The organism is Citrobacter werkmanii, from assembly GCF_008693645.1.
GTDB classification, from domain to species: Bacteria; Pseudomonadota; Gammaproteobacteria; order Enterobacterales; family Enterobacteriaceae; genus Citrobacter; species Citrobacter werkmanii.
In genome coordinates, this window is the sequence record NZ_CP044101.1 from 1,666,691 (window position 1) to 1,897,376 (window position 230,686).

A 230,686-nucleotide genomic window follows, 5' to 3' on the forward strand; every position below is an offset into this window, starting at 1 on the left:
GTAAACGCATCCGGCGCACCAGCAGTGTGGCGCACACCAGCATCACAATAATCAGCGGGGCAGAAGGCCAGGTCTTGGCCCAGGTCAGGCCATTGAGCGAGCCGGCGTTCCACAGTCCGGCCGTTAATGCGGTTTCTAATGACGCTTTCAGCAGCAGCCAGGTGTTGAACGCCACCAGCATAGCGCGTATGCCGATACCGATAATAATCAGCCGGAAGGTGTCGATGCCGTTGCGCCAGGCGAGCGCCCAGACCACCAGTGAAGTCAGGATCCCACCCAGCATAGCCGCCAGCGCGATAGCGGTGAGATGCTGTCCAAACAGCACCATTGCCACCAGTACACCGCTCCAGGCACCGGTATTGAAACCCATCACATCCGGGCTGCCCAGCGGGTTGCGCATCAGCGACTGAAATATTGCGCCGCTCACGCCGAGCGCCGCGCCAATCAATAACGCCATGAGCACGCGCGGCAAACGCCATTCGGTGACCACCAGCGTGATACTGCGCGGCGCATCGCCGAACAGAGCGGCAATAATTTGCTGAGTTTCCAGCGTAACGACGCCGCTACGCAGGCTCCACAACCCAACGGCGAGACAGCCTACAACCAGCAGCAGACTGCTGATAATCAGACGACGGGAGAGGTGCATCATGCGCCACCCCCGCGCGATTTACGGCGAACCAGAAAGATGAGCACCGGCGCGCCGATAAATGCGCTGACCACCGAAACACGCAGTTCGCCGGGGACAATCACACGCCCGATAATATCGGCAATTAACAGCAGAGAGGGGGTTGCCAGCAGGGTGACGGGCAATGACCAGCGGTGATCCGCCCCCACCAGCCAGCGCGCCATATGCGGCATCATCAGGCCGATAAAGGCGATAGGACCGACAATTGCGGTCGCGCTGCCGCACAGGACGGTGATCGCCAGCAGGCCGATAAACTGCGTGCGGGCGACTTTACTGCCCAGCGCGGTAGCAGTGTCGCTACCAAGACTCAGGCTATTCAGGGCGCGGCTGAGAAACAATGCGGCAGCCGCGGCAATCAATATCGGCACCAGCACCACCTTCAGCGTTTGCAGGCTGCGGATATCCAGCGAACCGGCCTGCCAGAAGCGCAACTGATCGTAGACGTCCGGGTTGAGTAGGGCGATGCCGGTGGATAGCCCCTCGAGTACTGCACCCAGCGCAACGCCCGCCAGCGTCAGTCGTACCGGACTGAGCTGCCCGCCGCCCTGGCTACCGGTAAACGCTACAATCAGCGAGGCGATCAGCGCCCCGGAAAAAGCCATCAGCAATTGTTCCTGTGGGGAAGAGAAACCGAACAGCGACGCGCCCAGCACGATGGCGAAGCTGGCGCCAGAATTAACGCCAAGGATCCCCGGATCGGCGAGCGGGTTACGCGTGAGCGTTTGCATTAAGGCGCCCGCCAGACCCAGCGCGCCGCCGGCGAGCAGTCCTGCCAGCGTGCGTGGCAGTCGCGCGTCCAGCACGATGGTGCAATCCGCGCTTTGGCAACTGCCGGTGAGTGCATCCAGCACCACGGATGCAGGTAGCGATTTTGCGCCAATGACCAGACTTAATACCGTGGTGAGAACAAGTAATAACAATAGTCCGGGCACGGCGAAAGCGCGTGTCGCGGAAACAGAGCATGACATATCAACTTCCCTGATAATGATAGTAATTATCGTTATCGATCTTATTTGGATATGTTAGCATGTGCAGCCATCGAATGGATATTGAAAAAGTACCTGGTAAGGCTCTGTAATGAATCGACAATCCTGGCTGCTTAACCTCAGCCTGTTAAAAACCCACCCTGCATTTCGCGCCGTCTTCCTCGCTCGTTTTATTTCCATTGTCTCTTTGGGGCTACTCGGTGTGGCGGTTCCGGTACAGATCCAGATGATGACCCAGTCGACCTGGCAAGTGGGTTTATCGGTGACGTTGACCGGTAGCGCAATGTTTATTGGCCTGATGGTTGGCGGTGTACTGGCCGACCGCTATGAGCGTAAAAAAGTGATCCTGTTGGCGCGTGGAACCTGTGGCGTCGGCTTTATTGGTTTGTGTCTGAATGCGCTGCTGCCCGAACCGTCGTTACTGGCGATTTATCTGCTTGGCTTATGGGACGGTTTCTTTGCCTCGCTGGGCGTGACGGCTTTGCTGGCAGCAACGCCGGCGTTGGTCGGGAGGGAGAATTTGATGCAGGCCGGGGCGATTACCATGCTGACGGTGCGTTTGGGTTCGGTCATTTCGCCGATGCTTGGTGGAGTGCTGCTGGCGACCGGTGACGTGGCCTGGAACTACGGGCTGGCGGCGGCAGGCACGTTCATAACCTTACTGCCTTTATTGAGCCTTCCCGCGTTACCTCCACCGCCGCAGCCGCGCGAGCATCCGCTGAAATCGCTGCTGGCCGCATTTCGCTTTTTGCTCGCCAGTCCGCTGATTGGCGGCATTGCGCTGCTCGGCGGCCTGTTGACCATGGCGAGCGCCGTGCGGGTGCTGTATCCGGCGCTGGCGATTAACTGGCAGATGTCGAGCGCGCAAATTGGTTTGTTGTATGCGGCCATTCCTCTTGGCGCGGCGGTGGGCGCTTTGACCAGCGGACAGCTGGCGCACAGCGTTCGTCCGGGATTGATCATGCTGGGTTCTACCGTGGCTTCATTCCTGGCTATCGGTCTGTTTGGGTTGATGCCGGTCTGGGAGCTTGGGGTTGTCTGCCTGGCGCTGTTCGGTTGGTTAAGTGCGGTTAGCTCTTTGTTGCAGTACACCCTGTTACAGACGCAGACGCCAGAAGCGATGCTCGGGCGAATTAACGGTTTGTGGACGGCGCAGAACGTCACCGGGGACGCGATTGGCGCGGCGTTGTTAGGTGGTTTGGGTGCGATGATGACGCCGGTCGCCTCGGCAAGCGTAAGTGGATTTGGGCTGGTGATTGTCGGTCTGCTACTGCTGTTGTTGCTGGGGGAATTACGTCGATTCCGGCAAATGCCTGTGAATACCTGACGGGCCGGATAGGGCGTTAGCCGCATCCGGCGCTGGCGATTAAAAGAGAGCTGACAGACGTTGCAACAGCAGCGTCGCGCTGTAGTAGTCGAGACGGAAGGTTTCCGTGCCCAGGGCGTAAACACGTTTATTTTGCACGGCTGGCAGATGCGCCAGAAGCGGATTGGCATAAATGGCGTCGGCATCTTTGCTGTCGCCAGCAAACAGGAACAGCGCTTCGCCGTTCAGGCCAGCCGCCAGATTTTCACCGCCAAGCTGGATGATATCGTGGCGTTTGCCCTGGCTCTGGCTGGTGTGCAAACCGGCAGGTAGCGGCGCCAGCGTGAAGCCTAACTGTTCCATCAGCTTGCCCTGTGCTGACTCAGGCGTCCAAAGATTGGCGCTGTGCGCCGCAGCGGTATAGACCAGCGCGTTGACCGGCTGTGGCGGTAGGGTGATACGTTGCTTAACCGCTTGCAGTTGCTTATCAAATTCGGCAATTCGCGCGGCTGCCTGCGGTTCCTGACCGGTAATTTCACCCAGTTGCGTCAGCAACGTCTGCCAGCTTTTGTCGTCGTAGTTGATGATAAGCGTGGGCGCAATGGTGGACAATTGATCGTATAGCGCGAGGGCGGAGTCGCCGCCGGTGGCGCTTACCAGAATCAGATCCGGCATTTGTGCCGCGACGGCTTCCGCACTTGGTTCGCCGATGTACAGACGGCTGAGTTTGCGTTCCCTGGCCACGTCGCTCCATTGACGTAAAAAGCCCTGCGCATCGCCAATGCGGTTGTTCGGCGTGGTGGCGCCGCTGGCGATGACCGGGGCATCAATCGCCAGCAGCGAGCCGGTAAGGGTGACGCTGGTGGAGACAATGCGCTGCGGCTTATGCTCCAGCGTATGCGTGCCACGGCTGTCGGTGATCTGACGCGGCCAGTCGGCGGCGTGACCTAAAGAAATTCCTGAAATAAACAAACCAGTCAGTAAAAGCACGGTGCGACGAAAAGAGGGGAGACTCACGAATCAGCTTCCTGTTATCAGTATGGTTAATGCTTCTCATTTTCATTGTTAGCGAGCGAGGATGCAAGCCAAAGTCGCACATTGTGCTGCCACAAGAGTTGACATACAGCCGCTTTGCTTTTAGGTTAGCGACCGAAAATATAAATGATAATCATTATTAGAGCCTTTATCATTTTTGGAGGATGATATGGATATGTCACTGGCCGAGGAAAAAACGCAGACTATGCCGACGCTCGCTCCCGACAGTTTTTTCTTTATGTCGCCGTATCGTAGTTTTACGACGTCAGGATGCTTCGCCCGCTATGCGGAACCGGCAATTGATGGCGATTCGCCAGACAGCCTTTTCCAACACAAAATGCACGCACTGTTTGCTGATGCCAAATCGCAGGGCATCGCTAACCCCATTATGGTCGGGGCAATTCCTTTCGATACCCGCCAGCCATCATCGCTGTTTATTCCCCAATCGTGGCAGAGCTTCTCTCGCACGGCAAAGCAGCAATCATCACGTTACTTTAATCGGCAGCAGTCGTTAAACGTGGTTGAGCGTAAATCGATTCCGGAACAGGACTTTTTTGAAGAGATGGTTGCCCGGGCGGCTGCGCTGACGGCCACGCCGGAAGTCGACAAAGTGGTGTTGTCACGTCTGATCGATATCACCACCGATGCCAACATTGACAGCGGTGCGCTGCTGGAGCGTCTGGTGGCGCAAAATCCGGCGAGTTACAACTTCCATGTCCCCATTGACGACGGTGGCGTATTGCTTGGCGCCAGCCCGGAACTGCTGTTGCGCAAAGAAGGCGATCGTTTTAGCTCGCTGCCGCTGGCCGGTTCGGCGCGCCGTCAGCCTGATGATGTGCTGGACAGGGAAGCAGGGATCCGCCTGCTGGCGTCTGAGAAGGATCGCCATGAGCACGACCTGGTGACGCAGGCGATGAAAGCCGTGTTGCGCGATCGCAGCAGTGAATTGCAGCTGCCTTCCTCTCCGCAACTGGTTACTACGCCTACGCTCTGGCACCTCGGCACGCCGTTTGAAGGAAAAGCCAACGCAGAGGAAAACGCGCTGACGCTGGCGTGCCTGTTGCATCCGACGCCTGCGCTGAGCGGTTTCCCGCATCAGGTTGCGCGCAACATTATCGCCGAGCTGGAGACGTTCGATCGCGACTTGTTCGGCGGCATTGTCGGCTGGTGTGATGCTGAAGGTAATGGCGAATGGGTGGTGACGATCCGCTGCGCGAAGCTGCTGCGTAATCAGGTTCGTTTCTTTGCCGGCGCCGGTATTGTGCCTGCGTCTTCTCCGGTTGCGGAATGGCGTGAAACGGGAGCCAAGCTTGCCACCATGTTGAATGTTTTTGGACTGCATTAAGGAGCCATGATGCGTATTCCTTTCACCCGTTGGCCGGAGGAGTTTGCCCGCCGTTACCGTGAAAAAGGCTACTGGCAGGATTTGCCGCTGACCGACATTCTGACCCGTCACGCCGAGAGCGATCATACGGCGGTCATTGATGGTGAACGCCATCTGAGCTATCGCCAGTTGAATCAGGCGACTGACAATCTCGCCTGCAGCCTGCGTCGTCAGGGAATCAAACCTGGCGAAACCGCATTGGTACAACTGGGCAATGTGGCGGAGCTGTACATCACGTTCTTTGCGCTGCTCAAGCTGGGCGTCGCTCCGGTGCTGGCGCTGTTTAGCCATCAGCGTAACGAACTCAATGCTTATGCTAAACAGATCGCACCCGCGTTACTGATCGCCGATCGCCAGCATGCGCTGTTTAGCGGGGAAGATTTTCTCAATACCTTTGTGGCTGAACACAATTCAGTGCGCGTGGTGCAACTGCGCAATGATGAAGGCGAACATAACCTGCAAATGGCGATAGACCAGCCTGCGGCTGATTTTACCGCGACGCCATCGCCTGCTGATGAAGTGGCGTACTTCCAGCTTTCTGGCGGTACCACCGGGACGCCGAAGCTTATTCCTCGTACCCATAACGATTACTACTACAGTGTGCGTCGCAGTAATGAGATCTGCCGCTTCACCGGGGAAACGCGCTATCTGTGCGCGATCCCGGCGGCGCATAACTACGCCATGAGTTCGCCTGGTTCGCTTGGCGTGTTCCTGGCTGGCGGCACCGTGGTTCTGGCGGCTGACCCGAGCGCAACCTTATGTTTCCCGCTGATTGAACAGCATCAGGTTAACGTCACGGCGCTGGTGCCGCCGGCGGTGAGCCTGTGGCTGCAGGCGATTGCGGAGTGGGGGAGCAATGCGCAATTGGCTTCGCTGACGCTGCTGCAGGTCGGTGGGGCACGGCTTTCCGCCTCGCTTGCGGCGCGTATTCCGGCGGAGATTGGCTGCCAGTTGCAGCAGGTTTTTGGCATGGCGGAAGGGCTGGTGAACTACACCCGTCTGGACGACAGCCCTGAGCGCATCATCAATACCCAAGGCCGTCCGATGTGTCCGGATGATGAAGTCTGGGTCGCCGATGCTGATGGTAATCCCCTGGCGCAGGGCGAAACAGGCCGCCTGATGACGCGAGGTCCGTACACCTTCCGGGGTTACTTCAACAGCCCGGAGCACAATGCCAGCGCCTTTGACGCCAACGGTTTTTACTGCTCCGGCGATCTGATCGCTATCGATCAGGATGGCTATATCACCGTACAAGGGCGTGAGAAGGATCAGATCAACCGGGGTGGCGAGAAGATCGCAGCAGAAGAAATTGAAAACCTACTGTTACGCCACCCATCGGTGATCCATGCAGCCCTGGTCAGTATGGATGACGAACTGATGGGCGAGAAAAGCTGTGCATGGCTGGTGGTGAAAGAGCCGCTGCGCGCGGTGCAGGCGCGCCGTTTCCTGCGTGACCAGGGCGTGGCGGAATTCAAATTACCTGACCGTGTGGAGTGCGTTGAGTCACTCCCGCTAACCCCGGTCGGTAAAGTGGATAAAAAACAATTACGTCAGTGGCTGGCGTCACGTTCACTGGCCTGAAGGAGAAAAAGAGATGGCAATTCCTAAACTGCAGGCTTATGCACTGCCTACGGCGCTTGATGTTCCAGCCAATAAAGTCGACTGGACGTTTGAACCTGAACGCGCCGCGCTGCTGATCCACGACATGCAGGACTATTTTATCGGCTTTTGGGGGGATAACTGCCCGATGATGGCGCAAGTGGTGGCTAACATTGCCGCACTGCGTCAGTTCTGCAAAGAGCACAACATTCCGGTGTATTACACCGCGCAACCCAAAGAACAGAGCGATGAAGACCGCGCCCTGCTGAATGATATGTGGGGACCAGGCCTGACGCGTTCGCCGGAACAGCAAAAAATCGTTGATGCGCTGGCTCCCGATGAGGCGGATACCATCCTGGTGAAATGGCGTTACAGCGCATTTCATCGCTCTCCGCTGGAGCAGATGCTTAAAGACACTGGCCGAAATCAACTGATTATTACCGGTGTGTATGCCCATATTGGCTGCATGACCACTGCGACTGACGCTTTTATGCGCGATATCAAGCCGTTTATGGTCGCCGATGCGCTGGCGGACTTCAGCCGTGATGAACACCTGATGTCGCTGAAATACGTGGCGGGACGTTCCGGTCGGGTGGTGATGACCCAGGAACTTTTGCCAACGCCGGTTCCGGCGAGTAAAGAGGCGCTGCGCAGCGTGATTCTGCCGCTGTTGGATGAGTCCGAGGAGCCAATGGATGACGAAAACCTGATCGACTACGGGCTGGATTCCGTGCGCATGATGGCGCTGTCGGCACGCTGGCGTAAAGTTCATGGCGATATTGATTTCGTGATGCTGGCGAAAAACCCGACCATAGACGCCTGGTGGAAGCTACTCTCCCGCGAGGTGAACTGATGGCCGGATTTGATTTTACCGGGAAAACCATCTGGGTGACCGGCGCGGGTAAAGGCATTGGCTACACTACGGCACTGGCATTTGTGAAAGCTGGCGCGCAGGTGACTGGCTTCGATCGCGAATTTCCTCAGGATAACTACCCGTTTGCGACCGAAGTGCTGGATGTGGCCGATGCCGGGCAGGTGACTGAGGTGTCCCAGCGTGTCCTTAAAGCGTGCGATCGGCTGGATGTGTTGGTCAATGCCGCTGGTATTCTGCGCATGGGGGCCACTGACGCACTGAGCGTTGAAGAGTGGCAGCAGACGTTTGCCGTTAACGTTGGCGGCGCGTTCAATCTGTTTCAGCAGACGATGGCGCAGTTTCGTCGCCAGCAGGGCGGGGCGATCGTGACCGTCGCCTCAGATGCGGCGCACACACCGCGTATCGGCATGAGCGCTTATGGAGCGTCAAAAGCTGCGCTAAAAAGCCTGGCGCTCACCGTCGGACTGGAACTGGCGGGCAGCGGTGTGCGCTGTAATGTGGTTTCGCCAGGCTCGACCGATACTGACATGCAGCGCACGTTATGGGTCAGTGATGACGCGGAGGAGCAGCGTATTCGCGGGTTTGGCGAACAGTTTAAGCTTGGTATCCCGTTGGGGAAAATCGCCCGACCGCAGGAGATCGCCAACACCATTTTATTCCTCGCCTCCGACCTTGCCAGCCACATTACGCTACAGGATATCGTGGTGGATGGCGGCTCAACGCTGGGAGCATGATGATGATCTGGAAACGCCATCTCACGCTGGATGAATTAAATGCCACCAGCCACAACACCATGGTCGCGCACTTAGGCATCCTTTATACCCGACTGGGCGATGATGTGCTGGAGGCCGAAATGCCGGTTGATACCCGCACGCATCAGCCGTTTGGTTTGCTGCACGGCGGCGCGTCGGCGGCACTGGCCGAAACATTGGGTTCAATGGCGGGTTATCTGATGACCCGCGACGGGCAGTGTGTAGTCGGTACAGAACTGAACGCCACGCACCATCGGGCGGTTTCGCAGGGCAAAGTGCGCGGCGTTTGTCAGCCGCTGCATCTTGGACGGCAGAATCAAAGCTGGGAAATCGTCATCTTTGATGAGCAAGGACGACGCTGTTGTACCTGCCGATTAGGTACTGCGGTGATGGGGTGAAGTCGCCCGACAAAGTAAAATGAAATTGCAGGGTTAACAGGTAAATGAAGTGATCTAGTTAACACTGCAATGTAAAAACTCAGTGATACTTCGGGTTTGTATGGTTGTCATGTTGTTAAATTCAGAAAAGATGTTATAGAAACAAAATGTAACATCTCTCTGACCTGGACAACGGATAATCAATATGAATAAATCAGGGAAGTACCTCGTCTGGACAGTGCTCTCCGTGATGGGAGCATTTGCCCTCGGCTATATCGCATTAAACCGTGGTGAACAGATCAACGCGTTGTGGATAGTCGTGGCGTCGGTCTGTGTCTACCTTATCGCTTACCGTTTCTATGGCCTGTACATTGCGAAAAATGTGCTGGCGCTGGACCCGACGCGTATGACGCCAGCCGTGCGCCATAACGACGGTCTGGATTATGTTCCTACCGATAAAAAAGTGCTGTTCGGTCACCATTTTGCGGCGATTGCCGGGGCGGGTCCGTTAGTCGGGCCGGTACTGGCGGCACAAATGGGTTATCTGCCGGGTATGATCTGGCTGCTTGCCGGGGTGGTACTCGCGGGGGCTGTGCAGGACTTCATGGTGCTGTTTGTTTCTACCCGTCGCGATGGTCGTTCCCTTGGCGAACTGGTGAAAGAAGAGATGGGCCCAACGGCGGGCGTTATTGCGCTGGTAGCCTGTTTTATGATCATGGTGATTATCCTCGCGGTACTGGCGATGATCGTCGTGAAAGCGCTGACCCACAGCCCGTGGGGAACCTACACCGTCGCGTTTACCATTCCGCTGGCGATCTTTATGGGGATCTACCTGCGTTATCTGCGTCCGGGCCGCATTGGCGAAGTGTCGGTCATCGGTCTGGTATTCCTGGTGTTTGCCATTATTTCCGGCGGTTGGGTGGCCGAAAGTCCGACCTGGGCACCGTATTTTGACTTTACCGGCGTACAACTGACGTGGATGCTGGTGGGCTACGGCTTTGTCGCTGCCGTGCTGCCGGTATGGCTGTTGCTGGCCCCACGTGATTATCTCTCTACTTTCCTGAAAATCGGCACTATTGTTGGCCTGGCGGTAGGGATTTTGATCATGCGTCCGACGCTGACCATGCCTGCGCTGACCAAGTTTGTTGACGGTACTGGCCCGGTCTGGACCGGTAACCTGTTCCCGTTCCTGTTTATTACCATTGCCTGTGGTGCGGTATCTGGCTTCCACGCGCTGATCTCTTCCGGTACCACGCCGAAGATGCTGGCGAACGAAGGGCAGGCCTGTTTTATCGGCTATGGCGGAATGTTAATGGAATCCTTTGTCGCCATTATGGCGCTGGTTTCCGCGTGCATCATCGATCCGGGCGTGTACTTTGCGATGAACAGCCCGATGGCGGTGTTGGCTCCGGCGGGTACGGCGGATGTCGTGGCTTCTGCGGCGCAGGTGGTCAGCAGTTGGGGCTTTGCTATTACTCCGGACACCTTGCATCAAATCGCCAATGAAGTCGGCGAACAATCCATCATTTCCCGCGCAGGCGGTGCGCCGACGCTGGCCGTTGGGATGGCGTATATTCTGCATGGTGCGCTGGGCGGCATGATGGATGTGGCGTTCTGGTATCACTTCGCCATTCTGTTTGAAGCCCTGTTTATTCTGACGGCGGTTGACGCCGGTACACGCGCCGCACGCTTTATGCTGCAGGATCTGTTGGGCGTGGTATCACCGAGCCTGAAACGTACCGACTCACTGCCTGCGAACCTGCTGGCTACAGCGCTGTGCGTACTGGCCTGGGGGTACTTCTTACACCAGGGCGTGGTGGATCCACTGGGCGGTATCAACACCCTATGGCCGCTGTTTGGTATCGCCAACCAGATGCTGGCCGGTATGGCATTGATGCTCTGTGCGGTGGTGCTGTTCAAGATGAAACGTCAGCGCTACGCATGGGTGGCGCTGGTGCCAACGGCCTGGCTGCTGATTTGTACTCTGACTGCGGGCTGGCAGAAAGCGTTTAGCCCGGATGCGAAAATTGGCTTCCTGGCTATCGCCAACAAGTTCCAGGCGATGATCGACAGCGGTAATATTCCGGCGCAGTACACCCAGTCGCAGCTGACGCAACTGGTGTTTAACAACCGTCTGGACGCGGGGCTCACTATTTTCTTCATGGTGGTCGTCGTGGTGCTGGGGCTGTTCTCGATTAAAACTGCGCTGGCAGCGCTGAAAGAGGACAAACCAACTTCGAAAGAAACGCCGTACGAACCAATGCCCGAGAATGTCGAAGAGATCGTGGCGCAGGCGAAAGGCGCGCACTAATATTCTCTTAACCAACAAGCCCTCTCCGGTACGGGGAGGGTGTTTGTACGACAGGGAATCACTATGTTTGAAACGCTCTCCAAAGCCGGGAAGTATTTAGGGCAAACCGCCCGCTTGATGATCGGTGTGCCGGATTATGACAACTATGTTGAGCATATGCGCGTCACGCATCCGGATCAGACGCCAATGACCTACGAAGAGTTTTTCCGCGAGCGGCAGGATGCGCGCTATGGGGGCAAAGGCGGCGCGAAGTGCTGTTAATTTTTTGCCGGATGCGCTGACGCTTATCCGGCCTACAACAATGCTTTGGCCGTAGGCCTGATAAGGCGAAGCCGCCATCAGGCAACCTGCACCATAGTCACACCGTCAACGATTCTACCTTCTCAAACGCTGCGCGCAGGGTATCTGGCGTTAACGTTACCGGCAGCGCATGAATAGATTCGACCGGGCGCAGGGTATGCGCAATCACCTTATCGATCTCAGCGCGATTTGCGATATCCACGTCTAACTGGGCCAGCCTGGTGGGGAGATTGAACCGCTGATAAGCGGTGACAAGTTGCGCCAGCACATCATCTTGCCCAAGTAATGCGCTCTGCACCAGAATGCCATACGCCACTTTGGTGCCATGGAGAAATTTCTCCGTTTGCGGGAGGACGGTCAGACCGTTATGGACCGAATGTGCCGCCGCCACACGGGTGTAGCGCTCGCCCAGACCTCCAACCATACCGCCGCCGGCTATAATCGCATCCACCACGTCGCAAAACGCCTGGGTTAGTTCACCACGCTGCTTATCTGCCAGTGCCTGCTCGCTGCTTTCCAGCAGGACGTCGCGGATGGCCAGCGCGCCGTTGATGCCCAGACGTACGGTCAGAGGTAACGTTTCTGGCTGCGGAGCCAGCACCACTGCCTCATACCATTTCGCCAGCGTATCGCCAATACCGGCCAGTAAATACTCTTCAGGCGCGTTAAGTATGATTCGTGGCTCAACCAGCACCAAAAAATTGGCATCGTCGAATATTTCGAAATGCAGCGCCTGACCGGCATCGTTGTACCAGACGGAAAGCGGCGTCCAGGCCGCGCAGGTGGCGGCGATGGTTGGGATCGCCACGAAAGGTAAATCAAGGCGGCGAGCCAGCGCTTTAGCCGTATCGAGCAGTGTACCGCCACCCACGCCAATCACGATGCTGCGATCATCTCCCGATTCTTTTGCCAGTTGAGCAACATCGGTTTCGCTGCAATGTCCCGTAAACAGCAGGCGCTTAGCTTCGGCAAGACGAAAAGCTTCTGGCAAATAAGGACGCGCCGCGGCGATAGCTCGCTCACCGTAGACCCAGACGGCGTGTGAGAGTTGATCCGGGGTGAAAAAGTCGTGCAGTCTGGAGAGGCTACCGGTGTGGGAAAAGTAGTTAGCCGGGCCGGTGACGACGCGAATCTCGGTATTACTCATGTTGTGTTGTCCTTGTGCTGTCCTGATCTGGCAGGTTATTTTTATATAGACGTCTGAACGTCTTGATTGCCAAATACTAACATCGTGCTATAGTGGCTTCAACAACAACATCACACGTCGGGATAACAATAATGAGCAATAACCCACTGATTGTGCAAAGCAAACTCCCAAATCTGGGGACCACAATATTTACGCAAATGAGCGCGCTGGCACAGCAGCATCAGGCCATTAACCTCTCGCAGGGATTTCCTGATTTTGACGGTCCACATTTCTTGCAGGAACGTCTGGCATATCATGTCGCGCATGGCGCTAACCAGTATGCGCCGATGACGGGCGTGCAGCCGCTGCGCGAAGCCATTGCCGATAAAACCGCGGAGTTGTACGGTTATAAGCCCGATGCGACAAGTGAAGTCACCGTCACGGCAGGGGCCACAGAAGCATTGTATGCAGCCATTACGGCGCTGGTGCGGCCTGGTGATGAAGTCATCTGTTTTGATCCGAGCTACGACAGCTATGCGCCTGCGGTGGCGTTATCCGGCGGCGTGGTGAAACGTATTGCGTTGCAACCGCCGTCATTTCGTGTGAACTGGCAGGAATTTGCCACGTTACTCAGCGAGCGCACCCGGTTAGTAATCCTCAATACACCGCATAACCCATCTGCTACCGTCTGGCAGCGCGCTGATTTTGATGCGTTATGGCAGGCGATTAAAGAGCGCGAGATTTTTGTTATTAGCGACGAAGTGTATGAGCATATCTGCTTTGCCGCTCATGGACATGCAAGCGTGCTGGCTCATCCGCAGCTACGGGAACGCGCTGTTGCCGTTTCATCTTTCGGTAAAACGTATCATATGACCGGCTGGAAAGTCGGCTATTGCGTTGCACCCGACGCCATTAGCGCCGAGCTACGCAAAGTCCATCAGTACCTGACGTTCTCAGTCAACACACCGGCTCAGCTGGCGCTGGCGGATATGCTGCGGGAGAGCCCAATACACTACCGCGAGCTGCCCGCGTTTTATCAGAGAAAGCGTGATGTGCTGGTGAATGCGTTACGCGACAGCCGACTGGAAATTCTGCCGTGTGAGGGGACCTATTTTCTGCTGGTCGATTACAGTGCGGTCTCAACGCTTACTGACGTTGAGTTTTGTCAGTGGTTAACTAAAGAAGTGGGGGTTGCGGCGATACCGCTGTCGGTGTTCTGCGCCGATCCTTTCCCGCATAAGCTGATCCGCCTATGTTTTGCCAAGCAAGAATCGACGCTGTTAGCAGCCGCAGAGCGTCTGGTTTCGCTGTAATTATTTTACTGTCCAGGCTTTGGAAAACCGACGGTCGGCAAATAACTCCTGCAGGCCGTTGATTTGTTTCAGTCGCAACACTTCATCGTTATCCATGCCCAGTTCTTTAGCGATTTTTTCTTCACTCCAGCCCAGTTGCGATAATTCACGCACGATTTCCGACATGGCGTGGATTTGGTGGCGTCCGCGGGCGCGGTTATGGCGGATTGTCGCCGCCATACGTTCATGGCGATCGCGTTCCAGGCAGGCGACGGGCAGATAGCCTTTTAATCGTGGTTTTAGCGATGCTTTGTTTTTTCCTAATTCATGGCGGTGAAAGCCATCGATGATTTCATACTCTTCTTCCGTTGAGTGAACCACGACAATCGGCTGAGTGAAGCCATCCGCTTCGATGGATTTCAACAGCAGCTTTTTCTCCGGCGGCGCAACGTTATTAGGGTTGTAATCATTGGGCGAAATGTGATCGCTTTTAATCCATAACACGCAATCTACTGGTTCTTCACGAAATGGACTGACGCTGTGGATTGCCATTCTGAATTCATTAATGGCTTCAATTCTATCTTTTTCTGGCAAACCAGAAAGAAAGCTGAGGAGTTCCTGTGTTAATCGTTGTTGCATAACAACCCCCATTCCTGACGTTTGGTTTTCATGCGTTCAGTATATCGCTGGTAGTTTTTCGTTTTTGTGGGGCTGAACGAAAGTGCCCGACACCAGTAATCATTATTCAGGAGTACTTTGCAGATCCTTCTCCATGAGGGGATATCCCTGGAACCAATATCGCCTTCCTGACTTTCCGGGATATTGTCCATGCCTTTTTTCTTATACCACTGTATATAGACAGCGATTTTGTTGCGGTAATGTTCTGCGGTCTGTTCTGGCATGCTGTGTAATAGCAGCATGGCGTATTGCTGCCAACTTAAATGCTCTGGTTTGAGTATTTTCCGATGACCGTAAAAATGGTTGTCATGACCGGCGTAAATCCCGCCGCTTTTAACGCCGCTGACGCGGGCGCACATAGCCGCCCATCGCTGCGGCTCAATGACATGGTACAGCCACAATCCCTGGCGTTGTTCCGGTCCAAAGGGCTCGCAAATACGCATATATCGTGTTGGGACCCCGGCCTGATACATCAGGTTATACAAGGGATTGCACGGCATTTTTGTCTTCGCAAACCATGTCCAGATATCGGCTGTTTTCCAGTCATATAACGGATAAATGTACCAGGTGTGTCCACCTGGCGCTGCCGTCGTCCACGGCTTGTCATCGGCAAAACGTTGCTTACGCGAGTTGGCGATGGCCACAAAGCGGTTATAGGACTCGTCCGCGCGAATGCCGACCATCATCGCTGCGGGACGCTTTTGTGAAAACCAATCTGCGAACTCGCGAACGAAGAGCTCAAAGGTCATACCGGGCTGATAGAAAGAAAAGAAATTGGGGTCGGTAATGGCATCGGCCGGTGGCTGACGCACCCACTGTATATTCGGCTCCCAGCACTGCCATTCGGGTTGATATTGTGAAAGCGCGTTTTGTGTGGTCAGAGGTAATGCGACCCAATAAAATTCTTCGATAACATCGGAATAACTCTCGCGTAGCGCCTGGACATAATCGATAGTGCAGGAAAACTGAGCTTCCCAGTCAATAAATAAGACGCTAATTTTTTTCTGTAACTGGCGGGCAAGGGTGGCCGTAAGATGGAGCATAAGACCGGAATCTTTTCCTCCCGATAATGAAACACAAATGCGCGGCAGCGTGTTGAGCGTCCATGTAATGCGCTCCTGTGCGGCTTCAAGTACATGTTGAGTTAGAGGTATTTTATAAACAGACATATCAAATCCATAGTGAGGAGCTGTTATTCCCCGCTATGGTAAATGGTCAGCATAAGAAATGCTAATCTATATGTGTCGTAATTCTCATAAATAATTCACCATTTCAATAAATGGCTTTTATGAATTATTAACATGAATTAATTACGCTCACTGGGAAAATAATTAACAGGCGTTTATTCGCTATCTGGTGTGATTCTTTTTATATATGAGGCAAAGGAATCGTTAGAAAGCGAAGCGCGGTTATACATCAAATACAGTTTTGCTGACGGCAATTTTATACCGATGCTAATCTCTTTGAGATTAAAGACAGGGGAGAAAAATTCGTACATAATTCTGGGTATAATACCAATGATATCAGTGTTTGATATAACGTTAACGATTGAAATCAAAGAGTCGCTACTGAAACCAATATCACGATTGGCTAAAAGTTGATTCGTTTGTGACTGATACTCTTTCATCCCCTGTTCCTCAGTGAGGAGTAATGTAAATTTTTCCTTTAATAATTGTTCTACGGTACTTGAATCATTAATTCTGGGATGGTTACTGTTACGGACTAACACCCCTTCGAGCGTTTTGACCGGCGTGCATACAATGGAGCGGTTATGTACTGGTACGATTGTGAATACCAGATCCGCTTTGCGGTAAGATAGAATATTTTCAGCAGTTTCTGCGCTCATTAGAATGTCGTGATGTTCAATCTCAATATCAATATCAGAACCTTCTCTGAGAGAATGAACCATCTCGTATAAATTTAAATTGGTTGCCATTTGCGGGCTATAAATAATAAATTTTTTCTTTAAACTGGAGTTATGCATGATGTTAATTGTTTGCTCCAGTGAGTTGAGGTTTTGTTCCAGATGATGATGAAGATTGATGCCAGTTACTGTAGGCGTGATGCCTTTTCCCGAGCGAATGAACAATGGATCGTTAAACTGAGTACGAAGTCGTTGCAATGACTGGCTCACGGCCGAAGGTGTAATAAAAAGTGTTTCTGCAGCCTTGCTGATGCTCAGGTGCTGATAGATACATTCAAAAATAACAAGTAGGTTTAGATCGAATTTTTTAAGATCGTAAAGATTAGCCATGTATACTTTCCTCTGACGGTAAAATTTGAAATAATTAAATTATGAAATAGTTTGAAATGTACTTATTTACAGACTTTATGTTTCAGTGCTTAATGAACGATTAATTTAAACTAACATAGCACAAAACACTTTATTTTCACGAGAAAAAAAAGAAGTGTGGTGAGTGATTGAAATGAGAACGATAACAATCACTCATTTTATTACCTTTATTTATTTCCCATGATAATGTTTAATTTCTCCTGATCGGGTAACCCGACTTCCTGTTGCAGCGTATTGTCTTTACTCATGTAGTAGATGGCTGGCGTCACGTTAGCACCCAAATCATCCATCAACTTTTGATTGATATTGAGTATCTTCATCTGCTCGGGCGGGAGAGAGGCAGGAATTTCCAGCTTCATTTTGCCGCCGGAGGCTTCATAGTCATGCCAGGTTTTGGCCGGATCTTTTGTCGACAAGATTGCGGCAGCTGTTGCCGGGCTTTCAGGTTTGATTACGCCCACCAGTAGCGTACGCAACTGAACTTTACCGGAATCGACCCACGGACGCGCCTGCTGCCAAAACTGTTTGCAATAAGGGCAGAAGGGATCGGCGAACACGTAGACAATCACCGGGGCCTCTTTCTTACCATCCAGAATCCATGAGGCTTTTTCCATTCGCTGCCACATCTCGCGCCCTGCTGGGGCATAGATCTCTTTTTCTATCAGTGCATTACTGAGGTTTTCACCTTTCTCATTGTACATGTAGCCTGAGATAGCATGTTTGCCGTCGGGCGTGACGTAGATAGTGACGCCCATATCCTGATATTTACCCAGATAACCTTTCATTCCGCCAGGGGCATCGAAAGGTTTCAGAATAGTAATGCCCTGTTTCTCAATGGCTTTAACAGGGGCAGGTAGCTCTTCGGCATGAACGATAGCGGGAAGTAAGGATAAGAGTAAGGTACGCTTGAACATTGATTTTCCTTATAAAATCAGAAGGAAAGGGGACTGAATTGCAAAACCTATCACAGCCATAGGTAAGATCGACAGTCTGTCGATTGCCCTTTCTTTAGTTGGGTGATGTAATCCCAATCGCTGTTACGACCTTTGTTAAGGTAATGTAGAGCGCAACACATAGCCAGTTCTGCTGGTACTGAAGTTACCTGCGGGTAGCTCGGGTAATGAGGCTCCCTGCAAAGGGGGCCTTTTTTACTTTTGTCTTTTAGGTTCGATTGAGGAAGTTGTTAGTTAACGCTTATTGATTTGATAAAGGAAACGCATTAGCCCTTGGAAGAGATTTTCGTTAACTTATCTCTCAACGAAAACACGGAGGAAGTACAGATGTCTTTGATTAATACCAAAATTAAACCTTTCAAAAACCAGGCGTTCAAAAACGGTGAGTTCATCGAAGTAACCGAGAAAGATACCGAAGGTCGCTGGAGCGTCTTCTTCTTCTATCCGGCTGACTTCACCTTCGTATGCCCGACCGAACTGGGCGACGTTGCAGACCATTATGAAGAACTGCAGAAACTGGGCGTAGACGTTTACTCTGTTTCTACCGATACCCACTTTACGCACAAAGCATGGCACAGCAGCTCTGACACCATCGCAAAAATCAAATATGCAATGATCGGCGACCCGACTGGCGCCCTGACCCGTAACTTCGACAACATGCGTGAAGATGAAGGTCTGGCTGACCGCGCAACCTTCGTTGTTGACCCGCAGGGTATCATCCAGGCAATCGAAGTTACCGCTGAAGGTATCGGCCGTGATGCGTCCGACCTGCTGCGCAAAATTAAAGCCGCACAGTATGTTGCATCCCACCCAGGTGAAGTTTGCCCGGCTAAATGGAAAGAAGGTGAAGCGACACTGGCTCCATCTTTAGACCTGGTTGGTAAAATCTAAGCTAATTTGTAGGCCGGATAAACGTAGTGCATCCGGCATTCCACAGGCGCAAATTTGCGCCTGTTTCATTCCAGCACCATGACGCAAGTTGCATTAATGCAGTCCCGCGAAGTCGGCTTGCATGATGATGTTTTCAGAGAGGGAAGAAGAATGCTCGACACAAATATGAAAACCCAGCTCAGGGCTTACCTTGAGAAACTGACCAAACCTGTTGAGCTGATTGCTACGCTGGATGACAGCGCTAAATCGGCAGAAATCAAGGAACTGCTGACTGAAATTGCTGAACTGTCAGAAAAAGTCACCTTCACAGAAGACAATACTCTGGCAGTGCGTAAGCCATCGTTCCTGATTACCAATCCTGGCTCTCACCAGGGGCCGCGCTTTGCGGGTTCTCCGCTGGGCCATGAATTTACCTCGCTGGTGCTCGCGCTGTTGTGGACCGGTGGTCATCCGTCAAAAGAGGCGCAGGCGTTGCTGGAGCAGATCCGCGATCTCGACGGTGATTTTGAATTTGAAACCTATTATTCACTCTCCTGCCATAACTGTCCGGACGTGGTGCAGGCGCTGAACCTGATGTCGGTACTGAACCCACGCATTAAACATACGGCGATTGACGGCGGTACGTTCCAGAATGAAATCACCGATCGTAACGTGATGGGCGTTCCGGCGGTATTTATGAACGGTAAAGAGTTCGGCCAGGGTCGCATGACGCTGACTGAGATCGTGGCGAAGGTGGACACCGGCGCAGAGAAACGTGCGGCTGAAGAGTTGAATAAGCGTGATGCTTATGACGTACTGATTGTTGGTTCTGGCCCTGCGGGAGCGGCTGCGGCGGTGTACTCTGCACGTAAAGGTATCCGCACCGGTCTGATGGGCGAACGTTTTGGCGGTCAGGTTCTGGATACCGTTGATATTGAAAACTATATCTCGGTACCGAAAACCGAAGGCCAGAAACTGGCTGGCGCGCTGAAAGCACACGTTGATGACTATGATGTTGATGTGATCGACAGCCAAAGCGCCAGCAAACTGGTTCCTGCGGCGCAGGAAGGTGGGCTGCATCAGATTGAAACGGCATCCGGCGCGGTGCTGAAAGCGCGCAGCATTATCATCGCGACTGGTGCGAAATGGCGCAACATGAATGTTCCGGGCGAAGATCAATATCGCACTAAAGGCGTAACTTACTGTCCGCACTGTGATGGCCCACTGTTTAAAGGCAAGCGTGTGGCGGTGATTGGCGGTGGTAACTCCGGTGTTGAAGCCGCTATCGATCTGGCGGGCATCGTGGAACATGTGACGCTGCTGGAGTTTGCTCCTGAAATGAAGGCCGATCAGGTGCTGCAGAATAAACTGCGTAGTCTGAAAAACGTCGACATCATTTTGAATGCGCAAACGACAGAAGTAAAAGGCGATGGCAGCAAAGTCACTGGGCTCGAGTATCGTGACCGCGTGAGCGGCGATGTTCACAGTGTAGAACTGGCAGGTATTTTTGTTCAGATTGGTCTGCTGCCGAACACCAACTGGCTGGAAGGCGCCGTTGAACGTAACCGCATGGGTGAAATTATCATTGATGCGAAGTGCGAAACCAGCGTGAAAGGTGTTTTCGCTGCAGGTGACTGCACAACCGTACCCTATAAGCAGATCATCATCGCGACAGGCGAAGGCGCGAAAGCCTCGTTAAGCTCCTTTGATTATCTGATTCGCACCACAGTAGCATAAAAAAGTAAGACTCACCTGCAATGCCAAAACCGCCAGTCATTCGCTGGCGGTTTTTTATTTCGCTAAAGCGCGCACAACATGCTGACCTGCAATGTGATCTGTCAAAATGTGTACCGCCACAACCCATGCTGGTTGCACCAGGTATAGGCTGAAAATCCTCGTTTGCAGTTGAATTTACACTGTTTCCCTTTGCAGATTGGGCGATCGCAATAAACATAAGCATCATTGCCCGCGAGTGCAAAAGTGGCTTCTGGCGGCGCGCCTGGCGGCAGATATTTAAATTGCCCCCCCTGAAAGGTGTAAATAAAGATCCACTCCAGATAGTGATCTGCCGTCATTGGATGCGCCGGATTACCTACCGTTACGGAAAGCGTATTTGATTCAAATCCCCCGGAAATGGTCATCAGTGGTTGATGCTGTTGGGCGAGCGCATCGGTAGTAGTGGCATCATTAACCCGTAACGCGACGAGTGTTTTTCCACAGCAGGTTATTGGGGATGTTGCGTCACGTATAGCCATGGTGACAAGGAACGCCCCGCACTGAGGACAACGGTAGAAGTTCGGGTTAGGGCGGATAAAAGTGGGTTTGGTACTGTTTTTAATCCGGTTTGATACTCTGCGTACGTTGCGGGAATGTTGGGGAACAGTATGAGTTAGAGACATAACGCGCTCCTTCTTACGCCGAGGTTGTTAGACCAGTCGTTTCTTGCGAGAGGGATGCCAGACGCTGGAGAATATCCTGTCGGAGAATGTATTTTTGAATTTTGCCTGAGGCCGTACGCGGTAATTTGTCTATAACAACCAGATATTCCGGGTATTTATATTTTGCGATACGCCGTTGGGCGAAAAACGCGATGATATCAGCCAACTGAAGCGTTTTTTGTGGATGACTCAGCACGACATAAGCGCAAGAACGTTCACCCAGGCGTTTATCTGGCATGCCCACCACAGCGGCATCGTGGATATCCGGATGAAGCAGCAGAATATCTTCTATTTCGCGACTACTGATGTTTTCACCGCCACGAACAATAACGTCCTTTTTTCGGCCAGTAATTTTGATATAGCCGTCTTTATCCATCCGGCAATAGTCGCCGCTGTAATACCACCCGTCGTCGTCAAGCACCTGGTCGGTCAGTTCCGGTTCATCAAGATAGCCGACAAAAACATTGGGGCCGCGAGAGGCTTCTTCGCCCTCATTATTTTCCGCCAGAGTCATCTTCTTCTGGTCGACCACTCTGATTTCAACGCCTGCAGCGGCTCTGCCATCCGTGTTCATTTGATGAGTCAGAGAGTCATGCGGTCGCACTATCGCATGGGGAGCACTTTCTGTACTTCCGTATACGCCAAGGAGTTGAATCCCTGCCTGGTGACATTCCTGCAGAAGTTTTCCTGGGATTGTGGTTCCCCCGCACAGAAAGAAGCGAAGAGAAGAGAGAATGCTGCGCTGTGCTTTGGAAGCATACAGCAGATCGCACACGAACGGTGTTGCTCCCATGATGCAGGTGCAGCGCTCTTGCGCCAGTAATGCCAGGCACTCTTGCGGAGAAAATATGTCCATCAACACGCTGCTGGCGCCTGTTAAAAAAGGGGCGGTCACGCCATGCAGAAATCCTGTTGCATGGGCTAGCGGAGCGGGCATGAGAATCGAATCCGTCCAGTTTATATTGAGCGCCGCGCAGAAGGTTCGTTCACTGGCGATGATGGTATTGTGCGTCAGCATCACGCCTTTGGGATGACCTTCCGTACCGGAAGTAAAAAGAACTGCCGCTAGATCGTCGCTATGCGTTAGGACGTGATGCGCTATTGGCGGAGAATCATTGAGGATCTGGCTCAGAACGGGGCCTGTGGGCGCAGGCGCCAGCTTATCAACCGCCACCACCTTCTCAAGCCAGGGCAGATCGGAACGGAGTGCGGCGATCCTATCTGCCGGGTTGTCGTTTTTAAAACTCGTTGGTGTAAACAGTATCCGGGCTCGGGATTTATTGAGTATCCAGGTCAGTTCACACTCCCTGAAAGCAGGCAGGAGCGGGACGGTCACGGCTCCGCTTTTCAGACAGGCCAGATAAATTATCGTGAATTCACACCAGCCGGGCAACTGGAGCGCCACGCGATCGCCCGGGCGGATACCGACGTCAATGAGCCAGGACGCCAGCCGTCCTGCGGCAATATCCAGCGCTTTATAAGTATAGTTATCCCCCCGATTATCGGTGACCGCCACTTTGTCTGCATACGCTTTGGCCGACAGGGACCAGTAATCGGCTAATGTCGCATCTCCCCAGTGGCCCTGTTGCCTGTATTGCGCTTTACGCTCGGCATTGATTTTTAGGTTCGTTGTCATTGGTTATGTCTCAGACTGAGTTCTTTTTTTGCAATACATCGCCAGTGCGCCAGCCAGTAGCGGCAGAGGCAAAAACAGAAAGACGTCACTGAATGTCCAGCCTGCTGCGAGCATGAGCGAACCCACGCCTGCGCTGGTAATCGCGCCCAGCCGGCCAATGCCCGTCGCCCAACCAACGCCGGTTGCCCGTATTGAAGTCGGGTAAAAGTGCGCAGCCAGTGCATAGCAACCGGGGTTGATCCCGTTGAGAGTGAAGCCAAGAATAAGAACCAGGGCATAGAGCAGGAAAAGCGAAGGGGTGAACAGCCCCAGAACTAATGCGCCGCATATGCTGCCTGACAGCGTCAGAATAATAGCCTCGTGTTTGCCCCAACGATCCATTTCAATACCAATGCAAAAATTGCCTATCATGCCGCCTATCTGAAAGACAGACCCCATAATGACGGCCTGGGAGAGCGTAAGTCCGGCATCTTTTATCATCAGGGGTAACCAGCTGGATAAAAGGTAAACGCTGAAGAGTCCGACAAAAAGCGTCAACCACAGCGCCACCGTTCCCAGCGTGTAAGGGGGATGCAGCAGTGACTTTGCCGTGCTGGCGCGGGCTTTTTGCGGCTCGGTGGTGTAAAAACGCGTATCTTTGTCTGCAATTCCGGGAATAAACAGATTTAGCAGGCGAACCAGGCGCGCATCGTTACCGGCGTGCTGCACCAGATACAACATCGATTCAGGTAAACAACGCAGTAAAACCAGTGCCAGCAATAATGGCAAAATGCCGCCTGCGATAAGCACGGCGCGCCAGCCAAACGTTCCGAGCAACTGTTGGCTAAGTATGCCTCCCAGCGCTGCGCCAGAATTAAAGCCGCAATGGATCACCGTTGACAGGCGAGAGCGATAACGGTGGGGGGCGTACTCTGCAACCAGCGTCGTGATGTTGGGCATGGCTGCGCCTAACCCGAGTCCGGTAATAAAACGAAAAAAAGTCAGGCTGGATAAATTCCAGGCCCCGGCAGAAAGCAGGCTGCTGAGACCAAAAAAGACAACTGACCCAATAATTAACTTTTTACGTCCATAGCGGTCAGCTAGCGGGCCAGAAATTAAAGAGCCTGCCGCCAGCCCCAATAATCCACTCATCATGACCGGGCCCAGATCTTCTTTGGATAGTTGCCAGTGATCTATTAATGCCGGAGCAATGTAGCCAATTGCCGTGACATCGAAACCATCAATACCCAGAACAAAAAAACCGAGAAAGACAATAAACCATTGCCGTTTGCTGATGGGGTGTTTGTCTAAAATCGTACTGATATCAATTTGATTCTGTACCGACATGGTCTTCTCCCTGAACCGCGAACACGAGGTATCTCCTGATACGGCGATATGCTGTTTTGCAGGGGGTTAGCCGAAGCGAAATTCAACGCCAAACGTTCCTTGTGGATATTCCCATTTTTGTAGAATGGTGTGTGAACACAGCACCCGGCATGTGCCGCATTCGAGGCAGCCAGCATAATCAAAGTGAATATTGCCAGCGTCATCCTGGCGATATAATCCGGCGGGGCAGGCGAGGATCAGTTTACGGAACTGCTCTGGATCGGGGTTTTCCACCAGGACAATATGGGGATGGCTTTCATCGACCCTGAATTTATTCGTGCCCAATTTCACATCGACGTTCACGGTATTCATAATGCGCGAACTCCTTTAATGCCGTCTTTTAAGAGATTAATTAATCCGATTTTTTTGCCGTGCGCTAATACTGTCGAGAACAGTGAAGCAGGGGCCTTGCCGTTGACGGTAAACAGAGACGCCATGAGATCGGTTGCCATTTGCGGATATTGTTGAAAAATTCGCGGGTTCTCCATCATTGCAGGTAGGCGGCGGTAGTGGCGCATATCGCGTAACACCGCGCTTTTCTCCAGTGCGTTGGGATAAGCCTGGAGTTTTCCTTTACTGAAATCATTGGCATTTTTCGCGGCAATGACCGTTTGCGCCGCCACATTGGCTGCTGTGATGGCGAGATCCATGCCCCGCACGGTATAGCCCAGATTCAGACACATTCCGGCCGCATCACCGACAATCATCACTCCGTTCTCGACTAACGTTGGAACCATATCTATCCCGCCTTCCGGCACCAGATGCGCGGAATATTCCTGTAGCGTACCGCCTTCGATTAGCGGACGGATCGCAGGATGCTGTTTGAAGTCTTCCAGCATTTGCGGCACGGTTTTACGGGCATGCTCGATACCGTCGAGGCTGCATACCAGACCCAGTGAAAGCGTATCGCGATTGGTATACAAGAAACCGCCACCCATTAATCCGTCTGACGGCGAACCGGCAAACAGCCAGGCGGCGCCTTCGTTACCTGTTAGCCCGAAGCGCTGCTGAATTTGTGCGGATGGCAGTGAAATCACCTCCTTCACACCAACGGCATAATGGTGCGGCGATGATTCTGGCACCATACCGATAGCGCGGCCCAGCAGAGAATTTACACCGTCGGCGAGGAGAACCACATTTGCCTCCAGGGTATCGTCTCCGGCCTGAACTCCCGTCACTCGTCCATTTTGACGGATCAGTGAATCTACTCTGACGCCGGTGATGAACTGAGCGCCAACGGCTTCTGCTTGCGCCATGAGCCAACTGTCAAATGTGCGGCGAAGTACCGTCCATGATTCTGCGACCGGGGCCTGTTGGGGGAGGCTCGCGAGATAGTCCAGCGTGACAGCGCTTTCTGTTGTAAGAAAGGAAATTCGCTCCCTGACTACTTTTCTTTCAACGGGGGCTATATGGGTAAAACCCGGCATAATTTCTTCCAGGCTGTGCGTGTAGAGTCGTCCTCCGGTCATATTTTTACTGCCCGCAGTATCACCACGCTCAATGACCAGCACATCCAGTCCTGCTTTTGCCATTACATAAGCGGCGATGCAGCCTGAGATGCCTGCGCCGACAACAATGGCGTCAAATTTTTCGTCCGACATCGCTTTTGCTCCTGTTGCCGCCATTCGGGATGGCGGCGTTAAATGTTAGTGCTGTAGCAGTTCCGTTAATGCCGGGACGACTTTATATATATCGCCTACCAGCCCGTAGTCGGCGTACTGAAAGATTGGCGCATTCTTATCTTTATTAATGGCGACAATGATTTTGGCGCCATTACCGCCGACCATATGCTGTATCTGCCCTGAGATGCCCAGCGCCAGATACACATCGGTTTTAAGCAGTACGCCAGAAACGCCAATGTAACGTTCACGATCCATCCAGTGCTCACCTTCAGCAATGGGGCGAGAGCAGCCGACTTCCGCATTCAGCGCAGCGGCTAAATCCCAGATCATATGCAGATCGTCTTTGGCCGCTAAGCCACGCCCAATACCGACGACACGACGGGCTTTACTGAGATCGATGCTGCTGACCGATTTTGCCCGGCGCGCTTTGCATAAAAGCTCATGTTGCGGTGGGATATAGCTGACGGGCATGGGAGCAAGCTGATGCGGCGCATTTGCTTCCAGCGGCTCGAATACGCCACTCGAAACGGTCACGATAGCCATAGGTGTGTTAATTTTTTCCCGACCAAACGCCAGACCGCCATACATTCGATGTTCGGCATACAGTTCGCCATTCTCCAGCGCCAGGCTGGTGGCATCATTAATCAGCGCTGATTGCAGCAGGATGCTAAGTCTGGCCGCCAGGCTTTTTCCTCGTCGGGTTGCCGCCAGCAGGATTAATGTTCCCGTCCTGAGCGCACTGTCGTCTTTTTCGGTATTTTGTATCAGGGCAACGAGGGTTTCTGCATAGTTTTCTAACCGTTGCTGTTCTGACTTTCCGCTCAGGACGTACACCGCGTCGGCATGTTGTACCTGCAAAGCCTCGCTCTCATCCCAGATGACCGCACTCACGTGTTCACCGAACTGCTTTGCTCCTGCAAGGAGATCCGCGTAACGGTCGGCGCTGTCACTCACTACCCATACCTGATTGATTTTGCTCATTCCCAGCTTCTCCGTTGTCTTCAGTTCAGCACTTTATTGAGATGCTCTGCCAGGCGAGCGATATCTTCTGCGCCGTCGCCTTCAATGATGATGTGTTTACGTTCTGCCTGCTGCGGGGCATAAATATTGACCATTTCGGCCTCGGGAGATACCGGCGACCAGCCGATGTCATCGGCCGTCCATTGGGTAACGGGCTTTTTCCCTGCGCCGAGAATCGCTTTCATGGAAGGAATACGCGGTTCATTAATATCTGACGTGACGCACAAGACGGCAGGAAGCGGCACATCAATAATCTCTATTTCATTTTCCAGTGTGCGTTCGACCGTAACGTAGCCGTCTTGGACTTCAATGTGGCTGACGGCATTGACGGTGGGCAGATGAAGCATTTCCCCGACACGCAGCCCGGTTTGCTGTGCATAGAGATCGCCAGAGCCTTCGCCACACAGCAGCAGATCAAAACCGATTTTCTTCGCTGCTGCGGCAATGACCCGGGAGGTTTCGTGCGCAAGCGCAGTTGACAGCCGCTCGTCGCGCACCAGGTAGAGTCCATGAGGACCTCGGGAGAGCAAATCTTTTCGCAGTTTGGCGTTATCCAGCGCCTGACCGCCAACGCACAGGGCTATGACTTCATCGTTTTCACCGGCCAGCAGGACGGCCTCTTCAATAGCATTGAGGTCGAATGGGCTGATTTTTTCTCCAGCACGCGTTGTGTCCAGTGTTCTGTCGGCGGTGATACTGATGTCTTGTTCTTCCGCGACCAATTTATAACAGGCAAGTAATTTCATGACGTATCCTATTATTTTTCATACTGTTTCAGGATCTGGCGGGCTGAGATATACACCATAATCTCGTCAGTACCGCCACCGATGCGGTTAACACGGGTATCTCGCCAGAAGCGGGATACCCGGCTGTCATTGGTGTAACCAAGGCCACCTAAAATCTGCATCGCATCGTCAATGACTTCGCAGGCTGACTGTGCGCAATACAATTTGCACATCGGCGCGGACAGGCGCATGGGTAAATCGTTGTCACATTCCCATGCCGTGCGATAGACCATGTTTTTCATGTTTTGGATTTTTATCGCCATTTGGGTCAGCTTGAGCTGAATCATCTGGAACTGGCCGATATTTTTATCGAACTGAATACGTTGGTTGGCGTAGCGGGCGGCATCTTCAAAGGCGCATTCCGCCACACCCAGCGAGTGTGCGGCGATGACGAGACGTTCAATATCGAAGTTTTCCATCATGTGAATGAAGCCGTAACCTTCGCGGCCCACCATCGCGCTTTCTTCCAGTTCAACGTTATCGAGAAAAACCTCACAGTTGCTGACCATGTGCCAGCCGATTTTGTGCAGGCTATTGCGCTTAACGCCCGGCATGTTTGGATCCACCCACCACAGGGTGAAGCAACGCTTCGGATCTTCCGGTTCGGGATTGCGTGCCAGCACCAGCATGTATGGGTAATCTTTGGCGCCCGTGATGAACGTTTTTTGCCCGTTCAGATAAACTTTGCCATTTCTTCGGGTATAGGTTGTGGCGACGCGGTTATTATCCGATCCCGCCTGCGGCTCGGTGAAGGCGAGTGAATAGGCAGGGATCCCGGTCAGCCCGACTTCAGCCGTTTTCGCCAACTGTTCTGCATTGCCAAAGCGCTGCATATTATGGATGCATTGGCCTTCCGTCATAATGTAGGCGGGAGCCCCCATGCGCGCTATTTCCTCCAGAACCAGCACTTGCGTCATCATATCGGCGGGGATGCCGCCGAGTTCTTCAGGAATGCCTAACAGCCCCACGCCGCTTTCGGCCAATGCCTGAAAGAACTTGCTGGGGAAGGCGCCATTTTCATCACAGGTCTTGAAATATTCTTCGGGAAAATCTCGTGTTATCAGTTCGCGGATACTGGCTAAAAGCAGTTCCTGCTCTTCGGTCAGGCTAAAGTCCATGATGTCTCCTCAATGATGCCTGCTGATAAGAATTGATGTTTCGGACGATGTTCATTTCTTTATATTCTGATCGTGCCTGGACACCGACTTGCAGAATAATTGGTATGAGGAGAATAAATTCAGCGGGCATTAATGATGCATAGACATATTTAACAACGTCCTGGACAAAACGAGCATTTAGTATGTTTTTGTGATGCGGGTTCAGAAATAAACGCTGGGTTTTGGTGATGTTCGATTTGTCCTGTTTTTGGTTAAATCTGTCAATGTCAGGAGGACGAATTTTATTTTTATAATCCATCACGTTAATTCATGGAAACAGGTTGGTTAGAATATCTTATCTTTTATATATTCATATTCTTATGGCCTGCATTCTTACCTGAGTATTCAACGTGGAGTGGGGTTGGTATATGTCCATTTTATCTCAGCAGCAACTGGAAGCATTGAAGAAAAAAGTCAGAAAGGTTACCGAAACTGAGCTGGAAGAAATTCAACTGGAAGTTGAGCGGACGAATGTCTTTCCTGACTCTTATTACGACGTTTGCCGTAAAAACGATCTGTTTCGTCTGGCAATGCCTGAAGAATTTGGCGGTATGGGACTCAACTGCGAACAGTTCTTTTCGGTGATGGAAGAGTTTTGCCGCGGGCCTGGTGGGATGCGTATGAACCTGCACCACGCCAACGGATTGAACTGGCGAATTATGTACGATCATGGCGCAGAAGATTTGCGTGCTAAATGGTTACCGCTGCTGGCAAATAAAGATGCGTATATTAATTTTGCATTAACTGAGGCGGATTGCGGTTCGGGTGCAGATATTTGTACTACCGCGGTTAAAAAAGGAGATAAATATATTCTTAACGGAACTAAGACGTTGATATCTCATACGGATATATCCGATGGGAGCTATGTTATTGCGGTTACGGATGAGAATAAGCGTAAAAAGGGTGGCTTAACAGCATTCTTTATCGAAACGAATACCCCCGGTTATTACATTGATCCTATGCCGCACATGATGGGGTGCCGTGGCGCGGGTCATGCTTATCTGCGTTTTGAAAACTGCGAAGTCCCTGCGCATAACATTATGGGGAAAGAGGGCGATGGCCTGGATATTTTCATGAATGCGCTGGCGCATTCACGCGCCATGATTGCCGTAACCTGCCTTGGCATGTCACAGCGCTTCCTGGAGCTGGCGATTGCCAGAGCAAAAGATCGTGTGACTTTCGGTAAGGCTCTCGTTTCTCGCCAGGCGATTCAACAAACGCTGGCGGATATGGGTACGCAGGTACATGCGCTGCGCGTCATGCTGCGCGACTGTGCGCAAAAATTCGACCGTGGCGAAGATATTGAGATGGTTTCAGCCATGTGCAAACTGCACGGCATTGATACCGTGCGTACGGTATCGGATAGCTGTCTCGAAATCTTTGGTGGTATTGGCTATTTCGAAGATAACCCGTATGGCCCGGTAGAAAGGATGTACCGCGATGCTCGTGCCCTGTGGTTTGAAGAAGGCCCTCGTACCGTGCAGCGACTGACTATCGCACGCCCATTGATTGCCGCAGGTGGTGAGATCCGCTAGTCCGGGGGTGTTTGCACCGTGTCAGAGGTTAGCCGATTTTACGGGACACTAACCTCAGTTTTGGTCGTACGTCGCTGTTTATCCTGTGGCTACGGCCATTTTTGCTTTTTTGCGAGAGTGACCTATGAGTACATCACCAGGGAACAGACGCTGGGGCATTATTGTCCTGCTCATTATTGATTATTTCGTCATGTTTGTGGCGCGAAGTGGGATGTCGATGTGTGGGCCTGCATTAATGCAGGAATATGGCTGGAGCGCCATGCAGTTTGGCTGGGTATCCACGGCGTTTTTCATTGGCTATGCCGTCACAATGTTACCCGCGGGTTTACTGGCGGACAGGTTTGGCGGCGGGGTCGTTTTGGTGACTGGAACATTATGGTGGGCAGTTTTCACATTTCTAACGCCGTTAGGATCAACGCTGGGCATCATGATGTTGCTGCGTATTCTGGTCGGGATTGGCCAAGGGTTGCTTGTGCCGGCTAACTTTTCACTGGCGGCAAAATGGGTACCTAAGCATGAAGCCGGAATGGCGACAGGATTATTGCAGATAGGTTGCCCTACTGGTATTGCCGTTGCCATGGTTCTGGCTGCATGGATAGTCCAACGCTGGGACTGGCAGGCCGTGTTTTACGTTGTATCGGTACCCGGCGTACTGTGGTGTCTGCTGTGGTGGAAGCTCGGCAGCAACCGTCCGCAACAGGATACATTTATCACCCAGGGTGAACGAGACTATATTCTGGCTGGGCAAGTCTCTACTGAAATCTCTCCGGCCACACAAAATGAGCCGCTAAGTAAAGGCGATATTCTGGCAACCCCTTCAGTCTGGGCATGCGCCTTATGTTACTTTTGTACCAATTACCTCTTTTTTCTCTTCATGACCTGGCTGCCAACCTACTTTGCTATGGGGCGTGGAATCGATCTCAAACAAAGCGCGATTTTTTCTATGCTGCCGTATCTGGTGGCAATCTTTGCCTATCCGCTGGGGGGCGTAGTTACTGATGCCGCATGTCGTCGATTTGGACAAAACGTCGGACGTAAGATTTCTCCGGTACTGGGGTTATTATTAGCTGGGGTATTTTTGATCCTCGGCACTCAGGCAAATAGCTTGTGGAGTGCCGCCACGCTTATCTCTGCGTCGAACTTCTTCCTGTGCTTCACGATGGCTGCACACTTTTCAATTCCTATTATTTTCTCGCAAAAAGACACCGGTATGTTGGTCGGGCTGAACGGGGTGTTCGGGACGTTGGCGGGTATTCTCTCGCCTGTACTCGCTGGCTGGGTGATTGATGTCTCCGGTGGTCAGTACGAGTACGCACTGTATCTGGGCGCGGGCGTGGCGATTGTCGGAGCATTCTTTATGTTAATTGCGCGCATTCGGCCAATAGAAAAGAAATTAGCACGCGTAAGCGCCGGTGGCCGTAAAGGATTTGCCGGTTAAACAGGCTACTCATTATTGAGGGAATATGACGTATGAGACCATTAGAGGGCGTTAAGGTCGTTGATCTGACATCATTTCTGGCTGCGCCAACGGTCGCGCGTATTTTAGGTGATTGGGGGGCGGATGTGATCAAAATCGAACCGCCCATCGGCGATCCTGGTCGTACGCAGGCGTCAGTTTTTAATATGCCGTATGAAGATGATGAGAATCCGGCATTTGATATTTCCAATGCCAATAAGCGTTTTCTGTGCCTGAATTTGAAACAGGAGCGAGCGAAAGAAATTGCCTGGCGTATTCTTTCCACCGCTGATGTGGTAGTGACCAGCTATCGGACGAAAGCGCTGGAGCGGCTGGGGTTCTCATGGGAAGAGTTGCACCTGCGTTTCCCTCGTTTAATTTTCGCTCAGATTCTGGGGTACGGTGAGCAAGGACCAGAAAAAGATACCGCAGGATTTGATGCGACGGCCTATGTTTGCCGGGGAGGGATCCTGGGGTCGACAAACGAACGGGGGGAAACGCCGATTAACTCAGTTAATGGGTTTGGCGATTTCCAGGCCTCCATGTGTCTTGTTTCGGGTGTCTGCGCGGCGTTATATGGTCGTACGCTCTCTGGACAGGGGGATAAGGTCACTGTGAGTCTGCATCATACCGCGTTGTTTATGATGAGTATTGCCGTCACATCGGCGCAATACGGCAACGTTTATCCTAAATCCCGTTGTGAAGTCGCGAACCCGTTCAACAATACCTATAAAACCCGTGATGGTCGCTGGATGGTAATTTGTATCCCAGAGTACGATCGCTTTTTCAATAAGTTCATGACGCTACTTGGTCGCGAAGATTTGGTCGACAGTCCCGAGTTTTGTCGTATTGCCGATGTCAATCTGCATGGACGTAACCGGGATATTATCAGGATCATCAGTGAGCAGGTCGCTAAACGCTCGCTTGATGAAATGATGCAGATGTTAAAACAAAACGACTTTGCTCATGAGAAAGGCTTCACGCCTGATGAAATCCTTGACGATGAGCAGGCGTGGGCGACGGACTGTCTGAGAAATGTTGAATATATCACTGGTAACCGACGCGTGCTGGTGACCCCTCCTGTGAACATTGGCAGTATGGGGCCTGCACAAATTCGTCCATCCCGCAGATTAGGGCATGATTCGCAGCAAATTCTTTTGGAATACGGATATTCTGTCGAGGAGATAGCGCGTTTGAATGCTGACGGCGCGGTCATTATGCCCGCATAACCTTAGCCCGCCAGGGGATGACACCGTTGCCGCCTGGCGGGTCCATTTGATTGGGTGGGGAAGCATTGATGACAACGACCATTCCTACTTATGCGTTATATGGCGAGCAGTCGGAACCAGGCTGGGAAAATTTCTTTAATGTAGAAATGATCTCATTGCGTTCAAAACCCCTGAACTGGAAAGCCAGCCCGCATATTCATGACTCATTGATTCAGACCCTCTTTATTCAGAGTGGCGAGGTTGATGTTTTAATGAATTACACCCGGATGAAGTTGAAGGGGCCGGGTCTCATCCTTGTACCTGCGCAGACCGTTCATGGTTTTGATTACCGGCCCGGTACGGAAGGGATGACGATCACTGCCTCACAAGGGCCAATGGAGTCGGTAATGGGATTATTGGCGCCCAACGTTCTCACTCTGATGCATAAGCCCTGCGTAATCCCCCTCGATGGCTCCCCAGAAGACGGGAAAATTATTCAGGGTTTTTATCAGTCTTTACAAAAAGAGATGCAGAAACCGAGGGTTAATCATAAGGCAATGTGCATTTCGATTTTTATTTCCATCCTGGTTCACCTCACGCGTATCAGTACCCTGACAGAAGAACAGCAGAAATTTGATATCTGCTCGCGTAAAGCCTCACAAATAAACAAATTCCTCCTGCTGGTGGATCAGCGCTTTCGCCAGCGGCTGACCGTTAATGATTATTCTGAAGAGATGGGTATGTCCCCGGGGCATCTGTCGCGCTTATGTCGGATAACATTAGGCATGTCCAGCCTGGATGTGATTAATATGCGCGTACTGCAGGAAGCCCAACAGGAGCTGGTCTACACCTCTAAGACGATAAAGCAGCTTGCGGCTTTTTTAGGATTCAATGATGAAGCCTACTTTACGCGTTTTTTCCATAAACATACGGGTGTCAGCCCAGGACAGTACAGGGAGTTGGCCTTACAAAAAATATCTACAGGGGAGGTGTGCCAGGTTATGGGCGCAGCCGATGAGAAAGAGTGCATCACGCAATAACCCCCCACCCGTAAGACGGGTGGGGTTGTTACAGTAAATCAGACGCAGTTAACGGACAACCAGTACCGGCAGAGTGGCGTGGCGGACAACGCTGGAGGCGTTTGAGCCGAGCAGGTGGGTACTGATGGACGGGTTACGTGACCCAATGACCACCACATCCGCATTCAACTCTTCACCCAACTCGTTGACCACGTCACGGACGCTACCAAAGCGCACGTGTTGTTTAATGCGGGAGGGATCGATGCTGAAGTGACCGACCATTGTTTGCAGACGCGTTTCCGCTTCGTGTTGCAGATGCTCTTCAAAACGACGAACGTCTGCCGCAAAGCGGTGCAGGCTTAAGCTTGCTGAGCCTGGCAGCACATGCAGCAGATGGATAACGCCGTTTTCCTGTGCCAGGAATTCTGCATGGCGAATAGCCTTGTCACTCAGTTCCATTTCGAATACATCAACAGGCATTATGATTGTGTTGTACATAAACATTCTCCTTGTCATTACATGAACACATAACAGCATAGTATTAAAAATGATTCTGTCAGTCACGGCACAGATTTATGTTTTGCGAACAGGAAATAACGTGAGGAGCGGGGAGATGAGGAGTATCCGGAAAGAGGATGCAGATGCATCCCCTGCAAGATAAAGCGAATAGCTTTGATAAGACAGAGTTAGCGCAGGTAGTCGCCCGCAGCTTCTGGTTGGTACTCAAGCTCGATGACTTCGAGGTGTGTTGATGTACCGCCCGGCAGTTCCCAGTGAATGGTGTCGCCAACGCGCAGGCCCAGCAGTGCCGCGCCAACAGGCGCCATGACGGAAAGCTGTGTGCTGCTGTCAGTCATATTAGCCGGATACACCAGGGTACGCACACGGACTTCGCCATCACTCAGATTGCGGAATTTCACGCGGCTGTTCATGGTCACGACATCGTGCGGCATGGTTTCTGGAGAACACATTTGCGCGCGATCCAGCTCGGCGTTCAGGGCGTCGGCAATGGGTAAACCAGCAAACGCAGGTTGCTCCAACAGGCGGTCAATGCGTTCCGCATCGAGGTCGTTAATGATGATAGTTGGTCTGGACATTTATTACTCCATGTCGTCGATACTGCGGGTGCGCAGGTAAATAATCCCAAAAGAAAACCCTCACCGTCAGGCGGCAAGGGTTTAGCTTGTATGATGATACTGAGACTTACCCCATGTTTGAAGTGATTTAGTTCACATTCAGGTAAATCATCAATATTGTCGCATATGGTGTGATTTTAGCCGAAAAACGTGATCGTTCTCCAATTTGCATTATGCTTTTTAAGCGCTCGTTGCGGGTGCGTCAATACAACTCAGTGTTCCGCTACAGGAGATCTCATGAGCCAGTACGACAAACTTACCTTAAAAGACGGCAGCTATTTGCATTTTAAAGACTGGGGAAGTGGACAGCCCATCGTGTTCAGTCATGGTTGGCCGCTGACAGCAGATGCGTTTGAGGATCAGATGCTGTTTCTTGGGTCGAAAGGATTTCGTGTGATCGCCCATGACAGGCGCGGACATGGCCGCTCGGCCCAACCGTGGGATGGCCACAATATGGATCAGTATGCTGACGATCTGGCTGAACTTACCGCGCATCTCAATCTTAAAGATGCCGTGCATGTTGGGCACTCTACCGGCGGTGGGGAAGTGGCGCGTTATATTGGCCGCCATGGGACGCAGCGGGTGGCAAAAGCGGTGTTAATTGGCGCGGTGACGCCCATCATGATCAAGACCGACTTTAACCCGAATGGCGTGCCGAAAGAGGTGTTTGATGGCATCCGGGAAGGGGTAGTGAACGATCGCGCCGCCTTTTTCTATGAACTGACCGCGGCATTCTATGGTTATAACCGTCCGGGCGCAAAAGAGTCGAAAGCCGTCCGGGAAAGTTTTGTTGAACAGGGCTTACAAGGGTCCATCAAAGCGTTGTACGACTGTATTCATGCGTTTTCAGAAACAGACCTGCGTGGCGATCTCGAAAAAATGACCATCCCGACGCTGGTGATCCACGGCGATGACGATCAGATTGTCCCGTTTGAAACCTGCGGCAAGGTCGCGGCAGAAATATTGCCGGATGCGCAGTTGAAGGTATATGCCGGTGGTTCTCACGGTATTTGCACCACCCATAAACAGCAGATCAATGGCGATCTGCTCAACTTTATTCAGTCGTAATCTTTAACGGATTGTTCTACGCTGATCTTCTTTTTCCAGGGAGATGAGCGAAGCATAATTCGTGCTGCGCTAACGTTAATGACACCAGAGAAGGCTATGTATTTCTATCAACCATCACAGGGACACGGCTTACCGCACGACCCGCTAAATGCCATCATTGGACCGCGCCCCATTGGCTGGATTGCGTCGCGCGACAGTAACGGGCGACATAACCTGGCGCCATACAGTTTCTTTAATTGCTTTAACTACCATCCGCCGATTATTGGTTTTGCCAGCAGCGGCTGGAAAGACAGCGTGCGGAATATTGTCGAAACCGGTGAGTTTGTCTGGAACCTGACCACCCTTGAACTGGCTGGCGCGATGAATGAAACGTCTGCCAGCTTGCCGCACGGCGAGGACGAGTTTTTTGCCGCTGGGCTGAATAAAGCCGACAGCCGGATTGTCAGCGTGCCGCGCGTGGCGCAAAGCCCGGTTAATTTTGAGTGCCGTTTATCGCAAACTCTGCAACTGACCACTGCTGACGGCGCGCCTGTAGAAACCTGGCTGGTGCTGGGAGAAGTGGTGGGCATCCATATAGATGAAACGCTACTGGAAGAAGGCATCTACCAGACGGCGAAAGCGAAGCCGGTACTGCGTGCGGGTGGACCCACGGCGTACTATTCAATCAGTGAAACACACCGCTTTGATCTGGTTCGCCCGGACGCCCGTTTGCAACGCTAAGCATGCAGACCGACGCCCGGTTTGCGCGTCGGTCGTGATTTTCAGTATCCAGCCTTGTCGATAATAAACTGTTTACCGCAGTTACCCGGATGCGGCTGCGGTAAGAATGACTGCGCAGATAGCGGTTGATTGATGGTGTCGGCTTTCAGGGATAGCTGGATCTCTGTGAGATAAGCCGGATTGCCGTGGCAGCTTAGCTTCACGGCTTTGACGTTCTCTTTGCCCCAGCTTTTGGCGATAGCGGCGTCAAATGCGTTGCGGCTGACGGTTTTGCCGTAGTTATCCGCGAGGAACTTGCCCGCTTCACTGTTTTTGAATTCATTATTCAGCCGCACCATCGTGCCAAAGTACACGTCGGGATCAAAACCAAAACAGGCGCCGTGTTTGGCATACTCGTAGCGTTCCAGGCAGGATGTTCCGCCAGCGCCTGGCATCACCGCGCTCAGTTTCGCCGCACTCTCCAGTGACAGGCCGGTTTCAGGTGCTGCGCATTTACGGCTGGCGCGCGCTTCAGGCAGGTTAGGAATGGGGCGCGTTGCGCAGCCAAAACGCATCCAGCGGCGATTATCTACCCCGCGAGCGGCGATTGATTTTGGCAGGCTGGGCCACAGGCCGTGAACGGTCAGAAAATCCGCTTTGTCTGCAATCTCTTTTTGCAGACGACATTCGTCGGGTTCCTGACGATTACGCTCGTGTTGGCTTTGACAGAAACCGGTTTGCCAGGAGAGGGCCAGCACGTAGCGGTCAAAATCAGCGTACTGTTTTGCCTGAAGTTCATCGGCCTGAGCCGCAGAAACTGGCAGCAGAAGCGTTGCCAGTAAAGAAGAATAACGCCATGTTGATGTCATGATGATTTCGGATACTTATATAAATTCTGAATATCATCTATTTAATCATAAAAAATGCCAGTCAGGTTTAGCTGACTGGCATCATTTTCATCAGGCGTGAGCCGGAATGATTAGCTCCACATTGCCAGAATCGGCCAGCCGACCAGCAGAAGCATAGCGATGTAGATAACGCCGAAGATAGCTCCCAGACGCCAGTAGTCTTTAGACTTCACATAACCACAACCGTAGATGATAACGCCAGGGCCGGTTGCATACGGCGTCAGGCAGCCCATGATACCGATGGATAGCACCAGCAGGATACACAGATGTTCCATTGGAACGCCCGGGATACCTTTACCGACCGCCAGAATAACCGGCAGCATGGTGGCGGTGTGTGCGGAAAGGCTGGCGAACAGGTAGTGAGCAAAGTAGAACACCAGCACCAGCACGATCACGGTCGCGTTAGGTGAGAAGCCTTCCAGGTGCGTGCTCATGGTGTTAGCGAACCAGTCAATGAAGCCTGAACGGGTCAAACCATTTGCCATAACAACCAGCGTGGCGAGGTTTACCAGAGTGTTCCATGCGCTGTTATAGCGGGTAATATCTTTCCACGGTACAACGTGTAGCGCCAGCATCAGGGAAACCGCCAGCAGACCCACCGCGGTGGCATCAATCAGTTTACCCCCGAAGACCCACAGACCCAGGCTGAGCAGAACCAGACCGATCAGGGTCAGCTCTTTACGCGTCAGTTTACCCATGGTTTTCAGTTCTTCACCGGCCCATGCGGCAACTTCAGCACTGTGAGTGACTTCTGGTTTGTACAGAACATAGGACAGCCACGGCGCAACGATCAGCAAAATAATACCGACCGGCAGGAAGCTGAGGAACCATTGCAGCCAACTGATTTGAATGCCAGCAATTTTGTTGACGAATTCCAGACCCAGTACGTTCGGCGCCGCGCCGGTCACGAACATAGAGGAGCTCAGGCTGGTACTGATGACCATCATCCACATCAGATATCCGCCGATACGGCGCGCGGAAGGATCGTTCGGGAATGATTTAAACAGCGGCGGCAGGTTTTTGATAACCGGGAATACGGTTCCACCGGTACGCGCGGTGTTGGACGGTGTAAACGGCGCCAGCAGGATGTCGATAATAACAATCGCATAGCCCAGCGTCAGGGTACGTTTACCCATGAATTTCACCATGAACAGCGCGATACGACGACCCAGGCCGGTAACTTCATAACCCAGTGCGAAAATAAACGCGCCAAACACCAGCCACACGGTGGTGCTGGAGAAGCCCGCCAGACCCCATTTCAGCGCTTGCTTACCCGCTTTGAATGCCGGGTCGGCCAGCTCGGATGCGTCAAACAGCAGATAGTTACTGCCGATAACGCAGATCGTCACGGCGATAAAGCTGATTGCCGTTGCCGGAATTGGCTCCAGAATCATCCCGACAATCATGGCCACGAACACGGCAAAATAGTGCCATGCCTGTGGGGGCATGCCATCAGGGACGGGGATAAGAAACATGACGCCCATGACTACCAATGGGGCCAGTAACTTCCAAATTTTATCTTTTGCTAAAGACATGTGTGTGATTCTCCGGAAAGGATCTTTAATTGTGATAATGATGAACTTGTGAAATCTGAGCTAAGAACCATGTGACGATCAGCAGATCGGCGCAGCCTCCAGGACTGAGGTTGCGTTCAATGCACTGTTGGTCGAACTGGCGTAGGTATTCGAGATCGGCAGGGGTACGAATCCCGCCTTGTTGTAACAACGTGGAGGCCTGCTGCTGTAACCAGCGCAAACCTTCTGCACCACCACGGGAAGCCACGTTGGTGTCGCCGTTGATAGACATCAGCAGCAGTAACGTATCGAGTAACGCCAGTTCAGGATCGCGGCCCTCAGCCAGCAGTGCACGGTAGTGCGGCAGAGCATGCTGAATGACGAGGGGATATCCTGCTTCGGCTTCGCCGCGTGCGCCGGTTAATCCCAGTTGCTGATAAAGACGTTGGCCAGCCGTGAGTTGTTGGTTGTTCTGGCGCAGTTCGCGCTCGGTCAGGCCACGGCAAAATGTTGCTGCCGTAGAGCAAAGGGTTTCAGCGGTAACGCTCAGGCGGAGCTGGAGCAGGCGGCCAATGGCGGCGCACAGTAATCCCAGCGAGAAGATGCTGCCTTTATGGGTGTTCACTCCGGCAGTAGCGCGAAACATATCGGCTTCACAGGCCATGCCCAGCGGACGTAGTCCTGGCAGGACATCTTCCGGCGACTGTTGTGCGCTAAATGCGCCGTATTCGATAAAACGCGGCAGCCATGTCTGAATCGCTTCAGCACTGCGATAAAAATCTTCCAGCGCCATATCTTTATGCGCGCCGTTATTAATACGATCCACCAGACCCGGTTTAGGCGACAGGTTGACTTCCGTCAGCATGGCGCGCCACGCCAGCGTGGCGTAAGCGTCAGGCAGATCCAGAGGAAGAACTGCGTTATGAGTTGATGTTGCGGGAATCGGCATCATGCAGCAGTGCCTCCATCTGAGTGAGTAAGTCGGAAAGCGCGTGAGTTTTACCCCGCGCGCATTCGGCAGCGCTTTGCTCGCACAGCAGACAGCGGCGGGCAGGGAGCGCGAAATGACGCCGGGACAGAATTTCCCCTTCAGGGTTCAGGACGTCGATGTCCCATAACCGTCCCAGCGGATGTGAATGCTCAAGTCCGATAGTGGCGAGCTTGAGGTCCAGGGCCGGAGCCTCAATGGCCAGCAGGCCTTCCGGTCCGCTGGCAGAGACCAGCGCAGTTTGCTCCCTGACAATCCAGGCGGATTTTTCCGCCAGCGCGAGCAGGGCGGTGACGCCGTGATTAAAGATGCGACGGGTTAATTCGCTGTCTTTAATCGGACCTGGCGCGACCACGGTAAACGAGACCAGTGGCGCGTGATGACGCGTGAGCCAGGCATGCTGCCTTGCTTGTCTCTCATCTCGGCTGGCGAGCAGCTCAGGGATGGAAACCGCGTGGCAGGTGGCGTGTTCAGGGAGCAGGTGCATGGTTTATTCCTTCACCTGATGCACAACGTCAATTACCGAACCATCGCGGTAGCGCACAACGGCAATTACGCGATCGGTAAATTCGATGGCGCGCGGTTGACCGGTTAGCTGCTGTGCACGTTCGCGCAGCCATTCAATCGACACCACTTTCATGCCAGCTTCTTGCAGGCGTTCCGCCAGTTCAGGGCGAGCAGGGTTGACGGCGATACCATGATCGGTAACCAGAATGTCAACGCTGGAACCTGGGGTTACGCAGGTCAGCACGTTATCTACCAATGTCGGGATGCGTCCACGAACCAGCGGTGCGACGATGATAGAAAGCGCTGCGGCCACAGCCGTATCGCAGTGACCACCGGAAGCGCCACGCAGTACGCCGTCGGAGCCGGTCAGTACGTTAACGTTGAAGCTGGTGTCTACTTCTAATGCGCTCAGTACCACAACGTCCAGGCGGTCAACGGATGCGCCTTTCGAGCCCCAGTTAGCGTACTGGTTAGCGCTGATCTCAATGTGGTTTGGATTGCGGGCCAGAGATTTCGCGGCGGTACTGTCGAAGCTTTGTACATCCAGCAGTTTGCGGATTAAGCCTTTTTCATGCAGATCAACGATGGTGGCGGTGATGCCGCCCAGCGCGAAATCTGCATGGATGTCACGGCTACGCATTTTGTCTTCCAGGAAACGGGTAACGGCCAGAGACGCGCCGCCGGTTCCTGTCTGCAATGAGAAGCCTTCATTGAAGTAACCGGAGTTAGCAATGACGTCTGCCGCGCTGCGGGCGATCAACAATTCACGCGGATTGGTGGTCATACGGGTCGCGTCAGCACCAATTTTGTCCGCATCGCCGACCTGGTCGATCTGCACGATCAGATCCACTTGATCCTGGGTAATGCTGGCTGGGTTGTGCGGATAGCTCAGCAGTTGTTCTGTCAGCAGAACAACCTGCCTGGCGTTCTCGGCATCGACGCGGGCATAGCCCAGTGAGCCGCAGCACGCTTTGCCGGTATAACCGTTAGCATTACCAAACTGGTCGCACGCCGGTACGCCGAGGAATGCGACATCAATGTTGAGTTCGCCACTTTGCACCAGGTGTACACGACCACCGTGGGAGTGGATTTGCACCGGCTCAGCCAGCAGACCACGAGAGATCTCTTCTGCCAGCGGGCCACGCAGCCCGGAGGTATAAATTCGGCTGACCACGCCCTGACGGATGTGCTCAACCAGCGGCGCGTGGCAGTCGCTCAGGGAGCTTGAGGCCAGCGTCAGATTTTTAAAGCCCATGTTGGCGATGGCATCCATCACCAGGTTAATCGTCAGATCGCCACCGCGAAATGCGTGGTGGAAAGAGATAGTCATACCATCCTGTAAACCTGAACGACGAATGGCGTCTTCCAGATTAGCGCACAGCTTTTTGTCGCGCGGTTTTTGCGCCTGCAATTCTACTTTTGCTGTGCTCTGATAAGCGGAAAGCTCGCTTTCTGCATGACGGCTCCAGGTCGCCACGCGATCCTGGCGTTGAGACTGTTCGATTTTCTGCGTCATTTTTTTGCCTTATTCTTCGCGAATGCCGGAAAGTTCTGCACGGGAGATAACCAGAAGGGCGCGCTCGATAACCGGGCTGTCGACCATCTTGCCGTTCAGGGAAACCACGCCACGACCTTCGCGGGCGGCAGCTTCAGCGGCTTCCACCACCAGACGGGCATGAGCCAGCTCTTTGCGCGTCGGGGCATAGAGGTTATGCAGAAGTTCAATCTGGCGAGGGTTGATCAGCGACTTGCCGTCAAAACCCAGTTGCTTGATGTGTGAGGCTTCGTGCAGGAAACCTGCTTCGTTGTTGGCATCGGAATAGACGGTATCGAATGCCTGAATACCGGCAGAGCGTGCAGCCTGCAAAATAGAGCAGCGGGCAAACAGCAGTTCAGTGCCTTCCGGGGAACGTTCAGTGCGCAGATTACGCACATAATCTTCAGCACCCAGTGCAATACCAATCAGACGCTCGGAAGCGTGGGCGATTTCTACCGCGCGGGTAATGCCTAACGGCGATTCGATAGCGGCTAACAGACCGGTGCTGCCGGGTTCGCGACCACAGGCGTTTTCGATGCGCAGGATTTCGCTTTCGATGTCGATGACATCCTGTGCGGTATCGGTTTTCGGTAAACGCACGATGTCGGCGCCGCCGCGCACAACGGCTTCGAGGTCGTTGATGCCCCATTCGGAGTCGAGGGCGTTTACGCGCACGATGGTTTCTACGTCGTGATACAGCGGATGTTGCAGCGCGTGGTACACCATGCGGCGGGCGGTATCTTTTTCACGCAGCGCGACGGAGTCTTCCAGGTCGAACATCAGCGCATCAGCCGGGTAGATAAACGAGTTGCTGACCATGGCGGCATTGGCGCCCGGTACGAACAACATGCTACGGCGGGTACGGGTTTTACGTTGTTGTAAAGATTCGGCAATCACTGGCAATCCTCCCATGGCAGTGCCGGAATACCGCCAGCGCGGGCCAGTAGTGCTTCCAGTCGCGCACGTAAAATGCAGTCCAGTGCGCCTTTATCATCAACATTTAATTGCACGCCGCGTACGTTGTAGCGGGACAGTACGTCCAGAATGGTGGCCCGAATGGCATCACCGAACTGCTTTTCGACGCTACTGTTAACCTGCAGGTCAATATCCTGCGAATCGAGTGGGGCGATGCGAATCATCACATCACCGGACTCGAGTGTGCCTGCGACGGCTGCCTGGTTTATTTTCATTTTTCACCTGTTGCTAATGCGGGGGTATTTTGGCGGACTGCCGCACCCGATAAGGCTCGTTCAACCATGCTTTGCAGATAGCGCAGCGTGGCGTCAGGAACCAGGGATGCGATAGCCGTGAGATCTTTTTTAACCAGCAGCTTGCGCACCCAGGAGGCGGAAATCGGCATCTCCTGGAAGCACAGCCGCTCAATTTCCACCAGTTCAATCGGTGGGGCGGGAAGCGTTGGGGTCTCCAGCCAGTAACGCATATCGTTGTTGTACTGGGAGGTGACGGTGCAATACGGCTCGGTACCCACGAAACGGTGCGTAACACCGAGAGCCGGGGCCAGGTACTGGCGGAAGATTTTCAGGTCTATTTCGGTGTAGCAGTGGTTAATAACGCTCTGCTCTTTGATGAAGTAGCACGGGAACGTGGCGCGGGAAATGATGTATTCCGAACCGCGATGCACGGTTAAACGCGGAATGTCTTTTGTCCCTTTAAGTACCAGATCCAGTCGGTCTTCATACGGAAAACGCGAGGTATCTTCTTTCACCAAAAACAGATGCAGCCAGTCACATTGCGCGGCCGCCTGTTGGATCAGAAAACGATGACCGTTGGTGAAGGGGTTGGCGTTCATGACGATACAGCCAATTTTTTTCCCTTCATGACGCTGTTTTGCCAGCGATTCGGCGTAGCGTTTCAGCCGCGTGGTGCTGTTTTCCATCAACACCATAATGCCGGGCACGCTGGTGAGTGTGGAAAAGCCGCACTGTTTAAACAGCGATTCGTACTCGGTTTTGGTATAGATGAAGAGGTGCGTACAGTGGCGCTCATAGGCGAGGTTGATGAGTTCTGTCGCCAGCGTCAGCGCCAGGCCTTCACCGCGCACGGACTCACAAATCGCGACGCATTTAATGATATTTCCGGCGATACCGCCACAGGCAATCAGGCGATCGTCACGGGTGACGGTGATAAATACTTCGACGGTGGTATCAACGCTCAGATCGTTCTCTTTCAGAAATTGCGCGATAGCCGCCATCTTTTTATTTTCTGAGCGTTTAACTTGCGTGAATATATTATTACCGAACATAGTAAATAGAGCCCCGATGCTATATTTGTTACTGGGTTTCTGTTTTTGTTGCTCTGATTAGCAACCTGATAACGTTTTGTTTGCAATTGAAGGGAATGGTTTTTTATTACGGAGTATTTCTTTTTTTCCCTGCTGCATACATCGTAAGGAGTATTTTGGAGGTAATTTTTGATTTATTTCACAATAAGTTAGAAGGTTTTAATGTGTTTTATGGTTTTAAGTTTTTTAATTAATTTAACCCAGAAATAGCGCGTGGTTTTAATTTGTTTAATTGATTTAAGGTGGGGAATCTGCAACGATCCTGTTTTATATCGTCACTTTTAAATAAAACATTTTTATTACAACTACAATAGAAAATAAGTTTCGGTAACGTCGGTGAGGAAAATTTATGGCAGAACAGAAAAATAAAACACGGTTTCCTTTTTTTCGCAGTCTGGCGTTTCCGTTACGCATTTTTCTGCTCATTCTGGTCGTTTCTGTTCTTATTATCGCAGCGTTAGCACAATACTTTACCGCCAGTTTTGAAGATTATCTGACGACACATGTCCGCGATATGGCAATGAACCAGGCCAAAATCATCGCCTCTAATGACAGCATCATCACGGCGGTGAAGCATCGTGATTACAAGCGTCTGGCGACTATTGCCGACAAACTACAGAGCGGGACTGATTTCGATTATGTGGTGATTGGAGATACCCACTCTATTCGTCTTTATCATCCGAACCCGGAAAAAATTGGTTACCCGATGCAGTTCACCAAGCCTGGCGCGCTGGAAAAAGGTGAGAGCTACTTTATTACCGGCAAAGGATCTATTGGGATGGCAATGCGCGCCAAAACCCCTATCTTTGATGACGATGGCAAAATCATTGGCGTGGTCTCAATTGGCTATCTGATCAGTAAAATTGATAGCTGGCGATCGGATTTCTTACTGCCAATGGCTGGGGTATTTATCCTGCTGTTGTTGGTACTTATGCTGCTCTCCTGGTTTTTTGCTGCCCATATTCGTCGGCAGATGTTGGGGATGGAGCCTAAACAAATCGCGCGGGTGGTGCGTCAGCAGGAAGCGCTGTTCAGCTCGGTGTATGAAGGGTTGATTGCCGTGGATCCTGACGGATATATCACTGCGATAAACCGCAGTGCGAGGAAAATGCTGGGGCTGTCATCGCCGGGCAGAAAGTGGCTGGGCAAACCGGTAAATGAAGTCGTTCAGCCAGCGGACTTTTTCACCCAGCAGATTGCGGAACAACGCCAGGATGCGATGGTTAATTTTAATGGGTTGAGCGTTATCGCCAACCGTGAGGCGATTCGCTCCGGTGACGAACTGCTCGGCGCCATTATCAGTTTTCGTAGTAAAGATGAAATTGCTACCCTTAATGCGCAATTAACGCAAATCAAACAGTATGTTGAGAGCCTGAGAACGCTGCGTCATGAGCACCTGAACTGGATGTCGACTATCAATGGCCTGCTGCAAATGAAAGAGTATGACCGGGTGCTGGCTATGGTTCAGGGCGAGTCACAGGCGCAGCAACAACTGATTGACAGCCTGCGCGGCGCCTTTGCCGATCGTCAGGTGGCGGGTCTGTTATTTGGTAAGGTGCAACGTGCGCGGGAACTGGGTCTTACGATGACCATTGTTCCTGGCAGCCAACTGCGCCAACTGCCTGAAGGGCTGGATAGCACAGAGTTTGCAGCAATTGTTGGCAATCTGCTTGATAATGCCTTTGAAGCGAGTTTACGCACCCAGCAAGGCAACAAAGTCGTCGAACTTTATTTGAGCGACGAAGGGGATGATGTGGTCATCGAAGTTGCCGATCAGGGATGCGGTGTGCCGGAAGCATTGCGTGAAAAAATATTTGAACAGGGTGTAAGCACCCGTACCGATGAACCAGGCGAACATGGCATCGGTTTGTATCTGATTGCAAGTTATGTGAGGCGCTGTAACGGGGTGATTACGCTCGAAGATAACTCCCCTTGCGGCACCTTATTTTCTTTATTTCTTCCGAAAGTGAAAAAAAATAATGACGGAACCATTAACGCTACTGATCGTTGAGGATGAAACGCTACTGGCGGAAATGCATGCTGAATATATCCGCCATATACCCGGCTTCAGCCAGATATGGCTGGCGGGTAATCTTGCGCAGGCAAGAATGATGATTGAGCGTTTTAAGCCCGGTTTGATTCTTCTTGATAACTACTTGCCGGACGGTAAGGGTATTACTTTGTTGCATGAGCTGACCCAGGCGCGTTATCCGGGCGGTGTGGTCTTTACCACGGCGGCCAGCGATATGGAAACGGTCTCCGAGGCCGTGCGCAGCGGCGCGTTTGATTATCTGGTCAAACCTATCGCTTACGAGCGGTTGGGGCAGACGCTGACGCGGTATCAACAGCGCAGACGCATGCTGGCAGGCAATGACAGCGCCAGTCAAAAGCAGATTGATGAAATGTTTAACGCCTACGCGCGCGGCGAGCCGAAAGGCGATTTGCCGACCGGGATTGATGCGTTAACGCTGAATGCGGTGCTGAAGCTATTTGCCGATCCGACGGTACATCATACTGCGGAAACGATCGCCCAGGCGCTCACCATCAGTCGAACGACCTCCAGACGTTATCTGGAGTACTGTGCCAGCCGCCATTTGATTATCGCGGAGATTATTCACGGGAAGGTGGGTAGACCGCAGCGTATTTATCACGGCGGCTAATACACGTCATCCTTTAAGCTGCCTCTTTGTTGGCTGCGTGCAGAAACCCCAGTCACATAGTTATCTATGCTCCTGGGGATTTCTTTACTTGCCGCCGCGATGCAGCATAAATGATTTTGTGTATTAAGGTCAGGTATTGACAGGTATCGTTAACCGCCAATCAGGGCAGACGTTGCCGGTACCATCACTTCGGTGGCGATAATCACCACCAGCAGTCCGACCAGCACCGGAACCGAGGTACGTTTCACAACTTCGAACGGAGAAATCTTCGCCATCCCAGCCACAGCCACAACGACGCCGGAGACTGGGGAAATGGTACGCCCGAGGTTGGAGGCCTGAAGCATCGGGATAGCGAGGTAAGCCGGGTTAATGCCGGAAGAGTGTGCCAGTTTCGGGATCATCTCAACGAAAGCATAGAACGGCGCGTTACCGGAACCCGTGGTCATTGCCGCCAGCATGGTCAGGATCACCAGTACCAGCATCAGAATAATACTCGCTGAGCCAAACGAGGTGGCGATAGAAATCAGGCTTTGAATAAAGCCGATGGTACTCAAGCCCTGGGCAAAAACACCCGCAGCGACGAGCAGCATCACTACGTTAGCAAAGGCGTCCGCCATGCCCCGGTAAGCGACTTCCAGACCTGAAAACACCTTTTGAGTGTTGAATCCACGAATAAATTCCAGAACGGCGGCGATGAGCATGCACAGTACCAGAATCGTAATAATGTGCAGCTGCGGACCCCATTTACCATCAAAAATCAGAACGCCTACGATCGGTGTAAACGGCAGGATGGCGTAAAACGACGGCGCGGTAGTGGTGATTTCTGCTACGTCTAACATTTCGTGAGAAATGTTCTCTTTTTTATCCAGGTAGCGCTGCCAGAAAAAGTGTGCGAGCGCCATAGCAATGATGGCGGCAATGGAAATTGGCAGCGTGGTTTTAAACGCGAAATCAATCAACGGCATTTCTGCGGCTTTTGCCGCCAGCACCACATCACCGGATGTCGGTGAAAGAATGATTGCGGCAGGGGAAGCGCATATGGCCGCCGCGGCGCCACGGCTGATCCCAACGTTAACCATAACCGGGAAAAGCGTTGCCATCAGCAATACGCCCAGACCGGTAGCTGACGAGACTGCCAGCGACATCAGACAGGCGACAAAATAGGCGGCAATCATCAACAGATAAGGTGAGTTGATATATTGCAGCGGTTTGGAGGCCAGCTTAACGACCATATCATTCGCGCCAATATGCGTCATGTAGGCGGCAAAACCACACAGCATCATAATCATCATGCCGAGATCGCCACCGCGACTCATCAGCAGAATTTTAATGTATTCAACAATGTCTGTAGCAGTATAGCCCGTCGTTGCTGCGCTGGAAGGCAGAACTTTATGTCCCATCACCGCACTGATAATCAGCAAAACCAGACCGCCAACAAACAGTACGCCGGTGGCGGAATAACCTTTGATGATGTAGCGCGCTACACCCACAATAACCACAACCCCAATAAGGAGTTCAATAAATGTCAACATTGTTTCCCCTGTCGCATTGCTGCCCGGAAAGTAAAAAAACTAAAAAAAGTAAAAAGTGGTGACAGAATGTGCCTAATAAACCGATAACTATTGCTGATTGAAATCAATAAAAATACGGATTCAACCGATGGCCTGACTGTTTTTTCAACATCGTGGTTTAGAAAGGAATATCCCCGGCAAAAACTGTGAAACAGCATTGCTGTTGTGTGTATTTTGATATGAGGGTGTTAAATTATTGTTTATTTGTTTGTCCATCACGTTTGAAAAGAACAATTTATTAGCAATCAAGAGAAAATTATTCCTGTAATAAAGCCCAGTAAATAGAGGGGGAATCATCTTATAAGTATTGCCCGAAGAATATTCTGATTTTTTATCTGCGCATTTTTGTTAAGTTAACATTAAGGTTGAGTTTGCTACAATTGCTAATAACTCCCAGGATGGTAATTAAGTTGTGATTGTCGCTAAACGATATTTTCTCATTTTTTCATTTCTTTTTATTCAGTTAGCTTTCATTCCCCAAGGGGCTGCTGAAGATAAAGGCTGGTTTGCCACGTTTAAAGATAATGTCAGTGAAACCTGGCAGCAGCCGGAGCATTATGACCTGTATGTACCGGCTATTACCTGGCATGCCCGTTTTGCCTACGATAAAGAAAAAACCGATCGCTACAATGAACGCCCATGGGGGGCCGGATTTGGCCAGTCCCGTTGGGATGATAAAGGTAACTGGCACGGGCTTTATATTATGGCCTTTAAGGATTCCTACAATAAATGGGAACCGATTGGCGGCTACGGCTGGGAGAAAACCTGGCGACCGCTGCCTGATGAAAACTTCCATACCGGCCTTGGCTTTACCGCTGGTTTTACCGCACGCGATAACTGGAACTACATTCCCGTACCGGTGCTGTTACCGCTGGCGTCAATCGGTTATGGTCCGGCAACGTTCCAGATGACCTACATTCCAGGAACCTATAACAATGGTAACGTCTACTTTGCGTGGTTACGCTTCCAGTTTTGATGGACTGCCTGTATTGTCAGTCAGGTTTTAAAAAAACCATTAAAAACATATGGATGGAAACGGTTACTGAAAAATAACGCGACATTTATCACTTTTTGATAAAGTTCGACTGGACAAAGCGCATCACAATTGTTGTACTGATACCCGACACAGCATTTGTGTCTATTTTTCATGTAAAGGTAATTTTGATGTCTAAGATTAAAGGTAACGTTAAGTGGTTTAATGAGTCCAAAGGATTCGGTTTCATTACTCCGGAAGATGGCAGCAAAGACGTGTTCGTACACTTCTCTGCAATCCAGACCAATGGTTTTAAAACTCTGGCTGAAGGTCAGCGCGTAGAGTTCGAAATCACTAACGGTGCCAAAGGCCCTTCTGCTGCAAACGTAATCGCTCTGTAAGCATACGACAGCAAGCATTCAAAACCCGCTTAATTGCGGGTTTTTTTCGCTCTAATGTGCGGGAGAGGCAGAAACCAGCCAGAATGCCAGGGCGGTCATCGCAAATGATCCCAGCAGATTAACCAGCACATTCACCATAGCCCAGCCAAAGCGTCCTTCCTGAAGTAAAAACACGACCTCTGCCGAGAAGGTGGAGAACGTTGTCAACCCGCCGCAAAAGCCGGTAGTAATCAGTACTTTCCACATTGGATCGATGTTTGTCATGCGATTAAACCACGCCAGACCCATACCAATGATAAACGCGCCAAGTAAGTTTGCCGCCAGCGTACCGAATGGGATAGCCTGATGCAGTGGGTTGAAGCGCATGCTCAACATCCATCTTGCTACGCTACCTGTACCACCACCGATAAAAACCGCTAAAAGAAGTTGTAACACTGCTAAATCCTGCTATTTGATTGTATATAGGATGAGTGTAACGCTGAATAATCACTGTTGGCGAGCCTGACAAACTTTTCTGGAGGGAATATGTTCGTTGCAGCAGGGCAGTTTGCCGTGGAACCTTCGTGGGAAAAGAATGCAGAAACCTGCGCTTCATTAATGTCTCAGGCCGCAGGAGAGGGAGTATCGTTGTTGGTACTACCGGAGGCGTTGCTGGCCCGTAACGATATTGACCCTGACCTGTCAGTGAAGTCAGCGCAATTGCTGGAGGGTGGGTTTCTGACGCGTTTACTCCGAGAAAGCGCGCAAAATGAGATGACGACAATTCTGACGATTCATGTTCCTTCTGTGCCAGGTCGGGCTTTTAACATGCTGGTGGCGTTGCGGGGAGGTCGGGTTGTTGCCCATTATGCAAAATTGCATCTTTACGACGCGTTTGCGATTCAGGAGTCGCGGAATGTCGATGCAGGAGACGCCATAGCGCCGCTGCTGGACGTAGACGGATTAAAGGTAGGGTTGATGACCTGCTATGACCTGCGTTTCCCTGAGCTGGCGTTAGCGCACGCTCTGCAGGGGGCCGACATTCTCGCTTTACCTGCCGCCTGGGTGCGGGGAGCGCTAAAAGAGCATCACTGGGCAACATTGTTGGCGGCAAGGGCTCTTGATGCTACTTGCTATGTTATTGCCGCTGGAGAATGTGGTAATAAGAACATTGGGCAAAGCCGGGTCATCGATCCCTTTGGGGTGACCATTGCCGCAGCGGCAGAAACGCCGGCGCTGATTATGGCCGAGGTTTCAGCAGAGCGGGTGAAGCAGGTCAGGGCGCAACTTCCGGTGTTAATTAACCGACGCTTTGCGCCACCGCAATTATTATGACGTTTTTTTAAACAAGACTTGATTCACCTTGTTACAGATTGCTATTGTGTGCGCGCGTCGAAAGGCCGTTAATATTCTCAGGTTAATATGGCGCATTATGTAGCCTGGTTTAAGTTAAGAAGGTATCTATGGGTGAGATTAGTATTACCAAACTGCTGGTGGTTGCCGCACTGGTCGTTCTGCTGTTTGGTACCAAGAAGTTACGTACACTGGGTGGAGACCTGGGAACGGCAATTAAGGGCTTTAAGAAAGCGATGAACGACGATAATACCGATGCCAGGAAAGAGGCTGATGGTAGCGTTCAGGCGGAAAAGCTCTCTCATAAAGAGTAATATCAGGAGCATGATGCTCATACTGTATGCTCTGTATGAAAAAAACCGGCAAATTGCCGGTTTTTTTATTGCTGATATGTAAGTGAGTATTACACGATTACTTCACTTCCAGCCCTTTGGCCTGCATATCAGCGTGGTATGAAGAACGAACAAACGGGCCGCAGGCTGCATGGGTAAAGCCCATCGCCATGGCTTCGGCTTTCATCTCGTCGAACTCATCCGGGCTTACATAGCGTTGCACCGGCAGGTGATGGCGGCTCGGCTGCAAATATTGCCCCAGCGTCAGCATGGTCACGCCATGACTGCGCAGATCGCGCATCACTTCAATAATTTCGGCATTGGTTTCACCCAGACCTACCATCAGACCCGATTTAGTCGGGATCTCCGGGTGCGCTTCCTTGAAACGCTCCAGAAGCTTCAGCGACCAGTTGTAGTCCGCTCCCGGACGGACATTGCGGTAAATACGCGGTACGTTTTCGAGGTTGTGGTTAAATACGTCCGGCGGCGTGGCCGTGAGGATATCCAACGCGCGATCCATACGACCACGGAAGTCAGGCACCAGCGTTTCGATTTTAATCGATGGGCTTTTCTCGCGGATAGCGGTGATGCAGTCAGCAAAGTGCTGAGCACCGCCGTCACGCAGATCGTCACGGTCAACGGAGGTAATGACGACATAGCGCAACGCCATGTCCGCAATGGTCTGAGCCAGTTTCAACGGCTCGTTGGCATCAGGCGCAACCGGACGGCCATGGGCAACGTCACAGAATGGGCAACGGCGAGTACAGATTGCGCCGAGGATCATGAAGGTTGCGGTTCCGTGATTGAAACATTCAGCCAGGTTAGGGCAGGAAGCTTCTTCGCAGACAGAGTGCAGGCCGTTTTTGCGCATTGCCGCTTTGATGCCCTGGATGCGGGTGGAGTCCGCTGGCAGTTTTATTTTCATCCATTCCGGTTTACGCAGCAGGGCTTCACGCTCTGTTGCCACATTTTTAACCGGGATAAGAGCCATCTTATCGGCATCGCGGTATTTAACACCGCGTTCCATCACAATGGGTTTACTCATAGCTTGCGTGTTCCAGTTGCGAATTACGAAGGAAAGCGTTTCAATTCAAGGGAATGTTGCATTTATCAACTATTTTTGAATTAGTGATACGCAGTATATCATTGAAACGGGCCAGAAAGCAGCCTGACAGGCTGGCAAAATGTAAAATAGTTGTTGTTTTGTGCCATTTGCCACAACATATGCCGTGGCAAAGTATGACAGCCTTTTTAGTCTACAACGTACTCGTGCGGTGGGTTACCCAACAGCGCCAGAATGTTGGCCAGCAGGCGTGGGCGAATGCTCTCAGTCGTGGCAGCGTTATCCCATTGCGATACTTTTGCCATCTCCATTCCGGCATAACCGCAAGGGTTGATACGCAGGAAAGGCGACAGGTCCATATCCACGTTGAGCGCTAAGCCGTGAAATGAACATCCCTTACGAATACGTAACCCTAATGAGCAGATTTTCTTCTCACCGACATAAACGCCTGGCGCATCGGCTCGCGGGTGGGCGTCGATGCCAATTTCCGCAAGGGTATTGACGACAGTTTGCTCCAGCAGCGTAACCAGTTCGCGAACGCCCAGTTTGCGGCGTTTCAGGTTCAACAGCACATACATGACCTGTTGACCTGGTCCGTGGTAGGTCACCTGACCGCCGCGATCGCTCTGAATCACCGGAATATCTCCCGGCATCAGTACATGCTCGGCTTTACCGGCCTGACCCTGGGTAAAGACAGGATAATGCTCTACCAGCCAGATTTCATCATGACTGTTTTCATCGCGGGTATCGGTAAATTCGTGCATGGCCAGAGAGACTGGCTCGTAAGGTTGAAGACCGAGCTGGCGGACCAGAATTTTATCCTGATACAAAACGGCATCTCCGTAGATACTCACACAGAGTAGAGAATGTTAAAGAGGGGAAAAGTATATCACAGGAGGAAGGGGTTACCCGAGCGGGGATGCAGCGGGTAACCGACAGGTTTTTACAGCACCATGCGTACGATATCAATATTGCCTAATTCTTCGTACAGTGTTTCAACCTGCTCAATGTGTGTAGCAGTGATGGTGATAGAGACCGAGTGGTAGTTGCCTTTGCTGCTCGGTTTTACCGTCGGAGAGTAATCACCTGGCGCATGGCGCTGTACCACTTCAACCACCTGATCAACCAGCTCAGGCAACGCCTGCCCCATTACTTTGTAAGTAAATGGAGTAGGGAATTCAAGCAGTTCGTTAAGTTTGGTTTTCATGTCAGCTCCGGCGTTACATCAAAAAATAATAACTCCCACAGCGCGTGGGAGTTATCTGGATACCTAGTATATGGGGACGTAAATCACACTTTCAAGTGTTCGATTTTTAGCCAAACCAGTGATGGAACATTAATTTAATGTAATCAATGATTTTCCCAAAGAAGTTGCCTTCCGGGATTTCCTGCAGCACGACCAGTGGGCGCTGCTCGATGGTTTTGCCATCAAGCTGGAAGTTGATGGTGCCGACAACCTGGTTTTTCTGCAGCGGCGCGTGCAGTTCAGTGGTGTTCAGCACATAACTTGCTTTCAGATCTTTCATACGGCCGCGCGGAATAGTCAGGTAGACATCCTTATCGACACCTAACGATGCGCGATCGGTGTTACCAAACCAGGCGGGTTCTGAGGCAAATTCTTTACCCACTTTCAGCGGGTTGACGGTTTCGAAGAAACGGAAGCCCCAGGTCAGCAGTTTTTTGCTTTCGGTTTCGCGACCTTTATAGGTGCGGCCACCCATTACGGCGGAGATCAGACGCATCTGGCCTTCGGTTGCGGATGCAACAAGGTTATAGCCAGCTTTATCGGTGTGACCGGTTTTGATACCGTCGACATTCAGGCTGTTATCCCACAGCAGACCGTTACGGTTTAACTGACGAATGCCGTTAAAGGTGAACTCTTTTTCTTTATAGATAGAGTATTCATTAGGCACATCGCGAATCAGCGCCTGACCAATCATCGCCATATCGCGGGCTGAGCTGTACTGACCGTCAGCATCAAGACCATGAACGGTCTGGAAGTGGGTGTTTTTCAGACCCAGCGCGTTCACATAGCTGTTCATCAGGCCGACGAAAGCATCCTGGCTGCCGGCAGCGAAGTCAGCCATCGCCACACATGCGTCGTTCCCGGACTGCAGGTTAATACCACGGATCAACTGAGAGACAGGAACCTGCATGCCAGGCTTGAGGAACATCAGCGATGAACCTTTAAAGACCGGGTTACCCGTAGCCCATGCGTCATTGCCGACGGTGACCAGATCGGTTTCTTTGAACTTCCCGGCTTTCATCGCCTGGCCGATGACGTAGCTGGTCATCATCTTGGTCAGGCTGGCGGGGTCGCGGCGAGTGTCAGCATTCTGTTCTGCCAGAACTTTACCTGAGTTGTAATCAATCAGGATATACGACTCCGCATCGATCTGCGGAACGCCGGGGATCATGGTTTTAATATTCAGGTCATCGGCATGGGCAGCAGAGAGAGTAGCTGCGCAGAGAGCCGCGGTGAGCGCCATACGCTGCACGAAACGAGCGGAAAAAGTGGTCTTCATGGTCTGAACTACGACGTCCGTGATGAAATTAAAAAAAGTGCCCTACTATAGCAAATGCATAACGGGCAGGCATCTGACTTTCCGCGTGACTTTGTTAATGTCATTTACGGAAATTGACAATTCAGATACCCGGTTTACGTTATTACATGCCGGTGATGAAGGACTGTAATTGCGCCTCGGATTGAAGACGCTGCTGCAATGAGGAGGCTTCAGTTTTACTGGCGAATGGCCCCATCTGAATACGCCATACCGCGCCGTTTTGCACTACCCGTCCAGGGACGCCAAACTGCTGGCTTAAGCGCTTTTGATACTGCTGCGCACGGGTTTGATCGCTAACGGCACCGACCTGAACGACATAGCGTCCGTTGGTCGCAGCAGCTGGCGCGGCAACGGTCGCTGGCGCGGTTACCGTGGCAGTTGATGCTGCGGGAGCGGCGGTTACAGGCTGTGGCGCAGGCGTGGGTTCGCTGCCTTCAAGTACACCGGCAGCAAGCGTTGTCGGCGCGCCGAGGAAACCACTGCTGTTGACCGGCGCACCGCTCGTATCCTCGCTTTTCAGCGTGGAATTACTGATAGGGCGGATATCGTTTTGCGCCTGACCCGCATCCGGTGCGGAAGACATCGCGCCGCCACCGCTTAAATCAGGACGAGCCGGCAGGGCATAGGTTTGTTTCGCCACAGTCGTGCAGGCCATACCCGGGCCGGATAATGAACCATCCTGCGCGACGATGATAGGGTCGATACGCACTTTGGTGTTGTTAGACGTGTTCAGACGGTCGGCGGCGGCACGTGAAAGTGAAATGACGCGATCGTTGCCATAAGGGCCGCGATCGTTAATGCGTACGACGATCATCCTGCCGTTTGCCAGGTTGGTGATTCTGGCATAGCTTGGGATCGGCAGCGTCGGGTGCGCAGCGGTCAACTGCATTGGGTCAAACGCTTCACCAGACGCGGTTAAATTGCTTCCAGGCTCCGCATCATAAATAGCGGCAAGCCCAGCCTGGCTAAAGCGGGAGGGATCCTGGACTATTTTGTAGCTCTTACCATCACGCTGGTAGTCCTGATTCGCCGTTGGGTTCAGGGGTTCAAAGCGCGGATCGGCCCCGCTGATTTCAACAATCGGACCATTACACACCGCAGGCTGCGGCGCGACAGCAACCTGTTGCTGACCATCATCATTCGAACACGCCGCGAGCATTCCTGCTGCGATGCAGATACCAAGCCACTGCTTACGCATTGCGTACCCCTTACACGCTTTTCGACAACATTTTTCTATGGGTGTGGATCGACATAACAATCCCGAACCCGGCCATCAGCACGATCAGTGCCGAGCCTCCGTAACTGACCAATGGGAGTGGAACCCCAACCACAGGTAGAATACCGCTCACCATACCAATATTTACGAAGACATAAACGAATAATATCAACATTAAACCACCCGCCATGACGCGACCAAAGGTGGTTTGTGCGCGAGCAGCGATCCACAACCCGCGCATAATCAGCAAAATGTACAGCGTCAGCAAAATCAGGATTCCCACCAGACCCAGCTCTTCCGCTAAGACTGCGAAGATAAAGTCAGTGTGGCGTTCGGGTAAAAACTCGAGCTGCGACTGCGTACCGTGCAGCCAGCCTTTACCGCGTAATCCGCCGGAACCAATAGCAATTTTAGACTGAATAATGTGATAGCCCGCGCCCAGCGGATCGGTTTCTGGATCAAGTAACATCATGACGCGCTGACGCTGGTAGTCATGCATCAGGAAGAACCACAGTATCGGAATAAACGCGGCGACCAAAACGACTGCCACACCGATTAAACGCCAGCTTAAACCGGAAAGGAACAGGACAAACAGACCAGAAAGGGCAACCAGAATTGAGGTGCCGAGGTCAGGCTGAGCGGCAACCAGCAGCGTGGGCATAAAAATCAGCACCAGCGCAATCGCGGTATTTTTTAGCGATGGCGGGCAGACGTCGCGGTTGATGAAGCGCGCGACCATCAGCGGCACGGCAATCTTGGCGATTTCAGAAGGCTGAAAGCGCACGATACCCAAATCCAGCCAGCGCTGAGCGCCTTTGGAAATAGCGCCGAAGGCGTCAACCGCCACCAACAGAATGATACAGAAGATATAGAGATAGGGCGCCCAACCTTCATAAACCCTGGGCGGAATTTGCGCCATCACCACCATGATGACCAGACCCATCGCGATCTGGCCGACCTTACGCTCCATCATGCCAATATCCTGGCCGCTGGCGCTCCAGATGACCAGCGAGCTGTAGACCAGCAGAGCCAGCAAAATAAGCAACATTGTGGGATCGATGTGGATTTTGTCCCAAAATGTTTTTTTGTTCGGATTATCCGTCACGATTATTGGTCCTCAGCTGCTGCAACCGCTGGGTTTTCCGCAGGCAGATTGGTGTTGTTGTCGCCCAACATAATGTGGTCAAGGATCTGGCGCATAATCGTCCCCACAGCCGGACCCGCGCCGCCGTTTTCAAGGATCATGGCGACAGCGACCTGGGGTTTATCATAGGGTGCGAAGGCCGTCATTAACTTGTGGTCACGTAAACGTTCGGCGATCTTATGCGCGTTATAGGTTTCATTCGCTTTCAGGCCAAAGACCTGTGCGGTACCGGATTTCGCCGCAATTTTGTAAGGCGCGCCAGCGAAATATTTATGTGCAGTCCCGTTAGGGCGGTTAGCGACACCGTACATACCGTCTTTGGCGATTTCCCAGTAACCGGAATGAATATCGCCCACGGGCGGTTCGTGCGGCTGAACCCATGGCACTTGCTTGCCATTTTCTGCCGTGCTCATCAGCAGATGCGGGACTTTTACCAAACCGTCGTTGATAAGGATCATCAGCGCTTTACTCATCTGGATAGGGGTTGCCGTCCAGTAACCCTGACCGATGCCGACCGGAATGGTATCACCCTGGTACCATGGTTTTTTAAACCGTTTTTGCTTCCATTCACGGGTTGGCATGTTCCCGGAACGTTCTTCGGCAAGATCGATACCCGTATATTGGCCATAGCCAAACTTGCTCATCCACTCGGAAAGCCGGTCTATCCCCATATCATAGGCGATCTGATAGAAAAACGTATCCGCGGACTCTTCCAGGGAGCGGGTAATGTTCAGGTGGCCGTGACCCCATTTTTTCCAGTCGCGGTAACGTTTCTCAGAGCCGGGTAACTGCCACCAGCCCGGATCGAACAGACCGGTATTGCGGGTGATGACACCTGCGCTTAACGCAGAAACCGCCACGTAAGGCTTAACCGTCGACGCCGGAGGATAAACGCCTTGCGTGGCGCGGTTAACTAATGGGGTATTCGGATCATTGAGCAACCCGGAGTAATCTTTACTGGAGATGCCATCCACAAACAGGTTCGGGTCGTAGCTTGGCATGGAGACCAGCGCCAGAACGCCACCGGTACGCGGGTCGGTGACCACCACGGCGGCGCGGCTACCCGCCAGCAGCGTTTCAATATACTGCTGGAGCTTCAAATCCAACGTGAGGTAAATATCATGCCCGGCCTGCGGCGCGACCTCTTTCAACTGACGAATGACACGACCGCGGTTGTTGACTTCAACTTCTTCATAGCCGGTCTGCCCATGCAGTACGTCTTCATAGTAGCGTTCAATACCGAGCTTACCAATATCATGCGTCGCAGCGTAGTTAGCCAGTTTGCCGTCTTTGTCCAGGCGATCCACGTCTTTATCGTTGATCTTCGATACGTAGCCAATCACGTGGGTCAGGGCGGAACCGTAAGGGTAATAGCGGCGTTTATAGCCTTTAACTTCAACGCCAGGAAAGCGATATTGATTTACGGCAAACCGTGCGACCTGAACTTCCGTCAGGTTGGTTTTTACCGGAATAGAGGTGAAGCGGTGTGAACGGGCGCGCTCTTTTTTAAACGCGGCAATATCGTCATCCGTCAGGTCTACGACGTTGCGCAGCGCGTCGAGCGTATCCTGAATGTTATCTACCTTCTCCGGCATCATTTCAATCTGATAAATGGTGCGGTTAAGGGCAAGCGGAATTCCGTTACGGTCATAAATAATGCCGCGACTGGGAGGAATGGGTACCAGTTTAATGCGGTTTTCGTTCGAACGGGTCTGATAATCAGTAAAGCGAACGATTTGCAGATTATACAGGTTGGCGATCAGCACGCCGGTCAGCAGCAAAATCCCCAAAAAAGCGACCAGCGCCCGGCGCACAAACAGCGCGGACTCAGCCGAATAGTCGCGAAAAGAATTCTGTAGTTTCATCCGCTGCTTAATCTACTCAAGAATCAATGATCACTCACGGTGATAAGGATGGTTGGTGGTAATGCTCCACGCCCTGTACAGACTCTCTGCGACCAGAACCCGAACAAGAGGGTGAGGTAGGGTTAATGCAGAGAGTGACCAGCTTTGTTCCGCCGCGGCTTTACAGGCGGGAGAAAGACCTTCCGGCCCGCCGATCAGCAGACTGACGTCACGACCGTCCAGTTTCCAGCGCTCCAGTTCGGTCGCCAGTTGCGGCGTGTCCCAGGGTTTGCCCGGAATATCAAGGGTGACGATGCGGTTTTTGCCTGCGGCGGCCAGCATCTGCTCACCCTCTTTGTCGAGAATGCGTTTAATGTCCGCGTTCTTGCCGCGTTTTCCTGCCGGGATTTCGATCAGCTCAAAAGGCATATCTTTCGGAAACCGACGCAGATATTCGGTAAATCCGGTTTGTACCCAGTCAGGCATTTTCGTACCCACAGCGACAAGTTGCAGCTTCACGCATTAACTCCAGAGTTTTTCCAGTTCATACAGGCGACGGCTTTCTTCCTGCATCACGTGGACAATCACATCGCCGAGGTCAACGACGATCCAGTCAGCGACGTTCTCGCCTTCCACGCCGAGCGGCAGCAGGCCGGCAGTGCGGGACTCCTGAACAACGTGATCTGCGATAGACATAACGTGACGGCTGGATGTACCGGTGCAGATAATCATGCAATCAGTGATACTGGATTTACCCTGAACGTCTAAGGCGATGATGTCTTGACCTTTCAGGTCATCAATTTTGTCGATTACAAAATCCTGGAGTGCTTTACCCTGCAAGTGTTCCCCCTGGGTGAAAAGAGTTAAAAACGCCTGTTAGTATACCTGAACCAGAGGCGATATCGGGACAAATGTCTCCGAAAGCGCTTTTGAAGTGCGCTATCATCCCACCCCACGCCACAGAATGCATCGCCATTTTTGTAAAACAATTTCTGCAAAGCTCTGAAGGGCGGGAAAAGTCAGGTTGCGGAGGATAACAGCCTGTCAGGGGGTGTCAATGGGAGAGAGGCCCTTCGGCAGAAAAAACCGCGCATTCACTCCCCGTCGTCCCATGCGGCCCGGCTGTTAAGCACTTTCAGAACCGCGAAATCGTCACATAAATCTATTGCGCTCCAGCAGCCTTGTTCGACGCGGAAATGCCACATTGCCGCAGCCGGCATGGACAGCATGCGGGCGATCAACACGCTCAGCACGCCCTGATGACTCACCACCAGCAGGTTTTGACACGCTTTATAATCGGCAAGTTGGGCAATGAAGCGTTCAACCCGCTGAGAAAATGCCTGAAAGCCTTCGCCATTCGTTGGCGTTGCGTTCTGCCAGTCGTTACACCATAAGGCGTAATTTTCAGCGTCTTCGCGCGCTAAATCGCGATGGTGGCGCATTTCCCAGTCACCAAAAAACATCTCATTCAGTTCAGGCATAATGCGCACAGGGAGGTCGCGATCGCCTAAGATCAACCGGGTTGTATGGCGGGCGCGTTCGAGTTCGCTGCAAAGAACATTGTCGACAGGAAGATTGCGTAACAGCTTGCCCACTGTTTGCGCCTGTGCGATCCCCCGCTCCGTTAGCGAGGTGGGGGCGTGGCCGCTGTATAATCCGGCGACATTGGCGTCGGTTTCGCCATGCCGTACTAACCAGAGTCTCATGTTTTCCTCGTGAAGCTATTCGCACAAAATATGATGTTTGCCCTGATTGCGCAGAGTTTTTTCACTAAAATACCCTTTTTTACGTGGAGCGGCACGATGTCTTTATTGAAGAGCGCGCATGGTGGTAATACCCGAGAAGCCGCCGAATTGTTGGGGATCTCGCCTGAACAATTGCTGGATTTTAGCGCGAATATTAACCCGCTGGGTATGCCGGTAAGTTTAAAACGCGCGATTATCGACAATCTGGACTGCGCGGAGCGTTACCCGGATGTCGATTACGCTCAACTGCATGCGGCGCTGGCGCATCATCATCAGATCCCGGCCTCGTGGATCCTGGCTGGAAACGGCGAGACCGAGTCTATTTTTACCCTGGTGCATGGCCTTAAGCCACGTCATGCGATGATCGTTACGCCCGGATTTGCGGAATATCGTCGGGCGTTGCAATGGGGGGAGTGTGCGATTCATGAATTTGCGCTGCGTGAAGAGGATGGCTGGCAACTTACCGAGGCGATTCTTGATGCGTTAACCTCTGAGCTGGACTGCCTGTTTCTCTGTACGCCTAACAATCCTACCGGTTTACTGCCAGATAACCACCTGCTACGTGAGATTGCCACCCGTTGTGAGCGGCTTGGGATCAATCTGATCCTTGATGAAGCGTTTATTGATTTTATTGCCGGTGAGCCGGGATTTATCCCGCTGCTGCACGGGAATCCACATATTTGGGTGCTGCGCTCGTTGACTAAATTCTATGCGATACCGGGATTGCGTTTGGGGTATCTGGTCAACAGTAACCAGCCCGCCGTTGCACAGATGCGTAGCCAACAAATGCCGTGGTCAATTAATGCGTTTGCTGCCCTTGCAGGCGAGATTATTTTACGCGATAGCGCCTATCAGCAGGCGACGTGGAAATGGCTGGAGCAAGAGGGCGCGCGGTTTGATCTACAGTTGCAAGAACTGTCCGGCCTGACGGTGTATCCCGGCCGGGCAAATTATCGTTTATTACGCTGCGATCGGGCGGATGTTGATCTGCAACGCGCCATGCTCGAACAACATGTTTTGATCCGCAGTTGCGCTAACTATCCGGGGCTGGATACGCGCTATTATCGCGTAGCCGTTCGCAGCATGGAAGAGAATAACCGACTGCTGGCGGCATTACGCAAGGCGCTTAGCGGTACAACCCTTGTTGATTGATATAGTCAAGCACAGCGCCCGGCAGTAAGTCGTCGCACGGCTCGCCTTTTTCCAGGCGCTCGCGGATCAGCGTGGCGGAGATGTTAAACCACGGCGTTTCGGCCAGGTAAATTTTCCCGCAGGGCAGGTTGTGCAGGTCTTCCGGCGAATGGGTCAGATGATCCTCCAGCCACTGCTGGTGCTTTTCCTGCGCCATCTCGAGTGGGTAGCCCGGGCGTCGGCACACAATAAGATGCGTGTTACCCAAAATCGTGTCGTAGTCATGCCAGGACGGAAAGGTAAGCAGCGAGTCCTGACCAATAATAAACGCTAACGGCACGTCCGGACCTTGCTCTTCACGCCACTCTTGTAGCGTTTGCGCGGTGTAGGAGGCTGTATCGCGTTTGAGTTCGCGTTCATCCAGAGAAAACAGCGGCTTATCAGCAATGGCCAGTTCAACCATGCGCTTACGTTGTTCGCCGGACGCTTCGGGTTGCGCGCGATGTGGCGGCACGTTATTGGGCATGATGATGACCCGGGAAAGGCCAATCAGATTAGCCAGAATTTCAACCGGTTTAAGATGACCATAATGCACCGGATCAAAGGTGCCGCCGAACAGAGCCTGCAATGATTTCATATCAACCATCAATAAAAACATCGGCCAGCGATTTATGGCAGAGCAAAAGGGAAAGTCCCTCAAGTTCCGCCCACACTGACTGACCATAGTCTTGTTTAAGCGTAATTTCCGTACGCGTTAACAGCGTCACGGCCTGACGCAGCTGTGCCGGATTTAGCCGGTTAAGCGCGTCTCCCATCATGCCACGGCGATTTTGCCACACACGATGTTTATCAAACAACGTGCGTAAGGGCGTATGGGCCGACTGCCGTTTCAGGTTGACCAGCAACAGCAATTCGCGCTGTATCGTACGCAGTAAAATAACCGGCTCGCTGCCCTCAAGGCGTAACTGTTGCAGGATGTGCAGCGCGCGCTTGCTTTTGCCCATCAGCAGCGCATCCACCCAGTGGAATGGGGTAAAGTGCGCGGCATCGTTAACAGCTTTCTCCACGCGAGGTAGCGTGAGTTTGCCATCAGGCCATAGCAACGCTAACCGCTCAAGGGCTTGCGCCAGTGCTAACAGGTTACCTTCATAGCAATAGCATAATAGCTGATTGGCTGCGTCATCCAGTTGCAGGTTGTTAAGTTTCGCTCTTGCAGCAACCCAGCGTGGAAGCTGTGCTTGTTCCGGCGTCTGGCAGCTAACCTGAACCGCGTTATTCGCCAGCCCGGTATACCATGCGCCGTTTTCCTGCGCCTTAGTCAGTTTGTTGCCGCGAACAATCAGCAGCAGATCGTCATGAAGCAAAGTAACGAGCGAAGCGAGTTGTTCGTTAATGGCGGCATTGGGGCCATTTTCAGGCAACTGCAGGAGTAGCGTTTGACGGCTGGCAAACAGGCTCATCGCCTGGCAGAGTGAAAATATTTCTCCCCAGTCGGTGCTGGTGTCCAGAGTAAAAGCGTGGTGTTCTTCGAATCCTTGCGTTGCGGCAGCCAGACGGATGGCATCCTGGCTTTCCTGCAATAAAAGGGGATCGTTGCCCAGTAGTAAATACGCCGCGCGCAGCCCTTCATTGAGCTGTGCGCGGAGTTGTTCAGGGTACAGCTTGAGCATCAGTTACCCAGCGTGGTGGAAACACGCGCCGGAGATGACGCAGGCGCTGCAGGTTTCGTCGCTGCTGGCTCAGCATCCACACTGGATGACTGAGTATCGGCCAAATGTACGCTTGGCAGCTTACGAATCAACTGTTCTGCCGCTTTGTCGTACATCTCTTTGATGATCATGTCCTGCTCGTTATCCTTCGCCAGTGCAGCCTGTGGGTTGTCAAAGAACGAACGATAAACTTTGGCGCTGATGGGGTAAATATCATGTCCCGGAATCAGTACGGTAGCGCTTACGGACATCACCATCTGGTATTCAGCCGTTTGACCATTCTGGAATACCGACGCTGTATCCTGTGATAGGCTGACCGCGCCAAGGCGTAAGGACGTCACATCTTTGCGCATGGTACCGTCTTCAAGCAGCGTAACGCCGTTCAGACGCAGCTGATTACGCACCGCGCGGCTTAATGGGCCATTCGGATCGCCAGAGTTCAGGATCATGGTTTTCATTGAGGGTGGAACCTGCGTAGTACTACGCAGATGCCAACCACACCCGGCGGTGACCAGCACCGCCAGAGATAACAACAATGTTGTCAGAAGTCGCACGCTTCCTCCCGCGCTTAGCCAACGACCAGATTGAGGAGTTTACCCGGTACGTAAATCACTTTACGCACGGTAACGCCATCAAGATATTTTGCCACCAGGTGTTCCTGGCCAGCACGTTCACGAACCTGTTCTTCGGTGGCGTTTACCGGAACGGTGATTTTGCCACGTACTTTACCGTTAACCTGAACGACAACCAGCGTTGAGTCTTCAACCATAGCGCTTTCGTCAGCTACTGGCCACGGTGCGTTATCGATATCGCCTTCGCCTTTCAGCGCCTGCCACAGGGTGAAGCAAACGTGTGGGGTGAACGGGTTAAGCATACGCACAACGGCCAGCAACGCTTCCTGCATCAGGGCGCGGTCCTGCTCGTCTTCCTGCGGCGCTTTCGCCAGCTTGTTCATCAGTTCCATAATCGCCGCAATTGCGGTGTTAAAGGTCTGACGACGACCGATATCATCGGTGACTTTAGCGATAGTTTTGTGTACGTCGCGACGCAGCGCTTTTTGATCTTCGCTCAGAGCAGCAACGTTCAGGGCAGCAACATCACCTTTAGAAGTATGCTCGTAAACCAGTTTCCAGACACGTTTGAGGAAGCGGTTAGCCCCTTCAACACCGGATTCCTGCCATTCCAGGGTCATGTCAGCCGGAGAGGCGAACATCATAAACAGACGCACGGTGTCCGCGCCGTAACGCTCAACCATTACCTGCGGGTCGATGCCGTTGTTTTTGGACTTGGACATCTTGCTCATGCCGGTATACACCAGTTCATGGCCTTCGGCGTCCTTCGCCTTCACGATACGACCTTTTTCGTCGCGTTCAACGATGGCATCAACCGGAGAAACCCAGTTACGCTCGCCGTTAGCGCCGACGTAATAGAACGCATCTGCCAGCACCATGCCCTGACACAACAGTTGTTTAGCCGGTTCGTCAGAGTTGACCATGCCCGCGTCGCGCATCAGCTTATGGAAGAAGCGGAAGTAGAGCAGGTGCATGATGGCGTGTTCGATACCGCCAATGTAGATATCAACTGGCAGCCAGTAGTTAGCGGCCTCTGGATCCAGCATGCCTTCGTTGTACTGCGGGCAGGTATAACGCGCGTAGTACCAGGAGGACTCCATAAAGGTATCGAAGGTGTCGGTCTCACGCAGCGCAGGCATGCCGTTAATGGTGGTTTTCGCCCACTCAGGATCGGCTTTGATCGGACTGGTGATGCCGTCCATGACCACGTCTTCCGGCAGAATAACCGGCAGTTGATCTTCTGGTGTCGGCAGCACGGTACCGTCTTCCAGCGTCACCATCGGAATCGGCGCGCCCCAGTAACGCTGACGGGAAACGCCCCAGTCGCGCAGACGATAGTTAACTTTACGTTCACCCACGCCTTTTGCGACCAGCTTGTCAGCAATGGCGTTGAAGGCAGCTTCGAAGTCGAGGCCATCGAACTCACCGGAGTTAAACAGCACGCCTTTTTCGGTCAGAGCTTGTTCCGACAGATCCGGCTCTGCGCCTTCGGCGGTCAGAATGACCGGCTTGATGGTCAGGCCATATTTGGTGGCAAATTCGTAGTCGCGCTGATCGTGACCCGGAACGGCCATCACTGCGCCAGTGCCGTATTCCATCAGGACAAAGTTTGCCGCCCAAACCGGGATCTCTTCGCCAGTCAGCGGGTGAACGGCTTTAAAGCCAGTGTCGACGCCTTTCTTCTCCATGGTCGCCATTTCGGCTTCAGCAACCTTGGTGTTGCGGCATTCGTCAATGAAGGCGGCCAGTTCAGGGTTGTTCGCGGCGGCTTTCTGCGCCAGCGGATGACCTGCGGCAACGGCCAGGTAGGTCGCACCCATAAAGGTGTCCGGACGGGTGGTATAGACGGTCAGCGTGTTGTCGTAACCGTTCACGTCGAAGGTGATTTCCACACCTTCAGAACGACCGATCCAGTTGCGCTGCATAGTCTTAACGGTGTCCGGCCAGTGATCCAGGTTATCCAGATCGCGCAGCAGTTCGTCAGCGTAAGCGGTGATTTTAATGAACCACTGCGGGATTTCTTTACGCTCAACTTTGGTATCGCAACGCCAGCAGCAGCCGTCGATAACCTGCTCGTTGGCAAGAACGGTCTGATCGTTCGGGCACCAGTTGACTGCAGAGGTTTTCTTATATACCAGGCCTTTTTTATACAGCTCGGTGAAGAACTTCTGTTCCCAACGGTAGTATTCCGGGGTGCAGGTCGCCAGCTCGCGGCTCCAGTCATAACCAAAGCCCAGCATTTTGAGCTGGTTTTTCATGTAGGCGATGTTGTCGTACGTCCACGGTGCCGGAGCGGTGTTGTTTTTAACCGCAGCGCCTTCCGCAGGCAGACCGAACGCATCCCAGCCAATGGGCTGCAGTACGTTTTTGCCCAGCATTCGCTGGTAGCGGGCGATCACGTCACCGATGGTGTAGTTACGTACGTGGCCCATGTGTAGTCGACCAGAAGGATAGGGAAGCATAGACAGGCAGTAATACTTCTCTTTGCTCTCGTCTTCGGTCACTTCAAATGTGCGCTTCTCATCCCAGTGAAGCTGTACTTTGGATTCTATCTCTTCCGGGCGGTATTGCTCTTGCATGGCAGCCAGTGGTCCTGTTTTCAATACAGCTACAAACGTAGCTCTAGATGTGGTGTTTCAGATCCGCATAGCATAGCCCAAACGCCCGCGCCAAAACAGCCTTTCGCGCATTCAGCGTTGAATTCCCGCAAGGATAATTCTTGCACGAATTTACACACTCTGTGGACAGTCTTGCAAAGCGTAGCGTAAATAACGTCTATTATTATAGACAGTTAACGACCCAGGAGGTGAAGTGATGAACAAGGTTGCTCAATATTACCGTGAACTGGTGGCTTCACTGAGCGAACGCCTGCGTAACGGCGAACGCGATATTGATGCGCTGGTGGAGCAGGCGCGTCAGCGAGTTATGCAGACCGGGGAGTTAACGCGAACCGAGGTGGAAGAGGTCACCCGGGCCGTCAGACGCGACCTGGAAGAGTTTGCGTTGAGTTATGAAGAGAGTCTCGATGAAGAGACTGACAGCGTCTTTATGCGGGTTATCAAAGAGAGCATCTGGCAGGAACTGGCCGATATTACTGATAAAACGCAGCTCGAATGGCGCGAAGTGTTTCAGGATCTTAGCCATCATGGGGTTTATCACAGCGGCGAGGTGGTTGGCCTGGGCAATCTGGTCTGCGAGAAGTGCCACTTCCATTTAGCGGTATACACCCCGGATGTACTGCCGCTGTGCCCGAAATGCGGTCATGACCAGTTTCAGCGTAGACCGTTTGAGCCGTGATCGCTTATTGCCGGATGGCGACGCGTAGCGTCTTATCCGGCCTACAAACTGCACGATTTTGTAGGCCGGATAAGCGTTAGCGCCATCCGGCGTGTATTAAGCGTAAAACTTCAGCCGTTCTGCCAGCAAATCGACAAACCCCTGGCGATCAACGTCCACCATCACGGTTGCGTTAGGTTTATTGCCGCTCAGGAAATAGTAGTCCACCACCGTCATCCCCTGGGTATATTTGCCCTGCGTTTCCACGCCAACCCAACGTTCAACGGTAGTAAACAGTTCAGGTTTCAGCAGCCAGGCAATGGTACACGGGTCGTGCAGCGGCGCGCCGATGAATCCCCATTTTTCGTCTTTATGATATTCAAAGAAAAAGTCGAGTAGTTCAGCCACGATCGTCGAAACAGGGTTGCCGATAGCGCGGAATCGCTCGGTATCTTCACGATGTATTTGCGCTTTATGCGTGACGTCCAGACCTGCCATCACCACAGGGATACCCGACTGGAATACGATCTCAGCGGCTTCAGGATCGACATAGATATTGAATTCCGCCGCGGGCGTCCAGTTCCCGAGGCCCATCGCACCGCCCATAATCACGATACGGGCGATTTTGGCGTGCAGCTCAGGATGGCTGTTCAGAAGCAATGCCACGTTAGTTTGCGGCCCGGTGGAGACAATCGTGACCGGTTCCGGGCTGTCATGCAGGGTTTTCGCCATCAGTTCTACGGCGGTACAGTCCAGAGGAGCGAAAGCGGGTTCCGGCAATGCCGGGCCATCCAGCCCACTCTCACCGTGGACGTTATCGGCAATAATCAGATCGCGCATCAGCGGTTTTACGGCTCCGCCGGCTACAGGGATATCCGTACGGTTGAGTAACGTTAACATGCGTAATACGTTACGTAGCGTTTTGTCGGGCGTCTGGTTGCCGGCAGAAGAGGTGATTGCTTTCACATCCAGTTCAGGTGAGGCGAGGGCGAGAACAATTGCGATAGCGTCGTCATGACCTGGATCGCAATCAAACAGGATAGGAAGTGCCATTGTTGCTCCTTGTAAGTGGGACTTTGTGACAAGGTTAACGCTGGGCTGTACCTGTTTCGAGGAGTGAAGAGATAAAGCGTGAGGTGGCGCGCACATAGCGGTGCGCGCCAGCAAGATTAGTGCAGGATTTTCGCGAGGAAGTCTTTGGCGCGGTCCGATTTCGGATTGGCGAAGAACTCTTCTTTCGGTGAGTCTTCAACAATTTTCCCTTCATCCATGAAGATCACCCGGTTCGCCACTTTCCGCGCAAAGCCCATTTCGTGGGTAACCACCATCATGGTCATCCCTTCATTGGCCAGTTCAACCATAACGTCCAGCACTTCGTTGATCATTTCAGGGTCAAGCGCAGATGTCGGTTCGTCAAACAGCATAGCGATGGGATCCATGCACAGCGCCCGGGCGATGGCGACACGTTGTTGCTGTCCCCCGGAGAGCTGAGCCGGAAACTTTTCGGCATGGGCCGCCAGACCGACACGCTCCAGCAGCTTCTGCGCTTTTGCGCGGGCAGGCGCTTTATCGCGTTTCAGCACTTTTACCTGCGCCAGCGTCAGGTTTTCAATGATCGACAGATGTGGAAACAGTTCAAAGTGCTGGAACACCATGCCCACACGGGAGCGCAGTTTGGCCAGATCGGTTTTTTTGTCGTTCACCACGGTGCCATCGACCGTGATGACGCCCTGTTGCACCGGCTCCAGACCGTTCACGGTTTTGATAAGCGTGGATTTACCGGAACCTGAAGGACCGCAGACCACGACCACTTCACCTTTTTTCACTTCCGTAGAGCAGTCGGTCAGCACCTGAAAGTGACCATACCATTTAGAAACATTTTTCAGGGTAATCATTAAACTGTCCTTTTCTTCAAATAGCTGACCAACAACGATGCGCTCAGACTGAATACAAAATAAACGGCGCCAGCAAACAGGATCATTTCAACCTGCGTGCCGTCACGCTCGCCAATGGTGGAGGCGGTACGGAAGAAGTCTGCCAGACTTAATACATAGACCAGCGAGGTATCCTGGAAGAGTACGATACCCTGGGTAAGCAGCAGCGGCACCATCGCGCGGAAGGCCTGCGGCAGAATAATGAGCTTCATCGACTGCCAGTGGGTCATCCCCAGCGCCAGCGCGGCGCTGGACTGCCCGCGAGAAATACTCTGGATCCCTGCCCGGATAATCTCTGAGTAGTACGCGGCTTCAAACATTGAAAACGCGACCATCGCCGAGATCAGGCGAATATCGGTCTTTGGCGACAAACCCAATACGTTTTGCAGGAAGCCGGGCACAATCAGGTAGAACCACAGCAGTACCATCACCAGTGGAATGGAACGGAATACGTTGACGTAGCCTTTCGCAAACCAGGCAATCGGCGCGAAGCTGGACAGACGCATGACGGCCAGGATAGTTCCCCATACGATACCAATGACGACCGCCGTGACGGTAATTTTCAGCGTGATCATCAGCCCATCCAGCAGATACGGCAGGGAAGGGACAATAGAACTCCAGTCAAATTCGTACATTATTTGCCTCCCATATTGCCCGGCAGGCGGATCTTGCGTTCGACGAGATTCATCACCAGCATGATGACAGCGTTAATCAGCACGTAGGCCAGAGTAATGGCCGTAAACGATTCCCAGGCGTGGGCGGAGTAATCCAGCAGTTTCCCCGCCTGCGCCGCCATATCGACCAGGCCGATAGTAGAAGCGATCGCGGAGTTCTTCACCAGGTTCATCATCTCTGAGGTCATTGGCGGAACAATCACGCGGTAAGCGTTTGGCAGCAGAACATAACGATAAGCCTGCGGCAACGTCAGCCCCATCGCCAGCGCAGCGTTTTTCTGTCCACGAGGCAGAGACTGAATAGCAGCGCGAACCTGCTCGCAGACGCGCGCGGCGGTAAACAGCCCCAGACAAAGCATGGATGAAAGGAAGAACTGAATATTGGGATCCAGTTCCGACTTGAACCACATACCAATGTTTTCCGGCAACAGTTCAGGAATGACCAGATACCAGGTAAAAAATTGGACAATGAGCGGAACGTTACGAAACAGCTCAACGTACAGCGTGCCGATCCCGGCAAGGAAGCGGTTGGGAACTGTACGTAAAATGCCGAATAAAGAACCGATGAGAAAAGCGATAATCCAGGCCGTAATGGATAACGCGACCGTGACCTGGAAACCACTCCAGAGCCAGCCGAGATAGGTGGTGTTGCCGAACGGGGCTTGTTGTAAAAAAATGCCCCAGTTCCAGTCTATAGACATAAATCTACTCCAGAAAAAAAAGGGTAGCAGCGCTACCCTCGAAGATTGTTATTCAGCGTTTTGCGGTTTTCAGGCCTGATGGGGAACGACCATCAGGCTTATAGTCTGTCCGTGCCGAGTAGCAATCGAGAGGGAGGGGAAGCCTCCCATTTATTTTAGTTAGTTAAGCGCTTTATCATTCGGTTCTTTGAACAGAGCTTTCATCTCATCTGACAGTTCGAAATTCATGTTCAGGTTCTTCGGTGGAATTGGGTTTTTAAACCACTTATCAAACCATTTCTCTGCTTCGCCTGAGGTCTGCGCCTTGGCGATCGTGTCGTCCATCAGCTTTTTGAACTCTGGGTCATCTTTACGCAACATGCAGCCGTAGGCTTCCTGAGACTGCGGCTTGCCGACGATCTCCCAGTTGTCTGGTTTCTTCGCCTTCGCGCGTTCACCAGCCAGCAGGGCGTCATCCATCATAAAGGCAACGGCGCGACCGCTTTCCAGAGTACGGAAAGAGTCACCGTGGTCTTTCGCGCTGATGATGCGCATGTCCATTTTTTGTTCTTCGTTCAGCTTGTGTAGCAGCACTTCTGAGGTGGTACCCGAAGTCACGACCACTGCTTTGCCTTTCAGGTCAGCGAAATCTTTGACGTCGCCGCCTTTTTTCGCCAGCAGACGGGTGCCGACAACGAAAATGGTGTCAGAGAATGCCGCTTGTTTTTGACGCTCGACGTTGTTGGTGGTGGAACCACATTCAAAGTCGAAGGTACCGTTTTGCAGTAGCGGGATACGGTTCTGTGAGGTAATCGGGATCAGTTTTACCTGCAGGTCAGGCTTGTTGAGTTTTTTCTTCACGGCTTCAACGATGGCGTTGGAGTAATCCTGTGAATAACCGACCACTTTTTGCTGATTATCGTAGTAAGAAAACGGTACCGATGATTCACGGTGACCGACAACGATAACGCCATTTTTGGCGATCTTGTCCAGCGTGCTGCCTGCCGCTGGTGCCGCATCTTCTGCGTGCGCCAGACCGGCGGACATTCCCATGACCAGCATGGCAGTGGCGAGCTTACGTAATTGCATATCCAACTCCTTTATCGTCTGCGCCAGGGACGCATTGATACCCATTGTGATGTTGTTATTGTTTGCTACTTAAACGTGCAGTCTTGTATATGTTTGTTAACATTTAGTTTGGATGAATGTAAAGAATTTGCTGTGTTATTGTTTATTTTTGCGAAGTGCGCCGCACCATTTGGGGGCAAAAATATCTTGTTGCACGTTTCAGGTGCTACCAAAGATCAACTTTGGTGCGACCAGGTTGCACATTCAGCCAAAACTGCGTTTGCCTTGTATAACAAAGCAATAGACGTGCCAGAATGGGCAAGGTAGGGAGTTTGTCGGCCGGATAAACACATCGTTATCCGGCCTGGGGAAGGAAGGTTATTTACGACGCTGGCGCAGGCTCATTACCAGCGCGCCAAAGCCAAACAGTGCGGTAAGCAGCCATAGCGGCCAGTTACCGGTACGGGCATACGGGGTTAAGCCCGTGGTTGGCGTTACGCTGGTGGTCAGAACCTGGCGGGTAAACTGCGGGATCATCGCCTGAATTTCACCCTGTGGACCAATCACCGCCGTAATACCGTTGTTGGTGCTACGCAACAGCGGGCGCGCCAGTTCCAGGGAACGCATACGCGCCATCTGGAAGTGCTGCCACGGGCCGATAGACTTACCAAACCACGCATCGTTAGAGATGGTGAGCAGATAGTCCGTATCCGGCCGGAAGTTATCACGAACCTGTTCGCCAAGAATGATTTCGTAGCAGATTGCTGCGGTCAGCTTAAAGCCGTGCGCATGCAACTGTGGCTGCACATACGGCCCGCGGCTGAACGACGACATAGGCAGGTCAAAGAACGGCGCTAATGGGCGCAGGATCGATTCCAGCGGGACAAACTCGCCAAATGGAACCAGATGGTTTTTATTGTAGCGGTTACTGGAGTCGTAGCTGTACGGGCTGTCTTTACCCAGCGTGATGATGGTGTTGTAGGTGTCGTAACGGTTCTGCTTATTCAGCCGCGCGTCTACGATACCGGTAATCAATGTGCTGTTTTTCGATTTCAGCAGATCATCCATCATGCTCAAAAAACGCTGCTGGTTAATTTCCAGGTCCGGGATAGCGGACTCCGGCCAGATGATCAGCTGTGATTTACCCATTTCGGGCTGGGTGGCGTCGAGATAAATTTTCAGCGTGTTAAGTAGCTGACCCTCATCCCACTTCAGTGACTGCGGAATGTCACCCTGTACCATCGAAACCTGAGTTGTTTTTTCCGGCTCAAGCGTATACCACTGGATATAGCGCAGCGGGAAGGGCAGAGCGAAAAGCACCACGCCAGCAATCAGCGGTTTCCAGTTGCGCGTCACCAGCGCCAGCGCCAGCAGGCCGCTGACCATCATCAGCAGGAAGTTAATCGCTTCAACGCCCATCACCGGCGCCAGCCCTTTTAACGGGCCATCAATCTGGCTATAACCAAACTGCAGCCACGGAAAGCCGGTCAGGACCCAGCCGCGCAGGAACTCGGTTATCTGCCAGACAACCGGCGCGGCAATGGCGACGCGTAGCCAGGTTGTTTTCGGCCACAGGCGTGACAACACGCCAGCAAACAGACCGGTATAGAGTGAAAGGTAGGCGGCAAGCAGTACCACAAGGAAAACGTTAACCGGACCTGGCATACCGCCAAACTGCGCGATGCTGACGTAGACCCAGTTAATGCCGGAGCCAAACAATCCCAGGCCCCAGAAGTAGCCGATAGCGGCTGACTGAAGTGGACGGCGGTTGAGGGTGAGAGCCTGCAGGCCCATCAGCGATACGATCGCCGCAGGCCAGATGTCATACGGAGAGAAAGCCAGCGTCCCGCAGGCACCGAATAATAACGCCAGCAGCAGGCGAATGCGCTGGCGTTCAATTAGTGAGGCAAATGCCATGTAGTCTTAGATCCAGTTTCGGGTTTATTCGTCCAGTTTGGGCTGGGGTGAGTCGTCCGGAATTCTGACATGAACCTGAATAATACGACGGCTGTCGGCCATTGCCACTTTGAACTGGTAACCATCAATGTCGATAGTCTCCCCACGAGCGGGAAGATGACCAAAGGCCTGCATGACCAGACCACCAATGGTATCGACTTCTTCGTCGCTAAAGTGGGTGCCAAAGGCTTCGTTGAAGTCCTCAATTGGCGCCAGCGCGCGAATGGTCCAGGTGTGGCGACTGAGCTGACGGAAATCAATATCGTCTTCTTCGTCGTACTCATCTTCGATTTCACCAACGATCAGTTCAAGGATGTCCTCAATGGTCACCAGACCAGAGACACCGCCGAACTCGTCGATGACGATAGCCATATGATAACGCTGAGAGCGGAACTCTTTCAGCATGCGGTCAACACGCTTGCTTTCCGGTACGACAACCGCCTGGCGTAACACTTTCTCCATGCTGAAGGCTTCGGCATCGCTGCGCATAAACGGCAGCAGATCTTTGGCCATCAGAATCCCTTCAATGTGATCTTTGTCTTCGCTGATCACCGGGAAACGCGAGTGGGCTGACTCGATAATGACATCGAGGCATTCATCCAGGGTCTGGTTGCGTTTCAGGGTAATCATTTGAGAGCGGGGGATCATGATGTCGCGAACGCGCTGGTCCGCAATGTCCATCACCCCTTCGAGCATATCACGCGTATCTTCATCGATAAGGTCGTTCTGCCCGGAATCACGGATCAGCTCCAACAGTTCGTCGCGGTTTTTGGGTTCACCGTGGAAAAGTTGGCTCAGTAACAGGGAAAAAAATCCCTTTTTGCTGGTTAACGTGTCACTACTGTGTGAATTGTCGTCGCTCATGGCGTCGTATGGGTTCTCATGTTAGTTAATAGGTCGCTCAATGCGCGTAAACTCAGCGCATGGCTTCATGGGAAGCCCGGGCAGATGCCCGACGGCTTATTCCTTCTCGGCAATGTACGGATCCTCATAGCCCAGAGCAAGCATAATCTCTGTTTCAAGGGATTCCATTTCTTCCGCTTCATCATCTTCGATATGGTCGTAGCCGAGTAAATGCAGGCTACCGTGCACCACCATGTGCGCCCAGTGGGCCTCAAGCGGTTTACCTTGCTCCTGCGCTTCTTTCTCAACCACCTGGCGGCAGATGATCAGATCGCCCAGCAGTGGCATCTCAATGCCCGGCGGGGCTTCAAACGGGAAAGAGAGCACGTTGGTTGATTTATCTTTCCCGCGATAGGTCAGGTTCAGCTCGTGGCTTTCCGCGTCATCAACCAGACGAATCGTCACTTCAGACTCTTCCTGAAACTGCGGGATTACCGCATCCAGCCAGCCCTGAAACTGACTTTCTGTGGGTAAACCAGATTCGTCTTCACATGCCAGCTGTAAATCGAGAATAACCTGACTCATTTTTGCTCCTGCTCCTGAGCTTCGCGCTTGCGTTCCGCTGCCAGCTCGGCTTTTCGTTTCTGTTCTGCTTCTTCCCAGGCTTCATACGCCGTGACGATACGGGCGACTACCGGGTGGCGAACCACGTCTTCGCTATGGAAGAAATTAAAACTAATCTCGTCGACTTCGGCCAGCACCTCAATGGCATGACGCAGACCGGACTTGGTGCTACGCGGCAGGTCAATCTGAGTGATATCGCCGGTGATGACCGCTTTGGAGTTAAAGCCGATACGGGTCAGGAACATTTTCATCTGTTCGATGGTGGTGTTCTGGCTCTCATCAAGAATGATGAACGCATCGTTCAAGGTACGACCGCGCATATAGGCCAACGGTGCCACTTCAATGACGTTACGCTCGATCAGCTTTTCGACCTTCTCAAAACCGAGCATTTCGAACAGCGCGTCATACAGAGGACGTAAATAGGGATCGACTTTCTGACTCAGATCGCCTGGCAGGAAGCCCAGTTTTTCGCCGGCTTCCACTGCCGGACGGGTCAGCAGAATTCGACGGATCTCCTGGCGCTCAAGCGCATCGACCGCAGCGGCAACCGCGAGATACGTTTTACCCGTACCCGCAGGCCCAACGCCGAAGGTGATGTCGTGATCGAGGATGTTAGCGATGTACTGCGCCTGGTTCGGCGTACGCGGTTTAATCACTCCGCGCTTGGTTTTGATATTCACCGCTTTGCCAAATTCCGGCACGCTGTCCGCGCTTTGCTCAAGCACACGCGCTTCTTTAATCGCCAGATGAATTTGCTCAGGTTCAATGTCCTGTGTCTGACCGCGCATTGGGGCGGTATCGACATACAGGCTGCGTAAAATATCAGCCGCAGCGGTGACGCAAATTGGGCGACCGGTCAGCTTAAAGTGGTTATCCCGACGGTTAATTTCGATGCCGAGGCGACGTTCAAGCTGTTTGATGTTGTCATCAAATGGACCGCAAAGGCTCAACAGACGGGCGTTGTCTGCGGGTTCAAGGGTGATTTCGCGAGTGTCTATGTTCAAACTGTTCCTCTTTAGCATGTCTCGCCGGACGCTGAACATTTACCGGCATCTAAGGAAATTATTCACGCCATAGGGAAAAGGCGCAAGCATTGCAATAAATATGGGGATTGCGGGAGGAAATACAAGGCCCGTCAGAGCTGACGGGCCAGAAGATTAAGGCTGGTAAATACCTACGCCCAGATCGTTTTCTTTGCGGGTACGCGCAATGACCGACTCAGGGGATTCTGCGATGCGCAGGCCCATTTCGTCTTCGGTGCGCACCACTTTACCGCGCAGGGAGTTCGTCCAGACATCGGTAATTTCAACATCCACAAACTTACCGACCATTTCCGGGGTGCCTTCAAAGTTCACCACGCGGTTGTTTTCGGTACGCCCTGACAACTCCATGATGCTCTTACGTGATGTGCCTTCAACCAGAATACGCTGGGTTGTGCCGACCATACGGCGGCTCCAGGCCATGGCCTGCTGGTTAATACGCTCCTGTAGGATATACAGACGCTGTTTTTTCTCTTCTTCTGGTACGTCGTCAACCATATCGGCAGCCGGGGTGCCAGGACGCGCAGAGAAGATAAAACTGTAGCTCATGTCAAAATTCACGTCAGCAATCAACTTCATGGTCTGCTCGAAATCCTGTGTGGTTTCGCCAGGGAAGCCAACGATGAAATCTGAGCTAATCTGAATGTCCGGACGCGCCGCGCGCAGTTTGCGAATGATCGCTTTATATTCCAGCGCGGTATGGGTGCGTCCCATCAGATTCAGTACGCGATCTGAACCGCTCTGTACCGGCAGGTGCAGGAAACTCACCAGCTCCGGCGTATCGCGATAAACTTCAATGATATCATCGGTGAACTCGATCGGATGGCTGGTGGTGAAGCGGATACGGTCAATGCCGTCGATCGCCGCAACCAGGCGCAGCAGGTCAGCAAACGATCCTGTCGTGCCATCATAGTTCTCACCGCGCCAGGCGTTCACGTTTTGCCCCAGCAGGTTCACTTCACGCACGCCTTGCGCCGCAAGCTGAGCGATTTCAAACAGGATGTCATCCGCCGGGCGGCTGACTTCTTCACCGCGGGTGTAGGGCACCACGCAGTAGGTACAATATTTATTACAGCCTTCCATGATGGACACAAACGCGCTTGGACCTTCAGCACGCGGTTCCGGCAGGCGGTCAAACTTTTCGATCTCCGGGAAACTGATATCAACTACCGGGCTACGGCTAGTGCTTCCACGTACTTTGTTGATCATTTCCGGCAGGCGATGCAGAGTCTGCGGCCCAAAAATAATATCGACGTAGTGGGCGCGCTGGCGAATATGATCGCCTTCCTGAGATGCGACACAGCCACCGACACCGATGATGAGATTGGGGTTTTTCTCTTTTAACAGCTTCCAGCGGCCCAACTGATGGAAAACTTTTTCCTGAGCCTTCTCACGGATTGAGCAGGTATTCAGCAGCAGCACATCCGCTTCTTCCGCCACGTCGGTCAGTTGATACCCATGAGTGGCATCCAGCAGATCGGCCATCTTCGATGAATCGTATTCGTTCATCTGACAGCCCCAGGTTTTAATATGGAGTTTTTTGGTCATCGACTTGCTCTTGCGAAATTGTGGCTGAAATGCAGGGCGCATAGTGTACTGCTTTGGCGCGGTTGTGACCAGTATGACGGATGTCAGCCTCAAGGGGTAAAAAATCCTGTAAACTTACACAATACATGTAACAGGATGATTGACCACATGACAAATCAACCAACGGAAATTGCCATTGTCGGCGGGGGGATGGTCGGCGGCGCGCTGGCGCTTGGACTGGCGCAGCATGGATTTACGGTAACGGTCATTGAACATGCCGTTCCCGCGCCGTTTGTGGCTGATGGACAGCCCGATGTCAGAATTTCCGCCATTAGCTCCGCCTCGGTGTCGTTGCTGAAAGGGCTGGGGGTCTGGGATACAGTTCAGGGTATGCGCAGTCATCCTTACCGTCGTCTGGAAACGTGGGAATGGGAAAATGCCCATGTAATGTTTGATGCCGCCGAGCTTAAGTTACCTTTGCTGGGTTATATGGTGGAAAACACGGTTCTGCAACAGGCACTCTGGCAGGCGCTGGAAGCCCACCCGAAAGTCACGCTGCGCGTACCGGCGTCATTGATCTCTCTGCATCAGCATGATGATCGTCACGAGCTTGAACTGGCTGGCGGTGAGAAAATCAGCGCGAAGCTGGTGATCGGCGCGGACGGCGCAAATTCTCAGGTGCGGAAAATGGCCGGGATTGGTATTCATGCCTGGCAGTACGCGCAGTCCTGCATGTTAATCACCGTACAATGCGAGAACGCACCTGGCGACAGCACCTGGCAACAATTCACGCCTGACGGTCCGCGCGCATTTTTACCGCTGTTTGATAACTGGGCCTCGCTGGTGTGGTATGACTCACCGGCGCGTATCCGCCAACTGCAGGGTTTGGGCATGTCGCAACTGCAGGTGGAGATCGCCAAACACTTCCCGTCGCGACTCGGCAACGTTACGCCTGTGGCGGCGGGGGCATTCCCGCTTACGCGTCGTCACGCGCTACAATATGTCCAGCCAGGTCTGGCGTTGGTGGGCGATGCCGCGCATACCATTCATCCGCTGGCGGGGCAGGGCGTTAATCTGGGGTTCCGTGATGTGGATGCGCTGATTGACGTGCTGGTTAATGCGCGCAGCTACGGTGAATCCTGGGCCAGTCAGCCGGTACTGAAGCGCTATCAGAATCGTCGTATGACTGATAATTTCATTATGCAGAGTGGGATGGATCTGTTCTACGCCGGATTCAGCAACAACCTGCAGCCGCTGCGTATCATGCGTAATCTCGGGTTAATGGCCGCAGAGCGCGCAGGCGTACTGAAACGTCAGGCCTTGAAGTATGCGTTAGGATTGTAATTCAGGCAGGCCTACGGGGGAAATACGTAGGCCTGATAAGCGGAGCGCCATCTGGCGATAAACGCAGAAAAGCAAAAAGCTCGCCGAAGCGAGCTTTTTTAATATGGCTGGGGTACGAGGATTCGAACCTCGGAATGCTGGTATCAGAAACCAGAGCCTTACCGCTTGGCGATACCCCAACGGGCGCACCCACAATGTGGACGACTTTTGAAATTGGCTGGGGTACGAGGATTCGAACCTCGGAATGCCGGAATCAGAATCCGGTGCCTTACCGCTTGGCGATACCCCAACAATATTTTGGCTTTACCGAACGAGTCGATACGTCCTTAATATGGTGGCTACGACGGGATTCGAACCTGTGACCCCATCATTATGAGTGATGTGCTCTAACCAGCTGAGCTACGTAGCCTGATACTATTATATTCTTCGATGGCTGGGGTACCTGGATTCGAACCAGGGAATGCCGGTATCAAAAACCGGTGCCTTACCGCTTGGCGATACCCCAATGACCGTTGCGGTGAACCGCTATATCGAAGAAAAAATGGCTGGGGTACCTGGATTCGAACCAGGGAATGCCGGTATCAAAAACCGGTGCCTTACCGCTTGGCGATACCCCATCCGTGCAACGCTTACGGGTGAATGGTGCGGGAGGCGAGACTTGAACTCGCACACCTTGCGGCGCCAGAACCTAAATCTGGTGCGTCTACCAATTTCGCCACTCCCGCAAAAAAGATGGTGGCTACGACGGGATTCGAACCTGTGACCCCATCATTATGAGTGATGTGCTCTAACCAGCTGAGCTACGTAGCCATCTTTTTTTCGCGTAACCTTATCGGCGTTGCGGGGCGCATTATGCGTATTGAGCCTTGAAGCGTCAACCCCTTTTTCATTGAAAATAGCTGGAATGTGACTGTTTGGTTAGGTTGCGAACAGCATGGCGCAATATTCGGCAATTATTAGTTATTAATTGTTTTTTTGCACAGAAAACAGACATAAAAAAAGAGCCCCGTAGGGCTCTTTTCTAAGGATTAACTTATTTATAAGCGGACTGATGTACGCCAACCGCACGACCAGAGGGATCGTTCATGGTTTTAAACGCTTCATCCCATTCAATCGCTTTGGCGGAAGAACAGGCTACTGATGGTCCGCCAGGCACGCATTCCGCCGCGCTGGCAACCGGGAACAATTCTTCAAAAATCTCACGGTACAAATACGCTTCTTTAGACGATGGCGTGTTGTAAGGGAAACGGAAGCTGGCGGTTTCCAGTTGTTGGTCAGAAACTTGCTCAGCAGCCACCTCTTTCAAGGTATCGATCCAACTGTAACCGACACCATCAGAGAACTGCTCTTTCTGACGCCATGCGACGCTGGCAGGCAGGTAAGATTCAAAACATTCGCGCAGCACATGTTTTTCCATTTTGCCGTTGCCGCACATTTTATCCTGCGGGTTGATGCGCATCGCCACATCAAGGAATTTCTTATCCAGGAAAGGCACGCGAGCTTCCACACCCCAGGCAGACATCGCTTTGTTGGCGCGGGCGCAGTCGAACATATGCAGCGCCTGCAGCTTACGCACGGTTTCTTCATGCAGCTCTTTCGCGTCTGGCGCTTTGTGGAAATAGAGATAGCCGCCGAATACTTCGTCAGAGCCTTCACCCGACAGCACCATTTTAATGCCCATCGCTTTAATTTTACGCGACATTAAGTACATCGGCGTTGAGGCGCGGATCGTTGTGACATCGTAGGTTTCGATGTGATAAATCACGTCGCGGATAGCATCCAGACCTTCCTGCACGGTGAAGTGGATCTCATGGTGCACGGTACCCAGATGGTTCGCGACCTCTTGCGCGGCTTGCAGATCCGGTGCGCCTTCCAGGCCGACGGCGAAGGAGTGCAACTGTGGCCACCAGGCTTCGCTACGTTCCTGATCTTCAACACGGCGCGCCGCGTATTTTTTCGTAATCGCGGAAATGACCGAGGAATCCAGACCACCGGACAGCAGTACACCATAAGGAACATCTGACATCAGATGGCTTTTCACCGCATCTTCCAGCGCCTGACGCAGCTCGTTTTTATCGGTCACGTTGTCTTTGACCGCATCGTAATCAAACCAATCACGCTGATAATACTGACGAATTTCGCCGTCCTTACTCCACAAATAGCTACCGGCCGGGAATTCTTTGATTGTGCGACATACCGGAACCAGGGCTTTCATTTCAGACGCGACGTAGAAGTTACCGTGTTCGTCGTACCCCATATACAGTGGGATGATCCCGATGTGATCGCGACCAATCAGATAAGCGTCCTGTTCGCTGTCGTACAGGGCAAAAGCAAACATGCCTTGTAGGTCATCCAGGAACTCCGGGCCTTTTTCCTGATACAGCGCAAGGATAACTTCGCAGTCTGAACCGGTCTGGAACTGATAGCGATCGCCGTATTCCGCGCGCAGCGCCTGATGGTTATAAATTTCACCGTTAACCGCCAGGATATGCGTTTTCTTCACGTTGTACAGAGGCTGAGCACCGGCATTGACGTCGACAATGGACAGACGTTCGTGCGCCAGAATGGCGTTATCACTGGCGTAAATACCTGACCAGTCCGGGCCGCGATGGCGCATCAGACGAGATAATTCCAGGGCTTTTTTACGCAGTTCAACTGCGTCAGTTTTAATATCGAATACGCCAAAAATAGAACACATAACCTTCTCCGTTAACCTGTTGCGTGATGCTTTTTATGTTTGCTTGATAAAGAAAATGCCGCAAAGCGGGAGAGGGCGCAAGCGAATTACGGTGCGGAAAATAAAAAACGCAATGGTCATTGCTGATTGGTGAAAAAAGATTACGTAATGAGCGCTATTATTGATGAATCAGCAGTGAAAAGATGAATTTATTGAATGGGTGTGTTTTTCAGGCCGGATAACTTGCAGGTATTGTTATCCGGCCAAAGAGATTAAATGACGTCTATCTCAGCAACGGACGGATAAATCCAGCTCGGTCTGAACGGCATGCTGTCGATGTCGTCAAGCGTTGAGACGCCAGACAATACCAGAATGGTTTCCAGACCGGCCTGGAAGCCCGCCAGAATATCGGTACGCAGGTTATCGCCAACGATAACGGTCTCTTCCGAGTGCGCCTGCATTTTGTTGAGCGCCGCGCGAATAATCCACGGGCTGGGTTTGCCGACATAAAACGGCTTACGGCCAGAGATTTTCTCGATACCGGCGCACAGTGCACCGCAGGCGGGATAAAAGCCGCGGCCGTGAGTATCCGGGTTTGTGGCGATGAAACGCGCGCCGTTAGCGACAAAATATGCTGCTTTATGCATCATGTCCCAGTTATAGGAGCGCGTCTCGCCAACAATCACAAAATCGGGGTTCACGTCGGTAATGGTAAACCCGGCTTTATACAGCTCATGAATTAACGCGCCTTCACCTACCACGTAGGCTTTTTTGCCTTCCTGGCGACGAAGAAAATCAGCGGTAGCCATGGCGGAAGTATAAAAGACGCTATCGGGGACATTCACTCCCGCGGTGGCGAAGCGGTTTGCCAGATCTTGCCCGGTCTGTGAAGGGTAGTTAGTCAGCAGAACTAACGGCAGGCCTTTTTCCAGGAGCCCGGTCAGAAATTCTGCCGCACCCGGTACGGCGACATTGTCGTGCATCAGCACGCCGTCGATATCACAAATTACATTCTTAATGGTCATGAACAACCCAGGGAATTAGTTATGAGTCTTATAGTAATCCACTACTATATGAGAGCATTAGTTTTCCAGCAAACGTTGCAGCAATGTCCCGTTGAGCATCGCACGCTTCACCAGCGCAAAGGCGCCAATGGCGGAACGGTGATCCAGCGTGGAACGAACCACCGGTAAATTGTGGCGAAACGCTTTCAACGCCTGCGTGTTGATACAGCTTTCTATTGCAGGCAGCAGCACTTTATCTGCCTCAGTAATTTCGCCTGCAATGACGATTTTTTGTGGGTTAAACAGGTTGATGGCGATGGCGATGGTTTTACCCAAGTGGCGACCAACGTGTTCAATCACTTCTGCTGCCAGGTTATCGCCCTTATTTGCCGCCTTACAGATAGCTTTAATATTGCAATCATCCAGCGTGAGTCGGCTGGGATAACCCTGTTTCAGTAAGTTTTGCACGCGGTGCTCGATAGAGGCATTGGCGGCAATGGTTTCCAGACAGCCGAAGTTACCGCAGTGACAGCGCTCACCCAGCGGTTCAACCTGAATGTGACCAATCTCGCCCACGTTGCCATTGCGACCGATGAAAATTCGGCCATTGGAAATAATTCCCGCCCCGGTTCCGCGGTGAACTCGCACTAAAATGGAGTCTTCGCAATCCTGGCTTGCCCCGAAATAGTGCTCGGCCAGCGCCAGGCTGCGGATATCGTGACCGACAAAGCAGGTAACCTTAAAGCGTTTTTCGAGCGCCTCGACCAGCCCCCAGTTTTCGACCTGAATGTGCGGCATATAGCGAATGACGCCGCTTTCAGGATCAACCAGGCCGGGCAAGATGACGGAAATCGCAATCAGCTCGCGGATTTTCCGCTGGCAGCTGTCAATAAAAGTGGCAATGGTGTTGAGCAGCGCATACTCCAGCGTTTCCTGGGTGCGCTCCGGGAGAGGGTAATGCTCTTCGGCGACCACTTTACTGCTCATATCATAGAGCGTGAGCGTCGTGTCGTGACGGCCCAGACGTACGCCAATGGCGTGGAAATTGCGGGTTTCGGTGACGATAGAGATAGCGCGGCGGCCCCCGGTGGAGGCCTGCTGATCGACTTCTTTGATCAGCCCGCGTTCGATCAACTGACGCGTAATTTTGGTTACGCTGGCGGGGGCAAGCTGGCTTTGCTCGGCAATTTGAATACGCGAGATTGGCCCATGCTGGTCAATCAGGCGATAAACCGCCGCGCTGTTAAGCTGTTTTACGAGATCAACATTACCTATTTGAGCTTGTCCGCCTGGTGTCATTCTTTCTCTTACTCAGTAACGACCTCGTTGCCATTAACGATGGTCTTGATGATTTTAAAGTCGTGCGTAAACGCAGTCAGGTTGGCTACTTTGCCTGGCGCGATGCTGCCGAGTCGTTTGTCGACGCCAATGGCGCGAGCAGGGTAGAGCGTTGCCATGCGTAACACTTCGTCGAGAGCGATATTCGCATGTTCGACCAGATTGCGTACGCCTTCAATCATGGTTAATGATGAACCGCTCAATGTACCGTTCTCATCAACGCACAATCCATTCCGGTAGTATATTGTTTTACCAGCGAAAATGAACTGTTCAATATTGGCACCTGCCGGCGCGGTCGCGTCGGTGACCAGGCACAGCTTGTCGCCTTTCAGGCGCTTGGCATTACGGATGTTAACGTAGTCAACATGCAGACCATCAGCGATGATACCGCAATAAATATCGGCTTCGTCAAGAATAGCGCCCGCCAGGCCCGGTTCGCGGCCCGTTATATAAGGCATGGCATTAAACAGATGCGTTGCAAAGGTAATCCCTGCGCGGAAGCCGATTTTGGCCTCTTTTACCGTCGCATTGGAGTGACCGGCGGAAACCACGATACCTGCATTTACCAGTTTGGTGATGACCTCTACCGGGACCATTTCTGGCGCCAGCGTCACTTTGGTTATCACGTCAGCATTATCGCACAGGAAATCAACCAACGCAGCGTCCGGTTGACGGACAAATCCCGGATTATGGGTGCCTTTTTTCACCAGATTCAGCCACGGACCTTCCAGATGAAGTCCTAATGCCTGATTCGGGTGTTTCGCCAGGTATTCACGCATGACGCGAACGCCTTGTTTCATCAGGTCATCGCTGGTGGTGATAAGCGTAGGCAGATAGTTGGTGCAGCCTGATTTTTCATTGGCTTTCTGCATGATTTCCAGCGTTTCGACGGTCACGGCTTCTGCCGTATCGTTAAACTGTACGCCACCGCAGCCGTTTAGCTGTACATCGATAAAACCGGGGGAAATAATGGCCCCATTCAGTGAGCGCTGTTCAATTCCTGACGGTAACTCAGTCAGTGGGCAAACGCTGTCAATCAGGCCATTGGCGACAACAATCGCATGGTCATCAAGAATTTCGTGACCGGTAAAGATCCGGCCCTGGGTTAAAGCATACATTCCGACCCCCGATTTCAAAAAATGCCGCCCTGCAACTTATCGACAGGGCGGAGACATCAATTACAGACCTTTAATATTTTCCGCTTCTAACTCGTTAAAGTATTTCAGCGTTTTCACTTTCAGTTCCATGGTGGAAGGCTCATCGCACACCACAACGGCTTTTGGATGCAACTGCAGACAGCTGATGGTCCACATGTGGTTAACGTTGCCTTCAACGGCGGCTTGCAGCGCCTGCGCCTTCTGGTGACCCAGTACCAGTATCATCACCTCTTCGGCATCCAACAGGGTGCCCACGCCCACGGTCAGGGCATATTTAGGCACCTGGCTTACGTCGCCGTCAAAGAAGCGTGAGTTAGCAACACGCGTGTCGTGAGTCAGCGTTTTGATGCGGGTACGGGAAGCCAAAGAGGAGGCTGGTTCGTTGAACGCGATGTGACCATCGTTGCCTACACCGCCCATAAACAGGTGGATTTTACCGTAAGAACGGATTTTTTCTTCATACTGACGGCATTCTGCATCAATATCCGGCGCGTTACCATTGAGGAGGTTGATGTTTTCTGCTGGAATATCAACGTGATCAAAGAAGTTACGATGCATGAAGCTGTGATAGCTTTCCGGATGCTCTTTCGGCAGGCCAACATATTCGTCCATATTGAAAGTAACAACATGCTTGAAGCTCACCTGGCCCGCTTTATGCATTTCAACCAATGCCTTATAAGCTGTCAGCGGAGTACCGCCCGTCGGCAGGCCCAGAACGAACGGGCGATCTGCCGTTGGTTTGAACGCGTTAATACGGTTAACGATATGGCGAGCAGCCCATTTGCCGACTTGTTCAGCGGTATTCAGGGGGATCAGTCTCATTCTTCACCTCAAAAGTAAATGTAAGCAATTGGCGGATTGAGTCTCTGTGCAGTATTAAGCGTAACCTGGTTTTGCATCGGTAAGGATCAATCCGTTTCGATTTTTTGAATGATAAAATAAGTTTTCGTAGTTAGCCAGTGAAAGGGAGGGTTAATAACGATATTTGGTGACTGGAATCACAAAAAACACGCGTTTAATTTGCGATACGAATTAAATTTTCACACACTCAGAATGTAGATGAATGGTTAATATCGTTGATCCAGAATCTTGCTGTCAGGAATGGTCGCACAATAAAAATATGGCTTCAAAGAAGCCTAATCGGGGTCTCGTAGGGGGAATAAAATGAATATTTTAGGTTTTTTCCAGCGGCTGGGTAGGGCGTTACAGCTCCCCATCGCTGTGCTGCCAGTCGCGGCACTGTTGCTGCGATTCGGCCAACCAGATTTACTAAACGTACCTTTTATCGCGCAAGCTGGCGGGGCTATCTTCGATAACCTGGCGCTGATTTTCGCTATCGGTGTGGCTTCCAGCTGGTCAAAAGACAGCGCGGGTGCGGCAGCGCTGGCAGGTGCGGTCGGTTACTTCATATTGACCAAAGCAATGGTTACCATTAACCCGGCCATCAATATGGGGGTACTGGCGGGTATCATCACCGGTCTGGTTGGCGGTGCGGTGTATAACCGTTGGTCTGGTATCAAACTGCCTGACTTCCTGAGCTTCTTTGGCGGCAAACGCTTTGTGCCGATCGCCACTGGCTTCTTCTGTCTGGTGCTGGCTGCTATCTTCGGTTACGTGTGGCCGCCGGTGCAGAACGCCATCCATGCGGGTGGTGAGTGGATCGTAGGCGCTGGCGCGTTGGGTTCCGGTATCTTTGGTTTCATCAACCGTCTGCTGATCCCAACCGGTCTGCATCAGGTTCTGAATACCATCGCCTGGTTCCAGATTGGCGAATTTACTAACGCCGCTGGCACCGTTTTCCACGGTGACATCAACCGCTTCTATGCGGGTGACGGCACTGCGGGTATGTTCATGTCTGGTTTCTTCCCGATCATGATGTTTGGTCTGCCGGGTGCGGCGCTGGCGATGTACTTCGCTGCTCCGAAAGCGCGTCGCCCGATGGTTGGCGGTATGCTGCTGTCCGTTGCGATCACCGCGTTCCTGACCGGTGTTACCGAGCCGCTGGAATTCCTGTTCATGTTCCTGGCGCCACTGCTGTATCTCCTGCACGCACTGTTAACCGGTATCAGCCTGTTCGTTGCGACGCTGCTGGGGATCCACGCGGGCTTCTCCTTCTCCGCAGGTGCTATCGACTACGTGTTGATGTACAACCTGCCGGCAGCAAGTAAGAACGTCTGGATGCTGGTCGTGATGGGTCTGGTCTTCTTCGTCATCTACTTTGTGTTGTTCAGCGCGGTTATTCGTATGTTTAACCTGAAAACGCCGGGCCGCGAAGATAAAGAAGACGATATCGTTACAGAAGAAGCGAACAGCAATACTGAAGAAGGTCTGGCTCAACTGGCAACCAGCTACATTGCTGCGGTTGGCGGTACCGATAACCTGAAAGCGATTGATGCCTGTATCACCCGTCTGCGTCTGACTGTGGCCGATTCTGGTCGCGTAAACGATGCGATGTGTAAACGCTTAGGCGCATCGGGTGTCGTTAAGCTGAACAAACAAACTATCCAGGTCATCGTAGGTGCGAAAGCGGAATCCATCGGCGACGAAATGAAGAAAGTTGTGGCGCGTGGCCCGGTTGCGGCAGCGTCTGCTGAAAGTGCACCAGCAGCAGCGGCCCCGGTGGCAAAACCGCAGGCTGTAGCGAACGCAGTCACCGTTGAAGCGCTGGTTTCTCCGATTACCGGTGACGTCGTTGCGCTGGAGCAGGTTCCTGATGAAGCCTTCGCCAGCAAAGCGGTAGGCGACGGCGTTGCGGTGAAACCAACAGATAAAATCGTGGTTGCTCCGGCTGCGGGCACTATCGTGAAAATCTTCAACACCAATCATGCGTTCTGTCTGGAAACCGTTAAAGGCGCGGAAATCGTAGTCCATATGGGTATCGATACCGTCGCGCTGGAAGGTAAAGGCTTTAAACGCCTGGTTGAAGAAGGTGCGGAAGTGACGGCGGGTCAACCGATTCTGGAAATGGATCTGGATTTCCTGAACGCCAATGCACGTTCCATGATTAGCCCGGTTGTGTGCAGCAACAGCGATGATTTCGGCGCTCTGGTCATTAAAGCCGAAGGTCATGTGGTTGCCGGTCAGACACCACTGTATGAGATTAAAGGTAAATAACTGCTCCTGAGTAAAATGAGTTAAATGCCTTAAGCGGCGGGGGATATTCCTCCGCCGCTTTTTTTTGCAGCAATTGGCCCCAATATTTTCGATTGATACATATTTTGCGTAACTAAAGGTTGTCAGTCTGCCTGGCTTATAAGATCATATTCCGTTATACGTTGTTTACGCTTTGAGGAATCCACGATGAGTGAGGCTGAAGCCCGCCCGAGTAACTTTATTCGTCAGATCATCGATGAAGATCTGGCCAGTGGTAAGCACACCACGATCCATACCCGTTTTCCGCCGGAGCCAAATGGCTATCTGCACATTGGCCACGCGAAATCCATTTGTCTGAACTTTGGTATTGCGCAAGATTACCAGGGCCAGTGCAACCTGCGTTTTGATGATACGAACCCGGTTAAAGAAGATATCGAGTACGTTGAGTCGATTAAAAACGACGTTGAATGGTTAGGTTTCCACTGGACTGGCGACATTCGCTACTCGTCGGATTACTTCGATCAGCTTCATGCCTATGCGGTAGAGCTTATTAATAAAGGTCTGGCGTACGTTGACGAACTGTCAGCGGACGAAATTCGCGAATACCGCGGTACGCTGACTCAGCCGGGTAAAAACAGCCCGTTCCGCGATCGCAGCGTCGAAGAGAACCTCGCGCTGTTCGAAAAAATGCGTACCGGTGGTTTTGAAGAAGGTAAAGCCTGCCTGCGCGCGAAAATCGACATGGCGTCGCCGTTTATCGTGATGCGCGATCCGGTGCTGTACCGTATTAAGTTCGCTGAACACCACCAGACCGGCAACAAGTGGTGCATCTATCCGATGTACGACTTTACCCACTGCATCAGCGATGCGCTGGAAGGCATTACCCACTCGCTGTGTACGCTGGAGTTCCAGGATAACCGTCGTCTGTATGACTGGGTGCTGGACAACATCACCATCCCGGTTCACCCGCGTCAGTATGAATTCTCGCGCCTGAATCTGGAATACACCGTGATGTCCAAGCGCAAGCTGAACCTGCTGGTGACCGACAAGCACGTTGAGGGCTGGGACGATCCGCGCATGCCGACCATCTCTGGCCTGCGTCGTCGCGGTTATACTGCGGCCGCTATCCGTGAATTCTGCAAACGCATTGGCGTGACCAAGCAGGACAACACCATTGAGATCGCCTCTCTGGAATCCTGCATTCGTGAAGATCTGAATGAAAACGCGCCGCGCGCGATGGCGGTTATCGATCCGGTGAAACTGGTTATCGAAAACTACCCGCAGGGCGAGAGCGAAATGGTAACCATGCCTAATCATCCGAATAAACCGGAAATGGGCAGCCGTGAAGTGCCGTTCAGCGGTGAAATCTGGATCGATCGCGCTGACTTCCGCGAAGAAGCGAACAAGCAGTACAAGCGTCTGGTGATGGGCAAAGAAGTTCGTTTGCGTAATGCTTACGTGATCAAGGCCGAGCGTGTAGAGAAAGATGCGGAAGGGAATATTACCACCATTTTCTGCACTTACGATGCCGATACTCTGAGCAAAGATCCGGCCGATGGTCGTAAAGTAAAAGGTGTTATTCACTGGGTCAGTGCGGCACATGCGTTACCGATTGAAATCCGCCTGTACGATCGTTTGTTTAGCGTACCGAACCCAGGTGCGGCAGAGGACTTCCTGTCCGTGATTAACCCGGAATCCCTGGTGATTAAACACGGCTACGGCGAGCCATCGCTGCAGGCCGCGGTCGCAGGCAAAGCGTTCCAGTTTGAACGTGAAGGTTACTTCTGCCTTGACAGCCGCTACGCTACGGCTGACAAGCTGGTGTTTAACCGCACCGTTGGTCTGCGCGATACGTGGGCTAAAGCGGGCGAATAAGCCGCAACACATCCTGTCTAAACGCCGCTTCATGCGGCGTTTTTTTACGCCAAAACGTTTTCCAGGCTCCATTTGCGGAGCGAATTAATTACATGCCTGTAATAATGAATCGGCTGAATGTTTTTACCTTTAAATAACTTACCGCAATATGAAATCGGCTGAAACCGATTTCATCCCCATGGAAAACAAGCGGTTTTTTCTTTTTTTCAACGCTTTTTTATCTCCCGATGAAAATGTAACAGAAAGCAATGAAATATGTGCGGTTGCTCATACTATTACATACTCGTTACAGAAAGAGATTGATAATTCGCGTCGCGAAAAATAGTCTATTCATTGTAGTCACTGAGGTTTTCTTAGCACTACTTTTTTAATTTTTGTTTTTTCGCTGACCGCTTTTATCGGCAGCATTTTTATGTCAAAGAGGATTAACATATGCGTACGTTTAGTGGCAAACGTAGTACGCTGGCGCTGGCTATCGCCGGTATCACAGCAATGTCGGGTTTCGTTGTCGCTCCTCAGGCTCACGCCGAAGGTTTCATTGATGACTCCACTTTAACCGGCGGCATCTATTACTGGCAGCGTGAGCGTGACCGTAAAGATGTCACCGATCATGACAAATACAAAACCAACCTTTCTCACTCCACATGGAACGCCAACCTCGACTTCCAGTCCGGTTATGCGGCGGATATGTTTGGTATTGATATTGCAGCATTTACCGCGATTGAAATGAACGAAAGTAGCGAAAGCGGCCATCCAAACGAAATCGCATTCTCTTCAAAAAATAAAGGCTACGACGAAGATTACTCCGGCGATAAGAGCGGAATTAGCCTGTATAAAGCAGCAGCCAAATTTAAATACGGCCCAACCTGGGCGCGCGCCGGTTACATTCAACCAACCGGGCAGACGCTATTGGCTCCGCACTGGAGCTTTATGCCTGGTACTTATCAGGGTGCCGAAGCCGGTGCCAACTTCGACTATGGTGATGCCGGCGCACTGAGCTTCTCCTATATGTGGGCCAACGAATATAAAGCGCCGTGGCACACCGAAGTCGATAAATTCTATCAGGCCGATAAAAAGACCAGCGTAGATTACCTGCACTCAATCGGCGCGAAATATGACTTCAAAAATAACCTGTTGCTGGAAGCGGCATTTGGTCAGTCTGAAGGCTACGTCGATCAGTACTTCGCGAAAGCCAGCTACAAATTCGATTTAGGCGGTAACCCGTTTACCACCAGTTATCAGTTCTACGGCGCGCGCGACAAAGTTGATGATCGCACCGTGAACGATATTTATGACGGCACGGCCTGGTTGCAGGCGTTGACCTTCGGCTACAAAGTGGCGGAAGTGGTTGACCTGCGCCTGGAAGGGACCTGGGTTAAAGCGGACGGGCAGCAGGGGTACTTCCTGCAGCGTATGACCCCGACCTACGCCTCATCAAACGGTCGTCTGGATATCTGGTGGGACAACCGCTCCGACTTCAACGCCAACGGCGAAAAGGCCGTCTTCTTCGGTGCAATGTATGACCTGAAGAACTGGAACCTGCCGGGTTGGGCAGTCGGTGCGTCCTACGTTTACGCCTGGGATGCCAAGCCATCTACCTGGCAGCTCAATCCGGATGCGTACTACGACAAAAACCGGACTATCGAAGAGTCTTCTTACAGCCTGGATGCGGTCTATACCCTGCAGGACGGTCGTGCGAAGGGCACCATGTTTAAACTGCACTTCACCCAGTACGACAACCATTCAGACATTCCGAGCTGGGGCGGTGGTTATGGCAACATCTTCCAGGATGAACGCGACGTGAAGTTCATCGTTATTGCTCCGTTCACCATCTTCTAATGCCAACAGCGGCAGACCAGACGTCTGCCGCTCCGTTGAGGAAAGTGCTATGAAAAAACTGATACTCATCGCCATTATGGCATCAGGGCTGGTGGCTTGTGCGCAATCCCCTTCGCCGAAAGAAGACAGTCGCCTGAAAGAAGCCTACAGCGCGTGTATTAACACCGCGCAAGGATCGCCGGAGAAAATTGAAGCCTGCCAAAGCGTGCTGAATGTGTTGAAGAAAGAAAAGCAGCACCAGCAGTTTGCTAATGAAGAAAGCGTACGCGTACTGGATTATCAGCAGTGTATCCAGGCCACGCGCACGGGTAACGATCAGTCCGTTAATGCTGATTGTGACAAGGTCTGGCAGGAAATTCGTAGCAAGAACGCTGCGCAGTAATTCGAAAAATGCTACGGGCGGAGAATTTTCCGCCCGTTTGCTTTTCAGAGCTTATGTTCCACTGGTTGATAGCCCCGACTCAGTCGGACAAACAGCATTGCCGTGGCGGCGAGTCCACAAAGTGCTGCGCACATCAGCCACCATCCAGGTGAGCTTTTATCCCCGGTTAGCTGGACCAGCGCCGTGGATATGACTGGTGTAAGGCCGCCAAAAATCGCCGTGGCAAGACTGAATGCCAGTGAAAAGCCCACCGTACGGACATAGACAGGCATCACCTCGGTGAGTGCCGCGACCATTGCCCCGTTGTACATGCCAAAAAAGAACGAGAACCAAAGCAGGACCAGCGTCATGCGCATGAAGTCTGGCGCGGCGGTGAGCCAGTGCATTACCGGCCAGGTGGTAAGCAGTGCGAGTACGGTAATCCCCATCAATACCGGACGACGACCAATTCGGTCAGATATCGCTCCGCCAATCGGCAGCCAAATAAAGTTAGAAATACCGACCAGCATGGTGACTACCAGGCTATCGCGCGCGCTCAGGTGGAGTACGGCCCTGCCGTAGGTTGGGGTGTAGACGGTAATAAAGTAAAACGTCGTGGTGGTCATCGCTACCAGCAGCGTACCCGCAGCGATCAGACGCCAGTTTTTGATGATAGTGGTGAAAATTTCCCTGGTGTCGGGACGGTGCGTACGTTGTAAAAATGCGTCTGTTTCCTGAAGCGAACGGCGCAGGACGAAGATCAACGGAATAATCATACAACCAATAAAAAACGGAATGCGCCAGCCCCATTCAGAGATCTCATCGTGCCCCAGTGTGGCATTCAGAGCGTAGCCAATCAGCGCCGCCACCACAATGGCGACCTGTTGGCTGGCGGACTGCCAACTGGTGTAGAAACCTTTATTGCCAGGCGTGGCGATTTCAGAAAGATAAACCGAAACGCCTCCCAGCTCTACGCCCGCAGAGAAGCCTTGCAATAATCGACCGACTAATACCAGCACAGGGGCCAGCAGGCCAATGCTTTGATAACCGGGAACCAGGGCAATCAGCAGGGTACCGCAGCCCATGATCGCCAGCGTCACCATCAGTCCTTTACGGCGACCAATTCTGTCGATGTAAGCACCCAGCACGATTGCGCCAACGGGCCGCATTAAAAAACCCGAACCGAAAACCGCAAAGGTCAACATGAGCCCGGCAAATTCACTCTCCGCGGGGAAGAACGTCTTTGCGATATAGGTGGCGTAAAACCCGAACAGAAAAAAGTCGAACTGTTCGAGAAAATTACCGCTGGTTACCCGCAGTATTGCGCCGAAAGTTCCGGCGCGCGATGGTTGTTGTGTCATTAGGGTTGCTCCACTGTCTTATCATAATATTTATAGAGGTAAGAGTTTGCGGGTTAGTCGCTTGTGACCCCCGCTTGTTTGCCGCGCCGTTTCTCAATCGCCCACTTGAGTAAGGCTGCGCAGCGGTAAAATCCGTGGGCAAATTTTCCGTAAGGAATGGTCAGAAAAAGCGCCATGACCACGCCGAGATGAATAGCCAGTAAAATAGCCATCCATGAGGTGTCTCTTCCCGCCAGCAGCGCCAGACCGGTCAGACTGGTCAGCAGCAGCAGCAAAATAAAACCGCGATCCATCGGTTTTTGCCGTGCGTCGCCGTGTAGCGGTGAGCGTTTAAGATTCAGCCATAGCAAGCCAGCCGGGCCGACAACCAGACCAATTCCGCCCAGCGTGCCCAGCATCACCGGAACGCTGAAGAACGGGTAGGGCGCTTCTATGCCTGCAAAGTAGTGATAGCCTGTAGCCACCACGGTGGCGGCAAAGCAGAGCATAAAACCGTAGAAGGTAAAGTGGTGGAAACGGCGGCGCATCAGGGTGAAAGCATCATCCGCTTCGTTACAACCTTTGCCGTGGCCACCATCGAGATATTTCAGCGTCAGCGCATCGTGTGAGGCTTCAGCAATCTCGGCGGAACGCGGCATACCCGGAGAGATCTCGCGCCAGAAGCGGATCACGCCCGCCATCAGCAAACCGATCGCCAGAATAAAGACCGAACCAAACATCCAGGCCAGCAGGTTATGCGGGAAAATTTGATAGAAATCCCCGGCCAGCGGAGGATGGAATAGTGAACCTTTCAAACCTATAGCGAGGAGTAAAAACAGGATCAGACCGAAAACCAGCGCCAGCATCACGGTTACGCCCGCGCGACGATAAAGCGCGCCAAAGGCGGCGGGTTGCGCATAATGCTGATAGGTTTCGAGCCGGACCTCCGCCATCGCCTTTGGTACGTTGATGGCAAATTCATGAGGCGGGGCATACTGACACGCGTGCAGGCAAGCGCCGCAGTTATGGCACAAGTTCGCCAGATAGTTGATATCCGCTTTACCGAATTCCAGACGTTGCGTCATCGCCGGGAATACGGCGCAAAAGCCTTCACAATAGCGACAGGCATTGCACACCTGCATCACACGTTCAACTTCAGCTTCCGGTTCGGTGATAATTTGCGCTTCGATGATCAGTTTCTCAAGCTGCTTCATGACGTGTCTCCTTACGTGCGGCCAGCGCGGCTTCTTTTCCGGCAATGCGGCCAAAGGTGGTGCCGATCGACATCCCCACGCCAGCGGTGTAGCCCTTGCCCAACACGTTGCCCGCCATCATCTCTCCGGCGACGAACAGGTTACGGCTTGGAAGCCCGGCAAAATGCACAGCGGCGTGTTCGTTCACTTTTAACCCAAGATAAGTGAAGGTGATCCCTGGCCGCAGGGCATAGCCGTAGTATGGCGGCTGGTCCAGTGGTCGCGCCCAGTGCGTTTTCGCGGGTAGCAAATCTTTGGTGGCGCAGTTATCCAGAACGGTGTGGTCGAACTGACCTGGCTGGCAGGCGTTGTTGTATTGCGTCACGGTGTGGGTAAAACGTTCGGCATCCAGTCCTAACTGAAGAGCCAGCTCTGCCAACGTATTGGCCTGCGCGCCGGGAAAGACCGGCGGCATAAAGTGGCCAATAGCTTTACTGTCGATGATGGAGTAGCCAATCTGCCCTGGCTGTTGAGCGACCAGACGTCCCCAGATGGCGTAGCGTTTGGGCCAGAAATCTTCACCTTCATCATAAAAGCGCTCAGCGTCCCGGTTCACCACTATACCGAGCGAGACGCAGTCCACGCGGGTGCAAATCCCGCCGTCATATAATGGCGCTCTGGCATCAATGGCCACGCAGTGTGACTGGGAGGGATCGCCGATAATGTCGGCTCCGGCATCCATCATAAATTTGAGCAGTACGCCCTGGTTAAAGCGCGTGCCGCGAATCAGGAAGTTATCCGCTGGCCATTCGCCGCGCTTGTTCTCTCCCCATGCTTCTCGTAGCCATTCGCGGTTAGACTCAAAACCGCCAGCGGCAAGCACGCAGGATTTAGCGGTGATGCGCTCTTCGCCTGCCAGCGCCGCCACGAACTCGCCATTACGCAGTTCAAGCGCCTGAACCGGGGTGTTATAGCGGATCTGCACTCCCAGCTTTTCTGCGCTGCGATAATAGGCATTCACAAGGGCCTTTCCACCGCCCATAAAAAAGGCGTTGGTTCGCGCCACGTGTAAAGCGCCAGAGAGAGGTGGCTGAAAGTTAACGCCGTGCTGGCGCATCCAGTCGCGGCATTGTGAAGAGGTACGGATCACCAGACGCGCCAGCGCTTCGTTGGTATTCCCTTCCGTGACGCGCCACAGATCTTGCCAGAATTCTTCTTCAGGATAGCTGTCCACCAGCACATCCTGCGGCGCATCATGCATACAACGTAAATTACGCGTGTGTTGGGAGTTTCCTCCGCGCCATTCCCGGGGGGCCGCTTCGAGCAGGAGTACCGAAGCTCCTTGCTCCCGGGCGGTCAAGGCAGCACATAACGCGGCATTACCACCACCAATCACCAGAACATCAACCATCGTATACTCCATTACCATTTAACTATTTGTTAAATTTGTAATTGAAATGTATACGCACAGCTGGTGCGGGCGCTATGATGTGGTGCTAAACAGTACTTTAGTTATTGTAAAGAGTAGCGCCAGGCCAGCTTCCTGCTTCCACCAGTTGATGCATAACTTTCGTCAGCACCACACGGGCGGCAAGGCCTGCCGGGGTAAGTTCATCGTCAGAGAGGCTGACCAGAAAGTTAGGGCGGCTAAGTATCGGATTATAGACGCCGATCACTCTTAGAGTTTCTTTATCGAGATGGGAGATCGCCGCACCGGGCTGAAGAGTGGCGCCAATGCCACTGCGTACGGCGCGCATCAGTAACGCCAGACCATCAATTTCAGTAGCGATCTCAATATTTAGCGCGTGTTCCTGGCAGATGGCATCCAGCCTGCCGCGCAGACCATGTCCCGGGCTTGGCATGATCAATGGAATATTTGCCAGTTGGGCTGGAGCAATATTGTCGTCGACAATATCAGCCAATAGGGCATGGGTCCCAATCAAAAACAGCCGTTCTTCAAGAATCGGTCTGGCGCTCCAGCGCAGGATCTTTTCTTTTTGAAACACGACAGCCAGATCAATCTGGCGGGTATTAATCATTCGTTCCAGGTTGCCAGAGAGACTTTCCACCACATGCAGGCGAACATCAGCATAGCTTTCCCGCATGGCGTGAATAAATGGCATGCCGAGAACGGAAGCGGTACTGGGGGCCATACCGACGCTGACGTGTCCGGAAAGTCGGGCCTCGCGCGCGGCGAGGATTGCATCGTCTGCATGCCGGAGCGCCAGCTGCGCCTGGGAGTAAAAAGCCAGTCCGGCGCTGGTGGGCGTCACACCGCGCGAGGTGCGTTGAAGCAGACGAATAGCAAGTTCGCTTTCCAGGCGCGTCATTTGCTGACTGAGTGCCGAAACACCGATATTGAGATCGAGCGCCGCGCTACCCATGCTGCCGGTTTCTACAATACGCACAAAATAGCGTAGTTGACGAAGTTCCATTTCAACTCTCCGAATGGCAATTGATTTTTACATTAAAGCAACATTGACGTAGAAGGAAGAGGGGGATGGTCAAATTTGGCCCATAAAAAAAGCCAACCGGATGGTTGGCTTTTCAGAAATCGTCACATTATTTGCCGTCGTGCGCATGCTCATCTTCGCGGCAATCGCCTTCGGCGCAGTGGCCATAAAGATAGAGGCTATGGTTGGTTAAGCGAATACCATGTTTAGCCGCAATCTCACGCTGACGCGCTTCAATGGAATCATCGCTGAACTCGACCACTTTGCCGCAGTCGAGGCAAATGAGGTGATCGTGGTGATGCTGTTGAGTCAGTTCGAAGACGGATTTACCACCTTCAAAATTGTGGCGGGTCACGATACCGGCATCATCAAACTGGTTCAGCACACGATACACGGTCGCCAGACCAATTTCTTCACCCATATCGATCAGGCGTTTGTATAAGTCTTCCGCACTGACGTGATGGTTATCCGGTTCCTGAAGAACTTCCAGAATTTTTAAACGAGGAAGCGTTACTTTCAGGCCAGCCTTCTTTAATGCGGTATTGTTGTCAGTCATGCGGAATCTGTCCTGTAGCTAAACGATTCACTTCATTAACAGAAGTGACAGAAATTGCACTTGAGAAATTGCGTATCATTATAGAACTGCCATGGTTAAATGAAAACAGCAAGTCTCTGGCATATATTGTTAATCAAAACGTGGTATCGCCGACAAACACACTGTGCAACACCCGATTGGCATCCAGCCATTGTACAGGGTCAGACGGAAAAGTTACAAATTTGTAGCAATTATTTTGATTGGTTTTATCTATTGATGCGGCGCAGATGAGGATCTGCGCCGCGCGAAATCAGGCATTGATGATTTCGTCGAGGTGCAGTTCTTCTGAGATCTGCTTAACCCATTTTTCTACGCGTTCAGCGGTCAGCTCCGGCTGGCGATCTTCATCGATAGCCAGACCGACAAAGTGGTCGTCGTCAGCCAGGCCTTTGGACGCTTCAAAGTGATAACCCGCCGTTGGCCAGTGACCGACGATGGTGGCGCCGCGTGGCTCAATGATGTCGCGAATTGTGCCTAACGCATCGCAGAAATATTCTGCGTAATCTTCCTGGTCGCCGCAGCCGAACAATGCAACCAGTTTGCCGTTAAAATCAATGTCTTCGAGGGTAGGGAAGAAATCGTCCCAGTCACACTGCGCTTCACCGTAGTACCAGGTTGGAATGCCGAGCAGCAGAATGTCATACCCTTCCAGGTCTTCTTTGCTGCTTTTTGCAATGTCATGTACATCGGCAACGTCTTTACCAAGCTGTTTTTGAATCATTTTTGCGATGTTTTCGGTATTACCGGTGTCGCTGCCGAAAAAGATGCCAGTGATTGCCATGAGTAAAATAACCTCTTGAAACTTATTGAAATGGTGGTGGCGCATTGCCCACGGATAAGGGCAATCATAGCAGAACAGTCAGGCATGCGGAAACAGCAAACACGCGGGACTGCACTCTGTGCTACACGATTTATGATTTAGAGCAGAAATTCAGACTATGCCTGACCGCGCAATGCGGTGAGTTGGGTCATCAGCATCTCTTCGATGAGTTCACTGCGACTCATGTTGCGCGCCTCGGCCAGCTCGTTTAACGCGTCAACGGCATCAGCGTTCAGTTTCAGTTCGACACGCTTAAGCCCGCGAACTTTGTCACGTTTAAGCTGATTACGTTTATTTATACGTAACTGTTCATCACGCGAGAGCGGATTAGTTTTGGGTCGTCCCGGGCGACGCTCCTGCGCGAACAGATCTAATGTCGTACGGTCCGTTTGTTCTTTGGCCATGATCTTGGTGACTTCGGGGAAACAATCAGCCAGGCGTCCGCCCGGATGGATAGCGCGCCATAATACATCAGCAGGAGAGGCACGCCAACGCCCACGCGCGTAATCGCGCACGGACGCTGAGTTTTTAATCAGTTAGCCGGTTCGTTCAGATAACGACGGATGGCCCGCAGCACTGCTTCAGGTTTTTCCGCATGTACCCAATGCCCCGCGCCTGCGATAACGTGCGCCCGAGCCTGCGGGAATTGTGCCAGCAGTTGCTCGCGATACGCTTCGGTGACATAAGGGGAGTTACCGCCTGGAATAAACAATGCCGGGTGCTCCCATGCCGGGAGGGTTTGCCAACCGACGATATTGGGATATTGATCCCACAATACGGGAACGTTAAAGCGCCACTCGCCGTCAACAAAGGATTTCAGCAGAAACTGAATAACACCTTCCTCTTGCAGATGCTGGCGCATGACGCTTGCCGCCTGCTGGCGCGAGGACGCTTGTGCCTCGGTTACGGCATTGATTGCCGCAAAAATCTCATCGTGACGGCGCACATGATAGTCAACCGGCGCAATATCAATAGCCACCAGCCGATCAATACGATCAGGGGCCAACGCGGTTAACGCCATGACGGCTTTTCCCCCCATCGAGTGACCAATAAAGATCGCTTTTTCGATCTGTCGATCGTCCAGCGTATCCACCAGGTCTTGCGCCATGGCCGCATAATTCATTTCAGGCGATCGGGGCGAGAGGCCATGATTTCGCATATCAACCTGGATGATATCGTGATCGGCCACCAGGGAGCGTGCCAGGATCCCCAGGTTATCCAGGCTACCAAACAGGCCGTGAACCAGGACGATGGGAGAATTATTGTGCAGGTTTTGCGCAGATTGAGCTCGGATATTCAATTTCATGGCAAAGTTCTTTTTTTCACACTCACGGGTTAGGGTATCATGTTGACCATTCTGCCACAGGGCTGCAACAACTACGGTTACTCCGAGTTTTATCAGTCACCAGGCTTGACGCTATCCGCTGTTGGGATTTGCCTTTACACTACGCGTGTTAACCCAACAACTTGTATTCAGCTAAACACTGCACTGGATTAAGATGAAAACGATTGAAGTTGATGATGAACTCTATAGCTATATTGCCAGCCATACCAAGCATATCGGCGAGAGCGCATCCGACATTTTACGGCGTATGTTGAAATTTTCCGCCGCAGCACAGCCTGTCACTCCGGTAGTAAAAGAAGTCCGCGCTGTGCAACCTGTCGTGGAAGCTAAGCCGGTTAACCCCGTAAAAGATAAAGTGCGCGCGATGCGTGAACTGCTGTTGTCCGATGAATATGCGGAACAGAAGAAAGCAGTAAATCGCTTTATGCTGGTGCTGTCTACACTCTATTCTCTGGATCAAAACGCATTCGCCGAAGCAACGGATTCGTTGCATGGCCGGACGCGCGTTTATTTTGCGGCAGATGAACAGACGCTGCTGAAAAATGGTAATCAAACCAAACCGAAACACGTGCCAGGCACGCCGTACTGGGTGATCACCAATACCAACACCGGCCGTAAATGCAGCATGGTGGAGCACATCATGCAGTCAATGCAATTCCCTGCGGAATTGATTGAAAAGGTTTGCGGAACAATTTAATCCTTGCATTAGAAGGACCAGGCAATGGCAATCCACAACCGTGCAGGTCAACCTGCGCAACAGAGTGATTTGATTAACGTCGCCCAACTGACGGCACAGTACTATGTACTGAAACCAACGGCAGGGAACGCTGAGCACGCCGTCAAGTTCGGTACGTCCGGGCATCGCGGCAGTGCAGGTCGTCATAGTTTTAACGAGCCGCATATTCTGGCTATCGCCCAGGCGATTGCTGAAGAACGTGCGAAAAACGGGATTACTGGCCCGTGCTATGTGGGCAAGGATACCCACGCGCTGTCTGAACCGGCTTTTATCTCTGTGCTGGAAGTGCTGGCGGCGAATGGCGTTGATGTCATCGTGCAGGAAAACAACGGCTTTACGCCAACCCCTGCCGTGTCGAATGCCATCCTGGTCCACAACAAAAAAGGCGGCCCGCTGGCTGATGGCATTGTGATCACGCCGTCCCACAACCCGCCGGAAGATGGTGGCATTAAATACAACCCGCCAAACGGTGGTCCGGCAGATACCAACGTCACCAGAGTGGTGGAAGACAGGGCTAACGCGTTGCTGGCTGACGGTCTGCAAGGCGTGAAGCGTATGTCGCTGGACGCGGCGCTGGCATCGGGTCATGTGAAAGAGCAGGACCTGGTTCAACCGTTTGTGGAAGGACTGGCGGATATCGTCGACATGGCGGCGATCCAGAAAGCGGGTCTGACGCTGGGTGTTGATCCGTTGGGCGGTTCCGGTATCGAATACTGGAAGCGTATTGCGAAGCACTACAACCTGAACCTGACTATCGTTAACGACCATGTTGATCAGACTTTCCGCTTTATGCATCTCGATAAAGACGGCGCAATCCGTATGGACTGCTCCTCCGAGTGCGCGATGGCGGGTCTGCTGGCGCTGCGTGACAAGTTCGATCTGGCCTTTGCCAACGATCCGGACTATGACCGTCACGGTATCGTCACCCCGGCGGGGCTGATGAACCCGAACCACTACCTGGCGGTGGCGATCAACTACCTGTTCCAGCATCGCCCACAGTGGGGCAAAGATGTTGCCGTCGGTAAGACGCTGGTTTCCTCGGCAATGATTGACCGCGTGGTCAACGATCTGGGTCGTAAGCTGGTGGAAGTGCCGGTCGGTTTTAAATGGTTTGTTGACGGTCTGTTCGATGGCAGCTTTGGCTTTGGTGGTGAAGAGAGCGCGGGCGCTTCTTTCCTGCGTTTCGACGGTACACCGTGGTCGACCGACAAAGACGGCATCATCATGTGCCTGCTGGCGGCAGAAATTACCGCAGTGACCGGTAAGAACCCGCAAGAACACTACAATGAACTGGCTGCTCGCTTCGGCGCGCCGAGCTACAATCGTTTGCAGGCGAGCGCGACCTCCGCGCAGAAAGCGGCGCTGTCTAAGCTGTCTCCGGAAATGGTAAGCGCCAGCACGCTGGCGGGCGACCCGATCACCGCACGTCTGACCGCGGCACCTGGCAATGGTGCTTCCATTGGCGGTCTGAAAGTGATGACTGACAACGGCTGGTTTGCCGCGCGTCCGTCAGGCACAGAAGACGCTTACAAGATCTATTGCGAAAGCTTCCTCGGCGAAGAACACCGCAAACAGATCGAAAAAGAAGCGGTTGAGATCGTCAGCGAAGTGTTGAAAAACGCGTAAACCCCAGGCCGGATAAGACGCTAACGTCACCATCCGGCATGAATACAAAAGCCGGATAGCATGTATGCTGATCCGGCTTTTTTATTCGACTAGACTTACGGCATAAACCGATAGCCAATCCCGGTTTCGGTCAGAAAATGACGTGGACGAGCCGGGTCCAGCTCCAGTTTCTGGCGCAGGTGTCCCATATAAATTCGCAGATAGTGGCTGTGCTCAACGGCGTTCGGCCCCCAGACCTGATTTAACAGCTGGCGTTGCGTCAGTACCTTCCCGGCATTATTCAGCAGTACCGCTAACAGGCGAAACTCAATCGGCGTCAGATGGATTTCCTCGTCACCACGGTGTACGAGGCGGGCGGCGATATCCACTTTTACGTTGGAAAAATGCACCACCGGTTCGGGAGACGCGCCGCTGGCGTGGCGACGCAATGCCACGCGCAATCGCGCCTGTAGCTCGCCAATACCGAAGGGTTTACTGAGATAGTCATCGGCGCCGGCATCCAGTGCGGCGATTTTATCGCTCTCTTCGCTGCGGGCTGAAAGCACAATTACCGGGATTGCGCTCCATTGCCGCAGGTCGCGAATAAAATCAATGCCGTCGCCGTCTGGCAGGCCAAGATCGAGAATGATGAGATCGGGTTTTCGCGTGGCGGCTTCCAGCAAACCACGTTGTAGCGTTTCCGCTTCATATACACGCAGGCCATCGGCTTCCAGCGCAGTGCGCAGAAAGCGGCGAATGGCCTGTTCATCTTCAACAATCAGTACGTTTGTCACATATCCTCATGAAAATCTTCAAGTTCAGGGGGGATCTCCTGGGGTAGTGTAACACGGAAACATGCCCCCCCCTGGGCACGATTATGGGCGGAAATGGTACCGCCGTGCACGTCCACAATCGCCTGACAAATGGCCAGTCCCAACCCCACGCCGGGTACCGATGACTCTTTGTTTCCTCTGGAAAATTTGTCAAAAACGCGCTGTTCCATACCCGACGGAATACCCGGTCCATTATCCCAGACGTCCAGTAGCAGGTGCTCGCCATCAACGCTGGCGTCAATGCCGATTTGTGCCTGCGGACCCGCGTATTTTACGGCGTTCTCCAGCAGGTTGATCAACACCCGTTCAAAAAGCGGGCCATCGACATGGATCAGCGTCAACGGTTCGGGTAACGACAGGTTAATCGGAGCAGAGAGTCCTGGCTCCAGCATCTGCAGGGCGCTGCCCACCACCTCTTCCAGCGTTAACCACTCCTTCTTAAGATTAAAGCCGCCAGACTGAATTCGCGCCATATCCAACAGATTATTAACCAGTCGGGTGGTATTCAGCACGTGCTGGCGAATCTCACTGGCCTGGCGCGCATGCGGCGAACCTTCACTGGCCAGATCCAGCGTTAAAATCTCTGCCTGACCGAACAGCACCGTCAGCGGCGTGCGCAAATCGTGGGACAGGGCGGCAAGCAGCGCATTGCGAATACTTTCGCGTTCACTGGCAAACCGGGCCTGCTCTTCGCTGGCGGTCAGGGTCAGACGTTCCAGCGCACTGGCGACCAACAGGGTAAAGGTTTCCAGCAGGCGCTGCTGCTCGGGAATCATCAACTGACGCAGATTTCCCGGTTCCACTACCAGTAGCCCATGCGTTTTATCGGCGCTTTTTAGCGGTAAGATTTGGTACGGTACGCCCGGTAAGGTATCCGTGCCCGCGCCAGCCGGTTGCCCTTTGTCAAAACTCCATTGGGCAATGGCATCGTCCCATGGCGTCATGCCCTGTTGATGGGTGAGGGGAGCCAGCTTACCGTGTTCATCAGGTAATAAAACCTGACTGCGGGCCTGAAACGTTGAGGCGATAAACTGTTCGCTGGTCGCGGCGATATCCTTCTGGCTCCGTCCAACGGCTAACGCTTTCGACATCTCATACAGATGACGCGTACGCTGTTCCCGATAGCGCGCCACCCGCGCCTGATAACGGACGCCGGCGGTCAGATTACCGATAACCAGCCCGACCGTTAGCATTACGGCAAAGGTAAGCAGATACTGGACGTCGGAAACGGCCAGCGTCCCACGTGGGGCAATAAAGAAGAGATCGAAGCTGGCGACGTTAATAAAGGTTGCCAGTACGGATGGCCAGCGTCCGTAGAAGAGGGCGATAACCACCACACCCAGTAAATAGAGCATTACCAGGTTAGCGGCATCAAAAGCCATCAGCCACTGCATCGCGATCAGCGTAATGATGGCGCATAGCGCGACGGCAACCACACAACCCTGAATTTGTACCCGCCATTTATCTTTAAAGGTGCGGTTATCCGTAGTGGGTAGCGTCGGGCGTGAAGGCGGTTCGTCCAGCGCGACAATCATCAGATCGAGATCCGGTGCGCGATGGGCCAGTTTGTCGGCAAAGGAATCGCTGCGCCACCAGCGACGCGTTGTCGGACGCCCGAGCACAATTTTTCCCAGATTATGCTCGCGGGCGTAGCGGATTACCGCTTTATCTTCAGCAGGATCGGAAAGCGTGGCGGTTTCCGCGCCCAGCTCCTGGGCTAATCGCAGTGCGCTTAAGATCGCGCGCCGCTGTTTTTCGGGGAGTCGGTGCAGTGCCGGCGTTTCGACATACACAGCATGCCAGACGCTGCCGAGACGCGCCGCCAGCCGCGCGGCGGCGCGCACCAGTTTTTCGCTGCCGGTATTGTGCCCAATACACAGCAAAACGGCGTCGCGGGTATGCCAGACTTTTTCTTCCCCTGGACGCCCGCGCCAGGCGCGCATTTGATCGTCCACCCGATCGGCCGTGCGGCGCAAGGCCAGCTCGCGCAGCGCGATCAAATTACCTTTGCGAAAGAAATGCTCGATGGCTCTTTCCGCCTGACCTGCGATATAGACCTTGCCTTCGTTCAGGCGCTGGCGCAAATCATCGGGGGGAAGATCGACCAGCACCACATCGTCAGCGGCATCGAAGAAAGGATCAGGGACGGTTTCGCGCACCTGAATACCAGTGACGCCGCTGACCACATCATTGAGACTTTCCAGATGCTGGACGTTAACGGTGGTAAAGACATCGATACCGGCTTCCAGCAGCTCTTCAATATCCTGCCAGCGCTTTGGATGGCGTGAGCCTGGCGCATTACTGTGCGCCAGTTCATCCATTAAAATGAGCGCCGGACGGCGGGCCAGCGCGGCATCAAGATCGAACTCGCTGATGTGGCGACCATGACGCGCGTGTCGCTTTAGCGGCAGGATACTGAGACCGTCCAGCAGCGCGGCGGTCTCTTTGCGTCCGTGGGTTTCCACCACGCCAATCAGCACATCTAACCCCTGCGCCCGCAGCCGCTGGGCTTCCGTTAGCATGGCCCAGGTTTTCCCGACGCCTGCGCAGGCACCGAAGAATATTTTTAGTTTTCCGCGGTGTGGGGCGGTGGTCTGCTCCAACAGGCGATCGGGGTCGGGACGTAAGGGTTCGCTATGCATGTCCTTTTTCTCAGTGCTTATCCAGCGCTAAATTAAGTTCCACCAGGTTCACCACCGGCTGGCCGATAAAACTGACCAGCGGCTTTTGCGTGTATTGTGCAACCAGGCGCGACACCTCTTCAACGCTGAGGTTGCGGGCCTGCGCCACGCGAGGAATTTGCCAGGCCACCGCGGCGGGCGTCAGGTTGTTATCCAGCCCGCTGGCCGACGCGGTTACCAGTTCTAGCGGAACGGCAGGATTAGCCTGTGGATTGGCTGCACGCAGCGCGGCAATCCTGCTTTGCAACTGTTTATCCAGTTCCGGGTTGCTGACGGCCAGGTTACTGCCGCCAGAAGCCATGGGATTATAGGGCATTTCCGCCGTCGCAGACGGACGCCCCTGAAAATAACCGGCGGCGGTAAAATGTTGCCCAATAAGCTCAGAGCCGCGAACAACCTGATCTTCGCGGATCAACGAGCCGTTAGCCTGGTGGGGAAACCACCACTGCCCCAGCGCGGTGGTCAGCAGCGGGTAAGCCCCGCCGGTAATAAGCATCAGGAAAATCAATGTTGATAATGCAGGACGTAATCCACTCATCTGAAACCTCACACCAGACCCAGCAGGGTCAGCAGTAAATCAATCGCTTTAATACCAATAAATGGCACCACCAGACCGCCCAGACCGTAGATCCACAAATTACGGCGCAACATTGCAGATGCGGATAACGGCTTGTAGCTCACGCCTTTAAGCGCCAGTGGGATCAGAAAAACGATGATTAGCGCATTAAAGATAACCGCGCTGAGGATCGCTGAATCCGGCGAATGCAGTCCCATGACGTTAAGCGCATTGAGCTGCGGATAGGTGGCGGCGAACGCGGCCGGGATAATGGCGAAATACTTTGCCACGTCATTGGCGATACTGAAGGTGGTCAGCGAGCCGCGCGTCATCAGCATCTGTTTCCCAATGTGCACCACTTCAATCAGTTTGGTGGGGTTGGAATCGAGATCCACCATGTTGCCAGCTTCCTTCGCCGCCTGGGTCCCGGAGTTCATGGCGACCGCGACATCCGCCTGCGCCAGTGCCGGGGCGTCGTTGGTTCCGTCGCCGGTCATCGCCACCAGACGGCCTTCCGCCTGATACTGACGAATCAGCGCCAGCTTGGCTTCCGGCGTGGCCTCCGCTAAGAAATCATCCACCCCGGCTTCTGCGGCGATCGCGGCGGCGGTCAGGCGGTTATCGCCGGTTATCATCACCGTTTTGATCCCCATTTTGCGCAGTTGGGCAAAACGTTCTTTGATCCCGCCTTTCACAATATCTTTCAGGGCTATCACGCCCAGTACGCGGGAGCCTTCGGCTACCACCAGCGGCGTAGCGCCAAGGCGAGCGACGTTGTCGACCTTCTGCTCGACATCGGCGGGGAAGTGACCGCCGTTGGCTTCAACGTGACGACGAATGGCATCGACCGAACCTTTGCGAATCATACGGTTGTCGATGTTGATACCGCTCATCCGGCTTTGCGCGGTAAACGGCACAAAGGTCGCGTGCAGCGATTGCACGTCGCGAATACGCAGATTAAAGCGCTGTTTTGCCAGAATAACGATGCTGCGGCCTTCCGGTGTTTCATCGGCCAGCGATGAAAGCTGTGCGGCATCGGCCAGCGTTTTTTCGTCCACGCCCTGGGCAGGCAGAAAATCTGAAGCCTGACGGTTACCCAGCGTAATAGTGCCGGTTTTATCCAGCAGCAGGACGTCCACGTCCCCCGCGGCTTCGACCGCACGTCCGCTGGTGGCAATGACGTTCGCGCCCAGCATACGGCTCATCCCGGCCACGCCAATGGCAGAAAGCAGACCGCCGATGGTGGTGGGGATCAGACAAACGAGCAGGGCAACCAGTACCGTGACGCTGACCGCGCTGCCGCCCCAGGCGGAAAACGGCCATAGCGTGGCGGTCGCTAACAGAAAGACGATCGTCAGAGCAATCAGCAGGATCGTCAGGGCGATTTCATTGGGGGTTTTACGCCGCTGCGCACCTTCGACCATGGCGATCATCCGGTCGAGGAATGTTTCGCCGGGGTTTACGCTGCATTCGATCACCAGCCAGTCGGAGAGGATGCGAGTCCCGCCGGTGACCGAGGCAAAATCGCCACCGGATTCACGAATGACCGGCGCAGACTCACCGGTAATCGCGCTTTCGTCTACCGATGCGCCACCTTCTATCACCTCGCCGTCACACGGGATAATATCGCCAGCTTCCACCAGCACAATATCGCCTTTACGGAGATCATCGGCAGGGACGTGATCCATGGCCGAGCCGTATTTTGGTTCGCGAAGTTTGCGGGCAAAGGCGGTTTTTTTCACCCCTTTCAGGCTGTTCGCCTGTGCTTTACTGCGCCCCTCAGCCAGCGCTTCGGCAAAGTTAGCGAACAGGACGGTAACCCACAGCCACAGACTAATCGCGCCGGTAAACCACGGATTGCCAGGCATATAACCTGTTGCCATCGCCAGCGTTAACAGCGTGGTCAACAGACTGCCCAGCCAGACGAGAAACATCACCGGATTACGCCATTGGGTATGTGGGCTTAATTTTTTCACGGCATCCATCAGCGCCTGTGCGACCAGAGAAGGTTCGAACAGCGCCAGTTGCTTGCGACTCATAGTAATGTGCTCCGCATCACTCAGTGTAATGACAGGTATTCTGCGACCGGGCCAAGGGCCAGGGCAGGAACAAAGGTGAGAGCGCCAACCAGTAACACCGTACCGATTAACAACCCGACAAACAGCGCGCCGTGGGTGGGTAATGTGCCAGGGCTGGCAGGCTGGATCTTTTTACTGACCAGCGACCCGGCAATAGCCATCACGGGAACAATCACGCCGAAGCGACCAAAGAACATGCACAGCGCCAGCAGGCAGTTCCAGAACGGGCTATTGGCGCTTAATCCGGCAAAGGCGCTACCGTTGTTGTTCGCGGCAGATGACACGGCATACAGCACTTCACTAAACCCATGTGGACCTGGGTTGAGCATGGCGCTGCGCCCGGCATCGGTCATCATTGCGATTGCTGTGCCGAGCAGGACCAGCGCAGGGGTGACCAGAATCGCCAGCGCGGTCATTTTCATTTCGCGCACGTCGATTTTCTTACCCAGGTATTCCGGTGTTCGGCCAATCATCAGCCCGGCGATGAACACAGCCAGCAATACGAACAGCAGCATGCCGTACAGACCTGAACCCACACCGCCGAAGACCACTTCGCCAATTTGCATCAGCCACATCGGCACCATTCCGCCGAGTGCGGTAAAGGAGTCATGCATCGCAATCACTGCGCCACAGGATGCCGCCGTTGTGACGACCGCAAACAGACTGCTGACCAGTACGCCAAAGCGGCTCTCTTTGCCTTCCATGTTGATATTGCTGTCTGCACCTAACTGCATCAGATGCGGGTTGCCCTGAACTTCGGCCCACATCACGACGGCTACGCAGATGACAAAAATGAGCGACATGGCCCATAACAGGGTCCGGCCCTGACGACGATCGCCCACCACATCGCCAAAGGCAAAACACAGCGCGGTAGGAATTAAGAAAATAGCCAGCATCTGTACCAGGTTGGTCAGTGCGGTTGGGTTTTCAAACGGATGTGCTGAGTTAGCGTTAAAGAAACCGCCCCCGTTGGTGCCGAGCATCTTAATCGCTTCCTGCGAAGCGACAGGTCCCATCGGCAGCAACTGTTTCACCCCTTCAAGCGTCGTGATGGGCTGATAGGGCAATACGTTTTGCAGCGCGCCTTGTTGAATAAAAAACAGGGCGATGAGCAGCGCAATCGGCACGAGGATCCACAGCGTAATACGAACCAGATCGACCCAGGCATTACCCAGCGTATCCATGCTCTGGCGCGTAAAGGCACGCGTCAGGGCAAAAATCACCGCAATCCCGGTCGCCGCGGACAGGAAGTTCTGCACGGTCAACCCAGCCATCTGGCTGAAGTAGCTTAAAGTGGTTTCACCGGCATAAGATTGCCAGTTGGTATTGGTGACAAAACTCACTGCCGTGTTGAGCGCCAGATGCCATGAAAGTCCTGGAAGCTGCTGAGGATTCAGCGGCAGCAGGTTTTGCGCCATCAGCATCGAAAACAGGACCAGCAGGCCCAGTACATTGAGTGCGAGGATTGCCAGCAGATACTGCCGCCAGTTCATCTCCTGTTGCGAAATGCCCAGACCACGCCAGAGCACACTCTCCACGCCAGCGAGGCCCGGTAGGGACGTATTATTGATGAGTCGGGCCAGTCCAAACCCCAGCGGTCTGGCGATGACAAACAGCACCAGCAAGAAACTGGCAATGAGTAAAAAACCTTGAGCCGCCATCAGAACGCCTCCGCATTAATCAGGGCATACACAAGGTAACCTAATAATAAAAAGACCAGCCCAATGCCGGTTATCACGCCTGCACTCACAGTGCACCTCCAGTGGCATAAATGTGATAACCAGAGCGTAGGTTTTTGCTTGCAAAGATTTCGCAAAAATCGGCGGGCGGGGTGTAAAAAAAGTATAAAAATGGCAAAGACCATTATTTAACTAATGGTTAGTATTAATTTAACTTTTATGTAACTTAATTACGGTTTTAAGCTAAACGGGGCATAAATAGATAAAAATAAGTGGTCGGATGAGTAGTAAAATTACACACAAGGCGGTATTATTTTCATCAGTTAACCAACTTTATTTTTCCGGTGCGATTCACCGAACAGTTATATGGGAGAGGATTATGGACTTTTATAAAGAATATCCAGCACACATTGTTTTCTTACGCCGTACCTTTGCCGTAGTGGCAGGCGTACTGGCGCTGCCGGTCATGCTGTTCTGGAAAGACCGTGCCCGTTTTTACAGCTACCTGCATCGCGTCTGGTCTAAAACCAGTGATAAGCCGGTGTGGATGGAGCAGGCTGAAAAAGCCACCTGCGATTTCTACTGATAATTAATGAATCCTAAAAGCCGCTGATATCAGCGGCTTTTTTGCTCATGATAGCTACACTTATCTCAGGAATGAAAAGGAGCGATCATGAGCGAGAAAATCCCTGTTGGTATCAGTGCCTGTCTGTTGGGGGAAGCGGTTCGCTATGATGGTGGGCATAAGCGCCTGGCCTTTGCTGTAGAAGAACTGTCGCCGTGGGTCGCGTTTGAACCCGTATGCCCTGAAATGGGGATCGGGTTACCGGTCCCACGACCTGCGCTGCATCTGGTCAAAGAGGGCGAGGCTGTCTCCCTGCGTTTTAGTGATAAGCGCGAGGGGTATTTTCGTACGCAATTAAATTCTCGTCAGCGACAAGAGCTGGCCTCTCTCATTGACGGTTATCGACGAGCGACTCAACCGCTGCTTGCGCCAATAACATTACTCAAACACTATATGGCGGAATACCCGGATGCTTATCTCTCCGGGCAGCGCTATTTCAATCCCTGGCCAGAGGCTCTGCGTTTGCGCTACGGGCGTTAATTTTTTTCTTCAGGAGTGTTATGACCACCCATTTGGTCTGGTTTCGGCGTGATTTACGTCTGCACGACAACCTCGCGCTGGCGGCGGCTTGTCGGGATCGTTCTGCGCAGGTGCTGGCGTTATATATATCTACCCCCGGGCAGTGGAAGGCCCACGATATGGCCCCGCGTCAGGTGGCATTTGTCAACGCGCAGTTGAATGCGTTACAAACGGCGCTGGCAGAAAAAGGCATCCCTTTACTGTTTCATGAAGTGGCTGATTTTGCGGCCAGCGTGGACACCGTCAAACGTGTCTGCCTGCAGCATGACGTCAGTCGATTATTTTATAACTATCAATATGAAATAAACGAACGACAGCGTGATGTAAACGTAGAGAAATCATTACCCCAGGTGGTGTGCGAAGGGTTTGATGACAGCGTGATCCTGCCTCCTGGAGCGGTGATGACCGGCAATCATGAGATGTATAAAGTGTTCACGCCGTTTAAAAATGCCTGGCTGAAGCGGATTAAAGACGGTATTCCAGAATGTGTGAGCGCGCCAAAAATGAGAGAAAGCGGCGCTCTTGACGCACCGTTAACATCAATAACGCTGAGCTATCCGCAGCAAGATTTTGATGCGCAGAGGTTTGTGGCAGAGGAAAAATTGGCCATCGCGCAATTACGCCAGTTTTGCCAGCAGGCTGCGGGAAAATACGAGCATCAGCGTGATTTTCCCGCGATTGACGGGACCAGTCGATTATCCGCAAGCCTGGCGACAGGCGGGTTATCGCCGCGCCAATGCCTGAATCGACTGCTCGCAGAGCAGCCGCAGGCGCTTGAGGGCGGGGCGGGCAGCGTCTGGCTGAACGAGCTTATCTGGCGTGAATTTTATCGTCATCTGATGACGTATCATCCGGCGCTGTGTCGGTATCAACCCTTTATCCGCTGGACCGATCGCGTGCAATGGCAGAATAACCCGACGCATTTGCAGGCCTGGCAAACGGGTCAAACGGGTTACCCGATTGTGGATGCGGCGATGCGTCAGCTCAACGCCACGGGCTGGATGCATAATCGTTTACGCATGATTACGGCCAGTTTTTTAGTAAAAGACCTGCTGATCGACTGGCGTAAAGGGGAGCAGTATTTCATGTCGCAACTGATCGATGGCGACCTGGCGGCCAATAACGGCGGCTGGCAGTGGGCCGCATCCACCGGAACCGATGCCGCACCGTATTTCCGCATATTTAACCCCACGACGCAGGGCGAAAAATTTGACCGTGACGGTGAGTTTATCCGCCAGTGGCTGCCGGAATTGCGCGATGTGCCGGGTAAAGCCATCCATGAGCCGTGGTCGTGGGCGGAAAAAGCGCAGGTGACGCTCAACTATCCTCGCCCGATTGTCGATCATAAGCAGGCCAGACTAGCGACGCTGGCGGCATATGAGGCGGCGCGAAAAGGGTAAAGGCAGGGTGGATTTCTGCGTAATGCCTTCCAGCAAAATGAATTTGTTGCAGTTGGGCGCGTTTAGCGCTGAAGTGTGCGCGCAAGGTTGTTAATGCCCTGATGCAGATGCTTTTATCTGGCAGTAAAGTTCCGTCATCTTCATTCGGGTGATGGAACTTGATGACAATGCCAACAACCTCCACACCGCACGACGCGGTATTTAAAACGTTTTTACATCATCCCGAAACGGCGCGGGATTTTCTCGACATTCACCTGCCAGCTGAACTGCGGATGCTGTGCGATTTGAATTCGCTGAAGCTGGAGTCAGAAAGCTTTATTGAAGCGGATTTACGTTCGCGCTACTCCGACGTGCTCTGGTCTTTGCACACACGCAACGGTGACGGTTATGTCTATGTGGTGATAGAGCATCAAAGTTCAGCTGAGCCGCATATGGCTTTTCGTCTGTTGCGTTATGCGATGGCGGCGATGCAGCGTCATCTGGACGCAGGGCATAAGGAACTGCCTCTGGTGATACCGATGCTCTTTTATCATGGCTGCCGAAGCCCCTATCCGTACTCATTGTGCTGGCTGGATGCCTTTGCTGACCCCGTGGCGGCAAGACAGCTTTATTCCAGCGCATTTCCGTTGGTAGACATAACGGTGGTACCCGATGATGAGATCATGGCTCACAGACGAATGGCGCTGCTGGAATTAATGCAAAAACATATCCGTCAGCGGGATTTGATGGGGCTGGTAGAGCAACTGGCCACGCTGCTACTTACTGGATGCGCTAATGACACGCAATTACAGGCGATGTTTAATTACATCCTACAATCTGGCGACGAATCTCGTTTTAATGAATTTATGCAGGAGATAGCGCAACGGATCCCCCAACATAAGGAGAGGCTGATGACTATTGCAGAGCGGTTACGGTTAGATGGATTACAGGAAGGGTTACAGCAGGGTAAACAAGAAGCCGCATTACGTATAGCGCAAACCATGCTGGAGCAAGGTATAGATCGCACAATGGTGCTACTGGTTACAGGTCTTACTGAAGAGGAACTCGCAGCAATTCATGCATAATTACCTGAAAAAACAGGCCCGAATCTTATCACATCATCGGGCCTGTACACTCAGGACTCTACCGCTAACGCACGGTTTCTGAATTTCAGCGACTGGTACAGCCAAATCAGCAGCACCAGTACCACACAGGCCAGTGCGCCCCAGGTAATTTCGCTAAAGACGTCGATATAGGCATTGATGGAATAGTTGATGGCGCCGGCAGCGTCAAAGGAACCTTGTGACGTCTGGTCGGCGATCACCCCAGCCAGGTAGTTGGCGATTGCGCCGGAAAGCAGCATATAAATACCGGTTAATACACCGGTTACTCCGGGGATCTCAATGCGGGTAATTTGTGACATTGCCACCGGGTCGATAAACAGTTCCGCAAAGCCCATGACCGCCAGCCCCAATACCATCAGCGGCATGGAAGAGTGGCCGTAAGCTGCGGACCAGCGGGCGCTTAAGGTCAGAATACAGAAACCGGCACTCATTAAACCGAGACCAAGGGCAAATTTGCCCCAGATGCGTACGGTGCGATTGCCGCCTGCGCTCTCTTTGACCACCCATGCCAGCACGATACCGCACAGCATAACCGCAAAGGCGTTAACCGACTGGAACATCGCGGTGGGTACGGAATACCCCATAATGTCGCGATTAACAAAGCGGTCGATATACAGGCTGATTGAGCTACCGCCCTGTTGAGCAAAGGCCCAGAACAGCAGGCTAAAGAAGGTCAGCGTGACGATGAGTCCCAGCTCTTTGCGCTGCTTCTGGGTTTGCGCCTGGCGGTAAATCTTCGCCAGAACCGCCAGACCGATAACAGTAGCAACGATCAGGGCGTACACGGACCACTCTTTCCAGAACAAGACAGTAATCAGCAGTGGGGCGGCAACCAGCAGAACTAACAACCAGGCCCAGTTCGGCAACATGTATTTTTTCGCGCGCAGAACAGCCTTATTGACGCCGGTGGTATGGGCGAAATGGCGATTACCACATAAGAAAATCACCAGCCCTGCCAGCATGCCGATAGCGGCCAGCGCAAACCCCATCGCCCAGCTGTACTCTTCCTGCACATAGCCACAGGCTATCGGGGCAATGATTGAGCCGATGTTGCCGGCGGCGTAGAGCAGAGAGAACCCACCGTCGCGGCGGGGATCTTCAGGCTGATACAGTTCACCCAGCAGGCAACTGACGTTGGATTTAAACAGACCGTAGCCACAGACGATAATCGCTAGCGATAAATAAAGGAATGCCGGGGCCATTTCGCTGGCGCCCAACACCAGATGCCCCACCGCCATCAAAAATGCGCCGATCATCACCGCCATCCGGTTGCCGAGCACTTTATCTGCCAGATACCCTCCGAGAATGGGCGTGACGTAGACCAACGAGCAGTAGGCGCTGAACAGTTCGTAGGCGTGATTATCGTCGTACTTAAGCTGGTTAGTGAGATACAGAATCAGCAGCGCACGCATACCGTAAAAACTGAAATATTCCCAAATTTGTAGCGCGACAACGTAATAAATCGCCCGCGGTTGAGATGCTTGTTTATTCATTGTTTTCTCGAAGTAAATGTCTCGCAACAGGTTGAATGTGCTGTGCGAGCGTGTTTCCTTAAAGTTGTAACTTTGATACAGATCTGATTATTTTTGCAATATGCTGTCTGATTGCATAAATATACATGAATTAGATCGCGTGGTGGTATGCAAATTACGTTCTACAGTGGTGTGATTGTTTCTTAATGTGTCAGTGAAATGACTATCGACGAACGCAGGCGAGGACGCTATTTTAACCTAAGCTGTGTTGCTGATTGGGCAGGCAGAACTTATGACAACGAGGACGATGATGAAAAACACCGAACTGGAACAACTGATCAATGACAAACTGAACAGCGCCGCCATTAGCGACTATGCGCCGAACGGTTTGCAGGTTGAGGGCAAAGAGACGGTGCATAAAATCGTGACCGGCGTGACCGCAAGCCAGGCGCTGCTGGACGAGGCGGTGCGCCTGCAGGCCGATGCGGTCATCGTTCATCACGGTTATTTCTGGAAAGGCGAATCTCCGGTGATTCGCGGCATGAAGCGCCATCGTCTGAAAACGCTGTTGGAAAATGATATTAACCTGTATGGCTGGCATCTGCCGCTGGATGCCCATCCGGAACTGGGCAATAACGCGCAGCTTGCCGCGCTATTGGGGATTACCGTGATGGGGGAAATTGAGCCGCTGGTACCGTGGGGTGAACTCTCTATGCCGGTTCCGGGGCTGGAGCTGGCGTCGTGGATTGAAGTGCGTCTGGGCCGTAAACCGTTATGGTGCGGTGATACCGGGCCGGAAAAGGTGCAACGCGTCGCGTGGTGTACGGGGGGCGGTCAAAGCTTCATTGATAGCGCAGCCCGGTTTGGCGTCGATGCCTTTATCACCGGTGAAGTCTCAGAGCAAACCATTCACTCTGCCCGCGAACAGGGGCTGCATTTTTATGCTGCCGGTCACCATGCGACCGAACGCGGCGGGATTCGCGCATTAAGCGAATGGCTGAATGAAAATACCGATCTGGATGTCACTTTTATTGATATTCCTAACCCAGCGTAATAAAGAGGGACGAAAGTGCAGCGAGCGCGTTGTTATCTGTTAGGTGAGACTGCGGTAGTTCTGGAACTGGAGCCGCCCATTACGCTGGCGACTCAAAAACGTATCTGGCGTCTGGCCCAGCGTCTGGTTGATGCTCCGAATGTACGTGAAGCGATTCCAGGAATGAACAATATCACGGTGATCTTGCGTGACCCACAAACGCTGGCGCTGGATGCGATTGAACGCCTGCAGCGCTGGTGGGAAGAGAGCGAAGCGCTGGAACCGGATTCGCGTTTTATTGAAATTCCCGTGACTTATGGCGGTGAGTTTGGCCCCGATCTGGCAGAGGTCGCCCGGCACAGTGGATTAAGCGACAAGCAGGTTGTTGAACTGCATGCGTCAGTCGACTATGTGGTGTGGTTTATTGGTTTTCAGCCAGGGTTCCCCTATCTGGGGAGCTTACCTGAACCACTCCATACCCCCAGACGGTCAGAACCGCGTCTGCTTGTTCCGGCAGGTTCTGTAGGTATCGGTGGATCGCAAACGGGGGTCTATCCGCTTGCCACGCCCGGCGGATGGCAATTGATTGGGCGTACCTCCGTGTCGTTATTTGATCCAAAACGAGAAGAGCCGATCCTGTTGCGCGCTGGGGATACCGTGCGTTTTGTTCCGCAGAAGGAGGGGGTATGTTAAACATCATTCGTGCGGGCATGTACACCTCGATCCAGGACGGCGGACGCCACAATTTTCGTCAATCCGGCATCAGCCACTGCGGCGCGCTGGATAAACCGGCGTTAAACGTTGCTAACCTGCTGGTGGGAAATGATGCGAATGCTGCTGCGCTGGAAATCACGCTGGGGCAACTGGTAGTCGAATTTGAAGCTGATGGTTGGTTTGCCCTGACCGGCGCCGGATGCGAAGCGCATCTGGATCGTGCTCCTGTGTGGAGTGGGTGGCGACTGCCGGTGAAAGCGGGACAGCGGCTGACGCTAAAACGGCCACATCATGGTATGCGTAGTTATCTGGCGGTTGCGGGCGGATTTGATGTTCCCGAAGTCATGGGCTCGCGCAGCACCGATCTTAAAGTCGGCATTGGCGGGCTGGAGGGGCGTCTGCTGCGTGATGGCGATCGGCTGGCGATTGGGGCATCTACCCGGCAATTCAGCGGACCTCAGGGGGTAAAACAGCTGATGTGGGGAAACCACATTCGTGCGCTGCCCGGGCCTGAATACCAGGAATTTGACGAGGTCTCGCAGGCGTCTTTCTGGCGTTCGCCGTGGCAGCTTAGCCCGCAAAGCAACCGGATGGGCTATCGCCTGCAGGGGCAGCCGTTGACGCGTATGACCGATCGCGAGTTGCTGTCGCATGGCTTACTCCCCGGCGTGGTGCAGGTTCCGCATAATGGTCAACCGATCGTGCTGATGAACGATGCCCAGACGACGGGCGGCTATCCGCGCATCGCCTGTATCATCGAAGCGGATATGTACCATCTGGCGCAGATCCCGCTCGGTCAGCCGATTCATTTTGTGCAGTGTTCGCTGGAGGAAGCGCTTAAGGCGCGCCACGATCAGCAGCGTTACCTGCAACAGTTAACATGGCGACTTAATAATGAAAATTGATCTCAACGCAGACCTCAGTGAGGGCTGTGCTAACGATGCATCGCTGCTGCAACTGGTGTCGTCAGCTAATATCGCCTGTGGATTTCACGCCGGTGATGCGCAAACCATGCTTTTAAGCGTGCGTGAAGCGCTAAAAAATAGCGTGGCGGTAGGCGCACATCCGAGCTTTCCGGATCGGGAGAATTTTGGCCGTAGAGCCATGACCCTGCCTGTGGAAACGGTTTATGCGCAGACGCTGTATCAAATTGGCGCGCTGGCAGCCATTACGCGCGCGGAAGGCGGCGTGATGCGCCATGTGAAACCCCACGGTATGCTTTATAACCAGGCGGCAAAAGATCCACAGTTGGCGGATGCGATTGCGAAAGCGGTGCATGCCTGCGATCCCTCGCTGGTTCTGGTGGGGCTGGCGGGAAGCGAACTGATTCGCGCCGGGGAACATTATGGCCTGGTGACGCGTCAGGAGGTTTTTGCCGATCGGGGTTACCAGGCTGACGGCAGTCTGGTTCCGCGTAGCCAGCCTGGTGCATTGATTGAGGATGAAGAGCAGGCGCTGGCGCAAACGCTAGAAATGGTGCAATCCGGTAGAGTAAAAAGCCAGAGCGGAACATGGGCGAACGTGACGGCCCAGACGGTATGCATTCATGGGGATGGCGAGCACGCACTCGCTTTTGCCCGTCGCTTGCGCAGCGCATTCGAAGCATGCAATATTCAAATTAGCGCATAATTTTTTCATACAAAACAATAATATATTACACAACAACATAAGGGATTTAATTATGGGAGAGGTCATTTCTCTCTGGCCATTGACGGGTATCGCCGTCATTGTGGTCGGATTTCTTTTACGTTTTAACCCGGTATTGGTGGTCATTATTGCCGGGATCGTCACCGGACTGGCGGCGCATATGCCAATCGCTACCATTCTGGAAAAGCTGGGTGAGGGATTTCTCAACACCCGCAACCTGCCGTTTATCCTGCTGATCCCACTGGCGGTTATTGGTCTGCTGGAGCGTCACGGACTCAAAGAGCGCGCTCAGGCGTGGATTGCCAAAATCCGCAGCGCCACCAGCGGCCGTCTGCTTATTGTCTATCTGTTTATTCGTGAGGCGACCGCCGCCTTAGGGCTGACCAGCCTGGGGGGACATCCGCAGATGGTGCGTCCGCTGCTGGCGCCAATGGCGGAAGGGGCCGCCGAGAAAAACCACGGTGAGATACCGGGCGCGGTTCGTTATCGTCTGCGCGCCATGTCTGCCGCGACTGATAACGTTGGGCTGTTTTTCGGTGAAGATATCTTTGTTGCCTTCGGTGCCATCATATTCATGCACAATTTTATGCTGGAATCGGGCGGGATCCAGACCGAACCGCTGCATATCGCCCTGTGGGGGATCCCGACGGCAATTTGCGCCTTCCTGATCCACGGCACGCGTCTGTGGCGGCTGGATAGCTATTTGCAGCGTGAAGTGGCGAAAGCGAATGCCGCAGCGAAAGGGGAAGCGAAATGAATTTTCAGCAAAGCTATCTCTACTGGCTGGCAGGCGCGGTATTACTGATTGTGGCGCTGATGTCCTGGCGGGATAAGGCTAACCCGCGTCGCTTAACCACCGGTCTGTTTTGGGGCCTGTACGGCGTTCTCTTTCTGCTTGGCGACTGGACATACTCGCTGTTTGGCGATAAACGCGCGGTGCATATTGCCGTCGGCGTCGCGGTGGTCATACTGGCCCTGATCGCCGGTTTCGGCGGCGTAAAGCTGGGAAGCTACCATCAACGAACGCAGCAACAGCGCGAAGAGAGCGCCAGTCGTCTGGGTAATCGCCTGTTTTTTCCGGCGCTGGCGATCCCGGTGGTAACCGTTATCGGCGTGCTGATGTTCAACCATATTCCGGGTTTACAGGATGCGCTGTTTGGGCCGGGTAATCATGCCACGCTGGTGACGCTCTTTTCGATGACCGCAGGTTCGTTGATTGGTCTGGCGATGGCGATAAAAATGACCCATGAGCGGGTGCATCAGCCGATTCAGGAGGCACGCCGACTGCTGGACTCCATCGGGTGGGCATTCATCCTGCCGCAGATCCTGGCCACGCTCGGACTGTTGTTTACTGCGGCGGGCGTCGGCAGCGGCATTTCATATCTGACCCAGGAATATCTGGCGGTGGATAGCCGTTTTATCGCGGTGGCGGTGTACACCATTGGTATGGCCTTGTTGACGATGGTGATGGGCAATGCGTTTGCCGCTTTCCCGATCGTGACCGCGGGAATCGGTATTCCGATCCTCGTACTGCAACACGGTGGTAACCCGGCGGTGATGGCGGCGATTGGTATGTTCTCCGGCTATTGCGGAACATTGATGACGCCAATGGCGGCGAACTTCAATATTGTGCCTGCGGCGCTGCTGGAGCTACCAGACAAAAACGCGGTGATTAAAGCGCAGGTGCCAACCGGCATACTGCTGCTGTTGGTTAACGTTTTCCTGATGTATTTCCTGATGTTCCTGTAAGGAGGAAGGATGAAAACAGTACTCATCACGGGATTTGAACCCTTTGGCGGCGAGTCAGTTAACCCTTCCTGGGAAGTGGTCTCGGGTCTCGACAATGCTATCATCGATGGATGCCGTGTCGTTGCTCGCCAGTTGCCGTGCGTCTTTGGCGAGTCTCTCTCCGTACTCAATGCCGCGATTGACGCATTGTCGCCATCGCTGGTGCTGGCGGTGGGGCAGGCGGGTGGCCGAACGGATATTACCGTGGAGCGCGTGGCGATTAATGTTGACGATGCGCGTATTGCGGATAATCAGGGGCAACAGCCGATTGATGTACCGATTGTGGCCGATGGCCCTGCGGCGTGGTTCAGCACATTGCCGATCAAAGCGATGGTTGTCGCCATGCGCAACGCGGGAATTCCGGCCTCGGTTTCTCAGACGGCGGGTACCTTCGTGTGTAACCACGTGATGTATGGCCTGCTGCATAAATTACGCGACGTGCCGGCAGTGAAGGGCGGTTTTATTCATATTCCTTATCTGCCACAACAGGCCGCGCAGCACCCCGGTGCGCCAAGTATGGCGGCGGAAACAGTACGTCGGGCGCTGGAGGTCGCGATTGCCACCGCATTGCAGTTGGAAAGCGATATCGCGGTGACAGGCGGCGCAACACATTAACAAAGGACAGTATTATGCCTGAAGGCCCGGAGATCCGCCGCGCGGCGGATACCCTGGAGGCGGCAGTCAAAGGTAAACCCCTGACGGATGTCTGGTTTGCCTTTGAGCAGTTAAAACCGTATCAATCCCAACTCATCGGGCAGAGTGTTACCCAGCTTGAAACGCGGGGTAAAGCCTTGCTGACCCATTTTTCCAATGGCCTGACGCTGTATAGCCACAATCAGCTTTACGGCGTGTGGCGAGTGGTCGATACCGGCAACATTCCGCAAACCACGCGGGTGCTGCGCGTCAGGCTGCAAACCGAGGATAAAACTATCCTGCTGTATAGTGCGTCTGACATCGAAATGCTGACGCCACAGCAGCTCACCACCCATCCATTTCTGCAACGGGTTGGACCGGACGTGCTGGATTTGCGTTTAACGGCCGCAGAGGTAAAAACGCGTCTGCTGTCATCTCGTTTTCGCAATCGCCAGTTTTCCGGGCTGCTGTTGGATCAGGCATTTCTGGCGGGATTAGGTAACTATCTGCGGGTAGAAATTCTCTGGCATGTGGGGTTGACCGGTCAGCATAAAGCGTCACAGCTTAGCGATGAACAGTTGGATGCGCTGGCGCAAGCGCTGCTTGATATTCCACGTCTGTCGTATAACACTCGCGGCCAGGTCGATGACAATAAGCACCACGGCGCGCTGTTTCGCTTTAAGGTCTTTCATCGGGATGGCGAAGCCTGTGAGCGCTGTGGCGGCATCATCGAGAAAACGACTCTTTCCTCGCGACCCTTTTACTGGTGTCCGGGCTGCCAGCATTAGGTGGACTGTCTTGGCGCATGCGCTGAAATAAAACGCGCCACCGCCGGACCGGTCAATAAAATACTGAACAGCCGCAGGGTTTGCATCGCCATGATTAGCGCCATATCGGCGTGGCTGCCAGCGGCAATTACCGCGACGGAATCCACTCCGCCAGGGCTGGTCGCCAGATAGGCGGTGAGAAAGTCGATTTGCATATAATGCGCCAGCCCCCAGGCCATCGCGGCACAAATCGCCATCAGTGAAAAAATGGACAACAGTATTTGCGGCAGTGGCCGCAGCGCCATTAAAAAGATCTGTTTGTCAAAGCCAAGACCGATTTGCCAGCCAATCGCCATATACGCTATCGCCAGTAGCCATTCCGGCAGTTCAATGACCATTATACCGCCTGCGTTTAGCAATGCGCCCGCCAGCATGGGCAGTAACATCACGCCGGAGGGGATACGCAGTAAGCGCCCGGCCACACCAGCAACTGCGGCCAGCAGTATGGTACTTAACAGACTAAGACTCAGCGGTGGAAACCAGACGATTTGCTGGCCGACCGTTTGTGCCTGTTCGCCCATGACAAATCGGGTGACCAGCGCGGCAGCGCCGACCACCAACAGTACGCGCAAATACTGCATAAACGCCACCAGGCGGATGTCAGCGCCATAATCCTGCGCCATCGCAACCATCGCGGCTGCCCCGCCAGGTGATGACCCCCACGCGCCGGTGTTCCCCGGTAGATTGCTGTAGCGAACCAGCAGCCAGCCGATCACCGCGCTGCTAATCAGGGTTGCCAGCAGGATGACAATCACCATCGGCCAGTGTGCCGCAAGTGTCGTTAAAATGGATCCGGTGAGGTTTTGCGCAATCATGCAGCCGAGAATGGCCTGAGCGGCAAGAAATGTGCAGCGGGGAGGGTGCAGGGAGATCCCGCGCATACTGAAAATGATACCGACAATCATCGAGCCGAGCAGCAATGCGCCTGGAAGATGTATCAACAGAAAGAGCAGGGAAAGAAGGAGTGATAGCAGAAATAGCAGGCTCCACTGCAAAACAGGCATCCCATGCTCCTGAGTGAAATGAGGAAGATCTCAGTAAATCATAGAGAAAACGTGATGAGAATAAAATAATGTGGGTCAAGAATAAACAGACCGGACAGGGGCATTAACACCCTGTCCGGCCAGGAAGATTCAAGGGAGTAGGCCGGACAGGCGAGAGCGCTATCCGGCAGACAATTAACGTTTAATATCAGACTTAAAGTCGCGCTTGTCGTAGCCGGTATACAGCTGACGTGGACGAGCGATTTTCATGCCGTCGGTGTGCATTTCGTTCCAGTGTGCAATCCAGCCAACGGTACGCGCCATGGCGAAGATCACAGTGAACATGGAGGACGGAATGCCCATCGCTTTCAGAATGATGCCAGAGTAGAAGTCGACGTTCGGGTAGAGTTTCTTCTCGATGAAGTACGGGTCGTTGAGCGCAATGTGCTCAAGCTCCATTGCCACTTCCAGCAGATCATCTTTGGTGCCCAGCTCTTTCAGCACTTCATGGCAGGTTTCACGCATCACGGTGGCGCGCGGGTCATAGTTTTTGTAAACACGGTGACCAAAGCCCATCAGGCGGAAAGAATCATTCTTGTCTTTCGCGCGGCGAACAAATTCCGGAATGTGTTTAACTGAGCTGATTTCTTCCAGCATTTTCAGCGCAGCTTCGTTGGCGCCGCCGTGTGCCGGTCCCCACAGGGAAGCAATACCAGCCGCGATGCAGGCAAACGGGTTCGCGCCAGAAGAACCTGCGGTACGTACGGTAGAGGTCGAGGCGTTCTGTTCGTGGTCAGCGTGCAGGATCAGGATACGGTCCATGGCGCGTTCCAGGATTGGATTAACTTCGTATTTTTCGCACGGCGTGGAGAACATCATGTTCAGGAAGTTACCGGCGTAGGAGAGATCATTGCGCGGGTAAACGAACGGCTGGCCGATGGAGTATTTGTAACACATCGCTGCCATGGTCGGCATTTTGGACAGCAGACGGAAGGCGGCGATTTCACGGTGACGCGCATTATTTACGTCCAGCGAATCGTGATAGAACGCAGCCAGCGCCCCGGTGACACCGCACATAACGGCCATCGGGTGAGAGTCGCGGCGGAAACCGTGGAACAGACGCGTGATCTGCTCGTGAATCATGGTATGGCGAGTGACCGTGGTTTTGAACTCGTCGTACTCCTCCTGCGTCGGTTTTTCGCCGTACAGCAGGATATAACACACTTCCAGATAGTTGGACTCGGTCGCCAACTGGTCAATCGGGAAGCCGCGATGCAGCAAAATGCCTTCATCACCATCGATGAACGTAATTTTGGATTCGCAGGATGCGGTAGAGGTGAAACCTGGGTCAAAAGTAAACATCCCCTTTGAGCCAAGGCTACGAATATCAATAACATCTTGACCGAGCGTACCTTTCAGCACATCCAGTTCAATAGCAGCGTCACCATTTAGAGTGATTTTTGCTTTAGTATCAGCCATTTACGGTCTCCTTAGCGCCTTATTACTTAAGACTGCGGAAGTCAGACTTGTTTTCGATACATCAATCAACCGTTACCAGTTTTTTATTCGGCTCGCCGCTCTGCGATAGAGGCGAAAACCAGGGTACAGAGCAATGGGCGCTTGCAGGTAAATCAGTTAACTCATGGTGAAATAGTAACAAATCAACAACTTAGCAATCCGAATTATTTAACCTGTCTATCACTAATAACTGTCCTGAAGGTATTGGTCAATACTTCCACACTGTTACATAACTAAATCTCCGGTGAAAGAGTGACCCCATAACTTTTACGCATTATATGCTTTTTCTGGTGTCGTTTGTAACAACTTTGTTTAATGATTGTCAAATCAGATGATTAAAAATTAAAATAATGTTGTTATCGTGACCTATGTCACTGTTCGGGATAAAACCCGACAAACTATATGTAGGTTAATTGTAATGATTTTGTGAACGTCCTATACTGCCGCCAGGTCTCCGGAATACCCTGCAATCCCGAGCCAACCAGCGTTGTAACGTGTCGTTTTAGCAACTGGAAGCAGTGTTTTATATGACGCGTAGTTATAGTAAGGACGCTGTCTGACCCGCAAGCAGACCGGAGGAAGGAAATCCCGGCGTCTTTCAGACTACAGAAGTCTTATCTTCTGTGCCCGAAGTCCAAAGGGAATAATAAGAACAGCATGTGGGCGTTATTCATGATAAGAAATGTGAAAAAACAAAGACCTGTCAATCTGGATCTGCAAACGATCCGGTTCCCAATCACGGCGATAGCGTCCATTCTCCATCGCGTTTCCGGAGTGATCACCTTCGTGGCGGTCGGGATTCTGTTGTGGTTATTGGGTACCAGCCTTTCCTCCCCTGAAGGTTTCCTCACGGCGTCATCCATTATGAATAACTTCTTTGTGGAGTTAATCATGTGGGGGATCCTGATTGCGCTGGCCTATCACGCCGTAATGGGCATTCGCCATCTGTTGATGGATTTTGGCTATATCGAAGAAACCCTCGAAGCAGGGACACGCTCCGCCAAAATTTGTTTCGTTATCATTGTCGTGCTTTCACTTCTCGCAGGAGTCCTCGTATGGTAAGCAACGCCTCCGCATTAGGACGCAACGGCGTACATGACTTCATTCTGGTCCGTGCTACCGCTATCGTTCTGACGTTATACATCATCTATATGGTCGGCTTCTTCGCCACCAGCGGCGAGTTGACCTTTGAAGTCTGGACCGGTTTCTTCTCATCGGCATTCACCAAAGTCTTCACCCTGCTGGCGCTTTTTTCCATCTTGATTCATGCCTGGATTGGCATGTGGCAGGTGTTGACCGACTACGTTAAACCGCTGGCTGTACGCCTGATTCTGCAACTGGCTATCGTCGTTGCGCTGGTGGTTTACGTCATTTATGGATTTGTTGTGGTGTGGGGTGTGTAATGAAACTGCCAGTCAGAGAATTTGATGCTGTTGTGATTGGTGCCGGTGGCGCAGGTATGCGCGCGGCGCTGCAAATTTCCCAGAGCGGACAGACCTGTGCGCTGCTCTCCAAAGTATTTCCAACCCGTTCCCATACCGTATCCGCGCAGGGTGGCATCACCGTGGCGCTCGGTAATACCCATGAAGATAACTGGGAATGGCACATGTACGACACCGTCAAAGGGTCGGACTACATTGGCGATCAGGACGCAATTGAATATATGTGTAAAACCGGCCCGGAAGCGATTCTGGAGCTGGACCATATGGGCCTGCCGTTCTCTCGTCTCGATAATGGCACCATTTATCAACGTCCGTTTGGCGGTCAGTCGAAAAACTTCGGCGGCGAGCAGGCGGCACGTACCGCCGCAGCGGCAGACCGTACCGGCCACGCGCTACTGCATACCCTGTATCAGCAGAACCTGAAAAACCACACCACCATCTTTTCTGAGTGGTATGCGTTGGACCTGGTAAAGAACGCTGACGGCGCGATTGTCGGTTGTACCGCACTGTGTATCGAAACCGGTGAAGTGGTTTACTTTAAAGCCCGCGCAACCGTACTGGCCACCGGCGGCGCAGGCCGTATTTATCAATCCACTACTAACGCCCACATCAATACCGGTGACGGCGTCGGTATGGCTATCCGCGCTGGCGTGCCGGTGCAGGATATGGAGATGTGGCAGTTCCACCCCACCGGTATCGCCGGCGCGGGCGTGCTGGTCACAGAAGGCTGCCGCGGTGAAGGCGGCTATCTGCTGAACAAACACGGCGAGCGCTTCATGGAGCGTTATGCCCCGAATGCGAAAGATCTGGCGGGTCGTGACGTGGTGGCGCGTTCCATCATGATCGAAATCCGTGAAGGCCGCGGCTGCGACGGCCCGTGGGGGCCGCACGCCAAGCTGAAACTCGATCATCTGGGTAAAGAAGTGCTGGAATCCCGTCTGCCGGGTATCCTCGAACTGTCACGTACGTTTGCCCACGTTGACCCGGTGAAAGAGCCGATCCCGGTAATTCCTACCTGCCACTACATGATGGGCGGTATCCCGACCAAAGTAACCGGCCAGGCGCTGACCGTAAACGAGCAGGGCGAAGATGTGGTGATTCCGGGGCTGTTTGCGGTAGGCGAAATCGCCTGCGTATCGGTTCACGGCGCCAACCGTCTGGGCGGCAACTCGCTGCTGGATCTGGTGGTCTTTGGTCGTGCGGTGGGTCTGCATCTGCAGGAATCTATCGCGGAACAGGGCGACCTGCTGGATGCGACGGAAGATGAGATCGATGCTTCTCTGGCTCGTCTGAATCGCTGGAACGGCAACCGTAACGGCGAAGATCCAGTGGCCATTCGCAAAGCGCTGCAGGAATGTATGCAGCATAACTTCTCGGTATTCCGCGAAGGCGATGCGATGGCGAAAGGACTGGAAGAGCTGAAAGCGATTCGTGAGCGTCTGAAAAACGCCCGTCTGGATGATACCTCCAGTGAATTTAACACCCAGCGCGTTGAGTGTCTGGAGCTGGATAACCTGATGGAAACCGCTTACGCCACCGCAGTCTCTGCAAACTTCCGTACCGAAAGCCGTGGCGCGCATAGCCGCTTCGACTTCCCGGAACGTGATGATGAAAACTGGCTGTGCCATTCCCTGTATCTGCCAGAGTCGGAAACCATGACGCGACGTCAAGTCAATATGGAACCGAAGCTGCGCCCGGCATTCCCGCCGAAGATTCGTACTTATTAATGCGGAGACAGGACAATGAAACTCGAGTTTTCAGTTTATCGCTATAACCCGGATGTTGACGATGCTCCGCGTATGCAGGATTACACCCTGGAGGCGGAAGAAGGGCGCGACATGATGCTGCTGGATGCGTTAATGCAGCTGAAGGAAAAAGATCCGTCGCTGTCGTTTCGTCGTTCCTGCCGTGAAGGGGTCTGCGGCTCCGACGGTCTGAACATGAACGGCAAAAATGGACTGGCCTGTATCACACCTGTTTCTGCGCTGAATCAGCCGGGCAAGAAGATTGTCATTCGCCCGCTGCCGGGTTTACCGGTTGTGCGCGATTTGGTGGTAGACATGGGACAATTCTACGCACAGTATGAGAAGATTAAGCCTTACTTGTTGAATAATGGGAAAAATCCACCGGCTCGTGAGCATTTACAAATGCCAGAGCAGCGTGAGAAGCTCGATGGGCTGTATGAATGTATTTTGTGTGCATGCTGCTCAACGTCCTGCCCATCATTCTGGTGGAATCCGGACAAGTTCATCGGTCCGGCAGGTCTGCTGGCCGCGTATCGCTTCCTGATTGACAGCCGCGATACCGAGACTGACAGCCGCCTGGAAGGTTTAAGTGATGCTTTCAGCGTATTCCGCTGTCACAGCATCATGAACTGCGTCAGCGTATGTCCTAAGGGGCTGAACCCGACGCGCGCTATCGGCCATATTAAGTCGATGCTGCTCAAGCGTAGTGCGTAAGTTGTTGTAGTGGTTGCCGGATGGCGACGTACCGTCTTATCCGGCCTACGGGTTACGTACCTTGTAGGCCTGAAAGCTACGCGCCATCGGGCAAATTGTTAATGTAGGAAACCTCTAAAAACTGCCACATGATTAGACAGTTTTTAAAGGTTCCTTCGCGAGCCAAACAAAAAGAGCTCGCAAGTGAACCCCGGCACGCACATCGGTGTGCGTGGTAGTATCCACGGCGAAGTAAGCATACAAATGCTTAAGGGATCACGATGCAGAACAGCGCTTTGAAAGCCTGGTTGGACTCTTCTTACCTCTCTGGCTCGAACCAGAGCTGGATAGAACAGCTCTATGAAGACTTCTTAACCGACCCTGACTCGGTAGATGCTAACTGGCGTTCGACGTTCCAGCAGTTACCTGGCACCGGAGTCAAACCGGATCAACTCCACTCAAAAACACGTGATTATTTCCGTCGGCAGGCGTTGATTACCCCACGTTACTCTTCTTCTATTTCCGACCCTGATGCCAATGTGAAGCAGGTTAAAGTCCTGCAGCTCATTAACGCCTACCGTTTCCGCGGTCATCAACATGCGAATCTCGATCCGCTGGGACTGTGGCAGCAAGAGAAAGTGGCCGATCTGGATCCGTCTTTCCACGATCTGACCGATGCGGATTTTCAGGAAAGCTTTAACGTAGGTTCTTTTGCCGGCGGCAAAGACACGATGAAGCTGAGCGACCTGGTTGTTGCGCTGAAACAAACCTACTGCGGTCCGATTGGTGCCGAGTATATGCACATCACCAGCACCGAAGAAAAACGCTGGCTTCAGCAGCGCATCGAGTCTGGCCGTGCCGCGTTCAGTAGCGAAGAGAAAAAACGCTTCCTCAGCGAACTGACCGCTGCGGAAGGCCTGGAACGCTACCTGGGCGCGAAGTTCCCGGGCGCGAAACGCTTCTCGCTGGAAGGCGGTGATGCGTTAATCCCGATGCTCAAAGAGATGATCCGCCACGCGGGCAACAGCGGTACGCGTGAAGTGGTGCTGGGCATGGCGCACCGTGGTCGTCTGAACGTACTGGTCAACGTGCTGGGTAAAAAGCCGCAGGACCTGTTCGACGAATTCGCGGGCAAACATAAAGAACACCTCGGCACTGGCGACGTGAAGTACCACATGGGTTTCTCATCGGATATCGAAACCGAAGGCGGTCTGGTACACCTGGCGCTGGCGTTTAACCCGTCGCACCTGGAAATTGTTAGCCCGGTGGTAATCGGTTCCGTCCGTGCGCGTCTGGATCGTCTGGATGAGCCGAGCAGCAATAAAGTCCTGCCTATCACCATTCACGGCGATGCGGCAGTCACCGGGCAGGGCGTGGTTCAGGAAACCCTGAACATGTCGAAAGCGCGTGGTTACGAAGTGGGCGGTACCGTTCGCATCGTTATCAACAACCAGGTGGGCTTCACCACCTCTAACCCGTTGGATGCGCGTTCTACCCCATACTGCACCGACATCGGTAAGATGGTTCAGGCGCCGATTTTCCACGTCAACGCGGATGACCCGGAAGCGGTCGCTTTCGTCACGCGTCTGGCGCTGGACTTCCGTAATACCTTCAAACGCGATGTCTTCATCGATCTGGTGTGCTACCGCCGTCACGGCCACAACGAAGCCGACGAGCCGAGCGCAACCCAGCCGCTGATGTATCAGAAAATCAAAAAGCATCCGACGCCGCGCAAAATCTACGCCGACAAGCTGGAAGCGGACAAAGTCGCCACGCTGGAAGATGCGACCGAAATGGTCAACCTGTATCGCGATGCGCTGGATGCTGGCGAGTGTGTAGTGAAAGAGTGGCGTCCAATGAACATGCACTCCTTCACCTGGTCGCCATATCTCAACCACGAATGGGACGAAAGCTACCCGAACAAAGTTGAGATGAAGCGTCTGCAGGAGCTGGCCAAACGCATCAGCACCGTCCCTGAAGCGGTTGAAATGCAGTCGCGCGTTGCCAAAATTTACGGCGATCGTCAGGCCATGGCCGCAGGCGAGAAGCTGTTCGACTGGGGTGGCGCAGAGAATCTGGCTTACGCCACGCTGGTTGACGAAGGCATTCCGGTTCGTCTGTCGGGTGAAGACTCCGGTCGCGGAACCTTCTTCCACCGTCACGCGGTAATTCATAACCAGGCGAACGGTTCAACCTACACGCCGCTGCAGCATGTGCATAACGGCCAGGGCACGTTCCGCGTATGGGACTCCGTACTGTCTGAAGAAGCAGTGCTGGCGTTTGAATACGGCTATGCCACGGCGGAACCGCGCACGCTGACCATCTGGGAAGCGCAGTTCGGTGACTTCGCCAACGGTGCTCAGGTCGTTATCGACCAGTTCATCTCTTCCGGCGAACAGAAATGGGGTCGTATGTGCGGTCTGGTTATGCTGCTGCCGCACGGCTACGAAGGTCAGGGTCCGGAGCACTCCTCCGCGCGTCTGGAACGTTATCTGCAACTTTGCGCTGAGCAAAACATGCAGGTTTGCGTCCCGTCTACCCCGGCACAGGTGTACCACATGCTGCGTCGTCAGGCGCTGCGCGGTATGCGCCGTCCACTGGTGGTGATGTCGCCGAAGTCGCTGCTGCGCCATCCGCTGGCGGTCTCTACGCTGGATGAACTGGCAAATGGCACCTTCCTGCCGGCCATTGGCGAAGTCGATGAGCTTGATCCGAAAGGCGTGAAGCGTGTCGTGATGTGTTCTGGTAAGGTTTATTACGACCTGCTGGAGCAACGCCGCAAGAATGATCAAAAAGATGTTGCCATTGTGCGCATCGAACAGCTCTATCCGTTCCCGCATAAAGCGGTGCAGGAAGCGCTGAAACCGTTCGCTCACGTACATGATTTTGTCTGGTGCCAGGAAGAGCCGCTCAACCAGGGCGCATGGTACTGCAGTCAGCATCATTTCCGTGAAGTGATTCCATTTGGGTCCGCTCTGCGTTATGCAGGTCGCCCGGCCTCTGCCTCTCCGGCAGTAGGGTATATGTCCGTTCACCAGAAACAGCAACAAGATCTGGTTAATGACGCGCTGAACGTCGATTAAATAAAGGATAAATAATGAGTAGCGTAGATATTCTTGTTCCCGACCTGCCTGAATCCGTAGCGGATGCAACGGTTGCAACCTGGCACAAAAAACCGGGCGATGCAGTACGTCGTGATGAAGTACTGGTAGAAATCGAAACTGACAAAGTGGTACTGGAAGTACCGGCATCAGCGGACGGTATCCTTGATGCGGTTCTGGAAGATGAAGGGACAACCGTCACTTCTCGCCAGATCCTCGGTCGCCTGCGTGAAGGCAACAGCGCGGGTAAAGAGACCAGCGCCAAGTCTGAAGAGAAAGATTCGACTCCGGCACAGCGCCAGCAGGCGTCGCTTACTGAGCAGAACAACGATGCCCTGAGCCCGGCGATCCGTCGCCTGCTCGGTGAACATAACCTCGAAGCCAGCGCCATCAAAGGCACTGGCGTCGGTGGCCGCATTACCCGCGAAGATGTGGAAAAGCATCTGGCCAAAGCGCCGGCAGCAACAGCCGAAGCCAAAGCACCAGCCGCCGCGCCTGCGCCTCAGCCTCAACTGGGTGCGCGTGGCGAAAAACGTGTTCCGATGACTCGTCTGCGCAAACGCGTAGCCGAACGTCTGCTGGAAGCGAAAAACTCCACCGCCATGCTGACGACGTTCAACGAAGTCAACATGAAGCCGATTATGGACCTGCGTAAGCAGTACGGCGACGCGTTCGAGAAACGCCACGGTATCCGTCTGGGCTTTATGTCTTTCTACGTGAAAGCGGTGGTTGAAGCGCTGAAACGCTATCCGGAAGTCAACGCCTCTATCGATGGCGATGACGTGGTGTACCACAACTACTTTGATGTCAGCATGGCGGTCTCCACGCCGCGCGGTCTGGTAACGCCGGTCCTGCGTGATGTGGATCTGCTGGGTATGGCTGACATTGAGAAGAACATTAAAGAGCTGGCAGTAAAAGGTCGCGACGGCAAGTTGACGGTTGAAGATCTGACGGGCGGTAACTTCACCATCACTAATGGCGGTGTGTTCGGTTCCCTGATGTCTACGCCGATTATCAACCCACCGCAGAGCGCCATCCTGGGTATGCATGCCATCAAAGATCGTCCGATGGCGGTAGACGGCAAGGTTGAAATCCTGCCGATGATGTATCTGGCGCTGTCTTACGATCACCGTCTGATCGATGGTCGTGAGTCAGTAGGCTTCCTGGTAACCATTAAAGAGTTGCTGGAAGATCCAACGCGTCTGCTGCTGGACGTGTAACGAAAAAGAGTATCACCTGCCCCGTAGGTCTGGACGCCTTATCAGGCCTACGGGTAAAAGATAACGATTACCTGAAGGATGGACAGAACACATGAACTTACATGAATATCAGGCAAAACAACTTTTTGCCCGCTATGGCTTACCGGCACCGGTGGGTTATGCCTGTAATACTCCGCGTGAAGCTGAAGAAGCCGCATCTAAAATCGGCGCAGGCCCGTGGGTAGTGAAATGTCAGGTTCACGCTGGTGGCCGTGGTAAAGCGGGCGGTGTGAAGGTTGTTAACAGCAAAGAAGACATTCGCGCTTTTGCTGAGCACTGGCTGGGGAAACGTCTGGTGACTTACCAGACAGACGCGAATGGCCAACCGGTAAATCAGATCCTGGTTGAAGCGGCGACCGATATCGGTAAAGAACTTTACCTCGGCGCAGTGGTTGACCGTAGCTCCCGTCGCGTGGTCTTTATGGCCTCTACCGAAGGCGGCGTGGAAATTGAAAAAGTGGCGGAAGAAACCCCACACCTGATCCACAAAGTGGCGCTGGATCCGCTGGCAGGCCCGATGCCTTACCAGGGACGCGAGCTGGCGTTCAAACTGGGTCTGGAAGGTAAACAGGTTCAGCAGTTCACCAAGATCTTCATGGGCCTGGCGACTATCTTCCTGGAGCGTGATCTGGCGCTGATCGAAATCAACCCGCTGGTAGTGACCAAACAGGGCGACCTGATCTGCCTCGACGGCAAACTGGGCGCTGACGGCAACGCGCTGTTCCGCCAGGCTGACCTGCGTGAAATGCGCGACCAGTCTCAGGAAGATCCGCGTGAAGCGCAGGCGGCACAGTGGGAACTGAACTACGTTGCGCTGGACGGCAACATCGGCTGTATGGTTAACGGCGCGGGCCTGGCAATGGGCACCATGGATATCGTTAAACTGCACGGCGGCGAACCGGCTAACTTCCTCGACGTGGGCGGCGGCGCGACCAAAGAGCGCGTGACCGAAGCGTTCAAAATCATCCTCTCCGATGACAATGTAAAAGCCGTACTGGTTAACATCTTCGGCGGTATCGTACGTTGCGACCTGATCGCTGACGGTATCATCGGCGCGGTAGCGGAAGTGGGCGTTAACGTTCCGGTTGTCGTTCGTCTGGAAGGCAACAACGCCGAACTCGGCGCGAAAAAACTGGCTGATAGCGGCCTGAATATTATTGCAGCGAAAAGTCTGACGGATGCAGCTCAGCAGGTTGTTGCCGCAGTGGAGGGGAAATAATGTCAGTTTTAATTAATAAAGATACCAAGGTTATCTGCCAGGGCTTCACCGGTAGCCAGGGGACATTCCACTCCGAACAGGCGATTGCTTACGGTACGCAGATGGTTGGCGGCGTAACGCCAGGCAAAGGCGGCACCACTCACCTGGGCCTGCCGGTGTTTAACACCGTGCGTGAAGCGGTAGAAGCGACTGGCGCAACCGCCACTGTGATCTACGTTCCGGCGCCGTTCTGCAAAGACTCCATCCTGGAAGCAATTGATGCAGGCATTAAACTGATTATCACCATCACCGAAGGTATCCCGACGCTGGATATGCTGACCGTGAAGGTGAAGCTGGACGAAGCGGGCGTGCGCATGATCGGCCCGAACTGCCCAGGCGTGATCACCCCGGGCGAATGCAAAATCGGCATCATGCCGGGTCACATTCACAAGCCGGGTAAAGTGGGTATCGTTTCCCGTTCCGGTACGCTGACCTATGAAGCGGTTAAGCAGACCACCGACTACGGTTTCGGCCAGTCCACCTGTGTCGGTATCGGCGGCGACCCGATTCCAGGCTCTAACTTCATCGACATTCTGAAGCTGTTCCAGGAAGATCCGCAGACTGAAGCGATCGTGATGATCGGCGAGATCGGCGGTAGCGCGGAAGAAGAAGCGGCGGCGTACATTAAAGATCACGTCACCAAGCCAGTTGTCGGCTACATCGCGGGCGTCACCGCGCCGAAAGGAAAACGTATGGGCCACGCCGGAGCGATCATCGCCGGTGGTAAGGGTACCGCTGACGAGAAATTCGCGGCTCTGGAAGCTGCTGGCGTGAAAACCGTTCGCAGCCTGGCCGATATCGGCGAAGCGCTGAAAACCGTTATTAAGTAAGAAGTAAAAAAACAGCCCTGACTATCTGCATGGTCAAGGGCTGGTCCCGTTTCGACATGGTTGGCCATCTGATGATGGCCTTTTTTGTTTTCTGCCGTCTATTCTCTTGCGATTCGATCATAATCATATTCATAAATGAGATTATTTTTTGCGGTCAGCATCATTCTTTCTCTTGATTAAATTCTGCATATTACCGGCTTTAATATCATGAGTGCCGGAGGAGAGCGTGCCGCTGAAAATCCAGAATGACTATTTACACGTTTTTTTCTCGATAGCCGAAGTATTCTCTCGCGCGACCGGGTTAGCCGCGGTCGTGATTGATATTCACGGCAAGGCACTGTCGGATTGTCATAATTTTAATTCGTTCTGCACATTAATGCGGGCGGATGAGCGGTATCGTGTAGGTTGCGAAAAATGCGATAAGCAGTGCGCTTTTGAGGGGCTAAAACAGCTTAAACCCAGAATACTCACCTGTCATGCAGGGTTAAGTTTGTTCTCGATGCCAATAATTAATGAAGGGCATCTTTATGGTTTTATTGTTTGCGGGCAGGTCAGGTCAAAGTATCAGGAATATAAAACTATCGTAATTAATAATAAATTTTTATGGATGGATGACCCAAAAATAAAAGCTGAATGGGGTCAGGTTGCGGTAGTGGATAATAATACGCTGGTGGCATCGGCTAATTTGTTAAGTTTTATTGTTGATAACTTTGAGCAAGAGCAACAATCCGATCAGATATTCGCCCCGCCGACCCGTTACGTTCGTCATTATTTCACTGAACCTTCTCGTCATGAGAAAAAACTTCTGGCGGCACTGCGTTATATTGATGAAAATTTGTATGGTGAATTATCCCTGGAATCCGTAGCGGCGCATGTGTGCTTAAGCGCGAACTATTTCAGCCGATTTTTTAAGAAGCGGCAGGGCGTTAATTTTAAAACCTGGGTGAATCAGAAAAAAATGCAAAAAGCGGGGGAGTTGTTGCACGATCCCGTGCACTCAATAGACAGTATTGCCCGGAAACTTCAATACGCGCAAACCAGCTACTTTTGCCGCGTTTTCAGGGCGGCGCATCAAACGTCGCCCCAGTCTTTTCGTCATGCCAGACTTTCGCAGTAAAGATCTTCTGCCACGGTGATGGCTTCCGGTATAAAAGAGAGTCGATCGCTCAGGGTCACCACCTCGCCAATAACAATCAGCGCAGGCGGAGCAATGTTAGCCTCCTGCGCTTTGCTCAGTAATGAACCGAGCGTACAGGTTAGTCGGCGTTGATTCTCCCGGGTGGCGGACATAATTAGCGCTGCGGGTGTATCTGCTGATTTACCGCCCATCAACAGTTCTTCGCAAATAAACGCCAGATTGGCGATTCCCATGACGATAACCAGCGTGCCATTTAGCTTCGCCAGTTGACGCCAGTCCTGCTGCTGGTTGCCTTCCCGCGTATGGCCTGTCACCACGTGAAAACCGGAGGCGAAATCGCGATGCGTCACCGGGATCCCGGCATAGGCCAGGCCGCCGATGGTAGAACTGATACCCGGCACAACTTCAAATGGGATACCCGCTTCAACAAGATCTTCAACTTCTTCGGCCCCACGACCAAACACATAAGGATCGCCCCCTTTCAGGCGTACGATGTTGTTATGTGTTTGGGCATACTGGACCAGTAATGCGTTAATTTCATCCTGGGGAACACAATGAAAGCCGGGATTTTTGCCGACATTGATAAGCAGGCAATCAGGTAATGCCCATTCCAAAATTTTGGGATTGACCAGCCGATCGTAAATAATGACATCAGCCTGTTTAATGCACATCATCGCTTTGAGGGTGAGCAATGAAATATCACCGGGACCTGCTCCAACGAGCCAGACCTTTCCGAAAGTTTTCACATTGTGTCCTTTATCACGTCTAACAAAAAAAGGCAGAAACTACATCAAGGAATGATTAAAAGCAGTCGTTTGCCCGTAAGTTATAACGTGAAATTATCTAAAATTATCGCATGGATAATATTGATTAATCTCGCAAAGTTTTTTCTGCAATAAACAAGTTAACTTGAAAAATTATTAAGAACTTATTGGCACTATTTGCATAGGTTTAACCTTATTTAAATTGTGTTTATTGTTGTGCTTGAGTATTATTGGTTAATATTTATCCGCCATCTGTATGAGTAAATCATGGATTGGATCAATGACATCAATGGATGAAATAAAATATAACTCTCGATGCTTATCTGGGTGTCTTGAATTATTTTTTATAAATTAAACTATTTTTGTACGCTGCATATGGAAGAGGTTATGAGAGGAAAAATACCGAAGACGGAGTTGCTGGTAACTTTTGAAGTTGTTGCGCGTCACGAAAGTTATACCCGGGCTGCTGAAGAGCTGGCTTTAACACAAAGTGCTGTTTTCCGTCAGGTGAATGCACTGGAGGATTTTCTGAATACCTCGCTATTTAATCATGCCAAGAAACGCATTTTTTTAAATGCGGCGGGCAAACATTATTTAAGTATCGTTAAAGAAACGTTAAATAAACTTGAGCGAGATACGACGACGATAATGACCTGGCAGCCAACGGTGCAGGTTATTGAGCTGGCAGTGAATCCGACCTTCAGCACGCATTGGCTGATCCCGAATCTGCGCGAGTTCAACAAACTCAATCCTGATATTATCGTGAATATCCATTCGCTGGCGAATATTGGTGATTTTCTCAATCGGGAGTATGACGCGGCAATCATGCGTGAAGATTTCTACTCGCCATGGTCGGGCGTTGAGTACCTGTTTGAAGAGGAAATCCTGCCGGTCTGCAGCCGCTGCTTGCTGGCTGAGCCGGAGCGGAAACTGGCGGTCGAGGAGTTGCTGAACGAATTCCCGCTTTTACACCAAAGCACGCGTATCAAAGGCTGGCAGGAATGGTTTGCGCTATCAGACGTCAGCAGCCCGTTGGTCAATAAAGGTCCAAGATTTGATCTGCTGTCGATGCTGATTGCGGCGGTTCGCTCTAATCTGGGCGTGGCATTGCTTCCTCGTTTTGCCATTCAGCACGATCTGGACAGTGGTGATATGGTCATTCCTTGCGATGTCCCGATGCGAACCGGGAACCGTTTCATCATGACGTGGCGTGAAGAGAAAGCGGAATCTGTGCATTTACAGATCTTCCGGGACTGGCTGTTGAATAAATCTGTGGTATCGCCTGCCTGATGGTACCGTGTGCCTTGTCAGGCCTGCAAAGAACGGTAGGCCGGATAAGACGTCAGGGCGTCGTTATCCGGCAAAAGAATGGCTACCAGTCGATTCCCACCTGCGCCTGAATACCGCTGTCAAATGCGTGCTTGACCGGGCGAATTTCGCTGACCGTATCGGCCAGTTCCAGCAACAGTGCGTGGCATCCGCGCCCGGTGACGATAACACTCTGACCGGCAGGGCGATTTTCGATGGCGCTGAGAACCTCCTGGGTATCCAGGTAGTGGTAAGCCAGCATGTAAGTCAGTTCATCCAGCACCACCAGATCGTAATGCGCATCAGCCAGCATGCGCTTACTTTCTTGCCAGACTACCGTTGCCGCCTCGATATCCGCTTGCCGGTTTTGGGTTTCCCAGGTAAATCCGGTGCCCATAATATGGAATTCAACGCCGAGCGGCTGCAGGGTGTTGTACTCGCCATTATCCCACTGACCTTTGATAAACTGCGCGATGCCAACGGTTTTTCCGTGACCAACCGCGCGCGTTGCTGTGCCAAAGGCTGCGGTGGATTTCCCTTTACCGTTACCGGTGAAGACAATCAGGATCCCTTTCTTCTCCGTTGCCGCCGCCACGCGGGTATCAACCTGTTCTTTCAGTTTCTGCTGACGTTGGCGGTGTCTGTCATTATTGGCTCGCGCTTCCATTACGTCTCCTTAATGTCCTGCCGGACAGGTTGCGCAGCGATGTTGCTGCTCAAACTGACTAAAGAAGTTATTACCTTTGTCGTCGACTAACACGAAGGCCGGCATATTTTTAACTTCCATCATCCAGACCGCTTCCATTCCCAGTTCGGGATATTCCAGGCAGTGCAGGCTTTTCACGTACTGTTGGGCAAGCAGGGCCGCGGCGCCGCCGATGCTACCGAGGCTAAATCCACCGTGTTTATGGCAGGCATCAGTGACCTGTTGGCTGCGGTTACCTTTGGTGAGCATAATGAGACTACCGCCTTGTGCCTGGAAAGCATCGACATACCCATCCATGCGCCCGCCAGTGGTGGGACCCATTGAACCACAGGCCTGATTCTCCGGCGTTTTGGCGGGACCTGCGTAATAGACGATATGCTTTTTCATGTATTCCGGCATCGGTTCGCCGTTATCCAGGCGCGCTTTGATGTTAGCGTGGGCAATATCACGGGCGACAACAATTGGACCACTTAACGACAAACGAGTACCGATAGGCAGAGCGGACAGGTCGTGCAGAATCTCGCGTAGCGGGCGGTTGAGATCCAACTGTACGGTTTGGGCGCCATTTTCTACCCGTTGGGAATCAGGAATGAATTTGCCCGGGTTATGCTCCAGTTTCTCCAGCCAGATACCGTGTTTGTTAATTTTAGCCTTAATGTTGCGGTCGGCTGAGCAGGAGAGGGCCATGGCGATAGGGCAGGAACCACCGTGACGCGGCAGGCGAATCACGCGGATATCGTGGGCAAAGTACTTGCCGCCAAACTGCGCGCCGATACCAAACTCACGGCTGGCATTGAGCAACTCGGCTTCCAGGGCCGTATCGCGGAACGCCTGACCCAGTTCGTTCCCGCTGGTGGGCAGGTTGTCGTAATACTTGGTTGAAGCCAGCTTGGCGACTTTCAGCGCCTGGTCGGCCGACAAGCCTCCAACGACGAAAGCGATGTGATACGGCGGGCAGGCGGCTGTGCCCAGTGATTTCATTTTTTCGATCAGAAAGGCGGTGAGCTTTTCCGGTTGCAGAATGGATTTTGTTTCCTGGAACAGCGCCGCTTTATTGGCCGAGCCGCCGCCTTTGTTGACGAACAGGAAACGGTACTCATTACCGGGCGTGGCGCTGATATCGATTTGTGCCGGCAGGTTAGTCTGAGTATTGACCTCGGTGTACATATCCAGCGGGGCATTTTGCGAATAACGCAGGTTGTTTTCGGTGAAGGTGGTATACACGCCTTTGCTTAACGCTTCTGCGTCATCGCCGCCGGTCCAGACATGCTGACCTTTGCAGGCCACAATCGTTGCCGTTCCGGTATCCTGACAGTTAGGTAGCACGCCTTTGGCCGAAACTTCAGCGTTGCGCAGCAGTTGCAATGCAACATACTTATCGTTACCGCTGGCCTGTGGATCGTGCAGAATGCTGGCGATCTGTTTCAAATGTCCGGCGCGCAGGAAGAATGAAGCCTCATAAAATGCCTGCTGTGCTAATAAGGTTAACGCTTCAGGCGCAACCTTAATCACTTCCTCTCCGTCTAACTCCGAAACTGTAACGTGCTGATTACTCAGTAATTCATACTCGGTACTATCTTTACCCTGAACAAAGAGTTCCTGCCAGACAAATGGTTTAGACATGTTTACTTCTCACCTCTTCGTGTTGTTTGCCGGATAAGCGAAGCGCCATCCGGCATAGAGTTTTATTTTGCTAAAAAGACATTCGCTTCGGTCGCTTCGGCGACATATTCGATCGTTTTCTGGGCACGAACGCTGTTACCGGCTTCATCCAGCGGCGGGGAATAGACGGCTATCGCATATTCGCCTGGCACAACGGCAACCATCCCACCGCCGACGCCGCTTTTCGCCGGGATGCCTACGGTGTACAGCCACTTACCACTACCGTCGTACAAGCCGGCAATGGCCATTTCAGCCAGTACCTGCGGGACATATTTTTCATTCAGCAATTGCTTACCGTTGAACGGTGATTTGCCTTTGTTCGCGAGTACCGCGCCCATTTTGGCCAGTTGCTCAACGGTGATATCGACGGAGCACTGACGGGTATAAATTTCGACAGCGTCGTCTGTGTTGCCATAGAAGCTGTTATAGGATTCCATCAGCTTCGCCAGCGCCTGGTTGTGCTGGTTGGTTTCCATCTCGGATTTGAAAACCGGCTCGTTCACGGTGAGTGTGGCATCAGCCCAGACGTTCAGGTTGTCGAGGATTTTGTTCCAGCGATCGGTTTTATCTTTGGCTTCGATCAGGCTAACGGTGCTCATCGCCCCGGCGTTTACCAGCGGGTTTTCCGGTGCGCCTTTAGTCAGTTCTACCGCCAAACCAGAATTGAATGGCATGCCGGTGGCATTGGCCCCAAGTTTCTCCAGGACGACCTGAGGGCCATGTTGTTCCATGGCGAGCGCCAGGGTGAAGACTTTACTCAGGGATTCCATTGGGAAGGGTTTGTTAACATCGCCCACCTGATAGATCTTGCCGTCCACCGTGGCAATGGTGATGGCAAAATTTTTCGGGCTGTAGGTCGCCAGGGCAGGGATGTAGTCGGCGACTTTGCCATCGTTGTTACTTTTATATTTCTGATGTGCCTGGTCGATAATCTTTGCGTAATCCGGCGCGGTTTGCGCGAATGAGGTGGCGCAAAACAAGAGGCTGAAAGAAAAGAGACTCACGCCGATAAGGGTTTTATTCATGGTGTAATCCTGTTGGTGTGTTCATCATCTTGCCGGATAAGCGCGAGCGCCATCCGGCAATCGCGTGCTATCAGGACATCGCAACTTCTGACGGTTCGGTCGCCGGACGTTCTTGTTCCGGTGTCTTCACTGGCGCAGTTCCGCGACAGCCCTGGCCGAAGTGTTCACCTTCCCAACGACCTACAATGGCAGCACCCATGGCATTACTCATGACGTTGGTAGCGGAACGACCCATATCGAGGAATGGATCCACACCCATTAGCAGGATCAGACCGGCTTCCGGAATGTTGAACTGGTTCAGGGTAGCGGCGATAACAACCATTGATGCACGCGGTACGCCCGCCATCCCTTTCGAGGTCAGCATCAGGATCAACAGCATGGTGATTTGCTCGCCCATGCTTAGTTCGATATTGCACGCCTGAGCAATAAATACGGTGGCAAAGGAGCAGTACGCCATCGAGCCGACCAGGTTAAAGGAGTAACCGATAGGCAGAACGAAACTGGCGATTTTTGAGGAAACGCCGAATTTTTCCAGTTTGTCCAGCGTGCCTGGGAAGGCGGCTTCAGAGCTGGAGGTGGTGAAGGCCAACAGTGCTGGTTCGAGGATTGATTTCGTTAAGCGCGCGATGCAAGGCCCGACGATCATGGTGGACAGACCGATCAGGATCGCCCACAGCATACCCAGCGTCAGGTAGAACTCACCCATAAAGATCCCGGCGCTGACCATTACTCCCAGACCACGTTCGGCAATCAGACCCGAGATAGCGGCAAACACGGTCAGTGGCGCAAACAGCATGACGTAGCCCGTCAGCTTCAGCATTACGTGCACCAGTGAGTCCAGAACCTTCACGATCGGCTCGGCTTTTTCACCAATCGCAGCCAGGCTGCAACCGAGGAAAATTGAGAAGACGACGATCTGCAGAATTTCGTTACGTGCCATCGCATCAACAATACTGGTTGGTACCGCGTGCGAGATAAATACTTTCAGCGTGAATGGTTCAGATTTAACGGCGGCAACGGCCCCGGCGTCATGCGGAACAAAGTTGATGCCAGCGCCTGGCTGGAAAATATTAACGATAACCAGGCCCAGCGCGATTGACAGCAGTGAGGCGCAAATAAACAGGAAGAAGGTTTTCGAAAATATACGTCCCAGCGTTTTGGCATCGCCCATTTTGGCAATACCCACAACCAGAGTTGAAATAACCAATGGCGCGATAATCATTTTCACCATGCGTAAGAATATGGTGGTAAAAATGGAAATATCTGCTGCATAAGATTTTGCCGTTTCAGCCGCGACCATATTATTTATGGCCACCCCGGCAATCATGCCGAGTATCAGACCTAATATGATCATCTTCGTTAAACTTATTTTCTTCATGTGTACTCCATCGGATAAAGGTTGGTAATTGGAATTGTGTAGGGCGGCGCGCACCTGAACCTGGACAGCAGTTCAGACGCACGCCTGTTGTGACCAACCGCATGAATAATTCGAAGCACTGTGATACAGCTGAATTCTGTGCTCCAATGGCTGTTATTGTGTTTTTTACTACAGGTCGAACTCAATACTTAATAATGGCGCGTGTTGCTGCGCACCATAAACATCATTGTCACCAATGTTGCCGGAGATAATATCGCGCGGCATGACAATTTTTACGGCATTTGCCGGGTCAAACCAGACAATATTATGAATAAAGTCAGGTTTGACATTATACAAACCAGCAATAAGTTGTGGCGTTAATTGTTCTGAACGCTTCACTCGCTGATAATCTTCACGGGTTTTAAATAAAATATCTAAAACCAGTTCGTACGGCCCGGCGTTTTTGGAACGAATGACTTGCGCCAGCGAACAAATTGAGTGTTTCATGCCTGAACTCCTTCTGGCGTCACCTGTTCAATATGGAAATCAAAACGCAGCGCATCGCTCGCTTCAATCAGGTGATAGATCGAGAACTCATACACCGGTCCACTCTGAATATCGGATGGCGAGAACGGGAAGGCGAGGTTGCCCGCGGTCGCAATGCGATTTTCATAACCGTAGTGCAGCAGGGTAGAGCGCACCAGCGAGCAAACGCTGTTGGCGATATCCTGCGTCGGCGCGACGACGTCCAGCAAAATCCCCAGTTCATGACCGGCGGTTTTCATCGGCTCATGGTTGCCCATCACACCGTTCTTACCGTACAGGTGGAACGTCATACGGATACTGTCGTCATTCAGCGAGAGATTACGCTTAACGCTGGCCTGTACCTCTTCGAGAATAGTGTCAATTCCGGCAATCATGATCGGGTCGCGCGTTCCGGCGATGGTCAGGCAGCGGAAGCCAACCTGACGTGCGCCTTCCAGTTTCAACGCATACGGCGTTTCTTCATGACGTGAACCGCTGACATACACTTCACCCTCGTTAACCTGGGTGAAGGTGCACGCTTTCAGGTTCAGCACGCCGCCTGGCCCCGGCAGGAAGTACGGATCGGACTTCTCATACAGGGTGTGCGCCGCCGCGGAAGTTTCAGTGAACTTACGCTTGGGATTGAACGCTTTCAGCGTAAAGCCGTTGTCGTCAATGATCCCCATCGCACAATCTGAGCCAGAGCCAGGGGTGGCGGCAATGGCGGCACACTCAAGGATCTTACCGCAATGAAGCGCCAGACCTTCATCAAAGCCCTGCATAATCGGCAGCGCGGCGAAGCAGGCCGGATCGTAGGCTCGTCCGCCCAGTACCACCTGCGCACCGGCTTGCAGCGCGCGCTGGAATGGCTCGACGCCCATCTGCGCGACAATGTAGGTGCTGTCTTCAATTGCCTCGTGAGTCAGTTCAGGCACAAAATCGAGCGCGGTGATTTTGCCGTTATCCAGCGCCTGATGAACGATTTCTTTGTCAACATCAGACGGGATGAGCGCCATGGAGAAGGACAGTTTTTCTTCCTGGGCAATCTCATGGATTATCTGGCGACACCACTCCAGATGCGGAGCGGCGCCTGAACCACCGGCCGTGCCAATCACTACCGGGATGTTGTTCTTAACGCCTGCTACGATCATATAGCGCAGATCGCGTTTCACTCCGGCCCTGTCGGTAAAAGGTTTACCCGCCCCCAGGTAGTGAGGGCCAGGATCGGAGGAACCTGCGTCAACAGCAATAAGATCCGGTGACTCTTCCATGGCTTTACGAAAACTCTCTTCCGGGAAGCCATAACCCAGGATAGCCGTAGGCGATAAGATCTTAAATGTGCGTGCCATCTCTTAATCCTTAGTTTGCAACAGCGCGATGGTGCGGTTCATTTCGTTAAACACGATGTTGAGACCTTCATCGAAACCCATACCTGGTTTGACCAGCATGCGCATAGGACGCGCAGCCAGCGCGACGTGTACGCAGGTGCGAGCACTGATTTCCGTTTCGTTACAGGTACCGCCCTGATAGGCTTCCATCGCGTGTTTGTTGCAATACAGCACTGCGTCAACGATGTTGTGAATACCGCCCAGATCCGGGGTTTTGATCTGCACCATGTGGCAACTGCCCGCGTCGGTGAAGTCCACGATGTCCTGATAGGTGTTACACCACTCATCCGCAACGATTTTCACGCCGGAACCCAGACGGGTCAGTTCTTTGGTAATGGCGGTTAACATGCGGATCTGATCCGGCTTGTTACCGGCATCCACCGGACCTTCAATGTACAGCGGCAGGCCCTGAGCTTCCGCTTCCAGGCTGGCGATGTATTCAGCGCAGCGCACCGGATCCATATCGAAGATCAGACCGATAGTGCCATAGACATCAATGTGCAGCGTCGGGTGATAACGCTCACTGGTGCGCAGGGTTAAGATGCGATTAGACAACCAGCGCACATACTCACGCAGCTTTTCACCTTTAAAGCCCAGCTTCTCTTCCACGTTGTTGATCAACGCGTGCGGCAGAACGTCCACGCCTTTAAGGATCATCTTGTCGACGGCGATATAACGGTCATCACCACTCTGACCAAATAATGGAATGGCTTCCGGGACGCATGGCAGTTGCCACTCGTCGCACACCACTTCAGTTTTCAGACGGCCGGTCGCCAGCGCCGCCGCGTCGAGCAGTGCCTGAGAAAGACCGTAACGGACGGCGGTATGCAGCAGATGGCCATCGATACGCAACTGATCAAAGAAGCGGGCGTTTGGCAGGAAAGCATCCACGTCACGGCCTTCCAGCAGCGGCTTGATATGATCGTTGAGGAAAGGAATAAAGTTTTCAGCCAGGAACAGCGGGTCGCGGCCGCCTGCGCCTGAATATTGCACCGCAGCACAATCGCCTACCGCCACTGCGCCGTTTTCCAGAACCAACTGCACAGAAACGCATTCACCCGCCTGGCGGACAGAGGTAAAGCCAGGCGTTACCGGAGAGCCGGTATAGATAAACCCGTCATGACCGGCACCGTTTTTGATGGCCTGCTGATCGTCAAAATAAAATGAGGAGTAGCCAGCGGTGAAAAGGGCCTGTTTAATTTTCATTATGGTCTTCCTATTAATTTACTGTGGGATACGGCGTTGATGTCATCAATGACCATCTGGAAAGAAGGTTTACGGCCTTCGAAATGCGCGCGCTCTGCGACGTAGTCGTGGTGCAGGGCGAGAATGTCTTTCGGCAGCGGAACAGCGCCGGCTTCGAGAATACGGATGGCGCCTGTGTTATCGCGTACCGGCAGAATCTTCCCGGCGTTACAGGCGGCAGGGGCGAAAGGCACATCCAGCACGCCAGCTTCAAAGGCCAGCACCGTACCGCGTGCAATATCGCCATTGCCGAGTTCAAAGACTTTTTTCAGCACCGCGCGGACTTCGCTCTTGATCAGCTCGACTTCCTGTTCCACGGCTGCGCACTGCGGGAATTTCTGGTCGCTGACCATGTTGAGCATCTGGCGTGATGCTTTAAGACCCTGAGCGTTAGCGGCCGCTGTTGGGATACCGAACGCTTCGTGCGGGCTTTTGGTGATCACTTTTGTTGCGCCCGACATACCGGCAACCGCTGCGCCCCAGGCGATAACGGAGAAGGCTTTCGCTTCATCTTCCGGGAATCCGCCCATCCACTGATGGAAAACGGTGCTCAGCTCGTAATCGTCGAAGCCGTGGTTATGGAAGTATTCGTGGGACAGCTCACGCAGCGCCTGAATAGCGGCGATATCCTGCGTCAGGCTACCGACCTGACCGTAGCCGACGGTGATTGACTTCACGCCCTGTTCCAGCGCCAGCAGACCTTCAATAATCGCAACCGAGTGGGACATAAATGGTGGGATCAGGGTGCCAGTCAGCGGACCAAACGGTTCGCGGTTGATGCGAATACCGTTCTCTTCATACAGACCCATCAGACGATCGCAGTACTGCCAGTCGCGGATGGATTTTTCCAGGGTGACGCGTTTGGCATAAGGGATGTTGTAAGAGATACCGCCGCCTTCGTAGCTGGTAAAGCCACTGGCCATGGCGATTTCTGCCAGCAGGCGCGCGTCCGGCGTACCGTGGCGAACCTGGATCGGTTTTTCCAGTGACTCAGTCATACGGCGGCAGGCAGCAACCCCGTGATTGACGACCGGTAAACCATTCAGCTTGGAAGTCCCTGCTTCGATGGATTTCTGGATCCCGACAGCGGCTTCTTCATAGCGGTTCAGACGGGTGTAGGCATCAATAGTACTTGGCAGGAGGTCGCACTCTTCCTGCAACGTTTTGAGCAGCGCAATATGCTCGTCCATTAACGCCACGCCTGCGCGCGGTTGGCTCAGGGTTCTACCTTCCTGATCGGCCTTCAGCAGGGCAAGGGAGAAGCGCTTTTTATCCGGAATTGATTGCTGGTACTTCACGCCATCTTCGAAGTTCTCAACGTCTTTACCGGTTTCCCAGGTTTGCAACACCTGATGCCTTTCGGTCATGAATTCGTCATGGGTCAATTTTTTATTTCGAAGTTCCATTCGTAGCTGCCTTTAGTTTTGTAGGGTTAAACACTGAATGCTGGTGCGAGCAGCGGCTTGCGGGTACAGCCTGGCGACATTTGCCAGTAGAGGGAGCAGGCCATTTGAATCGCGGTAATACTCAAACTGGTTCGGTAACAGAATTCTTTTACCCTGGTCGTCCAGCTCCCGGTATTTGAGCCAGTTATGGATATCGAACTGGCTGGCGCGAGAGAGCCATCCACCTGAACCGACGACTTTGCGTACGGTGGTGAGATCGCGACCCATCTGTAAATCCACGTTACCCACGCAGGTGCAAACCTGCTTTTTAGTGCCCGCGTGGCGCTCAGCGGCATAGCCCACGCATAAACCTGCCAGCAGAGTGTCGAAATATTTCTCCTCCTCGCTGAGTGGCAGGTAATCCGGCTGCCCAACCAAATGACGCAGGTAGCGGTAAAACGCTTCCTCGCGCTGCGGCTGTTGGGCGAAGATGACTTTCACCATTTCCTGTGTGCTTTCTCCCACCACGACGGCGGAAACGCGCATTCCCAGGTCGCCTTCAACGGTACGTTTGACGAAAGGTTCTGGAACGCCATGCAGGACGGTATCGGGGGAGAGGGTATTCGCGCTGGCCGAATAGACATCCGTGGTGGCTCCGCCCATATCAATCAGCATGAATTCCTTCCATGCGCTGTCGTAATCGCTAATGGCTTTGACTAACTCATATACCGTCCATGGCGTCGGCATTGGCTCTTCGCCTGTTTCACCGACAATGACATCCAGACCTTTGCCTTTCACAATGCGCGACAAAAACACATCACAAATCGCCTGGCGTGCGGCAAACGGATTCGGGTGATCGAGATCAGGCAGTATGTTGTCTACCGTGGTCAGATCCTTGTGTCCGAGAATCGTTTGTATTTCATCCTGAATGTCCCGGTTTCCTGCGTAGATAATGGCGCAATCCAGCTTCGAGTCTGCCAATGCACGCGCATTCGCCAGACCATAGCTTTCTTCTCCACCGTCTGTACCGCCGGTAAATAACAGGATGTCCGGTGGTGATGATTCCAGCTCCTGTATGTCATGACGGTTCAGCTTGTACGAATAATATTGCGCGATTTTCGCTCCTGCCGAATGGGCGGTAACTTTTGCCGATTCCAGCGTAATGGAAGGCACCAGCCCCATCGCTGCAACGGCGAGCCCACCTTTAGCCGAGGAGGAGTATTTCAACTGCACTTCACCACTTTTCAGTAACGGGCGAGCATCGGCAACATTCAGCACCTGATTCAGGCTGGCAAAAAAACCGTCTGCCAGATGATGTGTGGTGGTTGGGGTCAGGACATGGTTTACCAGGGTTAACTCCTCGCCTTCATGGGCGAAGAGGGCTGCCTTGGTCCAGGTCGAGCCGATATCGACAGAAACTGTTTGCATCAGATAGCCTCTTCCAGGCAACGCTGTTCGAGGCCATTGTGTTGGTGAATATCATTGGCGATAAGCGCGCAGACATCTTCCAGATCGTGGCTGGGGGCGAAGACGCGGTTAAATCCCATCTCTTTAAACTTCACTTCCACATCGGCGAAGTCATGTTTGCCTACAACCAGGTTGCCGCCGACGTACAGCAGAATGTCACCGAGTCCGCGTTCGATGCAGCGTTCACGTAACCCGAGGCAGTCGATGTCACCATGTCCGTAAATAGAGGACACCACGATGGCATCAGCGCCTGTTTCGATCGCGGCATCGATATATTCATCCTGACTCACCATCACCCCGAGGTTGATTACGTGAAAATCATGCGCAGTAAAAACGCGATCCAGAACTTTATTGCCTACTGCATGGCAGTCAGCACCGATAACGCCAATAACAAGTGTAGATTTTTTCATGGGTAATCCTCTGTAGGGCTGATGGTCAATAAGTGAAAATACTTTTCTAATATTCAGAGCTTGGATTGTGACAACCTTTTAATAGGGTTGGAGTTTCTGTGGAAGAGAAAAAGGAAGCAATTGATCTATTTTCAAAATATCCTGACAAAAATGATTGTTATATTTATTCTCATGAAAAAGTGTTTATAATCATGTTGTTACTATGTGTTGTTCGTTCTGGTTTTAATTTTTTAGAAAATCGAGTAATAAATAACTTGCCATGTTTGTGATCAAAATCTTATTTTGTTGGGCGCGTCATTCAGGTAACAATTTTAATAATTTCAAAAATTCCCTTCACTAAATAACTTGTGAACAACCTAACGGTTTTTTATTTATTAATCTTATATGTCACAATTATTCCTTTGTTAAATTTAGGATAAAAATGATAATGAATTGTTTGTGTCATATTTAATCTTTGCCACAGAAGCGAAGACGCGACGTGAACGATAACTTATGGTGATGACAAAAGTGACAGGCGGACTTTCTGGGCCAGAACGCTCAATGCAATGCGTTGACCAATGGGGAGCGTTTCCGCTTCCGGTTGAGATAGTTACATTACGGTGTTAATTATAAGTAAAAATAAAATGAATAATTTGTATGAAATAACTATTCCACGCCTTGCTAAACAAAAAACTGTGAGCTACCCAGCAATAGTGACTCTTTATCTGCTGGCAATTTTATTTGCCTGGTCGGTTAAAAGACCGTGTAGATTTAAATAAATATCCTATCATTTATAGTAACGACAAATACTCATTGAAAAACATGTTGTTAACATGGTGTTCACTAGTCCTCGTAGTGTTAAACACCATTAACAACAAATTTGAAAATTGATTTAAATCAAAGTTTAAAACTTGGAAAACATCGTCAAAAGAGGTTAAATTGCTGCAGATCAAATTGGTCTGAAAGTGGTAAATTAGCTATAAATTGATCACTATCGAAAAATGCAAATTTGTCTCGATAAAAACCTGTTTATTGTAAGGATTTTACGGCGTAATATAATTGCGGGATCAATTTGAGTGTTTTATTAACATGTTTGTAACCTTTCATCATTGTCTTTTCTTCAAATGAGAAGAATGAACGGCGGCGGAAGGAAGCAGATAAATTTGTATTGGGGCATGCGTGTGACCCTTTCTAACGGGGTTCACTCTCGGAGTCTTCATGCGATGAGCAAGGAGTCATGATGTTAGATATAGTCGAACTGTCGCGCTTACAGTTTGCCTTGACCGCGATGTACCACTTCCTGTTTGTGCCACTGACGCTCGGTATGGCGTTCTTGCTGGCCATTATGGAAACGGTCTACGTCCTTTCCGGCAAACAGATTTATAAAGATATGACCAAGTTCTGGGGCAAGTTGTTTGGTATCAACTTCGCTCTGGGTGTGGCTACCGGTCTGACCATGGAGTTCCAGTTCGGGACTAACTGGTCTTACTATTCCCACTATGTAGGGGATATTTTCGGTGCGCCGCTGGCTATCGAAGGTTTGATGGCCTTCTTCCTCGAATCCACCTTTGTAGGTCTGTTCTTCTTCGGTTGGGACCGTTTGGGTAAAGTCCAGCATATGTGCGTCACCTGGCTGGTGGCACTGGGTTCTAACCTGTCCGCATTGTGGATTCTGGTAGCGAACGGCTGGATGCAAAACCCAATCGCCGCGGATTTCAACTTCGAAACCATGCGTATGGAGATGCTGAGCTTCTCCGAACTGGTGCTCAACCCGGTTGCCCAGGTGAAATTTGTTCACACGGTGGCATCAGGGTATGTCACTGGCGCGATGTTCATTCTTGGCATCAGTGCTTATTACATGCTGAAAGGCCGTGACTTTGCGTTCGCAAAACGCTCCTTCGCGATTGCTGCCAGCTTTGGTATGGCGGCTGTGCTGTCTGTTATCGTGCTGGGTGATGAATCCGGTTACGAAATGGGCGACGTACAGAAAACTAAACTCGCCGCTATTGAAGCTGAGTGGGAAACTCAACCTGCTCCTGCTGCGTTTACCTTGTTCGGTATTCCCGACCAGGATAAACAAGAAAACAAATTTGCGATTCAAATTCCTTATGCGCTGGGCATCATTGCCACCCGCTCTGTTGATACACCGGTCATTGGTCTGAAAGACCTGATGGCGCAGCATGAAGAGCGTATCCGTAACGGGATGAAGGCGTATCAGCTGCTGGAAGAATTGCGTGCGGGGTCAACCGATCAGGCTGTTCGTGACCAGTTCAACAGCATGAAGAAAGATTTGGGTTATGGTCTGCTGCTGAAACGCTATACGGACAACGTCACCGACGCAACCGAAGCGCAAATTCAACAGGCAACGAAAGATTCTATCCCTCGCGTTGCGCCGCTGTATTTCGCTTTCCGTATCATGGTGGCGTGTGGCTTCTTGCTGCTGGCCATTATTGCGCTTTCCTTCTGGAGCGTCATTCGTAACCGCATCGGTGAGAAAAAATGGCTGCTGCGTGCCGCGCTGTACGGTATTCCACTGCCGTGGATTGCTGTAGAAGCTGGTTGGTTCGTCGCCGAATATGGCCGACAACCATGGGCAATCGGCGAAGTATTACCAACGGCGGTGGCAAACTCATCGTTGACAGTAGGCGATCTGCTGTTCTCCATGATCCTGATTTGTGGCCTGTATACCCTGTTCCTGGTGGCAGAATTGTTCTTAATGTTCAAGTTTGCACGCCTCGGCCCGAGCAGCCTGAAAACCGGTCGCTATCACTTTGAGCAGTCCAATGTGACTTCTCAGCCGGCACGCTAAGACAGGAGTCGTCAAATGATCGATTATGAAGTATTGCGTTTTGTCTGGTGGCTGTTGGTCGGCATTCTGCTGATTGGTTTTGCGGTCACTGATGGCTTCGACATGGGGGTGGGCATGCTCACCCGTTTCCTCGGTCGTAATGATACCGAGCGTCGAATTATGATTAACTCCATCGCCCCGCACTGGGACGGTAACCAGGTTTGGCTCATCACCGCGGGTGGCGCTCTGTTCGCTGCCTGGCCGATGGTGTATGCCGCTGCGTTCTCTGGTTTCTATGTGGCGATGGTTCTGGTACTGGCGTCTTTATTCTTCCGTCCGGTCGGTTTTGATTACCGTTCCAAGATTGAAGACACTCGTTGGCGTAACATGTGGGACTGGGGCATTTTCATTGGTAGCTTTGTTCCGCCGCTGGTAATTGGCGTGGCGTTCGGTAACCTGTTGCAGGGCGTACCGTTCCATATCGATGAGTACCTGCGTCTGTACTACACCGGTAACTTCTTCCAGCTGCTGAATCCGTTTGGTCTGCTGGCAGGTATCGTGAGCGTTGGTATGATCATCACCCAGGGCGCGACCTACCTGCAGATGCGTACGGTTGGTGAACTGCACCTGCGTACGCGTACCACCGCGCAGGTAGCGGCGCTGGTGACTCTGGTCTGCTTCGCGCTGGCCGGCGTGTGGGTGATTTACGGTATTGACGGTTATGTTGTGACCTCTGCAGTGGATCATCATGCCGCCTCTAACCCGCTGACCAAAGAAGTGGCGCGTGTTGCTGGCGCATGGATGGTGAACTTTAATAATGCACCTGTCCTGTGGCTGGTTCCTGCACTGGGCGTGGTTCTGCCGCTGTTGACCATCCTGACTTCTCGTATGGAGAAAGGGGCATGGGCGTTCGTCTTCTCCTCACTGACGTTAGCCTGCATCATCCTGACTGCCGGTATCGCAATGTTCCCGTTTGTGATGCCATCCAGCACCATGATGAACGCGAGTCTGACCATGTGGGATGCGACTTCCAGTCAGCTGACGCTGAACGTGATGACTTATGTGGCACTGGTGTTTGTACCGATCATTCTCATCTACACCACCTGGTGTTACTGGAAAATGTTTGGTCGCATCACCAAAGAAGATATTGAACGTAACACCCATTCTCTGTACTAAGTAAGGAGCTAAATATGTGGTATTTCGCATGGATTCTGGGAACGCTTCTTGCCTGTGCATTTGGGATAATCACAGCCCTGGCGCTTGAGCACGTTGAATCAGGCAAAGCCGGACAAGAAGAAAGCTGATGATCAACCTTATCGCGATGGTTTATGCGGTAATGGACAAGCGCCCCTTGCGGGCGCTTTCCTTTGTGCTGGCAATCGTGTTGGCTGGCTGCATATTCTGGGACCCGTCACGTTTCGCGGCCAAAACCAGTGAGCTTGAAATCTGGCATGGTTTTCTGCTGATGTGGGCTGTCTGCGCTGGCATCATTCACGGCGTTGGCTTTCGTCCTCGCGCGGTGCACTGGCAGGGCATCTTCTGCCCGCTGATCGCGGATATCGTCCTCGTTGTTGGTCTGATTTTCTTCTTCTTTTGAATAAGAAACATCCTTAAATATTTATGGGCTTGCATAAGCCCATAATTTTTTACTCTCCGTTTACTTTCCCCCATTCCAAAGCACCATTCCCGCGCGTATAGTAGCGAAGTTTGAAAGCACTAACCTTTTGTTGCATTACCGGGATGTACAGTGAAGACAGCGCGATATACAACGACATTCTTGATGCATCGCGGCGGCAAAAACGCGAGTCACCAGGCGCTTACCAGGGTAAGCAACGGGTGTGAGTGGACGAAGCCAACAAAGAGGCAGTAAGAATGAATAAGTATATGTTTCGATGGCCGGTTCGTGTCTACTATGAAGACACTGATGCCGGTGGGGTGGTTTACCACGCCAGCTACGTCGCTTTTTATGAAAGAGCACGCACAGAGATGCTGCGTCATCATCACTTCAGTCAGCAGGTGCTGCTGGCAGAGCGCGTAGCCTTTGTGGTGCGCAAGATGACTCTTGAGTATTTTGCGCCTGCGCGGCTCGACGATATGCTCGAAGTCCAAACCGAAATTACGTCAATGCGTGGCACCTCATTGGTTTTCACGCAACGCATTGTCAACGCAGAGAACACCGTGCTGAATGAAGCCGAAGTTCTGATTGTTTGCGTTGATCCACTCAAAATGAAGCCTCGTGCGCTTCCCAAGTCTATTGTCGCGGAGTTTAAGCAGTGACTGACATGAATATCCTTGATTTGTTCCTGAAGGCAAGCCTTCTGGTTAAACTTATCATGTTGATTTTGATTGGTTTCTCAATCGCATCCTGGGCCATTATTATCCAGCGGACCCGTATTCTGAATGCCGCTTCACGTGAAGCAGAAGCATTTGAAGACAAGTTCTGGTCTGGTATTGAGTTGTCACGCCTGTATCAGGAAAGTCAGGGGCGTCGTGATAATTTGGCGGGATCGGAACAAATTTTTTATAGCGGATTCAAAGAATTTGCGCGTTTGCACAGGGCCAATAGCCATGCGCCGGAAGCGGTCGTTGAGGGGGCATCCCGTGCGATGCGAATCTCGATGAACCGTGAACTGGAAACGCTGGAAACGCATATTCCATTCCTCGGCACCGTCGGCTCCATCAGTCCGTATATCGGTCTGTTCGGTACCGTTTGGGGGATCATGCACGCGTTTATCGCGCTGGGCGCGGTAAAACAGGCAACGTTGCAAATGGTCGCACCGGGTATCGCGGAAGCGTTGATTGCGACGGCTATCGGTCTGTTTGCGGCAATCCCGGCGGTTATGGCTTACAACCGACTGAATCAGCGCGTGAACAAGCTGGAACTGAATTACGACAACTTTATGGAAGAGTTTACCGCGATTCTGCACCGCCAGGCGTTTACCGTTAGCGAGAGCAACAAGGGGTAAGCCATGGCCAGAACGCGTGGACGAGGTCGTCGCGAACTTAAGTCCGAAATCAATATTGTACCGCTGCTCGACGTACTGCTGGTGCTGCTGCTGATCTTTATGGCAACCGCACCGATCATTACCCAGAGTGTGGAAGTCGATCTGCCGGATGCGACCGAATCGCAAGCCGTCAGCAGTAACGACGAACCTCCGGTCATTATTGAAGTTTCCGGTATTGGGCAATACAGCGTGGTGGTTGAAAAAGATCGTATGGATCAACTGCCGCCGGAGCAGGTTATTGCGGAAGCGAAAAGCCGCCTGCAGACCAATCCGAAAACGGTCTTTTTAATCGGTGGTGCGAAAGACGTGCCTTATGATGAAATAATTAAAGCGCTGAACTTGTTACACAGTGCAGGCGTGAAATCGGTTGGCTTGATGACGCAGCCAATCTGATGTCTGCGTATTGCTGGCTTGAAAGATAGCGCGTAACAGGCGAACAGTTTTTTGGGAACCGAGAGTGTCAAAGGCAACCGAACAAAACGACAAGCTCAAAAGGGCGATAATTATTTCAGCGGTGCTGCATGTCATTTTATTTGCAGCGCTTATCTGGAGTTCGTTCGATGAGCACATTGATGCTTCAGCCGGCGGCGGTGGCGGTTCGTCCATCGACGCCGTTATGGTTGATCCTGGCGCCGTTGTGCAACAGTACGACAGGCAGCAGCAACAGCAGGCAAGTGCGAAACGTGCAGAAGAGCAGCGTGAAAAACAGGCGCAGCAACAGGCTGAAGAACTTCGCGAGAAACAGGCCGCTGAGCAAGAGCGCCTGAAGCAGCTGGAAAAAGAACGTTTAGCCGCGCAGGAAAAAGTGCGCGAACAAGCGGAACAGCAGAAACAGGCTGAAGCTGCCGCCGCGAAAGCGCAAGAGCAGCAGAAACAGGCTGAAGAAGCTGCGGCGAAGGCTGCTGCAGACGCGAAGGCCAAGGCGGATGCACAGGCGAAACAAGCGGCAGATGCCGCGAAGAAAGCCGCTGCGGACGCACAGAAAAAAGCTGAGGCTGAAGCCGCTAAAGCCGCCGCTGATGCGAAGAAAGTTGCCGAAGCACAAGCCGCTAAGGCTGCCGCAGACGCCGCGAAGAAAGCCCAGGCTGAAGCCGCTAAGCAAGCTGCAGCAGAAAAAGCTGCCGCCGAAAAAGCAGAAAAAGCCGCTGCCGCAAAAGCAGCTGCTGCTGAAAAAGCGGCGGCTGAAAAGAAAGCCGCTGCGGAAAAAGCCGCTGCAGACAAGAAAGCTGCCGCTGACAAAGCTGCTGCTGACAAGAAAGCTGCGGCAGATAAAGCCGCTGCTGCGAAAAAAGCGGCTGCTGAGAAGGCCGCTGCGGCCTCGGGCGTTGACGACCTGTTGGGTGACTTAAGCTCCGGTAAGAATGCGCCGAAATCAGGTGGTGGAGCGAAAGGAAACGGTCAGCCGGCGAAAGATAGTGGTACAAGTGGTGCAAATGGCGGCGCATCTGGCGCTGATATCAGTGCTTACGCCTCTCAAATTCGTAATGCGATCCAGAGCCGTCTGTATGGTGCTGATTTGTATGCGGGCAAATCTTGCGTGCTACATATCAAGTTAGCACCCGATGGTCTGTTACTGGATGTGACCGAAGAGGGCGGCGATCCGGCATTGTGCCAGGCTGCGCTGACGGCTGCGAAAACAGCCAGAATTCCTAAACCGCCTAGCCAGGCTGTTTATGAAAAAGTAAAAGATGCCAAACTGGACTTTAAACTGTAATAACAACCCCTGAGAAATCGGGGGAAACAGTCTAAGGTTGAGACAGAGTTCTGGTAGTTTTGTGTATTTGAGTTTGTTAACATTCTGCTAAATTATCGTGGGCGTTCCGTCCAGATAAGGGAGATATGATGAAGCAGGCATTACGAGTAGCATTTGGTTTTCTGATGCTGTGGGCAGCAGTGCTGCATGCAGAAGTACGTATCGAGATCACCCAGGGGGTGGACTCGGCACGCCCGATTGGCGTTGTCCCATTCCAGTGGGCAGGGCCGGGTGCTGCACCTGAAGATATCGGTGGTATCGTAGGCGCTGACCTGCGTAACAGCGGTAAATTTAACCCATTAGACCGTTCTCGTCTGCCGCAGCAGCCGGGCACCGCGGCGGAAGTTCAACCTGCTGCATGGTCTGCGCTGGGTATTGATGCCGTCGTGGTCGGGCAGGTAACGCCGAATCCGGATGGCTCCTACAGCGTGGCTTATCAACTGGTTGATACCGGCGGCGCGCCGGGTACCGTACTGGCGCAGAACACCTATAAAGTGAACAAGCAATGGCTGCGTTACGCGGGCCATACAGCCAGTGACGAAGTATTTGAAAAACTGACCGGCATTAAGGGCGCATTCCGTACCCGTATCGCGTATGTTGTCCAGACCAACGGCGGTCAGTTCCCGTACGAATTACGCGTGTCCGACTACGATGGTTACAACCAGTTCGTGGTTCACCGTTCTCCGCAGCCGCTGATGTCTCCGGCGTGGTCTCCGGACGGTTCAAAACTGGCTTACGTGACCTTCGAAAGCGGTCGTTCTGCGCTGGTTATTCAGACGTTGTCTAATGGCGCTGTTCGTCAGGTCGCTTCTTTCCCGCGTCACAACGGCGCACCTGCGTTTTCTCCGGATGGCAGCAAACTGGCGTTTGCCCTGTCTAAAACCGGTAGCCTGAACCTGTATGTCATGGACATTGGCTCTGGTCAAATCCGTCAGGTGACGGATGGACGCAGCAACAACACTGAACCTACCTGGTTCCCGGACAGCCAGAATCTGGCCTTTACTTCTGACCAGGCCGGTCGTCCGCAGGTATACAAAGTTAACGTCAACGGCGGTGCTCCGCAGCGTATTACCTGGGAAGGTTCGCAAAACCAGGATGCGGATGTGAGCAGCGACGGTAAATTTATGGTAATGGTAAGCTCGGCCAACGGTCAGCAACACATTGCCAAACAAGATCTGGTAGCGGGTGGCGTACAAGTTCTGTCGTCAACGTTCCTGGATGAAACGCCAAGTCTGGCACCTAACGGCACTATGGTAATCTACAGCTCTTCTCAGGGGATGGGATCCGTGCTGAATTTGGTTTCTACAGATGGGCGTTTCAAAGCGCGTCTTCCGGCAACTGATGGTCAGGTTAAATTCCCTGCCTGGTCGCCGTATCTGTGATAATAAATAATTGATTAATAAAGGAATCATTGAAATGCAACTGAACAAAGTGCTGAAAGGGCTGATGATTGCTCTGCCTGTTATGGCTATTGCGGCATGTTCTTCTAACAAGAACGCCAGCAATGACGGCAGCGAAGGCATGCTGGGTGCCGGCACTGGTATGGATGCAAACGGCAGCGGCAACATGTCTTCTGAAGAGCAAGCGCGTCTTCAGATGCAGCAGCTGCAGCAGAACAACATCGTTTACTTCGATCTGGACAAGTACGATATCCGTTCTGACTTCGCTGCAATGCTGGATGCGCACGCTAACTTCCTGCGTAGCAACCCGTCTTACAAAGTCACCGTAGAAGGTCATGCGGACGAACGTGGTACTCCTGAGTACAACATTTCCCTGGGTGAGCGTCGTGCAAACGCCGTTAAGATGTACCTGCAGGGTAAAGGCGTTTCTGCTGACCAGATCTCCATCGTTTCTTACGGTAAAGAAAAACCTGCAGTACTGGGTCATGACGAAGCGGCTTACTCCAAAAACCGTCGTGCCGTACTGGTTTACTAAGAGAATTGCATGAGCAGTAACTTCAGACATCATTTGTTGAGTCTGTCGTTACTGGTTGGCATAGCGGCCCCCTGGGCCGCTTTTGCACAGGCGCCAATCAGTAGTGTCGGCTCAGGCTCGGTCGAAGACCGTGTCACTCAACTCGAGCGTATTTCTAACGCTCACAGTCAGCTTTTAACCCAACTCCAGCAACAACTCTCCGATAATCAGTCCGATATTGACTCTCTGCGTGGTCAAATTCAGGAAAATCAGTATCAACTGAATCAGGTTGTTGAACGTCAGAAACAGATATTGCTGCAGATGAATAATCTTGGCAGCGGTAGCGCGCCTGCGGCGCAGTCTGCGGGTGGGGATCAGAGCGGGGCGGCGACCCCTGCGCCTGATGCGGGGGCTGCGGCAACGTCAGGGGCTCCGGCACAAACTGGCGATGCGAATACCGATTACAATGCAGCAATCGCCCTGGTACAGGATAAATCCCGTCAGGATGACGCGATTGAAGCATTTCAGAACTTCATCAAAAAGTACCCGGACTCTACTTACCTGCCAAATGCCAATTATTGGCTGGGTCAGTTGAATTACAACAAGGGTAAAAAAGATGATGCCGCGTTCTATTTCGCTTCGGTAGTTAAAAACTTCCCAAAATCACCTAAGGCTGCAGACGCGATGTATAAAGTCGGCGTCATCATGCAGGACAAGGGCGACACAGCAAAAGCTAAAGCGGTTTATCAGCAGGTTATCACTAAATATCCTGGCACTGATGGCGCGAAACAAGCGCAAAAACGCCTTAACGCGATGTAATGACCACCATGCGACCAGAAATCGTGTTATTTCTGGTCGCGTCGTGTGATTCCTAAGCAGTTGAGTTATTTACCTCGAAATTTTTGTTGCGCTAAAATCTGAAATCAGTAATATATGCCGCCGTTGCCAAGGGATATCAAACAGCCTGAAAGCGGCGAAAAAAGTGGGTCGTTAGCTCAGTTGGTAGAGCAGTTGACTTTTAATCAATTGGTCGCAGGTTCGAATCCTGCACGACCCACCAATCGTTCTGGTGGAACGCGATAGTAAAACGTGAAGGATAACGTTGCGTAAGCAACGGCCCGTAGGGCGAGACGAAGTCGAGTCATCCTGCACGACCCACCACTAACTCAGTTAGTAAGTAGTATCCAGCGTAGTATCGGGTGATTAGCTCAGCTGGGAGAGCACCTCCCTTACAAGGAGGGGGTCGGCGGTTCGATCCCGTCATCACCCACCACTCGGGGCGTTAGCTCAGTTGGTAGAGCAGTTGACTTTTAATCAATTGGTCGCAGGTTCGAATCCTGCACGCCCCACCAACTTTAACATCGTACTCAGATGTTAAACGTGAAGGATAACGTTGCTTTAGCAACGGCCCGCCAGGGCGAGACTAAGTCGAGTCATCCTGCACGCCCCACCAATTCCTGGTGGTTCCGAGTAAAATTTTTTCAGGTGACATCCGAGCGGGTCGTTAGCTCAGTTGGTAGAGCAGTTGACTTTTAATCAATTGGTCGCAGGTTCGAATCCTGCACGACCCACCAATGTTTCTGGTGAAAGCGATAGTAAGCCGTGAAGGATAACGTTGCGTAAGCGACGGCCCGTAGGGCGAGGCGAAGCCGAGTCATCCTGCACGACCCACCATCCTGAAAGTATAAAGAAGTAAACCCTATAAAGGGGCGTTAGCTCAGTTGGTAGAGCAGTTGACTTTTAATCAATTGGTCGCAGGTTCGAATCCTGCACGCCCCACCAGTGTAAAAAGGCGCCCTAAAGGCGCCTTTTTGCTATCTGCAATATGAAAGATTCGAACCTGCAGCAGGTTCGGGTCGAACGTAGTGAGACAACGGAGCCGTTTACGGCGACGACCCGAAGGGCGAGCGAAGCGAGTCATCCTGCACGCCCCACCAGTGTAAAAAGGCGCCCTAAAGGCGCCTTTTTGCTATCTGCAATATGGAAGATTCGAACCTGCTTGCCTGATGCGCTTCGCTTATCAGGCTTACGGGTGCCAAATGTAGGCCGGATAAGACGCCAGTCACCATCCGGTACTCATCACACGCAATTATTGTGACTTTTCTGCACTAATCCGCTATCTTGTTTAGCATATAAAACAAACTAAACCGAATATGGCGTGTGTCACGCTTTTAATCGGTTATTTCGTTAAGCCAGTAAAACGAGAAAGCAAGATGAGCGTGATGTTTGATCCTGAAGCTGCAATTTATCCATTTCCGCCGAAGCCAGCACCGCTGAGTGCGGACGAAAAACAATTTTACCGTGAAAAAATCAAGCGCCTGCTGAAAGAGCGTGATGCCGTTATGGTCGCGCACTATTACACCGATCCTGAAATCCAACAGTTGGCCGAAGAGACCGGCGGCTGTATTTCTGATTCTCTGGAGATGGCGCGGTTCGGCTCAAAACATCCCGCTTCTACGCTGTTGGTTGCGGGCGTGAGATTTATGGGAGAAACCGCCAAAATTCTCAGCCCGGAAAAGACCATCCTGATGCCAACCCTGCTGGCAGAATGTTCATTAGATCTGGGTTGTCCGATTGATGCGTTCAGCGCGTTTTGCGACGCGCATCCGGATCGCACCGTAGTGGTTTACGCCAATACCTCAGCAGCAGTTAAAGCACGTGCCGACTGGGTCGTGACCTCCAGTATTGCGGTTGAACTTATTGAGCATCTTGATAGTTTGGGTGAAAAAATCATCTGGGCCCCGGACAGACATCTGGGCAACTACGTGCAAAAACAGACCGGTGCAGACGTTCTTTGTTGGCAGGGGGCGTGTATCGTCCACGACGAGTTTAAAACTCAGGCTTTAACACGCATGAAAGCGCTTTACCCCAATGCCGCCGTGCTGGTGCATCCGGAGTCCCCTCAGTCCATCGTTGATATGGCCGATGCGGTCGGGTCAACCAGCCAGTTAATCAACGCAGCAAAATCGTTACCGCACCAGCAACTGATAGTGGCGACAGACCGGGGTATTTTTTACAAAATGCAGCAAGCTGTTCCCGATAAAGAGTTGCTTGAAGCGCCAACGGCTGGCGAAGGGGCAACCTGTCGCAGTTGCGCGCATTGTCCGTGGATGGCGATGAACGGCCTCAAGGCGATTGCTGAGGGTCTGGAGCAAGGGGGGACTGCTCACGAGATACATGTAGATGCAGCGCTGCGAGAAGGTGCATTGCTGCCGTTAAACCGCATGTTGGAATTTGCGGCTACACTTCGGGCTTAATTAATTTATTTGCTCTGGGGGAAAAGATGGACTTTTTTAGCACGCAGAACATTCTGGTACATATTCCGATCGGTGCGGGCGGTTACGATCTGTCGTGGATCGAAGCCGTGGGGACGATCGCCGGATTATTGTGTATTGGCCTGGCGAGCCTTGAGAAAATCAGTAATTACGTCTTCGGACTGATAAACGTCACGCTGTTTGCGATTATCTTCTTTCAGATCCAGCTCTATGCCAGCCTGTTGCTGCAGGTTTTCTTTTTTGTCGCGAATATCTACGGCTGGTATGCCTGGTCCCGGCAAACCAACCAGCATGAGGCAGAGTTGAAAATACGCTGGTTGCCGTTACCGAAAGCGATCGGTTGGCTGGCTGCTTGCGTGGTGGCGATTGGCCTGATGTCGGTCTATATCGATCCGGTGTTTGCATTTTTGACACGTATTGCCGTGAACATTATGCAGGGGCTGGGATTACAGGTAGCGGCTCCAGAGTTGCAACCCGATGCATTCCCGTTCTGGGATTCCTGCATGATGGTGCTGTCGATTGTGGCGATGATCCTGATGACGCGCAAATACGTTGAAAACTGGCTGTTGTGGGTGATCATTAACGTCATTAGCGTAGTGATCTTTGCTCTGCAAGGCGTATATGCCATGTCACTGGAATATATGATCCTGACGGTTATCGCCCTGAACGGAAGCAGGTTGTGGATTAACAGCGCGCGTGAGCGGGGTTCCCACGCGCTGTCCCATTAATGGTGATGATGTGCATGGCCGGACACGCCCTGATACAGGTGGCAGTCCGGCCCATTGCACGGCTGATATTCCATCTGGATCGTGGCGTGTTCAATCTGGTAGTGATGAATCAGGAAATGTTGAATACGCTCCAGCAGCGCGTCGTGATCGTGCGGCGGGACCACCTGCACATGCAGCGTCATGACCGGTTTTTCACCTACCATCCAGACGTGTACATGATGCACATTGCGAACTTCGGGGATATCCCGGCTGAGATGGCGCTGCAATGCGGCAATATCCAATGTAAGCGGAGCGCCTTCCAGTAATTCATTTACGCTATCTTTCAATAACCGCCAGGCGCTACGCAGTACCAGCACGGAAACCAGAATCGAGAGAATTGGGTCCGCTGGCGTCCAGCCCGTCCAGATAATAATCAGCGCAGCGATGATTGCTCCAACCGAGCCGAGCAAATCGCCCATTACGTGTAGCGCTGCGGCGCGGACGTTAAGGTTTTTCTCTTCACTGCCGCGATGTAAAACCCAAAAAGCGAGCACGTTCGCCAGTAAACCCGCGACAGCAATGATCATCATCATGCCGCCCGCTACGGGACGTGGCGTATGGAAGCGCTCAATCGCCTCCCAGACGATTAAAATGGTGATCACAACCAATGCGATGGCGTTAACAAACGCGGCTAATGTTGTGAGTCTCAACCAGCCGAAAGTGTGCCTTATAGTGGGCGGGCGTCTGGAGAACTGGACCGCCAGCAGGGCAAATAGAAGCGCGGCGGCATCTGTGAGCATATGTCCGGCATCAGCCAGTAACGCCAGCGAGCCTGAAATAATTCCACCCACCACTTCAACCAGCATAAATCCGGCTGTAATGCAGAATGCGAAAAGCAATCTGCGGGCATTATTGTCCTTAGGTTGCTCAGGGGAAGTATGAGTATGTGAGTGCGCCATTATGCCATCCCTTTGTTATTCTCACCTTTACTGTATGTCATGATACCGTTTTTGGGATGATAAAATTAAAAAGGAGAGCTATTGCTCTCCCGTTATTAGCTTTATTTTCAGCGTTACTGGGTAGTACCGTCAGTTTTGGTGTCGGCATCATTATTGATGCCGTTTCCGGTCTCAACTTTTTTATTCACATCCGGGCAGCGTCCGTCCTTACACATGGTGTTTTTATGCACCTCGTCTTTGGTCATTCCTTCATGGTTCATTGATGAACCGTCCGGATGCAGCATTGTGCCACCCGAATTCACGTTGTTGTTATCGACATTATTTGGCGCAACGTTTTCGCGCGCGTCTGGCGCGACTTGACCGGCATCTGCCGCGGAATTTGCCTGGCCGTTATTCGACTGCGTGTTGGTGTCAGCTGCGAGCGCCGCGCCGCTGGCGAGGCTGAGTGTGGCCGTCAAAAAGAGTGAAGTCAGCTTTGTCATATGCATATTATGCTCCTGTTATGATTGAGATGTCGGATAACGTCTTCCAACAGTGCATGTGCCAGTACATCAGCAGGACATGGTTAATAGTTTTGCTATGCAAATTAAAACCAGCATAGAATCTTGAAATTTATGAGAATTTAAGCTGTTGCAGTTATAAATTGTAGTCTGGATCTCTTTTTTCGCTACTTTATTGCGTTTTTTGGGCCTATTCCAGGATTAATCCGTCCAAAGTGTAAAACCCCGTTTACACTTTATGACTGAAGATATAGATTGGAGGGATTGCATTCATTTATATAAGTATGGCAACGCTGGAATAATCATGAATTATCAGAACGACGATTTACGCATTAAAGAGATCAACGAATTATTACCCCCGGTCGCACTGCTGGAAAAATTCCCCGCTACTGAAAATGCCGCCAATACGGTGGCGCATGCCCGTAAGGCGATTCATAAAATTCTCAAAGGCAGTGACGATCGTCTGCTGGTGGTGATTGGGCCGTGTTCTATTCATGATCCGGCAGCGGCTAAAGAGTATGCCGCTCGCTTGCTGGCGCTACGTGAAGAGTTAAAAGGCGAACTTGAAATCGTCATGCGCGTCTATTTTGAAAAACCGCGTACAACCGTAGGCTGGAAAGGACTTATCAACGATCCGCACATGGATAACAGCTTCCAGATCAACGACGGTCTGCGCATTGCCCGTAAACTGCTGCTGGATATCAACGACAGTGGTTTGCCGGCCGCAGGCGAGTTCCTGGATATGATCACCCCACAATATCTTGCCGATCTTATGAGCTGGGGCGCAATTGGCGCACGTACTACAGAATCTCAGGTACACCGTGAATTGGCGTCAGGTTTGTCCTGCCCGGTTGGTTTTAAAAACGGTACTGATGGCACCATCAAAGTCGCCATTGATGCAATCAATGCTGCCGGGGCGCCGCATTGCTTCCTGTCTGTAACCAAATGGGGCCATTCGGCGATTGTGAATACCAGCGGTAATGGCGATTGCCATATCATTCTGCGCGGCGGCAAAGAGCCGAATTACAGCGCTCAGCACGTTGCCGACGTGAAAGAAGGTTTGGTCAAAGCGGGGCTTTCTCCGCAGGTGATGATCGACTTTAGCCATGCCAACTCCAGCAAGCAGTTCAAAAAGCAGATGGATGTTGCGAAAGACGTTTGCGGGCAGGTTGCCGGTGGCGAAAAAGCAATTATTGGCGTGATGATTGAAAGCCATCTGGTTGAAGGTAATCAGAACCCGGATAGCGGTGAACCCCTGACCTACGGCAAGAGCATCACCGATGCCTGCATTGGCTGGGAAGATACCGATGCGGTGTTACGCCAGTTGGCGGAAGCGGTAAAAGCGCGCCGCGGGTAAAAAACTCATCCGGGTTAGCCTCGGTAGGCCGGATAAGGCAACGCCGCCATCCGGCAATAAAAAAAGCGTGGAGCATTCCACGCTTTTTTATTGGGAGCGAAAAAATTACTTCGCTTTACCCTGGTTAGCAACGGCTGCGGCTTTTGCCGCGATCTCGTCAGCGTTACCCAGATAGTAGTGTTTAATCGGCTTAAAGTTTTCGTCAAACTCATACACCAGCGGTACGCCGGTCGGGATGTTCAGTTCGAGGATTTCATCTTCGCTCATGTTATCCAGGTACTTCACCAGCGCGCGCAGGGAGTTACCGTGAGCAGCGATAATTACGCGCTCACCGCTTTTCATACGCGGCAGAATGGTTTCGTTCCAGTAAGGAATCACGCGATCGATGGTCAGCGCCAGGCTTTCGGTGAGCGGTAGTTCTTTGTCAGTCAGTTTGGCATAACGCGGGTCGTGACCCGGATAACGCTCGTCATCTTTGGTCAGTTCCGGTGGGGTAACCGCAAAGCCGCGACGCCATTGCTTAACCTGCTCGTCACCGTATTTTTCAGCGGTTTCTGCTTTGTTCAGACCCTGTAGCGCGCCGTAATGACGCTCGTTCAGTTTCCAGGATTTCTCAACCGGCAGCCAGGCCTGATCCAGTTCGTCCAGGACGTTCCAAAGGGTATGGATGGCACGTTTCAGCACAGAGGTATAGGCAAAATCAAAGCTATAGCCTTCCTCTTTCAGCAGTTTACCGGCCGCTTTTGCTTCACCTACGCCTTTCTCGGACAGATCAACGTCATACCAACCGGTAAAACGGTTTTCGTTGTTCCACTGACTTTCACCGTGTCGTACCAGAACCAGCTTAGTTACAGCCATACACTCACTCCTATCAATCATATTTAATGATAATAATTCTCATTATATTGCCGTAATGAGTCAGCGGCAATGCTTACGCATAACCATAGCGAAAATAGCGCCACAGTGTAAGGTTCTTGTGAACTCAAGGTTGCGATTTTGTCTTTGGATGATGGGGGGAAGCGGGTTTGCTGCGGAAAACAAACAACAGGCCCGATAAATTCTATCGGGCCTGTCAGGATGAACTGTCAGGCAGGAATAAACTGATATTCCGTCACGCTGGTATACTCTTCACCCGGGCGCAGGAAGCAGTCCGGCTGTGGCCATTCTGGATGATTCGGGCTGTCTGGCAGAAACTCACTTTCCAGCGCCAGACCTTGCCAGTCTTCATAGGCCTCCGGCCCACGTGAAGGCGTACCGCCAAGGAAGTTTCCTGAGTAAAACTGCAATGCCGGGGCTGAGGTGTAAACCACCATCTGCAGTTTTTCATCCTGAGACCAAACCTGAGCCGCCGGAGTACGCGCATTGCCTTGTGCCTGGAGCAGGAAGGCGTGATCGTAACCTTTTACCTTGCGCTGATCGTCATCGGCCAGAAATTCGCTGGCGATGATTTTCGGGGAACGGAAATCAAAAGTGCTTCCGGCGACGGATTTCAGCCCGTCATGCGGGATGCCCATTTCGTCTACGGGTAAATACTCATCCGCCAGAATTTGCAGCTTGTGCTGGCGCACATCCGTTTTGTCACCGTCGAGATTAAAATAGACATGATTCGTCAGATTTACCGGGCAGGGCTTATCAACCGTGGCACGGTAGGTTATCGAAATCCGATTATCGTCAGTCAGGCGATACTGCGCGGTGGCGCAAAGATTCCCAGGGAAACCCTGGTCGCCATCGTCAGACGTTAAGGCAAACAGCACCTGACGGTCATTCTGATTCACTATCTGCCAGCGACGTTTGTCGAAACCGTTCGGTCCGCCGTGCAGTTGGTTATCACCCTGGCTTGGCAGCAATTCAATGGTTTCGCCGTCAAAGGTATAGCGGCTGTTGGCGATACGGTTAGCGTAGCGGCCAATGGAAGCCCCCAGAAACGCGGCCTGTTCCGGGTATTGCTCCGGACTGGCGCAACCGAGCAGGGCTTCGCGCACACTACCATCGCTAAGTGGAATACGCGCAGAGAGCAGCGTTGCGCCCCAGTCCATGAGCGTGACCACCATCCCTGCGTCGTTACGCAGGGTAAGCAGGCGGAACGGCTGACCGTCGGGCGCCATTACGGGAATTTCGTTTAACATTGTCCGGCTCCTTGTGAAGGTTTACAGACGTAAAATGTTTCTTTAATACCGGTTTTAGCTTCGTACTGTTCGGCGACGGCCTGCTGCACGGCAGGCACCAGATCTTGCGGGATCAGCGCCACAATACAGCCCCCGAAGCCGCCGCCTGTCATACGAACACCACCTTTATCGCCGATGGTTGCTTTGACAATCTCAACCAGCGTATCAATTTGCGGCACGGTAATTTCAAAGTCATCGCGCATTGAAGCGTGAGATTCCGCCATCAGCTGACCCATGCGTAACAGGTCGCCTTTTTCCAGCGCATTCGCAGCTTCCACGGTACGCGCGTTTTCCGTGATCACGTGACGAACGCGTTTGGCGACAATCGGATCCAGTTCGTGAGCAACTGCGCTAAAGGTTTCAAAGCTGACGTCACGCAGGGCAGGTTGCTGGAAGAAACGCGCCCCGGTTTCACACTGTTCGCGACGGGTGTTGTACTCGCTACCCACCAACGTACGTTTAAAATTGCTGTTGATGATTACCACCGCCACGCCTTCAGGCATGGAAACGGCTTTGGTGCCCAGCGTACGGCAGTCGATCAGCAGCGCATGATCTTTCTTGCCAAGCGCGGAGATCAACTGATCCATAATGCCGCAGTTGCAGCCGACAAACTGGTTTTCAGCTTCCTGGCCGTTCAGAGCAATCTGCGCCCCGTCGAGCGGCAGATGATAAAGCTGCTGGAACACGGTGCCTACCGCCACTTCCAGCGAAGCCGAAGAGCTTAAGCCTGCGCCCTGAGGCACATTACCGCTGATCACCAGATCCGCGCCGCCAAAGGCGTTATTACGCTTTTGCAGATGCTTCACCACGCCACGCACGTAGTTTGACCACTGCTGGCTGTCATGAGCGATAATTGGCGCGTCCAGAGAGAACTCGTCCATTTGATTATCGTAGTCAGCCGCGATAACGCGAACTTTTCTGTCATCGCGTGCCGCACAGCTAATCACGGTTTGATAGTCGATAGCGCAGGGCAGAACGAATCCGTCGTTATAATCGGTATGTTCGCCAATCAGGTTTACACGGCCCGGTGCCTGAATAGTATGGGTGGCAGAGTAGCCAAATGTTTCAGCAAACAGAGATTGTGTTTTTTCTTTCAGACTCATTATTTAAACTCCGGATTCGCGAAAATGGATGTCGCTGACCGCACGCAGTCGTTCAGCCGCTTGTTCTGCTGTCAGGTCGCGCTGGGTTTCCGCCAGCATTTCGTAACCGACCATAAATTTGCGCACGGTTGCCGAACGCAGCAGCGGCGGATAAAAGTGTGCGTGCAACTGCCAGTGTTGGTTTTCTTCACCGTTAAACGGTGCGCCGTGCCAGCCCATGGAGTAGGGGAATGAGCACTGGAACAGGTTGTCGTAACGACTGGTCAGTTTTTTCAACGCCAGCGCCAGATCAGCGCGCTGTTCGTCGGTCAAATCGGTGATACGCAGGACATGCGCTTTTGGCAGCAGCAGCGTTTCGAACGGCCATGCCGCCCAATAGGGCACGACTGCCAGCCAGTGTTCTGTTTCAACGACCGTACGGCTACCATCAGCCAGTTCACGCTGGACGTAATCAAGGAGCATCGGAGCGCCCTGTTCGGCGAAGTACGCTTTTTGCAGGCGATCTTCACGTTCGGCTTCGTTGGGCAGAAAGCTATTGGCCCAAATCTGTCCGTGGGGATGGGGGTTCGAACACCCCATTGCCGCGCCTTTATTCTCAAAGACCTGCACCCAGGGATAGGTTTTGCCTAAATCTGCCGTCTGTTCCTGCCACGTTTTCACGATTTCTGTTAGCGCAGGCACGCTGAGTTCCGGCAGCGTTTTGCTGTGATCGGGCGAAAAGCAAATCACGCGGCTGGTACCGCGCGCGCTCTGACAGCGCATTAACGGATCGTGGCTGTCCGGCGCGTCCGGGGTATCGGACATCAGCGCGGCAAAGTCGTTAGTAAAAACATAGGTCCCGGTGTAATCCGGGTTTTTATCGCCGGTAACACGTGTATTGCCTGCACACAGGAAGCAGTCCGGGTCATGTGCGGGTAGAACCTGCTTAGATGGTGTTTCCTGCGCCCCTTGCCAGGGGCGTTTTGCACGATGCGGTGAGACGAGGATCCACTGCCCGGTGAGCGGGTTAAAACGGCGGTGTGGATGATCGACAGGATTGAATTGCGTCATGATTGATCCTTAATCCGTATATCCCTGCGGATGGCGTGATTGCCAGTGCCAGGTGTCTTGCGCCATTTCATCCAGGGTGCGAGTTACGCGCCAGTTGAGCTCGCGATCGGCTTTACTGGCATCTGCCCAGTAGGCAGGAAGATCGCCATCACGACGCGGGGCAAAATGGTAATTCACCGGTTTACCGCAGGCTTTACTGAAGGCGTTGACCACATCCAGCACGCTGCTGCCGATGCCCGCCCCGAGGTTGTAAATATGCACGCCCTGTTTGCCCGCCAGTTTTTCCATCGCGGCGACGTGGCCATCTGCAAGATCCATTACGTGGATATAGTCGCGAACGCCGGTGCCATCTTCGGTAGGGTAGTCGTTGCCAAATATGGCAAGGGACTCGCGGCGGCCAACGGCAACCTGTGCGATGTAAGGCATCAGGTTGTTTGGAATACCTTGCGGGTCTTCACCCATATCGCCTGACGGATGCGCGCCAACCGGGTTGAAGTAGCGCAGTAAGGCGATACTCCAGTCGGGCTGTGCTTTTTGCAGATCGGTCAGGATCTGTTCAACCATCAGCTTACTTTTGCCATACGGGCTTTGTGGTGTGCCGGTGGGGAAACTTTCAACGTAAGGAATTTGCGGCTGATCGCCATAGACGGTCGCGGAGGAGCTGAAAATGAAGTTTTTCACGTTAGCGGCGCGCATGGCATTCACCAGACGCAGCGTCCCGTTGACGTTGTTGTCATAGTATTCCAGCGGCTTGGCAACGGACTCGCCAACGGCTTTTAAACCGGCAAAATGGATGACCGTGTCAATGGCATGATCGTGCAGAATTTCGGTTATCAGCGCTTCGTTACGAATATCCCCTTCCACGAAAGTCGGGTGCTTGCCGCCTAAACGCTCGATGACGGGCAGAACGCTGCGCTTGCTGTTGCAGAGGTTATCCAGGATCACCACCTCGTGACCGTTTTTCAGCAACTGCACGCAAGTGTGGCTTCCTATGTAACCGCTACCACCTGTAACCAATACTCTCATAATTCGCTCCGTTAAGCCTATGGTATGCAATAACCATAGCATAACAAAGATGCGAAAAGTGTGACATGGAATAAATTAGTGGAATCGTTTACACAGTGATGTTTTCACTCGTTTGCATTGGTTATTTTATTTTAAATCATAAGGTTAAGTTGTTATCTCGGAGTTTATCTGAAAAAAATGCAGAAAAAAGGGCGTGTTAAACGCCCTCAAATGAAAATTAACGCAGAGAGGTTTGTTGATAGGCGTAGACATCGCCCTCGGGCACAAACTCCAGTCGATGGGTAATGCAGGCCGGGGCGTCTTCAGCATGGTGGGAGACAAACAGCAGTTGGGTTTCGCCTTCACCGATCAGTACATCCACAAACCGACGAATCAGTTGGCGATTGAGCGGGTCCAGTCCTTGCAAAGGCTCGTCGAGGATTAACAGAGTCGGGTGTTTAACCAGCGCACGCACAATCAACGCCAGCCGTTGCTGCCCCCAGGAAAGACTGTGGAACGGCGCATCCGCGGTACGTTTATCCATGCCCAGAATATCCAGCCACTGCTGGACCAGTTTGTGCTGTCTGTCAGAGACGGCCTGATAGATGCCGATTGAGTCAAAGTAGCCGGAGAGAATCACATTGCGTACCGTCGTACTGACCCGGTAATCGAGATGCAGGCTACTGCTGACGTAGCCGATGTGTTTTTTAATATCCCAGATAGTTTCGCCACTACCCCGACGGCGGCCAAACAGCGTTAAATCGTTGCTGTAACCCTGGGGGTGATCGCCGGTGATTAAACTCAGTAGGGTTGATTTTCCCGCTCCGTTGGGGCCGACGATTTGCCAGTGTTCCCCCGGATTTACCTGCCAGCTCAGATGATGCAGGATAGGGCGATCGTTATACGAGACGGTGCCATCGTTAAGCACAATACGTGGCGCGTTATCGGACAGCGTGCGACGGACCGAAGGCTCGTCCGGCTCGGGTAATTGGATGCCTTCCAGGCGTTCACTATGGGCAAGTTGAGCGATTAATGCCTGTTGCAGAAGGTCTGCTTTTGCGCCGGTTTCAGTCAACGTGCAATCGGCAAGTACGCCGGCAAATTGCACGAACTCGGGAATCTCATCAAAGCGGTTAAGCACCAGTACCAGTGTAAAACCGGTCTGGTGCAGTTCAGCGAGCAGTTCTGCTAACTGGCGACGGGACGCCACGTCCAGCCCGTCAAAAGGCTCATCAAGGATCAGTAAATCCGGTGCGGACATTAACGCCTGACAGAGCAGGGTTTTGCGTGTTTCACCGGTGGAAAGGTATTTGAAACGCCTGTTGAGCAGGGAAGAAATACCAAACTGCTGCGCCAGCGCAGCGCAGCGAGTGGGGTCGTTGACCTCATCCTGAATGATTTCTGCGGTGGTACGCCCGGTGTCATCTTCACCGGGGCTGAGAAGATCGGTGTTGTTTCGCTGCCACTCGTCGCTGACCAGCTTTTGTAGCTGCTCGAAGGAGAGTCGGGTAATACGTGTAAACTGACAGTGCCGCTCACCTTTCAGTAGCGGCAATTCTCCTGCCAGCGCACGGGCCAGCGCGGATTTCCCGCTGCCGTTAGAGCCCACAAACGCCCAGCTATCACCCGCGTGTAATGTCAACGCATCTAACTGGAGCGTTCTTGTGTCGCTAAGACGAAACGTGCCTTGCGAAATTTGCAATGATGACATTTTGTATCCCATTATTTGCAGCAATTAATGACAGGGATACGTGTTCTTCAGGCTAATGTCAATTAACTCAGCACAGCGTCGCAATAATCACTTTGTCAGCATTAAAATATGCTGTTGCGTTAGCACCTTCCGCTAAAGCGTGAGTCTGCTCCACTGGCAGCGTCGCACACAGCGTCTGGCCGTCTGGCAACGTCATTAACACCTCACATTGTTCTGCGCCACGTTCGATATGACTAATCGTTCCATGCAACTGATTATCAGCGGCCTGAGCGATAGCCTCGTCCTGGGTAATGCCTACCCACGGTGCTTTCAACAGAATTAATACTTCTTTGCCTTCCTCAAGACCCAAACGCTCACCGCTTTGCGCAGTAATCGCCACCTTCAGGCGCGTTTCGCCATCGGCCAACAGGACGTCGACATGCTGTTGTACCTGGTCGTGGTCGCGAGCGGTAATCGTGCCAAACCATTGGTTACGGGCGCTGGTTTGCAGTGAAAAGCGGGAAATGGCTGCCAGCAGGCTATTGAGCGGCAGCGCATCGTCATCGCTCAACACATCAAACGCTTTTTGTTGAATTTGTGCGAGCAAATCATACAGTTGGATCAGACGCTGGCCGTAACGCGTCAACACCGCGCCGCCGCCGCCTTTACCGCCGGTGGCGCGCTCAACCAGCGTTTGCTCACTGAGCTGGTTCATTTCGTTAATCGCGTCCCAGGCGCTTTTATAACTGATACCCGCATCCTTCGCGCCCTGACTGATGGAGCCGGAAAGCGCAATGTGCTTAAGCAGAGAAATGCGACGGGGATCGGCAAACAGTTTTTGCTGAAGTTTCAGCGTAAGAAGGATTTCGGCCTGCATCACAAGCTCCTGGCAAAAAAGGGTATTGTGACGGAAAACCGCGTGCGCGCAAAGCCAACCGCACAAAAGGGGAGTGCTTTTCTGCGCGATGTGGTTAGAATACAACTAAGGACTATATCTGGAGTTGACCATGTTAGAGTTATTGAAAAGTCTGGTATTCGCCGTAATCATGGTACCTGTGGTGATGGCCATCATTCTGGGTCTGATTTACGGATTGGGTGAAGTGTTCAACATTTTTTCCGGTATCGGTCAGAAAGACCAGTCCAGACAGAATCATTGATTCCCCAAACGCCCGCTCAGTCGGGCGTTTATATTTTTGCCTTTCAGCCCGTTTTCTCTGGCAACAGTTTCTCAAGATCCTGCTTCTCGTGCCGATATTTTCATGGTGTAACCTCTAATTGGTATCAATAACCGCTGGGAAAATTCTGGCTTAACCGTTATATTTGCGCGTACATAACGAAACTCAAAGGAGCTACAGATGGCACGCACATGGTTACGCTTGTTTGCAGGGGCGACGCTTTCTCTTTCTGTCGCAGGACATGCATTGGCGGATGAAGGGAAAATCACGGTATTCGCAGCGGCTTCGCTCACCAACGCGATGCAGGATATTGCGACGCAATACAAAAAAGAGAAGAACGTTGACGTCGTCTCCTCTTTTGCCTCGTCTTCTACGCTGGCGCGTCAGATTGAAGCAGGCGCGCCTGCTGACCTGTTTATTTCTGCCGATCAGAAATGGATGGATTATGCGGTCGATAAAAAATCGATGGATACCGCCACGCGTGCAACGCTGTTAGGCAACAGTCTGGTGGTGGTGGCGCCGAAAGCCAGCGCCCAGCAAGACTTTACTATCGACAGTAAAACCAACTGGACCCATTTGCTGAATGGTGGACGCCTGGCTGTCGGCGATCCGGAACATGTTCCGGCAGGCATTTATGCCAAGGAAGCACTGCAAAAACTGGGCGCATGGGATACTCTGGCGCCGAAACTGGCACCTGCGGAAGACGTTCGCGGTGCGCTGGCGCTGGTAGAACGTAACGAAGCGCCGCTGGGGATCGTCTATGGTTCCGATGCTGTCGCCAGCAAAGGCGTCAAGGTTGTCGCGACCTTCCCGGAAGATTCACACAAAAAAGTGGAATACCCTATCGCGATTGTTGATGGGCACAAAAACGCAACGGTCAGCGCGTTCTATGATTACCTGAAAGGACCGCAGGCTGCTGAAATCTTTAAACGTTATGGATTTACGACCAAGTAATGATACTGACCGATCCTGAATGGCAGGCCGTCATACTGAGCCTGAAAGTTTCTTCCCTGGCCGTGTTGTTTAGTCTGCCGTTTGGGATCTTCTTTGCCTGGCTGCTTGTGCGATGCACCTTCCCGGGTAAAGCGCTGCTCGACAGCGTTCTGCATTTGCCGTTGGTGCTGCCGCCGGTGGTGGTGGGGTATCTGCTGTTAGTCGCCATGGGGCGGCGCGGATTTATCGGCGAGCGGCTGTATGACTGGTTTGGCATCACCTTTGCCTTTAGCTGGCGCGGTGCGGTGCTGGCTGCGGCGGTGATGTCTTTCCCTCTTATGGTACGGGCCATTCGTCTGGCGCTGGAAGGCGTCGACGTCAAGCTGGAGCAGGCGGCCCGAACGCTCGGGGCCGGACGCTGGCGCGTATTCATGACCATTACCTTACCGCTGATGTTGCCCGGCATTATTGTCGGGACGGTGCTGGCGTTCGCGCGTTCCCTCGGGGAATTCGGCGCAACGATTACCTTTGTCTCCAATATTCCTGGCGAAACCCGCACTATCCCCTCGGCGATGTATACCCTGATCCAAACGCCTGGCGGCGAAAGCGCAGCGGCAAGGTTATGCATTATTTCTATTGTGTTGGCGCTGATTTCACTGCTGATTTCTGAATGGTTGGCGCGTATTAGCCGTGAGCGGACGGGGCGATAATCATGCTGGAACTTAACTTCTCCCAGACGTTGGGAACCCATTGCCTGACGCTCAACGAAACGCTGCCTGCCAGTGGGATTACCGCTATTTTTGGTGTCTCCGGCGCGGGAAAAACGTCGCTGATTAACGCCATCAGCGGTCTGACGCAGCCGCAGTCCGGACGTATTGTGCTTAACGGTCGGGTGTTAAACGATGTTGAAAACGGAATCTGCTTAACGCCTGAAAAGCGTCGGGTGGGTTATGTATTCCAGGATGCGCGTCTGTTTCCCCATTATAAGGTGCGCGGTAACCTGCGTTACGGTATGGCGAAAAGCATGGCCGGGCAGTTTGATAAGCTGGTGGCGCTGCTGGGCATTGAACCGCTGCTCGATCGCCTACCGGGAAGTCTTTCCGGCGGCGAAAAACAGCGCGTTGCTATTGGTCGGGCGCTGCTTACCGCGCCAGAGTTATTGCTGCTTGATGAACCGTTAGCCTCACTGGATATTCCGCGCAAACGCGAACTGCTACCTTATCTGCAACGACTGGCGCGTGAAATTAATATTCCGATGCTGTATGTCAGCCACTCGCTTGATGAAATTTTGCACCTGGCAGACAAAGTGATGGTGCTGGAAAACGGGCAGGTCAAAGCATTTGGTTCGCTGGAGGACGTCTGGGGGAGTAGCGTAATGCACCCCTGGCTGCCGAAAGAACAGCAGAGCAGTATTCTGAAAGTCAGCGTGCTGGAGCATCATCCTCACTATGCGATGACCGCGCTGGCGCTGGGCGATCAGCATCTGTGGGTCAACAAGCTTGAGCAGCCGCTGCAATCCGTGCTGCGCATTCGCATTCAGGCGTCTGATGTTTCGCTGGTACTCCAGCCGCCGCAGCAGACCAGTATTCGTAACATACTGCGTGCGAAGGTCGCCCAGTGCTATGACGATAACGGTCAGGTGGAAGTGCAGCTTGAGGTGGGCGGGAAAACGCTGTGGGCGAGGATCAGCCCGTGGGCCAGGGATGAGCTTGGCATCAAACCTGGCCTGTGGCTGTACGCGCAAATTAAGAGCGTGTCGATCACCGCCTGATTACAGCAGGTGGGTGTAGATAAACTTCGCGATGCTGTCGGTGGTATTGTCACCAATCACGATGTTGGCGCGGGCTTTGACCGCGTCATCAGCGTTACCCATCGCCACGCCGGTGCCTGCGGCTTCCAGCATGCTGATATCGTTAAAGTTGTCGCCAAAGGCGATCACATTTTCCATTGACCCACCCTGCGCTTCGATCCACTGAGTAAGACGTCGCCCTTTGCTGTTACCTTTACGGGCAATGTCGACTTGATCATGCCAGGACCATTCACACTCCAGCCCCAGTTGTTGTTCAACGTCTTTACCAAACTGCTGCAGTTTTGGAATATCTTCGTCGGTCAGGGCAAATTTCCACACGGCGTTGACATCATGCGCGGCCTGCGCCAGCGAAGGAACCTGGGTAAAGGTTGGGCGCTGTTCCGGCGGTAGCGTTTGCGCCCAGTTAGCGGTACGCACCACATGCCCGGTCGGACGCTCATACAGCATGGCCTCGTCAACATACATCAGTCCATGAATTTGATGTTCATCCAGCATTTCGATGAGCTGCAATGCCTGGTCAACCGGGAGGGGATCGGATTCCAGTACCCTTTTTGCATGATAATCATACAAGTAAGTGCCGTTGCAGCAAATTGCAGGTGTATCCAGCGCCAGTGCCTGATAAAAAGGATGAATAGCAACGTGATGGCGACCTGTGACAATGATAAGTTGGTAGCCTGCTTCTCTGGCGCGTGAGAGCGCTTCAAGAGAGGATGGCAACAAGGTCTTTTTCGGGGTCAGCAAGGTACCGTCTAAATCCAGGGCAATCACGCGTGCGGTCATAGGTTTTTCCAGATTAAGGTTGAGAATTGTGTCTGCTGGAATGGTACACCGAGACGGGAGCCGGACAAAATTCTGAGTCTTGATTAAGCATTCACCGTTAAAAGCGTCTACCTTAGGCGTGTGTCAGGCAATTGCAGCCACCTGCCAACAAGCAAAGGAGTATTCATGAAACAAACCGTTTATACCGCCAGTCCTGAGAGTCAGCAAATTCATGTCTGGAGCCTGAATCACGATGGGTCTTTGACGCTGACCCAGGTGGTTGATGTACCGGGTCAGGTACAGCCGATGGTCGTCAGCCCGGATAAGCGCTATCTCTATGTCGGTGTGCGTCCGGAGTTTCGTGTTCTGGCATATCGTATTGCGCCTGATGACGGTGCGCTGACCTTCGTTGCGGAATCTGCGCTGCCGGGTAGTCCGACGCATATTTCTACCGATCGTCAGGGGCGCTTCGTGTTTGTCGGTTCCTATAATGCGGGCAGCGTCAGCGTCACGCGTCTGGAAAATGGTCTGCCGGTGGAGCTCCTGGATGTGGTTGACGGTCTTGATGGTTGCCACTCGGCCAACATCTCTCCGGATAACCGTACTCTGTGGGTTCCGGCTTTGAAACAGGATCGTATCTGTCTGTTTGACGTCAGTGATGATGGTCATCTGGTCGCGCAGGAGCCGGCAGAAGTGACCACCGTGGAAGGCGCGGGTCCGCGTCATATGGTGTTCCATCCGAATAAGCAATACGCCTATTGCGTGAATGAGCTGAACAGCTCAGTTGACGTCTGGGAGCTGAAAGATCCGCACGGCAAAATTGAATGCGTACAGACGCTGGATATGATGCCTGCTGATTTCTCCGATACCCGATGGGCGGCAGATATTCATATTACGCCGGATGGTCGTCATTTGTATGCCTGCGATCGTACCGCCAGTCTGATTACGGTGTTTAGCGTCTCAGAAGACGGAAGCGTGCTGACTAAAGAAGGCTTCCAGCCGACCGAAACGCAACCACGCGGTTTTAATATCGACCACAGCGGTAAATACCTGATTGCCGCCGGGCAAAAATCTCATCACATCGCGGTGTACGAGATTGCTGGCGAACAAGGGTTGCTGACGGAGAAAGGTCGTTACGCGGTAGGACAAGGCCCGATGTGGGTGGTGGTTAACGCGTACTAATATTGCGTCTAATGCCGGATGAGTATCCGGCACATTGCCCGGCAGAGCATGAGTCTGCCGGGTTTACATCAGAGAATGGCAATTACTGCTTAGGCTCTGCAACCACTTTGCTACCAATACCGCGGTTGTTGTATTCCCACATGCGGTTGAAGTTAGTGTCGTTCAGGTTACGCTGGATTTCGCCTTTATCATCTTCCGCGCCGGTATTACCGGTAAAGGGATGTTTTGAGATAACGCTGTCAGCCCACGGTTTCGCCATGTTAAAGCCTTCGTTAATCACGCTGTCGCGAATAACCACCTGTCCATTGGTGTTAGAATCAACATCCAGCGAGCGGCCCAGCTGCGCCACGCCATCACCACTTGCCGTGAAGCGGCTATTGATAGCCAGGAAACCGTAGTAGATGTTTGACAGGGTAGCCGGTGCAAACACGTACGCTTCCTGCTGGGTACGGGAGTTCACAACGCGGAAATCGGTGTTATCGAATACCACCGCGCCACGACCAGACACGATATCCACATCGCCTTCAATGTAGCTGTTCGTCACCAGCGTACGCGGCTGACGATCGTTTTCCAGACGGTTTTGTACGCCGCTATTGGTCACGAAGAAGGTGTTCTGGCGACCCAGGATGTTGACGTTGTTGATCTGTACTTTATCGCCATCGGTACGCAGTGCGACTGCCGGATGGTTCCCTGCATCAACGCTATCACCGAGGTTGTTTTCAATGGTCAGGTTCTGCAATTGCAGACCGTTATTTTGCGACCAAACGACCGCAGAACACATCACGCCAATATTGGTGCCGCGCTTGCTCTGGCAATTATCAAACATATACCACGCTGGTTTGCCCGGCATATATTTACCGCCCGGGTTCACCGTACGACGCCAGTCAGCGGTGCTCATATCACCGTCAATGGCCTGGCCAATTTTCACATCCAGCGGTTTTTCGCCAGTACCGTAAAGCGTCAGGCTACCTGTCGCTGCCGGGATATAGACCGTGCCCTGATATTCGCCCGGCATGATCGCGATGTACTGACGTTTGTTGGTACGTTTGATGATTGCCGCATCAACCGCGGCCTGAATGCTGGTATGCGTCACGCCCTGGGTACCTGCCGGGCCAACGACAAAGTCAGGCTGCGCGGGCAAAGTAATAGCAGAAGGGCTCCACGGCGCGGTGTTTGGCGTCAGCGCGGAAAAATAGTGCGCGGCGACGAAGTTTTTCGCTTCATTGGCCGACAGAATCGGGCGCGAAGCGGTGCCAGGCGCGGTCTGATCGGAAGGAATTTGATCGGGCGGTGTAGAGCTACAGGCGGTCAGCGTCACGCCAAAAGCCATTGCCAGCGCCAGACGGGAAACTGATGATATGTTCACAGGTTGCTCCGGGCTTTGAAAGTTATCCATTGAAGCCTGCTTTTTTATACTAAGTTGAGCGAAACGGGAAGGTTAAAAGGTAAAAAGTTCTTTTTTATCGCCGTAATGCCCGGCGCGGAGAGACCTTATATCACAAATAGATAACAATTATGCTCATCCAGGTTGACAACATCCGCTGAATCAAAAATAAATGTCTATACAACCTATGACAAGTGGTGAGTCAAATGCAGCAATTCTTCCCTGATGATGTTATCTGGCGCAATGTTCGCCTGGCGACCATGGATCCTGAACGTGATAACCCGTATGGGCTGGTGGATGGACATGCGTTGATCGTCCGCCAGGGTAAGATTCGCGCTATTGTGCCGGAGTCTTCGTTATACCTCACACATGACAATACCTTTGATTTGCAGGGCCGGCTGGTGACGCCTGGCCTGATCGACTGCCATACGCACCTGGTTTTTGGCGGAAATCGCGCAGGTGAATGGGAGCAGCGGCTTAACGGTGTTTCCTACCAGCAGATAAGCGCCCAGGGGGGCGGTATTAATGCCACCGTGTCGGCGACCCGTAGCGCCACTGATGAACAACTTCTTCATATAGCGCATCAGAGAATGGAGAGGTTAATCAAAGAAGGCGTTACGCTACTGGAAATAAAGTCTGGTTATGGTCTGGATTTGCAGACAGAAGAGAAAATATTACGTGTGGTGGCAGCGCTGGCGGCGGAAGATGTGATTGAAATAAGCCCGACGCTGTTGGCTGCCCATGCTACCCCGGCGGAATACCGGGGCGATCCTGACGGCTATATTACGCTGGTATGCGAGACTATTTTGCCGCAGTTGTGGGAGCAAGGGCTGTTCGAGACCGTCGATCTGTTCTGCGAAAGCGTCGGTTTTACGCTGGCGCAGAGTGAGCGGGTGTTCCAGGCAGCACAGGCGCTGGGCGTCCCGATCAAAGCGCATGTTGAACAACTGTCACTGCTCGGCGGCGCCCAACTGGTGAGCCGCTACCACGGTTTATCCGCTGACCATATTGAATATCTTGATGAAGCGGGCGTGGCGGCGATGAGCCAAAGCGGTACGGTTGGGGTGTTGTTGCCCGGCGCTTTCTATTTCCTCAAAGAGCAACAGCGTCCGCCGGTAGAGCTGTTACGGCAATATCAGGTGCCGATGGCGGTGGCGACCGACTTCAACCCTGGCACCAGTCCGTTTATCAGTCTGCACTGGGCGATGAATATGGCTTGCGTCCAGTTTGGCCTAACGCCGGAAGAAGCGTGGGCAGGCGTCACCCGTCATGCGGCCCGGGCGCTGGGACGTCATGCCTCTCACGGTCAATTGAAGGCCGGGTTTGTGGCTGATTTTGTGGTGTGGGATGCCGAACTCCCGGTCGAGATCCTCTATGAGCCTGGGCGTAACCCGCTCTACCAACGTGTATTCAAAGGACAACCTGCATGATTAACTGGCAACCTGCTTCTCCTGCGCTATGGCAGGGGCGAGATGACCGCGTCGAGTCGCCGACTGCGCTGCGCCTGTTTCAGACGATTACGCTGAGTCCGGCGTTTTCACCGGAAATGTACTCTGAGCAGATAGCGCTACTTGGTTTTGCCTGTGATGAAGGCGTTAAACGTAATCAGGGGCGTACGGGAGCCGCCGGAGCGCCAGATGCGCTACGTAAAGCGCTGGCGAATTTAGCCAGTCACGACGGGCATCAGCGGCTGGTGGATCTGGGAAATATTGTGGCGCAGGCCCCCGATCTTGAGGGGGCGCAGCAGGCGCTACGCAAGGCGGTACAGCGCTGTCAGCAGGCGAAAATGCGTACCCTGGTACTGGGGGGAGGACACGAAACCGCGTTTGCCCATGGCGCTGGCGTGCTGGATGCGTTCCCGCAGGCAAAAGTGGGCATCATCAATCTCGACGCGCATCTCGATTTGCGTCATGCCGAACAGGCCACATCTGGTACGCCGTTTCGCCAGCTGGCGCACCTTTGCGATGAACAGCAACGCGGATTTCACTATGCCTGTATCGGCGTCAGTCGGGCGGCAAATACCCAGGCGCTGTGGGATGAAGCGCAGCGGCTTGGTGTCACCGTGGTGGAAGATTTGCACTGTGATTCGGCACAGGCCCAACTGGCGCAGTTTGCCTCTGGCGTGGATGTCATCTATCTGACTATCGACCTTGACGTGCTGCCGGTTTGGGAAATGCCCGCGGTGTCAGCGCCTGCCGCGCTGGGCGTACCGTTGGCGACGCTGTTGGGTCTGATTGAACCCCTTTGTCGTAGCGGTAAACTGCAGGCGGTGGATATGGTTGAATTTAATCCACGCTTTGACGATGATGGCAGAGCGGCACGCGTTGCGGCGCGATTAGGCTGGCAAATCGCGCACTGGTGGCGCTGACATGCCTGAGGGCGTTACGCTTATCAGGTTCGGGTAATGTCTGTAAACTATACCCATTCACATTTCAGCTTAAGGAAGGCACACGCATGCTCCCATCCCGTTCTGCTCCAGCTCCTTTTTACGAAAAGGTAAAGCAGGAGATCAGCGAAAAGATTGCCAGCGGTATCTGGCAAGCTCACGATCGTATCCCGTCTGAGGCAGAGCTGGTGGCACAGTATGGTTTTAGCCGCATGACCATCAATCGGGCGCTGCGTGAGTTAACGGATGAGGGGTTGCTGGTGCGTTTGCAGGGGGTGGGGACGTTTGTCGCCGAGCCAAAAGGCCAGTCTGCGCTGTTTGAAATTCGCAGTATTGCGGATGAAATCAACGCGCGTCAGCATCAGCACCGCTGTGAGGTTCTGACGCTGGAAAGAACCCAGGCAAATGCGCAGCAGGCTTTAGTGTTAAACGTTAAAGAAGGCACCCCCATTTTTCACTCCATCATGGTGCACTACGAGAACGATTTGCCGGTACAAATTGAAGATCGCTGTGTGAATGCGGAGATTGTGCCGGAGTATCTGGCGCAGGATTACAGCCAGACCACGCCTCACGCTTACCTGTCGCTGATCGCCCCCTTAACGGAAGGTGAGCACATTGTCGAAGCGGTACGCGCCAGTGCGGAAGAGTGCGCGTTGCTGAAAATCAAAGAACACGATCCCTGCTTGCTGATCCGCCGCAAAACCTGGTCCGCATCATCCATTGTCTCTCATGCCCGTTTGCTGTTTCCGGGTTCCCGCTATCGCCTGCAAGGACGGTTTATGTCCTGATGTCGGGATACCAAAACCGTGATTGCTGACGCAATATAATAAAAATGTATCTTAATTGTTAAAATCACCCTTGCGACAACTTGTATAGACAAGTATATGTTACTTATCTATCCGACGTTCGCGAGGAGTTTTCTGTCATGTCCCATAGCAAATATCGTCAGCAGGATATTCGTGCCCCGCGTGGCACTACCTTAACGGCCAAAAGCTGGCTGACCGAAGCGCCGCTGCGCATGTTAATGAACAACCTGGATCCCGATGTGGCGGAAAATCCGCATGAGCTGGTGGTATACGGCGGGATTGGTCGCGCTGCACGTGACTGGGCGTGTTACGACGCCATCGTTAATGCGCTGACACAACTGGAGAGCGATGAGACCCTGCTGGTCCAGTCGGGTAAACCGGTCGGTGTGTTCAAAACCCATGACAATGCCCCGCGCGTACTGATTGCTAACTCCAACCTGGTTCCGCACTGGGCAACCTGGGAACACTTTAACGAGCTGGATGCCAAAGGGCTGGCGATGTACGGTCAGATGACCGCCGGGAGTTGGATCTACATCGGCAGCCAGGGCATCGTGCAGGGGACGTATGAAACCTTCGTTGAGGCCGGACGTCAGCATTATCAGGGTAACCTGAGCGGACGCTGGGTGTTAACCGCCGGGCTGGGCGGTATGGGCGGGGCGCAGCCGTTAGCCGCGACGCTGGCGGGCGCATGCTCGCTGAATATTGAATGTCAGCAAAGCCGCATTGATTTCCGTCTGCGTACCCGTTACGTGGACGAGCAGGCGACATCGCTGGACGATGCGCTGGCGCGTATCGATAAGTACACCCGCGAGGGTAAAGCGGTTTCCATTGCGCTGTGCGCGAATGCCGCCGACGTTGTGCCGGAGCTGGTGAAACGTGGTGTGCGCCCGGATATGGTGACCGACCAGACCAGCGCCCACGATCCGCTGCATGGTTATCTGCCGTCCGGTTGGAGCTGGGAAGAGTATCAGGCGAAAGCGGTGTCCGATCCGCAGGGTACGGTGCAGGCGGCGAAACGCTCAATGGCAACACATGTCGAAGCGATGCTGGCGTTTAGCAAAATGGGCGTACCGACGTTTGATTACGGCAATAACATTCGCCAGATGGCCAAAGAGATGGGCGTGGAAAACGCCTTTGATTTCCCCGGTTTTGTGCCAGCGTATATTCGACCGCTGTTCTGTCGTGGCATTGGCCCGTTCCGCTGGGTGGCGCTTTCCGGCGATCCGCAGGATATTTATAAAACCGATGCCAAAGTGAAAGAGATCGTGGCTGACGATAAACACCTGCATCACTGGCTGGATATGGCGCGTGAGCGGATTAACTTCCAGGGCTTACCGGCGCGTATCTGCTGGGTCGGCCTGGAATGGCGGCAGAAGCTGGGGCTGGCGTTTAATGAAATGGTGCGCAGCGGCGAAGTGTCCGCGCCAATTGTTATTGGCCGTGACCATCTTGACTCCGGCTCCGTTGCCAGTCCGAACCGCGAAACCGAAGCCATGCGCGACGGGTCTGACGCCGTATCTGACTGGCCGCTGCTGAATGCGCTGCTTAACACCGCCAGCGGCGCGACGTGGGTGTCACTGCATCACGGTGGCGGAGTGGGAATGGGTTTCTCCCAGCATGCCGGGATGGTCATTGTTTGTGATGGCACCGATGAAGCCGCTGCGCGTATTGCCCGGGTATTGCATAACGATCCGGCTACCGGTGTGATGCGCCACGCTGACGCTGGATATGATATTGCGGTGGAATGCGCCGTCGAAGAAGGGCTGAATTTGCCGATGGTCGCTGCGACGCAGGGGAAACGCTGAGATGAATACCATGACATTAACGCCGGGCCAACTGACTTTTGCACAACTTCGTGACATCTGGCAGCAGCCGGTCCAACTAAGCCTTGATGCCAGCGCAATTGACGCCATTAATGCAAGCGTCGCCTGCGTCAATAACATTGTCGCTGAAGGCCGTACGGCATACGGCATTAATACCGGTTTTGGCCTGCTGGCGCAGACCCGTATCGCCACAGAAGATTTGCAGAATTTACAGCGCTCGTTGGTGCTTTCTCATGCGGCTGGCGTCGGCGAGGCGCTGGACGACGCGATGGTGCGTCTGATTATGGTGCTGAAAATCAACAGCCTGGCGCGCGGTTTTTCCGGTATTCGCCTGAGCGTGATTGAAGCGCTGATTGCGCTGGTGAATGCCGGGGTGTATCCGCTGATCCCGGCGAAAGGCTCAGTGGGGGCATCGGGTGACCTGGCGCCGTTGGCGCATATGTCTCTGACACTGCTGGGTGAAGGGAAGGCGCGCTGGCAGGGGGAATGGCTCCCGGCGACCGAAGCGCTGAAAAAGGCCGGGCTGGAGCCGATAACGCTGGAGGCGAAAGAAGGGCTGGCGTTGCTTAACGGCACCCAGGCTTCGACGGCTTTTGCGCTGCGTGGGCTAATTGAAGCTCAGGAACTGTTTGCGTCGGCGACGGTGTGCGGGGCGCTGACCACCGAAGCCGTTTTGGGCTCCCGTCGTCCGTTTGACGCGCGGATTCATGCCGCGCGAGGACAACGCGGACAGATTGACGCCGCGGCGCTGTACCGCCATGTGTTGACGGATTCCAGCGCGCTTTCGCAGTCGCATCATAACTGTGAAAAAGTACAGGATCCGTATTCTCTGCGCTGCCAGCCGCAGGTGATGGGGGCATGTCTGACGCAAATGCGCCAGGTGATGGATGTTCTGCTGGTGGAAGCCAACGCGGTTTCCGACAACCCGCTGGTGTTTGCCGAAGAAGGCGATGTGATTTCCGGCGGCAACTTCCATGCTGAACCCGTGGCGATGGCGGCGGATAACCTGGCGCTGGCGATTGCGGAAATCGGGGCCTTATCGGAGCGACGCATTGCGTTAATGATGGATAAACACATGTCGCAACTGCCGCCTTTCCTGGTGAAAAATGGCGGAGTTAACTCCGGCTTTATGATTGCGCAAGTCACGGCTGCCGCGCTGGCGAGCGAGAACAAAGCGCTGGCGCATCCGCACAGTGTAGACAGCTTACCGACCTCCGCCAACCAGGAGGATCATGTGTCTATGGCGCCGGCGGCGGGTCGCAGGCTGTGGGAGATGGCGGCGAATACGCGCGGCGTGATTGCCGTCGAGTGGCTGGCGGCGTGTCAGGGAATCGATCTACGTGAAGGGTTAACCTCAAGTCCATTGCTGGAGCAGGCGCGCCAGGCGCTACGCGAGCAGGTTGCCCACTATACGCAGGATCGCTTTTTCGCCCCGGATATTGAGTCCGCGACCGAACTGTTAGCGCAAGGAACGTTGTTGAAATTGCTGCCCGAATTTCTGTAGAAAATTGCCTGATGGCGACGCTGACGCGTCTTATCAGGCCTACGATCTGCTTTGTAGGCCGGATGAGGCGAAGCCGACATCCGGCCCAACAGAGATTAACTAAACATCGCCGTAATCGAGGCGCTGGCGAGCGAGTGGAAGTGAACATTAAATCCAACCATCGCGCCGCTGGCGTCCTCATCGACATCAATACGCTCTACATCCAGCGCGTGAACCGTAAAGATATAGCGATGAGTTTCCCCCTTCGGCGGCGCTGCGCCGCCATAACCGGCTTTACCAAAATCTGTACGGGTCTGAATCACCCCGTCCGGCAGTGCAACCAGACCGGAACCGAAGCCTTGCGTGAGAACGCGGGTATCGGCGGGCAGATTTACAACTACCCAGTGCCACCATCCGGAGCCGGTGGGCGCATCAGGATCGTAACAGGTCACGACAAAGCTCTTAGTCCCGGCGGGCACATCATCCCATGCCAGATGCGGGGAAATATTATCCCCGTCAAATCCCATGCCGTTAAAGACGTGACGATGCCCAAGCTTCTCCCCATCGCGCAGATCGTTACTGATTAGTTTCATACTGACTCCTCTCGTTAGCCAAAAAGTGTAGCCAGAAACCGTAGAGCTTACCGCTGTTTAATCGCTAAAAAATGTTGCATGGCGCACAGCCTCATTGACGGCCTGCGTAAGGCGGCGCAACTGCTCGGGCTGGATAATGTACGGCGGCATCAGATAGATTAGCTTACCAAACGGTCGTACCCACACGCCCTGTTCGACAAAGAACTTCTGTAGTGCCGCCATATTTACCGGCTGGGTGGTTTCTATCACGCCGATGGCGCCGAGCACGCGCACGTCGGCGACCCAACTGGAGTCTGCTGCCGGGGCGAGTTCTGTACGCAACTGCGCTTCAATGGCCGCGACCTGCGAGCGCCACTCGCCGGTGTTGAGTAGCGACAGGCTGGCGGAGGCGACGGCACAAGCCAGCGGATTGCCCATAAAGGTCGGACCGTGCATGAAGCAGCCCGCTTCGCCGTTGCTGATGGTTTCTGCGACCAGACGGGTGGTCAGGGTCGCGGAAAGGGTCATCGTTCCGCCGGTTAATGCTTTGCCGAGGCACAAAATATCCGGCGTAATATCGGCGTGTTCACAGGCAAACAGCCTGCCGGTGCGGCCAAATCCGGTGGCGATCTCATCGGCAATCAGCAGGATGCCTTCCCGGTCGCACATCTTACGGATACGCTTTAACCACTCAGGATGGTATATGCGCATACCGCCAGCGCCCTGCACAATTGGCTCGAGGATCACCGCCGCAATCTCGTGACGATGCGCGGCCATCAGGCGGGCAAAAGGCACCATGTCCAGTTCGTCCCACTCGCCGCCCATGCGGCTTTGCGGCGCAGGCGCGAACAGGTTTTCCGGCAGATACCCTTTCCACAGACTGTGCATTGAGTTGTCGGGATCGCAGACCGACATCGCGCCGAAGGTATCGCCGTGATAGCCGTTACGAAATGTCAGGAAACGCTGACGAGATTCCCCTTTGGCCTGCCAGTATTGCAGCGCCATTTTCATCGCCACTTCCACCGCGACCGAACCTGAATCCGCGAGAAAAACGCACTCCAGCGCTTCGGGCGTCATGTCCACCAACTGGCGGCACAGCGCAATGGCCGGGGCATGGGTAATGCCGCCAAACATCACATGCGACATAGCGTCAATCTGCGTTTTCATTGCGGCGTTCAACTGCGGGTGATTGTAACCGTGGATCGCCGCCCACCAGGACGACATGCCGTCAATCAGCCGCTCACCGCTGGCTAAAATCAGTTCGCAACCTTCGGCCCGCGCCACCGGATACACCGGCAATGGGGAAGTCATGGAAGTGTAAGGGTGCCAGATATGGCGTTGGTCAAACGCAAGATCATCCGTTGTCATAATCGACTTGTAAACCAAATTAAAAAGATTTAGGTTTACGAGTCTACACCAAACTGACAACGAAACGTATACCAATATGGCTCATTCTTCTCGCTGGACAATGTCGCAAGTCACCGAATTATTTGAAAAACCACTGCTTGATCTCCTGTTTGAAGCGCAACAGATTCATCGTCAGCACTTCGATCCGCGGCAGGTACAGGTCAGTACGCTGTTGTCGATTAAGACTGGCGCCTGCCCGGAAGACTGCAAATACTGCCCGCAAAGTTCTCGCTATAAAACGGGTCTGGAAACTGAACGCTTGATGGAAGTGGAACAGGTACTGGACTCGGCGCGTAAGGCGAAGCAGGCCGGTTCAACGCGGTTTTGCATGGGGGCGGCGTGGAAGAACCCGCACGAGCGCGATATGCCTTACCTGGAACAGATGGTTCAGGGCGTGAAAGCGTTGGGGCTGGAAGCCTGCATGACGCTGGGAACGCTCAACGAAACCCAGGCTCAGCGCCTGGCCAACGCGGGACTGGATTACTACAACCATAACCTCGACACCTCGCCGGAGTTTTACGGCAATATCATCACTACCCGGTCTTATCAGGAACGTCTGGATACGCTGGATAAAGTGCGTGAAGCCGGGATTAAAGTCTGCTCAGGCGGTATTGTCGGATTAGGCGAAACGGTCACCGATCGCGCCGGTCTGCTGCTGCAATTAGCCAATCTGCCGACGCCGCCGGAAAGCGTGCCGATCAACATGCTGGTGAAGGTGAAGGGCACGCCGCTTGCCGATAACGACGACGTCGACGCGTTTGATTTCATCCGTACCATCGCCGTGGCGCGCATCATGATGCCAACCTCTTACGTGCGTCTTTCCGCCGGGCGCGAGCAGATGAACGAGCAAACCCAGGCGATGTGCTTTATGGCCGGCGCTAACTCGATTTTCTACGGCTGCAAACTGCTGACCACGCCGAACCCGAACGAAGATAAAGATTTGCTGTTGTTCCGCAAGCTGGGTCTCAACCCGCAGCAAACGGCGGTGCTGGCGGGGGATAACGAACAGCAACAACGTCTCGAGCAGGCGCTGCGTACCCCGGATACCGATGATTACTACAACGCGGCAACCGTATGACCTGGCAGCAAAAAATTGGCGATGCGCTCACGGCGCGTCGTTGCGCTGATGCGTGGCGGCAGCGCTATGCGGTGACCCAGGGCGCCGGTCGCTGGCTGCAGGCCGACGGTCGCCAGTATCTGAATTTCTCCAGCAACGACTACCTTGGCCTGAGCCACCATCCGCAGATTATCTGCGCCTGGCAGCAGGGAGCTGAACGTTTTGGCGTCGGCAGCGGCGGATCGGGTCATGTCAGCGGTTATTCCGTGGCTCACCAGGCGCTGGAAGAAGAGCTGGCGCAGTGGCTGGGCTATTCGCGGGCGCTGTTATTTATCTCCGGTTTTGCCGCTAATCAGGCGGTCATTGCCGCATTGATGGAAAAAGAGGATCGGATTGTTGCAGACCGGCTCAGCCATGCTTCGCTGCTGGAAGCTGCCAGCCTTAGCCCTGCTGTTTTACGTCGCTTTACCCATAACGACTCGCAACATCTGGAGCGTCTGCTGACTACTCCCTGTCCGGGGCAGCAGCTCGTGGTCACTGAAGGCGTGTTCAGCATGGATGGCGACAGCGCGCCGCTCGCTGAAATCCACGCGGCAGCGAAACGACACGGTGCGTGGCTGCTGGTGGACGATGCGCACGGCGTTGGCGTAACCGGTGCAGAAGGGCGCGGCTCCTGCTGGCGACAGCAGGTGAAACCCGAACTGTTAGTGGTGACGTTTGGCAAAGGATTTGGCGTCAGCGGCGCGGCAATCCTGTGTTCTGACAGCGTGGCCGACTATCTGTTGCAGTTTGCCCGCCATCTGATCTACAGCACCAGTATGCCTCCGGCGCAGGCTCAGGCCCTGCGCGCCGCGCTGGCGGTGATCCGCAGCCGTGAAGGCGATGAACGCCGGGAAAAGTTAGCGATGCTGATCCAGCGTTTTCGCGCTGGGGTAAATACGCCGGGTTTAACGCTGGCGAATTCAACCAGTGCTATTCAGCCGCTGATTGTTGGCGATAACCATAAAGCCTTGCAGCTGGCGGATGCGCTACGGCAACAGGGATGTTGGGTGACGGCAATTCGCCCGCCGACGGTGCCCGCCGGTACGGCCAGATTACGGCTGACGCTGACCCAGGCGCATGAGGTGCAGGATATCGATCGTCTACTGGAGGTGTTGCATGGCGCAGGTCAATAAACGGGCGATTGCCGCCGCGTTTGGCCGCGCGGCCACCCACTATGAGCAACACGCAGAGCTACAGCGTCAAAGTGCCGATGCGTTACTGGCGTTACTGGATGGCGGCACGTTCTCGCAGGTATTGGATGCGGGCTGTGGGCCTGGACGTATGAGTCGTTACTGGCGTGAGCAGGGGAGTGAGGTCTGCGCGCTGGATCTGTCGTCGCAAATGCTGGCTGAAGCGCAGCGTCACGATGTCGCCCACCATTATCTGCTGGCGGATATCGAAGCCATCCCGCAGGCAAGCGCGAGCTTTGACCTGGCCTGGAGTAATCTGGCCGTACAGTGGTGTGGCGACCTGCGCGGCGCGTTAAGCGAGCTTTACCGGGTGGTGCGTCCTGGCGGGACGGTGGCGTTTAGTACCCTGGCGCAGGGTTCGATGCCGGAACTTCGTCAGGCCTGGCAGGCGGTTGACGATCGGGAGCACGCCAACCGTTTTTTGCCCGTGGCGCAACTGGAAAACGCCCTGTATGGCTGGGATGTTGAATACCAGTTTCATGCCGTCACGCTGTGGTTTGATGATGCGCTGAGCGCCATGCGTTCGCTAAAAGGCATTGGCGCGACGCATTTGCATGATGGGCGCGAGCAACGTGTGCTGACGCGCGCTCAGCTGCGCCAGCTACAGTTAGCCTGGCCCTGTCAGCAGGGGAAATATCCGCTGACCTACCATCTTTTTTTAGGAGTAATTCAACGTGGCTAAAACGTATTTTGTCACCGGGACAGATACCGAAGTCGGTAAAACTGTCGCCAGCTGCGCGCTGCTCCAGGCGGCGGGACAACTGGGGTTGCGCGCCGTTGGCTATAAGCCGGTGGCGTCAGGCAGTGAAATGACGGCTGATGGCCTGCGAAACAGCGATGCGTTGGCATTACAGCGCAATAGCGCTGTGACGGCGGACTATACGGCGATTAATCCCTACTGCTTCGCTGAACCTACCTCGCCGCATATCATCAGCGCCGACGAAGGTCGCCCCATTTTGGCCTCCGTGATGTCATCGGGTTTACGCACGCTTGAAGCGCAGGCTGACTGGGTACTGGTGGAGGGGGCTGGTGGATGGTTTACGCCGCTTTCGCCAACGCTGAGTTTTTCCGACTGGGTCAAAACAGAACAGTTGCCGGTGATTCTGGTGGTTGGCGTTAAGCTCGGCTGCATCAATCACGCCATTCTGACCGCCCAGGCGGTGCAGCAGGCCGGACTGACGCTTGCCGGATGGGTAGCCAATGATGTGACGCCGCCCGGCAAACGTCATGCGGAATACATGGCGACGCTGAAGCGCGTGATTCCGGCACCTTGGCTGGGGGAAATTCCCTGGCTGGCAGAAGATCCTGAGCAGGCATCGACCGGACGTTATCTCGATCTCAGCATTTTGTCTTTGACGGCATCAGCTGGTTGAATCGAGAGGGGAAATAACGCTGGTCGCTATTGCAGTAGGCGGACAAGAAAATGGTGAAAATGCGAGCAAGATCTCGGCTCTCCCTGGCCGCCTCGTTAGCTGATAAATATCAAAAAATAGCGATAATTTTTTTTTAGCCCAGCGGAAAAGAGAGTCAGGGTGTTTTTGCCAGGCTACAGTCCACACGGGCTGGAAGCAGTTATCCACTATTCCTGTGGATAACCTTGTGCATTAGGGTTAGAAAACACAATGTAAGCGAGAGAAGACGCGGCCTGCGACTAAATTGATGCGAAAGACGGCTTGAGAAAATAATCTTTAAATTACAGATAGTTAGATAAAAGCAATGGCTGTCGCAGAAGTGTCATGTGTTGCCATAAAACTTTCATCGGCTGGCTTGACAAATGTTAAAAAAGGCATTGGTTTGGGGATAACACATTTTTGCTGGTGTTTTATCTTGTCTGGGGGCAAATTTTGGCCTGCAGTCACGGCTATTTTGCGGGTGTAACAGAAATATTCTGGCGCGTTACTGTTTTTTCATCCAGTATATTTTACTGGCAAAATATACGACTGCGAGTAAAATTACACACCTGCCCGCCCATTGCTTCAGGTAGCTGCTCATGAGTAAACCGTTCAAACTAAATTCCGCTTTTAAACCCTCTGGCGATCAGCCTGAGGCGATACGTCGCCTGGAAGAAGGTCTGGAGGACGGTCTGGCGCATCAGACGCTGCTGGGGGTGACGGGATCGGGGAAAACATTCACCATCGCGAATGTGATTGCGGACCTACAGCGTCCTACCATGGTGCTGGCGCCTAACAAGACGCTTGCCGCGCAGCTATATGGCGAGATGAAAGAGTTCTTTCCGGAAAACGCGGTGGAATATTTTGTCTCCTACTACGACTATTATCAGCCGGAAGCTTACGTACCGAGTTCTGATACCTTCATCGAGAAGGATGCCTCGGTCAACGAACACATTGAGCAGATGCGTCTGTCGGCGACCAAAGCGCTACTGGAACGTCGGGATGTCGTTGTGGTGGCGTCGGTTTCCGCCATTTATGGTTTGGGCGACCCGGACCTGTATCTGAAAATGATGCTGCATCTGACGGTGGGGATGATCATTGACCAGCGCGCGATCCTGCGTCGTCTGGCGGAGCTGCAATATACCCGTAACGATCAGGCATTCCAGCGCGGGACCTTCCGCGTGCGCGGTGAAGTTATCGACATTTTCCCGGCTGAATCCGACGACATTGCGCTGCGCGTGGAACTGTTCGATGAGGAAGTCGAGCGTTTGTCGCTGTTTGACCCGCTTACCGGGCAGGTTGAATCGACCATTTCCCGCTATACCATCTACCCGAAAACGCACTACGTCACGCCGCGCGAACGTATCGTGCAGGCGATGGAAGAAATTAAAGTCGAGCTGGCAGACCGCCGTAAAAATCTGCTGGCGAATAACAAGTTGCTGGAAGAGCAGCGCTTAAGCCAGCGTACACAGTTCGATCTGGAAATGATGAACGAGCTGGGTTATTGCTCGGGGATTGAAAACTATTCCCGCTATCTGTCCGGACGCGGTCCAGGCGAGCCGCCGCCGACGTTGTTTGATTACCTGCCGGCTGATGGTCTGCTGGTAGTGGATGAATCCCACGTCACTATCCCGCAAATTGGCGGTATGTACCGTGGCGACCGGGCGCGTAAAGAGACCCTGGTCGAATACGGATTCCGTTTGCCCTCGGCGCTGGATAACCGTCCGCTTAAATTTGAAGAGTTCGAGGCACTGGCTCCGCAGACCATCTACGTCTCGGCGACGCCGGGGAACTATGAGCTGGAGAAATCCGGTGATGACGTGGTTGATCAGGTAGTACGACCGACCGGCCTGCTGGATCCGGTGATAGAAGTGCGTCCGGTGGCGACACAGGTTGACGATCTGCTGTCGGAGATCCGCACGCGTGCGGCGATTAACGAACGTGTGCTGGTCACCACGCTTACCAAACGCATGGCGGAAGACCTCACCGAATACCTCGAAGAGCACGGCGAGCGGGTGCGTTATCTGCACTCAGACATCGATACCGTGGAACGTATGGAAATCATTCGTGACCTGCGCCTGGGCGAGTTTGACGTGCTGGTGGGTATCAACCTGTTACGTGAGGGGCTGGACATGCCTGAGGTCTCGCTGGTGGCGATTCTGGACGCAGACAAAGAAGGGTTCCTGCGCTCTGAACGCTCACTTATCCAGACCATCGGTCGCGCGGCGCGTAACATCAACGGCAAGGCTATACTCTACGGCGATAAAATTACCGCCTCGATGGCCAGGGCGATTGGTGAAACTGAACGTCGTCGCGAGAAGCAGCAGCGCTATAACGAAGAGCACGGTATTACGCCGCAGGGGCTGAACAAGAAAGTGGTCGATATTTTGGCGCTGGGTCAGAATATTGCGAAGACCAAGGCGAAGGGCAAAGGGAAGTCACGTGCGGGTGCGAAGTCTGACGTTGTGGAACTGGATATGACGCCAAAAGCCCTGCAGCAAAAGATTCACGAGTTGGAAGGGCAGATGATGCAGCATGCGCAGAATCTCGAATTTGAAGAGGCTGCGACGATCCGCGATCAGTTGCATCAGTTGCGCGAGTTATTTATTGCGGCATCGTAATCCTGTGCCGGATGCGGGGTAACCCCCTTATCCGGCTTACGGGGTGCTTGCGTTTGTTGGCCTGACAAGCGCAGCGCATCAGGCAAATCCACTCAGCCTAATGCCTGTACCGCTTTCTCCAGCGCGCTGTGCAGCAGCTGACGATCATGACGGTACGGAATATCGCTGGCTTCCAGCACTTCCTGAATCACAATGCGGTCGGTAACGGCGGAAACATCTACTTTCGGGCCGACAACCACCGCGTCAATCACTTTTTTGCCAACGTACTGTTCGATGATTGCCAGCTTATCGTTAAGCGTCAGGCTGGCTGCTGGCAGGCTTAATTCGCGACCCAGATTGCCAATGTAGACCATCCTGGCGGGTGTACGCCGTAATGCCTGCGCCAGTTCGTCGAGCAGCAGGATCGGCATCAGGCTGGTATAAAAACTGCCTGGTCCTATCAGAATCAAATCCGCTTCGGCGATTGCCTCAACCGCTTCTCGCGTGGTAGGGACTTTTGGCGACAGCATCAGTTCCTGAGGTGGGATAGTGAGCTGATCGATATTCACTTCGCCATAGACTTCATGCCCCTGATCATCAATAGCCATCAGATCCACCGGCAGCTCTGACATCGGAATTAAATGCGCATCCACCTTCAGCAGGTTGCGAATTAAATTTATGGCTTCCAGAGGCCGCACGCTGAGGTGATCGAGCGCCTTTAACATTAAATTTCCGAGGTTATGTCCGGAAAGCTCGCCATTACCGCCAAAACGGTATTCAAACATAGCGGATGCAACGCTGGGTTGGGTAATTAACTGGTTCAGACAGTTACGCATGTCACCCCAGGCGATGCCGCCTTCAGAACGACGAATACGCCCCGTGGAGCCGCCATTATCGGTGGTGGTGACGATACCCGTCAGTCGTGAACCTAAAGGGGAAAGTGAGGAGAGAACGCGTCCTAATCCATGCCCTCCGCCGAGAGCGACAACGCGATCTAAATCTGCCAGCGTGCGAGTGCGCATAGAGTTTCCTGATATCAATTGATCGGCGCTACAGTACCGTAAATAGCGTGTTTTCAGCAATTATCCAGTTGGCATTTGCCGAAATTAATTTTCGGCGATCTACCCCTTTCTGACGACATGCACCTGACAGCAAGATGATGTATATCAATGCAAAACTGTGGTTTTTGCTTATTCTGTAGCGAAATTGCACGATCATGTCGCTATATATGTATTTATACAGCGTAAGTGTGCTTGGCATTATCGCCATTTACACGCTAGTATCGGCATAACCACTACGTACTCAAAGTATGATGAGTATAAACACTCTAGCCTCTGCACCTGGGTCAAATGATACGGTGCTTTGGCCGTGGCAATGCTCGAACGAGATTGTCACCAGGGCGCAGGAAGAAATGACTGCGTCTCCCGTATTTGGAAAGGTGTACATGGGCTCTCAACTTACCGATGCTTTCGCGCGTAAGTTTTACTACTTACGTTTGTCGATTACCGATGTGTGTAACTTTCGTTGCACCTACTGCCTGCCGGATGGCTATAAGCCCGGCGGAGTCACCAATAACGGCTTTTTGACCGTTGATGAAATTCGCCGCGTCACCCGTGCGTTCGCCAGTCTGGGGACGGAAAAAGTGCGCCTGACAGGGGGCGAACCCTCATTACGTCGCGATTTTACCGACATTATTGCCGCTGTGCGTGAAAACGACGCTATCCGTCAGATTGCGGTAACGACCAATGGTTATCGTCTGGCGCGCGATGCCGCCGCCTGGCGCGATGCCGGGTTGACGGCACTCAACGTCAGCGTCGACAGTCTCGATGCCCGTCAGTTTCACGCCATTACCGGGCAGGACAAATTTCAGCAGGTGATGGCGGGCATTGACGCCGCCTTTGCAGCCGGTTTTGAAAAAGTCAAAGTCAACACTGTGTTGATGCGCGATGTAAACCATCATCAACTGGACACCTTCCTGGCGTGGATCCAACCGCGTCCTATTCAACTGCGTTTTATTGAACTGATGGAAACGGGGGAGGGCAGTGCACTTTTCCGTAAGCATCATATCTCAGGGCAAGTACTGCGCGATGAGCTTCTGCGTCGCGGCTGGATCCACCAGCAACGCCTGCGCAGCGACGGTCCGGCTCAGGTTTTCTGCCATCCTGATTATGCTGGCGAAATTGGTCTGATCATGCCTTATGAGAAAGACTTTTGCGCCACCTGTAATCGTCTGCGCGTTTCCTCTGTCGGCAAGCTTCATCTGTGTTTATTTGGTGAAGGCGGCGTAAGCCTGCGTGACTTGCTGGAAGATGACGCTCAGCAATCAGCGCTGGAAGAACGCATTTCAACCGCGCTGCTGGAGAAAAAGCAGACCCATTTCCTGCATCAGAACAATACCGGTATTACGCAAAACTTATCTTACATTGGCGGCTGATCGCTAAAAGGAGTTTTCATGAGTCAGGTAAGCGCTGAATTTATCCCGACACGCATTGCTATTCTTACTGTTTCCAACCGTCGCGGCGAAGAGGACGACACCTCTGGTCACTACCTGCGTGACTCGGCGCAGGAAGCGGGCCATCAGATTGTTGACAAGGCGATTGTCAAAGAGAACCGTTATGCCATCCGTGCCCAGGTTTCCGCCTGGATTGCCAGTGACGATGTGCAGGTTGTGCTTATTACCGGCGGCACCGGACTGACCGAAGGTGACCAGGCGCCGGAAGCGTTGCAACCACTGTTCGACAGAGAAGTTGAAGGTTTTGGCGAAGTATTCCGTATGCTCTCGTTTGAAGAGATCGGCACCGCGACGCTGCAATCCCGGGCAATTGCCGGGGTTGCGAATAAAACGCTGATTTTCGCCATGCCGGGGTCGACCAAAGCGTGCCGTACCGCCTGGGAAAATATCATTGCGTCGCAGCTTGATGCCCGTACGCGTCCGTGTAATTTCCACCCACATTTGAAGAAATAAGTATGTCGCAACTGACTCATATTAACGCCGCTGGCGAAGCCCACATGGTGGATGTCTCTGGCAAAGCAGAAACGGTACGCGAGGCGCGTGCTGAAGCATTCGTGACGATGCGCAGCGAAACGCTGGCGATGATTATCGATGGTAGCCACCATAAAGGCGACGTTTTCGCCACGGCGCGCATTGCCGGTATTCAGGCGGCCAAACGAACCTGGGATCTTATCCCGCTGTGTCATCCGCTGATGCTGAGCAAGGTCGAAGTCAACCTGCATGCCGAACCGGAACACGATCGTGTACGCATTGAGACGCTGTGTCGCCTGAGCGGGAAAACCGGTGTGGAAATGGAAGCGTTAACGGCGGCCTCCGTGGCGGCGTTGACCATCTACGACATGTGCAAAGCGGTGCAAAAGGACATGGTGATTGGTCCGGTGCGCCTGCTGGCAAAAAGCGGCGGCAAGTCGGGAGATTTTAAGGTGGATGCGCATGATTAAGGTTCTTTTCTTTGCCCAGGTCCGTGAACTGGTCAACACGGATGCTTTAGAGGTCACCGCTGAATTTCCAACGGTCGAAGCGCTGCGCCAGCATCTGGCGGCGCAAGGCGATCGTTGGGCGCTGGCGCTGGAGGACGGCAAGCTGCTGGCGGCGGTGAACCAGACGCTGGTCAGTTTTGACCATCCCCTTAATGCAGGTGATGAAGTGGCTTTCTTCCCACCGGTAACCGGAGGTTAAGATGGCTGAGACGCGAATTGTTGTTGGGCATGCGCCGTTCAGCGTTGGGGAAGAGTATCCCTGGCTAGCCGAGCGTGATGAAGACGGCGCCGTAGTGACCTTCACCGGTAAAGTGCGTAACCACAACCTCGGCGACAGTGTGCAGGCATTAACGCTGGAACACTATCCCGGCATGACCGAAAAAGCGCTGGCGGAGATTGTCGACGAGGCGCGTACGCGCTGGCCGCTCGGACGGGTGACGGTGATTCATCGCATTGGCGCGCTGTGGCCCGGCGATGAAATCGTTTTTGTTGGCGTGACCAGCGCGCATCGCAGTAGCGCGTTTGATGCCGGGCAGTTCATTATGGATTATCTGAAAACCCGCGCACCGTTCTGGAAGCGCGAGGCCACGCCGGAAGGTGAACGTTGGGTGGATGCCCGTGACAGCGATAAGCTAGCAGCAAAACGCTGGTAGAGTACAATTGTTGTAGGCTCATACTGATTCAGGAGATTGTCATGGACCGATTCCCACGATCCGATTCTATTGTGCAGGCGCGTTCCGGCCTGCAAACGTATATGGCGCAGGTTTATGGCTGGATGACCTGCGGGTTGTTGCTGACGGCGTTTATCGCCTGGTATGCGGCAAATACGCCCGCGGTGATGATGTTTGTCTTCTCCAGTAAAATCACCTTCTTTGGCCTGATTATTGCCCAACTGGCGCTGGTGTTCGTTTTGTCCGGCATGGTGCAAAAGCTGAGCGCCGGTGTGGCAACCACGCTGTTTATGCTCTATTCGGCGTTAACCGGGTTAACGCTGTCGAGCATCTTCATCGTCTATACCTACTCGTCTATCGCCAGTACCTTTGTGGTCACCGGCGGAATGTTTGGCATCATGAGCCTGTACGGTTATACCACTAAGCGCGATCTCAGCGGTTTCGGCAATATGCTGTTTATGGCGCTAATCGGGATTGTGCTGGCTTCACTGGTTAACTTCTGGCTGAAGAGCGAAGCGTTGATGTGGGCGGTAACCTACATTGGGGTGATTGTGTTTGTCGGTCTGACCGCCTATGACACGCAGAAGCTGAAAAACATCGGTGAGCAGATCGATCTGCGTGACAGTTCTAATCTGCGCAAATACGCGATTCTTGGCGCACTAACGCTGTATCTGGACTTTATCAACCTGTTCCTGATGCTGCTGCGTATCTTCGGCAATCGTCGTTAATTCTCTGTTGCCGGATAAGGCATTACGCCGCATCCGGCACTATATACACCATCATTTCGCCATTGCCTTCTCGTTTTTCGCCCGCAGCTTTTTCGCCCGACTTTCCAGCAACAGGTAGCAAATAAGCGCCAGCAGCAGCGGAATAAAATAATAGAGGACGCGATACGCAAGCAGGGCGGCGATAATCTTGCCTTGAGAAGTATTTTCCCCCGCCAGCAACGCCATAAAAACCGCCTCCAGCACGCCGATCCCCGCCGGAATATGTACGATAACCCCGGCAATACTGCTCACCAGTAGCACGCCCAGCACGAAGAAATAGTTGATATCCTGACCCAGCAACAGCCAGATAATGGCTCCCATCACCATCCAGTTGGTACTGGATATCACCATTTGCGCGATGGCAAATTTCCAGGAAGGCAGCACCAGCTTTTGGCCCCTGATGGTGATGTGGCGATGTTTCGCGAAGGCGCAAAACCACAGATAAACGACAATAATCAGTAGCAGCGCAATGCCTAAAATGCGCAGCGTACCTTCATCGATATACCAATGCGCGGGCAGCTCGACCACGCCAAAGGTAAAAATAAAGCCGCCCAGCAGAATATAGCCGAGCCAGTTGGTGGTAATACTCAGTGAAAAAATCCGCGTAATAGTGCTCCCCGGCAACCCGAGGCGCGAGTAGAGTCGATAACGCATCCCAATGCCGCCCACCCAGGTGCTTAACGTCAGGTTGAAGGCGTAACAGATAAACGACACCAGCATGACCTGGCGTTTTGCCAGCTTGTGCCCACAGTAATGTCGGCCGAGGAGATCATAGCAGCCGTAGAGTAAATAACTGACGATTACCAACCCCACGGCGCTGAGCAGGGCAGTCCGATTGTAATCCCGGATTACCGTCCAGACCTCTTCCCAATTGACCTTGCTGGCATAAATGACCAGCAACACGATGACGGCAATGAAAAATAGCCACGTGAGTATTTTTTTCGCTAACCGCCAGCGCGGATGTGCTTTGGCCATCAGGGTTTTCCTCCGACATCCTCAGTTTGAATGCGATCCTGCGTTTCCATGGCAGGCTGTGCGGGCGGTTCTACCTCAGTCAGATGTGGTGTATGTGCGGGTAGCCAGCCGACCAGCGCCGGGAAATGGCGTAAAAAGTGGAACGCCAACACGCTTTTGGTCAGGTTCCACCAGGTGCGTTTGGGCAGCATGGATTCATCAACCCGCTTGCAGTCCTGCGCAATAATCGGGTTCAGGTTGTCGCGCAGAGTCTGGTTAAACGCACGGTCATGAATAATGAGATTCGCTTCCAGATTCAGCGACAGGCTGAGCGGGTCAAGATTGCTGGAGCCTACCGTCGCCCAATGATCGTCCATCAGCGCTACCTTGCCATGCAGAGGTTTACGGCGATATTCATAGACATGGACGCCGCCTTTAACCAGATAGTTGTACAGCAGGCGGGCGCCCACTTTCACAATCGGCATATCTGGTTCACCCTGCACGATGAGTTTTACCCGAACGCCGCGTCGGGCCGCTTTACGCAGGGCATGCAGAAAGCGATAGCCGGGAAAGAAGTAGGCATTGGCAATGATCACTTCCCGCCTGGCCTGGGTAAGCATTTTCAAATAATGACGTTCAATATCATCGCGATGCTCTTCGTTGTCGCGCCAGACAAATAGTACCTGCGCTTCGCCAGGCCGATGATTTTCGACTGCGCGATGATGACGTCGCCACCAGCGGCGTACGGCGCTCTGACCCGGCAAGTTTTCCAGCACGAATGTCAGGATGTCGGCCACGATGGGACCTTCAACGCGTACGGCGTAATCCTGCTTGGCCTCAGGGCCGTAATCAGACATATGTTCAGCGGAATAATTGATGCCGCCGACGAAAGCAACGCGGTCATCAATGACCACAATTTTGCGATGCATACGGCGAAAGAGATTGGTGCGCATGCCGAACAGACGCGGGCGCGGATCGTAATAGCGGAAAACAATGCCGGCTGCGGTTAGCTCATTAACGAAACTGTCGCTGAGGTCCGGCGAACCATAGCCATCCAGCAGCACTTCCGCTTTAACACCGCGACGTGCTGCACTCAGCAGCGCGGCATGCAGCTGTTTTCCGACCGCATCTTCAAACCAGATGAAGGTCTCGAGGATAATTTTTTGCTGCGCCTGTTCAATGGCGTCAAACACGGCGGGGTAGTACTGATCGCCGTTTTCCAGCAGTTGAATTTGATTGCCTTCACGCCAGCCAAATTTCATAAATGAATCTCCGCACTCAGAGGGGCATGATCGGACAAATGTCGCCAGTGACGCAGCGCCAGCGTCGTTGGGGTACTGGCATTCGCGTTTTTCACATAGATCCTGTCGAGACGCAGCAGGGGAAACTGCACCGGAAACGTCCGCGCCGGGCGACCGTGGGCGCGGGTAAAGATCTCGTCAAGATCGGCATTGGCTTTCAACGGATGATTAGCTTTTTGTCGCCAATCGTTGAAATCACCGGCGACCACGACGGGCTCACCCTCAGGTAAGGCATTCACCCACTCTGCCAGCATAGCGAGTTGGGCCTGACGGTGGGCTTCACGCAAACCGAGATGGACACACATCACGTGAACCGGGTGGGAGAGCATCGGCGGCACGATGCGGCAGTACAGGACCCCGCGTTTTTCACTCGCGCCGACCGACACATCGCGATTTTCATAATGTTCAATAGGATAGCGCGACAGCACAGCGTTACCGTGATGCCCCTGCGGATACACGGCGTTACGTCCATAAGCGAAGTCGCTCCACATGGTATCCGCCAGAAATTCGTAGTGCGTGGTGTCCGGCCAGTTTTCCACATGCAGAGGATGCACCTCGTGCGCGCCCATGACCTCTTGCAGGCACACAATATCCGCACCGACCGTTCTGACGGCCTCTCGCAGCTCAGGCAAAATAAAACGCCGATTGAAGGCGGTAAATCCTTTATGAGTATTAATGGTGAGCACATTGAATGAAAACCGTTCTGTTTGTCTGGCCATGATTCTCCCGTTGGCATCACTTTCCTGATTAAAATAGTGTAGTCGTCGTCACAAAAAGATGCGGTGTTGCGGAATTTTCCGTAAAGTCCGGTACTCTGAACAATTAGTCGAAAATCCTTCAGGAGAAAAGCCATGAGGTGGCAACAACGTGTTCGTGTCGCAACGGGTCTAAGTTGCTGGCAGATTGTGTTGCATTTACTGGTAGTGGCATTGCTGGTAATGGGCTGGATGAGCGGCACGCTGGTGCACGTCGGCCTGGGATTATGCGTCGTTTACGGCGTAACGGTTTTATTAATGCTGGCCTTACAACGTCACCATGAACAGCGCTGGCGCGACGTGGCGGATGTGCTGGAAGAACTCACTACGACGTGGTATTTCGGTGCCGCGATGATTGTACTGTGGCTGCTGTCGCGCGTGCTGCAAAACAACGTCTTGCTGGCTCTGGCGGGGCTGGTGATCCTTGCCGGACCCGCCGTGGTGTCGCTGCTGGCGAAAGATAAAAAGCTACATCACCTTGCGTCGAAACATCGCATACGCCGCTGAGCCGGTTGTGGCCGCGATCACCAACAGCGGCCACAAACTTCCCCAGACAATCTTCAGACTCGCATCCTTCAGGTAAATCTGTTTCGTGATGTCCGTAAAATGGCGGATCGGGTTTATCCACGTCAGATTCTGCAACCATACCGGCATGTTTTCGACCGGCGAGACGTAGCCTGAGAGCAATATCGCCGGCATCATGAAGACAAATACGCCTATAAACGCCTGCTGCTGGGTGGCGCACAGCGATGAAATCAGCAGACCAAAACCGACCAGCGACAGCCCATAAATCACCATCGTGAAATAGAACAGCCCCAGTGAACCGGCAAACGGAATGTGATAAGCCCAGATGCCGATCGCCAGCACAATGGTGGCCTGAAAAGTGGCCACAATCAGCGCGGGCACTGCCTTGCCGATGAAAATCTGCCAGGTGGTGAGCGGGGAGACCAGCAGTTGATCGAGCGTGCCCTGTTCGCGCTCGCGCGCCACCGACAGCGAGGTGACGATCATCACGCCGATGGTGGTGATCATGGCGATCAGCGACGGAACCACGAACCATTTGTAGTCCAGATTCGGGTTATACCAGTTACGCACCACCAGTTCGCTGTTGTTCGGTTTTGGCTTGCCGTCCATCAGCTCCTGCTGGTACTCCTTCACGATCTGCTGCAGGTAATTGGCGGCAATTTGCGCGCTGTTCGAGTTACGTCCATCGAGGATAATTTGCATGGGCGCTTGCTGGAAGGTATCCAGATTCCGCGAAAAATTGGCCGGGAAGCGCACCAGCAGCAGCGCTTTTTGCGTGTCGATGGTGGGCTGGATCTCCTGTGGGCTTTTCAGTAACAGGACATGCGTAAAGGCGCTGGCGCGGGCGAAGCGCTGGGTAAGCTCCACCGAGTGTTTGCCATTGTCTTCGTTATAGATAGCGATAGTGGCGTTGGTCACTTCCAGCGTCGCTGCGAACGGGAACAGAATGACCTGAATCAGCACCGGTAAAATCAGAATGGCTCGCGTCTGCGGCTCGCGTAATAGCGATTGCAGCTCTTTACGAATTAATGTCCATAAGCGATGAAACATGCCCGTCCCCTTAATCCAGCCGACGTTTGGTTTTCAGCCACGTCAGGCCAATAAACATTACCGCCGAAGCGATTAAAAACAGCACGTTGATAATCAGCACCACCGGAATGTTGCCCGCCAAAAAAAGGCTTTGCAGGGTGCTGACGAAATAGCGCGCCGGAATAATGTAAGTCACCGCGCGGATAATCGCCGGCATGCTGTCTATCTGGAAGATAAACCCCGACAACATAATCGAGGGCAGGAAAGCGGCGTTCAGCGCAACCTGCGCGGCGTTAAATTGATTACGGGTGATGGTGGAGATAAGCAGGCCCATGCCGAGCGTACTGAGCAGGAACAGGCTGGTGATAAAAAACAGGATTAACAACGAGCCGCGATAGGGCACGCCAAGAATAAACACCGACACCAGCATACACAGCAGCATCGCCAGCATGCCTAAAAAGTAATAGGGGATCAGTTTGCACAGCAGCAGCTCGACGCGGGTAACTTCGGTAGACAACAGCGCTTCCATGGTGCCGCGCTCCCATTCACGCGCCACCACTAACGAGGTGAGGATCGCGCCAATCACCGTCATGATGATGGTTACCGCCCCGGGAATTATAAAGTGCTGGCTGATAGCCGCCGGGTTAAACCAGTAGCGGGTCTGCACATCGATTAACGGCTTAAATGATTCCCCGCGGTCCTCAGCCCGCTGTTGCTGCCAAATCTGCCAGATGCCTTCGACATAACCCTGCACAAAGTTGGCGGTATTCGGTTCGCTGCCGTCAGTGATCACCTGAATAGGGGCTGTGTCGCCAGGTCGCGCCATTTGTTGGGCAAAATCTACCGGGATCACCACCAGCCCGCGAATGCGCCCGGCCTGCATTTTCTCAATCAATTCCTGACGGTTATCGCTGATGGTGGCGTCAATATACGGCGAACCGGTCATGGTGTGGGTGAAATCCAGCGCCTCTTCGCTCTGCTGTTCGAGCAAAATTCCCACTCGCAGCTTGCTGGAGTCGAGGTTGATTCCGTAGCCGAAGATAAACAGCAGCAACAACGGGATCACCACCGCAATCAGCCAACTGCTGGGATCGCGGACGATCTGGCGCGTCTCTTTTACGCACAGCGCGCGTACGCGTCGCCATGAGAGCGCGGAGTTACTCATGCGTATGCTCCTTATCCCAGTCATTGATGAGCGTAATAAACGCCTGCTCCATGGTGGGGTCCGGCGTGTCGTTATCGGCAGCCTTTGCTTTCAGGTCGTCCGGCGTGCCGCTGGCGATCAGTTTGCCGCGATAAACCAGTCCGATGCGATCGCAATATTCCGCCTCATCCATAAAGTGGGTCGTCACCATTACCGTGACGCCTTTTTCCACCATGCTGTTGATATGCAACCAGAATTCTCGACGAGTAAGGGGATCAACCCCGGAAGTGGGTTCATCGAGAAACAGGATATCTGGCTCATGCATCAGCGAGCAGGCCAGCGCCAGACGTTGTTTAAAGCCCAGCGGTAGCTCGTCGGTAGCGTGGGAGGCGATGCTTTTCAGGCCAAATGCCTCACTCATGCGATCGATCTTCTCTTTCTGCGTCCGACCGCGCAGGCCGTAGACGCCGGAGAAAAAACGCAGATTCTGTTCAACCGTCAGGTTGCCGTACAGGGAGAATTTCTGCGCCATATAGCCCAGATGCTGACGCGCTTTGCCGGAGCTAACCTTGAGATCCATATCCAGCACCAGCGCTTTGCCGGAGGTAGGAACCAGCAGACCGCACATCATTTTAAAGGTGGTGGATTTCCCGGCGCCGTTGGGGCCTAACAGGCCAAAAATCTCGCCGCGCTGCACGGCAAAGTCTACATGGTCGGTAGCGGCAAAATCGCCAAACTTTTTGGTCAACGCTTTGGCTTCGATCACCGTTTCGCCAGGCGTGCCTTCCACGGTATGCAGGATGGCGCCCAGCGGTGACTCTGATGTTCCGGCCCCGCCGAGTAAATCGATAAAAGCATCCTCGAAACGGGGAGCGGTTTCGTTGATGATTATCTCCGGCATACCGTTCGCGTCTTGAATCTGCTGGGCCGTAGCCTCTTTTTTCAGGATCAAACGGACGGATTTCCCCTGAATCATCCCGTCGCTGACCTGCGGCAGTTTTAACACGCGTTGCAACAGTCGGCGGTTATTTTCCTGCGGGCTGCTCATTAAAAAGCTGCGTCCGGCCATCGTCTGCGTAAGCTGGGTCGGATCGCCCTGATACAGCAATTCGCCTTCATTCATCAGCAGCACATCACGACACTGTTCGGCTTCATCCAGATAGGAGGTACTCCAGAGGATCAGCATCCCGTCGCCCGCCAGTTCATGGACCATTTGCCACAACTCGCGGCGGGATATCGGGTCGACGCCCACGCCGGGCTCATCCAGCAGCAACACTTTAGGCTCGCCCACCAGCGTACAGGCAAGCCCGAGCTTCTGTTTCATGCCTCCGGAAAGCTTGCCTGCCAGTCGTCCGGTAAACGGACCCAGCGAGGTAAATTCCAGTAACCGGGCAAAGGTTTTTTCTCGCACGTCGCCGGTGACGCTGCGCAAATCGGCATAGAGATTGAGGTTCTCCATGACCGTCAAATCTTCGTACAGGCCAAATTTCTGCGGCATATAACCCAGCACGGCGTGCAGGGCGCTGTCGTCTTTGATGGGATCAAAGCCAATTACCGCAGCACTTCCGGCGTCGGGTTTTAACAAACCCGCCAGCATCCGCATCAGCGTGGTTTTGCCCGCGCCGTCCGGCCCGACAAGCCCGGTCACGTAGCCGGCATGAACGGTACAGTCGAGCGGGGCGACGGCCGGTTTTTCCATTCCGGCAAAGTTTTTCGTCAACCCATTCAGCGTAATGACGGCGTCAGTCATGCCGTGCCTCATCACCAAACTTTATTGTTACCGGCATCCCCTGGCGCAGCGCATTGTCTGCGTCGGTCACCACAATGCGCAGACGATAAACCAGGTCGGTGCGCAGGTCAGGGGTCTCGACCGTTTTCGGGGTAAACTCGGCGGTAGGCGACACGAAGCCAATTTTACCGTGATAAGGCTTGTCCGGGCGGCCATCGGTGTAGAGCAGGATTTCGCGTCCTGGCTGCGCCTGGCTTAGATTTCGTTCGTCAACGTAGGCGCGAATCCAGACCGGACGCGTGAGTGATAGCGTCAGTACCGTGCCGCCTTCGTTCAGCATGCTACCCGGTTCAACCGCCCGGGTGAGAATCGTGCCGTCAGACGGAGAGGTTAACGTGGTGTCATGCAAATTCAGTTCAGCCTGCGCCAGCTCAGCTTGTGCTTGTTCGAGCGTGGCTTTCGCCTGCTCAATATCCTGCACACGATTACCGCTGCGATACTGGGCGAGTTTATCCTGCGCGGATTTCAGTGAGGCCAGCGCCTGGTCACGTGATGAACGGGCGTTTTCCAGATCGTTAGCGGAAATGGTGCGGCTTTTCCACAGTCCTACCTGTCGATTGTAGAAATTCTGCGCATAATCATAGGCGGCCTGCGCCTGTTTGACCGCCGCTGCGGTTTGCGCAATCTCTTCTTCACGATAACCGGCCAGCATCAGATCGTACTGTGCCTGGGCGGCGGCAACATTCGCTTTTGCCTGCATTAGCGCGTTTTCATACGGCGCGTGGTCCAGTTCTCCCAGCACCTGACCGGCGGTAATGGCGTCGCCTTCGTCAACCGCCAGCGAGGCCAGCCTGCCGCCGACGCGAAAACTCAGATTGACGCTACGGATATCGACGTTGCCGTAGAGCGTCAGACCGTTATCTTGCCGACTTTGATACCACCACGTTCCACCAGCAATCACGGCAACGAGGGCCGCGATAACCAGCCCGAGAACGACAGGTTTTTTCATGACTCCAGACTCCTTTGCGTTAAACCTTGCAGAATAAGATCGATGTGACAGGTAACGGTGTGCTCAATCAGCGCGGTTTTATCCTCATCAAATTGTGACCAGCCCGTACGCAACAGAATAGTTTCTTTCCCCAGACGAAAGGCCAGCACCTCGCCGAGTATGGCGTGGGTGTGCAGAATCATTTGGGTGTCGTTGGCATCGCGACCAGTATAGGCAGCAATCAGGCGCGTCAGGTGGGTATGCAGCGGATTGATAACCTGGTCGTGTACCAGTTGATAAGCCGCGGTGGGTGAAAGCTGTTCGCGTGAGATAAACTTGCTCAGGTTAACGGTGTCGTCCTGGGTTAACAGCATGATCATATTTTTACAGGCGCGCAGGATAAGTTCGCGCATCGCGCCACGATCGGGCTCCGGCTGAGTAAACAGACGCTCGGCTTCTTCCGCATGCGGGCGAAACTGTGAACCAATAAAATCGGCAATCCACTGGGCGCAGGCGAGGTATAAATCCTCTTTTGAGCCAAAATAGTAGGTGATGGCCGCAATGTTTTGTCCGGCCTGCGCGGCGATATCGCGCGTTGTGGCGTGCAGACCATACTCGCCAAACTGCGCCAGCGCGGCGGCAATGAGCTGGTTTTTCGCCTGTTCGCCTTTGGTTGTCATGGTGGGTGTATTCATTGCGCGGCTCTGATCTTAATCAATCGATTGATTAAGATTATGACTGATATGCCACCTTGTCCAGTCCGCGAGGTTAATTTCCGATGAAGGGATAATTTATGCGGTACATCACAAAAACTGCTACACTCCGCCCCTTCATGACATTGTGGTTTTTGTCATCTCTATTGTGTGTATCTCCCTGAAAACGACACCGGTAACGGTCAGGGCGGTTCGGAGTTGTTATGTCTTTTGATTCCCTTGGTTTGAACCCTGAGATTTTACGTGCCGTTGCCGAGCAGGGTTACCGTGAACCTACCCCTATTCAGCAGCAGGCGATCCCCGCCGTGCTGGAAGGCCGCGATCTGATGGCCAGCGCCCAGACCGGTACGGGGAAAACAGCAGGTTTTACCCTGCCGTTGTTGCAGCATCTTGTGACTCATCAGCCGCATGGTAAAAGCCGTCGTCCGGTTCGTGCGCTGATCCTCACGCCGACTCGCGAGCTGGCGGCCCAGATTGGCGAAAACGTACGTGATTACAGTAAGTATCTCAATATTCGCTCGCTGGTGGTTTTCGGCGGTGTCAGCATTAACCCGCAGATGATGAAGCTGCGTGGCGGCGTAGATGTGCTGATTGCCACCCCGGGTCGTTTGCTCGATCTGGAACACCAGAATGCGGTGAAACTGGATCAGGTTGAGATCCTGGTGCTGGATGAAGCTGACCGCATGCTGGATATGGGCTTTATTCATGACATTCGTCGCGTTCTGGCGAAACTGCCGGCAAAACGCCAGAACCTGCTGTTCTCGGCAACGTTCTCTGACGATATTAAATCGCTGGCCGAAAAGCTGCTGCACAACCCGCTGGAAATTGAAGTGGCGCGTCGTAATACCGCGTCCGAGCAGGTGACTCAGCATGTGCATTTCGTGGATAAAAAACGCAAACGTGAACTGTTGTCGCAGATGATTGGTCAGGGCAACTGGCAGCAGGTGCTGGTGTTTACCCGTACCAAACATGGTGCGAACCATCTGGCGGAACAACTGAATAAAGACGGCATTCGCAGCGCGGCGATCCACGGTAACAAATCTCAGGGCGCGCGTACGCGTGCGCTGGCCGATTTTAAATCCGGTGATATTCGCGTGCTGGTGGCGACCGATATTGCCGCGCGCGGGCTGGATATTGAAGAGCTGCCGCACGTGGTGAACTACGAGTTGCCAAACGTCCCGGAAGATTACGTGCACCGTATTGGTCGTACCGGCCGCGCGGCCGCCACCGGCGAAGCGTTGTCTCTGGTGTGCGTCGATGAACACAAACTGTTGCGTGATATCGAGAAGCTGCTGAAAAAAGAGATCCCGCGTATTGCAACGCCAGGCTACGAGCCAGACCCGTCTATCAAAGCTGAGCCGATTCAGAACGGTCGCCAGCAGCGTGGCGGCGGTCGCGGCCAGGGCGGAGCAGGACGTGGCCAGCAGCCGCGTCGTCAGGATGGCGGCGCGCCGAAAGGGAAACCGCGTAGCGGCGAAGGCAAACCGGCAGGCGATAAGCCTCGTCCACCGCGCCGTCCGCGCAGACCGTCTTCAGCGCAGTAATTCACCTGCTGTATGGCAGTATAAACATGCTATCCGGTCTACACGTTGTGTAGGCCGGCCAGGTCAATCATTCCCCTGAGCTTTGCGATTTCAGCACGATTGAGCAGGTATAGCGTCCTGCTGGGTGAACAGAAATCGTCGTTTCAAAAACTTTTCCTTCCCTGTCCAGATAGCGGCGCACAATTCTCATCGCCGGAGAATCAGGTGCTACGTTAAGGATTTTTGCCATCTTCTTAGGCACGCCAACTGCCGTAATCGTCTGGTGAACTTCATGACTTTTAATACCGTAGTGCGTTTCGATCAGATCGCTAATTAACGAGTGCGGATCATCGCGGATGTACGTGCGCAGCTTGGCGTAGTCCTTGCTGGCGTAACTGTCGGTCCAGCAAATTGGCGCGTCCGGGTTTTGCGCATCTTCACGGGTACTGGCAATGTGCAGCCATCGGGAACCTGGCGGGCAGCCAATCAACTGGGACAACTCTATGTCCGCCACAATCTCATCGATTTTCTTGATGACGCGCAGATTGTTCCTGGCCAGCAGTAGCAGATCCTCAAGATGCGATAGCGGATGATTGACGCTGTTAGCCTTAGGTTCGCAAACGCGGGTGCCTGCGCCTTTACGCCGTGAAATCAAACCTTGCTCTGTTAATTCCCTTAGCGCCTCACGCATGGTGTGGCGGCTGACCTGCCATGTTTCGCACAGTTCCATTTCCGTAGGAAACAGCGAGCCGGGGGCAAAGGTTCCCACCGAAATTTGCTGTGCCAGTTCACGTGCTATTCGCTTGTACAGAGATTCTTTCATCGCAGTTTCATCAAAAAATTAGTGATCTTTATCACGAAAATTTGTACGGACTATTCCCTACATTTCTTATGAATACTATAAATGTCCGTACATTTAAATGTACGGACATTTGATAATGTCTGGACATTGTGGCGGCGTTTGAATATCCAACAAACCGCCGTAAACAAGCATCTTATCATTATCAGATTTTCCAGGGGGATTTATGGCTTCGAATGTACTTGATTCTGTTCTGTTCAGGGATTCTTTCGGCACACCGGCGATGCGCGCGGTGTTTGACGATCGCGAGCTGGTGCGCAAATACGTGGAAGTGGAAGTTGCGTTGGCTAAGGCTCAAGCGCGCTGTGGCGTAATACCTGAGGCGGCGGCGCAGGAAATTGCCGAGAAATGTAATGCCGACACGCTCGATTTTGATTTATTGCGCCATGAAACCGAAATAGTGGGGTATCCGATCCTACCGCTGGTGCACCAGATTTCTAAACAGGCTGGCGAGTCCGGCGGCTATGTGCACTGGGGGGCAACCACTCAGGACATTATGGACACCGCGGTAGTCCTACAAATTCGTGATGCGTTCACGTTAATTGAGACCGATATAAACAAACTTCGTGCGACGCTCGCAGACCTCGCACGTCGCTACCGTGATACGCCAATGGCCGGGAGAACCCACTTACAACAGGCTTTGCCCGTGACCTTCGGTTATAAAGCGGCCATCTGGCTGGATATGTTTGAACGCCACGCGGAACGTCTTACCCAGGCGCGTCCTCGTGTTCTGGTCGGCGAATTTGCGGGTGCAGCTGGTACGCTGGCATCGCTGGGGGATAAAGGGCTGGCGGTACAAAAAGCGATGATGGAAGAGCTTGGACTGAATGTTCCAACGTCCACCTGGCACGTCGCGCGTGATGGTTTTGCCGAAGCGGTTAACTTGTTAGCGGTGATTACTGGTTCGCTGGGTAAGATTGCCTACGACGTAATGTTGCTGGCAGCCAATGAGTTTGGCGAGCTGTATGAGCCGTTTGTTAAAGGGCGTGGCGCCAGCAGTACCATGCCGCAGAAACGCAACCCGATCTCCAGCGAACTGATGCTGGCCTGTGCTAAAGGCGTGCGTCAGCAAGCGGGACTGATGCTGGATGCGATGGTGCAGGACCTGGAACGGGCGACCGGGCCGTGGCATGCGGAATGGATTGCTATCCCGGAAAGTTTCGTCCTCAGCGCAGGGGCGTTGCATCAGGCCAATTTTATGCTGGCGGGGCTGATAGTCGATGAAGCGGCGATGAAACGTAACCTCGGTATGACCAACGGCCTGATTGTGGCTGAGGCGGTCATGATGGGACTGGCGCCATACATCGGTCGTCAGGATGCGCATGATGTTGTGTACGACGCCTGCCGTATCGTCAACGAACAGGGGGGACGACTGGCTGATGTGCTGAATGCGATGCCATCTGTTGCAGAACGACTGGATCCGCAGTTGATTGAGAAACTGACCGACCCGGCAAACTACCTGGGAATGGCACCCGCGATGGTCGATCAGGTGCTGGCCAAATATATGTCGCAGAAATGAAGGTTCTCGGGCTAACGGAATAAGGATATTTTTATGTCAACGAATTCTGTCGCGGGAAAATCCATTCTGGCGTTCCTGATACCGCTGGCGATTGGGGGGATAATTTGGTTTTATCCCGTACCTGATGGTCTGACGCCTCAGGCCTGGCATATGTTTGCTATTTTTGCCGCGACCATTGCCGCCATTCTTACCCAACCGCTCCCTTCGGGGGCGGTAATGTTGATTGCGCTTTGTGTGGTGATTTTTACCAAGACCTTGCCAGAGGCGAAAGCGCTGTCAGGGTTTGCGTCCGGTACAGTATGGCTCATCTTCTGCGCCTATGTTCTTTCTCTGGGGTTTGTCACCTCAGGGCTCGGGAAACGTATCGCGTATAAAATGTTATCGCTATTTGGCGGCAGTAGCCTGGGTATCGCCTATTCGCTGGGGGTATCTGATCTGATTATGGCTCCGGCAATGCCGTCAGTGACAGCCCGTTCCGGAGGGATTATTTTCCCTATCACTCGTTCAATCAATGACGTATTAGGTTCGGCTCCGGGAGTAACCGGCAAGCGTATTGGTGATTTCTTAACCATGGTGTGCTTTCAGTTTACGCCCATTACCGGGGCGATATTCCTCACCGGGATGGCGGCAAATCCGCTGGTGGCGAGTCTGGCTAAATCCTCATTAGGCGTCGAGATAACCTGGGGCGGGTGGTTTGTTTCCGCTGTTGTTCCTGCGATGGTCTGTTTCTGTTTGATGCCGCTTCTGGTCTATAAGTTGCTGGATCCTGAGCTTAAACGTACGCCAGAGGCAAAAGCGATGGGTAAGCAGGCGCTCGGTGAACTCGGTGCGATGAGCAGTAACGAGAAAAAGGTCGCGTTTGGCTTTGTGTTGGCATTGGTCGGCTGGGGCACCAGCTTAATCACGGGATTATCGGCAACCTCGGTCGGACTGGGATTGGCCGCTTATCTTTTCGCCTCTGGCGCAGTCAGTTGGAAAAGCCTGCTCAATGACCATGCAGCGTGGGACACGGTAATCTGGTTTAGCGTCATTATTAGCCTGGCGACCGGTCTTGCCGATCTGGGCTTTATTAAATGGATGACGATAAAACTGGGCAGCGGTATTCAGGGATTTGGCGCGATAGAGTCCTTTGTTTTGCTGGGGATCCTGTATATTTATGTCCACTATCTCTTTGCCACGGCGACCGGCCATGTCGCTGCGCTGTATGCCCCTTTTGCGGCCACGGCGATCGCTGCTGGCGCACCGCCGATGATGGTGGCGATCTGCTTTGGTATCTTCAGTAATCTGATGTGGGGCAATACGGAATACGGTGGTGGACCTGGCCCCATCTATTTTGCCCAGGGCTATTTTGAACGCCCGCGCTTTTACAAAATCAACCTCTGTGTGGTGACGGCAAATGTCATTATCATTTTTGCCGTGGGTATGCTGTGGTGGAAGTTACTGGGATATTATTAGCCGACGCGTTTATTCGGCCTGCAATGTACCTGACTGTAGGCCGAATAGGGTGTAAGCCGCCTTCCGGCAATTTAAGTCCGCGCTGCGAAGCGCTTTCCAGAATGGGGGAAAAAGGTACATCCAGCGCCTGAAATGTGCCACAATAGTGGCTGTTTATACAGTATTTCAGGTTTTCTCATGGCACTTACGGCTGCGCTGAAAGCGCAAATTGCCGCCTGGTACAAGGCGCTTCAGGAACAGATCCCCGACTTTATCCCCCGCGCACCGCAGCGGCAGATGATTGCTGACGTTGCGAAAACGCTCTCCGGGGAAGAAGGGCGGCATCTGGCGATTGAAGCGCCGACTGGGGTGGGGAAAACCCTGTCCTATTTAATTCCGGGAATCGCCATTGCCCGGGAAGAACAAAAAACGCTGGTGGTGAGTACCGCCAACGTCGCCTTGCAGGATCAGATCTACAGCAAAGATCTGCCGTTACTGCGCAAAATTATTCCTGACCTGCGTTTTACCGCCGCGTTCGGTCGTGGGCGCTATGTCTGCCCGCGTAACTTAGCGGCGCTTGCCAGTACCGAACCTAATCAGCAGGATCTGCTGGCTTTTCTCGACGATGACCTGACGCCAAATAACCAGGAAGAGCAAAAGCGCTGCGCCAGGCTGAAAGGCGACCTCGACACCTATAAATGGGACGGGCTGCGCGATCACACGGATATCGCTATTGATGACGGACTTTGGCAACGCCTGAGCACCGATAAGGCCAGCTGTCTGAATCGTAATTGTCACTATTATCGTGAATGTCCTTTTTTTGTCGCCCGCCGTGAGATTCAGGAAGCCGAAGTGGTGGTTGCCAACCATGCGCTGGTGATGGCCGCCATGGAAAGTGAAGCTGTTTTGCCGGAGCCGAAAAACCTGCTGCTGGTGCTTGATGAAGGACACCACTTGCCGGACGTTGCGCGCGATGCGCTGGAGATGAGTGCGGAAATCAGCGCCCCCTGGTATCGACTGCAGTTGGATCTGTTTTGTAAGTTAGTGGCTACCTGCCTTGAGCAGTTTCGCCCCAAAACCACGCCGCCGTTGGCAAATGCTGAGCGTCTGAACGGCCACTGCGAAGAACTGTATGAACTGATTTCTTCACTTAACAATATTCTTAATCTGTATATGCCTGCCACCCAGGAAGCAGAACACCGTTTTGCGATGGGTGAACTGCCAGCGGAAGTAATGGAGATATGTCAGCGCCTGGCGAAGCTCACAGAAATGCTGCGCGGTCTGGCTGAACTGTTCCTCAACGATCTCAGCGAAAAAACCGGCACTCACGATATTGTGCGTCTGCATCGGGTTATTTTGCAGATGAACCGGGCGCTGGGTATGTTCGAAGCGCAAAGCAAGCTGTGGCGGCTGGCCTCGCTGGCGCAGTCGTCAGGCGCTCCGGTGAGTAAATGGGCGACGCGTGAAGTGCGTGACGGGCAGATCCACGTCTGGTTCCACTGCGTGGGGATCCGCGTGAGCGATCAACTGGAAAGACTGCTGTGGCGCAGCGTACCACATATTATCGTTACCTCCGCCACGCTGCGCTCGCTCAACAGCTTTTCGCGTCTACAGGAGATGAGCGGCCTCAAAGAAAAGGCCGGTGACCGCTTCGTCGCGCTGGATTCTCCGTTTAATCATGTTGAGCAAGGCAAAATTGTTATTCCTCAGATGCGCTACGAACCGTTGATAGAGAACGAAGAGCAGCATATTGCGGAAATGGCTGCCTATTTCCGCGAACAGCTGGAAAGCAAAAAGCATCAGGGCATGCTGGTGCTGTTTGCCAGCGGTCGGGCGATGCAGCGTTTTCTTGAGCACGTCGCCGATCTACGTCTGCTGTTGCTGGTCCAGGGCGATCAGCCGCGCTATCGTCTGGTGGAGCTACACCGCAAACGGGTACAAAACGGTGAGCGTAGCGTGCTGGTGGGTCTGCAATCTTTTGCCGAAGGTCTGGATTTGAAAGGCGACCTGCTGACGCAGGTGCATATTCATAAAATCGCCTTTCCGCCAATCGACAGCCCGGTAGTGATCACCGAGGGTGAGTGGCTGAAAAGCCTGAATCGTTATCCTTTCGAAGTACAGAGTTTACCGGCCGCATCGTTTAATTTAATCCAGCAGGTCGGGCGACTCATCCGTAGCCACGGCTGCTGGGGGGAAGTCGTTATTTATGACAAGCGTTTATTGACCAAAAACTACGGCAAGCGTTTACTGAATGCGTTACCCATATTTCCGATAGAGCAACCTGCTGTGCCAGACGTTATAGTAAAACCAAAAGAAAAAGCGAAACCCACGCGCCGCCGCAGGCGTTAACGATGTGAGCAACAGCAAGGAGTTATCGATGGATTACCGCAAAATCATCAAAGAGATTGGGCGAGGGAAAAATCACGCGCGTGACCTGGATAAGGATACTGCTCGCGGACTGTACACCCATATGCTGAACGGCGATGTACCAGAGCTTGAGATGGGCGGCGTACTGATTGCGTTACGTATTAAAGGCGAGGGTGAAGCGGAGATGCTGGGCTTTTACGAAGCGATGCAGAATCATACTATTCGCTTGACGCCGCCGGTTGCTAAACCCATGCCCATTGTTATTCCCAGCTATAATGGCGCACGCAAGCAGGCGAATCTGACTCCGTTGCTGGCAATTTTACTGCACAAGCTGGGCTTCCCGGTAGTGGTGCACGGCGTCAGTGAAGATCCAACCCGCGTGCTGACAGAAACCATTTTCGAACTGATGGGCATTACGCCAACGCGGCATGCGGGGCAGGCGCAGGCAAAACTCGATGGTCATGAGCCGGTGTTTATCCCGGTGAGCGCGCTGTGCCCTCCGCTGGAGAAACAACTGGCGATGCGCTGGAGAATGGGCGTGCGTAACAGCGCGCATACGCTGGCTAAACTCGCCACGCCGTTTGCTGAAGATGCCGCGCTGCGTCTTGCCAGCGTGTCGCATCCGGAATATGTATCGCGCGTGGCGAAATTCTTTAGCGACATCGGTGGCCGTGGCTTGTTGATGCACGGTACAGAAGGCGAGGTGTATGCCAACCCGCAGCGCTGTCCGCAGATAAGCCTGATCGATTCATCCGGTGTGCGAGTGTTGCAGGAGCGTCAGAGTGAGATGCCCGACGAGCCGGTACCGCTGCCAGTGGCAAAAGATCCGGAAACTACCGCGCGCTGGATTGAACGTTGTCTGGCCGGTAGCGAGCCTGTTCCGGCCTCGTTGAAAATTCAGATGGCCTGCTGCCTGGTCGCAACCGGCGAATCTTCCTCGCTGGCTGAAGGCCTTGCTCGCGTCGGGCAAAGCTTCTAATTTTCTTGTTCCCCCCGACAGGTCATTTACCAGGCCTGTCGGTTCATCCTTTGCATCAACGTGAAATTTCTGCACGTTTATTGATCTCCTGACTGCCGTGGCGCAGCATAGTTTGTTGAAAAATAAGAAACACAACAAACACGCGACACAACAGGAGATAACAATGAACAGTGGACATCGCTTCCATGTGCCAACGCTGCACGCCTTTATTCAGGCCGTTTTTCACCAGATGGGGAGTAACGAGCAGGAAGCGCGGCTGGTGGCCGATCATCTGATTGCCTCTAACCTCGCCGGGCACGACTCCCACGGCATCGGCATGATCCCAAGCTATATTCGCTCCTTCTCGCAGGGACATCTGCAGATCAACCGTCATGCCAAAGTGGTTAAAGATGCGGGGGCGGTGATTACGCTTGATGGCGATTGCGCATTTGGTCAGGTGGCGGCGCACGAGGCAATGACGCTTGGGATTGAAAAAGCGCGCCAGTACGGTATCGCCGCCGTGGCGTTACACAATTCGCACCATATCGGACGCATTGGTTACTGGGCGGAACAATGTGCGGCGGCAGGTTTTGTCTCGGTACACTTTGTGAATGTGGTGGGCATCCCGATGGTCGCGCCGTTCCACGGCCGCGATAGCCGTTTTGGCACCAACCCTTTCTGCGTCGTTTTTCCGCGTAAAGATACTTTCCCGTTGTTGTTGGACTATGCAACCAGCGCCATCGCTTTTGGCAAAACCCGCGTGGCATGGCATAAGGGGGAACCGGTGGCTCCGGGATGTCTGATTGATGCCGAAGGAGCGCCGACCACCGATCCTGCTGTGATGCAGGTCTCTCCGCTGGGGGCGTTGCTGACCTTCGCTCAACACAAGGGTTATGCGTTGGCGGCGATGTGCGAAATTATGGGCGGCGCGCTTTCTGGTGGTAAAACCACACATGAGGAGAGCCTGCAGACCAGTGCGGACGCCATCATTAACTGTATGACCACCCTTATTATTAACCCAGAACTGTTCGGCGCGCCGGATTGCGATAACCAGGTCGCGGCATTTACTGAGTGGGTAAAAGCGTCCCCACATGCCGATGACGCCCCGATCCTGTTGCCAGGTGAGTGGGAGGTGAATACTCGTGAGGAAAGGCTGGAACAAGGTATTCCGCTGGATGCCGGAAGCTGGCAGGCAATCTGCGAGGCGGCGTTGCAAATAGGGATGCCCGACACCGTTTTACAGGAATTCCGTCAACGGCTGAAACACCAGGCAAAAAAAAGCCCGTCCAGTGGCGGACGGGCAAACAAAGGGTAACAAACAGGGTCAATGAGGGTTGGAGCATTGGGTCGTACAGGTAATCTTTCGGTTATTTGTAGATAACCGCGGTGCCGCTCATTTTGTCGTTGCCGACAGCGGAGGTGATGTTGTAACCCGTTGCGCCGGCAGCGGCGGCTTTCTCAGCCAGTTTTGCTTCCAGACCATCTAGCGTGGTGGCGCCATCAGCAGATACCACACCAATTTTATTCATGCTTTGTGCCTGAGTGGAGGAAACCGGCTCGGCAGCGAAAACGCCAAATGACAGGGTAGAAAGGGCGATGGCGGCAACGGCAAATTTAATATTTTTCATGATTAATCTCTCGCAGGTTTGTTCTGTTAGTCAGTGTTCTGGTAAGAAGACGTTGTTTCGTCGATGTGAGAAGTATCACGTTTTTTTATGCGAGAGAAAATCGAATAGAATTGACGGCGTCAATCAAAAAAATTGAATGACAAATAACTTATTGAATATTAATAAATTCGAAAGAGGGATTTACAGTTCTTGTCACTGCGCTTTACAGTGAAAGCGACAACGGCACATTTTGCTACACAGCATGCGAAAAAGCGTGCTCGTAAAGGAAATTATCTGCGCTGAAACGTTTGGTAAAGATAAGTCAACGTAGCTGGCTGTCTTTCGAACCTCTGCGATTATATCCTGAAAATGCTGAGCTATGTGAATCTTTATCCTGCTGACAGGCTATGCATAAGCGTACGCCTGGCACTGCCTCACGTCTGGCCTGCGGGATAGGATTACCGCACTCTTCGCATTCATACAGACTTTCCCCGGTCGGTAATTCACCACGTGCGCGGGCAACAGCATCTTCAATAGTATTGTTGATCTGCTCGTTAACTGCGTCGTCATTTGCCCATCCGGATGCCATATGTACCTCCTGTTATTGTCTACAGAATAAGTATAGCGAATATGATGGCTGAAAAACGACCACACATCAGCGGTATCAGATTTCAGACCATTCGCGCAGGAAACTGCATTCGGGATGAATGCAGTTGGGCTGAAGTGGAGGGGTTACTTATAGATAGTGGCGCTACCGTACATCTGGTTTTTACCGCCCGCAGAGTTAACGACAAAGCCTTTTGCGCCTTGCTCTTTTGCTTTCTCTGCCAACTTGTCTTCGAGATCGCTCAGGTTAGTGGCGCCGGTAGCGAATACTGTACCTGAGGCCTGGAGCTGACCGGTTGCTGGGCTGGTGTTGGGCTGTGCGGCAAAGGATGCGAACGTCATACCGGTTAGTACGGTAGCGGCAAGTAATGTGAGGCATTTCTTCATGGTGATATCCTCTGAGAAACAACAGGTGGTGCCTGATAAGTTTAGGCCGCCAGCGGAAGACATTAACCGCAAAAAACTGGTGATAACATGTCTGTTTTTTGAACAATCGGTAAGGCAACGTACAGGCATAAAAAATCAAATATCCTTGTTGTGTGTGTTTACCGCGTGGCGTTATGCGGGTATCTTACGCCGCTGTTAAAAGGAGAATGCTATGTCCCCCCAGAAACCGGGATTACACCCGCGTAACCGCCACAATGGCCGTTATGATCTTGCGACTTTATGCCAGGTTACACCCGAGTTGACGCAATTTCTCACCCTCACGCCCGGCGGCGAGCAGAGCGTTAACTTCGCCAATCCGCAGGCAGTGAAGGCGCTCAATAAAGCACTGTTGGCGCATTTTTATGCGGTGAAAAACTGGGATATTCCAGACGGTTTTCTGTGTCCGCCAGTTCCTGGTCGTGCGGACTACATTCACCATCTGGCCGACCTGTTAGGTGAAACGACAGGAACTATTCCGGTAAATGCGAGCGTGCTGGATGTAGGGGTTGGGGCAAACTGCATTTATCCGCTGATTGGCGTGCATGAATACGGCTGGCGATTCACCGGTAGCGAAACCAGTCGCGAAGCGTTTAACAGCGCTCAGGCGATTGTTAACGCCAATCCGGGGTTGACTCGCGCAATTCGTTTGCGCCGGCAAAAAGATGCAGCGTCAATCTTCACCGGTATCATTCATAAAAATGAGCAGTATGAAGCCACAGTATGCAACCCGCCATTCCATGATTCTGCGGCCTCAGCCCGCGCCGGAAGCGAACGTAAGCGTCGTAATCTGGGTCAGGACAAAGATGATGCGCTGAACTTTGGCGGACAGCAGCAGGAGCTGTGGTGTGAAGGCGGCGAAGTGGCATTCATCAAGAAAATGATCGCCGAAAGCCAGGCCTTTGGCCGTCAGGTGATGTGGTTTACCACGCTGGTTTCGCGCGGTGAGAATTTACCTCCGCTGTATCACGCATTAACGGATGCGGGCGCGGTGAAAGTGGTTAAGAAAGAGATGGCCCAGGGGCAAAAGCAGAGCCGCTTTATTGCCTGGACCTTTATGGATAACGATCAGCGTCGTCGTTTTATGGCGCGTAAACGCTAGAGCGTTGGCTCCCCTGGCGGCAGTTGTTCGCTTGCCGCCGACGGAGGGCCATTCACCGGTGCAGGCAAGACCTGATACGTCTGTACCGGGGCGCGTACGTTGGCCAGATCGAAGTGTTTTTTCACCTGGCTGTCGAGCGCGAAACGTACCGTCCACTGTTTCAGCGGCAGGGTCGTAAATGAGACCCGTAGGGTGAAAGCCGTATTGGTTAACCCCACGATCCCGGCAAACGACGGCTCGCCGATAATAAGCCCGCGAATATCATCCTTTTCCATCAGCTCAGCGACAGCGTCTTTCAACGCCTGATTGGCTTTATCCGCATCTTCATGACGGTCGACATCGTAATTGGCGACGACTGAGCCAATGCCACGCACAAAGTTGGCGAAGGTGGTTATCGATGACCAGGGAATGATATGGTACGCCCCGGTATCCTGACGCACCCCCACAGAACGAATGGACATCCTTTCAACCGTACCGGTGAGTGGACCGATAGTGACTAAATCCCCGGTGTTCATACCATTTTCGAACTGAATGAAGATCCCGGTGATAATGTCTTTTACCAGCGTTTGCGAGCCAAAAGAGATCGCCAGCCCCAGCGCCCCGGCCCCGGCCAGCAAGGGGGCGATGTTGACGCCAATTTCGGACAGCACAATCATGATAGTAATAGTGCTGATAATCACCGCCAGCGCATTGCGGAACAGCGTTAACAGCGTGCGGGTACGGGCACTGGGCAATGGACGACCGTGTATATCGGAAGCCAGACGATTTTCAATCAGGCTGGCAAGGATCGTCCAGCCAATGGCGGAGAAGAAAAGAATCAGCGCGATACGAATCAGGATATCCACCGTTTTCTCTCCGGCGCCGTAATGCAGCCAGTTCCAGAAGTCGAACAATCCCCAGGCATTGAGCAGCAGCATCACCGCGACGCACACCGTCAGGATCCGGGCCACGCTTAACGCCGTCGACAGCCAGCCATTCAGCCGTTTTTGTAATTCCGGGTAGCTGCGCTGGGTATGTGGCGACAGGGTAATCGTTTTGGCTATCCAACGCGAAAGCATGCCGGAAATAAAGGCGGCAATGCCGATAATCACCAGGCTGCGTAACGTTGCGCCCATCATGAATTTCAGACTGTTGCCAGGGTCAAACAGCGAGAAGAAAAACAGCACAATGAAGTAAGCGCTGGCCAGCCAATGCCATACCAGCGCGAAGGCGCGGATAAACAGGCTGAAAAAGGCTAGCGATCTTTCCGCCAGATTGAGCAAATGCTGCGTGATCTCTTTCTTATTTCTGAAAATCAGATACAGCGCCCATAGCGTGATACACAGCATGATGATGACGTTTGCCATCGCACCGACCTGCACGTTGACCTGATTTGAGATAATAGGAACGGCAACAATCAGTCCGTAACCAATCAGGCTGCTTAATGAACTCAAACGGCGATTCCAGTAGCGCGCGCCGTCATCCTGAATGTTAAACGGGCGTAGCTCCGCTACCGTCGGGCAAAATATCAGACGTAAAATCGCTTTGAAGAACTCAATCAGCGCAAAGGCATTGAGGAACAGACTTTGCTGGAAAGCGATGGTGCGGCTCCCGGCGTTCATTCGATCGCTCAGAATCTGCCCTATAAACAACGTCAGCGCCAGCAGTAATAAATCGATAATAAATGCGCCGACGATCATCGCCGGAAGCTGTAGCCAGTTGCTGCGTTCGCGGTTTTTCCGTCGCGCCCATTGCCCCATTTTGCGATACAGCGGCAGCGCGCACAGGCGGATCAGCCAGTAAAACCCAAACACTGACGCTGCCAGCATTAAAAAATGGGTCAGGGCATTGGTGAAGGTTTGCGGGTTAAAGGTTTTATGCGGGGCGTCGGTGATGTTGCGGTAAAGCTGGGCAAAGCGGTCGGAAAGAACTTCACTATAGTGACGACTGACATCTGTCACGTTTTCCAACACCGTTTTTTCTTCAGTTAGCGTGGGGGGGACAATCACCGGCACGGGTTCGGGAGGAGGCGTTGCCGCGACTTTGCGCAATTGACCAATCAACTCCTGGCGCGATGCTTCATTGTCCAGTACGTCAGCCAGCGCGGCGTAAGCGGCTTTCTTTTGCTCAACATCAGGCTCTTTTGCGGGGGTGGCTTGCGGGTCGGCTGAAGTCGAGGTTGTGACGCCGGGTATCGTCACCGCGTGAGACGGTATGCTCAGCAGACAAAAGAAGACCAACAGGATCCAGCGCATGACTCCTCCCATGAGAAAATAAATTCAAAAGGATAAGTATAGATGCCAGAGCGTAAGAGAATGGAAATGAGAGGATTCTGGTGAAAACCTCCCTTCGGGCGAAGGGAGGTCAATGCATCAGGAGACGTGCTGCAAGAATTCCTGTAAACGCTGGCTGGGTGGATTTTCAATCAGGGCTTGCGGATTACCGTCTTCGGCAATACGTCCCTTATCAATGAAAATCAGACGTGAGGCCACTTTTTCGGCAAAGCCGATTTCGTGGGTCACAATCACCATGGTCATTCCTTCTTCCGCCAGATCCTGCATGACTTTCAGAACTTCGTGACGCAATTCAGGGTCAAGCGCCGAGGTTGGCTCATCAAACAGCATCATTTTCGGCTTTACTGCCAGTGCACGGGCAATAGCCACACGCTGTTGTTGACCGCCGGACAGTTCAGAAGGGTAGTGATGCGCGCGCTCGGCCAGGCCGACCTTCGCCAGCAATTCTTTCGCCAACTTCTCTGCCTGTTCTTTATTCGCCCCGCGTACGCGCTGCGGACCAAACATGACGTTTTCCAGCGCCGTCAGGTGGGGAAACAGGTAGAACTGCTGAAACACCATCCCGGCTTCCTGGCGAATTAACCGCTCATCGACCTTGGGATCGTTGACTTTCAGACCGTCGACGATCAGATCGCCAGAGGTTATCTCTTCCAGCTTGTTAATGCAGCGCAGCAGAGTAGATTTACCGGAACCGGACGGCCCGATGATGACCACGACTTCGCCCTGCTTAATGTTCAGATCAATATTGTGCAGCACCTGGGTAGGACCAAAGTGCTTAGAAACGTTTTTAAATTCAATCACAGGATTTTCATCCTTCTTTCCAGACGACGCAGAATGAAGCTCAGCACCAGCGTAATGATCAGATAGAACACCGCAACGGCGCTCCAGATTTCCAGTGCGCGGAAGTTACCGGCAATGATTTCCTGGCCCTGGCGGGTCAGTTCAGCGACGCCAATGACGATAAACAGCGAGGTATCTTTAATGCTGATGATCCACTGGTTGCCCAGCGGCGGCAGCATACGACGCAGCGCGAGAGGCAAAATAACGTGACGGATAGTCTCTGTACGTGAAAGTCCAAGCGCCAGTCCGGCTTCACTGAATCCTTTATGGATTGAGAGCACCGCACCGCGGGTGATTTCCGCAATATAGGCACCGGAGTTGATCATAATGGTGACAACGGCGGCGCTAAAGGGGTCAATACGTAAATCGTTAAACGCCATTGGCAGAGCGAAGTAGATAAACATCACTTGCACAACGATTGGTGTACCGCGAATGACTTCGATAAACACCAGCGCTACGTGGTTGGCTATCCAACCGCCGAAAGTACGCGCAAACCCTGCTGCAAGCCCGATTACCAGGCCGCCAGCCAGACCGAGGATCGAGATCCATAAGGTCATTTTGGCGCCTTCAATCAAAAGCGGGATGGCGGGCCAGATGGCACTCCAGTCAAACTGCATATGTCGTTCCTGTTACCGTGGTGTAAATATTCAAATGCCCGTTTTGCCAGATACGCTGTGCTTATCCGGTTACAGGTCTCAAAAATCCTGGGAAAGGCCCGGTATGCATCGCGCCACCGGGCATCACTGCCAGTTATTATTTAGGTTCAGTACCGAACCATTTTTTGTAGATCTCGTTATAAGTGCCGTTCTCTTTCAGCGTTTTCAGCGCGCCGTTCACTTTCTCACGCAGGTCATTGCTGCCTTTCGGGAAGGCGATACCGTACTGCTGAGCTTCCAGCGAGTCACCTACGGCTTTGAACTGGCCGTTACCCGCGGTTTTGATGAAATAAAGAATGTTTGGCGTGTCATGCAGCACGGCGTCTGCGCGGTTGGTGCCCAGTTCCATATAGGCGTTATCGATATTTGGGAACTGACGCAGGTCTTTGGTTTTGATGTTAGCTTTTGCGTAATCAACGGAACCGGTGCCGCTCTTCACAGCAACGACTTTACCATCCAGGTCTTTCACGCTTTTAACGTCGTTATTATTCGCTTTGACCATCACTAACAGACCGCTTTTGTAGTAGCCGTCAGAGAAGTCGATCGCTTTTTTACGCTCGTCGGTGATGGTGATACCCGCCAGTGCCAGGTCGACGTTTTTGGTTTGCAGAGCCGGGATGATGCCGCTGAAATCCATTGGTTTCAGTTCATAATCCAGCTTCAATTCTTTGGCGACGGCAGCCCACAGATCCACATCAAATCCAACGTATTTGTCACCCTGTTTGAATTCAAATGGAACAAACGCGGTGTCAGTTGCGACAACCAGTTTCTTATCTGCGGCATGGGAGGACACCGCAAAAGCCAGGGTAAGTGCAGCCAGTGAAACTTTTAATACAGACTTCATAGGATTTCCTTTTATATCCACGGGGCGATCCCCTGCGAGAACATATGGCTTAATGAAAAAATCGTGCCACTTTTGCAACTCATTGTTTTAAAAAGAAGGTATTTCTTTTCTCTGCACAATAAGTAGGGCAAAGCGGAGAATCTGCACTATTTTGGGGCACTCATTTGGTGCGTACCTGACACGGTGCAAACGGTATGACTATTTAGCGTAAAAATTGTTGATAAAACAATCTTTCGTTAACGATTGTGTGAGGTGATTATTACAATTAATTTACTTTGGAGTGACGAATGATCAATGTTATGCACCATAGATGTGCAAAACCCCCGCCGGAGCGAGGGTTTTATAGGTAATTCTTATGTCTGCTGTTATTCAATGTTGGCTTCGATAAACCACAGGAATTTGTCGAGATCGCGTGACGCAGCGGTGAAGATATCCGCTGTATCTTCGTCTTTTGCTTCGCTAATGGCTTTACGTACGCTGTTGGCGACCACTGCATAACGATCGGCCAGCTCTTTTAAGTGGTCCTGTACGCTATGGATATCCAGCGGATAGCTTTTCAGCGGCGTTTTGCTGTTAATGACCTGAGTTGTACCCAATGCCACACCACCTAACTGTACGGCGCGCTCAGCCATGGTATCGAGATGATCGGTCAGGGCAGTACGGAAGCCATCCAGCATTTCATGGACAGCAATAAAGTTCGCGCCGCGCATGTTCCAGTGAGCCTGTTTAGTGATCAACGACAGGTCGATGAACTGGATCACTTGCTGATTCAGCAGTTCTACCGTGGCTTTCTTTTCGCTGTCTGTCACATCGTTGCGAGTATAAACGAGGGCGGATGCTTTTGTTTTTACCAGTTTTGCGGTACTCATATTTTCATATCCTCTTGATATTTATGTCCCAACTCTTCAACGGAAATAAGTATAGCGCTAATTTTGGATTTATTTTTCCGGTGTTACCTATTACTTTAATAGCGAAGAGAGGAGCGGATAATAAAAATATATTGAAATCATGAGGATACATGGTTTTATTGTCATGCAATGTTATTTTTATGTTAATGTGGAAATTAAAAGAAATAGGCGAATGAGAAAAATCTATTTATTAGAAAAATTATCACGCAGATTTACAATTGGATATTCTGCATGATTATGCAAACCATGCAGAATATTAAGGGGTTAATTCACGTCAACTTGCTTAATTTGCGGTTCTTTGCGAATAGTGAGTGTAGAACCCATTGATGCGGCAATAATCGCCCCCAGGGCCAGCGTCTGGATAAGCGTTAGCGTTTCACCGAGGAAGATCATTCCCGAAACCGCAGCCAGCGCGGGTTCCATGCTCATTAACGTACCAAAAGTCCGCGTTGGCAATCGCGTTAGTGCGATCATCTCTAATGAGTAGGGGAGCGCGGTGGAGAGTACGGCCACGGCCAGGCCCAACGGCAGTATTGACCAGTGCCACAGGGCATCGCCGGCCTGAACTGCGCCAATGGGAACAAAAATCAGCGCGGCGATTAATGAACCCACCGCTACGGTTGCCGGACCATGTTCCGCGCCGGCACGCTGCCCGGTGAGAATATAAACGGCCCAACAGGCGCCAGCTCCCAGCGCCAGCGCTGCGCCGGTTAAATCCACATGAGAAACGTCCTGGCCAAGCGGTAACAGGAACCAAAGCCCAAGAACGGCCAGCGCGACCCAAATAAAATCTACAGGGCGTCGGGATGAAAACAGCGCCACTGCAAGCGGGCCGGTAAACTCCAGCGCCACGGCAATTCCCAGCGGGACAGTCTGAATAGACAGATAAAAGAGGTAGTTCATCCCGCCAAGAGACAGACCATAAAACAGCAGCGGCAGGCGCTGTTCTTTGGCAAAACGTAAACGCCAGGGTTTAAAGAAGGCGATAAGGATGAGCGTGCCCAGCGCGAGGCGCAGCGCGGTAACGCCAGGCGCACCGACGAGAGGGAACAGCGATTTTGCCAGAGATGCTCCGCTTTGAATGGAGGACATAGCAATAAGCAAAACTAAAATAGGTAACCAAACTGGCGCTTTTCGTAACGACCCCGGCATCCTTTCTCCTGACAAATGATGGTTACATCTCTTCATCTGCGCGGCGTTACGACGCGGATGGCAAAATGTATAGAAAAGTAAAACAGCGAGTGTAATGGAAATACACTCAACTGGTTGAGTATTGGTTGAAAAAAAAATTCTTCAGATCCGTACAATGGTACGAAATTGGTGGATTAATAATCTGCGTGATTAGGAATTATCTGGATGAATGTGTCGTATTGTGCGCGCAATAATGGCTCATTAGATTAAAAAAGTGGTGTAAATTGAAAGGTATAGCTGGCTTGTGAAATGTTTTGTTACATGAAAGAGCCCGTTAGACACCGCGAATCGCAAAGAGTTTCCCATCAATTTTTGTTATATTTAAAACTTAGGATTTACTTGAAGCACATTTGAGGTGGTTATGAAAAAAATTGCATGTCTTTCAGCACTGGCCGCTGTTCTGGCTTTCTCCGCAGGTACTGCTGTAGCTGCTACTTCTACCGTTACTGGTGGTTACGCTCAGAGTGATGCTCAGGGCGCAGCGAACAAAATGAACGGTTTCAACCTGAAGTATCGCTACGAGCAGGACAACAACCCGCTGGGTGTAATCGGTTCCTTCACTTACACTGAAAAAGACCGTACCGATGCTTCTGGCGACTACAACAAAACCCAGTACTACGGCATCACTGCGGGTCCGGCTTACCGTCTGAACGACTGGGCAAGCATCTACGGTGTAGTGGGTGTTGGTTACGGTAAATTCCAGAACGCAGCATCTCCGGCTGACAACCACACCACCAGCGACTACGGTTTCTCTTACGGTGCTGGTCTGCAGTTCAACCCGATCGAAAACGTTGCTCTGGACTTCTCCTATGAGCAGAGCCGTATTCGTAGCGTTGACGTTGGCACCTGGATCGCTGGCGTGGGTTACCGCTTCTAATCACTTCGGTGATATAAAAAATCCGCCTTTTGAGGCGGATTTTTTTTGAGTGTAATTTAGAGATTAACGAGATTTGGTCTCAAAGATATCGGTACCCAGATGGTTGTAATCCACCTTCTGCAGTTTGAAGTTGGTGATATACACCGGTCCGGCTTTCTTCTCTGAGATAAAACGGTAGCTGTTGGTAATTTCCTTCGCGCTGATCCCCGTCCATTGAGAGAAAAAGCTGAGGAAATCATTGGCAGAGCGACGGGCTTTGATCACCCGATGCGCTTTATCATCGCTCGACAGCACCATAAAAGGCACCTGGAAATTCTGCTGGAACCGATCGTCATGCGCCAGGTACTGCACCTCTTTTCCCCGCTCTTTAAAGGCGAGGCCATGATCGGAGAAATAGACCATCGAGAAGCTATTGCCGCTGTTACGTAATTGCTCGTAAAGCTGGCGCAGCAGGTCATCCGTCTGCGTCATGGTGTACAGATAGCAAGATGTCTCTTTTGACTGAACGAAGGTCTCGTATTTTCCTTGCGTACGGTCGCAGGCCTGCGGATGTGAACCCATTAAATGCAGCACGATGAGCTGCGGCTGAGTGCGCTCGGTTGCCAGCACCTGGGCGGTCATCTTTAAAAGTTCTTCGTCACGGGTATTTTTATCCGCTTCGAAATCACCATTTTTGAGGAAGTGCACTTCATCAGCCCGCTTTGCGATACTGGCGATAGCCGTATCGTATTCACCAATCTGCCCCTGATTGGAAAACCACCACGTCTGGAATCCCGCGCGGTTAGCCAGAGTGACAAAGTTATCCTGGAACTGCGGCTTATTATCAACGACCCGATTAAGCGTTAAGCCAAGCGATTTTTGCGTTGAACCGCTTGCGGCAATGTAATCTGCGAACAGATAGCCGTTAACGGAACTGGCAAACGGGGTGTTATCCCAGTGACCGCCAAACGCGCCTAATGCATCGCGGCGGGCGCTTTCACCAATGACCACGACATAGGTGTGATACTTTGGCTTCACGGCGGTTACTGTCCAGCTGTCTTTCACACTCGACAGCTTCGCCATGCGCTCCTGTTCATCGAGCACTTCGTTATTATTGACGATCACGTCTTTGGCGAAGCGGAAAACCGGATAACCGGTGTCCTTAAGCTTGAACACGCCGCCCCAGGCCAGGTTTTGTACCGGGGTAACAAAAAACGCGATGACGCTAAA

Annotated in this window: 216 protein-coding genes, 12 tRNA genes, 1 other RNA gene, 1 pseudogene and 1 riboswitch (2 of these 231 cut by a window edge); of the genes and pseudogenes, 104 read left to right on the forward strand and 126 right to left on the reverse strand. The window is 53.0% G+C overall.

Annotated features, from left to right (window positions below):
* A protein-coding gene (gene fepG, locus FOB24_RS08460; RefSeq protein ID WP_170973230.1) for an iron-enterobactin ABC transporter permease crosses the window boundary here: on the reverse strand, positions 1-649 show its 5' portion. Its footprint begins 344 nt before the window's first position; only the first 649 of its 993 coding nucleotides appear in the window; its start codon is at positions 647-649; its stop codon lies beyond the left edge, outside the window.
* Complete coding sequence (fepD, locus tag FOB24_RS08465; RefSeq protein WP_150344780.1) at positions 646-1,653, reverse strand: Fe(3+)-siderophore ABC transporter permease; 1,008 nt, start codon at positions 1,651-1,653, stop codon at positions 646-648. Before fepD ends, fepG begins: the two co-directional genes overlap by 4 nt.
* A gap of 109 nt (positions 1,654-1,762) precedes the next feature.
* Between fepD and entS the strand changes: the two genes are divergently transcribed.
* Positions 1,763-2,998 carry an enterobactin transporter EntS gene (entS, locus tag FOB24_RS08470; RefSeq protein ID WP_150344781.1) on the forward strand — a complete coding sequence of 412 codons (1,236 nt, stop codon included), beginning with the start codon at positions 1,763-1,765 and terminating at the stop codon, positions 2,996-2,998.
* A gap of 39 nt (positions 2,999-3,037) precedes the next feature.
* On the opposite strand, the gene fepB is transcribed toward entS, so the two are convergent.
* Positions 3,038-3,994 (reverse strand): Fe2+-enterobactin ABC transporter substrate-binding protein, encoded by a 957-nt coding sequence (fepB, locus tag FOB24_RS08475; RefSeq protein WP_069323131.1) that lies wholly within the window; start codon positions 3,992-3,994, stop codon positions 3,038-3,040.
* Positions 3,995-4,181: 187 nt separating this feature from the next.
* Between fepB and entC the strand changes: the two genes are divergently transcribed.
* The 7 genes from entC (at position 4,182) to FOB24_RS08510 (ending at position 11,570) form a co-directional block, all read left to right on the forward strand.
* A complete protein-coding gene (gene entC, locus FOB24_RS08480; RefSeq protein WP_150344782.1) occupies positions 4,182-5,357 on the forward strand; it encodes an isochorismate synthase EntC in 1,176 nt (391 codons plus the stop codon).
* A gap of 9 nt (positions 5,358-5,366) precedes the next feature.
* The gene (entE, locus tag FOB24_RS08485) at positions 5,367-6,977 is read left to right on the forward strand and encodes a (2,3-dihydroxybenzoyl)adenylate synthase EntE (RefSeq protein ID WP_150345569.1); all 1,611 of its coding nucleotides are present in this window, start codon (positions 5,367-5,369) and stop codon (positions 6,975-6,977) included.
* 13 nt (positions 6,978-6,990) lie between these two features.
* On the forward strand, positions 6,991-7,848 hold the full coding sequence (locus tag FOB24_RS08490; RefSeq protein WP_150344783.1) for an isochorismatase: 858 nt from the start codon (positions 6,991-6,993) through the stop codon (positions 7,846-7,848).
* Positions 7,848-8,603, forward strand: a complete 756-nt coding sequence (entA, locus tag FOB24_RS08495; protein ID WP_150344784.1) for a 2,3-dihydro-2,3-dihydroxybenzoate dehydrogenase EntA — start codon at positions 7,848-7,850, stop codon at positions 8,601-8,603. Before FOB24_RS08490 ends, entA begins: the two co-directional genes overlap by 1 nt.
* A 2-nt stretch (positions 8,604-8,605) precedes the next feature.
* Entirely contained in the window at positions 8,606-9,019 is a 414-nt protein-coding gene (entH, locus tag FOB24_RS08500) for a proofreading thioesterase EntH (protein ID WP_085047763.1), read from the forward strand.
* Between the two features lie 184 nt (positions 9,020-9,203).
* Positions 9,204-11,309, forward strand: a complete 2,106-nt coding sequence (cstA, locus tag FOB24_RS08505) for a pyruvate/proton symporter CstA (RefSeq protein ID WP_006685575.1) — start codon at positions 9,204-9,206, stop codon at positions 11,307-11,309.
* Positions 11,310-11,372: 63 nt separating this feature from the next.
* Positions 11,373-11,570, forward strand: a complete 198-nt coding sequence (locus tag FOB24_RS08510; protein ID WP_006685574.1) for a YbdD/YjiX family protein — start codon at positions 11,373-11,375, stop codon at positions 11,568-11,570.
* A 97-nt stretch (positions 11,571-11,667) separates the two neighbouring features.
* Here FOB24_RS08510 and FOB24_RS08515 read toward each other — a convergent pair whose 3' ends face one another.
* Entirely contained in the window at positions 11,668-12,756 is a 1,089-nt protein-coding gene (locus FOB24_RS08515) for an oxidoreductase (protein WP_150344785.1), read from the reverse strand.
* Between the two features lie 131 nt (positions 12,757-12,887).
* Here FOB24_RS08515 and FOB24_RS08520 point away from each other — a divergent pair, with 131 nt between their 5' ends.
* A complete protein-coding gene (locus FOB24_RS08520; protein ID WP_085047541.1) occupies positions 12,888-14,048 on the forward strand; it encodes a pyridoxal phosphate-dependent aminotransferase in 1,161 nt (386 codons plus the stop codon).
* Here the strand turns inward: FOB24_RS08520 and FOB24_RS08525 are convergent, their stop codons facing one another.
* The 4 genes from FOB24_RS08525 to dsbG all read right to left on the reverse strand — a co-directional run bounded on the left by FOB24_RS08525 (position 14,049) and on the right by dsbG (position 17,912).
* A complete protein-coding gene (locus FOB24_RS08525; protein ID WP_085047540.1) occupies positions 14,049-14,666 on the reverse strand; it encodes an IbrB-like domain-containing protein in 618 nt (205 codons plus the stop codon).
* Positions 14,651-15,874 carry a phosphoadenosine phosphosulfate reductase gene (locus FOB24_RS08530; protein WP_038638652.1) on the reverse strand — a complete coding sequence of 408 codons (1,224 nt, stop codon included), beginning with the start codon at positions 15,872-15,874 and terminating at the stop codon, positions 14,651-14,653. The genes FOB24_RS08525 and FOB24_RS08530 overlap by 16 nt, the downstream gene beginning before the upstream one ends.
* A gap of 173 nt (positions 15,875-16,047) precedes the next feature.
* A complete protein-coding gene (gene citR / locus FOB24_RS08535) occupies positions 16,048-16,959 on the reverse strand; it encodes a DNA-binding transcriptional repressor CitR (RefSeq protein ID WP_121528745.1) in 912 nt (303 codons plus the stop codon).
* 206 nt (positions 16,960-17,165) lie between these two features.
* A complete protein-coding gene (gene dsbG, locus FOB24_RS08540; RefSeq protein WP_085047538.1) occupies positions 17,166-17,912 on the reverse strand; it encodes a thiol:disulfide interchange protein DsbG in 747 nt (248 codons plus the stop codon).
* Between the two features lie 366 nt (positions 17,913-18,278).
* Here dsbG and ahpC point away from each other — a divergent pair, with 366 nt between their 5' ends.
* The gene (gene ahpC / locus FOB24_RS08545) at positions 18,279-18,842 is read left to right on the forward strand and encodes an alkyl hydroperoxide reductase subunit C (protein ID WP_004859485.1); all 564 of its coding nucleotides are present in this window, start codon (positions 18,279-18,281) and stop codon (positions 18,840-18,842) included.
* 150 nt (positions 18,843-18,992) lie between these two features.
* Entirely contained in the window at positions 18,993-20,558 is a 1,566-nt protein-coding gene (gene ahpF, locus FOB24_RS08550; protein ID WP_038638660.1) for an alkyl hydroperoxide reductase subunit F, read from the forward strand.
* A 101-nt stretch (positions 20,559-20,659) separates the two neighbouring features.
* On the opposite strand, the gene FOB24_RS08555 is transcribed toward ahpF, so the two are convergent.
* The 8 genes from FOB24_RS08555 to FOB24_RS08590 all read right to left on the reverse strand — a co-directional run bounded on the left by FOB24_RS08555 (position 20,660) and on the right by FOB24_RS08590 (position 28,805).
* Entirely contained in the window at positions 20,660-21,220 is a 561-nt protein-coding gene (locus FOB24_RS08555) for a desulfoferrodoxin family protein (RefSeq protein ID WP_150344786.1), read from the reverse strand.
* Between the two features lie 13 nt (positions 21,221-21,233).
* Complete coding sequence (gene fadK / locus FOB24_RS08560) at positions 21,234-22,895, reverse strand: medium-chain fatty-acid--CoA ligase (protein WP_150344787.1); 1,662 nt, start codon at positions 22,893-22,895, stop codon at positions 21,234-21,236.
* A gap of 3 nt (positions 22,896-22,898) precedes the next feature.
* Positions 22,899-24,221 (reverse strand): MFS transporter, encoded by a 1,323-nt coding sequence (locus tag FOB24_RS08565; RefSeq protein ID WP_150344788.1) that lies wholly within the window; start codon positions 24,219-24,221, stop codon positions 22,899-22,901.
* Positions 24,222-24,287: 66 nt separating this feature from the next.
* Positions 24,288-24,572, reverse strand: coding sequence for a ferredoxin (locus FOB24_RS08570; protein WP_069323141.1), 285 nt, complete (start codon positions 24,570-24,572; stop codon positions 24,288-24,290).
* Entirely contained in the window at positions 24,569-25,861 is a 1,293-nt protein-coding gene (locus tag FOB24_RS08575) for an FAD-dependent oxidoreductase (protein WP_150344789.1), read from the reverse strand. Before FOB24_RS08575 ends, FOB24_RS08570 begins: the two co-directional genes overlap by 4 nt.
* A gap of 45 nt (positions 25,862-25,906) precedes the next feature.
* Positions 25,907-26,863, reverse strand: a complete 957-nt coding sequence (locus tag FOB24_RS08580) for an FAD-binding protein (protein WP_150344790.1) — start codon at positions 26,861-26,863, stop codon at positions 25,907-25,909.
* A 20-nt stretch (positions 26,864-26,883) separates the two neighbouring features.
* A complete protein-coding gene (locus FOB24_RS08585) occupies positions 26,884-27,648 on the reverse strand; it encodes an electron transfer flavoprotein (protein WP_137351044.1) in 765 nt (254 codons plus the stop codon).
* An 11-nt stretch (positions 27,649-27,659) separates the two neighbouring features.
* Entirely contained in the window at positions 27,660-28,805 is a 1,146-nt protein-coding gene (locus tag FOB24_RS08590; RefSeq protein ID WP_069323144.1) for an acyl-CoA dehydrogenase, read from the reverse strand.
* 407 nt (positions 28,806-29,212) lie between these two features.
* On the opposite strand from FOB24_RS08590, the gene FOB24_RS08595 reads away from it, so the two are divergent.
* From FOB24_RS08595 to FOB24_RS08610, 4 genes are all read left to right on the forward strand, one after another.
* Positions 29,213-30,379: an acyl-CoA dehydrogenase family protein gene (locus tag FOB24_RS08595; RefSeq protein WP_150344791.1), complete on the forward strand. Its 1,167-nt coding sequence runs from the start codon at positions 29,213-29,215 to the stop codon at positions 30,377-30,379.
* 124 nt (positions 30,380-30,503) lie between these two features.
* Complete coding sequence (locus FOB24_RS08600; RefSeq protein WP_085047529.1) at positions 30,504-31,817, forward strand: MFS transporter; 1,314 nt, start codon at positions 30,504-30,506, stop codon at positions 31,815-31,817.
* Positions 31,818-31,849: 32 nt separating this feature from the next.
* Complete coding sequence (locus FOB24_RS08605; RefSeq protein WP_038638690.1) at positions 31,850-33,064, forward strand: CaiB/BaiF CoA transferase family protein; 1,215 nt, start codon at positions 31,850-31,852, stop codon at positions 33,062-33,064.
* A 68-nt stretch (positions 33,065-33,132) separates the two neighbouring features.
* Complete coding sequence (locus tag FOB24_RS08610) at positions 33,133-34,083, forward strand: helix-turn-helix domain-containing protein (protein ID WP_038638694.1); 951 nt, start codon at positions 33,133-33,135, stop codon at positions 34,081-34,083.
* Positions 34,084-34,131: 48 nt separating this feature from the next.
* Here FOB24_RS08610 and uspG read toward each other — a convergent pair whose 3' ends face one another.
* Positions 34,132-34,560 carry a universal stress protein UspG gene (gene uspG / locus FOB24_RS08615; protein WP_016152215.1) on the reverse strand — a complete coding sequence of 143 codons (429 nt, stop codon included), beginning with the start codon at positions 34,558-34,560 and terminating at the stop codon, positions 34,132-34,134.
* A 188-nt stretch (positions 34,561-34,748) separates the two neighbouring features.
* The gene (gene rnk / locus FOB24_RS08620) at positions 34,749-35,159 is read right to left on the reverse strand and encodes a nucleoside diphosphate kinase regulator (RefSeq protein ID WP_005120853.1); all 411 of its coding nucleotides are present in this window, start codon (positions 35,157-35,159) and stop codon (positions 34,749-34,751) included.
* A gap of 276 nt (positions 35,160-35,435) precedes the next feature.
* Here rnk and FOB24_RS08625 point away from each other — a divergent pair, with 276 nt between their 5' ends.
* Together FOB24_RS08625 and FOB24_RS08630 are read left to right on the forward strand one after the other, a co-directional pair.
* Positions 35,436-36,266, forward strand: coding sequence for an alpha/beta fold hydrolase (locus FOB24_RS08625; RefSeq protein WP_038638697.1), 831 nt, complete (start codon positions 35,436-35,438; stop codon positions 36,264-36,266).
* Between the two features lie 96 nt (positions 36,267-36,362).
* Positions 36,363-36,986 (forward strand): flavin reductase family protein, encoded by a 624-nt coding sequence (locus tag FOB24_RS08630; RefSeq protein WP_087857129.1) that lies wholly within the window; start codon positions 36,363-36,365, stop codon positions 36,984-36,986.
* Positions 36,987-37,027: 41 nt separating this feature from the next.
* Here FOB24_RS08630 and rna read toward each other — a convergent pair whose 3' ends face one another.
* The 8 genes from rna to citC form a co-directional block, all read right to left on the reverse strand.
* Entirely contained in the window at positions 37,028-37,834 is an 807-nt protein-coding gene (gene rna / locus FOB24_RS08635) for a ribonuclease I (RefSeq protein WP_150344792.1), read from the reverse strand.
* 110 nt (positions 37,835-37,944) lie between these two features.
* Entirely contained in the window at positions 37,945-39,408 is a 1,464-nt protein-coding gene (citT, locus tag FOB24_RS08640) for a citrate/succinate antiporter CitT (RefSeq protein ID WP_038638704.1), read from the reverse strand.
* Positions 39,409-39,433: 25 nt separating this feature from the next.
* Positions 39,434-40,339: a triphosphoribosyl-dephospho-CoA synthase CitG gene (gene citG / locus FOB24_RS08645; protein ID WP_069323151.1), complete on the reverse strand. Its 906-nt coding sequence runs from the start codon at positions 40,337-40,339 to the stop codon at positions 39,434-39,436.
* On the reverse strand, positions 40,308-40,862 hold the full coding sequence (citX, locus tag FOB24_RS08650) for a citrate lyase holo-[acyl-carrier protein] synthase (RefSeq protein ID WP_085047526.1): 555 nt from the start codon (positions 40,860-40,862) through the stop codon (positions 40,308-40,310). Before citX ends, citG begins: the two co-directional genes overlap by 32 nt.
* Before the next feature lie 3 nt (positions 40,863-40,865).
* A complete protein-coding gene (gene citF, locus FOB24_RS08655) occupies positions 40,866-42,398 on the reverse strand; it encodes a citrate lyase subunit alpha (protein ID WP_085047525.1) in 1,533 nt (510 codons plus the stop codon).
* Between the two features lie 9 nt (positions 42,399-42,407).
* Positions 42,408-43,316 carry an aldolase/citrate lyase family protein gene (locus FOB24_RS08660; RefSeq protein WP_069323153.1) on the reverse strand — a complete coding sequence of 303 codons (909 nt, stop codon included), beginning with the start codon at positions 43,314-43,316 and terminating at the stop codon, positions 42,408-42,410.
* Positions 43,313-43,609, reverse strand: a complete 297-nt coding sequence (citD, locus tag FOB24_RS08665) for a citrate lyase acyl carrier protein (protein ID WP_003831276.1) — start codon at positions 43,607-43,609, stop codon at positions 43,313-43,315. The genes FOB24_RS08660 and citD overlap by 4 nt, the downstream gene beginning before the upstream one ends.
* Entirely contained in the window at positions 43,606-44,682 is a 1,077-nt protein-coding gene (gene citC, locus FOB24_RS08670; protein ID WP_150344793.1) for a [citrate (pro-3S)-lyase] ligase, read from the reverse strand. The genes citD and citC overlap by 4 nt, the downstream gene beginning before the upstream one ends.
* A 388-nt stretch (positions 44,683-45,070) precedes the next feature.
* Here citC and dpiB point away from each other — a divergent pair, with 388 nt between their 5' ends.
* Both dpiB and dpiA read left to right on the forward strand, forming a co-directional pair.
* A complete protein-coding gene (dpiB, locus tag FOB24_RS08675) occupies positions 45,071-46,732 on the forward strand; it encodes a sensor histidine kinase DpiB (protein ID WP_038638721.1) in 1,662 nt (553 codons plus the stop codon).
* The gene (gene dpiA, locus FOB24_RS08680) at positions 46,701-47,381 is read left to right on the forward strand and encodes a two-component response regulator DpiA (protein ID WP_003831279.1); all 681 of its coding nucleotides are present in this window, start codon (positions 46,701-46,703) and stop codon (positions 47,379-47,381) included. The genes dpiB and dpiA overlap by 32 nt, the downstream gene beginning before the upstream one ends.
* 149 nt (positions 47,382-47,530) lie before the next feature.
* Here dpiA and dcuC read toward each other — a convergent pair whose 3' ends face one another.
* Positions 47,531-48,913 (reverse strand): anaerobic C4-dicarboxylate transporter DcuC, encoded by a 1,383-nt coding sequence (dcuC, locus tag FOB24_RS08685; protein WP_085047522.1) that lies wholly within the window; start codon positions 48,911-48,913, stop codon positions 47,531-47,533.
* 451 nt (positions 48,914-49,364) lie between these two features.
* Here dcuC and pagP point away from each other — a divergent pair, with 451 nt between their 5' ends.
* Both pagP and cspE read left to right on the forward strand, forming a co-directional pair.
* Positions 49,365-49,928, forward strand: coding sequence for a lipid IV(A) palmitoyltransferase PagP (pagP, locus tag FOB24_RS08690; protein WP_038638726.1), 564 nt, complete (start codon positions 49,365-49,367; stop codon positions 49,926-49,928).
* A 188-nt stretch (positions 49,929-50,116) separates the two neighbouring features.
* Positions 50,117-50,326 (forward strand): transcription antiterminator/RNA stability regulator CspE, encoded by a 210-nt coding sequence (cspE, locus tag FOB24_RS08695; RefSeq protein ID WP_000034825.1) that lies wholly within the window; start codon positions 50,117-50,119, stop codon positions 50,324-50,326.
* A gap of 51 nt (positions 50,327-50,377) precedes the next feature.
* Here cspE and crcB read toward each other — a convergent pair whose 3' ends face one another.
* The gene (crcB, locus tag FOB24_RS08700; protein WP_003831281.1) at positions 50,378-50,761 is read right to left on the reverse strand and encodes a fluoride efflux transporter CrcB; all 384 of its coding nucleotides are present in this window, start codon (positions 50,759-50,761) and stop codon (positions 50,378-50,380) included.
* Between the two features lie 90 nt (positions 50,762-50,851).
* Between crcB and FOB24_RS08705 the strand changes: the two genes are divergently transcribed.
* Both FOB24_RS08705 and tatE read left to right on the forward strand, forming a co-directional pair.
* Positions 50,852-51,640 carry a deaminated glutathione amidase gene (locus FOB24_RS08705; RefSeq protein WP_150344794.1) on the forward strand — a complete coding sequence of 263 codons (789 nt, stop codon included), beginning with the start codon at positions 50,852-50,854 and terminating at the stop codon, positions 51,638-51,640.
* 128 nt (positions 51,641-51,768) lie between these two features.
* Positions 51,769-51,972, forward strand: a complete 204-nt coding sequence (gene tatE / locus FOB24_RS08710; RefSeq protein WP_038638735.1) for a twin-arginine translocase subunit TatE — start codon at positions 51,769-51,771, stop codon at positions 51,970-51,972.
* A gap of 97 nt (positions 51,973-52,069) precedes the next feature.
* Here tatE and lipA read toward each other — a convergent pair whose 3' ends face one another.
* From lipA to FOB24_RS08760, 10 genes are all read right to left on the reverse strand, one after another.
* The gene (gene lipA, locus FOB24_RS08715) at positions 52,070-53,035 is read right to left on the reverse strand and encodes a lipoyl synthase (protein ID WP_003022702.1); all 966 of its coding nucleotides are present in this window, start codon (positions 53,033-53,035) and stop codon (positions 52,070-52,072) included.
* A gap of 206 nt (positions 53,036-53,241) precedes the next feature.
* A complete protein-coding gene (gene lipB / locus FOB24_RS08720; protein WP_085047521.1) occupies positions 53,242-53,883 on the reverse strand; it encodes a lipoyl(octanoyl) transferase LipB in 642 nt (213 codons plus the stop codon).
* A 113-nt stretch (positions 53,884-53,996) separates the two neighbouring features.
* Positions 53,997-54,260 carry a DUF493 family protein YbeD gene (gene ybeD, locus FOB24_RS08725; RefSeq protein WP_003022706.1) on the reverse strand — a complete coding sequence of 88 codons (264 nt, stop codon included), beginning with the start codon at positions 54,258-54,260 and terminating at the stop codon, positions 53,997-53,999.
* Between the two features lie 106 nt (positions 54,261-54,366).
* Entirely contained in the window at positions 54,367-55,578 is a 1,212-nt protein-coding gene (gene dacA, locus FOB24_RS08730; RefSeq protein ID WP_038638745.1) for a D-alanyl-D-alanine carboxypeptidase DacA, read from the reverse strand.
* Between the two features lie 142 nt (positions 55,579-55,720).
* On the reverse strand, positions 55,721-56,815 hold the full coding sequence (gene rlpA, locus FOB24_RS08735; RefSeq protein WP_085047520.1) for an endolytic peptidoglycan transglycosylase RlpA: 1,095 nt from the start codon (positions 56,813-56,815) through the stop codon (positions 55,721-55,723).
* Positions 56,816-56,825: 10 nt separating this feature from the next.
* A complete protein-coding gene (mrdB, locus tag FOB24_RS08740) occupies positions 56,826-57,938 on the reverse strand; it encodes a peptidoglycan glycosyltransferase MrdB (RefSeq protein WP_006685529.1) in 1,113 nt (370 codons plus the stop codon).
* A gap of 2 nt (positions 57,939-57,940) precedes the next feature.
* A complete protein-coding gene (mrdA, locus tag FOB24_RS08745; protein ID WP_006685528.1) occupies positions 57,941-59,842 on the reverse strand; it encodes a peptidoglycan DD-transpeptidase MrdA in 1,902 nt (633 codons plus the stop codon).
* Positions 59,843-59,872: 30 nt separating this feature from the next.
* Positions 59,873-60,340 (reverse strand): 23S rRNA (pseudouridine(1915)-N(3))-methyltransferase RlmH, encoded by a 468-nt coding sequence (gene rlmH, locus FOB24_RS08750; RefSeq protein ID WP_003022725.1) that lies wholly within the window; start codon positions 60,338-60,340, stop codon positions 59,873-59,875.
* Positions 60,341-60,343: 3 nt separating this feature from the next.
* The gene (rsfS, locus tag FOB24_RS08755; protein WP_003022728.1) at positions 60,344-60,661 is read right to left on the reverse strand and encodes a ribosome silencing factor; all 318 of its coding nucleotides are present in this window, start codon (positions 60,659-60,661) and stop codon (positions 60,344-60,346) included.
* 254 nt (positions 60,662-60,915) lie between these two features.
* On the reverse strand, positions 60,916-61,527 hold the full coding sequence (locus FOB24_RS08760) for an adenosylcobalamin/alpha-ribazole phosphatase (protein ID WP_150344795.1): 612 nt from the start codon (positions 61,525-61,527) through the stop codon (positions 60,916-60,918).
* 96 nt (positions 61,528-61,623) lie between these two features.
* Between FOB24_RS08760 and cobD the strand changes: the two genes are divergently transcribed.
* A complete protein-coding gene (gene cobD / locus FOB24_RS08765; protein ID WP_150344796.1) occupies positions 61,624-62,718 on the forward strand; it encodes a threonine-phosphate decarboxylase CobD in 1,095 nt (364 codons plus the stop codon).
* On the opposite strand, the gene nadD is transcribed toward cobD, so the two are convergent.
* From nadD to leuS, 4 genes are read right to left on the reverse strand one after another with little or no spacing between them, the layout of a single operon-like run.
* Complete coding sequence (gene nadD / locus FOB24_RS08770; protein WP_087857163.1) at positions 62,693-63,334, reverse strand: nicotinate-nucleotide adenylyltransferase; 642 nt, start codon at positions 63,332-63,334, stop codon at positions 62,693-62,695. The genes cobD and nadD overlap by 26 nt on opposite strands.
* A gap of 1 nt (position 63,335) precedes the next feature.
* Positions 63,336-64,367, reverse strand: a complete 1,032-nt coding sequence (gene holA, locus FOB24_RS08775) for a DNA polymerase III subunit delta (RefSeq protein ID WP_038638754.1) — start codon at positions 64,365-64,367, stop codon at positions 63,336-63,338.
* On the reverse strand, positions 64,367-64,960 hold the full coding sequence (lptE, locus tag FOB24_RS08780; protein WP_137351034.1) for an LPS assembly lipoprotein LptE: 594 nt from the start codon (positions 64,958-64,960) through the stop codon (positions 64,367-64,369). The genes holA and lptE overlap by 1 nt, the downstream gene beginning before the upstream one ends.
* A gap of 14 nt (positions 64,961-64,974) precedes the next feature.
* Entirely contained in the window at positions 64,975-67,557 is a 2,583-nt protein-coding gene (gene leuS, locus FOB24_RS08785) for a leucine--tRNA ligase (protein WP_110498575.1), read from the reverse strand.
* Between the two features lie 235 nt (positions 67,558-67,792).
* On the opposite strand from leuS, the gene FOB24_RS08790 reads away from it, so the two are divergent.
* Positions 67,793-68,275: a zinc ribbon-containing protein gene (locus tag FOB24_RS08790; RefSeq protein ID WP_006685521.1), complete on the forward strand. Its 483-nt coding sequence runs from the start codon at positions 67,793-67,795 to the stop codon at positions 68,273-68,275.
* Between the two features lie 96 nt (positions 68,276-68,371).
* Here FOB24_RS08790 and rihA read toward each other — a convergent pair whose 3' ends face one another.
* The 10 genes from rihA to miaB all read right to left on the reverse strand — a co-directional run bounded on the left by rihA (position 68,372) and on the right by miaB (position 78,621).
* Entirely contained in the window at positions 68,372-69,307 is a 936-nt protein-coding gene (rihA, locus tag FOB24_RS08795; protein WP_085047514.1) for a pyrimidine-specific ribonucleoside hydrolase RihA, read from the reverse strand.
* A gap of 116 nt (positions 69,308-69,423) precedes the next feature.
* On the reverse strand, positions 69,424-70,149 hold the full coding sequence (gltL, locus tag FOB24_RS08800; protein WP_000631392.1) for a glutamate/aspartate ABC transporter ATP-binding protein GltL: 726 nt from the start codon (positions 70,147-70,149) through the stop codon (positions 69,424-69,426).
* A complete protein-coding gene (gltK, locus tag FOB24_RS08805) occupies positions 70,149-70,823 on the reverse strand; it encodes a glutamate/aspartate ABC transporter permease GltK (protein WP_038638772.1) in 675 nt (224 codons plus the stop codon). The genes gltL and gltK overlap by 1 nt, the downstream gene beginning before the upstream one ends.
* Positions 70,823-71,563, reverse strand: a complete 741-nt coding sequence (gene gltJ, locus FOB24_RS08810) for a glutamate/aspartate ABC transporter permease GltJ (RefSeq protein ID WP_038638776.1) — start codon at positions 71,561-71,563, stop codon at positions 70,823-70,825. Before gltJ ends, gltK begins: the two co-directional genes overlap by 1 nt.
* A 159-nt stretch (positions 71,564-71,722) precedes the next feature.
* Positions 71,723-72,631 (reverse strand): glutamate/aspartate ABC transporter substrate-binding protein GltI, encoded by a 909-nt coding sequence (gene gltI, locus FOB24_RS08815; RefSeq protein WP_003022762.1) that lies wholly within the window; start codon positions 72,629-72,631, stop codon positions 71,723-71,725.
* 357 nt (positions 72,632-72,988) lie between these two features.
* On the reverse strand, positions 72,989-74,527 hold the full coding sequence (lnt, locus tag FOB24_RS08820) for an apolipoprotein N-acyltransferase (protein WP_038638779.1): 1,539 nt from the start codon (positions 74,525-74,527) through the stop codon (positions 72,989-72,991).
* Positions 74,528-74,551: 24 nt separating this feature from the next.
* A complete protein-coding gene (gene corC, locus FOB24_RS08825) occupies positions 74,552-75,430 on the reverse strand; it encodes a CNNM family magnesium/cobalt transport protein CorC (protein ID WP_038638785.1) in 879 nt (292 codons plus the stop codon).
* Between the two features lie 96 nt (positions 75,431-75,526).
* Positions 75,527-75,994, reverse strand: coding sequence for an rRNA maturation RNase YbeY (ybeY, locus tag FOB24_RS08830; protein ID WP_003835559.1), 468 nt, complete (start codon positions 75,992-75,994; stop codon positions 75,527-75,529).
* On the reverse strand, positions 75,991-77,037 hold the full coding sequence (locus FOB24_RS08835; protein ID WP_019076268.1) for a PhoH family protein: 1,047 nt from the start codon (positions 77,035-77,037) through the stop codon (positions 75,991-75,993). The genes ybeY and FOB24_RS08835 overlap by 4 nt, the downstream gene beginning before the upstream one ends.
* 153 nt (positions 77,038-77,190) lie before the next feature.
* Positions 77,191-78,621 carry a tRNA (N6-isopentenyl adenosine(37)-C2)-methylthiotransferase MiaB gene (gene miaB, locus FOB24_RS08840; protein WP_085047762.1) on the reverse strand — a complete coding sequence of 477 codons (1,431 nt, stop codon included), beginning with the start codon at positions 78,619-78,621 and terminating at the stop codon, positions 77,191-77,193.
* Between the two features lie 147 nt (positions 78,622-78,768).
* Here miaB and ubiF point away from each other — a divergent pair, with 147 nt between their 5' ends.
* A complete protein-coding gene (ubiF, locus tag FOB24_RS08845; protein ID WP_137351033.1) occupies positions 78,769-79,944 on the forward strand; it encodes a 3-demethoxyubiquinol 3-hydroxylase in 1,176 nt (391 codons plus the stop codon).
* A 104-nt stretch (positions 79,945-80,048) separates the two neighbouring features.
* On the opposite strand, the gene FOB24_RS08850 is transcribed toward ubiF, so the two are convergent.
* The 12 genes from FOB24_RS08850 to nagB all read right to left on the reverse strand — a co-directional run bounded on the left by FOB24_RS08850 (position 80,049) and on the right by nagB (position 86,942).
* Positions 80,049-80,123 (reverse strand) — tRNA-Gln (locus FOB24_RS08850).
* A 35-nt stretch (positions 80,124-80,158) separates the two neighbouring features.
* A tRNA-Gln gene (locus FOB24_RS08855) sits at positions 80,159-80,233 on the reverse strand.
* Between the two features lie 43 nt (positions 80,234-80,276).
* Positions 80,277-80,353: transfer RNA gene (locus FOB24_RS08860), tRNA-Met, on the reverse strand.
* A 21-nt stretch (positions 80,354-80,374) separates the two neighbouring features.
* Positions 80,375-80,449: transfer RNA gene (locus FOB24_RS08865), tRNA-Gln, on the reverse strand.
* A 37-nt stretch (positions 80,450-80,486) separates the two neighbouring features.
* Positions 80,487-80,561: transfer RNA gene (locus FOB24_RS08870), tRNA-Gln, on the reverse strand.
* A 23-nt stretch (positions 80,562-80,584) separates the two neighbouring features.
* Positions 80,585-80,669 (reverse strand) — tRNA-Leu (locus FOB24_RS08875).
* Positions 80,670-80,677: 8 nt separating this feature from the next.
* A tRNA-Met gene (locus tag FOB24_RS08880) sits at positions 80,678-80,754 on the reverse strand.
* A gap of 223 nt (positions 80,755-80,977) precedes the next feature.
* Positions 80,978-82,642 (reverse strand): asparagine synthase B, encoded by a 1,665-nt coding sequence (gene asnB, locus FOB24_RS08885; protein ID WP_038638793.1) that lies wholly within the window; start codon positions 82,640-82,642, stop codon positions 80,978-80,980.
* Between the two features lie 251 nt (positions 82,643-82,893).
* Complete coding sequence (gene nagD / locus FOB24_RS08890) at positions 82,894-83,646, reverse strand: ribonucleotide monophosphatase NagD (protein WP_150344797.1); 753 nt, start codon at positions 83,644-83,646, stop codon at positions 82,894-82,896.
* 57 nt (positions 83,647-83,703) lie between these two features.
* Entirely contained in the window at positions 83,704-84,924 is a 1,221-nt protein-coding gene (nagC, locus tag FOB24_RS08895; protein WP_038638799.1) for a DNA-binding transcriptional regulator NagC, read from the reverse strand.
* An 8-nt stretch (positions 84,925-84,932) separates the two neighbouring features.
* Positions 84,933-86,081: an N-acetylglucosamine-6-phosphate deacetylase gene (gene nagA / locus FOB24_RS08900; RefSeq protein ID WP_085047510.1), complete on the reverse strand. Its 1,149-nt coding sequence runs from the start codon at positions 86,079-86,081 to the stop codon at positions 84,933-84,935.
* Positions 86,082-86,141: 60 nt separating this feature from the next.
* Entirely contained in the window at positions 86,142-86,942 is an 801-nt protein-coding gene (gene nagB / locus FOB24_RS08905) for a glucosamine-6-phosphate deaminase (protein ID WP_003022803.1), read from the reverse strand.
* Between the two features lie 342 nt (positions 86,943-87,284).
* On the opposite strand from nagB, the gene nagE reads away from it, so the two are divergent.
* From nagE to chiQ, 4 genes are all read left to right on the forward strand, one after another.
* Complete coding sequence (gene nagE, locus FOB24_RS08910) at positions 87,285-89,234, forward strand: PTS N-acetyl glucosamine transporter subunit IIABC (RefSeq protein ID WP_038638803.1); 1,950 nt, start codon at positions 87,285-87,287, stop codon at positions 89,232-89,234.
* A 186-nt stretch (positions 89,235-89,420) separates the two neighbouring features.
* Positions 89,421-91,088, forward strand: a complete 1,668-nt coding sequence (gene glnS / locus FOB24_RS08915; protein ID WP_038638804.1) for a glutamine--tRNA ligase — start codon at positions 89,421-89,423, stop codon at positions 91,086-91,088.
* 432 nt (positions 91,089-91,520) lie between these two features.
* Positions 91,521-92,927 carry a chitoporin ChiP gene (gene chiP, locus FOB24_RS08920; RefSeq protein WP_038638807.1) on the forward strand — a complete coding sequence of 469 codons (1,407 nt, stop codon included), beginning with the start codon at positions 91,521-91,523 and terminating at the stop codon, positions 92,925-92,927.
* Between the two features lie 49 nt (positions 92,928-92,976).
* Positions 92,977-93,309, forward strand: coding sequence for a ChiQ/YbfN family lipoprotein (gene chiQ, locus FOB24_RS08925; RefSeq protein ID WP_038638809.1), 333 nt, complete (start codon positions 92,977-92,979; stop codon positions 93,307-93,309).
* Positions 93,310-93,353: 44 nt separating this feature from the next.
* On the opposite strand, the gene tcuC is transcribed toward chiQ, so the two are convergent.
* From tcuC to ybfF, 8 genes are all read right to left on the reverse strand, one after another.
* On the reverse strand, positions 93,354-94,649 hold the full coding sequence (gene tcuC, locus FOB24_RS08930; RefSeq protein ID WP_038638812.1) for an MFS transporter: 1,296 nt from the start codon (positions 94,647-94,649) through the stop codon (positions 93,354-93,356).
* Between the two features lie 53 nt (positions 94,650-94,702).
* Entirely contained in the window at positions 94,703-95,842 is a 1,140-nt protein-coding gene (gene tcuB / locus FOB24_RS08935; RefSeq protein ID WP_150344798.1) for a tricarballylate utilization 4Fe-4S protein TcuB, read from the reverse strand.
* A complete protein-coding gene (gene tcuA / locus FOB24_RS08940) occupies positions 95,829-97,232 on the reverse strand; it encodes an FAD-dependent tricarballylate dehydrogenase TcuA (RefSeq protein ID WP_150344799.1) in 1,404 nt (467 codons plus the stop codon). The genes tcuB and tcuA overlap by 14 nt, the downstream gene beginning before the upstream one ends.
* Positions 97,233-97,329: 97 nt before the next feature.
* On the reverse strand, positions 97,330-98,256 hold the full coding sequence (gene tcuR, locus FOB24_RS08945; protein ID WP_038638820.1) for a tricarballylate utilization LysR family transcriptional regulator TcuR: 927 nt from the start codon (positions 98,254-98,256) through the stop codon (positions 97,330-97,332).
* Between the two features lie 127 nt (positions 98,257-98,383).
* Complete coding sequence (gene fur / locus FOB24_RS08950; RefSeq protein WP_003022836.1) at positions 98,384-98,830, reverse strand: ferric iron uptake transcriptional regulator; 447 nt, start codon at positions 98,828-98,830, stop codon at positions 98,384-98,386.
* Positions 98,831-99,119: 289 nt separating this feature from the next.
* A complete protein-coding gene (gene fldA / locus FOB24_RS08960) occupies positions 99,120-99,650 on the reverse strand; it encodes a flavodoxin FldA (RefSeq protein WP_003022839.1) in 531 nt (176 codons plus the stop codon).
* A 155-nt stretch (positions 99,651-99,805) separates the two neighbouring features.
* A complete protein-coding gene (gene ybfE, locus FOB24_RS08965; RefSeq protein WP_042310165.1) occupies positions 99,806-100,093 on the reverse strand; it encodes a LexA regulated protein in 288 nt (95 codons plus the stop codon).
* Between the two features lie 128 nt (positions 100,094-100,221).
* The gene (gene ybfF, locus FOB24_RS08970; RefSeq protein WP_121528761.1) at positions 100,222-100,995 is read right to left on the reverse strand and encodes an esterase; all 774 of its coding nucleotides are present in this window, start codon (positions 100,993-100,995) and stop codon (positions 100,222-100,224) included.
* A gap of 193 nt (positions 100,996-101,188) precedes the next feature.
* Between ybfF and seqA the strand changes: the two genes are divergently transcribed.
* Both seqA and pgm read left to right on the forward strand, forming a co-directional pair.
* Positions 101,189-101,731: a replication initiation negative regulator SeqA gene (seqA, locus tag FOB24_RS08975; protein ID WP_038638828.1), complete on the forward strand. Its 543-nt coding sequence runs from the start codon at positions 101,189-101,191 to the stop codon at positions 101,729-101,731.
* 24 nt (positions 101,732-101,755) lie between these two features.
* Entirely contained in the window at positions 101,756-103,396 is a 1,641-nt protein-coding gene (gene pgm, locus FOB24_RS08980) for a phosphoglucomutase (alpha-D-glucose-1,6-bisphosphate-dependent) (protein WP_150344800.1), read from the forward strand.
* Positions 103,397-103,491: 95 nt separating this feature from the next.
* On the opposite strand, the gene kdpE is transcribed toward pgm, so the two are convergent.
* Genes kdpE through kdpF form a run of 6 tightly spaced genes read right to left on the reverse strand, consistent with a single transcriptional unit; the run spans position 103,492 to position 111,273 of the window.
* A complete protein-coding gene (kdpE, locus tag FOB24_RS08985) occupies positions 103,492-104,169 on the reverse strand; it encodes a two-component system response regulator KdpE (protein ID WP_006685492.1) in 678 nt (225 codons plus the stop codon).
* Complete coding sequence (gene kdpD / locus FOB24_RS08990; protein WP_137351025.1) at positions 104,166-106,850, reverse strand: two-component system sensor histidine kinase KdpD; 2,685 nt, start codon at positions 106,848-106,850, stop codon at positions 104,166-104,168. Before kdpD ends, kdpE begins: the two co-directional genes overlap by 4 nt.
* Before the next feature lie 10 nt (positions 106,851-106,860).
* Positions 106,861-107,427, reverse strand: coding sequence for a potassium-transporting ATPase subunit KdpC (gene kdpC, locus FOB24_RS08995; RefSeq protein WP_038638841.1), 567 nt, complete (start codon positions 107,425-107,427; stop codon positions 106,861-106,863).
* Positions 107,428-107,435: 8 nt separating this feature from the next.
* The gene (gene kdpB, locus FOB24_RS09000; RefSeq protein ID WP_085047503.1) at positions 107,436-109,484 is read right to left on the reverse strand and encodes a potassium-transporting ATPase subunit KdpB; all 2,049 of its coding nucleotides are present in this window, start codon (positions 109,482-109,484) and stop codon (positions 107,436-107,438) included.
* A 20-nt stretch (positions 109,485-109,504) separates the two neighbouring features.
* Entirely contained in the window at positions 109,505-111,184 is a 1,680-nt protein-coding gene (gene kdpA / locus FOB24_RS09005; protein WP_038638846.1) for a potassium-transporting ATPase subunit KdpA, read from the reverse strand.
* Positions 111,184-111,273, reverse strand: coding sequence for a K(+)-transporting ATPase subunit F (gene kdpF / locus FOB24_RS09010; protein ID WP_077949339.1), 90 nt, complete (start codon positions 111,271-111,273; stop codon positions 111,184-111,186). Before kdpF ends, kdpA begins: the two co-directional genes overlap by 1 nt.
* 308 nt (positions 111,274-111,581) lie before the next feature.
* Between kdpF and FOB24_RS09015 the strand changes: the two genes are divergently transcribed.
* The 4 genes from FOB24_RS09015 (at position 111,582) to FOB24_RS09030 (ending at position 114,810) form a co-directional block, all read left to right on the forward strand.
* Positions 111,582-111,788 carry a YbfA family protein gene (locus FOB24_RS09015; protein ID WP_003022870.1) on the forward strand — a complete coding sequence of 69 codons (207 nt, stop codon included), beginning with the start codon at positions 111,582-111,584 and terminating at the stop codon, positions 111,786-111,788.
* 87 nt (positions 111,789-111,875) lie between these two features.
* Positions 111,876-112,307 (forward strand): DUF523 and DUF1722 domain-containing protein, encoded by a 432-nt coding sequence (locus FOB24_RS09020; protein ID WP_085047501.1) that lies wholly within the window; start codon positions 111,876-111,878, stop codon positions 112,305-112,307.
* Positions 112,308-112,327: 20 nt separating this feature from the next.
* Positions 112,328-113,746, forward strand: coding sequence for a deoxyribodipyrimidine photo-lyase (gene phrB / locus FOB24_RS09025; protein WP_150344801.1), 1,419 nt, complete (start codon positions 112,328-112,330; stop codon positions 113,744-113,746).
* Positions 113,747-113,907: 161 nt separating this feature from the next.
* Complete coding sequence (locus FOB24_RS09030; RefSeq protein ID WP_150344802.1) at positions 113,908-114,810, forward strand: Rpn family recombination-promoting nuclease/putative transposase; 903 nt, start codon at positions 113,908-113,910, stop codon at positions 114,808-114,810.
* A 50-nt stretch (positions 114,811-114,860) separates the two neighbouring features.
* Here the strand turns inward: FOB24_RS09030 and dtpD are convergent, their stop codons facing one another.
* Positions 114,861-116,342 (reverse strand): dipeptide permease DtpD, encoded by a 1,482-nt coding sequence (gene dtpD, locus FOB24_RS09035; protein ID WP_085047498.1) that lies wholly within the window; start codon positions 116,340-116,342, stop codon positions 114,861-114,863.
* A 289-nt stretch (positions 116,343-116,631) separates the two neighbouring features.
* Between dtpD and ybgI the strand changes: the two genes are divergently transcribed.
* From ybgI to nei, 8 genes are read left to right on the forward strand one after another with little or no spacing between them, the layout of a single operon-like run.
* Positions 116,632-117,375 carry a radiation resistance protein YbgI gene (ybgI, locus tag FOB24_RS09040; protein ID WP_150345570.1) on the forward strand — a complete coding sequence of 248 codons (744 nt, stop codon included), beginning with the start codon at positions 116,632-116,634 and terminating at the stop codon, positions 117,373-117,375.
* Between the two features lie 15 nt (positions 117,376-117,390).
* Entirely contained in the window at positions 117,391-118,047 is a 657-nt protein-coding gene (pxpB, locus tag FOB24_RS09045; RefSeq protein WP_038638862.1) for a 5-oxoprolinase subunit PxpB, read from the forward strand.
* A complete protein-coding gene (gene pxpC / locus FOB24_RS09050) occupies positions 118,041-118,973 on the forward strand; it encodes a 5-oxoprolinase subunit PxpC (protein WP_150344803.1) in 933 nt (310 codons plus the stop codon). Before pxpB ends, pxpC begins: the two co-directional genes overlap by 7 nt.
* Positions 118,963-119,697: a 5-oxoprolinase subunit PxpA gene (pxpA, locus tag FOB24_RS09055; protein ID WP_150344804.1), complete on the forward strand. Its 735-nt coding sequence runs from the start codon at positions 118,963-118,965 to the stop codon at positions 119,695-119,697. The genes pxpC and pxpA overlap by 11 nt, the downstream gene beginning before the upstream one ends.
* Positions 119,698-119,749: 52 nt before the next feature.
* Positions 119,750-120,472, forward strand: a complete 723-nt coding sequence (locus FOB24_RS09060; protein WP_003831395.1) for a DUF969 domain-containing protein — start codon at positions 119,750-119,752, stop codon at positions 120,470-120,472.
* Positions 120,469-121,464, forward strand: a complete 996-nt coding sequence (locus tag FOB24_RS09065; RefSeq protein ID WP_038638872.1) for a DUF979 domain-containing protein — start codon at positions 120,469-120,471, stop codon at positions 121,462-121,464. Before FOB24_RS09060 ends, FOB24_RS09065 begins: the two co-directional genes overlap by 4 nt.
* A gap of 9 nt (positions 121,465-121,473) precedes the next feature.
* Complete coding sequence (pcp, locus tag FOB24_RS09070) at positions 121,474-122,118, forward strand: pyroglutamyl-peptidase I (protein WP_038638875.1); 645 nt, start codon at positions 121,474-121,476, stop codon at positions 122,116-122,118.
* Positions 122,119-122,132: 14 nt separating this feature from the next.
* Positions 122,133-122,924: an endonuclease VIII gene (nei, locus tag FOB24_RS09075; protein WP_121528773.1), complete on the forward strand. Its 792-nt coding sequence runs from the start codon at positions 122,133-122,135 to the stop codon at positions 122,922-122,924.
* Here nei and FOB24_RS09080 read toward each other — a convergent pair.
* The 3 genes and pseudogenes from FOB24_RS09080 to FOB24_RS24275 all read right to left on the reverse strand — a co-directional run bounded on the left by FOB24_RS09080 (position 122,921) and on the right by FOB24_RS24275 (position 125,739).
* Positions 122,921-123,967, reverse strand: coding sequence for an AbrB family transcriptional regulator (locus FOB24_RS09080; RefSeq protein ID WP_150344805.1), 1,047 nt, complete (start codon positions 123,965-123,967; stop codon positions 122,921-122,923). The genes nei and FOB24_RS09080 overlap by 4 nt on opposite strands.
* Positions 123,968-124,141: 174 nt before the next feature.
* Positions 124,142-125,425, reverse strand: coding sequence for a citrate synthase (locus FOB24_RS09085; RefSeq protein WP_006685463.1), 1,284 nt, complete (start codon positions 125,423-125,425; stop codon positions 124,142-124,144).
* A gap of 203 nt (positions 125,426-125,628) precedes the next feature.
* Positions 125,629-125,739 (reverse strand): annotated as a pseudogene (locus tag FOB24_RS24275) (hypothetical protein).
* Positions 125,740-126,121: 382 nt separating this feature from the next.
* On the opposite strand from FOB24_RS24275, the gene sdhC reads away from it, so the two are divergent.
* From sdhC to FOB24_RS09130, 9 genes are all read left to right on the forward strand, one after another.
* A complete protein-coding gene (gene sdhC / locus FOB24_RS09090; RefSeq protein ID WP_042309715.1) occupies positions 126,122-126,526 on the forward strand; it encodes a succinate dehydrogenase cytochrome b556 subunit in 405 nt (134 codons plus the stop codon).
* A complete protein-coding gene (gene sdhD / locus FOB24_RS09095) occupies positions 126,520-126,867 on the forward strand; it encodes a succinate dehydrogenase membrane anchor subunit (protein WP_005122550.1) in 348 nt (115 codons plus the stop codon). Before sdhC ends, sdhD begins: the two co-directional genes overlap by 7 nt.
* Positions 126,867-128,633 carry a succinate dehydrogenase flavoprotein subunit gene (gene sdhA / locus FOB24_RS09100; RefSeq protein WP_038638885.1) on the forward strand — a complete coding sequence of 589 codons (1,767 nt, stop codon included), beginning with the start codon at positions 126,867-126,869 and terminating at the stop codon, positions 128,631-128,633. Before sdhD ends, sdhA begins: the two co-directional genes overlap by 1 nt.
* Positions 128,634-128,648: 15 nt before the next feature.
* On the forward strand, positions 128,649-129,365 hold the full coding sequence (gene sdhB, locus FOB24_RS09105; protein WP_038638888.1) for a succinate dehydrogenase iron-sulfur subunit SdhB: 717 nt from the start codon (positions 128,649-128,651) through the stop codon (positions 129,363-129,365).
* A gap of 260 nt (positions 129,366-129,625) precedes the next feature.
* Positions 129,626-132,427, forward strand: a complete 2,802-nt coding sequence (gene sucA, locus FOB24_RS09110; protein ID WP_038638891.1) for a 2-oxoglutarate dehydrogenase E1 component — start codon at positions 129,626-129,628, stop codon at positions 132,425-132,427.
* Between the two features lie 14 nt (positions 132,428-132,441).
* Positions 132,442-133,665 carry a 2-oxoglutarate dehydrogenase complex dihydrolipoyllysine-residue succinyltransferase gene (gene odhB / locus FOB24_RS09115; RefSeq protein ID WP_038638894.1) on the forward strand — a complete coding sequence of 408 codons (1,224 nt, stop codon included), beginning with the start codon at positions 132,442-132,444 and terminating at the stop codon, positions 133,663-133,665.
* Between the two features lie 91 nt (positions 133,666-133,756).
* The gene (gene sucC, locus FOB24_RS09120) at positions 133,757-134,923 is read left to right on the forward strand and encodes an ADP-forming succinate--CoA ligase subunit beta (RefSeq protein WP_038638897.1); all 1,167 of its coding nucleotides are present in this window, start codon (positions 133,757-133,759) and stop codon (positions 134,921-134,923) included.
* Positions 134,923-135,792, forward strand: a complete 870-nt coding sequence (sucD, locus tag FOB24_RS09125) for a succinate--CoA ligase subunit alpha (RefSeq protein ID WP_003022929.1) — start codon at positions 134,923-134,925, stop codon at positions 135,790-135,792. Before sucC ends, sucD begins: the two co-directional genes overlap by 1 nt.
* A gap of 226 nt (positions 135,793-136,018) precedes the next feature.
* Positions 136,019-136,909, forward strand: coding sequence for a PocR ligand-binding domain-containing protein (locus FOB24_RS09130; RefSeq protein ID WP_150344806.1), 891 nt, complete (start codon positions 136,019-136,021; stop codon positions 136,907-136,909).
* Here the strand turns inward: FOB24_RS09130 and cobA are convergent.
* A complete protein-coding gene (cobA, locus tag FOB24_RS09135) occupies positions 136,888-137,676 on the reverse strand; it encodes a uroporphyrinogen-III C-methyltransferase (RefSeq protein WP_085047491.1) in 789 nt (262 codons plus the stop codon). The genes FOB24_RS09130 and cobA overlap by 22 nt on opposite strands.
* A 405-nt stretch (positions 137,677-138,081) precedes the next feature.
* On the opposite strand from cobA, the gene FOB24_RS09140 reads away from it, so the two are divergent.
* Positions 138,082-138,984, forward strand: coding sequence for a LysR family transcriptional regulator (locus tag FOB24_RS09140; RefSeq protein WP_038638907.1), 903 nt, complete (start codon positions 138,082-138,084; stop codon positions 138,982-138,984).
* A gap of 82 nt (positions 138,985-139,066) precedes the next feature.
* Here FOB24_RS09140 and cobO read toward each other — a convergent pair whose 3' ends face one another.
* The 10 genes from cobO to glmS form a co-directional block, all read right to left on the reverse strand.
* Positions 139,067-139,669, reverse strand: coding sequence for a cob(I)yrinic acid a,c-diamide adenosyltransferase (cobO, locus tag FOB24_RS09145; protein ID WP_150344807.1), 603 nt, complete (start codon positions 139,667-139,669; stop codon positions 139,067-139,069).
* Positions 139,670-139,678: 9 nt separating this feature from the next.
* Complete coding sequence (locus FOB24_RS09150) at positions 139,679-141,331, reverse strand: class I fumarate hydratase (RefSeq protein WP_061381689.1); 1,653 nt, start codon at positions 141,329-141,331, stop codon at positions 139,679-139,681.
* A gap of 62 nt (positions 141,332-141,393) precedes the next feature.
* Positions 141,394-142,395, reverse strand: coding sequence for a glutaminase A (gene glsA, locus FOB24_RS09155; protein WP_038638918.1), 1,002 nt, complete (start codon positions 142,393-142,395; stop codon positions 141,394-141,396).
* A gap of 70 nt (positions 142,396-142,465) precedes the next feature.
* Positions 142,466-143,773 carry a dicarboxylate/amino acid:cation symporter gene (locus FOB24_RS09160; protein ID WP_038638921.1) on the reverse strand — a complete coding sequence of 436 codons (1,308 nt, stop codon included), beginning with the start codon at positions 143,771-143,773 and terminating at the stop codon, positions 142,466-142,468.
* Positions 143,774-143,941: 168 nt separating this feature from the next.
* Entirely contained in the window at positions 143,942-144,259 is a 318-nt protein-coding gene (locus FOB24_RS09165) for a DUF4387 domain-containing protein (protein WP_006685446.1), read from the reverse strand.
* Positions 144,256-145,626 carry an acyclic terpene utilization AtuA family protein gene (locus FOB24_RS09170; protein ID WP_038638923.1) on the reverse strand — a complete coding sequence of 457 codons (1,371 nt, stop codon included), beginning with the start codon at positions 145,624-145,626 and terminating at the stop codon, positions 144,256-144,258. Before FOB24_RS09170 ends, FOB24_RS09165 begins: the two co-directional genes overlap by 4 nt.
* Before the next feature lie 3 nt (positions 145,627-145,629).
* Positions 145,630-146,871: a methylaspartate ammonia-lyase gene (locus tag FOB24_RS09175; RefSeq protein WP_038638925.1), complete on the reverse strand. Its 1,242-nt coding sequence runs from the start codon at positions 146,869-146,871 to the stop codon at positions 145,630-145,632.
* Complete coding sequence (locus tag FOB24_RS09180; protein WP_038638927.1) at positions 146,871-148,316, reverse strand: methylaspartate mutase subunit E; 1,446 nt, start codon at positions 148,314-148,316, stop codon at positions 146,871-146,873. Before FOB24_RS09180 ends, FOB24_RS09175 begins: the two co-directional genes overlap by 1 nt.
* A gap of 12 nt (positions 148,317-148,328) precedes the next feature.
* On the reverse strand, positions 148,329-149,723 hold the full coding sequence (gene glmL, locus FOB24_RS09185) for a methylaspartate mutase accessory protein GlmL (protein WP_038638930.1): 1,395 nt from the start codon (positions 149,721-149,723) through the stop codon (positions 148,329-148,331).
* Positions 149,723-150,172: a methylaspartate mutase subunit S gene (gene glmS / locus FOB24_RS09190; RefSeq protein WP_038638933.1), complete on the reverse strand. Its 450-nt coding sequence runs from the start codon at positions 150,170-150,172 to the stop codon at positions 149,723-149,725. The genes glmL and glmS overlap by 1 nt, the downstream gene beginning before the upstream one ends.
* Before the next feature lie 1,219 nt (positions 150,173-151,391).
* Here glmS and cydA point away from each other — a divergent pair.
* The 19 genes from cydA (at position 151,392) to pnuC (ending at position 163,614) form a co-directional block, all read left to right on the forward strand.
* Complete coding sequence (cydA, locus tag FOB24_RS09195) at positions 151,392-152,960, forward strand: cytochrome ubiquinol oxidase subunit I (RefSeq protein ID WP_038638936.1); 1,569 nt, start codon at positions 151,392-151,394, stop codon at positions 152,958-152,960.
* Between the two features lie 15 nt (positions 152,961-152,975).
* On the forward strand, positions 152,976-154,115 hold the full coding sequence (gene cydB, locus FOB24_RS09200; protein ID WP_042309685.1) for a cytochrome d ubiquinol oxidase subunit II: 1,140 nt from the start codon (positions 152,976-152,978) through the stop codon (positions 154,113-154,115).
* A gap of 14 nt (positions 154,116-154,129) precedes the next feature.
* Positions 154,130-154,243 (forward strand): cytochrome bd-I oxidase subunit CydX, encoded by a 114-nt coding sequence (gene cydX, locus FOB24_RS09205; protein WP_061381940.1) that lies wholly within the window; start codon positions 154,130-154,132, stop codon positions 154,241-154,243.
* A complete protein-coding gene (gene ybgE, locus FOB24_RS09210) occupies positions 154,243-154,536 on the forward strand; it encodes a cyd operon protein YbgE (protein WP_038638940.1) in 294 nt (97 codons plus the stop codon). The genes cydX and ybgE overlap by 1 nt, the downstream gene beginning before the upstream one ends.
* Before the next feature lie 275 nt (positions 154,537-154,811).
* Positions 154,812-155,216: a tol-pal system-associated acyl-CoA thioesterase gene (gene ybgC, locus FOB24_RS09215; protein WP_003831439.1), complete on the forward strand. Its 405-nt coding sequence runs from the start codon at positions 154,812-154,814 to the stop codon at positions 155,214-155,216.
* Positions 155,213-155,905 carry a Tol-Pal system protein TolQ gene (gene tolQ / locus FOB24_RS09220; protein ID WP_003022976.1) on the forward strand — a complete coding sequence of 231 codons (693 nt, stop codon included), beginning with the start codon at positions 155,213-155,215 and terminating at the stop codon, positions 155,903-155,905. The genes ybgC and tolQ overlap by 4 nt, the downstream gene beginning before the upstream one ends.
* 3 nt (positions 155,906-155,908) lie before the next feature.
* A complete protein-coding gene (gene tolR / locus FOB24_RS09225) occupies positions 155,909-156,337 on the forward strand; it encodes a colicin uptake protein TolR (protein ID WP_003022978.1) in 429 nt (142 codons plus the stop codon).
* A gap of 64 nt (positions 156,338-156,401) precedes the next feature.
* On the forward strand, positions 156,402-157,658 hold the full coding sequence (tolA, locus tag FOB24_RS09230) for a cell envelope integrity protein TolA (protein WP_038638946.1): 1,257 nt from the start codon (positions 156,402-156,404) through the stop codon (positions 157,656-157,658).
* Positions 157,659-157,786: 128 nt separating this feature from the next.
* Positions 157,787-159,079: a Tol-Pal system beta propeller repeat protein TolB gene (gene tolB / locus FOB24_RS09235; RefSeq protein ID WP_038638949.1), complete on the forward strand. Its 1,293-nt coding sequence runs from the start codon at positions 157,787-157,789 to the stop codon at positions 159,077-159,079.
* A gap of 34 nt (positions 159,080-159,113) precedes the next feature.
* The gene (gene pal, locus FOB24_RS09240) at positions 159,114-159,632 is read left to right on the forward strand and encodes a peptidoglycan-associated lipoprotein Pal (protein WP_006685431.1); all 519 of its coding nucleotides are present in this window, start codon (positions 159,114-159,116) and stop codon (positions 159,630-159,632) included.
* A gap of 9 nt (positions 159,633-159,641) precedes the next feature.
* On the forward strand, positions 159,642-160,430 hold the full coding sequence (gene cpoB, locus FOB24_RS09245) for a cell division protein CpoB (RefSeq protein WP_038638952.1): 789 nt from the start codon (positions 159,642-159,644) through the stop codon (positions 160,428-160,430).
* A 165-nt stretch (positions 160,431-160,595) separates the two neighbouring features.
* Positions 160,596-160,671: transfer RNA gene (locus FOB24_RS09250), tRNA-Lys, on the forward strand.
* Positions 160,672-160,808: 137 nt separating this feature from the next.
* Positions 160,809-160,884 (forward strand) — tRNA-Val (locus FOB24_RS09255).
* A 3-nt stretch (positions 160,885-160,887) separates the two neighbouring features.
* A tRNA-Lys gene (locus tag FOB24_RS09260) sits at positions 160,888-160,963 on the forward strand.
* 146 nt (positions 160,964-161,109) lie between these two features.
* Positions 161,110-161,185 (forward strand) — tRNA-Lys (locus tag FOB24_RS09265).
* A gap of 132 nt (positions 161,186-161,317) precedes the next feature.
* A tRNA-Lys gene (locus FOB24_RS09270) sits at positions 161,318-161,393 on the forward strand.
* Between the two features lie 29 nt (positions 161,394-161,422).
* Positions 161,423-161,548, forward strand: a non-coding RNA gene (locus tag FOB24_RS09275) — RtT sRNA.
* A gap of 276 nt (positions 161,549-161,824) precedes the next feature.
* Complete coding sequence (gene nadA, locus FOB24_RS09280) at positions 161,825-162,868, forward strand: quinolinate synthase NadA (RefSeq protein WP_150344808.1); 1,044 nt, start codon at positions 161,825-161,827, stop codon at positions 162,866-162,868.
* A gap of 26 nt (positions 162,869-162,894) precedes the next feature.
* A complete protein-coding gene (gene pnuC, locus FOB24_RS09285) occupies positions 162,895-163,614 on the forward strand; it encodes a nicotinamide riboside transporter PnuC (RefSeq protein WP_087857619.1) in 720 nt (239 codons plus the stop codon).
* Here pnuC and zitB read toward each other — a convergent pair.
* Both zitB and FOB24_RS09295 read right to left on the reverse strand, forming a co-directional pair.
* Positions 163,611-164,552 (reverse strand): CDF family zinc transporter ZitB, encoded by a 942-nt coding sequence (gene zitB / locus FOB24_RS09290; protein WP_069323184.1) that lies wholly within the window; start codon positions 164,550-164,552, stop codon positions 163,611-163,613. The two genes, pnuC and zitB, sit on opposite strands and share 4 nt — an antisense overlap.
* 113 nt (positions 164,553-164,665) lie before the next feature.
* On the reverse strand, positions 164,666-165,040 hold the full coding sequence (locus FOB24_RS09295) for a YbgS-like family protein (protein WP_038638965.1): 375 nt from the start codon (positions 165,038-165,040) through the stop codon (positions 164,666-164,668).
* A gap of 316 nt (positions 165,041-165,356) precedes the next feature.
* Here FOB24_RS09295 and aroG point away from each other — a divergent pair, with 316 nt between their 5' ends.
* A complete protein-coding gene (aroG, locus tag FOB24_RS09300; RefSeq protein ID WP_038638968.1) occupies positions 165,357-166,409 on the forward strand; it encodes a 3-deoxy-7-phosphoheptulonate synthase AroG in 1,053 nt (350 codons plus the stop codon).
* A gap of 105 nt (positions 166,410-166,514) precedes the next feature.
* Here the strand turns inward: aroG and gpmA are convergent, their stop codons facing one another.
* From gpmA to modE, 7 genes are all read right to left on the reverse strand, one after another.
* Positions 166,515-167,267, reverse strand: a complete 753-nt coding sequence (gpmA, locus tag FOB24_RS09305; protein WP_038638971.1) for a 2,3-diphosphoglycerate-dependent phosphoglycerate mutase — start codon at positions 167,265-167,267, stop codon at positions 166,515-166,517.
* A gap of 227 nt (positions 167,268-167,494) precedes the next feature.
* A complete protein-coding gene (gene galM / locus FOB24_RS09310) occupies positions 167,495-168,535 on the reverse strand; it encodes a galactose-1-epimerase (RefSeq protein WP_150344809.1) in 1,041 nt (346 codons plus the stop codon).
* Positions 168,529-169,677 carry a galactokinase gene (gene galK / locus FOB24_RS09315; RefSeq protein WP_150344810.1) on the reverse strand — a complete coding sequence of 383 codons (1,149 nt, stop codon included), beginning with the start codon at positions 169,675-169,677 and terminating at the stop codon, positions 168,529-168,531. The genes galM and galK overlap by 7 nt, the downstream gene beginning before the upstream one ends.
* Before the next feature lie 3 nt (positions 169,678-169,680).
* Positions 169,681-170,727: a galactose-1-phosphate uridylyltransferase gene (gene galT, locus FOB24_RS09320; RefSeq protein ID WP_038638980.1), complete on the reverse strand. Its 1,047-nt coding sequence runs from the start codon at positions 170,725-170,727 to the stop codon at positions 169,681-169,683.
* A 9-nt stretch (positions 170,728-170,736) separates the two neighbouring features.
* Positions 170,737-171,753 (reverse strand): UDP-glucose 4-epimerase GalE, encoded by a 1,017-nt coding sequence (galE, locus tag FOB24_RS09325; RefSeq protein WP_038638984.1) that lies wholly within the window; start codon positions 171,751-171,753, stop codon positions 170,737-170,739.
* 217 nt (positions 171,754-171,970) lie between these two features.
* Positions 171,971-173,443, reverse strand: a complete 1,473-nt coding sequence (gene modF, locus FOB24_RS09330) for a molybdate ABC transporter ATP-binding protein ModF (protein WP_150344811.1) — start codon at positions 173,441-173,443, stop codon at positions 171,971-171,973.
* 67 nt (positions 173,444-173,510) lie between these two features.
* Positions 173,511-174,299, reverse strand: a complete 789-nt coding sequence (gene modE / locus FOB24_RS09335) for a molybdenum-dependent transcriptional regulator (RefSeq protein WP_085047483.1) — start codon at positions 174,297-174,299, stop codon at positions 173,511-173,513.
* 130 nt (positions 174,300-174,429) lie between these two features.
* Between modE and FOB24_RS09340 the strand changes: the two genes are divergently transcribed.
* From FOB24_RS09340 to modC, 4 genes are all read left to right on the forward strand, one after another.
* Positions 174,430-174,579, forward strand: a complete 150-nt coding sequence (locus FOB24_RS09340; protein WP_003023026.1) for an AcrZ family multidrug efflux pump-associated protein — start codon at positions 174,430-174,432, stop codon at positions 174,577-174,579.
* Between the two features lie 198 nt (positions 174,580-174,777).
* Positions 174,778-175,551 (forward strand): molybdate ABC transporter substrate-binding protein, encoded by a 774-nt coding sequence (gene modA / locus FOB24_RS09345; RefSeq protein WP_087857616.1) that lies wholly within the window; start codon positions 174,778-174,780, stop codon positions 175,549-175,551.
* Positions 175,551-176,240: a molybdate ABC transporter permease subunit gene (gene modB / locus FOB24_RS09350; RefSeq protein ID WP_038638996.1), complete on the forward strand. Its 690-nt coding sequence runs from the start codon at positions 175,551-175,553 to the stop codon at positions 176,238-176,240. The genes modA and modB overlap by 1 nt, the downstream gene beginning before the upstream one ends.
* A 2-nt stretch (positions 176,241-176,242) precedes the next feature.
* Positions 176,243-177,301 (forward strand): molybdenum ABC transporter ATP-binding protein ModC, encoded by a 1,059-nt coding sequence (gene modC / locus FOB24_RS09355; RefSeq protein ID WP_038638999.1) that lies wholly within the window; start codon positions 176,243-176,245, stop codon positions 177,299-177,301.
* On the opposite strand, the gene FOB24_RS09360 is transcribed toward modC, so the two are convergent.
* Positions 177,302-178,120 carry a pyridoxal phosphatase gene (locus tag FOB24_RS09360; protein ID WP_087857615.1) on the reverse strand — a complete coding sequence of 273 codons (819 nt, stop codon included), beginning with the start codon at positions 178,118-178,120 and terminating at the stop codon, positions 177,302-177,304.
* Positions 178,121-178,285: 165 nt separating this feature from the next.
* Here FOB24_RS09360 and pgl point away from each other — a divergent pair, with 165 nt between their 5' ends.
* Positions 178,286-179,281 carry a 6-phosphogluconolactonase gene (gene pgl / locus FOB24_RS09365; RefSeq protein ID WP_150344812.1) on the forward strand — a complete coding sequence of 332 codons (996 nt, stop codon included), beginning with the start codon at positions 178,286-178,288 and terminating at the stop codon, positions 179,279-179,281.
* A gap of 82 nt (positions 179,282-179,363) precedes the next feature.
* Here pgl and FOB24_RS09370 read toward each other — a convergent pair whose 3' ends face one another.
* Positions 179,364-180,647, reverse strand: a complete 1,284-nt coding sequence (locus tag FOB24_RS09370) for a putative acyl-CoA thioester hydrolase (protein WP_069323359.1) — start codon at positions 180,645-180,647, stop codon at positions 179,364-179,366.
* Positions 180,648-180,871: 224 nt separating this feature from the next.
* Between FOB24_RS09370 and hutI the strand changes: the two genes are divergently transcribed.
* The 5 genes from hutI to hutH all read left to right on the forward strand — a co-directional run bounded on the left by hutI (position 180,872) and on the right by hutH (position 187,184).
* On the forward strand, positions 180,872-182,095 hold the full coding sequence (gene hutI, locus FOB24_RS09375; protein ID WP_085047479.1) for an imidazolonepropionase: 1,224 nt from the start codon (positions 180,872-180,874) through the stop codon (positions 182,093-182,095).
* Positions 182,092-183,033, forward strand: coding sequence for a formimidoylglutamase (hutG, locus tag FOB24_RS09380; protein WP_150344813.1), 942 nt, complete (start codon positions 182,092-182,094; stop codon positions 183,031-183,033). The genes hutI and hutG overlap by 4 nt, the downstream gene beginning before the upstream one ends.
* Positions 183,034-183,119: 86 nt before the next feature.
* Positions 183,120-183,839: a histidine utilization repressor gene (locus tag FOB24_RS09385; RefSeq protein ID WP_038639017.1), complete on the forward strand. Its 720-nt coding sequence runs from the start codon at positions 183,120-183,122 to the stop codon at positions 183,837-183,839.
* Positions 183,840-183,976: 137 nt separating this feature from the next.
* The gene (gene hutU, locus FOB24_RS09390) at positions 183,977-185,662 is read left to right on the forward strand and encodes a urocanate hydratase (RefSeq protein WP_069323195.1); all 1,686 of its coding nucleotides are present in this window, start codon (positions 183,977-183,979) and stop codon (positions 185,660-185,662) included.
* Position 185,663: 1 nt separating this feature from the next.
* Complete coding sequence (gene hutH / locus FOB24_RS09395) at positions 185,664-187,184, forward strand: histidine ammonia-lyase (protein WP_121528786.1); 1,521 nt, start codon at positions 185,664-185,666, stop codon at positions 187,182-187,184.
* A 95-nt stretch (positions 187,185-187,279) separates the two neighbouring features.
* Here hutH and FOB24_RS09400 read toward each other — a convergent pair whose 3' ends face one another.
* Positions 187,280-187,756 carry a kinase inhibitor gene (locus FOB24_RS09400; protein ID WP_150344814.1) on the reverse strand — a complete coding sequence of 159 codons (477 nt, stop codon included), beginning with the start codon at positions 187,754-187,756 and terminating at the stop codon, positions 187,280-187,282.
* Between the two features lie 57 nt (positions 187,757-187,813).
* Positions 187,814-189,103 (reverse strand): adenosylmethionine--8-amino-7-oxononanoate transaminase, encoded by a 1,290-nt coding sequence (gene bioA / locus FOB24_RS09405; protein WP_150344815.1) that lies wholly within the window; start codon positions 189,101-189,103, stop codon positions 187,814-187,816.
* A 76-nt stretch (positions 189,104-189,179) separates the two neighbouring features.
* Between bioA and bioB the strand changes: the two genes are divergently transcribed.
* The 5 genes from bioB to uvrB all read left to right on the forward strand — a co-directional run bounded on the left by bioB (position 189,180) and on the right by uvrB (position 195,443).
* On the forward strand, positions 189,180-190,220 hold the full coding sequence (gene bioB, locus FOB24_RS09410; protein WP_038639034.1) for a biotin synthase BioB: 1,041 nt from the start codon (positions 189,180-189,182) through the stop codon (positions 190,218-190,220).
* On the forward strand, positions 190,217-191,374 hold the full coding sequence (gene bioF / locus FOB24_RS09415; RefSeq protein ID WP_150344816.1) for an 8-amino-7-oxononanoate synthase: 1,158 nt from the start codon (positions 190,217-190,219) through the stop codon (positions 191,372-191,374). Before bioB ends, bioF begins: the two co-directional genes overlap by 4 nt.
* Positions 191,358-192,113: a malonyl-ACP O-methyltransferase BioC gene (gene bioC, locus FOB24_RS09420; protein ID WP_150344817.1), complete on the forward strand. Its 756-nt coding sequence runs from the start codon at positions 191,358-191,360 to the stop codon at positions 192,111-192,113. Before bioF ends, bioC begins: the two co-directional genes overlap by 17 nt.
* Complete coding sequence (gene bioD / locus FOB24_RS09425) at positions 192,106-192,804, forward strand: dethiobiotin synthase (RefSeq protein ID WP_150344818.1); 699 nt, start codon at positions 192,106-192,108, stop codon at positions 192,802-192,804. The genes bioC and bioD overlap by 8 nt, the downstream gene beginning before the upstream one ends.
* Before the next feature lie 617 nt (positions 192,805-193,421).
* Positions 193,422-195,443, forward strand: a complete 2,022-nt coding sequence (uvrB, locus tag FOB24_RS09435) for an excinuclease ABC subunit UvrB (protein ID WP_038639047.1) — start codon at positions 193,422-193,424, stop codon at positions 195,441-195,443.
* A 92-nt stretch (positions 195,444-195,535) separates the two neighbouring features.
* Here uvrB and yvcK read toward each other — a convergent pair whose 3' ends face one another.
* Positions 195,536-196,444, reverse strand: a complete 909-nt coding sequence (gene yvcK, locus FOB24_RS09440) for a uridine diphosphate-N-acetylglucosamine-binding protein YvcK (RefSeq protein WP_038639050.1) — start codon at positions 196,442-196,444, stop codon at positions 195,536-195,538.
* A 289-nt stretch (positions 196,445-196,733) separates the two neighbouring features.
* Positions 196,734-196,879: riboswitch (molybdenum cofactor riboswitch) on the forward strand.
* Between yvcK and moaA the strand changes: the two genes are divergently transcribed.
* The 6 genes from moaA (at position 196,867) to FOB24_RS09470 (ending at position 200,313) form a co-directional block, all read left to right on the forward strand.
* Positions 196,867-197,856: a GTP 3',8-cyclase MoaA gene (gene moaA, locus FOB24_RS09445; protein WP_137350996.1), complete on the forward strand. Its 990-nt coding sequence runs from the start codon at positions 196,867-196,869 to the stop codon at positions 197,854-197,856. It overlaps the preceding riboswitch by 13 nt.
* An 18-nt stretch (positions 197,857-197,874) precedes the next feature.
* On the forward strand, positions 197,875-198,387 hold the full coding sequence (gene moaB, locus FOB24_RS09450; protein ID WP_150344819.1) for a molybdenum cofactor biosynthesis protein B: 513 nt from the start codon (positions 197,875-197,877) through the stop codon (positions 198,385-198,387).
* A gap of 2 nt (positions 198,388-198,389) precedes the next feature.
* Positions 198,390-198,875, forward strand: a complete 486-nt coding sequence (gene moaC, locus FOB24_RS09455) for a cyclic pyranopterin monophosphate synthase MoaC (protein WP_061381915.1) — start codon at positions 198,390-198,392, stop codon at positions 198,873-198,875.
* The gene (gene moaD / locus FOB24_RS09460; RefSeq protein WP_038639062.1) at positions 198,868-199,113 is read left to right on the forward strand and encodes a molybdopterin synthase sulfur carrier subunit; all 246 of its coding nucleotides are present in this window, start codon (positions 198,868-198,870) and stop codon (positions 199,111-199,113) included. Before moaC ends, moaD begins: the two co-directional genes overlap by 8 nt.
* 1 nt (position 199,114) lies before the next feature.
* Positions 199,115-199,567, forward strand: coding sequence for a molybdopterin synthase catalytic subunit MoaE (moaE, locus tag FOB24_RS09465; RefSeq protein WP_038639065.1), 453 nt, complete (start codon positions 199,115-199,117; stop codon positions 199,565-199,567).
* A gap of 41 nt (positions 199,568-199,608) precedes the next feature.
* Entirely contained in the window at positions 199,609-200,313 is a 705-nt protein-coding gene (locus FOB24_RS09470; RefSeq protein WP_038639068.1) for a Bax inhibitor-1/YccA family protein, read from the forward strand.
* A gap of 51 nt (positions 200,314-200,364) precedes the next feature.
* Here the strand turns inward: FOB24_RS09470 and FOB24_RS09475 are convergent, their stop codons facing one another.
* Genes FOB24_RS09475 through FOB24_RS09485 form a run of 3 tightly spaced genes read right to left on the reverse strand, consistent with a single transcriptional unit; the run spans position 200,365 to position 203,326 of the window.
* Positions 200,365-201,327: a lysylphosphatidylglycerol synthase domain-containing protein gene (locus FOB24_RS09475; RefSeq protein ID WP_121528792.1), complete on the reverse strand. Its 963-nt coding sequence runs from the start codon at positions 201,325-201,327 to the stop codon at positions 200,365-200,367.
* A complete protein-coding gene (gene clsB / locus FOB24_RS09480; RefSeq protein WP_150344820.1) occupies positions 201,327-202,568 on the reverse strand; it encodes a cardiolipin synthase ClsB in 1,242 nt (413 codons plus the stop codon). The genes FOB24_RS09475 and clsB overlap by 1 nt, the downstream gene beginning before the upstream one ends.
* The gene (locus FOB24_RS09485; protein ID WP_069323204.1) at positions 202,565-203,326 is read right to left on the reverse strand and encodes an endonuclease/exonuclease/phosphatase family protein; all 762 of its coding nucleotides are present in this window, start codon (positions 203,324-203,326) and stop codon (positions 202,565-202,567) included. Before FOB24_RS09485 ends, clsB begins: the two co-directional genes overlap by 4 nt.
* A gap of 132 nt (positions 203,327-203,458) precedes the next feature.
* Between FOB24_RS09485 and FOB24_RS09490 the strand changes: the two genes are divergently transcribed.
* The gene (locus tag FOB24_RS09490; protein WP_006685384.1) at positions 203,459-203,869 is read left to right on the forward strand and encodes a YbhQ family protein; all 411 of its coding nucleotides are present in this window, start codon (positions 203,459-203,461) and stop codon (positions 203,867-203,869) included.
* On the opposite strand, the gene FOB24_RS09495 is transcribed toward FOB24_RS09490, so the two are convergent.
* From FOB24_RS09495 to cecR, 5 genes are read right to left on the reverse strand one after another with little or no spacing between them, the layout of a single operon-like run.
* Positions 203,831-204,937, reverse strand: a complete 1,107-nt coding sequence (locus FOB24_RS09495) for an ABC transporter permease (RefSeq protein WP_003831543.1) — start codon at positions 204,935-204,937, stop codon at positions 203,831-203,833. The two genes, FOB24_RS09490 and FOB24_RS09495, sit on opposite strands and share 39 nt — an antisense overlap.
* Positions 204,938-204,947: 10 nt before the next feature.
* Positions 204,948-206,081, reverse strand: coding sequence for an ABC transporter permease (locus tag FOB24_RS09500; RefSeq protein ID WP_038639081.1), 1,134 nt, complete (start codon positions 206,079-206,081; stop codon positions 204,948-204,950).
* A complete protein-coding gene (locus tag FOB24_RS09505; RefSeq protein WP_038639084.1) occupies positions 206,074-207,810 on the reverse strand; it encodes an ATP-binding cassette domain-containing protein in 1,737 nt (578 codons plus the stop codon). Before FOB24_RS09505 ends, FOB24_RS09500 begins: the two co-directional genes overlap by 8 nt.
* Positions 207,803-208,798 (reverse strand): secretion protein HlyD, encoded by a 996-nt coding sequence (gene hlyD / locus FOB24_RS09510; protein ID WP_038639088.1) that lies wholly within the window; start codon positions 208,796-208,798, stop codon positions 207,803-207,805. The genes FOB24_RS09505 and hlyD overlap by 8 nt, the downstream gene beginning before the upstream one ends.
* Positions 208,795-209,472, reverse strand: coding sequence for a transcriptional regulator CecR (cecR, locus tag FOB24_RS09515; RefSeq protein WP_121528794.1), 678 nt, complete (start codon positions 209,470-209,472; stop codon positions 208,795-208,797). The genes hlyD and cecR overlap by 4 nt, the downstream gene beginning before the upstream one ends.
* Positions 209,473-209,693: 221 nt before the next feature.
* On the opposite strand from cecR, the gene rhlE reads away from it, so the two are divergent.
* Positions 209,694-211,034: an ATP-dependent RNA helicase RhlE gene (gene rhlE, locus FOB24_RS09520; protein WP_038639094.1), complete on the forward strand. Its 1,341-nt coding sequence runs from the start codon at positions 209,694-209,696 to the stop codon at positions 211,032-211,034.
* A 67-nt stretch (positions 211,035-211,101) separates the two neighbouring features.
* Here rhlE and FOB24_RS09525 read toward each other — a convergent pair whose 3' ends face one another.
* Positions 211,102-211,836, reverse strand: coding sequence for a GntR family transcriptional regulator (locus FOB24_RS09525; RefSeq protein ID WP_150344821.1), 735 nt, complete (start codon positions 211,834-211,836; stop codon positions 211,102-211,104).
* Positions 211,837-212,038: 202 nt separating this feature from the next.
* On the opposite strand from FOB24_RS09525, the gene FOB24_RS09530 reads away from it, so the two are divergent.
* From FOB24_RS09530 to FOB24_RS09550, 5 genes are all read left to right on the forward strand, one after another.
* Positions 212,039-213,391, forward strand: a complete 1,353-nt coding sequence (locus FOB24_RS09530) for a class-II fumarase/aspartase family protein (protein WP_085047469.1) — start codon at positions 212,039-212,041, stop codon at positions 213,389-213,391.
* A 33-nt stretch (positions 213,392-213,424) separates the two neighbouring features.
* A complete protein-coding gene (locus tag FOB24_RS09535) occupies positions 213,425-214,846 on the forward strand; it encodes a DASS family sodium-coupled anion symporter (protein WP_121528796.1) in 1,422 nt (473 codons plus the stop codon).
* A gap of 177 nt (positions 214,847-215,023) precedes the next feature.
* Complete coding sequence (gene dinG / locus FOB24_RS09540) at positions 215,024-217,174, forward strand: ATP-dependent DNA helicase DinG (protein WP_038639097.1); 2,151 nt, start codon at positions 215,024-215,026, stop codon at positions 217,172-217,174.
* A gap of 28 nt (positions 217,175-217,202) precedes the next feature.
* Positions 217,203-218,171 (forward strand): DNA-binding protein YbiB, encoded by a 969-nt coding sequence (gene ybiB, locus FOB24_RS09545; protein WP_069323209.1) that lies wholly within the window; start codon positions 217,203-217,205, stop codon positions 218,169-218,171.
* A 163-nt stretch (positions 218,172-218,334) separates the two neighbouring features.
* On the forward strand, positions 218,335-219,465 hold the full coding sequence (locus FOB24_RS09550; RefSeq protein WP_150344822.1) for a malate/lactate/ureidoglycolate dehydrogenase: 1,131 nt from the start codon (positions 218,335-218,337) through the stop codon (positions 219,463-219,465).
* 52 nt (positions 219,466-219,517) lie between these two features.
* On the opposite strand, the gene ybiJ is transcribed toward FOB24_RS09550, so the two are convergent.
* The 3 genes from ybiJ to mcbA all read right to left on the reverse strand — a co-directional run bounded on the left by ybiJ (position 219,518) and on the right by mcbA (position 220,750).
* A complete protein-coding gene (ybiJ, locus tag FOB24_RS09555) occupies positions 219,518-219,778 on the reverse strand; it encodes a DUF1471 family protein YbiJ (RefSeq protein WP_006685371.1) in 261 nt (86 codons plus the stop codon).
* Between the two features lie 301 nt (positions 219,779-220,079).
* Positions 220,080-220,346 carry a DksA/TraR family C4-type zinc finger protein gene (locus FOB24_RS09560; RefSeq protein WP_150344823.1) on the reverse strand — a complete coding sequence of 89 codons (267 nt, stop codon included), beginning with the start codon at positions 220,344-220,346 and terminating at the stop codon, positions 220,080-220,082.
* Between the two features lie 143 nt (positions 220,347-220,489).
* Positions 220,490-220,750: a DUF1471 family periplasmic protein McbA gene (gene mcbA, locus FOB24_RS09565; protein ID WP_069323210.1), complete on the reverse strand. Its 261-nt coding sequence runs from the start codon at positions 220,748-220,750 to the stop codon at positions 220,490-220,492.
* A 211-nt stretch (positions 220,751-220,961) separates the two neighbouring features.
* Between mcbA and rlmF the strand changes: the two genes are divergently transcribed.
* Entirely contained in the window at positions 220,962-221,888 is a 927-nt protein-coding gene (gene rlmF / locus FOB24_RS09570; RefSeq protein WP_150344824.1) for a 23S rRNA (adenine(1618)-N(6))-methyltransferase RlmF, read from the forward strand.
* Here the strand turns inward: rlmF and ybiO are convergent.
* From ybiO to rhtA, 6 genes are all read right to left on the reverse strand, one after another.
* Positions 221,885-224,122 (reverse strand): mechanosensitive channel protein, encoded by a 2,238-nt coding sequence (ybiO, locus tag FOB24_RS09575; RefSeq protein WP_150344825.1) that lies wholly within the window; start codon positions 224,120-224,122, stop codon positions 221,885-221,887. The two genes, rlmF and ybiO, sit on opposite strands and share 4 nt — an antisense overlap.
* A gap of 117 nt (positions 224,123-224,239) precedes the next feature.
* Positions 224,240-224,962 carry a glutamine ABC transporter ATP-binding protein GlnQ gene (glnQ, locus tag FOB24_RS09580; RefSeq protein WP_042309588.1) on the reverse strand — a complete coding sequence of 241 codons (723 nt, stop codon included), beginning with the start codon at positions 224,960-224,962 and terminating at the stop codon, positions 224,240-224,242.
* Positions 224,959-225,618, reverse strand: coding sequence for a glutamine ABC transporter permease GlnP (gene glnP, locus FOB24_RS09585; RefSeq protein ID WP_006685364.1), 660 nt, complete (start codon positions 225,616-225,618; stop codon positions 224,959-224,961). Before glnP ends, glnQ begins: the two co-directional genes overlap by 4 nt.
* A 136-nt stretch (positions 225,619-225,754) precedes the next feature.
* The gene (glnH, locus tag FOB24_RS09590; RefSeq protein WP_038639115.1) at positions 225,755-226,501 is read right to left on the reverse strand and encodes a glutamine ABC transporter substrate-binding protein GlnH; all 747 of its coding nucleotides are present in this window, start codon (positions 226,499-226,501) and stop codon (positions 225,755-225,757) included.
* Between the two features lie 365 nt (positions 226,502-226,866).
* The gene (gene dps / locus FOB24_RS09595; protein ID WP_038639118.1) at positions 226,867-227,370 is read right to left on the reverse strand and encodes a DNA starvation/stationary phase protection protein Dps; all 504 of its coding nucleotides are present in this window, start codon (positions 227,368-227,370) and stop codon (positions 226,867-226,869) included.
* Positions 227,371-227,673: 303 nt separating this feature from the next.
* Entirely contained in the window at positions 227,674-228,561 is an 888-nt protein-coding gene (gene rhtA, locus FOB24_RS09600; RefSeq protein ID WP_085047462.1) for a threonine/homoserine exporter RhtA, read from the reverse strand.
* 400 nt (positions 228,562-228,961) lie between these two features.
* On the opposite strand from rhtA, the gene ompX reads away from it, so the two are divergent.
* Positions 228,962-229,477 carry an outer membrane protein OmpX gene (ompX, locus tag FOB24_RS09605; RefSeq protein WP_003035257.1) on the forward strand — a complete coding sequence of 172 codons (516 nt, stop codon included), beginning with the start codon at positions 228,962-228,964 and terminating at the stop codon, positions 229,475-229,477.
* Between the two features lie 63 nt (positions 229,478-229,540).
* Here the strand turns inward: ompX and FOB24_RS09610 are convergent, their stop codons facing one another.
* Positions 229,541-230,686 carry the 3' portion of a phosphoethanolamine transferase gene (locus FOB24_RS09610; RefSeq protein ID WP_085047461.1) on the reverse strand. The gene runs 441 nt beyond the window's last position, so the window shows 1,146 of its 1,587 coding nt (coding positions 442-1,587); its start codon lies off the right edge, out of view — the gene reads right to left on this strand; it ends in the stop codon at positions 229,541-229,543.

Bases quoted from the DNA above. Each gene is read 5' to 3' on its own strand.
- glmL (WP_038638930.1), bottom strand. From the start codon at position 149,723: ATGCAAACAGTTTCTGTCGATATCGGCTCGACCTGGACCAAGGCAGCC.
- FOB24_RS09550 (WP_150344822.1), top strand. From the start codon at position 218,335: ATGAACAGTGGACATCGCTTCCATGTGCCAACGCTGCACGCCTTTATT.
- gltK (WP_038638772.1), bottom strand. From the start codon at position 70,823: ATGTACGAATTTGACTGGAGTTCTATTGTCCCTTCCCTGCCGTATCTG.
- dinG (WP_038639097.1), top strand. From the start codon at position 215,024: ATGGCACTTACGGCTGCGCTGAAAGCGCAAATTGCCGCCTGGTACAAG.
- FOB24_RS08525 (WP_085047540.1), bottom strand. From the start codon at position 14,666: ATGCAACAACGATTAACACAGGAACTCCTCAGCTTTCTTTCTGGTTTG.
- FOB24_RS09490 (WP_006685384.1), top strand. From the start codon at position 203,459: ATGAGGTGGCAACAACGTGTTCGTGTCGCAACGGGTCTAAGTTGCTGG.
- nei (WP_121528773.1), top strand. From the start codon at position 122,133: ATGCCTGAAGGCCCGGAGATCCGCCGCGCGGCGGATACCCTGGAGGCG.
- entS (WP_150344781.1), top strand. From the start codon at position 1,763: ATGAATCGACAATCCTGGCTGCTTAACCTCAGCCTGTTAAAAACCCAC.
- rlpA (WP_085047520.1), bottom strand. From the start codon at position 56,815: ATGCGTAAGCAGTGGCTTGGTATCTGCATCGCAGCAGGAATGCTCGCG.
- entC (WP_150344782.1), top strand. From the start codon at position 4,182: ATGGATATGTCACTGGCCGAGGAAAAAACGCAGACTATGCCGACGCTC.
- dpiB (WP_038638721.1), top strand. From the start codon at position 45,071: ATGGCAGAACAGAAAAATAAAACACGGTTTCCTTTTTTTCGCAGTCTG.
- FOB24_RS09180 (WP_038638927.1), bottom strand. From the start codon at position 148,316: ATGGAACTTCGAAATAAAAAATTGACCCATGACGAATTCATGACCGAA.
- FOB24_RS09015 (WP_003022870.1), top strand. From the start codon at position 111,582: ATGGACTTTTATAAAGAATATCCAGCACACATTGTTTTCTTACGCCGT.
- fepD (WP_150344780.1), bottom strand. From the start codon at position 1,653: ATGTCATGCTCTGTTTCCGCGACACGCGCTTTCGCCGTGCCCGGACTA.
- tcuB (WP_150344798.1), bottom strand. From the start codon at position 95,842: ATGAAGCAGCTTGAGAAACTGATCATCGAAGCGCAAATTATCACCGAA.
- ahpF (WP_038638660.1), top strand. From the start codon at position 18,993: ATGCTCGACACAAATATGAAAACCCAGCTCAGGGCTTACCTTGAGAAA.
- FOB24_RS08575 (WP_150344789.1), bottom strand. From the start codon at position 25,861: ATGTCGGACGAAAAATTTGACGCCATTGTTGTCGGCGCAGGCATCTCA.
- citT (WP_038638704.1), bottom strand. From the start codon at position 39,408: ATGTCTTTAGCAAAAGATAAAATTTGGAAGTTACTGGCCCCATTGGTA.
- FOB24_RS09160 (WP_038638921.1), bottom strand. From the start codon at position 143,773: ATGAAGAAAATAAGTTTAACGAAGATGATCATATTAGGTCTGATACTC.
- FOB24_RS08590 (WP_069323144.1), bottom strand. From the start codon at position 28,805: ATGGACTTTAGCCTGACCGAAGAGCAGGAACTGCTTTTAGCCAGTATC.
- rna (WP_150344792.1), bottom strand. From the start codon at position 37,834: ATGACATCAACATGGCGTTATTCTTCTTTACTGGCAACGCTTCTGCTG.
- cydX (WP_061381940.1), top strand. From the start codon at position 154,130: ATGTGGTATTTCGCATGGATTCTGGGAACGCTTCTTGCCTGTGCATTT.
- FOB24_RS08600 (WP_085047529.1), top strand. From the start codon at position 30,504: ATGAGTACATCACCAGGGAACAGACGCTGGGGCATTATTGTCCTGCTC.
- modF (WP_150344811.1), bottom strand. From the start codon at position 173,443: ATGTCATCATTGCAAATTTCGCAAGGCACGTTTCGTCTTAGCGACACA.
- FOB24_RS09030 (WP_150344802.1), top strand. From the start codon at position 113,908: ATGACAATGCCAACAACCTCCACACCGCACGACGCGGTATTTAAAACG.
- fur (WP_003022836.1), bottom strand. From the start codon at position 98,830: ATGACTGACAACAATACCGCATTAAAGAAGGCTGGCCTGAAAGTAACG.
- fldA (WP_003022839.1), bottom strand. From the start codon at position 99,650: ATGGCAATCACTGGCATCTTTTTCGGCAGCGACACCGGTAATACCGAA.
- glnH (WP_038639115.1), bottom strand. From the start codon at position 226,501: ATGAAGTCTGTATTAAAAGTTTCACTGGCTGCACTTACCCTGGCTTTT.
- nagD (WP_150344797.1), bottom strand. From the start codon at position 83,646: ATGACCATTAAGAATGTAATTTGTGATATCGACGGCGTGCTGATGCAC.
- FOB24_RS08520 (WP_085047541.1), top strand. From the start codon at position 12,888: ATGAGCAATAACCCACTGATTGTGCAAAGCAAACTCCCAAATCTGGGG.
- nagE (WP_038638803.1), top strand. From the start codon at position 87,285: ATGAATATTTTAGGTTTTTTCCAGCGGCTGGGTAGGGCGTTACAGCTC.
- galM (WP_150344809.1), bottom strand. From the start codon at position 168,535: ATGTTAAACGAAATTCCCGTAATGGCGCCCGACGGTCAGCCGTTCCGC.
- FOB24_RS09340 (WP_003023026.1), top strand. From the start codon at position 174,430: ATGTTAGAGTTATTGAAAAGTCTGGTATTCGCCGTAATCATGGTACCT.
- moaD (WP_038639062.1), top strand. From the start codon at position 198,868: ATGATTAAGGTTCTTTTCTTTGCCCAGGTCCGTGAACTGGTCAACACG.
- FOB24_RS08565 (WP_150344788.1), bottom strand. From the start codon at position 24,221: ATGTCGGTACAGAATCAAATTGATATCAGTACGATTTTAGACAAACAC.
- fadK (WP_150344787.1), bottom strand. From the start codon at position 22,895: ATGACAACGAACCTAAAAATCAATGCCGAGCGTAAAGCGCAATACAGG.
- FOB24_RS08625 (WP_038638697.1), top strand. From the start codon at position 35,436: ATGAGCCAGTACGACAAACTTACCTTAAAAGACGGCAGCTATTTGCAT.
- pcp (WP_038638875.1), top strand. From the start codon at position 121,474: ATGAAAACAGTACTCATCACGGGATTTGAACCCTTTGGCGGCGAGTCA.
- modB (WP_038638996.1), top strand. From the start codon at position 175,551: ATGATACTGACCGATCCTGAATGGCAGGCCGTCATACTGAGCCTGAAA.
- ybgE (WP_038638940.1), top strand. From the start codon at position 154,243: ATGATCAACCTTATCGCGATGGTTTATGCGGTAATGGACAAGCGCCCC.
- entE (WP_150345569.1), top strand. From the start codon at position 5,367: ATGCGTATTCCTTTCACCCGTTGGCCGGAGGAGTTTGCCCGCCGTTAC.
- holA (WP_038638754.1), bottom strand. From the start codon at position 64,367: ATGCTCAAGCTGTACCCTGAACAACTCCGCGCACAGCTCAATGAAGGG.
- ybeY (WP_003835559.1), bottom strand. From the start codon at position 75,994: ATGAGTCAGGTTATTCTCGATTTACAGCTGGCATGTGAAGACGAATCT.
- pgm (WP_150344800.1), top strand. From the start codon at position 101,756: ATGGCAATCCACAACCGTGCAGGTCAACCTGCGCAACAGAGTGATTTG.
- moaC (WP_061381915.1), top strand. From the start codon at position 198,390: ATGTCGCAACTGACTCATATTAACGCCGCTGGCGAAGCCCACATGGTG.
- modE (WP_085047483.1), bottom strand. From the start codon at position 174,299: ATGCAGGCCGAAATCCTTCTTACGCTGAAACTTCAGCAAAAACTGTTT.
- FOB24_RS08515 (WP_150344785.1), bottom strand. From the start codon at position 12,756: ATGAGTAATACCGAGATTCGCGTCGTCACCGGCCCGGCTAACTACTTT.
- hutI (WP_085047479.1), top strand. From the start codon at position 180,872: ATGCAGCAATTCTTCCCTGATGATGTTATCTGGCGCAATGTTCGCCTG.
- gpmA (WP_038638971.1), bottom strand. From the start codon at position 167,267: ATGGCTGTAACTAAGCTGGTTCTGGTACGACACGGTGAAAGTCAGTGG.
- hutH (WP_121528786.1), top strand. From the start codon at position 185,664: ATGAATACCATGACATTAACGCCGGGCCAACTGACTTTTGCACAACTT.
- FOB24_RS09360 (WP_087857615.1), bottom strand. From the start codon at position 178,120: ATGACCGCACGCGTGATTGCCCTGGATTTAGACGGTACCTTGCTGACC.
- glnP (WP_006685364.1), bottom strand. From the start codon at position 225,618: ATGCAGTTTGACTGGAGTGCCATCTGGCCCGCCATCCCGCTTTTGATT.
- glnS (WP_038638804.1), top strand. From the start codon at position 89,421: ATGAGTGAGGCTGAAGCCCGCCCGAGTAACTTTATTCGTCAGATCATC.
- bioC (WP_150344817.1), top strand. From the start codon at position 191,358: ATGGCGCAGGTCAATAAACGGGCGATTGCCGCCGCGTTTGGCCGCGCG.
- FOB24_RS09385 (WP_038639017.1), top strand. From the start codon at position 183,120: ATGCTCCCATCCCGTTCTGCTCCAGCTCCTTTTTACGAAAAGGTAAAG.
- citR (WP_121528745.1), bottom strand. From the start codon at position 16,959: ATGGCTAATCTTTACGATCTTAAAAAATTCGATCTAAACCTACTTGTT.
- citC (WP_150344793.1), bottom strand. From the start codon at position 44,682: ATGTTCGGTAATAATATATTCACGCAAGTTAAACGCTCAGAAAATAAA.
- FOB24_RS09475 (WP_121528792.1), bottom strand. From the start codon at position 201,327: ATGGCCAAAGCACATCCGCGCTGGCGGTTAGCGAAAAAAATACTCACG.
- clsB (WP_150344820.1), bottom strand. From the start codon at position 202,568: ATGAAATTTGGCTGGCGTGAAGGCAATCAAATTCAACTGCTGGAAAAC.
- citF (WP_085047525.1), bottom strand. From the start codon at position 42,398: ATGACGCAGAAAATCGAACAGTCTCAACGCCAGGATCGCGTGGCGACC.
- FOB24_RS08490 (WP_150344783.1), top strand. From the start codon at position 6,991: ATGGCAATTCCTAAACTGCAGGCTTATGCACTGCCTACGGCGCTTGAT.
- galE (WP_038638984.1), bottom strand. From the start codon at position 171,753: ATGAGAGTATTGGTTACAGGTGGTAGCGGTTACATAGGAAGCCACACT.
- moaB (WP_150344819.1), top strand. From the start codon at position 197,875: ATGAGTCAGGTAAGCGCTGAATTTATCCCGACACGCATTGCTATTCTT.
- ybiO (WP_150344825.1), bottom strand. From the start codon at position 224,122: ATGCGCTGGATCCTGTTGGTCTTCTTTTGTCTGCTGAGCATACCGTCT.
- nadD (WP_087857163.1), bottom strand. From the start codon at position 63,334: ATGAAATCATTGCAGGCTCTGTTCGGCGGCACCTTTGATCCGGTGCAT.
- FOB24_RS08605 (WP_038638690.1), top strand. From the start codon at position 31,850: ATGAGACCATTAGAGGGCGTTAAGGTCGTTGATCTGACATCATTTCTG.
- dsbG (WP_085047538.1), bottom strand. From the start codon at position 17,912: ATGTTCAAGCGTACCTTACTCTTATCCTTACTTCCCGCTATCGTTCAT.
- lnt (WP_038638779.1), bottom strand. From the start codon at position 74,527: ATGGCATTTGCCTCACTAATTGAACGCCAGCGCATTCGCCTGCTGCTG.
- uspG (WP_016152215.1), bottom strand. From the start codon at position 34,560: ATGTACAACACAATCATAATGCCTGTTGATGTATTCGAAATGGAACTG.
- FOB24_RS09500 (WP_038639081.1), bottom strand. From the start codon at position 206,081: ATGAGTAACTCCGCGCTCTCATGGCGACGCGTACGCGCGCTGTGCGTA.
- rlmF (WP_150344824.1), top strand. From the start codon at position 220,962: ATGTCCCCCCAGAAACCGGGATTACACCCGCGTAACCGCCACAATGGC.
- dtpD (WP_085047498.1), bottom strand. From the start codon at position 116,342: ATGAATAAACAAGCATCTCAACCGCGGGCGATTTATTACGTTGTCGCG.
- ompX (WP_003035257.1), top strand. From the start codon at position 228,962: ATGAAAAAAATTGCATGTCTTTCAGCACTGGCCGCTGTTCTGGCTTTC.
- FOB24_RS09175 (WP_038638925.1), bottom strand. From the start codon at position 146,871: ATGAAAATTAAACAGGCCCTTTTCACCGCTGGCTACTCCTCATTTTAT.
- hutG (WP_150344813.1), top strand. From the start codon at position 182,092: ATGATTAACTGGCAACCTGCTTCTCCTGCGCTATGGCAGGGGCGAGAT.
- dacA (WP_038638745.1), bottom strand. From the start codon at position 55,578: ATGAAGACCACTTTTTCCGCTCGTTTCGTGCAGCGTATGGCGCTCACC.
- corC (WP_038638785.1), bottom strand. From the start codon at position 75,430: ATGAGCGACGACAATTCACACAGTAGTGACACGTTAACCAGCAAAAAG.
- FOB24_RS09170 (WP_038638923.1), bottom strand. From the start codon at position 145,626: ATGGCACGCACATTTAAGATCTTATCGCCTACGGCTATCCTGGGTTAT.
- FOB24_RS08510 (WP_006685574.1), top strand. From the start codon at position 11,373: ATGTTTGAAACGCTCTCCAAAGCCGGGAAGTATTTAGGGCAAACCGCC.
- uvrB (WP_038639047.1), top strand. From the start codon at position 193,422: ATGAGTAAACCGTTCAAACTAAATTCCGCTTTTAAACCCTCTGGCGAT.
- chiQ (WP_038638809.1), top strand. From the start codon at position 92,977: ATGAAAAAACTGATACTCATCGCCATTATGGCATCAGGGCTGGTGGCT.
- cspE (WP_000034825.1), top strand. From the start codon at position 50,117: ATGTCTAAGATTAAAGGTAACGTTAAGTGGTTTAATGAGTCCAAAGGA.
- pxpC (WP_150344803.1), top strand. From the start codon at position 118,041: ATGTTAAACATCATTCGTGCGGGCATGTACACCTCGATCCAGGACGGC.
- FOB24_RS09150 (WP_061381689.1), bottom strand. From the start codon at position 141,331: ATGTCTAAACCATTTGTCTGGCAGGAACTCTTTGTTCAGGGTAAAGAT.
- glsA (WP_038638918.1), bottom strand. From the start codon at position 142,395: ATGAATAAAACCCTTATCGGCGTGAGTCTCTTTTCTTTCAGCCTCTTG.
- FOB24_RS09505 (WP_038639084.1), bottom strand. From the start codon at position 207,810: ATGACTGACGCCGTCATTACGCTGAATGGGTTGACGAAAAACTTTGCC.
- FOB24_RS09495 (WP_003831543.1), bottom strand. From the start codon at position 204,937: ATGTTTCATCGCTTATGGACATTAATTCGTAAAGAGCTGCAATCGCTA.
- gltI (WP_003022762.1), bottom strand. From the start codon at position 72,631: ATGCAATTACGTAAGCTCGCCACTGCCATGCTGGTCATGGGAATGTCC.
- kdpC (WP_038638841.1), bottom strand. From the start codon at position 107,427: ATGAGTGGATTACGTCCTGCATTATCAACATTGATTTTCCTGATGCTT.
- sdhB (WP_038638888.1), top strand. From the start codon at position 128,649: ATGAAACTCGAGTTTTCAGTTTATCGCTATAACCCGGATGTTGACGAT.
- rnk (WP_005120853.1), bottom strand. From the start codon at position 35,159: ATGTCCAGACCAACTATCATCATTAACGACCTCGATGCGGAACGCATT.
- leuS (WP_110498575.1), bottom strand. From the start codon at position 67,557: ATGCAAGAGCAATACCGCCCGGAAGAGATAGAATCCAAAGTACAGCTT.
- FOB24_RS09080 (WP_150344805.1), bottom strand. From the start codon at position 123,967: ATGCCTGTTTTGCAGTGGAGCCTGCTATTTCTGCTATCACTCCTTCTT.
- seqA (WP_038638828.1), top strand. From the start codon at position 101,189: ATGAAAACGATTGAAGTTGATGATGAACTCTATAGCTATATTGCCAGC.
- galT (WP_038638980.1), bottom strand. From the start codon at position 170,727: ATGACGCAATTCAATCCTGTCGATCATCCACACCGCCGTTTTAACCCG.
- sdhC (WP_042309715.1), top strand. From the start codon at position 126,122: ATGTGGGCGTTATTCATGATAAGAAATGTGAAAAAACAAAGACCTGTC.
- FOB24_RS08790 (WP_006685521.1), top strand. From the start codon at position 67,793: ATGAACAAGGTTGCTCAATATTACCGTGAACTGGTGGCTTCACTGAGC.
- hutU (WP_069323195.1), top strand. From the start codon at position 183,977: ATGTCCCATAGCAAATATCGTCAGCAGGATATTCGTGCCCCGCGTGGC.
- rhlE (WP_038639094.1), top strand. From the start codon at position 209,694: ATGTCTTTTGATTCCCTTGGTTTGAACCCTGAGATTTTACGTGCCGTT.
- FOB24_RS08595 (WP_150344791.1), top strand. From the start codon at position 29,213: ATGTCCATTTTATCTCAGCAGCAACTGGAAGCATTGAAGAAAAAAGTC.
- lipA (WP_003022702.1), bottom strand. From the start codon at position 53,035: ATGAGTAAACCCATTGTGATGGAACGCGGTGTTAAATACCGCGATGCC.
- sucC (WP_038638897.1), top strand. From the start codon at position 133,757: ATGAACTTACATGAATATCAGGCAAAACAACTTTTTGCCCGCTATGGC.
- FOB24_RS08580 (WP_150344790.1), bottom strand. From the start codon at position 26,863: ATGAGCAAAATCAATCAGGTATGGGTAGTGAGTGACAGCGCCGACCGT.
- cpoB (WP_038638952.1), top strand. From the start codon at position 159,642: ATGAGCAGTAACTTCAGACATCATTTGTTGAGTCTGTCGTTACTGGTT.
- pal (WP_006685431.1), top strand. From the start codon at position 159,114: ATGCAACTGAACAAAGTGCTGAAAGGGCTGATGATTGCTCTGCCTGTT.
- tcuR (WP_038638820.1), bottom strand. From the start codon at position 98,256: ATGGAACTTCGTCAACTACGCTATTTTGTGCGTATTGTAGAAACCGGC.
- FOB24_RS09485 (WP_069323204.1), bottom strand. From the start codon at position 203,326: ATGGCCAGACAAACAGAACGGTTTTCATTCAATGTGCTCACCATTAAT.
- tolB (WP_038638949.1), top strand. From the start codon at position 157,787: ATGAAGCAGGCATTACGAGTAGCATTTGGTTTTCTGATGCTGTGGGCA.
- moaA (WP_137350996.1), top strand. From the start codon at position 196,867: ATGGGCTCTCAACTTACCGATGCTTTCGCGCGTAAGTTTTACTACTTA.
- bioA (WP_150344815.1), bottom strand. From the start codon at position 189,103: ATGACAACGGATGATCTTGCGTTTGACCAACGCCATATCTGGCACCCT.
- ybiB (WP_069323209.1), top strand. From the start codon at position 217,203: ATGGATTACCGCAAAATCATCAAAGAGATTGGGCGAGGGAAAAATCAC.
- chiP (WP_038638807.1), top strand. From the start codon at position 91,521: ATGCGTACGTTTAGTGGCAAACGTAGTACGCTGGCGCTGGCTATCGCC.
- rihA (WP_085047514.1), bottom strand. From the start codon at position 69,307: ATGGCACTTCCTATCCTGTTTGATTGCGATCCAGGTCATGACGACGCT.
- ybfF (WP_121528761.1), bottom strand. From the start codon at position 100,995: ATGAAATTGAATATCCGAGCTCAATCTGCGCAAAACCTGCACAATAAT.
- pgl (WP_150344812.1), top strand. From the start codon at position 178,286: ATGAAACAAACCGTTTATACCGCCAGTCCTGAGAGTCAGCAAATTCAT.
- dps (WP_038639118.1), bottom strand. From the start codon at position 227,370: ATGAGTACCGCAAAACTGGTAAAAACAAAAGCATCCGCCCTCGTTTAT.
- cydA (WP_038638936.1), top strand. From the start codon at position 151,392: ATGTTAGATATAGTCGAACTGTCGCGCTTACAGTTTGCCTTGACCGCG.
- FOB24_RS08530 (WP_038638652.1), bottom strand. From the start codon at position 15,874: ATGTCTGTTTATAAAATACCTCTAACTCAACATGTACTTGAAGCCGCA.
- ahpC (WP_004859485.1), top strand. From the start codon at position 18,279: ATGTCTTTGATTAATACCAAAATTAAACCTTTCAAAAACCAGGCGTTC.
- cydB (WP_042309685.1), top strand. From the start codon at position 152,976: ATGATCGATTATGAAGTATTGCGTTTTGTCTGGTGGCTGTTGGTCGGC.
- cstA (WP_006685575.1), top strand. From the start codon at position 9,204: ATGAATAAATCAGGGAAGTACCTCGTCTGGACAGTGCTCTCCGTGATG.
- FOB24_RS09470 (WP_038639068.1), top strand. From the start codon at position 199,609: ATGGACCGATTCCCACGATCCGATTCTATTGTGCAGGCGCGTTCCGGC.
- cobO (WP_150344807.1), bottom strand. From the start codon at position 139,669: ATGGAAGCGCGAGCCAATAATGACAGACACCGCCAACGTCAGCAGAAA.
- ybgI (WP_150345570.1), top strand. From the start codon at position 116,632: ATGAAAAACACCGAACTGGAACAACTGATCAATGACAAACTGAACAGC.
- sucA (WP_038638891.1), top strand. From the start codon at position 129,626: ATGCAGAACAGCGCTTTGAAAGCCTGGTTGGACTCTTCTTACCTCTCT.
- FOB24_RS09020 (WP_085047501.1), top strand. From the start codon at position 111,876: ATGAGCGAGAAAATCCCTGTTGGTATCAGTGCCTGTCTGTTGGGGGAA.
- tcuC (WP_038638812.1), bottom strand. From the start codon at position 94,649: ATGACACAACAACCATCGCGCGCCGGAACTTTCGGCGCAATACTGCGG.
- sdhD (WP_005122550.1), top strand. From the start codon at position 126,520: ATGGTAAGCAACGCCTCCGCATTAGGACGCAACGGCGTACATGACTTC.
- hlyD (WP_038639088.1), bottom strand. From the start codon at position 208,798: ATGAAAAAACCTGTCGTTCTCGGGCTGGTTATCGCGGCCCTCGTTGCC.
- bioB (WP_038639034.1), top strand. From the start codon at position 189,180: ATGGCTCATTCTTCTCGCTGGACAATGTCGCAAGTCACCGAATTATTT.
- glmS (WP_038638933.1), bottom strand. From the start codon at position 150,172: ATGAAAAAATCTACACTTGTTATTGGCGTTATCGGTGCTGACTGCCAT.
- entA (WP_150344784.1), top strand. From the start codon at position 7,848: ATGGCCGGATTTGATTTTACCGGGAAAACCATCTGGGTGACCGGCGCG.
- FOB24_RS08555 (WP_150344786.1), bottom strand. From the start codon at position 21,220: ATGTCTCTAACTCATACTGTTCCCCAACATTCCCGCAACGTACGCAGA.
- FOB24_RS08630 (WP_087857129.1), top strand. From the start codon at position 36,363: ATGTATTTCTATCAACCATCACAGGGACACGGCTTACCGCACGACCCG.
- FOB24_RS09530 (WP_085047469.1), top strand. From the start codon at position 212,039: ATGGCTTCGAATGTACTTGATTCTGTTCTGTTCAGGGATTCTTTCGGC.
- FOB24_RS08610 (WP_038638694.1), top strand. From the start codon at position 33,133: ATGACAACGACCATTCCTACTTATGCGTTATATGGCGAGCAGTCGGAA.
- entH (WP_085047763.1), top strand. From the start codon at position 8,606: ATGATCTGGAAACGCCATCTCACGCTGGATGAATTAAATGCCACCAGC.
- dpiA (WP_003831279.1), top strand. From the start codon at position 46,701: ATGACGGAACCATTAACGCTACTGATCGTTGAGGATGAAACGCTACTG.
- ybgC (WP_003831439.1), top strand. From the start codon at position 154,812: ATGAATAAGTATATGTTTCGATGGCCGGTTCGTGTCTACTATGAAGAC.
- ubiF (WP_137351033.1), top strand. From the start codon at position 78,769: ATGACAAATCAACCAACGGAAATTGCCATTGTCGGCGGGGGGATGGTC.
- citX (WP_085047526.1), bottom strand. From the start codon at position 40,862: ATGCACCTGCTCCCTGAACACGCCACCTGCCACGCGGTTTCCATCCCT.
- galK (WP_150344810.1), bottom strand. From the start codon at position 169,677: ATGAGTCTGAAAGAAAAAACACAATCTCTGTTTGCTGAAACATTTGGC.
- FOB24_RS08760 (WP_150344795.1), bottom strand. From the start codon at position 61,527: ATGAGACTCTGGTTAGTACGGCATGGCGAAACCGACGCCAATGTCGCC.
- miaB (WP_085047762.1), bottom strand. From the start codon at position 78,621: ATGACCAAAAAACTCCATATTAAAACCTGGGGCTGTCAGATGAACGAA.
- dcuC (WP_085047522.1), bottom strand. From the start codon at position 48,913: ATGTTGACATTTATTGAACTCCTTATTGGGGTTGTGGTTATTGTGGGT.
- kdpB (WP_085047503.1), bottom strand. From the start codon at position 109,484: ATGAGTCGCAAGCAACTGGCGCTGTTCGAACCTTCTCTGGTCGCACAG.
- FOB24_RS09085 (WP_006685463.1), bottom strand. From the start codon at position 125,425: ATGGCTGATACTAAAGCAAAAATCACTCTAAATGGTGACGCTGCTATT.
- phrB (WP_150344801.1), top strand. From the start codon at position 112,328: ATGACCACCCATTTGGTCTGGTTTCGGCGTGATTTACGTCTGCACGAC.
- FOB24_RS08585 (WP_137351044.1), bottom strand. From the start codon at position 27,648: ATGAAATTACTTGCCTGTTATAAATTGGTCGCGGAAGAACAAGACATC.
- nadA (WP_150344808.1), top strand. From the start codon at position 161,825: ATGAGCGTGATGTTTGATCCTGAAGCTGCAATTTATCCATTTCCGCCG.
- cobD (WP_150344796.1), top strand. From the start codon at position 61,624: ATGTCTTTATTGAAGAGCGCGCATGGTGGTAATACCCGAGAAGCCGCC.
- kdpA (WP_038638846.1), bottom strand. From the start codon at position 111,184: ATGGCGGCTCAAGGTTTTTTACTCATTGCCAGTTTCTTGCTGGTGCTG.
- FOB24_RS09140 (WP_038638907.1), top strand. From the start codon at position 138,082: ATGAGAGGAAAAATACCGAAGACGGAGTTGCTGGTAACTTTTGAAGTT.
- zitB (WP_069323184.1), bottom strand. From the start codon at position 164,552: ATGGCGCACTCACATACTCATACTTCCCCTGAGCAACCTAAGGACAAT.
- nagB (WP_003022803.1), bottom strand. From the start codon at position 86,942: ATGAGACTGATCCCCCTGAATACCGCTGAACAAGTCGGCAAATGGGCT.
- citD (WP_003831276.1), bottom strand. From the start codon at position 43,609: ATGAAAATAAACCAGGCAGCCGTCGCAGGCACACTCGAGTCCGGTGAT.
- ybiJ (WP_006685371.1), bottom strand. From the start codon at position 219,778: ATGAAAAATATTAAATTTGCCGTTGCCGCCATCGCCCTTTCTACCCTG.
- asnB (WP_038638793.1), bottom strand. From the start codon at position 82,642: ATGTGTTCTATTTTTGGCGTATTCGATATTAAAACTGACGCAGTTGAA.
- FOB24_RS09060 (WP_003831395.1), top strand. From the start codon at position 119,750: ATGGGAGAGGTCATTTCTCTCTGGCCATTGACGGGTATCGCCGTCATT.
- pxpA (WP_150344804.1), top strand. From the start codon at position 118,963: ATGAAAATTGATCTCAACGCAGACCTCAGTGAGGGCTGTGCTAACGAT.
- tatE (WP_038638735.1), top strand. From the start codon at position 51,769: ATGGGTGAGATTAGTATTACCAAACTGCTGGTGGTTGCCGCACTGGTC.
- mcbA (WP_069323210.1), bottom strand. From the start codon at position 220,750: ATGAAGAAATGCCTCACATTACTTGCCGCTACCGTACTAACCGGTATG.
- tcuA (WP_150344799.1), bottom strand. From the start codon at position 97,232: ATGGTTGATGTTCTGGTGATTGGTGGTGGTAATGCCGCGTTATGTGCT.
- gltL (WP_000631392.1), bottom strand. From the start codon at position 70,149: ATGATTACCCTGAAAAATGTTTCTAAATGGTATGGTCACTTTCAGGTG.
- bioF (WP_150344816.1), top strand. From the start codon at position 190,217: ATGACCTGGCAGCAAAAAATTGGCGATGCGCTCACGGCGCGTCGTTGC.
- kdpD (WP_137351025.1), bottom strand. From the start codon at position 106,850: ATGCATAGCGAACCCTTACGTCCCGACCCCGATCGCCTGTTGGAGCAG.
- FOB24_RS09065 (WP_038638872.1), top strand. From the start codon at position 120,469: ATGAATTTTCAGCAAAGCTATCTCTACTGGCTGGCAGGCGCGGTATTA.
- FOB24_RS08705 (WP_150344794.1), top strand. From the start codon at position 50,852: ATGTTCGTTGCAGCAGGGCAGTTTGCCGTGGAACCTTCGTGGGAAAAG.
- tolR (WP_003022978.1), top strand. From the start codon at position 155,909: ATGGCCAGAACGCGTGGACGAGGTCGTCGCGAACTTAAGTCCGAAATC.
- FOB24_RS09165 (WP_006685446.1), bottom strand. From the start codon at position 144,259: ATGAAACACTCAATTTGTTCGCTGGCGCAAGTCATTCGTTCCAAAAAC.
- yvcK (WP_038639050.1), bottom strand. From the start codon at position 196,444: ATGCGCACTCGCACGCTGGCAGATTTAGATCGCGTTGTCGCTCTCGGC.
- cecR (WP_121528794.1), bottom strand. From the start codon at position 209,472: ATGAATACACCCACCATGACAACCAAAGGCGAACAGGCGAAAAACCAG.
- ybfE (WP_042310165.1), bottom strand. From the start codon at position 100,093: ATGGCCAAAGAACAAACGGACCGTACGACATTAGATCTGTTCGCGCAG.
- moaE (WP_038639065.1), top strand. From the start codon at position 199,115: ATGGCTGAGACGCGAATTGTTGTTGGGCATGCGCCGTTCAGCGTTGGG.
- rhtA (WP_085047462.1), bottom strand. From the start codon at position 228,561: ATGCCGGGGTCGTTACGAAAAGCGCCAGTTTGGTTACCTATTTTAGTT.
- FOB24_RS09295 (WP_038638965.1), bottom strand. From the start codon at position 165,040: ATGCATATGACAAAGCTGACTTCACTCTTTTTGACGGCCACACTCAGC.
- modA (WP_087857616.1), top strand. From the start codon at position 174,778: ATGGCACGCACATGGTTACGCTTGTTTGCAGGGGCGACGCTTTCTCTT.
- gltJ (WP_038638776.1), bottom strand. From the start codon at position 71,563: ATGTCTATAGACTGGAACTGGGGCATTTTTTTACAACAAGCCCCGTTC.
- pnuC (WP_087857619.1), top strand. From the start codon at position 162,895: ATGGACTTTTTTAGCACGCAGAACATTCTGGTACATATTCCGATCGGT.
- sucD (WP_003022929.1), top strand. From the start codon at position 134,923: ATGTCAGTTTTAATTAATAAAGATACCAAGGTTATCTGCCAGGGCTTC.
- modC (WP_038638999.1), top strand. From the start codon at position 176,243: ATGCTGGAACTTAACTTCTCCCAGACGTTGGGAACCCATTGCCTGACG.
- FOB24_RS09525 (WP_150344821.1), bottom strand. From the start codon at position 211,836: ATGAAAGAATCTCTGTACAAGCGAATAGCACGTGAACTGGCACAGCAA.
- FOB24_RS09400 (WP_150344814.1), bottom strand. From the start codon at position 187,756: ATGAAACTAATCAGTAACGATCTGCGCGATGGGGAGAAGCTTGGGCAT.
- odhB (WP_038638894.1), top strand. From the start codon at position 132,442: ATGAGTAGCGTAGATATTCTTGTTCCCGACCTGCCTGAATCCGTAGCG.
- mrdA (WP_006685528.1), bottom strand. From the start codon at position 59,842: ATGAAACTACAGAATTCTTTTCGCGACTATTCGGCTGAGTCCGCGCTG.
- FOB24_RS08570 (WP_069323141.1), bottom strand. From the start codon at position 24,572: ATGAATACCGTGAACGTCGATGTGAAATTGGGCACGAATAAATTCAGG.
- nagA (WP_085047510.1), bottom strand. From the start codon at position 86,081: ATGTATGCTTTAACCCAGGGCCGGATCTTTACCGGTCACGAAATTCTT.
- ybeD (WP_003022706.1), bottom strand. From the start codon at position 54,260: ATGAAAACCAAACTTAACGAACTGCTTGAATTCCCTACTCCATTTACT.
- FOB24_RS09560 (WP_150344823.1), bottom strand. From the start codon at position 220,346: ATGGCATCCGGATGGGCAAATGACGACGCAGTTAACGAGCAGATCAAC.
- sdhA (WP_038638885.1), top strand. From the start codon at position 126,867: ATGAAACTGCCAGTCAGAGAATTTGATGCTGTTGTGATTGGTGCCGGT.
- aroG (WP_038638968.1), top strand. From the start codon at position 165,357: ATGAATTATCAGAACGACGATTTACGCATTAAAGAGATCAACGAATTA.
- nagC (WP_038638799.1), bottom strand. From the start codon at position 84,924: ATGACACCAGGCGGACAAGCTCAAATAGGTAATGTTGATCTCGTAAAA.
- citG (WP_069323151.1), bottom strand. From the start codon at position 40,339: ATGATGCCGATTCCCGCAACATCAACTCATAACGCAGTTCTTCCTCTG.
- FOB24_RS09535 (WP_121528796.1), top strand. From the start codon at position 213,425: ATGTCAACGAATTCTGTCGCGGGAAAATCCATTCTGGCGTTCCTGATA.